Annotated in this window: 197 protein-coding genes, 1 pseudogene and 1 riboswitch (2 of these 199 cut by a window edge); of the genes and pseudogenes, 93 read left to right on the forward strand and 105 right to left on the reverse strand. The window is 69.2% G+C overall.

The features are described from left to right. Nucleotides 1-691 carry the 3' portion of a response regulator gene (locus ABMY26_RS18465; RefSeq protein WP_372398635.1) on the forward strand. 422 nt of this gene lie to the left of the window's left edge, so only the last 691 of its 1113 coding nucleotides appear in the window; its start codon lies off the left edge, out of view; it ends in the stop codon at nucleotides 689-691. Nucleotides 692-698: 7 nt separating this feature from the next. Here the strand turns inward: ABMY26_RS18465 and ABMY26_RS18470 are convergent, their stop codons facing one another. From ABMY26_RS18470 to ABMY26_RS18480, 3 genes are all read right to left on the reverse strand, one after another. Then, entirely contained in the window at nucleotides 699-995 is a 297-nt protein-coding gene (locus tag ABMY26_RS18470) for a type II toxin-antitoxin system RelE/ParE family toxin (RefSeq protein WP_372398636.1), read from the reverse strand. A 9-nt stretch (nucleotides 996-1004) separates the two neighbouring features. Then, nucleotides 1005-1175 carry a hypothetical protein gene (locus tag ABMY26_RS18475; protein WP_372398637.1) on the reverse strand — a complete coding sequence of 57 codons (171 nt, stop codon included), beginning with the start codon at nucleotides 1173-1175 and terminating at the stop codon, nucleotides 1005-1007. 214 nt (nucleotides 1176-1389) lie between these two features. Further along, a complete protein-coding gene (locus ABMY26_RS18480) occupies nucleotides 1390-3462 on the reverse strand; it encodes a methyl-accepting chemotaxis protein (protein ID WP_372398638.1) in 2073 nt (690 codons plus the stop codon). A 267-nt stretch (nucleotides 3463-3729) separates the two neighbouring features. Between ABMY26_RS18480 and ABMY26_RS18485 the strand changes: the two genes are divergently transcribed. The 3 genes from ABMY26_RS18485 to glpX all read left to right on the forward strand — a co-directional run bounded on the left by ABMY26_RS18485 (nucleotide 3730) and on the right by glpX (nucleotide 7376). Further along, on the forward strand, nucleotides 3730-5004 hold the full coding sequence (locus ABMY26_RS18485) for an LL-diaminopimelate aminotransferase (RefSeq protein ID WP_372398639.1): 1275 nt from the start codon (nucleotides 3730-3732) through the stop codon (nucleotides 5002-5004). Next, nucleotides 5004-6308, forward strand: a complete 1305-nt coding sequence (locus ABMY26_RS18490) for a homoserine dehydrogenase (RefSeq protein WP_372398640.1) — start codon at nucleotides 5004-5006, stop codon at nucleotides 6306-6308. The genes ABMY26_RS18485 and ABMY26_RS18490 overlap by 1 nt, the downstream gene beginning before the upstream one ends. Nucleotides 6309-6374: 66 nt before the next feature. After that, a complete protein-coding gene (gene glpX, locus ABMY26_RS18495; protein WP_245636644.1) occupies nucleotides 6375-7376 on the forward strand; it encodes a class II fructose-bisphosphatase in 1002 nt (333 codons plus the stop codon). Between the two features lie 148 nt (nucleotides 7377-7524). Here glpX and ABMY26_RS18500 read toward each other — a convergent pair whose 3' ends face one another. Genes ABMY26_RS18500 through ABMY26_RS18520 form a run of 5 tightly spaced genes read right to left on the reverse strand, consistent with a single transcriptional unit; the run spans nucleotide 7525 to nucleotide 12375 of the window. Then, nucleotides 7525-8241: a WbqC family protein gene (locus ABMY26_RS18500; RefSeq protein ID WP_372398641.1), complete on the reverse strand. Its 717-nt coding sequence runs from the start codon at nucleotides 8239-8241 to the stop codon at nucleotides 7525-7527. After that, nucleotides 8238-9410, reverse strand: coding sequence for a DegT/DnrJ/EryC1/StrS family aminotransferase (locus ABMY26_RS18505; protein WP_372398642.1), 1173 nt, complete (start codon nucleotides 9408-9410; stop codon nucleotides 8238-8240). The genes ABMY26_RS18500 and ABMY26_RS18505 overlap by 4 nt, the downstream gene beginning before the upstream one ends. Beyond that, nucleotides 9407-10615 (reverse strand): DegT/DnrJ/EryC1/StrS family aminotransferase, encoded by a 1209-nt coding sequence (locus ABMY26_RS18510; RefSeq protein WP_372398643.1) that lies wholly within the window; start codon nucleotides 10613-10615, stop codon nucleotides 9407-9409. Before ABMY26_RS18510 ends, ABMY26_RS18505 begins: the two co-directional genes overlap by 4 nt. A 23-nt stretch (nucleotides 10616-10638) precedes the next feature. Continuing rightward, nucleotides 10639-11346 (reverse strand): methyltransferase domain-containing protein, encoded by a 708-nt coding sequence (locus ABMY26_RS18515; protein ID WP_372398644.1) that lies wholly within the window; start codon nucleotides 11344-11346, stop codon nucleotides 10639-10641. Between the two features lie 33 nt (nucleotides 11347-11379). Continuing rightward, on the reverse strand, nucleotides 11380-12375 hold the full coding sequence (locus ABMY26_RS18520) for a hypothetical protein (protein ID WP_372398645.1): 996 nt from the start codon (nucleotides 12373-12375) through the stop codon (nucleotides 11380-11382). 334 nt (nucleotides 12376-12709) lie between these two features. On the opposite strand from ABMY26_RS18520, the gene ABMY26_RS18525 reads away from it, so the two are divergent. From ABMY26_RS18525 to ABMY26_RS18535, 3 genes are all read left to right on the forward strand, one after another. Further along, entirely contained in the window at nucleotides 12710-14428 is a 1719-nt protein-coding gene (locus tag ABMY26_RS18525; protein ID WP_372398646.1) for a DUF563 domain-containing protein, read from the forward strand. A gap of 141 nt (nucleotides 14429-14569) precedes the next feature. Continuing rightward, entirely contained in the window at nucleotides 14570-14782 is a 213-nt protein-coding gene (locus ABMY26_RS18530; RefSeq protein WP_372398647.1) for a DUF1127 domain-containing protein, read from the forward strand. A 288-nt stretch (nucleotides 14783-15070) separates the two neighbouring features. Continuing rightward, nucleotides 15071-16312 carry a hybrid sensor histidine kinase/response regulator gene (locus ABMY26_RS18535; RefSeq protein WP_372398648.1) on the forward strand — a complete coding sequence of 414 codons (1242 nt, stop codon included), beginning with the start codon at nucleotides 15071-15073 and terminating at the stop codon, nucleotides 16310-16312. A gap of 30 nt (nucleotides 16313-16342) precedes the next feature. On the opposite strand, the gene ABMY26_RS18540 is transcribed toward ABMY26_RS18535, so the two are convergent. Then, the gene (locus ABMY26_RS18540; protein ID WP_372398649.1) at nucleotides 16343-16681 is read right to left on the reverse strand and encodes a hypothetical protein; all 339 of its coding nucleotides are present in this window, start codon (nucleotides 16679-16681) and stop codon (nucleotides 16343-16345) included. A gap of 127 nt (nucleotides 16682-16808) precedes the next feature. Between ABMY26_RS18540 and cutA the strand changes: the two genes are divergently transcribed. The 3 genes from cutA to ABMY26_RS18555 all read left to right on the forward strand — a co-directional run bounded on the left by cutA (nucleotide 16809) and on the right by ABMY26_RS18555 (nucleotide 19515). Next, the gene (gene cutA / locus ABMY26_RS18545; RefSeq protein WP_372398650.1) at nucleotides 16809-17189 is read left to right on the forward strand and encodes a divalent-cation tolerance protein CutA; all 381 of its coding nucleotides are present in this window, start codon (nucleotides 16809-16811) and stop codon (nucleotides 17187-17189) included. A 185-nt stretch (nucleotides 17190-17374) separates the two neighbouring features. After that, entirely contained in the window at nucleotides 17375-18619 is a 1245-nt protein-coding gene (gene glp, locus ABMY26_RS18550) for a gephyrin-like molybdotransferase Glp (protein ID WP_372398651.1), read from the forward strand. Further along, the gene (locus ABMY26_RS18555) at nucleotides 18616-19515 is read left to right on the forward strand and encodes a LysR family transcriptional regulator (protein WP_372398652.1); all 900 of its coding nucleotides are present in this window, start codon (nucleotides 18616-18618) and stop codon (nucleotides 19513-19515) included. Before glp ends, ABMY26_RS18555 begins: the two co-directional genes overlap by 4 nt. 12 nt (nucleotides 19516-19527) lie before the next feature. Here the strand turns inward: ABMY26_RS18555 and ABMY26_RS18560 are convergent, their stop codons facing one another. Together ABMY26_RS18560 and ABMY26_RS18565 are read right to left on the reverse strand one after the other, a co-directional pair. Continuing rightward, a complete protein-coding gene (locus ABMY26_RS18560) occupies nucleotides 19528-20895 on the reverse strand; it encodes a PepSY-associated TM helix domain-containing protein (protein WP_372398653.1) in 1368 nt (455 codons plus the stop codon). Between the two features lie 59 nt (nucleotides 20896-20954). Further along, a complete protein-coding gene (locus ABMY26_RS18565) occupies nucleotides 20955-21374 on the reverse strand; it encodes a hypothetical protein (RefSeq protein ID WP_372398654.1) in 420 nt (139 codons plus the stop codon). Between the two features lie 181 nt (nucleotides 21375-21555). Here ABMY26_RS18565 and ABMY26_RS18570 point away from each other — a divergent pair, with 181 nt between their 5' ends. Together ABMY26_RS18570 and pbpC are read left to right on the forward strand one after the other, a co-directional pair. Then, the gene (locus tag ABMY26_RS18570; RefSeq protein WP_372398655.1) at nucleotides 21556-26757 is read left to right on the forward strand and encodes an MG2 domain-containing protein; all 5202 of its coding nucleotides are present in this window, start codon (nucleotides 21556-21558) and stop codon (nucleotides 26755-26757) included. An 18-nt stretch (nucleotides 26758-26775) separates the two neighbouring features. After that, entirely contained in the window at nucleotides 26776-28851 is a 2076-nt protein-coding gene (pbpC, locus tag ABMY26_RS18575) for a penicillin-binding protein 1C (protein WP_372398656.1), read from the forward strand. Nucleotides 28852-28876: 25 nt separating this feature from the next. Here pbpC and ABMY26_RS18580 read toward each other — a convergent pair whose 3' ends face one another. Beyond that, nucleotides 28877-29086: a hypothetical protein gene (locus tag ABMY26_RS18580; RefSeq protein ID WP_372398657.1), complete on the reverse strand. Its 210-nt coding sequence runs from the start codon at nucleotides 29084-29086 to the stop codon at nucleotides 28877-28879. Nucleotides 29087-29267: 181 nt separating this feature from the next. Between ABMY26_RS18580 and ABMY26_RS18585 the strand changes: the two genes are divergently transcribed. Together ABMY26_RS18585 and ABMY26_RS18590 are read left to right on the forward strand one after the other, a co-directional pair. Then, nucleotides 29268-29705: a hypothetical protein gene (locus tag ABMY26_RS18585; RefSeq protein WP_372398658.1), complete on the forward strand. Its 438-nt coding sequence runs from the start codon at nucleotides 29268-29270 to the stop codon at nucleotides 29703-29705. Between the two features lie 78 nt (nucleotides 29706-29783). Continuing rightward, nucleotides 29784-31277 carry a multicopper oxidase family protein gene (locus ABMY26_RS18590; RefSeq protein WP_372398659.1) on the forward strand — a complete coding sequence of 498 codons (1494 nt, stop codon included), beginning with the start codon at nucleotides 29784-29786 and terminating at the stop codon, nucleotides 31275-31277. 18 nt (nucleotides 31278-31295) lie between these two features. On the opposite strand, the gene ABMY26_RS18595 is transcribed toward ABMY26_RS18590, so the two are convergent. The 4 genes from ABMY26_RS18595 to ABMY26_RS18610 form a co-directional block, all read right to left on the reverse strand. After that, nucleotides 31296-31508, reverse strand: a complete 213-nt coding sequence (locus tag ABMY26_RS18595; protein ID WP_372398660.1) for a SlyX family protein — start codon at nucleotides 31506-31508, stop codon at nucleotides 31296-31298. A 117-nt stretch (nucleotides 31509-31625) separates the two neighbouring features. Further along, the gene (locus tag ABMY26_RS18600; RefSeq protein ID WP_372398661.1) at nucleotides 31626-32942 is read right to left on the reverse strand and encodes an Nramp family divalent metal transporter; all 1317 of its coding nucleotides are present in this window, start codon (nucleotides 32940-32942) and stop codon (nucleotides 31626-31628) included. Nucleotides 32943-33146: 204 nt separating this feature from the next. Next, nucleotides 33147-35372: a helicase-related protein gene (locus tag ABMY26_RS18605; RefSeq protein ID WP_372398662.1), complete on the reverse strand. Its 2226-nt coding sequence runs from the start codon at nucleotides 35370-35372 to the stop codon at nucleotides 33147-33149. Continuing rightward, complete coding sequence (locus ABMY26_RS18610) at nucleotides 35369-36190, reverse strand: TrmH family RNA methyltransferase (RefSeq protein WP_372398663.1); 822 nt, start codon at nucleotides 36188-36190, stop codon at nucleotides 35369-35371. Before ABMY26_RS18610 ends, ABMY26_RS18605 begins: the two co-directional genes overlap by 4 nt. Nucleotides 36191-36391: 201 nt before the next feature. On the opposite strand from ABMY26_RS18610, the gene ABMY26_RS18615 reads away from it, so the two are divergent. Further along, on the forward strand, nucleotides 36392-37522 hold the full coding sequence (locus ABMY26_RS18615) for a patatin-like phospholipase family protein (protein ID WP_372398664.1): 1131 nt from the start codon (nucleotides 36392-36394) through the stop codon (nucleotides 37520-37522). Between the two features lie 7 nt (nucleotides 37523-37529). Here the strand turns inward: ABMY26_RS18615 and ABMY26_RS18620 are convergent, their stop codons facing one another. Beyond that, complete coding sequence (locus tag ABMY26_RS18620) at nucleotides 37530-40658, reverse strand: efflux RND transporter permease subunit (protein WP_372398665.1); 3129 nt, start codon at nucleotides 40656-40658, stop codon at nucleotides 37530-37532. Nucleotides 40659-40692: 34 nt separating this feature from the next. After that, nucleotides 40693-41937 carry an efflux RND transporter periplasmic adaptor subunit gene (locus tag ABMY26_RS18625; RefSeq protein WP_372398666.1) on the reverse strand — a complete coding sequence of 415 codons (1245 nt, stop codon included), beginning with the start codon at nucleotides 41935-41937 and terminating at the stop codon, nucleotides 40693-40695. A 377-nt stretch (nucleotides 41938-42314) separates the two neighbouring features. Between ABMY26_RS18625 and ABMY26_RS18630 the strand changes: the two genes are divergently transcribed. Next, a complete protein-coding gene (locus ABMY26_RS18630; RefSeq protein WP_372398667.1) occupies nucleotides 42315-43409 on the forward strand; it encodes a lytic transglycosylase domain-containing protein in 1095 nt (364 codons plus the stop codon). Between the two features lie 448 nt (nucleotides 43410-43857). Here the strand turns inward: ABMY26_RS18630 and ABMY26_RS18635 are convergent, their stop codons facing one another. Together ABMY26_RS18635 and ABMY26_RS18640 are read right to left on the reverse strand one after the other, a co-directional pair. Next, on the reverse strand, nucleotides 43858-44868 hold the full coding sequence (locus ABMY26_RS18635; protein WP_372398668.1) for an aldo/keto reductase: 1011 nt from the start codon (nucleotides 44866-44868) through the stop codon (nucleotides 43858-43860). A gap of 41 nt (nucleotides 44869-44909) precedes the next feature. After that, on the reverse strand, nucleotides 44910-45038 hold the full coding sequence (locus tag ABMY26_RS18640) for a hypothetical protein (protein ID WP_372398669.1): 129 nt from the start codon (nucleotides 45036-45038) through the stop codon (nucleotides 44910-44912). A 138-nt stretch (nucleotides 45039-45176) separates the two neighbouring features. On the opposite strand from ABMY26_RS18640, the gene ppk2 reads away from it, so the two are divergent. After that, complete coding sequence (ppk2, locus tag ABMY26_RS18645) at nucleotides 45177-46139, forward strand: polyphosphate kinase 2 (protein WP_372398670.1); 963 nt, start codon at nucleotides 45177-45179, stop codon at nucleotides 46137-46139. A 45-nt stretch (nucleotides 46140-46184) separates the two neighbouring features. Here ppk2 and ABMY26_RS18650 read toward each other — a convergent pair whose 3' ends face one another. Then, nucleotides 46185-47105: a LysR substrate-binding domain-containing protein gene (locus tag ABMY26_RS18650; protein ID WP_372398671.1), complete on the reverse strand. Its 921-nt coding sequence runs from the start codon at nucleotides 47103-47105 to the stop codon at nucleotides 46185-46187. Between the two features lie 112 nt (nucleotides 47106-47217). Between ABMY26_RS18650 and ABMY26_RS18655 the strand changes: the two genes are divergently transcribed. Then, nucleotides 47218-48234 carry an NADP-dependent oxidoreductase gene (locus ABMY26_RS18655; RefSeq protein WP_372398672.1) on the forward strand — a complete coding sequence of 339 codons (1017 nt, stop codon included), beginning with the start codon at nucleotides 47218-47220 and terminating at the stop codon, nucleotides 48232-48234. Nucleotides 48235-48318: 84 nt separating this feature from the next. On the opposite strand, the gene ABMY26_RS18660 is transcribed toward ABMY26_RS18655, so the two are convergent. The 8 genes from ABMY26_RS18660 to ABMY26_RS18695 form a co-directional block, all read right to left on the reverse strand. Continuing rightward, a complete protein-coding gene (locus tag ABMY26_RS18660) occupies nucleotides 48319-49401 on the reverse strand; it encodes a ribonucleotide-diphosphate reductase subunit beta (RefSeq protein WP_372398673.1) in 1083 nt (360 codons plus the stop codon). 429 nt (nucleotides 49402-49830) lie between these two features. Next, nucleotides 49831-52092: an AAA family ATPase gene (locus ABMY26_RS18665; protein WP_372398674.1), complete on the reverse strand. Its 2262-nt coding sequence runs from the start codon at nucleotides 52090-52092 to the stop codon at nucleotides 49831-49833. Beyond that, nucleotides 52089-52490, reverse strand: coding sequence for a DUF6262 family protein (locus tag ABMY26_RS18670; protein WP_372398675.1), 402 nt, complete (start codon nucleotides 52488-52490; stop codon nucleotides 52089-52091). Before ABMY26_RS18670 ends, ABMY26_RS18665 begins: the two co-directional genes overlap by 4 nt. Nucleotides 52491-52495: 5 nt before the next feature. Further along, entirely contained in the window at nucleotides 52496-52942 is a 447-nt protein-coding gene (locus ABMY26_RS18675; protein WP_372398676.1) for a hypothetical protein, read from the reverse strand. Next, nucleotides 52942-55068 carry a hypothetical protein gene (locus ABMY26_RS18680; RefSeq protein WP_372398677.1) on the reverse strand — a complete coding sequence of 709 codons (2127 nt, stop codon included), beginning with the start codon at nucleotides 55066-55068 and terminating at the stop codon, nucleotides 52942-52944. The genes ABMY26_RS18675 and ABMY26_RS18680 overlap by 1 nt, the downstream gene beginning before the upstream one ends. Beyond that, nucleotides 55065-56180, reverse strand: coding sequence for a hypothetical protein (locus tag ABMY26_RS18685; RefSeq protein ID WP_372398678.1), 1116 nt, complete (start codon nucleotides 56178-56180; stop codon nucleotides 55065-55067). The genes ABMY26_RS18680 and ABMY26_RS18685 overlap by 4 nt, the downstream gene beginning before the upstream one ends. Before the next feature lie 329 nt (nucleotides 56181-56509). Then, complete coding sequence (locus tag ABMY26_RS18690) at nucleotides 56510-57625, reverse strand: tyrosine-type recombinase/integrase (RefSeq protein WP_372398679.1); 1116 nt, start codon at nucleotides 57623-57625, stop codon at nucleotides 56510-56512. 314 nt (nucleotides 57626-57939) lie between these two features. Beyond that, nucleotides 57940-59895, reverse strand: coding sequence for a ribonucleoside-diphosphate reductase subunit alpha (locus tag ABMY26_RS18695; RefSeq protein ID WP_372398680.1), 1956 nt, complete (start codon nucleotides 59893-59895; stop codon nucleotides 57940-57942). Between the two features lie 108 nt (nucleotides 59896-60003). Beyond that, a riboswitch (cobalamin riboswitch) is annotated at nucleotides 60004-60240 on the reverse strand. A gap of 345 nt (nucleotides 60241-60585) precedes the next feature. Between ABMY26_RS18695 and ABMY26_RS18700 the strand changes: the two genes are divergently transcribed. The 6 genes from ABMY26_RS18700 to ABMY26_RS18725 all read left to right on the forward strand — a co-directional run bounded on the left by ABMY26_RS18700 (nucleotide 60586) and on the right by ABMY26_RS18725 (nucleotide 69744). After that, nucleotides 60586-62016, forward strand: a complete 1431-nt coding sequence (locus ABMY26_RS18700) for a short-chain fatty acyl-CoA regulator family protein (protein WP_372398681.1) — start codon at nucleotides 60586-60588, stop codon at nucleotides 62014-62016. Between the two features lie 186 nt (nucleotides 62017-62202). Next, entirely contained in the window at nucleotides 62203-63372 is a 1170-nt protein-coding gene (gene prpC, locus ABMY26_RS18705; RefSeq protein ID WP_372398682.1) for a 2-methylcitrate synthase, read from the forward strand. 12 nt (nucleotides 63373-63384) lie between these two features. Continuing rightward, nucleotides 63385-66036 (forward strand): Fe/S-dependent 2-methylisocitrate dehydratase AcnD, encoded by a 2652-nt coding sequence (gene acnD / locus ABMY26_RS18710; protein ID WP_372398683.1) that lies wholly within the window; start codon nucleotides 63385-63387, stop codon nucleotides 66034-66036. Next, nucleotides 66036-67253, forward strand: a complete 1218-nt coding sequence (gene prpF / locus ABMY26_RS18715) for a 2-methylaconitate cis-trans isomerase PrpF (protein ID WP_372398684.1) — start codon at nucleotides 66036-66038, stop codon at nucleotides 67251-67253. The genes acnD and prpF overlap by 1 nt, the downstream gene beginning before the upstream one ends. A gap of 31 nt (nucleotides 67254-67284) precedes the next feature. Further along, nucleotides 67285-68154 (forward strand): oxaloacetate decarboxylase, encoded by an 870-nt coding sequence (locus ABMY26_RS18720; RefSeq protein WP_372398686.1) that lies wholly within the window; start codon nucleotides 67285-67287, stop codon nucleotides 68152-68154. A gap of 363 nt (nucleotides 68155-68517) precedes the next feature. Then, nucleotides 68518-69744 (forward strand): hypothetical protein, encoded by a 1227-nt coding sequence (locus tag ABMY26_RS18725; RefSeq protein ID WP_372398687.1) that lies wholly within the window; start codon nucleotides 68518-68520, stop codon nucleotides 69742-69744. Nucleotides 69745-69796: 52 nt separating this feature from the next. Here the strand turns inward: ABMY26_RS18725 and nikR are convergent, their stop codons facing one another. Further along, nucleotides 69797-70294 (reverse strand): nickel-responsive transcriptional regulator NikR, encoded by a 498-nt coding sequence (gene nikR, locus ABMY26_RS18730; protein WP_372398688.1) that lies wholly within the window; start codon nucleotides 70292-70294, stop codon nucleotides 69797-69799. A gap of 286 nt (nucleotides 70295-70580) precedes the next feature. Here nikR and nikA point away from each other — a divergent pair, with 286 nt between their 5' ends. The 5 genes from nikA to nikE are packed head-to-tail and all read left to right on the forward strand — an operon-like array spanning nucleotide 70581 to nucleotide 75514. Continuing rightward, complete coding sequence (nikA, locus tag ABMY26_RS18735; protein ID WP_372398689.1) at nucleotides 70581-72116, forward strand: nickel ABC transporter substrate-binding protein; 1536 nt, start codon at nucleotides 70581-70583, stop codon at nucleotides 72114-72116. A 20-nt stretch (nucleotides 72117-72136) separates the two neighbouring features. After that, nucleotides 72137-73081, forward strand: a complete 945-nt coding sequence (nikB, locus tag ABMY26_RS18740) for a nickel ABC transporter permease subunit NikB (RefSeq protein ID WP_372398690.1) — start codon at nucleotides 72137-72139, stop codon at nucleotides 73079-73081. Next, nucleotides 73078-73941: a nickel ABC transporter permease subunit NikC gene (gene nikC, locus ABMY26_RS18745; RefSeq protein WP_372398691.1), complete on the forward strand. Its 864-nt coding sequence runs from the start codon at nucleotides 73078-73080 to the stop codon at nucleotides 73939-73941. Before nikB ends, nikC begins: the two co-directional genes overlap by 4 nt. After that, nucleotides 73938-74720: an ATP-binding cassette domain-containing protein gene (locus ABMY26_RS18750; RefSeq protein WP_372398692.1), complete on the forward strand. Its 783-nt coding sequence runs from the start codon at nucleotides 73938-73940 to the stop codon at nucleotides 74718-74720. Before nikC ends, ABMY26_RS18750 begins: the two co-directional genes overlap by 4 nt. Then, on the forward strand, nucleotides 74717-75514 hold the full coding sequence (gene nikE, locus ABMY26_RS18755; protein ID WP_372398693.1) for a nickel import ATP-binding protein NikE: 798 nt from the start codon (nucleotides 74717-74719) through the stop codon (nucleotides 75512-75514). Before ABMY26_RS18750 ends, nikE begins: the two co-directional genes overlap by 4 nt. A gap of 184 nt (nucleotides 75515-75698) precedes the next feature. Here the strand turns inward: nikE and ABMY26_RS18760 are convergent, their stop codons facing one another. From ABMY26_RS18760 to ABMY26_RS18785, 6 genes and pseudogenes are all read right to left on the reverse strand, one after another. Beyond that, nucleotides 75699-78773, reverse strand: a complete 3075-nt coding sequence (locus ABMY26_RS18760; RefSeq protein WP_372398694.1) for a helicase-related protein — start codon at nucleotides 78771-78773, stop codon at nucleotides 75699-75701. Next, the gene (locus ABMY26_RS18765) at nucleotides 78770-80620 is read right to left on the reverse strand and encodes a hypothetical protein (protein WP_372398695.1); all 1851 of its coding nucleotides are present in this window, start codon (nucleotides 80618-80620) and stop codon (nucleotides 78770-78772) included. Before ABMY26_RS18765 ends, ABMY26_RS18760 begins: the two co-directional genes overlap by 4 nt. Continuing rightward, nucleotides 80617-81846: a DUF6361 family protein gene (locus ABMY26_RS18770; protein WP_372398696.1), complete on the reverse strand. Its 1230-nt coding sequence runs from the start codon at nucleotides 81844-81846 to the stop codon at nucleotides 80617-80619. The genes ABMY26_RS18765 and ABMY26_RS18770 overlap by 4 nt, the downstream gene beginning before the upstream one ends. 82 nt (nucleotides 81847-81928) lie before the next feature. Continuing rightward, nucleotides 81929-82300: pseudogene (locus ABMY26_RS18775) on the reverse strand (DUF6088 family protein); the annotation flags it as partial. A 470-nt stretch (nucleotides 82301-82770) separates the two neighbouring features. Beyond that, nucleotides 82771-84339, reverse strand: a complete 1569-nt coding sequence (gene guaA, locus ABMY26_RS18780) for a glutamine-hydrolyzing GMP synthase (RefSeq protein WP_372398697.1) — start codon at nucleotides 84337-84339, stop codon at nucleotides 82771-82773. A 37-nt stretch (nucleotides 84340-84376) separates the two neighbouring features. After that, complete coding sequence (locus ABMY26_RS18785) at nucleotides 84377-84955, reverse strand: N-acetyltransferase family protein (protein WP_372398698.1); 579 nt, start codon at nucleotides 84953-84955, stop codon at nucleotides 84377-84379. Nucleotides 84956-85216: 261 nt separating this feature from the next. On the opposite strand from ABMY26_RS18785, the gene lptG reads away from it, so the two are divergent. From lptG to pdxA, 3 genes are all read left to right on the forward strand, one after another. After that, nucleotides 85217-86311, forward strand: coding sequence for an LPS export ABC transporter permease LptG (gene lptG, locus ABMY26_RS18790; RefSeq protein ID WP_372398699.1), 1095 nt, complete (start codon nucleotides 85217-85219; stop codon nucleotides 86309-86311). Between the two features lie 204 nt (nucleotides 86312-86515). Then, entirely contained in the window at nucleotides 86516-87976 is a 1461-nt protein-coding gene (locus tag ABMY26_RS18795) for a peptidylprolyl isomerase (protein ID WP_372398700.1), read from the forward strand. 38 nt (nucleotides 87977-88014) lie between these two features. After that, nucleotides 88015-88992, forward strand: a complete 978-nt coding sequence (gene pdxA / locus ABMY26_RS18800) for a 4-hydroxythreonine-4-phosphate dehydrogenase PdxA (protein WP_372399032.1) — start codon at nucleotides 88015-88017, stop codon at nucleotides 88990-88992. Between the two features lie 113 nt (nucleotides 88993-89105). Here pdxA and ABMY26_RS18805 read toward each other — a convergent pair whose 3' ends face one another. After that, nucleotides 89106-89711, reverse strand: a complete 606-nt coding sequence (locus tag ABMY26_RS18805; protein ID WP_045582318.1) for an NYN domain-containing protein — start codon at nucleotides 89709-89711, stop codon at nucleotides 89106-89108. A 306-nt stretch (nucleotides 89712-90017) separates the two neighbouring features. Here ABMY26_RS18805 and rpoZ point away from each other — a divergent pair, with 306 nt between their 5' ends. The 7 genes from rpoZ to era all read left to right on the forward strand — a co-directional run bounded on the left by rpoZ (nucleotide 90018) and on the right by era (nucleotide 96905). Beyond that, a complete protein-coding gene (gene rpoZ, locus ABMY26_RS18810) occupies nucleotides 90018-90452 on the forward strand; it encodes a DNA-directed RNA polymerase subunit omega (protein WP_372398701.1) in 435 nt (144 codons plus the stop codon). A 142-nt stretch (nucleotides 90453-90594) separates the two neighbouring features. Further along, nucleotides 90595-92754 (forward strand): bifunctional (p)ppGpp synthetase/guanosine-3',5'-bis(diphosphate) 3'-pyrophosphohydrolase, encoded by a 2160-nt coding sequence (locus tag ABMY26_RS18815; RefSeq protein ID WP_372398702.1) that lies wholly within the window; start codon nucleotides 90595-90597, stop codon nucleotides 92752-92754. A gap of 141 nt (nucleotides 92755-92895) precedes the next feature. Continuing rightward, on the forward strand, nucleotides 92896-93645 hold the full coding sequence (locus ABMY26_RS18820; RefSeq protein WP_372398703.1) for a pyridoxine 5'-phosphate synthase: 750 nt from the start codon (nucleotides 92896-92898) through the stop codon (nucleotides 93643-93645). Next, nucleotides 93642-94127 (forward strand): holo-ACP synthase, encoded by a 486-nt coding sequence (gene acpS / locus ABMY26_RS18825; RefSeq protein ID WP_372398704.1) that lies wholly within the window; start codon nucleotides 93642-93644, stop codon nucleotides 94125-94127. The genes ABMY26_RS18820 and acpS overlap by 4 nt, the downstream gene beginning before the upstream one ends. Then, entirely contained in the window at nucleotides 94124-94891 is a 768-nt protein-coding gene (gene lepB / locus ABMY26_RS18830; RefSeq protein ID WP_372398705.1) for a signal peptidase I, read from the forward strand. Before acpS ends, lepB begins: the two co-directional genes overlap by 4 nt. Further along, entirely contained in the window at nucleotides 94892-95719 is an 828-nt protein-coding gene (gene rnc, locus ABMY26_RS18835; RefSeq protein WP_372398706.1) for a ribonuclease III, read from the forward strand. A 280-nt stretch (nucleotides 95720-95999) separates the two neighbouring features. Then, complete coding sequence (era, locus tag ABMY26_RS18840; protein WP_372399033.1) at nucleotides 96000-96905, forward strand: GTPase Era; 906 nt, start codon at nucleotides 96000-96002, stop codon at nucleotides 96903-96905. 63 nt (nucleotides 96906-96968) lie between these two features. Here the strand turns inward: era and ABMY26_RS18845 are convergent, their stop codons facing one another. Next, entirely contained in the window at nucleotides 96969-97274 is a 306-nt protein-coding gene (locus ABMY26_RS18845) for a hypothetical protein (RefSeq protein ID WP_045580411.1), read from the reverse strand. Nucleotides 97275-97771: 497 nt separating this feature from the next. After that, complete coding sequence (locus tag ABMY26_RS18850) at nucleotides 97772-98050, reverse strand: bacterioferritin-associated ferredoxin (protein WP_372398707.1); 279 nt, start codon at nucleotides 98048-98050, stop codon at nucleotides 97772-97774. A 232-nt stretch (nucleotides 98051-98282) separates the two neighbouring features. Between ABMY26_RS18850 and ABMY26_RS18855 the strand changes: the two genes are divergently transcribed. Next, complete coding sequence (locus ABMY26_RS18855) at nucleotides 98283-99260, forward strand: SAM-dependent methyltransferase (RefSeq protein ID WP_372398708.1); 978 nt, start codon at nucleotides 98283-98285, stop codon at nucleotides 99258-99260. 36 nt (nucleotides 99261-99296) lie between these two features. Here ABMY26_RS18855 and ABMY26_RS18860 read toward each other — a convergent pair whose 3' ends face one another. Then, complete coding sequence (locus tag ABMY26_RS18860; RefSeq protein ID WP_372398709.1) at nucleotides 99297-100877, reverse strand: matrixin family metalloprotease; 1581 nt, start codon at nucleotides 100875-100877, stop codon at nucleotides 99297-99299. Nucleotides 100878-101000: 123 nt separating this feature from the next. Continuing rightward, the gene (locus tag ABMY26_RS18865; protein WP_372398710.1) at nucleotides 101001-102032 is read right to left on the reverse strand and encodes a patatin-like phospholipase family protein; all 1032 of its coding nucleotides are present in this window, start codon (nucleotides 102030-102032) and stop codon (nucleotides 101001-101003) included. Nucleotides 102033-102351: 319 nt separating this feature from the next. Here ABMY26_RS18865 and ABMY26_RS18870 point away from each other — a divergent pair, with 319 nt between their 5' ends. The 5 genes from ABMY26_RS18870 to ABMY26_RS18890 all read left to right on the forward strand — a co-directional run bounded on the left by ABMY26_RS18870 (nucleotide 102352) and on the right by ABMY26_RS18890 (nucleotide 108634). Further along, entirely contained in the window at nucleotides 102352-102483 is a 132-nt protein-coding gene (locus tag ABMY26_RS18870; protein ID WP_372398711.1) for a hypothetical protein, read from the forward strand. Between the two features lie 356 nt (nucleotides 102484-102839). After that, nucleotides 102840-103544, forward strand: coding sequence for a protein phosphatase CheZ (locus ABMY26_RS18875; protein WP_372398712.1), 705 nt, complete (start codon nucleotides 102840-102842; stop codon nucleotides 103542-103544). A 4-nt stretch (nucleotides 103545-103548) separates the two neighbouring features. Further along, nucleotides 103549-104331: a hypothetical protein gene (locus ABMY26_RS18880; RefSeq protein WP_372398713.1), complete on the forward strand. Its 783-nt coding sequence runs from the start codon at nucleotides 103549-103551 to the stop codon at nucleotides 104329-104331. Beyond that, the gene (locus ABMY26_RS18885; RefSeq protein ID WP_372398714.1) at nucleotides 104328-105050 is read left to right on the forward strand and encodes a flagellar motor protein MotB; all 723 of its coding nucleotides are present in this window, start codon (nucleotides 104328-104330) and stop codon (nucleotides 105048-105050) included. The genes ABMY26_RS18880 and ABMY26_RS18885 overlap by 4 nt, the downstream gene beginning before the upstream one ends. A 2-nt stretch (nucleotides 105051-105052) precedes the next feature. Further along, nucleotides 105053-108634 (forward strand): tetratricopeptide repeat protein, encoded by a 3582-nt coding sequence (locus ABMY26_RS18890; protein ID WP_372399034.1) that lies wholly within the window; start codon nucleotides 105053-105055, stop codon nucleotides 108632-108634. Between the two features lie 88 nt (nucleotides 108635-108722). Here the strand turns inward: ABMY26_RS18890 and ABMY26_RS18895 are convergent, their stop codons facing one another. The 6 genes from ABMY26_RS18895 to ABMY26_RS18920 all read right to left on the reverse strand — a co-directional run bounded on the left by ABMY26_RS18895 (nucleotide 108723) and on the right by ABMY26_RS18920 (nucleotide 113510). Further along, nucleotides 108723-109268: a fasciclin domain-containing protein gene (locus ABMY26_RS18895; protein WP_372398715.1), complete on the reverse strand. Its 546-nt coding sequence runs from the start codon at nucleotides 109266-109268 to the stop codon at nucleotides 108723-108725. 149 nt (nucleotides 109269-109417) lie between these two features. Further along, nucleotides 109418-111316, reverse strand: a complete 1899-nt coding sequence (locus ABMY26_RS18900) for a potassium transporter Kup (protein WP_372398716.1) — start codon at nucleotides 111314-111316, stop codon at nucleotides 109418-109420. Between the two features lie 175 nt (nucleotides 111317-111491). Next, nucleotides 111492-112211: a flagellar type III secretion system pore protein FliP gene (gene fliP / locus ABMY26_RS18905; protein WP_372399035.1), complete on the reverse strand. Its 720-nt coding sequence runs from the start codon at nucleotides 112209-112211 to the stop codon at nucleotides 111492-111494. Nucleotides 112212-112297: 86 nt separating this feature from the next. Continuing rightward, on the reverse strand, nucleotides 112298-112687 hold the full coding sequence (locus ABMY26_RS18910) for a FliO/MopB family protein (protein ID WP_372398717.1): 390 nt from the start codon (nucleotides 112685-112687) through the stop codon (nucleotides 112298-112300). Nucleotides 112688-112710: 23 nt separating this feature from the next. After that, nucleotides 112711-113106 (reverse strand): hypothetical protein, encoded by a 396-nt coding sequence (locus ABMY26_RS18915; RefSeq protein WP_372398718.1) that lies wholly within the window; start codon nucleotides 113104-113106, stop codon nucleotides 112711-112713. Beyond that, nucleotides 113103-113510, reverse strand: coding sequence for an EscU/YscU/HrcU family type III secretion system export apparatus switch protein (locus ABMY26_RS18920; protein ID WP_372398719.1), 408 nt, complete (start codon nucleotides 113508-113510; stop codon nucleotides 113103-113105). The genes ABMY26_RS18915 and ABMY26_RS18920 overlap by 4 nt, the downstream gene beginning before the upstream one ends. 253 nt (nucleotides 113511-113763) lie before the next feature. On the opposite strand from ABMY26_RS18920, the gene flgB reads away from it, so the two are divergent. From flgB to recA, 8 genes are all read left to right on the forward strand, one after another. Further along, nucleotides 113764-114168 carry a flagellar basal body rod protein FlgB gene (gene flgB, locus ABMY26_RS18925; protein WP_372398720.1) on the forward strand — a complete coding sequence of 135 codons (405 nt, stop codon included), beginning with the start codon at nucleotides 113764-113766 and terminating at the stop codon, nucleotides 114166-114168. Nucleotides 114169-114231: 63 nt separating this feature from the next. After that, on the forward strand, nucleotides 114232-114642 hold the full coding sequence (flgC, locus tag ABMY26_RS18930) for a flagellar basal body rod protein FlgC (RefSeq protein ID WP_045580399.1): 411 nt from the start codon (nucleotides 114232-114234) through the stop codon (nucleotides 114640-114642). A gap of 76 nt (nucleotides 114643-114718) precedes the next feature. Next, entirely contained in the window at nucleotides 114719-115018 is a 300-nt protein-coding gene (gene fliE / locus ABMY26_RS18935) for a flagellar hook-basal body complex protein FliE (protein WP_045580398.1), read from the forward strand. Nucleotides 115019-115063: 45 nt separating this feature from the next. Then, a complete protein-coding gene (locus tag ABMY26_RS18940) occupies nucleotides 115064-115423 on the forward strand; it encodes a flagellar biosynthetic protein FliQ (RefSeq protein WP_372398721.1) in 360 nt (119 codons plus the stop codon). After that, nucleotides 115420-116190 (forward strand): flagellar biosynthetic protein FliR, encoded by a 771-nt coding sequence (gene fliR / locus ABMY26_RS18945; RefSeq protein ID WP_372398722.1) that lies wholly within the window; start codon nucleotides 115420-115422, stop codon nucleotides 116188-116190. The genes ABMY26_RS18940 and fliR overlap by 4 nt, the downstream gene beginning before the upstream one ends. 13 nt (nucleotides 116191-116203) lie before the next feature. After that, the gene (gene flhB / locus ABMY26_RS18950) at nucleotides 116204-117280 is read left to right on the forward strand and encodes a flagellar biosynthesis protein FlhB (protein WP_372398723.1); all 1077 of its coding nucleotides are present in this window, start codon (nucleotides 116204-116206) and stop codon (nucleotides 117278-117280) included. Nucleotides 117281-117411: 131 nt separating this feature from the next. Continuing rightward, complete coding sequence (locus ABMY26_RS18955) at nucleotides 117412-119925, forward strand: ATP-binding protein (protein WP_372398724.1); 2514 nt, start codon at nucleotides 117412-117414, stop codon at nucleotides 119923-119925. A 268-nt stretch (nucleotides 119926-120193) separates the two neighbouring features. After that, nucleotides 120194-121273: a recombinase RecA gene (gene recA, locus ABMY26_RS18960; protein WP_372398725.1), complete on the forward strand. Its 1080-nt coding sequence runs from the start codon at nucleotides 120194-120196 to the stop codon at nucleotides 121271-121273. A gap of 301 nt (nucleotides 121274-121574) precedes the next feature. On the opposite strand, the gene ABMY26_RS18965 is transcribed toward recA, so the two are convergent. After that, entirely contained in the window at nucleotides 121575-122159 is a 585-nt protein-coding gene (locus ABMY26_RS18965) for a hypothetical protein (protein WP_372398726.1), read from the reverse strand. Between the two features lie 138 nt (nucleotides 122160-122297). Beyond that, the gene (locus ABMY26_RS18970) at nucleotides 122298-124910 is read right to left on the reverse strand and encodes a glycosyltransferase family 2 protein (RefSeq protein WP_372398727.1); all 2613 of its coding nucleotides are present in this window, start codon (nucleotides 124908-124910) and stop codon (nucleotides 122298-122300) included. Nucleotides 124911-125165: 255 nt separating this feature from the next. Between ABMY26_RS18970 and ABMY26_RS18975 the strand changes: the two genes are divergently transcribed. Beyond that, entirely contained in the window at nucleotides 125166-125576 is a 411-nt protein-coding gene (locus ABMY26_RS18975; protein ID WP_372398728.1) for an HIT domain-containing protein, read from the forward strand. A gap of 56 nt (nucleotides 125577-125632) precedes the next feature. Beyond that, complete coding sequence (locus ABMY26_RS18980) at nucleotides 125633-125830, forward strand: hypothetical protein (RefSeq protein WP_372398729.1); 198 nt, start codon at nucleotides 125633-125635, stop codon at nucleotides 125828-125830. 174 nt (nucleotides 125831-126004) lie between these two features. Here the strand turns inward: ABMY26_RS18980 and ABMY26_RS18985 are convergent, their stop codons facing one another. The 3 genes from ABMY26_RS18985 to ABMY26_RS18995 are packed head-to-tail and all read right to left on the reverse strand — an operon-like array spanning nucleotide 126005 to nucleotide 130979. Continuing rightward, a complete protein-coding gene (locus ABMY26_RS18985) occupies nucleotides 126005-126958 on the reverse strand; it encodes an ACT domain-containing protein (protein WP_372398730.1) in 954 nt (317 codons plus the stop codon). Between the two features lies 1 nt (nucleotide 126959). Then, the gene (mfd, locus tag ABMY26_RS18990) at nucleotides 126960-130601 is read right to left on the reverse strand and encodes a transcription-repair coupling factor (RefSeq protein WP_372398731.1); all 3642 of its coding nucleotides are present in this window, start codon (nucleotides 130599-130601) and stop codon (nucleotides 126960-126962) included. 54 nt (nucleotides 130602-130655) lie between these two features. Then, the gene (locus ABMY26_RS18995; protein WP_372398732.1) at nucleotides 130656-130979 is read right to left on the reverse strand and encodes a succinate dehydrogenase assembly factor 2; all 324 of its coding nucleotides are present in this window, start codon (nucleotides 130977-130979) and stop codon (nucleotides 130656-130658) included. A gap of 262 nt (nucleotides 130980-131241) precedes the next feature. Here ABMY26_RS18995 and sugE point away from each other — a divergent pair, with 262 nt between their 5' ends. Beyond that, the gene (sugE, locus tag ABMY26_RS19000; RefSeq protein ID WP_372398734.1) at nucleotides 131242-131559 is read left to right on the forward strand and encodes a quaternary ammonium compound efflux SMR transporter SugE; all 318 of its coding nucleotides are present in this window, start codon (nucleotides 131242-131244) and stop codon (nucleotides 131557-131559) included. 155 nt (nucleotides 131560-131714) lie between these two features. On the opposite strand, the gene ABMY26_RS19005 is transcribed toward sugE, so the two are convergent. From ABMY26_RS19005 to tldD, 4 genes are all read right to left on the reverse strand, one after another. Then, nucleotides 131715-132239 carry a glycine cleavage system protein R gene (locus ABMY26_RS19005; protein WP_372398735.1) on the reverse strand — a complete coding sequence of 175 codons (525 nt, stop codon included), beginning with the start codon at nucleotides 132237-132239 and terminating at the stop codon, nucleotides 131715-131717. A 100-nt stretch (nucleotides 132240-132339) separates the two neighbouring features. Then, nucleotides 132340-132627: an immunity protein Tsi6 family protein gene (locus ABMY26_RS19010; protein WP_372398736.1), complete on the reverse strand. Its 288-nt coding sequence runs from the start codon at nucleotides 132625-132627 to the stop codon at nucleotides 132340-132342. Between the two features lie 81 nt (nucleotides 132628-132708). Beyond that, complete coding sequence (locus ABMY26_RS19015) at nucleotides 132709-133278, reverse strand: polymorphic toxin type 46 domain-containing protein (protein ID WP_372398737.1); 570 nt, start codon at nucleotides 133276-133278, stop codon at nucleotides 132709-132711. A 147-nt stretch (nucleotides 133279-133425) separates the two neighbouring features. Beyond that, the gene (tldD, locus tag ABMY26_RS19020; protein ID WP_372398738.1) at nucleotides 133426-134859 is read right to left on the reverse strand and encodes a metalloprotease TldD; all 1434 of its coding nucleotides are present in this window, start codon (nucleotides 134857-134859) and stop codon (nucleotides 133426-133428) included. A gap of 235 nt (nucleotides 134860-135094) precedes the next feature. On the opposite strand from tldD, the gene ABMY26_RS19025 reads away from it, so the two are divergent. Continuing rightward, nucleotides 135095-136489: a DUF3422 family protein gene (locus tag ABMY26_RS19025; RefSeq protein WP_372398739.1), complete on the forward strand. Its 1395-nt coding sequence runs from the start codon at nucleotides 135095-135097 to the stop codon at nucleotides 136487-136489. A gap of 291 nt (nucleotides 136490-136780) precedes the next feature. Then, complete coding sequence (locus ABMY26_RS19030; protein WP_372398740.1) at nucleotides 136781-138259, forward strand: methyl-accepting chemotaxis protein; 1479 nt, start codon at nucleotides 136781-136783, stop codon at nucleotides 138257-138259. A 48-nt stretch (nucleotides 138260-138307) separates the two neighbouring features. On the opposite strand, the gene ABMY26_RS19035 is transcribed toward ABMY26_RS19030, so the two are convergent. After that, the gene (locus tag ABMY26_RS19035) at nucleotides 138308-139105 is read right to left on the reverse strand and encodes an oxepin-CoA hydrolase, alternative type (RefSeq protein WP_372398742.1); all 798 of its coding nucleotides are present in this window, start codon (nucleotides 139103-139105) and stop codon (nucleotides 138308-138310) included. Nucleotides 139106-139378: 273 nt separating this feature from the next. Between ABMY26_RS19035 and ABMY26_RS19040 the strand changes: the two genes are divergently transcribed. Continuing rightward, a complete protein-coding gene (locus ABMY26_RS19040; RefSeq protein ID WP_372399036.1) occupies nucleotides 139379-140017 on the forward strand; it encodes a rhomboid family intramembrane serine protease in 639 nt (212 codons plus the stop codon). 63 nt (nucleotides 140018-140080) lie between these two features. Beyond that, nucleotides 140081-140956 (forward strand): S-methyl-5'-thioadenosine phosphorylase, encoded by an 876-nt coding sequence (locus ABMY26_RS19045; RefSeq protein ID WP_372398743.1) that lies wholly within the window; start codon nucleotides 140081-140083, stop codon nucleotides 140954-140956. Between the two features lie 111 nt (nucleotides 140957-141067). Here ABMY26_RS19045 and ABMY26_RS19050 read toward each other — a convergent pair whose 3' ends face one another. After that, nucleotides 141068-141214 carry a hypothetical protein gene (locus tag ABMY26_RS19050; RefSeq protein WP_372398744.1) on the reverse strand — a complete coding sequence of 49 codons (147 nt, stop codon included), beginning with the start codon at nucleotides 141212-141214 and terminating at the stop codon, nucleotides 141068-141070. Nucleotides 141215-141387: 173 nt separating this feature from the next. Next, entirely contained in the window at nucleotides 141388-141693 is a 306-nt protein-coding gene (locus tag ABMY26_RS19055; protein WP_372398745.1) for a hypothetical protein, read from the reverse strand. 50 nt (nucleotides 141694-141743) lie between these two features. Between ABMY26_RS19055 and ABMY26_RS19060 the strand changes: the two genes are divergently transcribed. After that, nucleotides 141744-142832 carry a TRAP transporter substrate-binding protein gene (locus ABMY26_RS19060; protein WP_045580378.1) on the forward strand — a complete coding sequence of 363 codons (1089 nt, stop codon included), beginning with the start codon at nucleotides 141744-141746 and terminating at the stop codon, nucleotides 142830-142832. 85 nt (nucleotides 142833-142917) lie between these two features. On the opposite strand, the gene ABMY26_RS19065 is transcribed toward ABMY26_RS19060, so the two are convergent. Further along, nucleotides 142918-143361, reverse strand: coding sequence for a MaoC family dehydratase (locus ABMY26_RS19065; protein WP_372398747.1), 444 nt, complete (start codon nucleotides 143359-143361; stop codon nucleotides 142918-142920). A 158-nt stretch (nucleotides 143362-143519) separates the two neighbouring features. Here ABMY26_RS19065 and ABMY26_RS19070 point away from each other — a divergent pair, with 158 nt between their 5' ends. Beyond that, a complete protein-coding gene (locus ABMY26_RS19070) occupies nucleotides 143520-144131 on the forward strand; it encodes a TetR/AcrR family transcriptional regulator (protein ID WP_372398748.1) in 612 nt (203 codons plus the stop codon). Between the two features lie 59 nt (nucleotides 144132-144190). On the opposite strand, the gene ABMY26_RS19075 is transcribed toward ABMY26_RS19070, so the two are convergent. The 6 genes from ABMY26_RS19075 to ABMY26_RS19100 all read right to left on the reverse strand — a co-directional run bounded on the left by ABMY26_RS19075 (nucleotide 144191) and on the right by ABMY26_RS19100 (nucleotide 149759). After that, nucleotides 144191-144523, reverse strand: coding sequence for a DUF1153 domain-containing protein (locus ABMY26_RS19075; RefSeq protein ID WP_045580375.1), 333 nt, complete (start codon nucleotides 144521-144523; stop codon nucleotides 144191-144193). A 211-nt stretch (nucleotides 144524-144734) separates the two neighbouring features. Beyond that, nucleotides 144735-145475 (reverse strand): flagellar hook assembly protein FlgD, encoded by a 741-nt coding sequence (locus ABMY26_RS19080; protein ID WP_372398751.1) that lies wholly within the window; start codon nucleotides 145473-145475, stop codon nucleotides 144735-144737. A 71-nt stretch (nucleotides 145476-145546) separates the two neighbouring features. Continuing rightward, nucleotides 145547-147397, reverse strand: coding sequence for a flagellar hook-length control protein FliK (locus ABMY26_RS19085; protein ID WP_372398752.1), 1851 nt, complete (start codon nucleotides 147395-147397; stop codon nucleotides 145547-145549). 343 nt (nucleotides 147398-147740) lie between these two features. Further along, nucleotides 147741-148250, reverse strand: a complete 510-nt coding sequence (locus ABMY26_RS19090) for a flagellar basal-body protein (RefSeq protein WP_372398754.1) — start codon at nucleotides 148248-148250, stop codon at nucleotides 147741-147743. Beyond that, nucleotides 148243-148614 carry a rod-binding protein gene (locus ABMY26_RS19095; protein WP_045580371.1) on the reverse strand — a complete coding sequence of 124 codons (372 nt, stop codon included), beginning with the start codon at nucleotides 148612-148614 and terminating at the stop codon, nucleotides 148243-148245. Before ABMY26_RS19095 ends, ABMY26_RS19090 begins: the two co-directional genes overlap by 8 nt. Beyond that, nucleotides 148614-149759 (reverse strand): flagellar basal body P-ring protein FlgI, encoded by a 1146-nt coding sequence (locus tag ABMY26_RS19100; RefSeq protein WP_045580370.1) that lies wholly within the window; start codon nucleotides 149757-149759, stop codon nucleotides 148614-148616. The genes ABMY26_RS19095 and ABMY26_RS19100 overlap by 1 nt, the downstream gene beginning before the upstream one ends. A 230-nt stretch (nucleotides 149760-149989) precedes the next feature. Between ABMY26_RS19100 and ABMY26_RS19105 the strand changes: the two genes are divergently transcribed. From ABMY26_RS19105 to ABMY26_RS19120, 4 genes are all read left to right on the forward strand, one after another. After that, nucleotides 149990-150415: a flagellar assembly protein FliX gene (locus ABMY26_RS19105; protein WP_045580369.1), complete on the forward strand. Its 426-nt coding sequence runs from the start codon at nucleotides 149990-149992 to the stop codon at nucleotides 150413-150415. A 201-nt stretch (nucleotides 150416-150616) separates the two neighbouring features. After that, nucleotides 150617-151036: an RNA polymerase-binding protein DksA gene (gene dksA, locus ABMY26_RS19110; protein ID WP_012974451.1), complete on the forward strand. Its 420-nt coding sequence runs from the start codon at nucleotides 150617-150619 to the stop codon at nucleotides 151034-151036. A 244-nt stretch (nucleotides 151037-151280) separates the two neighbouring features. Then, nucleotides 151281-152828, forward strand: a complete 1548-nt coding sequence (locus ABMY26_RS19115; protein WP_372398756.1) for a radical SAM protein — start codon at nucleotides 151281-151283, stop codon at nucleotides 152826-152828. Nucleotides 152829-152918: 90 nt separating this feature from the next. Then, complete coding sequence (locus ABMY26_RS19120; RefSeq protein WP_372398757.1) at nucleotides 152919-153146, forward strand: DUF6494 family protein; 228 nt, start codon at nucleotides 152919-152921, stop codon at nucleotides 153144-153146. Here the strand turns inward: ABMY26_RS19120 and ABMY26_RS19125 are convergent. Next, a complete protein-coding gene (locus ABMY26_RS19125; RefSeq protein WP_372398758.1) occupies nucleotides 153134-154279 on the reverse strand; it encodes an ATP-grasp domain-containing protein in 1146 nt (381 codons plus the stop codon). The genes ABMY26_RS19120 and ABMY26_RS19125 overlap by 13 nt on opposite strands. Nucleotides 154280-154472: 193 nt before the next feature. On the opposite strand from ABMY26_RS19125, the gene ABMY26_RS19130 reads away from it, so the two are divergent. Further along, nucleotides 154473-154664: a hypothetical protein gene (locus tag ABMY26_RS19130; protein WP_372398759.1), complete on the forward strand. Its 192-nt coding sequence runs from the start codon at nucleotides 154473-154475 to the stop codon at nucleotides 154662-154664. A gap of 140 nt (nucleotides 154665-154804) precedes the next feature. On the opposite strand, the gene flgH is transcribed toward ABMY26_RS19130, so the two are convergent. From flgH to flgF, 4 genes are read right to left on the reverse strand one after another with little or no spacing between them, the layout of a single operon-like run. Then, nucleotides 154805-155569: a flagellar basal body L-ring protein FlgH gene (flgH, locus tag ABMY26_RS19135; RefSeq protein ID WP_372398760.1), complete on the reverse strand. Its 765-nt coding sequence runs from the start codon at nucleotides 155567-155569 to the stop codon at nucleotides 154805-154807. A gap of 13 nt (nucleotides 155570-155582) precedes the next feature. After that, the gene (gene flgA / locus ABMY26_RS19140; protein WP_372398761.1) at nucleotides 155583-156368 is read right to left on the reverse strand and encodes a flagellar basal body P-ring formation chaperone FlgA; all 786 of its coding nucleotides are present in this window, start codon (nucleotides 156366-156368) and stop codon (nucleotides 155583-155585) included. 48 nt (nucleotides 156369-156416) lie between these two features. After that, nucleotides 156417-157202: a flagellar basal-body rod protein FlgG gene (gene flgG / locus ABMY26_RS19145; RefSeq protein ID WP_372398762.1), complete on the reverse strand. Its 786-nt coding sequence runs from the start codon at nucleotides 157200-157202 to the stop codon at nucleotides 156417-156419. 31 nt (nucleotides 157203-157233) lie between these two features. Continuing rightward, nucleotides 157234-157956 (reverse strand): flagellar basal-body rod protein FlgF, encoded by a 723-nt coding sequence (gene flgF / locus ABMY26_RS19150; RefSeq protein WP_372398763.1) that lies wholly within the window; start codon nucleotides 157954-157956, stop codon nucleotides 157234-157236. 555 nt (nucleotides 157957-158511) lie between these two features. Here flgF and ABMY26_RS19155 point away from each other — a divergent pair. The 4 genes from ABMY26_RS19155 to ABMY26_RS19170 are packed head-to-tail and all read left to right on the forward strand — an operon-like array spanning nucleotide 158512 to nucleotide 161834. Continuing rightward, a complete protein-coding gene (locus tag ABMY26_RS19155; protein WP_372398764.1) occupies nucleotides 158512-159063 on the forward strand; it encodes a flagellar basal body-associated FliL family protein in 552 nt (183 codons plus the stop codon). A 49-nt stretch (nucleotides 159064-159112) separates the two neighbouring features. Next, nucleotides 159113-160186, forward strand: a complete 1074-nt coding sequence (fliM, locus tag ABMY26_RS19160) for a flagellar motor switch protein FliM (protein ID WP_045580361.1) — start codon at nucleotides 159113-159115, stop codon at nucleotides 160184-160186. Beyond that, complete coding sequence (locus ABMY26_RS19165; protein ID WP_372398765.1) at nucleotides 160183-160848, forward strand: DUF6468 domain-containing protein; 666 nt, start codon at nucleotides 160183-160185, stop codon at nucleotides 160846-160848. Before fliM ends, ABMY26_RS19165 begins: the two co-directional genes overlap by 4 nt. Beyond that, the gene (locus ABMY26_RS19170) at nucleotides 160845-161834 is read left to right on the forward strand and encodes a MotE family protein (protein ID WP_372398766.1); all 990 of its coding nucleotides are present in this window, start codon (nucleotides 160845-160847) and stop codon (nucleotides 161832-161834) included. Before ABMY26_RS19165 ends, ABMY26_RS19170 begins: the two co-directional genes overlap by 4 nt. Nucleotides 161835-162019: 185 nt before the next feature. Here ABMY26_RS19170 and parC read toward each other — a convergent pair whose 3' ends face one another. Then, on the reverse strand, nucleotides 162020-164245 hold the full coding sequence (gene parC, locus ABMY26_RS19175; protein ID WP_372398767.1) for a DNA topoisomerase IV subunit A: 2226 nt from the start codon (nucleotides 164243-164245) through the stop codon (nucleotides 162020-162022). A gap of 12 nt (nucleotides 164246-164257) precedes the next feature. Beyond that, a complete protein-coding gene (gene recO, locus ABMY26_RS19180) occupies nucleotides 164258-164989 on the reverse strand; it encodes a DNA repair protein RecO (protein ID WP_372398768.1) in 732 nt (243 codons plus the stop codon). Nucleotides 164990-165188: 199 nt separating this feature from the next. Between recO and ABMY26_RS19185 the strand changes: the two genes are divergently transcribed. Then, nucleotides 165189-167753, forward strand: a complete 2565-nt coding sequence (locus ABMY26_RS19185; RefSeq protein WP_372398769.1) for an EAL domain-containing protein — start codon at nucleotides 165189-165191, stop codon at nucleotides 167751-167753. Nucleotides 167754-167775: 22 nt separating this feature from the next. Beyond that, nucleotides 167776-168159: a hypothetical protein gene (locus tag ABMY26_RS19190; RefSeq protein WP_045580357.1), complete on the forward strand. Its 384-nt coding sequence runs from the start codon at nucleotides 167776-167778 to the stop codon at nucleotides 168157-168159. A gap of 40 nt (nucleotides 168160-168199) precedes the next feature. On the opposite strand, the gene ABMY26_RS19195 is transcribed toward ABMY26_RS19190, so the two are convergent. From ABMY26_RS19195 to ABMY26_RS19205, 3 genes are all read right to left on the reverse strand, one after another. Beyond that, a complete protein-coding gene (locus ABMY26_RS19195; RefSeq protein WP_372398770.1) occupies nucleotides 168200-168964 on the reverse strand; it encodes an SGNH/GDSL hydrolase family protein in 765 nt (254 codons plus the stop codon). Between the two features lie 68 nt (nucleotides 168965-169032). Then, on the reverse strand, nucleotides 169033-169824 hold the full coding sequence (locus ABMY26_RS19200) for a hypothetical protein (protein ID WP_372398771.1): 792 nt from the start codon (nucleotides 169822-169824) through the stop codon (nucleotides 169033-169035). 43 nt (nucleotides 169825-169867) lie between these two features. Further along, a complete protein-coding gene (locus tag ABMY26_RS19205) occupies nucleotides 169868-171040 on the reverse strand; it encodes an OpgC family protein (RefSeq protein ID WP_372398772.1) in 1173 nt (390 codons plus the stop codon). Nucleotides 171041-171734: 694 nt separating this feature from the next. Here ABMY26_RS19205 and ABMY26_RS19210 point away from each other — a divergent pair. Next, the gene (locus ABMY26_RS19210; RefSeq protein WP_372398773.1) at nucleotides 171735-172832 is read left to right on the forward strand and encodes a TRAP transporter substrate-binding protein; all 1098 of its coding nucleotides are present in this window, start codon (nucleotides 171735-171737) and stop codon (nucleotides 172830-172832) included. Nucleotides 172833-172965: 133 nt separating this feature from the next. Here ABMY26_RS19210 and ABMY26_RS19215 read toward each other — a convergent pair whose 3' ends face one another. From ABMY26_RS19215 to ABMY26_RS19255, 9 genes are all read right to left on the reverse strand, one after another. Further along, complete coding sequence (locus ABMY26_RS19215) at nucleotides 172966-173787, reverse strand: MBL fold metallo-hydrolase (RefSeq protein ID WP_372398774.1); 822 nt, start codon at nucleotides 173785-173787, stop codon at nucleotides 172966-172968. Continuing rightward, a complete protein-coding gene (locus ABMY26_RS19220) occupies nucleotides 173784-174578 on the reverse strand; it encodes a TatD family hydrolase (RefSeq protein ID WP_372398775.1) in 795 nt (264 codons plus the stop codon). The genes ABMY26_RS19215 and ABMY26_RS19220 overlap by 4 nt, the downstream gene beginning before the upstream one ends. An 8-nt stretch (nucleotides 174579-174586) precedes the next feature. Continuing rightward, nucleotides 174587-176137 carry a methionine--tRNA ligase gene (gene metG, locus ABMY26_RS19225; protein WP_372398776.1) on the reverse strand — a complete coding sequence of 517 codons (1551 nt, stop codon included), beginning with the start codon at nucleotides 176135-176137 and terminating at the stop codon, nucleotides 174587-174589. Nucleotides 176138-176185: 48 nt separating this feature from the next. Beyond that, the gene (locus ABMY26_RS19230) at nucleotides 176186-177304 is read right to left on the reverse strand and encodes a DNA polymerase III subunit delta' (protein WP_372398777.1); all 1119 of its coding nucleotides are present in this window, start codon (nucleotides 177302-177304) and stop codon (nucleotides 176186-176188) included. Beyond that, nucleotides 177301-177969, reverse strand: a complete 669-nt coding sequence (gene tmk, locus ABMY26_RS19235; protein ID WP_372398778.1) for a dTMP kinase — start codon at nucleotides 177967-177969, stop codon at nucleotides 177301-177303. The genes ABMY26_RS19230 and tmk overlap by 4 nt, the downstream gene beginning before the upstream one ends. 11 nt (nucleotides 177970-177980) lie before the next feature. Then, nucleotides 177981-179168 carry a D-alanyl-D-alanine carboxypeptidase family protein gene (locus ABMY26_RS19240; protein ID WP_372398779.1) on the reverse strand — a complete coding sequence of 396 codons (1188 nt, stop codon included), beginning with the start codon at nucleotides 179166-179168 and terminating at the stop codon, nucleotides 177981-177983. A 128-nt stretch (nucleotides 179169-179296) separates the two neighbouring features. Continuing rightward, nucleotides 179297-180268 (reverse strand): septal ring lytic transglycosylase RlpA family protein, encoded by a 972-nt coding sequence (locus ABMY26_RS19245; protein ID WP_372398780.1) that lies wholly within the window; start codon nucleotides 180266-180268, stop codon nucleotides 179297-179299. 199 nt (nucleotides 180269-180467) lie between these two features. After that, on the reverse strand, nucleotides 180468-181262 hold the full coding sequence (locus tag ABMY26_RS19250; RefSeq protein WP_372398781.1) for a YdcF family protein: 795 nt from the start codon (nucleotides 181260-181262) through the stop codon (nucleotides 180468-180470). 86 nt (nucleotides 181263-181348) lie between these two features. Continuing rightward, nucleotides 181349-181741, reverse strand: a complete 393-nt coding sequence (locus ABMY26_RS19255) for a VOC family protein (protein WP_372398782.1) — start codon at nucleotides 181739-181741, stop codon at nucleotides 181349-181351. Nucleotides 181742-182393: 652 nt separating this feature from the next. Here ABMY26_RS19255 and ABMY26_RS19260 point away from each other — a divergent pair. The 4 genes from ABMY26_RS19260 to ABMY26_RS19275 are packed head-to-tail and all read left to right on the forward strand — an operon-like array spanning nucleotide 182394 to nucleotide 186614. Beyond that, on the forward strand, nucleotides 182394-184604 hold the full coding sequence (locus ABMY26_RS19260) for a TonB-dependent receptor (protein WP_372398783.1): 2211 nt from the start codon (nucleotides 182394-182396) through the stop codon (nucleotides 184602-184604). Next, nucleotides 184594-184803 carry a hypothetical protein gene (locus ABMY26_RS19265; RefSeq protein ID WP_372398784.1) on the forward strand — a complete coding sequence of 70 codons (210 nt, stop codon included), beginning with the start codon at nucleotides 184594-184596 and terminating at the stop codon, nucleotides 184801-184803. The genes ABMY26_RS19260 and ABMY26_RS19265 overlap by 11 nt, the downstream gene beginning before the upstream one ends. Continuing rightward, on the forward strand, nucleotides 184800-185072 hold the full coding sequence (locus ABMY26_RS19270; RefSeq protein ID WP_372398785.1) for a hypothetical protein: 273 nt from the start codon (nucleotides 184800-184802) through the stop codon (nucleotides 185070-185072). Before ABMY26_RS19265 ends, ABMY26_RS19270 begins: the two co-directional genes overlap by 4 nt. A 9-nt stretch (nucleotides 185073-185081) precedes the next feature. Next, the gene (locus ABMY26_RS19275; protein WP_372398786.1) at nucleotides 185082-186614 is read left to right on the forward strand and encodes a PepSY-associated TM helix domain-containing protein; all 1533 of its coding nucleotides are present in this window, start codon (nucleotides 185082-185084) and stop codon (nucleotides 186612-186614) included. A gap of 130 nt (nucleotides 186615-186744) precedes the next feature. On the opposite strand, the gene ABMY26_RS19280 is transcribed toward ABMY26_RS19275, so the two are convergent. Genes ABMY26_RS19280 through ABMY26_RS19290 form a run of 3 tightly spaced genes read right to left on the reverse strand, consistent with a single transcriptional unit; the run spans nucleotide 186745 to nucleotide 189992 of the window. Further along, complete coding sequence (locus ABMY26_RS19280; RefSeq protein WP_372398787.1) at nucleotides 186745-187356, reverse strand: class I SAM-dependent methyltransferase; 612 nt, start codon at nucleotides 187354-187356, stop codon at nucleotides 186745-186747. A gap of 39 nt (nucleotides 187357-187395) precedes the next feature. Next, a complete protein-coding gene (locus ABMY26_RS19285; RefSeq protein WP_372398788.1) occupies nucleotides 187396-188085 on the reverse strand; it encodes an exopolysaccharide biosynthesis protein in 690 nt (229 codons plus the stop codon). Next, complete coding sequence (locus ABMY26_RS19290) at nucleotides 188082-189992, reverse strand: ABC-F family ATP-binding cassette domain-containing protein (protein WP_372399037.1); 1911 nt, start codon at nucleotides 189990-189992, stop codon at nucleotides 188082-188084. The genes ABMY26_RS19285 and ABMY26_RS19290 overlap by 4 nt, the downstream gene beginning before the upstream one ends. Nucleotides 189993-190280: 288 nt before the next feature. Here ABMY26_RS19290 and ndk point away from each other — a divergent pair, with 288 nt between their 5' ends. The 4 genes from ndk to ABMY26_RS19310 all read left to right on the forward strand — a co-directional run bounded on the left by ndk (nucleotide 190281) and on the right by ABMY26_RS19310 (nucleotide 196227). Next, complete coding sequence (gene ndk / locus ABMY26_RS19295; protein ID WP_045580342.1) at nucleotides 190281-190703, forward strand: nucleoside-diphosphate kinase; 423 nt, start codon at nucleotides 190281-190283, stop codon at nucleotides 190701-190703. Nucleotides 190704-190861: 158 nt separating this feature from the next. Beyond that, entirely contained in the window at nucleotides 190862-191374 is a 513-nt protein-coding gene (locus ABMY26_RS19300; RefSeq protein WP_372398789.1) for a hypothetical protein, read from the forward strand. A 220-nt stretch (nucleotides 191375-191594) separates the two neighbouring features. Beyond that, nucleotides 191595-194273 carry a response regulator gene (locus ABMY26_RS19305; RefSeq protein WP_372398790.1) on the forward strand — a complete coding sequence of 893 codons (2679 nt, stop codon included), beginning with the start codon at nucleotides 191595-191597 and terminating at the stop codon, nucleotides 194271-194273. A 7-nt stretch (nucleotides 194274-194280) separates the two neighbouring features. After that, on the forward strand, nucleotides 194281-196227 hold the full coding sequence (locus tag ABMY26_RS19310) for a response regulator (RefSeq protein WP_372398791.1): 1947 nt from the start codon (nucleotides 194281-194283) through the stop codon (nucleotides 196225-196227). Nucleotides 196228-196273: 46 nt separating this feature from the next. Here the strand turns inward: ABMY26_RS19310 and ABMY26_RS19315 are convergent, their stop codons facing one another. Further along, nucleotides 196274-196723 (reverse strand): RcnB family protein, encoded by a 450-nt coding sequence (locus tag ABMY26_RS19315; RefSeq protein WP_372398792.1) that lies wholly within the window; start codon nucleotides 196721-196723, stop codon nucleotides 196274-196276. A gap of 246 nt (nucleotides 196724-196969) precedes the next feature. Here ABMY26_RS19315 and ABMY26_RS19320 point away from each other — a divergent pair, with 246 nt between their 5' ends. After that, on the forward strand, nucleotides 196970-197167 hold the full coding sequence (locus ABMY26_RS19320) for a hypothetical protein (RefSeq protein WP_372398793.1): 198 nt from the start codon (nucleotides 196970-196972) through the stop codon (nucleotides 197165-197167). Between the two features lie 82 nt (nucleotides 197168-197249). Here ABMY26_RS19320 and ABMY26_RS19325 read toward each other — a convergent pair whose 3' ends face one another. From ABMY26_RS19325 to tssJ, 7 genes are all read right to left on the reverse strand, one after another. After that, on the reverse strand, nucleotides 197250-197435 hold the full coding sequence (locus ABMY26_RS19325; RefSeq protein WP_144428193.1) for a hypothetical protein: 186 nt from the start codon (nucleotides 197433-197435) through the stop codon (nucleotides 197250-197252). Between the two features lie 19 nt (nucleotides 197436-197454). Next, nucleotides 197455-197664: a hypothetical protein gene (locus ABMY26_RS19330; protein WP_372398794.1), complete on the reverse strand. Its 210-nt coding sequence runs from the start codon at nucleotides 197662-197664 to the stop codon at nucleotides 197455-197457. A 128-nt stretch (nucleotides 197665-197792) separates the two neighbouring features. Beyond that, the gene (locus ABMY26_RS19335; protein ID WP_372398795.1) at nucleotides 197793-198236 is read right to left on the reverse strand and encodes an ATP-binding protein; all 444 of its coding nucleotides are present in this window, start codon (nucleotides 198234-198236) and stop codon (nucleotides 197793-197795) included. A 37-nt stretch (nucleotides 198237-198273) separates the two neighbouring features. Continuing rightward, nucleotides 198274-200331 carry a protein kinase gene (locus ABMY26_RS19340; RefSeq protein ID WP_372398796.1) on the reverse strand — a complete coding sequence of 686 codons (2058 nt, stop codon included), beginning with the start codon at nucleotides 200329-200331 and terminating at the stop codon, nucleotides 198274-198276. Then, the gene (tssM, locus tag ABMY26_RS19345) at nucleotides 200313-203969 is read right to left on the reverse strand and encodes a type VI secretion system membrane subunit TssM (protein WP_372398797.1); all 3657 of its coding nucleotides are present in this window, start codon (nucleotides 203967-203969) and stop codon (nucleotides 200313-200315) included. Before tssM ends, ABMY26_RS19340 begins: the two co-directional genes overlap by 19 nt. A gap of 3 nt (nucleotides 203970-203972) precedes the next feature. Beyond that, complete coding sequence (icmH, locus tag ABMY26_RS19350; RefSeq protein WP_372398799.1) at nucleotides 203973-205541, reverse strand: type IVB secretion system protein IcmH/DotU; 1569 nt, start codon at nucleotides 205539-205541, stop codon at nucleotides 203973-203975. Further along, nucleotides 205538-206257 carry a type VI secretion system lipoprotein TssJ gene (gene tssJ / locus ABMY26_RS19355; RefSeq protein WP_372398800.1) on the reverse strand — a complete coding sequence of 240 codons (720 nt, stop codon included), beginning with the start codon at nucleotides 206255-206257 and terminating at the stop codon, nucleotides 205538-205540. Before tssJ ends, icmH begins: the two co-directional genes overlap by 4 nt. A 291-nt stretch (nucleotides 206258-206548) precedes the next feature. Between tssJ and ABMY26_RS19360 the strand changes: the two genes are divergently transcribed. Continuing rightward, nucleotides 206549-207304 (forward strand): tetratricopeptide repeat protein, encoded by a 756-nt coding sequence (locus ABMY26_RS19360; RefSeq protein WP_372398801.1) that lies wholly within the window; start codon nucleotides 206549-206551, stop codon nucleotides 207302-207304. A gap of 7 nt (nucleotides 207305-207311) precedes the next feature. Here the strand turns inward: ABMY26_RS19360 and ABMY26_RS19365 are convergent, their stop codons facing one another. From ABMY26_RS19365 to tssA, 9 genes are all read right to left on the reverse strand, one after another. After that, on the reverse strand, nucleotides 207312-208853 hold the full coding sequence (locus ABMY26_RS19365) for a methyltransferase regulatory domain-containing protein (protein ID WP_372398802.1): 1542 nt from the start codon (nucleotides 208851-208853) through the stop codon (nucleotides 207312-207314). Nucleotides 208854-209014: 161 nt separating this feature from the next. Continuing rightward, entirely contained in the window at nucleotides 209015-210100 is a 1086-nt protein-coding gene (tssG, locus tag ABMY26_RS19370) for a type VI secretion system baseplate subunit TssG (protein WP_372398803.1), read from the reverse strand. Beyond that, the gene (gene tssF / locus ABMY26_RS19375) at nucleotides 210064-211896 is read right to left on the reverse strand and encodes a type VI secretion system baseplate subunit TssF (RefSeq protein ID WP_372398804.1); all 1833 of its coding nucleotides are present in this window, start codon (nucleotides 211894-211896) and stop codon (nucleotides 210064-210066) included. The genes tssG and tssF overlap by 37 nt, the downstream gene beginning before the upstream one ends. Then, a complete protein-coding gene (gene tssE / locus ABMY26_RS19380) occupies nucleotides 211889-212365 on the reverse strand; it encodes a type VI secretion system baseplate subunit TssE (protein WP_372398805.1) in 477 nt (158 codons plus the stop codon). Before tssE ends, tssF begins: the two co-directional genes overlap by 8 nt. 201 nt (nucleotides 212366-212566) lie before the next feature. Beyond that, complete coding sequence (locus ABMY26_RS19385) at nucleotides 212567-213370, reverse strand: type VI secretion system accessory protein TagJ (RefSeq protein ID WP_372398806.1); 804 nt, start codon at nucleotides 213368-213370, stop codon at nucleotides 212567-212569. 37 nt (nucleotides 213371-213407) lie between these two features. Continuing rightward, nucleotides 213408-214991, reverse strand: a complete 1584-nt coding sequence (tssC, locus tag ABMY26_RS19390) for a type VI secretion system contractile sheath large subunit (RefSeq protein ID WP_372398807.1) — start codon at nucleotides 214989-214991, stop codon at nucleotides 213408-213410. 7 nt (nucleotides 214992-214998) lie between these two features. Next, nucleotides 214999-216492, reverse strand: coding sequence for a type VI secretion system contractile sheath large subunit (gene tssC, locus ABMY26_RS19395; RefSeq protein WP_045580327.1), 1494 nt, complete (start codon nucleotides 216490-216492; stop codon nucleotides 214999-215001). 4 nt (nucleotides 216493-216496) lie between these two features. Then, nucleotides 216497-217003: a type VI secretion system contractile sheath small subunit gene (gene tssB / locus ABMY26_RS19400; protein ID WP_045580326.1), complete on the reverse strand. Its 507-nt coding sequence runs from the start codon at nucleotides 217001-217003 to the stop codon at nucleotides 216497-216499. A 44-nt stretch (nucleotides 217004-217047) separates the two neighbouring features. Beyond that, nucleotides 217048-218190, reverse strand: coding sequence for a type VI secretion system protein TssA (gene tssA, locus ABMY26_RS19405; protein ID WP_372398808.1), 1143 nt, complete (start codon nucleotides 218188-218190; stop codon nucleotides 217048-217050). A 277-nt stretch (nucleotides 218191-218467) separates the two neighbouring features. On the opposite strand from tssA, the gene ABMY26_RS19410 reads away from it, so the two are divergent. The 9 genes from ABMY26_RS19410 to tssK form a co-directional block, all read left to right on the forward strand. Beyond that, nucleotides 218468-218782: a hypothetical protein gene (locus tag ABMY26_RS19410; RefSeq protein ID WP_372398809.1), complete on the forward strand. Its 315-nt coding sequence runs from the start codon at nucleotides 218468-218470 to the stop codon at nucleotides 218780-218782. Nucleotides 218783-218801: 19 nt separating this feature from the next. Next, nucleotides 218802-219185: a PAAR domain-containing protein gene (locus tag ABMY26_RS19415; protein ID WP_372398810.1), complete on the forward strand. Its 384-nt coding sequence runs from the start codon at nucleotides 218802-218804 to the stop codon at nucleotides 219183-219185. Between the two features lie 4 nt (nucleotides 219186-219189). Beyond that, a complete protein-coding gene (locus ABMY26_RS19420) occupies nucleotides 219190-220257 on the forward strand; it encodes a methyltransferase domain-containing protein (protein WP_372398811.1) in 1068 nt (355 codons plus the stop codon). A 202-nt stretch (nucleotides 220258-220459) separates the two neighbouring features. Next, nucleotides 220460-223153, forward strand: a complete 2694-nt coding sequence (gene tssH / locus ABMY26_RS19425; protein ID WP_372398812.1) for a type VI secretion system ATPase TssH — start codon at nucleotides 220460-220462, stop codon at nucleotides 223151-223153. Between the two features lie 135 nt (nucleotides 223154-223288). Further along, nucleotides 223289-223765 carry a type VI secretion system tube protein Hcp gene (locus ABMY26_RS19430; RefSeq protein ID WP_045580320.1) on the forward strand — a complete coding sequence of 159 codons (477 nt, stop codon included), beginning with the start codon at nucleotides 223289-223291 and terminating at the stop codon, nucleotides 223763-223765. A gap of 151 nt (nucleotides 223766-223916) precedes the next feature. Then, the gene (locus tag ABMY26_RS19435; RefSeq protein WP_372398813.1) at nucleotides 223917-226037 is read left to right on the forward strand and encodes a type VI secretion system Vgr family protein; all 2121 of its coding nucleotides are present in this window, start codon (nucleotides 223917-223919) and stop codon (nucleotides 226035-226037) included. Between the two features lie 62 nt (nucleotides 226038-226099). Then, nucleotides 226100-226669 carry a hypothetical protein gene (locus ABMY26_RS19440; RefSeq protein WP_245636656.1) on the forward strand — a complete coding sequence of 190 codons (570 nt, stop codon included), beginning with the start codon at nucleotides 226100-226102 and terminating at the stop codon, nucleotides 226667-226669. Between the two features lie 4 nt (nucleotides 226670-226673). Further along, the gene (locus ABMY26_RS19445; RefSeq protein WP_372398814.1) at nucleotides 226674-228023 is read left to right on the forward strand and encodes an FHA domain-containing protein; all 1350 of its coding nucleotides are present in this window, start codon (nucleotides 226674-226676) and stop codon (nucleotides 228021-228023) included. A 64-nt stretch (nucleotides 228024-228087) separates the two neighbouring features. Continuing rightward, nucleotides 228088-229286, forward strand: partial view of a type VI secretion system baseplate subunit TssK gene (tssK, locus tag ABMY26_RS19450; protein ID WP_045580317.1) — the 5' portion only. 136 nt of this gene lie beyond the right edge of the window; 1199 of the gene's 1335 nt are visible here — the first part of the coding sequence; the start codon lies at nucleotides 228088-228090; its stop codon lies beyond the right edge, outside the window.

The raw sequence follows: 229286 nt of genomic DNA on the forward strand, positions 1-229286 counted from the left end.
CCGGCTGCTGTTCGCCATCGCCCGGCAGCGCCGCTTTGTGCTGGCCAAGGGCTATTTCGGCCCCGACCGCCGCCGCGCCGACAAGCCGGTCGCCATGGATTGCCGGACGACGGCGCCGTCGGAGATCCTGGTGGTGCACAGCGCGTCGAAGGCGCGCGGCATCGACCGTTTCCCGGTGATCCAATTCGAGCTGCCCAACCGGCTGGGCGCCAAGGCCGGCCTCGCGCCGCGCGACCCGGTGCCGACCCTGCCGCCCGAGGTGCTGGCCGCGGCGGAGGAGGAGATCCAGAACCGTGCCGGCGACTATGCGGTGTGGATCGGCGCCGAGGTGGAGGAGATGGGCCGCCGTGTCGACCGCCTGCCGCGCGAACCCGAGGCGGTGCCCGGCCTGCTGGCCCAGGTCAACCGCGCCGCCCACGAGATGCGCGGGCAGGGCGGCATCTTCGGCTATCCGCTGATCACCCTGATCGCCAAGTCGCTGTACGAGGCGACCCGCGGGGTGCGCAACGACAGGACGGCGGTGGTGAGCGTGGGCGAGCATCTGCTGTTCAAGGCCCATGTCGATGCGATCAGGGCGGTGATGACCGGCCGGGTCAGCGGCGACGGCGGCACCACCGGGCAGCAGCTGCTGGCGTCGCTGGAAGTAGCGAAGCGCAAGCATGCCAAGGCGGCGGAGGCGGGGCGGGGGTGAGGCCGGCTCACTCCCGGATCAGTCGGGGCAGGTCCCGTGCTCCATGGACGATGCGAATGACGGTGATGCGATCCGGTTCGTTGCAGCGGTAGAAGATGACGTACGGGGTGACGGCCAGACTGCGAAGGTCAACCCCAAGGTCCGGGCGGGCACGGCCGATTCCGGGAGCCACGGCGATCTTCCGGCACTGATCGCGGATGTCCATGACCAGGCGGATGGCGGCCAGCGGACTGTCCTGGGCGATATAGTCGCCAATGCTCTCGAGATCGGCCTCCGCCGATGCGGTGAAGTCGAGCCGTGCCATTGCCGCCGTTCACTCCTGTCCGGCTTGGCCTGTCCTGGCATATTTCGTGATCAGGCGTTCGAAGAGAGGCTCCCCCTCCGTCTTGCGGCCGGCGTCCGCATCGGCAAGCCCGGTTGCGATGTCGTCACGCAACGATCGCCGGCTTTCCTCCTCGCTTTCCTCTGCCGGCTCGATCGTCACGCGGAAGCGGGAGCCGGGGGACGGCCGGACAGGGAGGGCGTCCGTAATCGAGCGCGGCAAGTCTTCCGCCGGGACCGTGGCCGTCACTCTGCGGGGATGTGTCGGTGGCGGCGGAGCGGGCATGGCAGCCTTCGGGACGGACTCTGGATGCTGCCAGGATACATGTTTTGCCGGAGAACGAACAGCGAGGCACGATCCGGCCCGCCGCCTGCTCTCACGCCGCCCGGATCTGCGCGATGAACTCCGCCACGTCGCGGCGCAGGCCGTCGGCGTTGCGTTTCAGCGTGTCGGCCATCGACAGCACCTCCTTCGCCATGGCGCCGGCGCGGCCGGCTTCGGCGCCGACCAGCCCGGCATTGTGCGACACCTCGCCGGTGCCGTCGGCGGCCTGGCGGACGTTGCGGCCGATCTCGGCGGTGGCGGCGTTCTGCTGCTCCACCGCGGCGGCGACGGCCGAGATGTTCTCCTCGATGTGGGTGACGATGCTGCCGATGCCGCCGATGGCCTCGACGGTCTGGCCGGTCGCCGAGCGGATTTCGGCGACCTTGGCGGTGATGTCCTCGGTCGCCTTCGCGGTCTGGCTGGCGAGAGTCTTCACCTCGCTCGCCACCACCGCGAAGCCCTTGCCGGCCTCGCCGGCGCGGGCGGCCTCGATGGTGGCGTTCAGGGCCAGCAGGTTGGTCTGGCTGGCGATGTCGGTGATCAGCTGCACGATCTCGCCGACCTGCCGGGCGGCGCCGCTGAGGTTGGCGATGACGTCCGCGGTGTGGCGGACGTCGGCGACCGCCTTTTCCGCCATCTCGGTCGAGCCGGCCATCTGGCGCCCGATCTCGGCGATGGAGGAGGACAGCTGTTCCGACGCGGCGGCGACCGCCTGGACATTCTCCGACGCCCCTTCCGACGCGCGGGCGACCGACAGCACATGCAGCTCGGTGTCGGACGCGATGTGGCTCATCCGCTCGGCGTTGCCGCGCAGGCCGGCGGCGGCGCCGGCCAGCTCCTCGGCCACCGTCTCGATATGGCGGTCGAAGGCGTCGACCAGCGTCTCCAGCCGCTCGGCCTGGCGCAGCCGTTCCTCGTGATGCCGCGTCTGCTCGGCGGCGAGCCGGTCGGCGCGGGCAAGGCTCCGGCGGAACTGGTCCAGGCTGCGGGCCATGGCGCCCAGCTCGTCGGCGCGGCCGGCCCCGTCGATGGCCAGTTCCCGCTCGCCGGCCTCCATCCGCGCCATGTCGCCGTTCAGGCGCGCGATCGGGCGGGTGATGTTGCGGGCGACCAGCAGGGCGGCCAGCGTCATCGCCGCCAGCAGGGCGGCGATGCCGGCGGCGGTCCCGGTCAGCCGGTTCATCGAGTCCCGGGCGTCGCGGCCGGCCAGCGCGATCAGGTCGTCGGCCACCCGCGTCTCGACGGCGCGCAGCATGTCGATGACGGCGGTGGCGGTGTCGAACCATGCGCCGGCATCGATGCCCTGGTTGCCGGCACCATAGGCCGAGGCGATGCCGATGCGGCGCATCCGCTCGACCTCCTCCACCGCCGGGCCGGCGAAGGTCCGGTCGAAGAAGGCGGCCTCGTCCGCCGTCAGCTTGGCCCGCAGCCCGGCCATCAGGGCCTTGTACTCGCCGGACAGCTCGATGAAGCGCTCGTGCGCGTCGGCGGGAAAACGGTCCTTGCGGAAGGCGGCGCCGCCGACGGCGCGCTGCTGGCCCAGCCGCTCCTTCGCCTCCGACACCGCCAGCATGGCCTGGGCGGCCAGCACCTGGTCGGGATCGCCGGACACCGACTGCGCCTGCGCCGCCGCGTCCAGCAGGATACGGATCAGCCCGGTGTAGGTCTTCACCGCCTCCAGCGACGGCATCGACAGGCCATCGACGCCGTGGCGCAGGGCGGCCAGCCGCCCCAGCTGGTCCTTTGCCGCCGCCACCGTCGCCCGCAGACGGTCGCTGTTCAGCCGCACGGTGTCGAACTGCGGCAGCAGGGCCGCCAGCCGCGCGTCGGAGGCGGCGCGGGCGGCCTCCATCCGCTGGCGGTCCCGGTCCAGCTTGGCGCTGAGGAAGACCGAGGAGGAGCCGCGTTCCTTTTGCAGCTCGTGGACGAGGCCGGTCATGCCCACCGACAGGCCGGTCACCGTCTCCAGGTCGGCGGCGCGCCGGCTCTCGCCATATTGCTCCCACACCGTCAGCCCTGACAGCAGCAGGGCGCCGGCCGCCGGCAGCGACAGGGCGAGCGCCAGCTTGCGGGCGAAGGGCAGGTTGCCGAGCAGACGGTCGACGGCCGACAGCAGCAGGCTCATGGGAGCAAACTCCGGAACGACAGGGAGGACGCCCAAGGGCGAAACCTAAGGCTTAGTACGAAAGAGCTAAAATAGAAAATATCCATACTAAAGTTCAAGGCATTATGGCCAGTCAGGGACGACCCTCGTTTCACCGGCTGCCGGGCGAGGGGGACGCGGCGCGCGAAATTTGCCTCGCTTCCGTCGCGTCGCGGCGGTAGAACGTCAATCCCGGTCCGCTGGTCAATTGGGTTCGTGGCGTGACCGGAGCGGTCTTCCGGAGCGTCCATGTCCAACACCGAATTCCATCGCATCAAGCGCCTGCCGCCCTACGTCTTCGCCGAAGTGAACGCGATGAAGGCACGAGCTAGGGCCAATGGCGCCGACATCGTCGACCTCGGCATGGGCAATCCCGACCAGGCGACCCCGCAGCACATCGTCGACAAGCTGGTCGAGGCCGTGCGCGATCCGAAGACGCACCGCTACTCGAACTCCCGCGGCATCCCCGGCCTGCGCAAGGCCCATGCCGCGTATTACAAGCGCCGCTTCAACGTCGACGTCGATCCCGAGACCGAGTGCATCGTCACCATCGGCTCGAAGGAGGGGCTGGCCAACCTCGCCCAGGCGATCACCAGCCCGGGCGACATCATCCTGGTGCCGAATCCGAGCTACCCGATCCATCCCTTCGGCTTCATCCTGGCCGGCGCCTCGGTGCGCCACCTGCCGGTGGGCATGGAGAACGGCGCCTCGACCGACATCGACAGCTTCATGATCATGCTGGAGCGTGCGGTGCGCCACAGCGTGCCCAAGCCGCTGGCGCTGGTGCTGAACTACCCGTCCAACCCGACGGCCGAGGTGGTCGGGCTGGATTTCTACCGCCCGATCGTCGAGTTCTGCCGCAAGCACGGCATCTACATCCTGTCCGATCTGGCCTATGCCGAGATCTTCTTCGACGACCAGCCGCCGCCCTCGATCCTGGAGATCCCGGAAGCGCGCGAGATCGCGGTGGAATTCACCTCGATGTCGAAGACCTATTCGATGGCCGGCTGGCGCATCGGCTTCGCCACCGGCAACAAGACGCTGATCACCGCGCTGGCCCGCATCAAGTCGTACCTGGACTATGGCGCCTTCACGCCGATCCAGGTCGCCGCCGCCGCCGCGCTGAACGGTCCGCAGGACTGCGTGCTGCAGGTGCGCGAGATGTACAAGCAGCGCCGCGACGTGATGATCGAGGGGCTGGCCGCCGCCGGCTGGGAGGTCCCCAGCCCGACGGCGTCGATGTTCGCCTGGGCGCCGATCCCGCCGCAGTTCGCCCATCTGGGCTCGCTGGAATTCTCCAAGCTGCTGCTGCAGCAGGCGGAGGTGGCGGTGGCCCCCGGCATCGGCTTCGGCGAGTATGGCGACGGCCATGTCCGTCTGGCGATGGTGGAGAATGTCCACCGCATCCGCCAGGCGACCCGCAACATCAAGGAGTTCTTCCGCTCCAACGCCGGCGGCGTCGCGGCGAGCAAGGACCCCGCGGCCCGCGCCGCCCTCCTGGATTCCGAGAAAGCGAAAGCCTGATGCCGAACGCCCAGCAAGCCCCCCTGAAAATCGCCGTCGCCGGCCTCGGTACGGTCGGCGCCGGCGTCCTGAAGCTGCTGGACGCCCAAGCTTCGTTGATCGAACAGCGCTGCGGCCGCCGCATCGAGGTGGTCGCGGTCAGCGCCCGCTCCCGCGGCAAGGACCGCGGCGTCGATCTGTCGCAGGTGCAGTGGTTCGACGATCCGGTCGCCCTGGCGGCGGAAAGCGGCGCCGATCTGGTGGTCGAGCTGATCGGCGGCTCGGAAGGCCCGGCGCGCGACACCGTCGCCACCGCCATCGAGACCGGCAAGCATGTCGTCACCGCCAACAAGGCGCTGCTGGCCGTCCATGGCACGGAGATCGCCCGCAAGGCCGAAGCCAAAGGCCTGACCGTCGCCTTCGAGGCGGCGGTGGCCGGCGGCATCCCGATCATCAAGGGGCTGCGCGAGGGGCTGGCCGCCAATGCGGTGTCGGAGATCCACGGCATCCTCAACGGCACCTGCAACTACATCCTGACCGAGATGCGGACCACCGGCCGCGATTTCGCGGACGTGCTGGCCGACGCGCAGGCTCTGGGCTATGCCGAGGCGGATCCGAGCTTCGACATCGACGGGGTGGACGCGGCGCACAAGCTGGCGATCCTGGCCTCGGTCGCCTTCGGCACCCCGGTCGATTTCCCGTCCGTCTATATCGAGGGCATCCGGCAGGTGTCGGCGGTCGATTTCGACTATGCCGACCAGCTGGGCTTCCGCATCAAGCTGCTGGGCATCGCCCGGCGCACCGCCGCCGGCATCGAGCAGCGGGTGCATCCCTGCATGGTGCCGAAGACCGCCCCCATCGCCTCGGTCGACGGCGTGTTCAACGCCGTGGTGGCCCAGGCCGACTTCGCCGACCGCGTGCTGTTCGTCGGCCGCGGCGCCGGTGCCGGCCCGACCGCGTCGGCGGTGGTCGCCGACCTGATCGACATCGCCCGCGGACGCTCGACCCCGACCTTCGGCGTCCCCGCCGACCGGCTGGGCGCGGCGATGCCGTCGCCGATGGAGGCGCGCCGTGGGTCTTACTACGTCCGCCTGATGGTGGTGGACCGCCCCGGTGTGATAGCGGATGTCGCGGCGGCGATGCGCGACCAGGACGTCTCCATGGAGCAGTTCCTGCAGCGCGGCCGGTCGCCGGACTCCGGCGTGCCGGTTGTCCTCACCACCCATGACACCGACGAGGCGGCCATGCAGCGCGCGCTTGCGACCATCGCGGCCAGCGACAGCGTGCTGGAGCCGCCGCGGATGATCCGGATCGAACAGTTCTGATCGAAGCCGTTTCCCACCCATACCAATGACTGCCTGATACGACCGAAGAGTCTGGGGGAGCACAAGATGTCTACGCCGTCTACGCATGTCGACCTGTCCCACATGGACCGCAACCTCGCCCTGGAGGCCGTCCGCGTGACCGAGGCCGCCGCCCTGTCGGCCTCGCTGCTGATGGGCCGCGGCGACGAGAAGCTGGCCGACCAGGCCGCGGTCGACGCCATGCGCCAGGCGCTCAACACGCTCTACATCGACGGCACCGTCGTGATCGGCGAGGGTGAGCGCGACGAGGCCCCGATGCTCTACATCGGCGAGAAGGTCGGCGCCGGCATCGGCTCCGGCCCGAAGGTCGACATCGCGCTCGATCCGCTGGAAGGCACCACCATCTGCGCCACCGGCGGCCCGAACTCGCTGGCCGTCATCGCCATGGCGGAGGAGGGCGGCTTCCTGAACGCCCCCGACGTCTACATGGACAAGATCGCCGTCGGCGCCGGCCTGCCGGACAATGTCGTCGACCTGGACGAGACCCCGGCCAACAACCTGAAGGCGCTGGCCGCGGCCAAGGGCACCGACGTCGAGGAGCTGCTGGTCTGCATCCTGAACCGTCCGCGCCATGCCGAGCTGATCGCCCGCGTCCGCGAAGCCGGCGCCCGCATCATGCTGATCAATGACGGCGACGTGTCGGGCGTCATCGCCACCAGCCAGGCCGGCACCGGCGTCGACATGTATGTCGGCTCGGGCGGTGCGCCGGAAGGCGTGCTGGCCGCGGCGGCGCTGCGCTGCATCGGCGGCCAGTTCCAGGGCCGTCTGCTGTTCCGCAACGACGACGAGAAGGCCCGCGCCGCCAAGTGGGGCGTCACCGACCTCGACAAGAAGTACAGCCTGCACGAGCTGGCGCGTGGCAACGTCATGTTCGCCGCCACCGGCGTCACCGACGGCGCCATGCTGAAGGGCGTCCGCCGCTTCCCCGGCGGCGCCTACACCCATTCGGTGATCATGCGCTCCAAGTCGGGCACCGTCCGCTACATCGAGGCACACCACAACCTGTCGCGCAAGGTCAGCGTGAAGTAACGGCCTCGCCGCCGGCCCTGCATGCAGGGCCGAACGGTCCGTGGACAGGGATAGGGCGCGCGGGAGACGATCCCGCGCGCCCTTTTCTTAGCGGCAGCCCATGCCGGGCCGATTAAGGCCGGCTTCCTGCGGCCGCCTGCCGGAGGCATCAGTCGGCCAGCGTCACCGTGTTCCGAAGATGGCCGGCGACGGTTTCCGCGTCGTTCCACATCAGGACATCGAGAATCGACAGGTTCTCCACCGGCCCATAGGGTGGACAGTCGTAGATCATCGGTTGCGGTTCAAGGAACCGCAGGTCTATTCCCCGGTCCTTCCAATCCTGCGGCGAGAAGATCGGGCGGCCGCCCGGCGGATTGACGTAGCGTTCGGCTCCCACGGCATCGCTGATCTCCAGCGCCCATTGTCCCGCATGGTCGATCGCCGGCAGGTCGAGCGCCATTTCCGAACAGATGCTCCAGTCGAACCGGATGCCGAGATGGTCGCAGACCACCGCGAGCGATCTGATGTTCAGGTCGCGCAGCCGGTTGCTCTTCGTGGTGGCGAAGCTCTCCGCCACCAGGTCGCGGACCGTGTGGAAGAACGGCGCCTTGCCCCGGTAATGCTCGATCTGGCCCAGGATCCGCCGCTCCGCAGCCGGGGCGTCGACCATCTCCACCGCGCCGATCGGCGTGTCGTGGTCGGCATGGACCGGCACGCTCACATATTGCCAGCCACCATTCGGATGAAGGATCCGGTTCCGGTTCATCCAGCTTTTCTTGCCGTATTTCACCACGTCGAACACGATCCAGCGGTCGGTTGCGAGGATGAGCTGGTAATACCCAAGATAGGGAAAGAAATAGGGCTGCATGATGCCGAGCGTCGTCATGCGCTTCCCTTCGGCGCCGCAGCGCCGTCCATGCCGGCTGCCTCCCTTATGACGGCGCAGATCGTTTCGATGTCGCGATCTGTCACCAGCTGGCCGGTCGGCAACTGGATCAGGCTGCTGCACAGCCGTTCGGTTACCGGAAGGTCGGGGATGCCGTCGTCGCAATAGGGAGGGGTGCGGTGCATGCCGGGATGGAAATAGCGTCTTGCCAGGATTTGCCGGGACCGCAGCCGGTCGAGCAGCATGTCCCGGGACAGCGGCGATGCCGCCGGCTCGACCGACAGGACGATGAACTGGTAATTGCTGGCTTCATCCCCTGCATAATCGACGAAACGGACCCCGGGAATGCCGTCGAGTTCCTGGCGGTACCGTTCGTAACGCCGGCGGTTCTGCCCGATCAGCCCGTCCAGGTCGCGCAACCCGAGCAGAGCCATGGCGGCCTGGGCTTCCGACATCTTGGCATTCAGGCGGTAGAGCCTGGTGACTCCGTCGTCCGCCTCATGGAAACTGCGCATCCTGCGCAAGCGTGCGGCGAGATCGTCGTCGTTCGTCGCGATGCAGCCGCCTTCGACCCCGTTGAGGATCTTGGTGGCGTGGAAGGAGAAGACCTCCGCATCGCCGAAGCCGCCGATCGGCCGGCCGCGGAAGCCGGCCCCCACCGCATGGGCCGCGTCGAACAGCAGCTTCAGGCCGTGCCGCCGGCTCAGCTCCGCCAATCCGTCCGGATCGCAGGCGCGTCCCCAGACATGCACGCCGAGGATCGCCGCCGTCGCCGGACCGATCCGAGGGGCCACCGTCTGCGCGGTCAAGGTCTGGCTGTGCGGATCGACGTCGCAGAAGACCGGCTTCAGCCCGGCCCAGTCCACGGCCTGGACGGTCGCCGGGAAGGTGAAGGCCGGAACGATCACCTCGCCCTGGAGATCGAGCGCCCGCAATGCCAGCATGAGCGCCACGGTCGCGTTCACCACGCTCACCGCATGGCGCGTGCCGAAGCGGAGCGCCAGTTCCCGGTCCAGCTGCTGTTCCAGCGGCCCGTGATTCGCGAAGAAGCGACGGTCGAACAGCTCGCCGAACGCCTTGTGGAAGGCATCCTCCGCGGGCAGGTTCAACTGGCCCACATGCAGCGGCTTGCCGCTCTCCGGATCGTCGCGGGGGGGAGAGCCGGTCATCGGGCTTGACTCCGCAGGTGGTCGACAAGTGTGGGCGCGTGACGATCCAGGAGAGCGAACAGCCGTGCCAGCCCGGCGATGTCGTCGGTCGACATCGTGTCGCCGACCGGCATCTGGATGAAGCGTCCGCTCAGGCGGTCCGATACGGGAAGCTCCGCCATCGGCGCGTCGGCCGGGCGGAAGAGGGCGTCCGCGCGATGCAGCGGCGGGGAATAATAGGGGCGGACGAGCGCGTTCTCCGCCCGCAGGATGCGGACGAGCTCGTCGCGGCTGTAAGGCGCTTCCGGCAGGATCTCCAGCAGGACCAGGCAGTAGTTTCCGGGCGACCGGCTGTAATCGGCGAAGGACACCCAGGGAATGCCGGCGAAGCCCGTCCTGTAGGCATCGAAACGCCGGAGATTGTCGGCCATGATGCTGTCCAGGTGGGGAAGGTTCGACAGGGCGAGTGCGGCGTGGAGTTCGTTGAGCTTGGCGTTCAGCCCGACCTGACGCACCGTGCCGTCTTCGGCGAAGCCGAAATTCCGCTGCCGGCGCAGATCCTGCGCCAGGGCCTCGTCGTCGGTGGTGAGATAGCCGCCTTCGAAACCGTTGATCAGCTTCGTCGCGTGCAGGCTGAAGACCGAAGCCAGCCCCCGGGTCCCGACGGGTTGCGCGCCATGGGAGCCGCCGACCCCATAGACGCAGTCGAGCAGCACCGGGACGCCGGCCGCCGCCGCGATGCGTTCGATCTCATCGATGTCGCAGAGGGCGTTGACGTTGTCCACCGCCAGAACGGCGGCGGTGTCGGGACCGATCCGCTCGGCCAGGCTTCCGGGGGCGAGGGTGTGGCGCACCGGATCCACGTCGCAATAGTCGGGCTCGAGACCGGCCCAGCGGATCAGGTGCGGCAGCCCCCGGAAGGTCAGCGACGGCAGGATCACCTTGCGCGCCCCGGGCTTCGCCACGCTGCGCAGCGCCAGCATCAGGGCGAAGCAGGCATTGGCGAAGGCGATGCAATGGGCCGTTCCATGCAGGCGGGACAGCCTCTCCTCCAACTCCTGCACCAGCGGTCCCTGGTTGGTCAGCCAGCGCCGTTCGAAGGCACCGGATGCCAGGGTGAAGAAGCGCTCCGGGTCGCGGTTGGCGAGCTGGCCGGTCGCACGCGCCTGCGCGAACAGCGGCCTCCCGCCGAACAGTGCGAGATCCGCAGGGCTGCCGGCGTCCATCGGTGCTGATCCGTAAGGCATCGTCATCCTGCTCGACGGCGGGTCAGGACCGCATCGAAGCGGTAATGCGACGCAAAGAACCGGTCCGGCTGGTGTATCGGCCTTGCGGTCCAGCCGGCGTCCTCCGCCAGGGCAGCCAACTCGTCGGGCGTGCGCCAGAGGCCGAGCAGCGAGCCCGGATCGTCCGCTTCCCCCGGCGCGGGATCGCGGTCGGTGAAGAAGCGGCCGATGCGCGACTTGTCGGGCAATTGGCCCAGATAGAGATGGGTGACCCGCCCGAACCGCCGGTTCAGTCCGCGCAGCATCGAGCGGGCGGCATCCGGGCCGAAATAGGGGAAGGCGCCGTAACAAAGGACCTTGGTGAACTCGCCGGGATTCTGCCCGTTCAACACATAGTCGAGGGCATCGGCCAGCAGATAGCGCTCCGATGGGTTGCGGGAAAAGCGGCGGTTCGCGACCTCGATCAGGAATTCGGAATAATCGACCCCGAGGCCGCCGGCGCACCCGTCGAACAGATGGCTCGTCAACGCACCGTTGCCGCAGCAGAGGTCGAGGAGGACATCGTCGGAACCGAGTTGCAGGCCGTCCCTGATGCTGTCGACGATCAGCCCGATCTGTTCGGGCGAGACCGGCTTGCCGTTGACGGTGCGCTTCACCTGTCCCCAGTAATCCTCCGGATCGCAGGTTTCCGGATGGTGCTTGAACTTGTAGCGACTGCTATCGGATGACATGGCGGCCTCGAACGCGGATTGATGTGTGTGGAGTCACGGCAGGCGTTGCACCGCCAGCCAGCGGACGATCGCCGCCAGCTTCGCCGCGGTCAGACCTCTCCTCTTCCCCGCGGCCCTGGCGGGCGCCGGTTCGGCAGCGGGTGCGGCGGCAGGAAACAGCTCCTCCCGGTTCAGGAAGGTCCGGGCGACCAGGGTGTTGGAGGCGCCGTAGCTTTCCAGCAGGGCAGCCCGTCCTGACGGCGACAGCAACGGCGTGTCGTCGAAGAGGCCGCTGTCGGCGGTCGCTTCGGTGAGCGCGATCAACTGCTTGTGAAAGCGCCTCTTCTGCACGACCTTCAGCGGCAGGCGATTGACCAGGCGCTGGAAATCCAGGAGGTCGCGGTTGATCCGCCCGTTCGGCCGGATCGGCGGAAGGTCGAACGACGCGTGCGAGAAACCGATGGCGGCCAGAAAATCCGTCAGCACGTCGTCCGCCGACGTCGCGCCATAGTCGCGCAGCATGATCGACTGGGCGCCGAATTCGGCCTGCCACGGCTTCAGGCGCTCGGCATAATCCCAAAGCCCATGGTCCCGCCTCATGCTCGCGGTGAAATCGATATGGTTGCCCTGGGCCTTGACGGTCTGGTTGTACCAGGAGACATGCGCCTCGTCCTGGCGGCGCAGGTAGCAGACGACGGAGATGCGGTCCTCCGCGGAAAGTCCGGCCGACCGCAGCAGGCCGCGAAGCGCCGACGGTGCCGGATACAGGTAGAAGTTCTCGCTGCTGAGCAGGACCGTTTCCACACCGGCCGTCCTCACGGCGTTCCGCAACGCTTCTCCCAATTCGGAGAGAGGAAGGTCCTGCGGGGTCGCCCAGGCCGGATAGCCGCCGCCGAGCAGGAAGGCGAGGTCGTGATGGCCGTAGCCCCGCAGGCTGACATCCGGGTACAGGACGCCCAGGGTTTCAAGCCGGTCCCTGTTTTCATGCAGGAAGCGCTGAATTGCGGTCGAGCCGGTCTTGGGTGCGCCGATATGGATGATCCAATGCATTTCAGCGGCATACGCCGTTGTAATCATTGATCATTTACGATTCCCTCCTGTCGAGGTGGCATTCTGCGATCTACGCATCCATGGACGCGGACGAATAGATTCCCTATTAAATGCTACAAAAAGCCCATAAGCGGAATAGAAATTATTATATCATGCGGAGCAATATTCATTCTTATACCGATATAAATATTCCAGGAAACTTAAATAATAACCTTTGGTTGTTCGTTTATTCGATTTTTTACTTTCAGGAAATTCCGAGCGGTTCAGTTCATAATTTTCGGTAGAATCCTGAAGGGCGACCGACGCTGGGTTTATGAGGCAGAAGGGACAATGGATGATCGGACTGGACATGCCCTCCATCGCTGACAAGGACGCGCGGAAGGCTGAAATCATCGGCTTGTTGCCATATATTCAGACGGGGATTTTCCCAGCTAAATTGCAGGCGTATCTGAACGATTTTCCCGACGATCCCTGGGGGGCCACGGTGGCCGGGGAGTTCTTGTACCGCAGGGCTGCCGATGAGCGTGACAGATCGGCACGAAGCGGTCGGAAAGTCGGCGAGCAGGTCGGCAGGGATTTTGAAAATGCGGTGGAGATCCTGTCGCATGCCGTAAAGCTGGAGAAGAGGAGCCACAGCGCGTATTTTTTTCTTGGGCTGTCTCTCCAAGGGCTCGGGCGACCCGCCGATGCCACGGCTGCCTTCCTGGCGGCCTTGAAGCTCCGTTTCGACGCTTCGACGGCAAGCCGCCTGCTGGAAGCGGTGGTGGCGGTACAGGGCGTCGATTTCGGTCGCAGCGTGTATGCGGAGCTGATGAATCTCGCCGCACAATCGGGCGTTTCGCCGGATGAGATCAAGCGGACATGGGCGACCCTGCTGTTGGAAGCCGGATGCCTGGATGACGCGCAGGCGCGGGAGTTGGGATTTCGCTGCGGCCCGCTCCTCCCGGTGATGGACTGGGCGGAGCGGAACGGCGTGGCGCCAGACTTCACCGATGCGTGCGAGGACATTCCGGTCGAGGATCCGCGGATGATCGGCGGCTTGCCGGTGCCCCTCTTCAAGGGAACGGTCCGCGGCTACCGTCCCTATGTCTGCACCGTGCCCGATGCGACGGTGATGGCGAAGTCCGACATGGTGCTGACGGCTGACGGCGCCATTCTCAACGACGTGGCCACCGATGCCCGGTTCGGCCATCTGGTCGCCTTCTTCCACGACAAAGCGGTGGTGAAACGGAGCGGCGACCGTATCCTGATCGACCGGCAGCGCTATGAGATCGGCGAAATCGACGCGGCGATCCTGCTGTCGGGTGGGGCGGCACATCATTTCGGGCATTGGGTGCCTGAGTTCCTGTGCCGTCTCGCCGTCCTTGTCGAACATCCCGCCTTTGCGGCGCTGCCGATCGTCGTCGATGCGGAGATGCCGGAGAGCCAGTTCGAGTATCTGCGTCTTCTGGTCGACAACGAGATCCTGCGCCTGCCGCCCGACCGTGGGTTGCGGTGCCGCCGCCTTGTGATCGCACCGCCGCCATCCTTCTTTCCGGTCTTCTGGTTCGCGGATAACGAGATCCCGACCCACGAGCAGGGCCCCTTCTCCCCTCGGTGCTTCCGTTTCCTGCGTGACCGGATCCTGGCCCGGCTGCCGCCGGCCGGGGTTCGCAACCGGCGCCTGTACCTGTCACGCGGCAAGCGGCAGTGGCGGTACCTTCAAAACGATGCGGAGATCGCGGATCATCTCCGCGCGCTCGGATTCGAGGTCGTTCATCCCGAGGAACACAGCTTCGCCGATCAGGTTCGCCTGTTCCAGGAAGCCGAGGCCATCGTTTCGCCGAGCGGGTCTGTGCTGTTGAACCTGATCTTCGCGGATCCGTCGGTCAAGCTGCTGGTCCTGAACCAGGCCCACCTGTTCAGCGTCAACGGCTTCTACGGACCGATGCGCGCGCTCGGCTACGAGCCGCATTTCCTGTGCGGAACCGACGGCGACCCGGTCGACAAGCATGCTGCCTTCACCATTCCGCTGGAGCGTCTGCGGGAAGGGCTGCAACGGATCGGGCTATAGAGCCCTGATCGTTCGTACGCGTAGCGGAATCGCATTCGTGCAGGTCTGCCGACGCCGTGCTGCAAGGGCTGGGCCGTTGATTTCGCGGCTGCAAAAGGCAAAATAGGGCCATGTAATCGATCCGGGAAACAGGAGATCAACATGGCCTACTCTTCGATGCACTCGACGTCCGGCGAATTGTTCGGCGTTGGAACCAAGCAAGTCTCCCTCTTTCAGCGTGTCGTTCATTGGGCCCGCGAGCGGATTGAACTTCGCCGCGCGGAAAGTGAGCTGAACCATATGTCCGATGTCGAACTGTCCGATATCGGCCTGACCCGGGGCGAGATTCACAACGCGGTCCGTCGCAGCGTCTGATGGGGCGTCTGTTGGAGGGCCTGTCGAAAGGTTTGCCCAAGACGTTTGCCGCACCGCACCATTCGAGTACCGAATGCGGAGAGCCCCGGACCTGAACCGGGGCTTTCGCATATGTGCAGGCATTGACCTTTTCTTCATGGACCCTGCCCATGCGGCACATATGCATGGGAAGGGTTGCGCGTTGCAGCATGGGTATGGTTAATGAAGTTTAATATTAACCCCGGTTCTGTTTGAAAATGGAAACGGGGCGCCTTCGGGAACCCCATCCTCCGTGAGAGCCGTGGTCGCATGAGTCTCATTCATCGCCTTCAGTCGCTGGAAGCGGAGCGCGATGCCGCCCGGGAGGAAGCCGAGCGGGCAAACCTCGCGAAGTCGAAGTTCCTTGCCGCCGCCAGCCACGATCTCCGCCAGCCCTTGCAGGCCCTGTTCTTCCTGTCCGCCGCCCTGGCCCGCCATGTCGGCGACCACGGCGGGCGCGACCTGCTGTCCCGGCTCGACCAGGGGCTGGACACCATGAAGGGGCTGCTGGACGGGTTGCTGGAGGTGTCGCGGCTGGAGGCCGGGGTGGTGACGCCGGTGCTGGAAACCTTCGCGGTCAGCGAGATCACCGATGCGCTCGACGCCGCCTATGGCAAGCGGGCGGCGGAAAAGGGCCTGGTCTGGCGGGTGGAGGGCTGCGACGGCGTGCTGCGCAGCGACCGCGGCCTGCTGATGCAGCTGCTGTGCAATCTGGTCGACAACGCGCTGCGCTACACCGATGCGGGCGTCATCCGCATCCGCTGCCGGGCGGACGGCGGCAGCAGCAGCGGCAGCGGACAGGATGGCGGCGGGCCGGAGGCCGGCCAGCTGGCGATCGAGGTGCAGGACACCGGCATCGGCATCCCGCCCGACCATCTCGACCGCATCTTCGAGGAGTTCCATCAGGTCGGCAATCCGGAACGCGACCGGCTGCGCGGGCTTGGGCTGGGGCTGGCCATCGTCCGGCGGCTGTCGCAGCTGCTCGACCATCCGGTCCAGGTTCGGTCGGTGCAGGGGAGGGGCTCCGCCTTCCGCGTGCTGGTGCCGCTGGCGCCCGCCCGCTTTCTCGCGGCGGGGACCGGCGGGGCGGAGCGGCAGCCGGGCATCGACCGGCCGCGGCTGGCGGTGCTGGTCGATGACGACGCGGTGGTGCTGCTGGGCTTGCAGACGGTGCTGACCGAATGGGGATTCCGCGTCGTGGCCGCCGACGGCACCGACCGGGCGATGGACCGGCTGGCCGCGCTGGGCCGGGCGCCCGACCTCGTCATCGCCGATTACCGGCTGCGCGAGGGGCGGGTCGGCACCGAGGTGATCCGGCGCGTGCGCGAGCGCTACGGGGCGGAGGTTCCCGCCCTGATCCTGACCGGGGAGACCGGGATCGACACGCTGGCCGACGCCTCGGCCCATGGCGTCCCGGTCCTGCACAAGCCGGTGACGCCGCGCCAGCTCCAGGCCGAAATCGATCGACAGTTGCGCGATGCCAGCGAAGACACAATCCAGGCGGCGCAGTAGGCCCGGCGCAGCAGGACGCCTTCCCTCAGTTCAGATCAGCGCACCCTGGCGGGCGTCGTGGCCGGACTCGCCCATCGTCTCCGCCGTATCGCCGGTGGATGCGGCATCGGCGCTGCCATGGCCCTCCAGCGCGGCACGGCCGCCCTCGGTCAGGCGACAGACCAGCCAATCGGGCTTCAGCGGGTTGTCGAACCAGCGCTCGGCCCAGCCGGCCTTCAGGCAGGCCTCGACCGTCGTCTTCTTGACACGCTGGCCGCGCTCGTCGAACAGCGGCAGCTTGCCGCCCGGCTGGTCCAGCCCGCGCCGCAGCCATGCCCCCTGGGCGTCGGACGGAGTGCTGCGGGAGGGGGAACGGCGGGACTTGGCCATGAACGGACGACTCTTGCGGATGCGGGATCGGACTGGGGCTTGCCCGCCCCGGCGGGGGCTGTGGCAAAGTGCGGGCATCCTACGCGAAAGCGTCCGAGGGTGCATCGAATAAGGAGGCGGTTTTCCCATGCCCGACACCATTCCCGACACCGTGGCCAAGGCTGGGGCCAACGCTGGGGCCAACGCTGGGGCCGAGGATCTTGTCTTCGCCTACATCACCGCCGGATCCAGGGAGGAGGCGCTGCGCATCGGCCGCATCCTGGTGGAGGAGCGGCTGGCCGCCTGCGCCAATGTGCTGGGCGGCATGACCTCGGTCTATCGCTGGAACGGCGCGGTGGAGCAGGCGGAGGAGGCGGTGCTGATCGCCAAGACCCGCGCCGGCCTGTTCGACCGGCTGGCCGGCCGGGTGCGCGACCTGCACAGCTACGACACGCCCTGCGTGGTGGAACTGGCGGTCGGCCGCGGCAACCCGGCCTATCTGGACTGGCTGCGGGCGGAAACCGCGTGAGGGACGGCAGGTCCGGGGTGCGGGATATGAAAAGCCTGCAACACTCCCTTGACGCCGATCAACGCCGCGCGCTGCTGTTCGGGTGTAGATAAACCAACGGCCGGCCGCCGTGATATCCGTACCGAACCAGCGGCTCCTACAGAACCAGCGACTTGGCCGAACCCTCGGATAAGGATAGTGAGATCATGGACGATTGCTCCGCACACGGCCCCACCCCCCTGTCGCTCGACGAGGCAGTCGGCCGCGTCGTCCAGGGCTATGGCGCGGTGACCGGGACGGAGGAGGTGCCGTTGCGCCGGGCGCTCGGCCGGGTGCTGGCGGAACAGGTGACGGCCCCGGTCAACGTGCCGCCGGCCGACGTCTCGGCGATGGACGGCTGGGCCTTTGCCGCGGAGGCCGGCGGTGAGGCCGGCTTCCGGCGGCTGGAGGTCGTCGGACGGGTGCCGGCCGGGTCGGTCTTCGACGGCGTGGTCGGGCCTGGGCAGGCGGTGCGCATCTTCACCGGTGCGCCGGTCCCCGCAGGGGTCGACAGCGTGGCGATGCAGGAGGATTGCCGGGCCGAGGATGGCGGCGTGCTGGTGCCGGCCGGGCTGAAGCGCGGCGCCAACCTGCGCCTGGCGGGCGAGGACATGACGGCCGGCTCGGTCGTGCTGCATCCGGGCCAGCGGCTGCGCGCGCAGGAGGTCGGGCTGGCTGCCGCGGTCGGCCGCGCCGCCCTGACGGTGCGCAAGCGGCTGAGCGTGGTGCTGTTCTCCACCGGCGACGAACTGCGCGAGCCGGGGACGCCGAAGCCCGCCCATGCCATCTACGACGCCAACCGCTACACGCTGGCGGCGCAGCTCGACGCGCTGGGGGTGGAGGTGCGGGATCTCGGCATCCTGCCCGACCGGCCCGACGCCACCCGCGCCGCGCTGGCCGAGGCCGCCGGCACCGCCGACCTGATCGTCACCAGCGGCGGCGTGTCGGTCGGCGAGGAGGACCATGTCAAGGCGGCGGTCAACGCGCTGGGCTCCATCGACCTGTGGACGCTGGCGATCAAGCCCGGCAAGCCGCTGGCGCTGGGCCGGGTCGGCGACACGCCCTTCCTGGGGCTGCCCGGCAACCCGGTGTCGGCGATGGTGACCTTCCTGCTGGTCGGAAGGCCGCTGGTGCTGCGGCTGTCGGGCGCGGAGAGCATCGCCACGCCGCGCAGCCTGGTGGTCGCCGGATTCTCCTTCGCCAAGAAGCCCGGCCGCCGCGAGTTCCTGCGCGCCCGGCTGGAGCGTGGCGAGGATGGCCGCCCGGTGGCGATCAAGTTCCCCAGCAACAGCTCCGGCGTGCTGACCTCGATGGTCGAGGCCGACGGGCTGGTCGACATGCCGGCCGAGGCGACCGCGGTGAATCCCGGCGATCTGGTGGATTTCCTCCCCTTCACCGGCCTGTTCGCGTGACGCTGGAGCAGCTGCGCATCTTCGCCGCGGTGGCCGACGCGCTGCACTTCACCCGGGCGGCGGAGACGCTGCACCTGTCGCAGCCGGCGGTCAGCGCCGCCGTCGCCGCGCTGGAGGCCGAGCATGGGCTGCGCCTGTTCGACCGCATCGGCCGGCGGGTCGAGCTGACCGCCGCCGGCCACCTGCTCCGGCGCGAGGCCCGCGCCATCCTGGCGAAGGTGGAGGAGGCCGGGACGATGCTGGCCGAGCTGTCGGGCCTGTCGCGCGGCACCCTGCGGCTGGCGGCGAGCCAGACGGTCGGCAACCATTGGCTGCCGCCGCGCCTGCTGCGCTTCGCCGAGGCCCATCCCGGCATCCGCATCGACCTGTCGATCGGCAACACCGAGCAGGTGGCAGAGGCGGTGCGCGACGGCAGCGCCGAGCTGGGCATCGCCGAGGGGGCGGTGTCCGACCCGGCGCTGGTGAGCGAGCCGATCGCCGGCGACCGGCTGCGGCTGGTGGTGGGCGGCCGGCATCCCTGGGCGGCGCTGGGGCGGGTCGGGGTGACGGATATGGCGGCCGGGCGCTGGATCCTGCGCGAATCCGGGTCCGGCACCCGCGCGCTGTTCGAGTCGGCGCTGCGCGCCGCCGGGCTCGATCCGGGCGGGCTGGACGTGGCGATGACGCTGCCGGGCGGCGGGGTGATCCGCGCCGCGCTGCTGGCCGGGCTGGGCGCCAGCGTGCTGTCCGACCTGATCGTCGCCGAGGATCTGGCGGCGGGACGCATCGTCGCGCTGGAAGGGCTGGAGCTGCCGGCCCGGCCCTTCCATCTGGTGCGCCACCGCGACCGCTACCGCAGCATCGCCGAACGGGCGTTCGTGAGGCTGGCGGTTGAGGCGGCTCCGGCCTCTTCCTGACGGGAGGAGGGCCTACGCGGTGCGCAGCGCGCGCATGCCGTAGGCGGCGGCCTCGATCGCGGCGAAGGCGAGCATCGAAATCCCCACCATCGGGAAGAACAGGCCGGCGGCGACCGTGATGGCCACCAGCCCCCACGGCGCCGCCGTGCCGGCCGGAAGGCGCGGCGCGCCCAGGCTGCCGGCCGGGCGGCGCTTCCACCACATCGCCAGTCCCGACACCACCAGACCGACCATCGCCACCAGCGAGGCGAGCAGGACCAGCTGGTTCGCCAGCCCGAATGCCTGGCCCATATGGATGCTGACCCCCCATTCGGCCAGCCTGCCGAACAGGCCCAGATCCTTCAGCTGCATGTCGAACAGCACCTTTCCGGAATACTGGTCGAGATGGACCACCCGCTCCCTGGTGATGTCGTCGGGATAGACCGAGGCGGTGAAGACGCCGTCCGGCCTGCCGGGAACGACGACGGCGTAGCCCGGCGCCATCCCCAGCCCGTCCAGCGTCCGCACAACCTCGTCGAGCGTCGCCGGAACCCCGGCGGCGGTCGTGGAGAGCGGCGTCGGCTGGTTCTCGACGATCCAGGGCGCGCGGTCGACGGTGTCCTTCAGCGGCACGGTGGAGACCGGATACTTGTCCCAATAGCCGTCAGGCATGCCCATGCCGACCGCATAGGCGACGTTGTAGAAGGTCTTGCCCCAATAGCCCGACCAGGGCAGGCCGGTCATCGCCAGGAAGACGATGAAGACGCTGACGAAGATGCCGGTGACGGCATGCAGGTCGCGCCAGAACAGGCGCGTGCCCGGCCGGCCGCGCACGGTGACGACTCCGCCCTTCTGGGCGCCGCTCCGATTGCGGGGCCACCACAGATAGATGCCCGACGCGGTCATCAGCACCATCCAGCCGGCGACCCCCTCGACGATGCGTTCGGCGAACCAGCCGGCGTATTTCAGGCTGTGCAGCTTGCGCACCACATACATCGACGGCGATCCGGCGGCGCCGCCGTCCCACAGGCTGCCCAGCACCCGGCCGCTGTAGGGATCGACATAGACCGTGTCCTTGAGGCCGTCGGCGCCGAGGATCTGCACCCCGGCGGCCCGGTCGGGCGCCTCGGGCGGGGCATAGCCCTTGAGGGTGCCCGGATGGGCGTCCAGGGCCTTCGCCACCAGGGCGGACGGCGCCAGCCGCTCGGTGCCTTGCGGGGCGACGATGCGCAGGTCGCGGTGCAGCCGGTCGTTGATCTCGTCCTTGAACAGGTAGATGGAGCCGGTGACGGCGAGCAGGATGACGATGGGCGCGCAGATCAGCCCGGCGAAGAAGTGCCAGCGCCACAGGGCGCGGTAAAGGGCGGAGCCGATCGCTCCGCCTTGCGTGGTTCTGGTCATCAGGTGAATCCATTCGGTCGTCGTGAGACGGATCGCCCGGCAGGCGGGCGGTTCGGTGCCTACGGCGTGCGACCGGATGGCGGGGCCTGGGACTGGAAGGGCTTCAGGTCGGCCGGCCGGTGGATGTCGGCCGGTTTCGGCGACTGCCCCGGCTGCGTCGGCCCCATCGGCAGGACGAGCGCCTGCAAGGCGGGCAGCAGGGCGACGTACTGGCCGAGCCAGTTGCAGGGCAGGTGAAGGGGGGCGAACTGCTGCTTGTCGGTGTCCCGATCCGCCGGCAGGCGGCCGTCCGCCAGGGGAAGGCCGTCCGGGTCTGCCGGCAGATAGACGAGCTCGCTGCCGGTGCAGATCGCGACATAGCCGTCACGGTCGGCGGCGCCCGCAGCGGGTGCGGCAAGGCGCAGGAGCAGGCTGAGGGTCAGCGCGAGCGCAAGCGCCAGCCCCCAGCGTTCCTGAAACCTGCGGCAATGGGCCAGCATCGGGTCGTGATCGTCGCGCAGCCTCGAACGGGTGGATCGTTACCCGATCCCTTCCGGGCGGACAAGCCTCGCCATGGCCGAACGGAACATCGGCGGTTCGCCATATCGCCAGCCCCCGATTATCGGCGCTATAAACGGAGCATCCCGTTTCCGGTGGTAAGGCGATATGATGACACGGCTTTTGACGCTCCTCTGGGTGCTGGTGGCGATGGCCGTCGCGGCCGGTCCGGTCCGGGCCGACTACACACCGCCGGGGGCGCTGTCCGACGCCACCGCCTACGCCAACGGCCTGCTGCTGAAGTCGCCGCCGCAGCCCAAGCCCCAGGTCATCGCCGACCTGCTGAAGCAGGCGCGCGCCGCCCGCGACCGCAAGGACATGGCCGGCGCCATCCAGAATTACGAGAAGGCGGTCACCCAGGGCGGCGGCTCGCCCTCGCTGTGGCTGGAGCTGAGCTCCGCCTGGATGGCTGCGACTCCGCCCAACCGCGACCGCGCGCTGCAGAGCGCGGTGATGGCCGGCCAGTTCAACCCGAAGGACGAGGAGCGCGTCGCCATCCTCTGGCGCCTCGCCACCCTGATGGACGAGGCGTTCGGCAAGCCCGACGAGGCGGTGAAGGCGCTGGCCTCGATCCGCGAGCTGGCGCCGAAGCTGGAGGCGGCGACGCTCGACACCCAGGCGCCCAAGCTGGAGGAGCGCTTTGCCGCCATGCGCCGCAAGGCCGGGCTGGCGCTGACGGCCGTCAACGTCAACCCGGAGGGCAGCAGCCCGCGCGCCTGCTTCCAGTTCTCCGCCCCGCTGAGCAACAGGCAGGGCGTGCGCTTCGACGATTACGTCCGGGTCGAGCCGCCGACCAAGACCGCCATCGAGGTGCGCGGGAACAACCTGTGCCTGCGCGGCGTCAGCCACGGCAACGGCTACACCGTCACCCTGCGCCAGGGCCTGCCGGGCGAGGACGGGGTGGCGCTGAAGGCCGACGAGACGCAGCGGCTGCGGGTGCCCGACCGGCCGTCGATGGCGGCCTTCCGCGGTTCCGCCTACATCCTGCCGCGCACCGGCAGCGACGGCATCCCGGTGGTCAGCGTCAACACCGACCGGCTCGACGTGGCGGTCTACCGCATCGCCGACCGGGCGCTGGTGTCGAACAAGTATGACGGCAGCATCTTCAGCGAGCTGACCGGCTATTCCGCCGAGCGGCTGGCCGAGGAGAATGGCGAGCAGGTGTGGAAAGGCTCGCTGGACGTCAAGGGCGAGCGCAACCGCGACGTCACCGCCGCGATCCCCTTCCGGCAGGCGGTGGGCGACGATCCGAAGCCCGGCCTCTATGTCGTCACCGCCCGTCCGCAAGACCTCGAGGAGGCGGATCGCTGGGAGGCGCTGGCGACGCAATGGGTGCTGCTGTCCGACATCGGGCTGACCAGCGTCCGCGGCGCCGACGGGCTGACCGTCTTCGCCCGCTCCTTCGGCACGGCCAAGCCGCTTCCGGGGGTGGAGGTGGCGCTGGTCGCCCGCAACAATTCCGAGCTGGCCCGCGTCAAGACCGACGAGTTCGGCCGCGCCCGCTTCGCGCCCGGCCTGCTGAAGACCGGCGGCAACGCGCCCGAGATGGCGATGGCCTATCTCGGCACCGATTTCGCCATGCAGGATCTGACCGGCGCCGCCTTCGACCTCAGCGACCGCGGGGTCGGCGGGCGTCCGGCGCCCGGGCCGATGGATGCCTTCGTCTATGCCGACCGCGGCGTCTACCGCCAGGGCGAGACGGTCAACCTGTCGATCCTGCTGCGCGACGACAAGACCGAGGCGGTGGAGGATTTCCCGCTGACGGTGAAGATCATGCGCCCCAGCGGCACCGAATATTACAGCGGCGCGCTGAAGGGCCGCGAGGCCGGCGGCTTCTTCCTGCCGCTGACCCTGACCCGCACCGCGCCGCTCGGCGGCTGGGAGGTGCTGGTCTACAGCGATCCCAAGGGCGAGCCGATCGGCCGCGGCGAGTTCCAGGTCGAGGATTTCGTGCCGATCAAGCTGGCGCTCGAGCTGACGGCCGGCGCGCCGATCCTGGTGCCGGGCCAGCCCTTCGAGGTGACGGCCGAGGGCCGCTTCCTCTACGGCCCGCCCGCCGCCGGGCTGGACGGCACCGCCGAGGTGGCGCTGAAGACCGACCCGATGCCCTATCCGGCCTTCAAGGACTATCGCTTCGGCCGGCTGCAGGACAACCCGACCGAGCGGCTCGACCCGCTGGAATTCCCGACCACCGACGACAAGGGCGTGTCGCGCATCGCCGTGACCCTGCCCGAGGTGCCCGACACCAGCAAGCCGCTGCGTGCCGACATCCGCGTCACCCTGTCGGAGCCGGGCGGGCGCCCGGTTCGCAAGTCGGTGTCGGTGCCGGTGCGGCCGAAGACCCATGCGCTGGGATTGCGCCCGCGCTTCTCCGATGGGCGCATCGGCGAGGGGAGCGAGGCCGCCTTCGATCTGGTCGCCGTGGCGCCGGACGGCAGCGCCATCGCCAAGCCCGGCATCAAGTGGGAACTGGTCGAGGAGCGGGTGTCCTTCGTCTGGTACCGCCGCGACGGCCGCTACAGCTACAGCGCCACGGTGCGCGACGTGCCGCTGGCCTCGGGCAGCGTCGATGTCGGGGCCGACAAGCCGGCGGAGGTCGCGCTCGGCAAGCGCGAGTTCGGCCGCTACCGGCTGGAGGTGACGGACAGGGCGGCGGGTGTCGCCAGCTCCTACCGCTTCCATTCCGGCTGGGCGAGCGGCGACGACACCGCCAGCATTCCCGACAAGCTGGAGGTCTCGACCGACCGGCAATCCTACAAGCCGGGCGAGACCGCCCGCATCCGCGTGGCGCCGCCCTTCGCCGGCGAGCTGCTGGTGACGGTGGCGACCGACCGCATCTTCGACGTGCGCACCCTGTCGGTCCCGGCCGGCGGCACCACGGTCGAGATCCCGGTGGATGCCGGCTGGGGTCCGGGCGCCTACGTCACCGCCACCGCCTACCGCCCGCCGGTCAAGGGGCGGGAACGCCAGCCGGTGCGGGCGATGGGCGTCGCCTGGGTCGGCATCGACCCGTCGGTGCGCACGCTCGACGTGGCGCTCGACGCGCCGCAGGTGCTGCGCCCGCGCAGCCGGCTGGAGGTCGGCGTCAAGGTGGCTGCCGCCAGCGGCGGTTCTCTTGAAGACACCTATGTCACGCTGGCCGCGGTGGACGAGGGCATCCTGCGGCTGACCGATTTCGCCAGCCCGCAGCCGGAGAAGCACTATTTCGGCAAGCGCCGGCTGGGGCTGGACATCCGAGACGATTACGGCCGGCTGATCGACCCGCTGGACGGCCCCTATGGCGCCATGCGCCAGGGCGGCGATTCCAGCGGCGCCGGCCTGCCGGTGGTGCCCTTCACCGTGGTGTCGCTGTTCCAGGGGCCGGTCAAGGTCGGGGCCGACGGCACTGCCCGCATCGGCTTCGACGTGCCCGACTTCAACGGCGAGCTGCGGTTGATGGCGGTCGCCTACAGCCGCGGCCGGGTCGGCTCGGCGGCCGGCCCGGTGACGGTGCGCGACCCGCTGGTCGCCGACGCGATCTTCCCGCGCTTCCTCGCCCCCGGCGACGACAGCCGGGTGACGCTGTCGCTGCACAATGTCGAGGCGGCGGCCGGCACCTACGACGTCGCCGTCACCGCGCAGGACGCGGTGTCGGTGGAGGGCGGCAGCCTGTCGGTGCCGCTGGCCAAGGGCGAGCGCAAGACCCTGGTGGTGCCGCTGAAGGGCGTCGCCGCCGGCATCGGCCATGTCACCGTCGCGGTGAAGGGGCCGGAAAACCTGGCGCTGAGCCACGAGTACGGCATCACCGTCCGTCCGGCCCGCTCGGTGGAGACACAGTTCGTCACCCGCCAGATCGCGCCGGGCGACAGCGTCCGCTTCGACGGGGCCGACCTCGCCGCCTATCTGCCGGGGACGACCAGCTGGTCGGCCAGCTTCACCACCGCGCCGCCCTTCGATGTCGGCGGTATCCTGCGGGCGCTCGACCGCTATCCGTTCGGCTGCCTGGAGCAGACGGTCAGCCGCGCGTGGCCGCTGCTGTCGGTGCGCGACGTGGAACTGGCGCTGGGCCGGGACCGCAAGCCCGACGACGGGCTGGAGCTGCGGGTCCAGCAGGCGATCTCGCGCACGATGGACAAGCAGCGCTTCGACGGCGCCTTCGGGCTGTGGGGCGCGCATGACGAGGCCGACGGCTGGCTCAGCGCCTACGCCACCGAGTTCCTGGTGCGCGCCAAGCAGAAGGGCGAGGCGGTGCCGGACAAGCCGCTGGCCGACGCGCTGTCCTGGCTGCGCCAGCGCGCCATCTCCAGCGCGTCCGAGCCGGGGGAGCTGGCGGTGCGCGCCTATGCCCTGCACACGCTGGCGCTTGCCGGGGTGTCGCTGCCGGGGCCGGCGCGCTACCTGCACGACACCGCGCTGGAGAAGCTGCCGACCCCGCTGGCCAAGGGGCAGCTCGGCGCTGCGCTCGCCCGCATGGGCGACCGGGAGCGGGCGGCCAGCGCCTTCGACAGCGCGGTCGGCCATCTGGCGCGCGAGGACTGGCACGTCGATTACGGCTCCACCGTCCGCGACGCCGCGGCGCTGGTGGTGCTGATGACCGAGGTCGACATGGCCGGCAACCGCATCCCGGCCCTGATCGACCGGCTGCCGGCCTCGGCCACCGCCGCCAACCGCACCAACACCCAGGAGAAGGCGTGGTCGGTGCTGGCCGCCGACGCGCTGCTGCGCGGGGCGCCGGCCAAGGTCGAGGTGACGCTGGGCGGCACCCGGCGCGACGGGTCGCGGGTCGACCTGACCCCGACGCTCGCGCAGCTGAAGGCCGGCATTCCGGTCGCCAACTCGGGCAAGGCGGCGGTGTGGCAGGCGGTGTCGCTGTCCGGCGTGCCGGTGGCGCCGCAGCCGGCGGCGCGCGAGGGACTGCGCATCAAGCGCAACTTCTTCACCCGCAAGGGCGAGGTGCTGAACCTCGACACCATCAGGCAGAACGACGTGTTCGTCGTCGTGCTGGAGGGCGAGGCCAACACCAAGCTGTTCCATCAGGGCATCGTGACCCACGCGCTGCCGGCCGGCTGGGAGATCGAGAACGCGAAGCTGGGCGGCGGCACCCCGGAGGAGATGCAGTGGCTGGGCGAGCTCAGCTACACCCGGACCAGCGAGGCGCGCGACGACCGCTATGTCGCCGCGGTCGACCTGACCGAGGAGCAGCAGAGCTTCAAGCTGGCCTTCCTGGTCCGCGCCATCACCCCCGGCACCTACGAGCTGCCGGGAGCGACCATGGAGGACATGTACAAGCCGCGCTTCTTCGCCCGCCAGACCACCGGGCGGATCACGGTCCATCCGGCGGAGTGACGATTGGGGCGGAGGTGGGTGAAGCGGCCCTGGGGACGGCGGCTGGGAGTCGCGGCGGCGGGTCTCGCCCTGCTGGGCGGGATGGCGCTGGCGCTCGACCGGCTGTTCCCGCCGCCGCTCGACCGGCTGGCCGACCTGTCGGTGAGCGTCACCGACCGCAAGGGCCAGCCGCTGCGCGTCTTCACCAACGGGGCGGGGGCGTGGCGGCTGCCGGCGACGGTGGACGACGTGTCGCCGCTGTTCGTCGAGCTGCTGCTGGCCTATGAGGACCGCCGGTTCGAGAGCCATGCCGGCGTCGATCCGCTGGCGGTGCTGCGGGCCGCCGCGCAGAATCTCGGCGCCGGCCGGGTGGTGTCCGGCGCCTCGACCATCACCATGCAGGTCGCCCGCCTGCTGGAGCCGCGGCCGCGCACCCTGGGCGCCAAGCTGGTCGAGGCGCTGCGGGCGGCGCAGCTGGAATGGCGCTACACCAAGCGCGACATCCTCGGCATGTATCTGACGCTGGCCCCTTATGGCGGCAACATCGAGGGGATCCGCGCCGCCTCGCTGATGCTGCTGGGCAAGCCGCCCATCGAGCTCGACGCGGCGGAGGCGGCGCTGCTGGTGTCGCTGCCGCAATCGCCGTCGCGCCTGCGTCCCGACCGCTATCCGGAGCGGGCGCGGGCGGCGCGCGACAAGGTGCTGGACCGGGTGGCGGAGGCCGGCGCGCTGCCGCCCAAGGCGGTGGCCGAAGCCAAGACCGAGCCGGTGCCGGCGGCGCGGCTGGCCCAGCCGGCCTCGGCCCCGCATCTGGCCGACCGGCTGCGCCATGCCCATCCCGGCCGGGCGGTGATCGCCAGCACCATCGACGGCACCCTGCAGCAGGCGGTGGAGGCGCTGGCCCGGCGGACGGCGGAGACGCTGAACCCGCGGGCCGGGCTGGCGGTGCTGGTGGTCGACAACCGCGACCGCTCGGTGCTGGCCTATCTCGGCAGCCCCGACGCGCTGGACGAGACGCGGCAGGGACCGATCGACATGGTGCGGGCGGTGCGCTCGCCGGGGTCGGCGCTGAAGCCCTTCATCTACGGGCTCGGCTTCGACGACGGCATCATCCATCCGCTGACCCAGATCGCCGACGTGTCGACCCGTTTCGGCGACTGGGCGCCGCGCAACTTCGACCGCAGCTTCACCGGCGACCTGACGGTGATGGAGGCGCTGCAACGCTCGCTGAACGTGCCGGCGGTGCTGGTGCTCGACCGCGTCGGGCCGCTGCGCTTCTCCGAGGCGCTGCGGCGGGCCGGTGCCCGGCTGGTGCTGCCGCGCGGCTCCCTGCTGCCGGGGCTGCCGGTGGCGCTGGGCGGGGCGTCGGTCAGCCTGTGGGACATCACGATGCTCTACAGTGGGCTGGCGCGCGACGGGGTGGTCGCGCCGCTGCGCGCGGTGATGGGGGAGGGCGAGGGCGGCGGGGAGGAGCGCCGGCTGCTGTCCGCCAGCGCGGCGCAGCAGGTGCGGGCGATCCTGGAAGGGTCGCCGCCGCCGCCGGGGGTGGTGCAGGTGCAGGAGCTGCGCGGCGCCGGGCCGGTGGCGTTGAAGACCGGCACCAGCTATGGCTTCCGCGACGCCTGGGCCTTCGGCGTGACCGGGCGCTACACGGTGGGCGTCTGGGTCGGCCGGCCGGACGGCACGCCCAGCCCCGACCATTACGGACGAAACACCGCGGCGCCGCTGCTGTTCGAGCTGTTCGACCGGCTGCCCGCCGACCGCGGCAGGCCCGCCGGCCCGATCCGCAACGAGACGCCGCCCGAGCTGCTGCGGCGGCTGCGGCCGGGCGAGGTCGAACTGGCCGGGCCGCGCCAGACCGACCGGCTGCGCCTGACCTTCCCGGTCAGCGACATGGTGCTGGAGGCGTTGGGGCCGGACGGCAAGGGCGAGCCGATGACCCTGGCGGCCAGCGGCGGGCGGCGCCCGCTGTCCTGGCTGATCGACGGGCGGCGGATCGCCCGGTCGGCCATCGCGCGCGAGGTGGTGTGGCGTCCCGAGGGGCCGGGTGTGGTGCGCGTCACCGTCCTGGACGCCGACGGCCGCAGCGACAGCGCGACCGTCGAAATTCGGTAGGCCGAGATACGGTAGGGGGGAGGGATTACGACGCGCGGCGGCGCCCGAACGGGGTGTCCTCGCGCTGGCTCCATGCCCGCGTGCGCACCCTCATCTGCTTCTGGCAATCGACCGAGCAGTAGAGCGGCGCCGGTCCCCGCATCGACGGGCGGACGAAGGGACGGCCGCAGCAGGCGCAATGCAGCTGGCGGGTCGCGGTGTGCGGGGGGTGGGCTTGACGGCTTGCGGCGGACATGACGTAGGGTTCTGCTGGTTTCGAGTGAGCGCCAATATAGGGGCGGACTGTTTCAGTTCCATGTTCGGGAAAACGCCTAGGGCCGAATGGGTAGCTGCCCTGTGCGACGGTTGGAGGCGGTTGACCGGACCGGACGAAGGGCCTATCTGGAAAGACTGGTGAACCGGCAGGAGCCTTGCAGGTGCCGTTGCGCTTTGCCGAGCGGATGCGGGGACTGAGGATCGGCATCGGGGCCCCGGTCCTGTTGCTGGGCCTGATTCTGTGCCTCATTCCTGGCTTTGCGCTGTGGTCCGGCACCGCGTCCGCCGCCTGTCCGCATGGGGAGCCGGGCGCCGCGGTTTCGGTGCCGGCCGATGCGCTGTCGACCGACATGGCGCCCTCCGATGCGGGGCACAGCCTCTCCGCGCCGTCGCATGGCCGGCATGCTCAGGACAAGCATCACAAGGCGGTGCCGTCCTGCTGCACCGGGATGGCCTGCGCCTCTATGCATGCCGGGTTGCCGGCAGGCGGTGCGGCGGTGCCGGTGCGGCCGGCGCGGGCGTCGCTGCCCTGGGCGGCGGTGCTGCTGCGCGAGGGGCTGGGCCTGCGCCCGGACCTGCCGCCGCCGCGACTGGGGTGAGGCATCAGCCGCCGGCCTCGTGACGGTGCCGGGCGGCGTCCGAACCCGTCCAAACCAGTCGATTTTCCGGGGTCCATCATGACTCTCTCGCTTTCGCGCCGCCGTCTGCTGTCGACGGCGGTTGCCGGCGGCTGTGCCGCCCTGCTTCCCGCCCTTCCCCGATCCGTCCTGGCCGCCGCTCCACCTGCGGGAGCGCCGGTCCGGCTGACCGTCGACCGCCGCACGCTGGAGGTGAACGGCAAGCCGGCGAGCGTGTTCGGCATCCGCCGGCCCGACGGTGCACCGGGCCTGTTCCTCGACCCGGGGGAGCGCTTCCTGGTCGATCTCGCCAACCGGGCCGGGGAGGACACCGTCATCCACTGGCACGGCCAGACCCCGCCCTATGCCCAGGACGGCGTCGCCGACATGAACCGGCCGGCGATCCGCGACGGCGCGTCGGCCGGCTACGACTTCGCGCCGCGCCCCGGCACCCACTGGATGCACTCGCACCACGGCTTGCAGGAACAGCTGCTGATGGCCGCCCCGCTGGTGGTGCGGACGGAGGAGGACCGCCGCGCCGACGAGCAGGAGGTGACGATCCTGCTGCATGACTTCAGCTTCCGCGACCCGGCCGACCTGCTGGCATCGCTGACCGGATCGGCCGGCGGCATGGCGCATGGCGGCCATGGCGGCATGGATCATGGACAGATGGACCACGGCAAGATGGACCACGGCCAGATGAACCACGGCTCGCCGGGCATGGCGGGCGGCATGGCGATGGACCTGAACGACGTCGAGTACGACGCCTATCTCGCCAACGACCGCACCCTCGGCGATCCGGAGGTGGTGCGGGTCGAACGCGGCGGGCGGGTGCGGCTGCGGGTGATCAACGGCGCCACCTCCACCGCCTTCCACCTAGACCTCGGGCGGCTGGAGGGGCAGGTGGTGGCGGCCGACGGCAACCCGGTGCAGCCGGTGGCGGGCAGCCGCTTCGGCATCAGCATGGGGCAGCGGCTCGACATCCGCCTGACCCTGCCGGCCGGCGGCGGCGCCTTTCCCATCCTGGCATTGCGCGAGGGGGCGGTGGAGCGCACCGGCCTTATCCTCGCCACCCCCGGCGCCGCGGTGGAGCGGGTGGCGGAGCGGGGGGAGGTGGCGACCGATGCGCTCGACCTGTCGCTGGAAGGGCGGCTGGCCGCCGTCGCGCCGCCGTCAACCCGCAAGGCCGATCTGGTCCAGCGGGTCAGGTTGACCGGAGGAATGGCGCCCTATGTCTGGAGCCTGGACGACCGGACCTTCGGCATGCACCGGCCGGTGCAGGTGAGGTCCGGCCAGCGGGTGGAACTGACCTTCGAGAACGCCTCGATGATGGCGCACCCGATGCACTTGCACGGCCATCATTTCCAGGTGGTGGCGATCGACGGCCGGCCGGTGGCGGGCGCCGTGCGCGACACCGTGCTGGTGCCGACGATGGCGAGCGTGACCGTCGCCTTCGATGCCGACAACCCCGGCCGCTGGCCTCTGCACTGCCACAACCTGCTGCACATGGCGACGGGGATGATGACCGAGCTGGTCTATGACGGGTTCGCCTGAGGCGGCGGGCCGTCCCCGTCAGTAATGCGGCGGCGGGCGGTCATCCTGGGGGGAGGCGATGGCGTATTCCGTCGCCTCCAGCCGGTCGCCCATCCGGCGGATCTGGGCGGTCAGCCGGTCGATCAACCGGCCCTGGGCGAAGAGAACCTCCGACATCTCCTCCGCCATGCGCTCATGGTGGGCGAGGCGGCTTTCGAGGTCGGTCAGACGCTGTTCGAGGGCGGGATCCATTGGGGCACCGGCAATAAGGGGGCAGGGGGGCGGGAAAGGGCGGCAAGATGGACCATTAACCGGTCCGGGTCGAGCGGCCTTTCCCGTCCACCCTTCCACCCATCCGCCCTTTGCGGGTCAGGCCATCGCGCTGGCCCCGGCCAGCCAGCCCGACAGGCAGGTCAGCGCCAGGACGGTCAGGCCGGCCAGCCGCAGGGTCAGCGGCGCCATCGCCAGCCCGCCCATAATCTTGGGATTGCGCAGCAACAGCAGCATCGGGATCAGGATGAAGGGCAGGGTCAGCGCCAGCACCACCTGGCTCAGCACCAGCAGCCCGTCCACCGCACCGTCACCGGAGGCGCCCAGCACAACCAGCGCCGGAACCAGCGAGGCGCTGCGGGTGATCAGCGCGCGGGTGATCGGGCGCAGCCGCAGGTTCAGGAAGCCCTCCGTCACCATCTGGCCGGCCATGGTGCCGGTGGTGGTGGAGCTCTGGCCGGCGGCCAGCAGGGCGATGGCGAAGAGCAGGGCGGCGACCCCGCCGATGCTGCCCGCCAGCAGGGCATGGGCATCCTCGATGCCGGGGGCGGCGTCGGCCGCCACACCCTGGACGGCCCCCTGGAAGGCGACCGCGGCGACCGCCAGGATCGCGCCGTTGACCAGACCGGCCAGCGCCAGCGCGCTCGACAGATCGATGGTCAGCCAGCGGGCGGCCTGCCGGCGCTCCGCCTCCGTCCCGATCCCGGCCAGCCGCTCCCGCACCAGACCGGAATGCAGGAACAGGTTGTGCGGCATGACGGTGGCGCCGATGATGCCCAGCGACAGATACAGCATCTCCGGATTGCGGGCCATCTCGATGCCGGGCACCAGACCGGCCAGCAGGGCGGCCGGGTCGGGCCGGGCGACCGCCAGCTCCCAGGCGAAGCAGACCACGACCACGCTCATCAGCGCGCCGACCACCAGCTCCGGGGCACGGCCGCGGGCGCCCGGCAGGGCCAGGATGCCGAAGGTCAGCACGGCGGAGATCACCACGCCCGCCATGATCGGGATGCCGAACAGCAGCTTCAGCGCGATGGCGCTGCCCAGCAGCTCGGCCAGATCGGTGGCGACCATCGCCAATTCCGACACCGCCCACACCGTCATCGCCACCGGGCGGGGGAAGCGGTTGCGGATCAGCCGGGCCAAGTCGGTGCCGGTCGCCAGCGTCAGCCGGACGATCAGCCCTTGCAGGAAGATGCCGGCGAGGCTGGCGATCAGCACCGCCGACAGCAGCGCGAAACCGAAGCTGGAGCCCGCCGCGATGTCGGTCGCCCAGTTGCCGGGGTCCATGTAGCCGACCGCGACGACGAAGCCGGGGCCGAGCATGGTCCAGAAGCGCCGCCCCCGCAGCGGAGCGGCCGGGCGGACGCTGTCGGGGATGGAGGCGGCGGCGATGGTGGGGAATGCGGTCTTCACGCCGGTTGCTCCTGAACGGTCCCGATCCCGGCCATGGGCTTGGCCGGTGATACGAGAATGGCAGGCCCTTTCGATAGCGTCCAATCGGCAGATTCAAAGATTGCGATAGGGCTGGGCTATCGATGAGGCGGGCTTGCCGGAAGAGGGTCCGTTCAGAACAGTGGAGGAGACGGTTCGTTCGCAGTGCAGCAAACGATTGGTGGATCAGCGCCGGCGCGGGCCGAAGCGTTTGCGCGGCGCACCGCGGAAGCCGGCGGCGGGCGGCGGTTCGCGGCGGCGGGCGCGGGAGGCGAGGGCTTCGGACAGGCGTTGGCCGATGCCGTCGCGCACCGCGCGCACCCGGTCGCGGTCGGGCAGGGCGTCGGGGAACTTGCGCGATGCCCAGAAATAGAGGTCGCAGGCGCGCGATGCCGCTTCCAGCACCTCGGCGGCCAGCCCGTCGAGCCGCGCCGGGACCAGCCGGCCGAGCGGCAGCGCCTCCCCCGTCTCCACCGCGTCGAGGATGGCGGCGAAGATCTTCGTGTCCTCCGGCTCCTCCAGGTCGGCGGGGGCGAGCAGCAGCTCCAGCTTGGCGGCGAGATCGAGCCGGCGGGCGTCCAGCATCGGCGCGGCGCGGCGCAGCGCCGACAGGTCGGCCAGCCGGAAGGGGGAGCCGGCGGTCGCAGCGCTGGCGAAGCATTCCACCAGCAGCCGGGCCTCGGCGCTGTCGATGTGGCTGGCGAGGCGGGCCAGCATGGCGCGGGTCGGGCGGACGGGCAGGGGGGCGTCGGCGTGCAGGCGGCGGTCGGGCGCTTCCAGCAGGCGCTTCAACGCGGCGGGGGTGCCGCGGGCGATGACGCCGAAATGCCCCTCCTCGAACTGGCCGAAGCGGCCGGCGCGGCCGGCGATCTGCTTGACCTCGGTCGCGGTCAGCGGGCGGACGGCGCTGCCGTCGAACTTCTCCAGCGCGGTGAACAGGACGCGGCGGCAGGGCAGGTTCAGCCCCATGCCGATGGCGTCGGTCGCCACCACCACATCGGCCTCGCCGGCCAGGAAGCGCGCCGCCTCGCGCCGCCGCACCGCCGGGGCCAGCGCGCCGTAGATGGCGGCGACCGACAGCCCCTGGGCCAGCAGCGTGTCGCGGACGCTGTGGACCTCGCGGCGGGAAAAGGCGATCAGCGCATCGCCACGCTCCACCTCCGGCCAATCGAGCCGGCGGTCGAGCATCGACAGCGGGGTCTTGCGCTCCAGCTCCACCACCTCCAGCGGCTCGCCGAGATGGGCCGCGGCACGCTCGACCAGCGGGCGGACCTCGGGCGCGCCGAGGATATAGACGGTCTCGGCCGGGACGCCCATCAGGGCGGCGGTCCAGGCCCAGCCGCGCGCCGGGTCGGCCAGCATCTGGATCTCGTCGATCACCGCCACCTCGACCGGCCGGTCGGGATCCATGATCTCGATGGTGGAGGCGGTGTGGCGGGCGCCGGGGGTGCGGATCTCCTCCTCGCCGGTGACGAGGGTGGCGGGGGTGCCCTCGGCGTTCAACCGCTCCATCACCTCCAGCGCCAGCAGGCGCAGCGGCGCCAGATAGACGCCGTCGCGCGCCTCGCGCAGCGCGGTGATGGCGCGGTGGGTCTTGCCGGAATTGGTCGGGCCGATCACCAGCACCAGCCGGCGGTTCATGCCGCGCGCCACCGGGAACAGCCGCTCGAAGCGCGAGAAGTCGAAATGGCGGTCGACATAGGCGCGGCCGCGCGCCTCCGCCCGCTCGCGCCGCCACTGGTCGTACTCGCGGCCCCAGCGCTCCAGCAGCTCGTCGGCGTCGCCGCGGTTGCGGGCGGCCTTGCCCAGCCGCTCGGCGAGGCTGGCGAAGCCCCAGTCCGGACCGTCGCCCGCCCGCCCGGCCAGATCGCGCAGGCGGGCGGCGACGCGGGACAGCGCATCGTCGAGCGCCGTGCGCAATGCCGGGTCGTGGTCGAGCCGGGCGGCAAGCTCGGCATCGGACAGGTCCGACAGCTCCAGCGCGTCGAAGGTCCGCGAAACCTGGAGCCGGACCGCAGGCGACAGGCCGGGCCAGGGCAGGTCGTCGCCGCGCACGGCGCGCACGCGGGTCCGGTCCTCGCAGGACAGGAGCGCGGTGTGGCCGCCGGCCAGCGCGCGGCGCCCCTGGGCCAGCAGGGCGTCGCGGCGCTGCGCCCGGTCGACGCGGCCGGAGAGTTCCAGCAGGATGGCCTGCCGCCGCTCCGCCGGGACCAGCAGGTCGCGCTTGCCCTTGGGCAGCGGCAGGCCGAGCGGCACCAGCCCGCGCGCCTCGGCGTCGGTCATCCGCAGGATGCCGGCGGCCCCCAGCGTCGTCACCTCTGGATGGGAAACGGCGAGGTCGTGGACCAGATGCGGGTCCATCGGCACGCCCGGCTCGAGGTCGGGGGGCAGGGAGGACGTCTCGTCGGTCATGCGGGGTCCAGTGCGGCTTGGCCGGAGGCGATGTGGTGCAGCACGATGCCGCTGGTCGTCGCCACGTTGAGGGAATCGAAGCCGCCGGCCATCGGGATGCGCACGCTGCGGGCGCGGGCCAGCAAGGCCGGCGGCAGGCCCGGCCCCTCCGACCCGAACAGCAGGGCGGCGCGGCGCGGCGGGGTCAAGGCGGCCAGCGTCTCGGTGCCGGCCGGGCTGAGCGCCACCGCCTCGAACCCGAAGCGGTCGAGCAGGACGAGCGGATCCTCGCCCGCCGCCAGCCGGGCGGTCGGCACCAGCAGCGTCGCCCCGACCGACACCCGGATCGCCTTGCGGTAGAGCGGGTCGCAGCAGCCGGCATCGAGGATCACCGCATCGGCGCCGAAGGCGGCGGCGTTGCGGAAGATGCCACCCATGTTGTCGTGATTGCCGATGCCGAACAGCATCGCCACGCGGGCGACGGGGCCGCAGGACTCGAGCAGATCCGCGGCGGTCGGGATGGCGGTCTTCTCGCCCAGCGCCAGGATGCCACGGTGCAGCGGGAAGCCGGCGATGCGGTCGAGCACCGGCTGCGAGGCGGTATAGACCGGGGTGCCTGGCGGCAACTGAGCCAGCATCGGCTCCAGCGCCTCGACGCGCTTGCCGGCCAGCAGCAGCGAGCGGGCGCGGTAGCGGGTGGAGGCGACGAGGCTGCGCACCACCACCGCCCCTTCGGCGATGAACAGCCCGTCGCGGCCGACGAGATCGCGTTCGCGCACGTCGCGGTACGGCTCGATTCGCGGGTCGTCGGGGTCGTCGATGGGGATGATCTGGGGCAAGGCGGGCGGCTCGGCATTTTGGATCTGCGCCTGTGTAGTGCATATGGGCGCGGCTTTCCAACGGCACGAGCCTTTTCCTGCCCGGCGGGTGGGGCGGGACGGAGGGCTCGCGGGGCCGGCCGATGGGCATAGCCCCCTTGCGGGAGTCTTAGGCTCCGCTCATGTTGCGTTGCAGCAAACATGTTCAGGGACGTGCCGACCATGACCATGATCCGCAGGCTATGGAACCGGGTGTGCCGCAGGCGCGAGCCCATCCGGCGCGAGGAGGCGCTGGAGGCGCTGGAGTTGCCGGCGCCCGAGCCGCTCCTGGCACTGCCGCCGCCGCGCCCGACGCTGGCGCTGGCGTTGCAGGGCGGCGGGGCGCATGGCGCCTTCACCTGGGGCGTGCTCGACCGGCTGCTGGAGGAGGATATCCGGCTGGTCGGGGTCAGCGGCGCCAGCGCTGGGGCAATGAACGCGGCGATGCTGGCGCAGGGTTGGGCAAGGGGCCGGATAGGGGGCGGCCCGCTGGGAGCGCGGGAGGGCGCGCGGGCCGAGCTGGCGAATTTCTGGGAGCGGGTGAGCGCCGCCGGGCGGCTCGGGCCGATCCGGCCGAGCCTGGCCGACCGGCTGCTCGGGCGCTGGAACGTCGACCATGCGCCGGGATCGCATCTGGTGGACTGGGCGCGGCGCTGGATCACCCCCTATCAGACGCAATCCGCCGGCTTCCATCCGCTGCGCGGCCTGCTGGCCGAACTGGTCGAGCCGGAGCTGATCCGGCAGGCCGGCCTGCGGCTGTTCGTCAGTGCCACCAATGTGCGGACCGGGGCGCTGCGGCTGTTCGACGAGGAGGAGGTCGGGGTCGACCATCTGCTGGCCTCCGCCTGCCTGCCGCACCTGTTCCGCGCGGTGCGGATCGACGGGCAGGACTATTGGGACGGCGGCTATCTCGCCAACCCGCCGCTGTCGCCGCTGGTGGAAGCCTGTCCCGGCGCCGACCTGCTGGTGGTGGCGATCAACCCGCTGACCTGCGCCGTCACCCCGGAGGATCCGGCCGGCATCGCCGCCCGGCTGAACCAGATCACCTTCAACGCCGCCCTGCTGCAGGAGATGCGCAGCCTGTCGGCCCGCGGTGGCGGCAACGGTGGCGGCAACGGCGGCGGCCCGCGCCTGCACCTGATCGATGCGGATGAGCATCTGCAGGATCTGGGCCTCTATTCCAAGCTGATGACCGACTGGTCCTTCCTGAACTGGCTGCGCGACGCCGGCCGCGAGGCGGCGGGGCGCTGGGTGGCCGACAACCTGCAGGCGGTGGGGAGGGAAAGCTCCGCCCGGTCGCCCGCGCTGGCCTGATGCCCGCTCACTCCGCCGGGTGGCGGTGCGCCGCGTCGGGATCGCCGTGGGCGAACCGTCGCTTCAGCCACCGCGACAGGCCGTCGAGATAGGTCAGCGCCACCGGCACCACCAGCAAGGTCAGGATGGTGGAGGACAGCAGCCCGCCGATCACCGCATGCGCCATGGGCGCGCGCTGCTGCGCGCCCTCGCCGATGCCGAGCGCCAGCGGCACCATGCCGCAGATCATCGCCGCGGTGGTCATCACGATGGGGCGCAGGCGGATGATGCCGGCCTCGACCAGCGCCTCGTTCAGGCCGGCGCCGCGGCGCTGCGCCTGGTTGGCGAAATCGACCAGCAGGATGGCGTTCTTGGTCACCAGCCCCATCAGCATGATGAAGCCAATGGCGCTGAAGATGTTCAGCGTCGATCCCGCCACCAGCAGCCCGAGGAAGACGCCGACCAGCGACAGCGGCAGCGAGGCCATGATGGCGAGCGGCTGCAGGAAGCTGCCGAACTGGGAGGCGAGGATCAGGTAGATCAGGATCACCGCCAGTGCCAACGCCTGCATGGCGTAGCCGCTGGTCTCGGCGATGTCCTTGGTCGAGCCGCCGAAGACGATGCGGTAGCCGGGCGGCAGCTCGATCTTCGCCAATGCCGCCTGGAGGTCGCGGCCGCCGTCGCCGGCGGCGCGGCCCTGGACGTTGGCCTGGACATTGACCTCGCGCTGCAGGTCGCGGCGGTTGATCTGCGAGGCGCCGAGCGTCGTCGTCACCTCCGCCACCTGGGACAGCGGGATCATCCGCGGCGTGCCGTTGGCGTCGACCCCGCCCGAGAAGTGGATGCGGTCGAGGTCGGCGCGGCCGGCCCGGTCGCCTTCCGGCAGGCGGACCAGCACGTCGTAGCTCTCGCCGTCCGGCGCCTTCCAGCTCGACACCGTGTCGCCGGCGAACAGGGGGCGCAGCGTGTCCGCCACCTTGGCGGTGCCGATGCCGAGATCGCTGGCGAGGTCGCGTTCCAGCCGCACCGCCAAGGTCGGCTTGGCCGCCTTCAGCGAGCTGTCGATGTCGACGAAGCCGGGGATGGCGCGCATCGCGCCGGTGACCTTCTGCGACAGCCGGTCCAGCTCGGCGATGTCGCGGCCCTGGACCGACACCTGGATCTGCTTCTGCACCCCGCCGACACCGGGAATCGCGATGCCGACGGTGACGCCGGGGATGGCGGCGAGGCGCTGGCGCAGCAGCGGCGCGAGGTCGTTGGGCGAGCGTTTGCGCCGGTCGATCGGGGTGTAGCGCAGATAGACGCTGCCACGGTTGTGGCCGACCGAGACGCCGGTGTTGACGGTGGCGTAGGTGTAGGCGATCTCAGGGAATTCGCGGATCGCGACCTCCACCTGCCGGACCTTGGCCGCGGTGGCGGCGAGCGAGGAGCCGACCGGCGTCTCCACCTCGACGATCTGTTCGCCGAGGTCGGCGGCGGGCACGAACTCCACGCCGATGCGCGGCACCAGCAGGAAGCTGCCGAGGAAGATCGCCAGCGCCGCCAGCATCACCAGCCAGCGCCGCCGCAGGCCCCAGCGCAGCAGCCGGCCATAGCCGTGCGACAGGGCGTCGAAGCCGCGCCCGAAAGCGGCGGCGAAGCGGCCGAACACCGAGCGGCCGTGCCTGCCATGCGCCGCCGGGTCGTACCAGATGCTGGACAGCATCGGGTCGAGGGTGAAGGACACGAACAGCGAGATCAGCACCGCGGCCGAGACGGTGATGCCGAATTGCAGGAAGAAGCGGCCGATGATGCCGCCCATGAAGGCGACCGGCAGGAACACCGCGACGATGGTCAGGGTGGTCGCCAGCACCGCCAGCCCGATCTCCGCCGTGCCGTCGAGCGCCGCCTGCCGGTGGCCCCGGCCGCGGGCGAGATGGCGCATGATGTTCTCGCGGACGACGATGGCGTCGTCGATCAGGATGCCGATGGCGAGCGACAGCGCCATCAGCGTCATCATGTTCAAGGTGAAGCCCATCACCGCCAGCATGCCGAAGGTGCCGAGCACGGCGACCGGCAGGGTCAGCGCGGTGATGACCGTGCTGCGCCAGGATCCCAGGAACAGCATGACGATCAGGATGGTCAGGATGCCGCCCTCGACCAGCGTCTCCTGCACGTTGTTCAGCGAGTTGGTGATGCCGCGCGAGCTGTCGCGCACCACCGCCAGCGTCACGTCGGGCGGCAGCGAGCCGTTGGTCCGCAAATCCTGGATGGCGCCGTGCAGACCGCGCGCGACCTCCACCGTGTTGGCGCCCTGGACCTTGACCACGTCGACCGCCAGCGCCGGGCTGCCGTTCAGCAGGGCCGCGGACTCCTGCTCCTCCTGGCCGTCGATCACCTCGGCGACCTGTCCCAGCCGCACCGGGCTGCCGCCGCGCCGGGCGACGATCAGGTCCAGCAGGTCGCGCGGGTTGCGCACGCGCCCCTCCACCTGCACCACGCGCTCGCGACCCTGGCCGCTGACGGTGCCGGCGGGGACGTCCTGGTTCTCGTTGGCGATGGTGGCGATGACCTCGTCGACGCCGACGCCCAGCGCCTCCAGCTTTTCCGGCAGCAGCCGGACCAGCACCTGCCGCTTCACCCCGCCGGCGATGGTGGCCTTGCCGACGCCGCGGACATTCTGCAGCCGCTTCAGGACGATCTGGTCGGTCAGCGTGGTGAGATCGCGCAAGCTGCGCAGCTCCGACGTCACCGCGATCGACAGGATCGGCTGGTCGTCGGGGTTGAAGCGGGTGATCTGCGGATCCTTCACCTCGTCGCGGAAGGCGGCGCGGATCGCCGACACCTTCTCGCGCACGTCCTGCAACGCCTGGACGGACGAGGTCTTCAACTCGAACTCGGCGATCACCACCGACTGCCCCTCGTAGGAGCGCGAGGTCAGCGTCTTGATGCCGGCGATGGTGTTGACCGCATCCTCGACCGGGCGGGTGATGTCGGTCTCCACCGTCTCCGGGCTGGCGCCGGGATAGGCGGTGCTGACCACCACGACCGGGAAATCGACGTCGGGAAACAGGTCGACGCCCAGCCGGTTGTAGGAGAACAGGCCGAGCACCATCAGCGCCACCATCATCATGGTGGCGAAGACCGGGTTGTCGACGCTGATGCGGGTGATCGGCATGGGGGCTTTTGTCCCGGTCGGGGGGCAGGAGGGATCAGGAACCGCTGACGGTGACGGCGCGGCCGGCGGTCAGGCCGGGCAGGTTGCCGGTGACCACGCGCTCGCCGGGTGCCAGCCCGTCGACCTGCACCAGATCGCCGCGCGCCCAGGACTCCAGCCGGGTGACCGGGCGGCGCAGGGTGCGGCCGTCGGCCACCGCCAGCACGAAATCGCCCCGGTCGTCATGGCGGATGGCGGCCGGGGGCACGGCGACGGCGTCGCTCGCTTCGGCCACCAGCACCTCGCCGGCGGCGAACATGCCGCCGCGAAGCGCCCCGTCGCGGTTGTCGACCGTCACATAGACTGTGATGGCGCGCGATCCCGCCCGCGCCATCGGGTTGATGCGGGCGACCCGGCCGGCGAAGACCCGCTCGCCGAAGCCCTCGACCCGCAGGCTGGCGGTCTGGCCGACGGCGAGCCGCGCCACCTGTCCGGCCGGGACGGTCGCCTCGACCTCGACCTGCGACAGGTCGACGATGGTGAACATGGCGGCGTTGACCGCCAGCGTCTCGCCGGGATTGACGGCGCGGGTGGCGACCATGCCGTCGATCGGGCTGAGCACCACCGCGTCGCGCAGCGCCTTGCGCGCCAGATCGACCTGGGCGGCCAGCGCGTCGGCCTGCGCCCGCTGGAAGCCGAAGCTGCTCTCGGCCTGATCGAGGCTGGTGTCGGAAACGATGTTGCTGCGGTTCAGGGTGCGGTTCTTGGCGAGCGTCTTCTCGGCCAGCACCAGCTGGGCGCGGGCGCCTTCCAGGTTGGCCTGCTTCTCATTGAGGCGGGCGGCGAGCTCCACCGTCTCGAAGCGGGCCAGCAGGTCGCCGCGGCGCACCGCCTGCCCCTCGCGCACCGGCACCTCGGCCAGCCGCGCCGCGACCTCCGCCTTCACCGCCGACTGTTCCATCGGCGTGACGGAGCCGCTGAGCCGCACCGTTTCCGTCAGGGTGCGCGGGACGACCGCCGTCACCTCCGCCGCCGCCAGCTCGACCGGACGGTCGGCGGCGGACACGGGCGGTGCGGCCGGCGGTGCGGGCGGGCGGCCGGACTGCCACAGCAGGGCGCCCCCGGCGACCAGCAGGGCCGGCAGCAGCCATCCGAGCCGGGCGGGCCAGCGCGACCGGCGCCGGCCGGCCGGCGGGGCCGATGCCGGTTCACCCGGCGCAGCCGGCGGCATCCCCTCCGCAGGGGAGGGGGACTGCGGCGGCTGCGTCGCCGGGGGAACGATCCGTTGCGGGGCGGTCATGGCTCTCGATCCAGTTCGGCCGATCCCGCCCGGCCTGCCTGTCCTGCTCGGTTGCTGGCAGGCGGTCGGGGGCGGGTGGTTGAGGGCGTGGCCGCGTCCCTCAATTAGGGGTGGGGTGAATGTTCCGTCAAGGTTCCCGTTGTCGCGCTTTGTGACAGGATGCCTTCGTCCGGTCGGCCACCGAACAACGGCATAGAGGTATTTGCCGAAAATCCTAATTGTCGACTTCGCGACAAGGGATCGAGCGGGCATCGGGACGTCATCTTCGGGACAGGCATCAAGAAACGGTCGCGTTGTCGCTTGACAGGCGTGGCCTATACATTGAAAAAGCGATGCATCAATTGTCCCGCCTGCGCCAACAGCACGGAAATCCCCTCGTGGTCAAACGAAGCCTCGCGACGATCCACGTCGCCGGAACGGTGCTGTGTCTGGCGCTCGGTCTGGCCGGCTGCACCGCCGAACCGCCGCAGGTCACGACGGCGCCCTCGGCGGAAACGGCCTATGTGCCCGACCCGAACGATCCGCTGTCGCGCTGGGTGCCGCTGATCCGCGAGGCGTCCCAGCGCTACGACATGCCGGAGAAATGGATCCGCGCGGTGATGATGCGCGAGAGCAACGGCCGCGCCACCACGAGCAGCGGCAAGGTGCTGACCAGTTCCGCCGGGGCCATCGGCCTGATGCAGGTGATGCCCGGCACCTACGAGCTGATGCGGACGCAGTATGGGCTCGGGCCCAACCCGGCCGACCCGCGCGACAACGTCATGGCCGGCACCGCCTACCTGCGCGAGATGTACGACCTGTTCGGCGCGCCCGGCTTCCTGGCCGCCTACAATTGCGGCCCGGCCTGCTACGCCCAGCATCTGGCCGGGCGCCAGCGGCTGCCGCGCGAGACGAAGCTCTATCTGGCGGCCCTGACCCCGGTTCTGCGCGGATCCTCGCCGCGGGAGGCGTCGCAGGCGGCCGGCTTCGGCGCCATCGAGGTCGCCGTGGTGCCGGACGACGCACCCAAGCCGCGCGGCGGCCAGCAGGCGCCGCAACCGGCACCGCAGCGGGCCGAGCCCGCACCCGCACCCGCACCCATCGTCGTTGCCTCCGCCGAAGCGCCGCCGTCCCGCGCGGTCGAGCCGCGGCGGATGGAGCCGCGCCCGGCGGAAGCGCCTCCGGTCCTCGCCGCGGTTCCTCCCCGGATTCCTGTCCTGGCCCCGGTGGCCGTGGCCTCGCTGCCGGCACCGGCGGCCCCGGTCGCCAAGCCGGTGCAGGTCGCCAGCATCGAACCGCCGCCGGCCCCGTCCATCCACCGCGTCAACCCGCAATTCACCACCCAGGTGGCCGAGGCGCTGCTGCCGCCGGACTCGGTGGGCAAGGGCGAGCGCGTGGTGATGCGCTTCGTTTCGCAGCGCGCCGACGGCTGCGGCAGCCTCGCCGGGCGCGACCGCGCCTGCGTGACGCTGGCGAGCGGGGCGGGGATGTAGGGTACGGGCATGGGATGGCTTCGGAGGCCGGCCATTTTCCCATCCGTACATTTTTCGCGCTCTTGCCTTCGGAGTTGATCCGTATCACTTACGGCTCGCATCCGCCCTGGCATAAAGATGTGATGGACCGGTCCGCACACACATCCAGCCCATACCCTCCCTGCGCGTGCTGCGGCGAAGAGGTTCTGCTCGGCGAGCCCATGTACTGGACTCCGGAGAGGCCGGGGCGCGTCTGGCACGATCTGTGCGCGCGGAGGGAAGGGCTGCTGCCGCCCCTGCCCAAGCCGACGCGCGGCAAACGGCGCAGCCCCAGGTCGCCCGCCGCCGAATCGCTGTTCTGAGCGGAATCGCCGTTCTGAAGGTTCCGGCGCCTCCTCCGAAACACCGCGCATGATGGAAAAGGGCGGTTTCCCGCCCCATTCCGTCTGCCATCCCGACCGGCCCCCCGTCACTGCCCCGGCAGCGGCGCCTCGGGATGGACGAGCCCGGCCGCGCGCAGATCCTGCCAGAAGGCGGCGGGCACCGTCTCCTCCAGCGCGGCGCGGTCCTCGGCGATGCGGTCCGGCCGGCTTGCGCCGGGTATGACGGCGGCGACCGCAGGATTGGCAAGCGCGAACTGGAGCCCGGCGGCCTTCATGCTGATGCCGTGGCGGTCGGCCATCGCCTTGATGCGGGCCACCTTGTCGAGAATCGCCGGGCTGGCGGGCGCATATTCGAAGTTCGGCCCGCCGACCAGAGCGCCCGAGCTGTAGGGGCCGCCCACGACGATGCCGAGGCCGCGTTCGACCACCTTCGGCATGACGCGCTGCAACGCCCGGCCGTGGTCGAGCAGGGTGTAGCGCCCGGCCAGCAGGAATCCGTCGGGGCGTGGCCCCTCCAGCTCGAGCAGCAGCTCGATCGGCTCGACCTTGTTGACGCCCAGGCCCCAGGCCCCGATGACGCCCTCGTCGCGCAGCCGGTCGAGCGCCTTGAAGGCGCCGTTGCGCGCGCTTTCGAACATCGCCAGCCACTCGTCGCCATAGAAATCCTGGGCGACGTCATGCACGAAGGCGATGTCGATGCGGTCGGTCTTCAACCGCTTCAGGCTGTCCTCGATCGAGCGCAGGGTGGCGTCCGCCGAATAATCGTTGACGATCCGGTTGGGGCGGCCGTGGCGGAACACGTCGCCCTTCTCGCCCTGGTCGCGGGCGCTGACATCCTCGACCTCGTCGAGGATGACGCGGCCGACCTTGGTGCTGATGACATACTCGGCGCGCGGTCGGCCGGCGAGTGCCTCGCCCATGCGGAGCTCGGCGAGGCCGGCGCCGTAGAAGGGCGCGTTGTCGAAATAGCGGATGCCGTCGTTCCAGGCCGCCTCGACCGTCGCGAGCGCCTCGTCCTCGGGGATGGCGCGGAACATGTTGCCGAGCGGCGCGGCGCCGAAGCCAAGCTTGCCGGGCAGGATTTCCTTGATTGCCATGGTTTCTTCCTTTGGTGGGGTTGGGTGGCGACCGGCTGGGATCAGCCGACCCGGACCGGATCGAGCGCCGGAGCGCTCCGCTCGGCGATGCGGGCGGGGCAGTCCCGGAAATGGGCCGTCTCGCGGTGGACGGCAACGGCCGCGGCATCGACAGGGAGCTTGTCGGGCACATGACGACGCCGGCCCGGCCGATGATGCCCTGCGTATTTCGTCGCAGTGCCCGCACAGGTGGTTGCTTGAGGTGCCCGCTTCTCCTAGCGTTGGTCGCTTGGGCAAACGACATAACGACAGGCAAGGGGGGCACCGCGATGGATGAGGGCGAGACGGTCGTCGGAGGCGAAGCGCAGGACAAGCCGAGGAAGAAGCGGAAGGCGCCGAAGCTGAAGGATCTCGGCCTCGGGGTGCCGGCGACCGGCGGCGAGGTGTTGCGCGACGCCAAGGAGAATGCGGCCATCGAGGCCCATTGGCGCGATCTGGCCGGCGCCAAGCCGCCGAAGGGTGGTGGCAAGCTCAAATATGTCGACGAGCTGGCCCGGCTGCAGTTCGAGCTGATCAAGCTGCAGGAATGGGTGCGGCTGAACGGGCTGAAGGTCTGCGTGCTGTTCGAGGGGCGCGACGCCGCCGGCAAGGGCGGTGTCATCAAGCGCATCACCGAAAGCCTCAACCCCCGCGTCTGCCGGGTCGTGGCGCTCGGAACCCCGACCGAGAAGGAGCGCGGGCAATGGTATTTCCAGCGCTATGTCGCGCAGCTTCCCGCCAAGGGCGAGATCGTGCTGTTCGACCGCAGCTGGTACAACCGCGCCGGCGTCGAGCGGGTCATGGGCTTCTGCACCGACGAGGAGTATCACGAGTTCCTGCGCGCCTGCCCGGTGTTCGAGGAGATGCTGGTGCGCTCCGGCATCATCCTGGTCAAATACTGGTTCTCGGTCAGCGACGATGAGCAGGAGAAGCGCTTCACCGAGCGCATGCGCAATCCGATCAAGCGCTGGAAGCTCAGCCCGATGGATCTCGAATCCCGCAAGCACTGGGTCGAGTATTCCAAGGCCAAGGACGTCATGCTGGAGCACACCGACAAGAAGCTGACGCCCTGGTACATCGTCGACGCCGACAACAAGAAGAAGGCGCGGCTGAACTGCATCCATCACCTGCTTCAGCGGATCCCCTACCAGGACATCGCGCCGGTGGAGCTGGAGCTGCCGCCGCGGCAGGGCGACGACGGCTATGTCCGGCCGAAGAAGTCGAAGCAGAACTGGGTCGAACAGGTGTATTGAGGGGCCGGCTCAGGGCCTGGGCCGCCCGCCGGTCCGGCGGGTGGCTCACACGCCACCCGCCGCCGTCATCCGCTCCTGGAAGACCTCCTGCAACTGCGTGAGGAAGGCGCGGACGGCAGGATTGGCGCGGCGGCTTTCGGGCCACAGCGCGGTGACGGTGTGCCGTTCGACGGCGAACTCCATCAGGATCGGCACCAGCTCGCCCCGCGCGACATGGGCCGCCACGACGAAGTTCGCGGCGATGCCGATGCCGCCGCCGGCCACGAGCATGGCGACGACCGCGTCGCTCACATCGGCGACGATTCCGGACGGCGGCACGATTTCGACCTCGCGGCCGCCGATCCGGAACGGCCAGCGGAACGGCTGGCCCGTGCTCTGGTAGCGCAGGCTGACCGTGTCGTGCCCCTCCAGCTCGTCCGGGTGCCCCGGCGTGCCCCGCGCGGCGAGGTAGGCCGGCGACGCATAGGCGCACAGCCGGTGGGGGGCCAGCCGGCGCGACAGCAACCCTGAGTCCGGCAGGTCGCCGATGCGGACGGCGACGTCGATGCCCTCTTCGACGATGTCGGTCATCCGGTCGTTCAGCCGCAGATCGACGGTCACCGCGGGATGGAGCTTGCGGAAGGCCGGCAGCGCCGGTGCGATCACATGAACGCCGATGGGCAGCGACGCCGCGATCCGCAGGGTGCCCGACGGCTCGGACCGCGCCGTCCTCGCCGCCTGCTCGATATCCTCGGCGTCGCGCAGCAGCCTGAGCGCACGTTCGTGCAGGTCGCGCCCCTCCGCCGTCAGCGTCAGCGCGCGTGTCGTCCGCGTGAACAGCGAGACGCCGAGATGCCGCTCCAGCCGCTGCACGCTCCGGCTCACCGCCGAGGGCGAGATCGCAAGCGACCGCGCGGCGGCGGTATAGCTTCCCAGCGAACCGGCACGGGCGAAGGCGATCAGGCCGGTCAGCCGTTCGAATGCCATCTGTTCCTTCATGGCATCAGTGAAGCAACATCGGCGCCCATTATCAACCCTGCGGCAGCGGATTACATGGCTGTGCGAACGACGGTTCCAACAACAGCCCTGCGAGGTCAGAGTGAGCGACACCATGAAGGCGATCCGCCAGCACGCATTCGGCGGCCCCGAGATGCTGGTCTGGGAGGATGTCCCCAAGCCGGAAGCGAAGGCGGGCGAGGTGCTGGTCCGCGTCCACGCGGTCGGCATCAATCCCCCCGACTGGTACCTGCGCGACGGCTACAGGGCGCTGCCGCCCGACTGGCGGCCGCAGGTCTCGTTCCCGCTGATCCTCGGCACCGACATTTCGGGCGTGGTCGAGGCGGTCGGCGGCAACGTCGAGGGCTTCGCGGTCGGTGACGAGGTCTATGCGACGGTCCGCTTTCCCGGCGATCTCGCAGGCGGAAGCAAGGCCTATGCGGAGTATGTCAGCGTCCCGGCGTCCGACCTCGCGCCGAAGCCGGCCGGCATCGACCATGTGCAGGCGGCGGGGGCGCCGATGTCGGTGCTGACTGCCTGGCAATTCCTGGTCGAGCTGGGCCACGGCGAGCCGAACCCGTTCCAGCCGGACCCGCACCGGCCGGTGCCGCTCGACGGCAGGACGGTCCTCGTCAACGGCGCCGCGGGCGGCGTCGGCCATCTGGCGGTCCAACTGGCGAAGTGGAAGGGCGCGCGGGTGATCGCGGTCGCCTCGGGACGGCATGGGGCGCTGCTGCGCGATCTCGGCGCCGACGAGGTCATCGACTATACCAGCTCCGCCCCCGAGGAGATTGCGCGCGACCTCGATCTGGTCGTCGATGCCGTCGGCGGCGCTCCGGCGGCGCGCTTCCTGCGCACCCTGAAGCGTGGCGGCGCGCTGTTCCCGGTCTATCCGCTGGGCTTCGCCGGTGCCGGGGAGGCTGCGGCGCTGGGCGTCACCGTGTCGACGGCGCAGGTGCGTTCCAGCGGGGCGCAGCTTCGGGAGATCGCCCCGCTGCTGAGCGACGGGACGATCCGGGTGGTCATCGACAGCACATTCCCACTGGCCGATGCCGCCAAGGCGCATGAGCGCGCGGCCCGGGGGCATATCCAGGGAAAGATCGTGCTGACCGCCGGGTGAGCCGGCAGGCGAAGCCGGCTTGACCACCGGTTGCGCCACCGGTTGCGCAACCGGCGCCGTGGCCTCCGCCCGGATCGGCCCGGTTCAGCGCGTGGCCGTCCGCAGCCGGTCGAAGCTGGCCCACACGCCGTCGGTCCCGTCCCATTGGCCGCTGGTGGCGCCCTTGGAATATTCGGTAGCGCGCTGCTCGAAGAAGTTGGCGTGCTCGACCCCGTTCAGGATCTCCACCAGCCAGGGCAGCGGGTGCGGCTTGACCGGCTCGTAGCCGCCGTCGACCGGCTTGAAATAGCCGTAGAGCGTCGGCAGCCGGAGCTGGGTCAGCCGCCAGTCGGCGACATAGTGGACATAGGCGCGGATGTCCTCGGGCGTCATTCCCTTCACCGCGCCCAGGCCGAAGGCCAGCTCGATGAAGCGCTCCTCCAGCCCGACCATGGTGCGGCAGACGTCCAGGATGTCGTCGCGCACCGACGGCGTCATCGCGCCGGTCTCGCGGTTCCATTCGTGGAACAGCCGGACGATGCCTTCGCAATGCAGGCTCTCGTCGCGCACCGACCAGGTGACGATCTGGCCCATCCCCTTCATCTTGTTGTGGCGCGGGAAGTTCAGCAGCATGGCGAAGCTGGCGAACAGCGCCATGCCCTCGGTGAAGGCGCCGAACATCGCCAGCGTGCGCGACACGTCGGCCACCGTGCCGACCCCGAAGCTGTGCATGTAGTCGGCCTTGTCGCGCATCTCCGCATAATCGCGGAAGGCGGCGAACTCGGTCTGCGGCATGCCGATGGTGGTCAGCAGCAGGGCGTAGGCGTCGATGTGGACCGTCTCCATGTTGGTGAAGGCGGCCATCATCATCTGCACTTCCAGCGGCTGGAAGATCGGCATGTAGCGCTTGAGATAGTTGTCGCTGACCTCGACGTCGCTCTGGGTGAAGAAGCGGAAGATCTGGGTCAGCAGGTTGCGCTCGCCGTCGGTGACGCGCTCGGAGGTCCAGTCCTTGATGTCCTCGCCGAGCGGCACCTCCTCGCCCATCCAATGGACCTGCTGCTGCTTCTTCCAGTAGGCGTAGGCCCAGGGGTAGCGGTCGACGTTGTAGGCGGCCGAGCCCTGCAGCAGCCCGACGCGGCCGGTGCCGATCAGGCTGACGGGATCGAGGTGGAGAAGCGAGGTCATGGGGCGGGGATCCGTGATGGCGACGGGGAAGGCGGGCGGACCGAAGCGGGACGGCTCACTGGCATTATAGGACGGCGACGAGCGTAAACTGTGTGTTGGATAGCTTTCGCATCCGTGCCTTCACCCTATTCCATTAAGCCAAGTTGCCGAGAGGGCGTAAACTTATGCGACCGTGCGCTGCACCGACGCTGCTAAAAGGATACGGTCAGTTTACGACTGCGACAAGCGCGATCCGATCGCCAGAGCGTGCTAAGGGGCGTTGCCCCTCGCGCCTCCAAGCGCCGTCTACGGCAGACCGGGCCGCGTCCGCCGCATGGCCGTGGGCCATGCGTCCGCCGCAGCCTCGGCCCGCTCGACGGCGCTTTCCGTTGCTACCCCCAGTCTCGCCGACGGGCAGGCGGTCAGGCACAGCCTGACCGCCACCCTCGACTACGCCGCCCGGCGCCGCTCCATGGCCGCATCGAGGTCCAGGGCCTGCATCCGGCGCCACGCGCTCGGCGGCGCGGCAGCGGCCCGGGCGACGAGGTCCTCGTCACCGACAAGGACGGCCGTCATCCTTGCGCGCGTGACCGCCGTGTACAGCATCGCCCGGTCCAGCAGGCGAGAGCGGACGATGGGGATGATGACGCGGCGGAAGGCGGAGCCCTGTGCCTTGTGGGTGGTGACGGCCCAGCCCCTCAGAACGCGGTCCAAGTCGTTGCGGCGGATCTCGGCGGTCGTGCCGTCGTCGAACCAGGCTTCGGCCCCGGCGGCCGTCGCCCGAAGCAGCACGCCCAGGGCACCGTTCATGATGTCGACGACGTCTTCTTCCCCATCGTCCCGCACCCGGCCGGTGCGGTGGTCGTAGGAATTCTTAGTCCAAAGAATCTTTGACCCGACATGGAATCCCCAGTCGTGGATCGCCGGTTGGTTCACCATCCACCGACGCTCGACGGCATCGCCAACCTCGGCGACGCCCGCGGGGCCGTGCTTCGTCATGCCAAGGATTTGCACGTCGGCCTTGTGCAGGCGCTGGACGGCCCCGCGGTCGCCTGCCGCTGGCGGCGGCCCCGCGAGCGCGCCGAACGCCTCCAGGACCTTCCCCGCCACGTCCGCTGACCCGCACGGGAGGAGGAAGACACCTTGCCGGTCCGCCGCTCCGGGGTCGAACGCCTCCAACCTCGGCAGGTGCCCCTCACGGATCCCATGCGCGACCTGTGGGATGCCCGATGCCCCGTCCTGCCGATGGGGGACGCGCAGCGCGACGCGGGGAACACACGAACTCGCCGCGATCGCCGCGGCCGGGTTCCCGGCCTTGATGGGCGGCAGCTGGCCGATGTCGCCGACAAGGAGGATGTCCGCCTCGGCGGGCGTGGCCGTCAGGAGCAGCCAAAGGTCCGGCGTGCTGACCATGGAGCACTCGTCCACCACCAGAAGCCCGCGGCCGAGCTTGAAGCGCCCGTGCTCCAAGTCCTTGAGGAAGCGGTAGATGGTCATGGCGTCGCCGCCGGTCGCCTCGCGCAGGCGCTTCGCCGCCCGGCCGCTCAGCGCCACCTGGGCGTAGTCGCCTCCCACGGCCCGGCGCGCCGCCCTCATGACCGCCTGGACGATGGTGCTCTTCCCGGTCCCGGCGCCGCCCGCGATGGCGGCCACCCCGGAAGTGAGCGCCATGAAGACCGCCTCCCGCTGCTCCGGCTCGAAGCGGATGCCATTCTCGCGCTCGACCTCCGACAGCACGGTCGCAATGATCGCGCGGTCGACCGGCTGCCGGGGGCGCAGGAGGCGGTCGGTGATGGCCTCCTCGATCTGCCGTTCCATGTGCCAAGGCGCCCGTGCCTGGTACCGTCCGGAGCCGAGGTCGATGAGGTCGCCGACCTCCACCGCCATCTTCATCGCGGCCTCGGCCATGGCTGCCGCCCCTCGGCCAAGCATCGCGCGGACGCGGGGCAGGAGGTAGGTGCCGGTCACCACGGTGTGGCCACCGAGGTTGCTGTGCTCGGTCGTGCGGAAGGCCCTGGAGGCGGCGACGTCCACCGCCGACAGGAGCCGCCGCCGGTCGGTCGGGAGCACGCCGCTGGCGAGCGCGGCGGCATCGACCTTCGCCCAGGGTTCAATGAGCGTCATCAGGTAGGGGTTCTCACGGAACCTTGCGCCTGCCTGGGCGCCATACAGGGCAACCGCCGTGTTCGCCGCCCTGCCGTCCAAGCCAAGCCCGTCGAGATCCTCAAGGGCGGTGACCTCGTCGAGCAGGAGGCCGAAGGCGTCGATGATGGAGGCCGCCTTGGGAATGTCCAGCACCGCCGCCAGCGCCTCGACGTCGCGGCGGCGGATCGCGTCGTAGAGGCCGGTGCCGAGAGCATCCCAGAGGCGCTCGGCGTAGCCCACGCCGACGCCCTTAATCCTGGGATTGCGCGCGATCCAGCGGCGGATCGCGTCGCCCTGCGGTGCGAGCGGGGCTGCCCAGTCCGCGACGATGTGGTCGGCCATCTCGTCGCGTTGCCGCTGATGGTCGAAGACGGGATGACCCTCGATGCGCCCGGTAACCCGCCAGACCTCTCCCTCGACGGGTTCGCGCGGCAGGACACGGGCGTGTATCCGCGCCCGCATCAGCTTGCCGCCCTCCGCGTCGGGGTCGCGCCCGATCAAGATGCCGCCGCCGAACCCTGCGGCGTGGAACGAGGTGACCTGGAGCCGTGCGGTGACGACCGTCACGGCATCCTCCCCGTCTCGGCCATGAGGCGTCGCACGGCGCGCAGGCGCTCGTTCTCGCTGCGCAGCTGGGCGTTCTCGGCCCGCAGGCGCATTACCTCCTCCTCCAGCGACTTCGTGCGCACGTCGGAGCGCGCCTTCGTCTCCTGCTGGATGCGCGCCTCGGCAAACGCCGTCTGCGGGCGATGGGTGTCGGCTTCCAAGCCCAGGGCCGTGGTCGCCTCGTCGAGGATCAGCTTGGCGGCCTGGTTGGCGTAGAACACGCCGCGGTCGAAGCCGCAGGCTGAGGCGATGACGGAGAGGTTCGGGCGGCCATCCCGCGCGGGGAGTCCACGGCCTTCCTCCTCAAGGGCCCTCAGGTAGCTCTGGAGCCGCCTGACGTTGTCCTCGCCCTTCAGCACACCCCTCACGGCGTCCTCCCGCCAGACGCGGACTTCCCGCCGGTGCCGCGGTGCATGGTCGGCAGTTCAGCGTCGAGCCGCTCTGGCGACAGTCCCGACCGGGCCGCGTTGTGCGACCACCGAACGAACCGCTCGAGGAGGTCGCGGTTCTCCTGCTCGAGGCGGGCGATCTCCGCCCGCAGCCTCGCGATCTTGCGGTTGGCCTCGGCGATGGCGGCGTCCCCGAGGCTGTCGGCGCCGACAGCCTCCCTGGATTCCGCCAGCCGCTTCTGCGCCGCCTCCCACGCCCCGATGATCCGTGCCTGCTTGTGCATGGCGGGCTTGGTGTAGAGGTGGCCGACCTCCGTCGCCAGCACCGCGAGGTAGCGGGCCCACGTCAGCTTTCCGGTCCAGCCGTCCAGGAGGCGCACCGCCTTCTCGATGTCGGCCTCGGTCAATCTCGGCGCGCCCATCAGACACCTCTTAGCAAAGCGAGTTCATCCCCCGGCACCTTCTCGTCCGCGGTGTCTGGGGCAACAACGTCGCGGACCTCGGCTGCCAAGCCGGTCTTCGCCTGCGGCCGTCGCGGCGGCGGCAGGGTGATCAGGGTGCCGTCCGGGGTCGCAGGGTCAAGCATGCGCCGGATCGCCGCCGCCCACCGCACCTCCTTCTCGGCGTGGATCTTGAGCCATCGTTCGACACCCGGCTCGCCGTCATCGAGGGCACGGCGACAGTTCGCGAGGGCGCGCTGAGTGATCGCCAGTTGGTTCCTGGCCTCGGCAAGATGTCGCTCGTCGCCCTTGATGAAGGTGTTCTCGCCGCAGTTGATGCAGTTCTTGTCCTTCGGGCAGGGCGTCAGGGCGTAGTTGTGGCGGCACAGGCCGAACCGGGTGCTGATGACCGAACCAAGTTCTAGCCGGAGAGCAACGTCGTGGCTGATCGCCTCTTTGCGAGCGCGCCCCGCGACTTTCTCCTCCAGCGGCCCGACGATGCGGATCTCCCTGGGCGCCCGCTCGCCCATCCTCAGGAAAGCGTCGATGAACGCCTCCTGCGGGATGTGGTCGTACCATGCGTTCTGGGAAACCTTCTTCCGACCCGACCAGAACGCGATGAGAGCCTGCGACAGGTGCTTCGACTGTGCGAGGGTGTTCAGCAGATGACGCGGCTGGTGCGTGTTCAGCTTCCACGGCTTGCCGGTGTCCGGGTCAACCAGCCCATGCCGTTCAAAGATGGTCTGACCCGCGGGCTTCGAGCCGAGCTCGTGCTTGACCTGGCTGTAACTGATCAGGTCGGGGACGTATTCCTCAGTGTCTCCAAAGCCCCTGAGGATGTTCCGGGGAAGGCAGAACAGGGCATCGCTCGCCTTGAGATCGTGCTTTTTGTCCGCAAAGGGGAAGCCGTTGGGCAGGACGGACGCGACGTACCGCTCCACGGAGGCAAAGGTGTAGAGACTGACGCCCTTGCGTGACGTCATCACCTCGGTCCCGGTCCTGGCTGGGTTCTTGGTCCTGTCGCCTGTCGCTTCAAGCGCGCGGTCTAACACTGAACCCGAGGTGATCTCGCTGCTCTTCCCCAGGATCTTGGCGATCTCCCATCTGGTGAGCGGCTGCCCGCGCAGGTGCTCCCACCCGGAAGGGAGGAACAGTTGACCTGGGTTGTCCTCATACCACTTAGCCGCCGTCCTGGCCTGGGCACCCAGGACGGTCAAGCGCCGCACCGCTTCTCGCGCAATCTCCGCCCACTCAGCGGTCGTGGCGAACTTCGTCATCGGCTCTCCGCCCTTGAGCGGGCGCCAGGAGATGCCGTAGGTGCCATCCATCTCGGTTTCGCATCCCGCCGGGAGCGTCAGGATCTCATTGACCCGTGACGGCGCGAACATGCCGAGGGCGAACCAGGCGGTCACAACCACGTCCGGCACATAGTCGCTGGTGTGGAACACGCCTGCCAAGTCGAGCACGCACTTCAGGTGCGGCAACTTCTCGACGCCGTCGTGGTCTCCCTCTGCCATGTTCACGCGATCGTTCCGCCGCGCGCCCTGATACTGGAAGGGATTCCTCCAAAGCAGGTGGGCCTTCGAGAGCCGGGCTGTATTGACGAGCTCCAGAGCGAGGCGCTCCAGGAATCTGCCGAAAGACCATTGGTCCGACAGGTCAGCACGGATGATCTCCGTCGCATGGTCGAGCACGGTGGGAGTGAGGTGGATGATGTCGGGTGCCTTGCCGAGGTCTCGAAATGCCTTCTCCACGCACCGCAACACGGTCAGGAACTTCGACGGGGAACTGTTGGCCGTCGTACGCATGAACTCAACGACCAGCGCCCTCGCTTGGTCGAGGAAAGGTTGTGCGAAATCGACGGCGGTCGGGGATCGCACACCCTTGCGCCTCGTTTCGTAGGTCGTGAAGTGCACCACGAGACCGACCGGGTTCTGGCCGCGCCCCGCGAAGAAAGGGCGCAGGTCCCACGAGGCAGAAGACCACTGAAGGCTGCCAAACCCAGCGGTGAACCAGCGATACGACTTCGCGTGCTCGATGAACGCATCCACGTTCTGCCGGGCCGTCCGATCCTCAGCGCCGACGAAGGGAACGATGACGGCCGTCAAGGTGCAGTTCCCCCATGTGCAGCATCCCGCTCGGCAATGATGCCGTGAACGGCGCTGATCTGCTCGAGCGTGATGAGCTTGATGCGGTCCTCCGTCTCGGTCTTCAGATCCTCCGTCAGAACCTGCAAGAGGTCCTCCCAGGGCGCCTCCCTGAATGGCTCGAACTTCCGGCAACCCAGGCAGGCACGAGGAGCATCCTGGTGGCAGTTGGCCTTCGTGCCGCAGGCGCCGAGGGAATGGCCCATGAGATGAGCGAAGTCACGGATAACGGCACTCGCATCGCCTCGTCGGGTCGCCTCGTCCAGGCCGTTGATCAGGCGCCCTTGGAACGCCTGCGCCAGGAAGCTCATCTCCGGTCCCAGGGCATCCTTGATGGGCTTCTGAAGCATGGGCATGGCTGCCCGGTAATACTGGATGCAATGCGTGGTGCGGTGCGTCAGCAGGCGGGCGACCTCATGGTCGGAGGCCCCCAGCGCCAGGGCCCGGGTGCCGAGCGTGTACCTGAAGCGATAGGAGAACACGGGGATCGGCCCCTTGAGCCGGGTCGAGTAGGTCTCGACGCGAGCGAAGACGGCTGCGATCCGCTTCGCGATCTGCTGGGAGTTCTCGCTGAACAATGGGGTTTCGGGTGCGGAGCCCCGTCGTGTATCGGAGGCCAGGTAGCGCAGGAGGACTTCGGCCAGGACGATCGGCGCCTTCCGCTTCCACCGTTCTTTGACGACGGCTTTTTCGCCCTTGGCCAGCGGGATGCAGAGGGTCACCTCCTTGCCTTCGGGGCCGTCGTTGATGAGCACGTCACCGACCGTCGTTCGCGCGATTTGGACCGGGCGCACGCCGGTGCCGATCAGGAACCAGACCAGTGCCCAATCCGGGAGGGACAGGCTGCCGTTCTCGTAGGCGTGGTTGATGCCTTCTTGGATGCTCTTCAATTCCTGCTCAGTGAAGGCGCCCCTCTCAGGATCGTTTGCCATCAGGGCGAAGTACCAGCCGTTTCCCTTTTCCTCCCATTTCTCCGGCGACTGGAGGAAATCCTTCACATCCTGCTCAAGACCTGGGAGGCCACTCTCGACCCAGTGGCCAAGCACGGCTTGCATGAACGCCCAACTTGCCAAGCCGTAGTCCTTCGGCCACGTCTCGAGATCCTGAAGTGTGAGGGTGGTAGAAGTTTTCTCTTTCCGTGAAGCAATATCACGGGCCAATCGCCCCGCATAATACGTGCAACGATCAGCGTAAATAGTAGAACGAGTTCTCAACAACATAATTAAGATTGTTGTTAGAGACTGATGCCATACGCTGCCTTCCGATCGCCACGAAAAATCAAACCAGAATGGCCTGATATCGCTAGTTACTACAGTCACACCGTCGAGATTTATGAGAACGTTCCGCCCGTCAAGCAAACGAACATCAATAGATTTTTGAATTTTATGCTCAGCTGATATGTTCATTTATTATCTTCTCGCGACGCTGATCTCTTCGGAGCATTCGGGACGGACATGCTATCCATCATTTTCTCGGCGATCTGATCGGCCTTTCGCTTGGTATGACGCCGGGCGTAGCGAGCCCCCATCGAAGACTCCCCTGACCATCCCTGGAGACGGTTGCGCATCTTCACCTCCTCGGAATGGCTGGGGCGCTCATTCTCTGGAAGAGAGTCGATGGTCGCGCTGAAATTGTCGTTCCAAGACCGGCGAACGGTGTGCGGCGCCATGAAGTCAGGGACACCCCCAACCTGCTCGCGAACACGCTCGAACACGCGGTTCATGGCCCTGAGAGACAGATGGCGACCATGTTCATCAGTGAAGAGGTGGCCGCGCCGTCGAGCCTCCTTCGGGAGCTTGGACCAGTGATGCTCGATGAAGGCGTCAAACGCCTCAGCCGTCTTCGGGGCGATCGGCACGGTGCGCGCGATCGTCTTGGAAACGTGGATCTCGAAGCGGCGTGCGCCGTACTGCACGTGGTCCGCCTTGGCTTCGCGAACCTCGTGGCGCCGAGCGCCGGAGTCAAGCAGAAGGCGCCAGAGCAGGTAGTTGCGAGACTGAACGAAACCCGGCGTGAACGGGTTCTCAGGCGCTCCAGGGACGAGAGCCTCCTCGATCCGGAGAAGAACGTCCCGACCGACACCCTCCAGCGCCAGTTCATCGTCAGACCGCGGTGTGGTGCGGGGTGCCAGTTGCCGAAGCCGATTGATAACCAGCGGGCCGAGTGTACGAAGTTCCTCCGATGCGCGTTGCTGACGCTCAAGAGAGCCGATCCGCCTGTTGAGGTGCCACTCGATGTACGCTGCCACCCACCGGACACGCGCGGCAATCTCGGCAGCATCGACCGAGGTGCGCTCCGGCCGCTTGAGCTTACGTGGGTGAGGGCGGACAGATTCGATGCTGACGACTTTCGGTGCGCGAGGTGCCTCAGCATCCCGCTCGACACGCCGTTCCTGATCGGCCGCCGTGAGACCCAGGAAATCGGCAAGATCCTCGGCGTCCTCGATACTGAGAAAGTCGCCGTGCGTCAGGTCATGATCGATGTCGCGCGCCTTGCCCAGGGCCCACAGCACCACCATTCCGAGCGTCCGCAGAACCTTAGCTGTAGTGTTTGGCGCCTTCGCAGCGTTCCGATACTCGGTTGTTGCGTACACGTTGGGCCAAAAGAGCGGCATGCCCTGCCGGTCTACGAGGACCGCCAAGTCCTCGCCTGAGCGAGCCTTAAACCTTCTGACCTGGAATTGGGACATGTTTACGCTTCGCCCGACGTCCTAACATTGCTATGCGGACAGCGTGGCAAAGTTTACGGATAAAGTCAACTTGACAGCGCAGAGAAACCCACACAAAGGTTCCTCTGCGGCTGCCGAAGTTTACGATATCAGGATAGGTCCTGCTACTGGCAGGCGAGGCATTCCTCGTAGTCGGTGCGCGGCACCTGCAGGTCTGCCTTGTCCGCCGCACGCTCCTTGCCGGCGAAGGCGGCGCGCTGCACCGACTTGGAGCGGCAGTAGTAGAGGCTCTTCAACCCCTTTTCCCAGGCGGTCCAGTGCAGCATGTGCAGGTCCCACTTGTCGATGTCGCCCGGCAGGTAGAGGTTGATCGACTGGCTCTGGCAGATGAAGGGCGTGCGGTCGGCGGCGAACTCGACGATCCAGCGCTGGTCGATCTCGAAGGCGGTGCGGAAGACCGCCTTCTCGTCGTCATCGAGGATGTCGAGATGCTGGACCGAGCCCTCATGCTCGATGATCGACTGCCAGATCTCCGGCCGGTCGGCGCCCTTGGCGGCCAGCAGCCGTTCCAGATGGGGGTTGCGCACCGGCATCGAGCCGGACAGCGTCTTGTGGGTGTAGATGTTGGCCGGGATCGGCTCGATGCAGGCGCTGGCCCCGCCGCAGATGATGCTGATCGAGGCGGTCGGCGCGATCGCCAGCTTGTGGCTGAAGCGCACCATCATGTTGCGCTCGGCGGCGTCGGGGCAGGGGCCGCGCTCGTGGGCCAGCAGCACCGAGGCGGCGTCGGCGTCGCGGCGCAGCTTGCGGAAGAAGCGCAGGTTCCACGCCTTGGCCACTGCGCTTTCGAACGGCACGCCCCGCGCCTGGAGGAAGGAGTGGAAGCCCATCACCCCCAAGCCCACCGAGCGTTCGCGCATCGCCGAGTAGACGGCGTTCTCCATCCCCTCCGGCGCCTCTCCGATGAAGCGGGTCAGCACATTGTCGAGGAAGCGCAGGACGTCCTCGACCAGCCCCTCCTCGCGGTTCCACCCGTCCCAGGTCTCCAGGTTCATCGAGGCGAGGCAGCACACCGCCGTGCGGTCGTTGCCCAGATGGTCCCTGCCGGTCGGCAGCGTGATCTCGCTGCACAGGTTTGAGGTGGAGACGCGCAGGCCGAGGTCGCGCTGGTGCTTGGGGAGCGCCCGGTTCACCGTGTCGCCGAACAGCAGGTACGGCTCGCCGGTCTGCATGCGGGCCTCCAGGATCTTCTGCCAGACCTGGCGCGCGTTGGCATGCTTCAGGACGGCGCCGCTCTTGGGGCTGATCAGGGGGAAGGGCTTGTCGTCGCGCACCGCCTCCATGAAGGCGTCGGTGATGACGACGGCATGGTGCAGGTTCAGGCTCTTGCGGTTGAAGTCGCCCGAGGATTTGCGGATCTCCAGGAACTCCTCGATCTCCGGATGGTGGATGTCGAGATAGACGGCGGCCGAGCCGCGCCGCAGCGAGCCCTGGCTGATGGCGAGCGTCAGGCTGTCCATCACCCGGATGAAGGGGATGATGCCCGACGTGCTGCCGTTGCCCTTCACGGCTTCGCCGATGGACCGCACGCCGCCCCAATAGGTGCCGATGCCGCCGCCGTTGGACGCCAGCCGGACGTTCTCGTTCCAGACATCGACGATGCCGTCGAGCGAATCCGGGACCGCGTTGAGGAAGCAGGAGATCGGCAGCCCGCGCGTGGTGCCGCCGTTGCTGAGGATCGGCGTCGCCGGCATGAACCACAGGCGGGAGATGGCGTCGTAGAGCCGCTGGGCGTGCGCAGCGTCGTCGGCATAGGCGGCGGCGACGCGGGCGAACAGATCCTGGTAGCTCTCGCCCGGCAGCAGGTAGCGGTCGTCCAGCGTCGCCTTGCCGAAGTCGGTCAGCAGGGCGTCGCGGCTGCGGTCGATGCGGATGACGGAGGGATCGGGCGGCGTCCAGCTCTGCACCGGCGCGCGGCTGACGCCGTGCCGGTCGTCCAGGCGATCCGGTGCCCTGCGGGGGAGCGTCAGCAGGTTCCCGTGACGGTCGAAACCGCTGGCGAGCTGCTGGGCGAGCTCAGGGGCATACTCCTGGGCAAAGTCTGGGGCGTGGGCCGGCATCCGTGATCCCTTGTTCCTGTGCGGCGGGACGGCACGACGGCACGGCATGCAGGCATCGGGCGAAAGCGCCACGGGCGAACACGCGCACCACCGGGTCACCCCGCCCGTGGACGTTCATCTGGTTACGGCAGGTCTCCTGGCTCGCGGGTCGTCGCGGCTTCGTCCGGCCTTCCCGGCGCGGCCCCTGAACATCAGGTTGGCACCAGTGACCCTGAAACGACGAAACCGCTCTCCGCTCACAGTTGCGGGGGCAGCGCCGGCCTGACCGCGCTTGCGCGGCGGCACCGGCTTCCCTCTTAGCCCCGTATCTTGTCGGACACGAGGACCGTAACGCTAGATACGGTAGAGCCTGGCCGTGCGGGCGTCAAGCTGGAAGTCCTTGCCGCCCGTCGCGCCCCAACCCGGTGCAGCACGCCGCCTTCGTCGCCGCCACCTGCAAATTTCCGGCACTGCCGACGCCAAGTGGCGTGCACCCCGGGATCAGGTCGCACGGCAACTCACACACGCTTTTCCTGTCTGCCGCTGAACCGATCCGGGGCGCAGTCCCCCGGGCCAGCGACTGCGGGGCTTGTCCGGCGGTCGGGCAATTTGCAATATACGCAGACCGATTTCGTAGATAACCGCTGAGTTTGTCACGTTTTGCGAAGCGGTTTCAGCGGATCGGCGAATTTTGCAAATAAGGTGCTGGGCATGGCCAAGGCGTTCATGGGGGTGCGGCTGCAGCGGCTGCGCGAGGAGAGGGGGCTGACCCAGACGGCACTGGCCCGCATCCTGGAGATCTCGCCGAGCTACCTGAACCAGCTCGAACGCAACCAGCGGCCGCTGACGGTGCCGCTGCTGCTGCGGATCAACGCCTCCTTCGGCATCGACGTGCAGCTCTTCTCGGAGGACGAGGAGGCGCGGATGGTCGCCGACCTGCGGGAAGCCCTGTCGGAAGCCGGAACCGGCGAGGCCATTGCGATCGCGGAGATCAAGGCGCTCGCCACCAACATGCCGGCGGTCGGCCGGGCGCTGGTGGCGCTGCACCGGCGCGGGCGCGGGCTGGCGGAACGGCTGGACGCCCTGGCGGCAGGGGCGATCCCGGCCGGGCCGGGCAGCGCCCTGCCGGCGATGCCCTACGAGGAGGTGCGCGACTTCTTCTATCGCCACCACAATCACATCGCCGCGCTGGACGAGGCGGCCGAACGGCTGTTCGCTGGGGCCGGGCTGGAGATCGGGGCGGTGGACCGCGGGCTGGAGCGGCTGCTGGCGGATCGCCACGGCATCCGTACGCTGGTGACCGACGACGCGGGCATGCCGGGGGGAGCGCTTCGCCATTTCGATGCCGCCGACCGGATATTGCGGGTCGCCCGGTCGCTGGACCCCGGCCGCCGCGCCTTCCAGATGGCGACGCAGCTCGCCTTCCATCGGGAGGCGGAGCTTCTGCACCGGCTGGTCGAGGAGGGACGGTTCTCCGGTCCGCAGGCACGTGCGCTCGCCCGCATCGGGCTGGCCAACTATTATGCCGGGGCGGTGGTCATGCCATACGAGGCCTTCCTGGAGGTGGCGGAGGCCGTGGCCTACGACATCGACCTGCTGGGCCAGCGCTTCGGCACCGGCTTCGAGACGGTGTGCCATCGGCTGAGCACGCTCCAGCGGCCGGGGGCTCCCGGCGTGCCCTTCTTCTTCGTCCGGGTCGACCGGGCCGGCAACATGTCGAAGCGCCAGTCCGCCACCAGCTTCCACTTCTCGCGCGTCGGCGGAAGCTGTCCGCTGTGGAACGTCTACGAAGCCTTCTCGGCGCCCGGCCGTGTGCTGACGCAGCTGGCGCGCATGCCGGACGGGCGGGCCTATCTGTGGATCGCCCGCAAGGTGGTTCACGGCCGCAGCGGCTTCGGCGCCCCGTCGAAGAGCTTTGCCATCGGGCTCGGCTGCGACATCCGGCACGCCGGACGGCTGGTCTACTCCCGCGGGCTGGCGCTCGGCGATCCGGACGCCGCCACGCCGATCGGCGCCGGCTGCAAGGTCTGCGAACGCCCGGCCTGTCCGCAGCGTGCCTTCCCGCCGGTCGGACGCACCCTGGCGGTCGACGAAAGCCTCAGCCGGTTCGAGCCGTATCCGGTATCCGCCTCCCCGGCCTGATCGGGGAACCCCGGCCCGGCATTGGTCGGGGCAAGGGAGCAGGCCGGCGCGGGGGCAATCTTCGCAGATTTCGCCGATTTGCAGGATCGGCCCGGCAAAGCTTCGCCTTTTCAGCCCTTTTCCGAACAGGGGCAGGTTCCGATGATGCGGGCATCCAACAGGCAGATCTCGCACAGGGAACACCCGATGACCACGACCGCGCCCGAGACCACGGCACCACTCCCCTTCAAGCCCAAGAAATCGGTGGCGCTGTCGGGCGTCACCGCCGGCAACACCGCCCTCTGCACCGTCGGCAAATCGGGCAACGACCTGCATTACCGGGGCTACGACATCCTCGACATCGCCGAGCGCTGCGAGTTCGAGGAGGTGGCCCATCTGCTGGTGCATGGCAAGCTGCCGACCTTCGCCGAGTTGAAGGCCTACAAGGCCAAGCTGAAATCCCTGCGCGGCCTGCCGACCAACGTGAAACAGGCGCTGGAATCCCTGCCGGCCTCCGCCCACCCGATGGACGTGATGCGCACCGGGGTGTCGGCGCTGGGCTGCGCGCTGCCGGAAAAGGACGACCACAACATCCCCGGCGCCCGCGACATCGCCGACCGGCTGATGGCCTCGCTCGGGTCCATGCTGCTCTACTGGTATCACTGGTCCACCAACGGCCGGCGGATCGAGGTCGAGACCGACGACGAGTCCATCGGCGCCCATTTCCTGCACCTGCTGCACGGGCGCAAAGCCTCGGCGCTGTGGGAGCGGGCGATGCACAGCTCGCTGATCCTCTATGCCGAGCACGAGTTCAACGCCTCGACCTTCGCCGGCCGGGTCATCGCCGGCACCGGCTCCGACCTGTATTCGGCGGTCACCGGCGCCATCGGCGCCCTGCGCGGCCCCAAGCATGGCGGCGCCAACGAGGTCGCCTTCGAGATCCAGAAGCGCTACGACAGCCCGGACGCGGCGGAGGCCGACATCCGCCGCCGGGTCGGGAACAAGGAGGTGGTGATCGGCTTCGGCCACCCGGTCTACACCGTCTCCGACCCGCGCAACGAGGTGATCAAGGGCATCGCCCACAAGCTGTCGGTGGACGCCGGATCGACCCGGATGTTCGACATCGCCGCCCGGCTGGAGGCGGTGATGTGGGAGGTCAAGCGGATGTTCCCCAACCTCGACTGGTTCAGCGCCGTCAGCTACCACATGATGGGCGTGCCGACGGCCATGTTCACGCCGCTCTTCGTCATCGCCCGCACCTCGGGCTGGGCCGCCCACATCATCGAGCAGCGCATCGACAACAAGATCATCCGCCCGAGCGCCAACTATGTCGGCCCGGACGACCGCGTCTTCGTCGCCATCGATCAACGCCAGTAAGGCGGACGCGTCATGAACTCGCCCGCCATGAACAGCTCATACCGCAAGCGGCTGCCCGGCACGGAGGTCGAGTATTTCGACGCGCCGGCCGCCGTCGACGCCATCCGTCCCGGCGCCTGGGCCGGGCTGCCCTACGTGTCGCGCGTGCTGGCCGAACAGCTGGTCCGCCGCTGCGATCCGGCGCTGCTGGACGAGGCCCTGCGGCAGCTCGTCGAGCGCCGGCGCGACCTCGACTTCCCGTGGTATCCCGCCCGCGTCGTCTGCCATGACATCCTCGGCCAGACCGCGCTGGTCGATCTCGCCGGCCTGCGCGACGCCATCGCCGGGAGGGGCGGCGACCCGGCCAAGGTCAACCCGGTGGTGCCGACCCAACTGATCGTCGATCACTCGCTGGCCGTCGAGCATGGCGGCTTCGACCCCCAGGCCTTTGCGAAGAACCGTGCCATCGAGGACCGCCGCAACGAGGACCGCTTCCATTTCATCGACTGGAGCCGGCGCGCCTTCGGGAACGTCGAGGTGATCCCGGCCGGCAACGGCATCATGCACCAGATCAATCTGGAACGGATGTCGCCGGTGATTCAGCTCCGTGACGGTGTCGCCTTCCCCGACACCTGCGTCGGCACCGACAGCCATACCCCGCATGTCGATGCGCTGGGCGTCATCGCCATCGGCGTCGGCGGGCTGGAGGCCGAAACGGTGATGCTCGGCCGCGCCTCGATGATGCGGCTGCCGGACATCGTCGGCGTCCGCCTGACCGGCCGGCACCAGCCCGGCATCACCGCCACCGACATCGTGCTGGCGCTCACCGAGTTCCTGCGCAAGGAGCGCGTGGTCGGCGCCTGGCTCGAGTTCTTCGGCGATGGCGCCGCCGGCCTGTCCATCGGCGACCGGGCGACCATCTCCAACATGTGCCCGGAATACGGCGCCACCGCCGCGATGTTCGCCATCGACCGGCAGACCATCGACTATCTGCGGCTGACCGGCCGCGCGCCGGAACAGGTGGCGCTGGTCGAGACCTACGCCAAGACGCTGGGCCTGTGGGCCGACGCGCTGGAAAGCGCCGGGTACGAGCGGGTGCTGGAGTTCGACCTGTCCGGCGTCGTGCGCACCATGGCCGGCCCGTCCAACCCGCACCGCCGCCTGCCCACATCGGCGCTGAGGGAGCGCGGCATCGCCGTCGATCTCGACAAGGCGCTGGAAGAGGAGAAGGCCGGCCTGCTGCCGGATGGCGCGGTGATCATCGCCGCCATCACCAGCTGCACCAACACCTCGAACCCGCGCAACGTCGTCGCTGCCGGGCTGCTGGCAAGGAAGGCCAATGCGCTGGGGCTGGTGCGCAAGCCCTGGGTCAAGACCTCCTTCGCGCCAGGATCCAAGGTCGCAAGGCTGTATCTGGAGGAGGCCGGGCTGCTGGGGGAGCTGGAGGCGCTCGGCTTCGGCATCGTCGCCTATGCCTGCACCACCTGCAACGGCATGTCGGGCGCGCTCGACCCGGCGATCCAGCGGGAGATCGTCGGGCGCGACCTCTACGCCACCGCGGTCCTGTCCGGCAACCGCAACTTCGACGGGCGCATCCACCCCTATGCCAAGCAGGCGTTCCTCGCCTCGCCGCCGCTGGTCGTCGCCTACGCCATCGCCGGCACGATGCGTTTCGACATCGAGCGCGACGCGCTGGGCGTGGACCGGGACGGCGCCCCGATCAGGCTGAAGGACCTCTGGCCGTCCGACGAGGAGATCGACGCCATCGTCGCCTCCTGCGTCAGGCCGGAGCAGTTCCGCACGGTGTATGAGCCGATGTTCGCGGCGAACCACGGGACGACGGAGCGCATCAGCCCGCTCTACGACTGGCGTCCGGCCTCCACCTACATCCGCCGTCCGCCCTATTGGGACACCGAGGGGGTCGGCGCGCTGGCCGCCAATCCGCGCAGCCTGACGGGCATGCGCCCGCTGGCGGTGCTGCCGGACAACATCACCACCGACCATCTGTCGCCCTCCAACGCCATCCTGCCCGACTCGGCGGCCGGCGAGTATCTGGCCCGGATGGGCCTGCCGGAGGAGGACTTCAACTCCTACGCCACCCACCGCGGCGACCATTTGACCGCCATGCGCGCCACCTTCGCCAACCCGCAGCTGGTCAACGAGATGGCCGTGGTCGACGGGACGGTGAGGAAAGGCTCGCTGACCCGGCTGGAGCCCGACGGCACGGTGATGCGGATGTGGGAGGCGATGGAGACCTATCTGGAGCGCCGGCAGCCGCTGATCGTCGTCGCCGGGGCCGATTACGGCCAGGGGTCGAGCCGCGACTGGGCGGCCAAGGGGGTGCGGCTGGCCGGGGTCGAGGCCATCGTCGCCGAGGGGTTCGAGCGCATCCACCGCACCAACCTGATCGGCATGGGCGTGCTGCCGCTGGAGTTCAAGCCGGGCACGACGCGGCGGACGCTGGGGCTGGACGGCAGCGAGACCTACGATGTGACCGGCGAGCGCCGGCCGCGCGCCGACCTGACCCTGGTCGTCCACCGCCGCGGCGGCGAAACCCTGCGGGTGCCGGTGACATGCCGTCTCGACACCGCCGAGGAGCTGTCGATCTACGAGGCCGGCGGCGTCCTGCAACGGTTCGCCCAGGATTTCCTGGCCTCGGAAAGCACGCAGAAAGGAACCGCCTGATGGCCTCGGCACCGCAGATCCGCATTCCCGCCACCTATATGCGCGGCGGCACCAGCAAGGGCGTTTTCTTCCGCCTCGACGACCTGCCGGAGCGCTGCCGCGTGGCCGGCGCGGCGCGCGACCGGCTGTTCCTGCGGGTGATCGGCAGCCCCGACCCCTACGCCAGGCACATCGACGGCATGGGCGGAGCCACCTCCAGCACCAGCAAGGCGGTCATCCTGTCGAAGAGCGCACGGCCGGGCCACGATGTCGATTACCTGTACGGGCAGGTTTCCATCGACAGCGCCTTCGTCGACTGGTCGGGCAATTGCGGCAACCTCTCCACGGCGGCCGGGGCCTTCGCCATCCATGCCGGGCTGATGGACCCGGCGCGCGTTCCGGAGAACGGCGTCTGCACGGTGCGGATCTGGCAGGCCAACATCGGCAAGACCATCGTCGCCCATGTGCCGGTCACCGGCGGACTGGTCCAGGAAACCGGCGATTTCGAACTGGACGGCGTGACCTTTCCGGCGGCCGGGATCGTGCTGGAGTTCCTCGATCCCGCCGAAGAGGGGGACGGCGGGGGAGGCGGCGGGCGGAACGGCTCGATGTTCCCCACCGGAAACCTTATCGACACATTGGAGGTGCCGGACTCCCTGGTTCCCGGCGGCAGGCTGAAGGCGACGCTGATCGATGCCGGCATCCCGACCATCTTCGTCGCCGCCGCCGATCTCGGCTATCGCGGGACCGAATTGCAGGAGGCGATCAACGGCGACGCCGCGGCGCTGGCCCGCTTCGAGGCCCTGCGCACCGTCGGCGCCTTGAGGATGGGGTTGATCGGGGAGCCGGGCGAGGCCGCAAGGCGCCAGCACACGCCGAAGATCGCCTTCGTGGCACCGCCGGCCGACCATGTCGTGTCGAGCGGCCGGACCGTCGGGGCGGGGGAGGTCGATCTGCTGGTGCGGGCCTTGTCGATGGGCAAGCTGCACCACGCGATGATGGGCACGGTATCGGTCGCCATCGCCGCCGCCGCCGCCGTGCCCGGCACCCTGGTCAATCTTGCGGCCGGCGGCGGTGCGCGCGATGCGGTCCGCTTCGGCCACCCGTCCGGCAGCTTGCGCGTCGGCGCCGAGGCGGTGCCGGTGGACGGCCGATGGACCGTCACCAAGGCGGTGATGAGCCGCAGCGCCCGCATCCTGATGGAAGGCTGGGTCCGCGTGCCCGCCGATTCGTTCTGAACCCAAGCGCTCCAAATTCCAAGGAAACACCATGTCCACCCGCAAGACACTGAAAGAGCTCGTCGAAGCCCGCCGCGGCGTCATCGTTCCGGGCGCCTTCAACGCGCTGTCCGCCAAGCTGGTGGAGGATCTCGGTTTCGAGGCGATCTACGTCACCGGCGCCGGCGTCACCAACATGTGGTTCGGCATGCCCGACCAGGGCTTCATGGGTCTGGCCGAGATCGCCGACCACACGGCCCGCATCCGCGACGCCGTGGGCGTGCCGCTGATCGTCGATGCCGACACCGGCTTCGGCAACGCGCTGAACGTCTATCATACGGTGCGCGTGCTGGAGCGTGCCGGCGCCGACTGCATCCAGCTCGAAGATCAGGTGGCTCCCAAGCGCTGCGGTCATTTCGCCGGCAAGGACGTCATCTCCACCGAGGAGGCGGTCGGCAAGATCAAGGCGGCGGCCGACGCCCGCCGCGATCCGGATCTGCTGATCATGGCGCGCACCGACGCCGCCGCGATCTACGGCTTCGATGCCGCCGTCGAGCGCGCCCAGCGCTTCGCCGAGGCCGGCGCCGACATCCTCTTCGTCGAGGCGGTGAGGACGGCCGAGGAAATCCGCGCCCTGCCGCAGCGCCTGGAGAAGCCCCAGCTGATGAACATGGTCATCGGCGGCCGGACGCCGATCTTCAACGCGGCCGAGCTGGCGGAGCTCGGCTACGGCGTCGTGCTCTACGCCAACGCCGCCTTGCAGGGCGCCGTGATGGGCATGCAGAAGGCGCTGACCGTGCTGCGCGACGACAGGGAGCTGAAGGAATCGAGCGGCCTCGTCACCCCCTTCGCCGACCGCCAGCGTCTGGTTGGCAAGCCCGAATGGGATGCGCTGGAGAGGACTTATACCAACGGCTTTTGATGGTGACCCATCAAAAGCCGTTTCCTCAATCGCCGGCGCGGGCGTCCGCCCGCTTGGCTATCGCGGGCATGTGCCCGCGGGGCCGCCGTCGCGGCCCTCCAGCGGCACAGGTCAATGACCAGTGCCGCTGGTATTACAGCTGAGCAGCCGGGCAGCCCCCGCCCGCAGCCCCCGCCCGCAGCCCCCGCCGGCAGCCGCCATCCGGCGGTTGCCGCGCCGGAAGGCGGTTGCGCTCCCTAATAGTAATGTTATAACGTTACATTTGCTTGCGGAAAGGCCCCGCCCGCGATGAGTCCGGCGGGGCGTGGCGGGCGTGTCGTGCCTTTTCCAGACTTGCATGAAGGTTCGACAACGAGGTGACATATGAACAGCTTGCCTTCCCTCGCGACGCTGCTGTGGATCGGTGCCGCGGCAGGAGGCCTCGCGGCCGGCGCGGCACAGGCTGAGGACGACAAGGACGACCGGGGCGTCACGCACCATCGCCTGTTCATCGGCGACCACGCCGACGGGATCGTCCGGGCCATCGACCTCAAGGATGGGGCGAGCGCGGGAACATTCAGGATCGACCGGACGCCGGCCCTTGCGCGCAGCGTCAGCGGACGCACCGTGCTGGCTGTGCAGGGCGATGCCGGAAAGGTCGCCGTCATCGGCACCGGGATTTCGTTCGAGGATCACGGCGACCACGCCGACATCGCGGTCGAAGACGCCAGGCTGCTGCCGGCGGTGCTCACGGGGACCAAGCCGGCCCATGTCGTGGAAGGCTCCGGCACCATCGCGCTGTTCGACGACGGCACGGGCGGCGTCGCCCTGTTCCGGGAAGGCGATCTGCTTGAGGGGACGGTCAAGCCCCGCACCGTGACGCCGGGCGCCGCCCACCATGGCCTCGCCGCGCCGATGGGCGACTTCCTCGTCGTTTCAGTTCCGCACGACGACCCGGAGAAGCCGCGTGTCGGCCTCAAGGTCATCGATGCGCAGGGCAAGCCGGTCGGTGGGGTGGTGGACTGCCCGGCCGTGCATGGTCAGGCCCAGTCGGCCAGGGTGTTCGCCTTCGGCTGCAAGGACGGGGTCGTCTTCGCCCAGCCGGGCGGCGGCTCGAAGCCGCCCACGCTGCGCCACGTCTCCACCGCCGCGCTCGGCGAGGGCAACGTCTCGACGCTCAAGGGCGGCACGGCGATGCAATATTTCCTCGGCAATTACGGACCGCGCGCCGTCGTCGTCATCGAACCCGGCACCGAGCCGAGCTTCCGCAAGATCGACCTGCCGACGCGCCGCGTGGATTTCGCCCTGGACGACGTCAAGGCCAACCAGGCCTACATCCTGACCGAGGATGGCAGGCTGCATCTGCTCAACATCCTGTCCGGCGAGATCGAGAAGAGCGTCCAGCTCACCGCCCCCTATTCGATGGACGGCCACTGGCGCGACCCGCGGCCAAGGCTGGCGGTGGCCGGCGACCATGTGGCGGTGACCGATCCGCTCAAGGGGCTGGTGCGGCTCGTCTCGACCGAGACGCTGAAGGAGGAGCGCACGATCGCGGTGGCAGGCACCCCCTACACCATCGTCGCCGTCGGCGGGTCCGGGGCGGCCCACTGACGAACGGTCGGCGGTGGCGGCCGTTCATCGCCGCCGACCGCATCCCGGACGCTCACTCGTCATCGTGGCTGTGGCTGTGGCCATGGCTGTGGTCGTGGCTGTGCTCGTGCTCGTGGCCGTGGTGGTGATGGCCGGTTCCCGTCTCCGTCTCCCGCACCGGGATGACGACCGCCCGGCCGTGGCGCACGCCGCGCTCGGCGATCACCCGCTCCGCCATGCCGCGCACCGCCGAGCCGTCACCCTTCAGGACCGACACCTCCATGCAGCTTCCATGGTCCAGATGGACGTGCAGCGTGGTCAAGGTCAGCTCGTGATGCTCGTGGTAGGCCGTGGTCAGCCGCTTCGACAGCTCGCGCGCCGCATGGTCGTAGACATAGACCAGGGCGGCGACGCAGGGACCGTCCTCCTTCTCCACCGGCGCGGCTTCGGCCAGCCCGGCGCGGGCGAGGTCGCGGATCGCCTCGGAGCGCCCCTGATAGCCGCGCCGCTCGACCAGCCGGTCGATGTCGGCCAACAGGTCGTCGTCAAGCGTGATCGTCACCCGCTGCATGCCATCCTCCGTCGCACCGGTTTCAAAACGCCGGCTCCATTATTTTGGCAGGACCGCGAGGCCAATTCCCCCAAAGTATGATGATTCACAATAGACATCATACCCGGGCGGTCGTATCGTCGCGCTCATCGACCATAGAACCGGCCGGGCCGACCGTCCATCCGCAACCGGCGGCATGGAGGGTGTCGGTGCATGCCCACGGCAAGGAAGCCGGGGCCGGGCGGATGCGACGGGGGATGGGATGGCATTTCCGGGAACGGGGTTTGTCAGGACGGTCGCGGCCGTCATGCTGGCGGCAGCGGCGCTGGCCGGCGGTCACGCGGCGGCGGGGAGCCCGAAGGGCACGCTGACCTATTCCTGGACCGGCAATGTCGGGCCTCTCGACCCGCACCGCTACTCGCCCAACCAGATGTTCGCCCAGGCCATGGTCTACGAGCCGCTGGTGCGCTACCGCGAAGGCGGCGTCATCGAGCCGTGTCTGGCCACCGCCTGGACGGTGTCGCCGGACGGGCGGACCTACGACTTCACCCTGCGCGAGGGCGTCGTCTTTTCCGACGGCACGCCCTTCGATGCGGCGGCGGTCAAGGCGAATTTCGACGTCCTGCTGGCCGAGCGCGCCAAGCATGACTGGCTGGAACTGGTCGCGCAGATCCGATCGGTCGAGGTGCTGGACGCGGCCAAGGTCCGGCTGACCCTCAAGGATCCCTATTACCCGACCCTGCTGGAACTGGCGCTGATCCGCCCGGTCCGCTTCGCCGCCCCCTCCGTCCTCACCGCGGACGGCGTCCGGGCGCCGGTCGGCACCGGCCCCTGGATGCTGGCCGAGACGAAGAGGGGCGAATACGACCTCTTCACCCGCAACCCCTCCTACTGGGGGCCGAAGCCGGCCTACGAGCGCATCGTCGTCAAGGTCATTCCCGACCCGACCTCCCGCGCCGTCGCCTTCGAAACCGGCGAGATCGACCTGATCTATGGCGGCACCGGCCAGATCTCGGCCGACAGCTTCACCCGCTTCAGGACGCGCGGCATCGGGCGGACCGCCGTGTCGGCGCCGCTCGCCACCCGGACGATGGCGATCAACAGCGGCCGCGCGCCGACCAGCGATCCGGCGGTGCGCAAGGCGATCAACCACGCGGTCGACAAGGACGCCATCGCCGCCAAGCTGCTCTACGGGCTGGAGCCCAGGGCCGACACGCTGTTCGCCCCGAACTTTCCCTACACCGACCTTGGCCTCACGCCTTACGGCTACGACCCGGCGCGGGCGGCGCGGCTGCTCGACGAGGCGGGCTGGACCCTGCCGCCGGGCGGGACGGTGCGTGTCCGCGGCGGCCAGCCGTTGCGGGTGGAGCTGTGCTTCATCGGCAACGACGCCCGCGAGAAGGCGATTTCCGAAGCGGTCCAGGCCAACCTGAAGGCCGTCGGCATCGACGCGGTTCTGGTCGGCGAGGAGGAGAACGCGATCGAGGCCCGGCAGAAGGACGGCCGTTTCGGCCTGATCTTCGGCGACACCTGGGGCGCTCCCTACGACCCGCATTCCTTCGTCAGCTCCATGCGGGTGGCGTCGCATGCCGACTACCAGGCCCAGCGCGGCCTGTCGATGAAGGCCGAGATCGACGCCAGGATCGGCGCCGTGCTGGTGACGACGGACGAGGCGGAGCGGCAGGCGCTCTACCGCGACATCCTGACGACGCTGCACGAGCAGGCGGTCTACCTGCCGCTGTCCTACCTGACCGCCATGGCCGTCAGCCGCGGGGTGGATGGAGTCGGCTTCGGCGCCAGCGCCTACGAGATTCCGTTCGGCGCCATGCGGCCGGCGCCGTAACGAGGGGGGGGGAGGGGACGATGCTGCGCTTCATCGCCGGCCGCCTGCTGACCCTGCCGCCGCTGCTGCTGGCGGTGTCGGCCGGCGTGTTCCTGCTGCTGCGGTTGGGGCGCGGCGATCCGGCGCTGGATTACCTGCGCCTGTCGAACATCCCGCCGACCGACGCCGCCGTCGCCGCGGCGCACCGGCTGCTCGGCCTCGACCGGCCGCTGGCGGAACAGTATCTGTCCTGGCTGTGGCAGGCGCTGCATCTCGATTTCGGGCTGTCCTACGTCACCCGCCGGCCGGTGCTCGACGACCTGCTCTATTACCTGCCGGCCACCTTGCAATTGGGCGCCGCCGCGCTGGCCGTCACGCTGGCGGTGAGCCTGCCGCTCGGGATGTGGGCGGCGCGGCACCGCGATCGGCTGCCCGACCATCTGGTGCGGGCGCTCGCCTTCGTCGGCGTGTCGATCCCGAACTTCTGGCTGGGCTTCCTGCTGGTGCTGCTGTTCGCGGTGACGCTGAACTGGCTGCCGCCGCTCGGCCGCGGCGGGTGGAGCCACATGGCGATGCCGGTGGCCGCGGTGGCGCTGATGTCGCTGTGCATCAATGCCCGGCTGCTGCGTGCCAGCATGCTGGAGACGGCGGGGCAGCGCCATGTCCTCTATGCCCGGCTGCGCGGCCTGCCGGAGCGGCGCATCGTCCACAGCCACATCCTGCGCAACGCCCTGCTGCCGATCGTCACCGCCACCGGCATGCACATCGGCGAGCTGCTGGGCGGCACGCTGGTGATCGAGAACATCTTCGGCTGGCCGGGCGTCGGGCGCTATGCCGTTTCCGCCATCTACAATCGGGATTATCCGGTGCTGCAGTGCTTCACCCTGCTGATGACGGTGATCTTCGTGACGTGCAATCTGGCCGTCGACCTGTTGTATGCGTGGCTCGACCCGCGCATCCGGCCGGGACGGGAGGCGGCGCGATGAGCGCGCTCTCGGAGGAGGTCGGGGCACCCGCCGTCTTGCGGCGCTCCCGGCCGCGCCCCACGACGCTGGCCGGGCTGGCCCTGGTCGGCATCATGGCGCTGGCCGCCCTGGCGGCGCCCCTGCTGCCCTGGGATCCGGAGGCGGTCGACCTGACGATCCGGCTGGAGGGGCCGGGCGCCGCCCATTGGCTCGGCACCGACCATCTCGGGCGCGACGTGCTGGCGCGGCTGCTGCATGGCGCCTCGGTGTCGCTGGGGGCGGTCGCCGTCATCGTCGGGCTGATCCTGGCGCTGGGCATCGGCGTCGGCGGCCTGTCGGGCTTCCTCGGCGGACGGACCGACCGCATCCTCATGCGGCTGTGCGACGGCTTCCTGACCGTGCCGACCTTCGTGCTCGCCATGTTCATGGTCGGCGTGCTCGGCACCGGGCTGGGCAACGTGATGCTGGCCATCGCGCTGTCGCACTGGGCCTGGTACGCCCGCCTCGTGCGCGGGATGGTGCTGTCGCTGCGCGAGCGCGACTTCGTGGCCGCCGCCATCGTCTCCGGCGCCTCGCGCCCGCGCGTCTTCGTCGAGCACATCCTGCCGGGGGTTCTGGTACAGCTGGTGGTGCTGGCGACGCTCGACATCGGGCACATGATCCTGCATGTCGCCGGCCTGTCCTTCCTGGGGCTGGGGGTGACGCCGCCGACGCCGGAATGGGGGGTGATGATCAACGACGCGCGCGAATTCATCTGGACCCAGCCGGCGCTGATGCTGTGGCCCGGGCTGATGATCCTGCTGACGGTGATGGGCTTCAACCTGCTGGGCGACGCCCTGCGCGACCGGCTCGACCCGACGCTGGCGGGGGACGACCATTGAGCCCGCAGCGCCTGGGCGTGGAGGGGTTGCGGCTCGCCGCCCGCCGCGCCGGCCGGCCGGCGGAGCTGGTGCGCGGCGTCGATCTGGCGCTGGAGCGCGGGCGGGTCACGGCGCTGGTCGGCGCCAGCGGGTCGGGCAAGTCGCTGACCTGCCTTGGCTTGCAGGGGGTGACGCCGCCGGGGGTGGAGCGGATCGGCGGCCGTGTCCGGCTGGACGGGGCGGAGGTCGCGCCGGCGACGCTGCCCGGCCGGGTGGTGGCGACGGTGATGCAGAATCCGCGCAGCGCCTTCAACCCGGTGCTGACGATGCGCGCCCACGCCCGCGAGACGCTGGCGGTGCGCGGCGCCGCCGACGGGTTGGACGACCTGCTGGCGGCGGCGCTGGCCGAGGTCGGCCTGCCGGAGCCGGCGCGCATCGCCCGGCTGCACCCGTTCGAGATGAGCGGCGGCATGCTCCAGCGCATGATGATCGCGCTGGCGCTGCTGGCCGGGGTGCCCTTCCTGCTGGCCGACGAGCCGACGACCGACCTCGACCCGCTGGCCCAGGCGCACATCCTGGCGCTGATCGAGCGGCTGGTCGTGTCGCGGGGCCTGGGCGTCCTCGTCGTGACCCATGACATGGGGGTGGTCGCCCGCCTTGCCGACGAGGTGGCGGTGATGGAGGCCGGCCGCATCGTCGAGACGGCGCCGGTGGCCGAGCTGTTCGCCGCGCCGCGCTCCGATGCCGCCCGCGCCCTGCTGGCCGCCCATCGGGCGCTCTATCCGGAGGAGTTGGCGTGACGGTCCTGCTGGCCGCCGAGGCGGTGGAGAAGCGCTATTCCGGGCACGGCCTTTTCGCCGGCCGCCCGGCCAAGACCGTGCTGCGCGGCGTCACCCTGTCGGTGCGCGAGGGGGAGAGCGTGGCGCTGCTGGGCGCCAGCGGGTCGGGGAAGAGCACGCTTGCCCGCCTGATGCTCGGCCTCGACCGGCCGGACGGCGGCACGGTGCGCTGCCTCGGCCGGCCGCTCGGCGACTTGAACGCCGCCGGACGCCGGGCCTTCCGGCAAACGGTGCAGGCGGTGTTCCAGGATCCGCTGGGCGCCGTCAACCCGCGCCACCCGATCGGCCGGATCATCGCCGAACCGTTGCGCCACCTGACCGACCTCGACGCCGGCCAGCGGGCGATGCGGGTGGCGGAGCTGCTGCGGCTGGTCGGGTTGGCGCCCGAGGATTCCGGCCGCCTGCCGGGCAGCCTGAGCGGCGGCCAGGTCCAGCGCGTCTGCATCGCCCGGGCGCTGGCCCCGCAGCCCCGGCTGATCCTGCTCGACGAGGCGGTGTCGAACCTCGACCTCGTGCTGCAGATCCAGATCCTCGACCTGCTGGCCGGGCTGCGCGACCGGCTGGGCACCGCCTTCCTGTTCATCACCCACGACGTCCGGCTGGTCCGCCGCTTCTGCGACCGGGTGGCGGTGCTGCATGACGGGGAGTTGGTGGAGGATCGGCCGGTCGTCCCGTCCTTCACCTTCGATCATCCGGCCGCAAGCGCGCTGCTGGACGCCATGCTGCCGGCCGCACCGCGGCTGCGTGGCGGCTGAGAGGGGGCGCCGGCCGCGAGAACGGGGTGAGCTTGGCGCAAGCGGCGCGGTTGGCCGGCATGGACCGCTAGGCGTTGCGCGAGGCCGTCGTCCAGGCATGCCCTGACGCCTGGAACGCCCTCACCGCCACACCGGAGCGCTTACGCTCCCTCACAAGCTACCTGTGGCCCCCATGTGTCATTACCTAGGTGCGGCGGCGTCTTACGCCATGACGGCCTGGGGCCGGCGATTCGGATGCCTGACGCAGCCCCATGGCGGAGAGGTCCAGCACAAGCGGGCCCAGCAACGACCGGGTCGCCTCGCCGCCGCGCGCTAGAACCTCGATAAAGTCCTCCTGGTTGGGTTGCCCCAACGCCAGCCGGTAGATCATTCGCTGCTCGCGAAGCTGAGCGAAGCGTCTCATGTCTCGGCCAAATGGGCGTTCGAAAACGTGGCGGCTGATTTCGGCATTCTCAAGAACCCACCAAGGTCGAAGACCGCTCGCATCGACCAGCTTCTCCGCCTCGCGCTGCAGGTGACGCCAAGGAGAGCCCCTCGACACCGCAGCGTCGCCAATGGCTCCCTTGTGCAGAATGGTCGAAAGTCGCCGCCGCACCGCCAGCCCGGCATAACGCTGGACGCGGCCTTCACGCTGCTCGAGGTCGAGCGGGTTGGACGACAGGTCCCAGTGAACGACATGCGAACACCAGGGATGGAAATCCAGCCCCTCCTGTCCGACCGACGTGGTCGCGAGAACATGCGGCCAGAAAGGCGTGTTGAAGCTCCGGCGGACTTCATCCGGCCGCGCCGGCGCGGTCGGCGCGAGCCCTCCGTCCGCCTTGGCCGCCGGCTCCGCTTCGGCGTCGCCGAACGGAACGGCGACGTGACAGCGCACCGGTATTTTATGCGGTGGCCCGCCAACACCGTGAAAGCTGAAACTGCCCGCCCGCAGACCGAGCGAAGATTGCAGATCCTTGGCGAGACCTGCCGCACCCTCGGGAAGATTCTGCGCACGAAGCCAGAAATGCTCGTCGAGGACACTTTCCAAGCCACCGTCGACGACTGCGCCCATCACCTGCTCAACCGCGCTCTTGCCCGGGAGCGACGACAGGATCACCGGATTGTCGAGATACGCGCGCAATCCATGCCAGCTCAACTGGACGAGTTCGTCGTAGCGCGCCGGATCAAGGATCGTCGGGTCATGCCGCAGCAGCGCCCGGCCGAGCGCCACGCCTGGCGCGCCGATGGCATAGTCGACAAGGTCATCGAGTTCGGCCGGCGAGAGGTGTTCGATCGCAGGAGTCTGCCGCCATTTGCGGACGGCGGATCGAGCAGCGCGATCCTCACCGACGGCGTTGCGCCAGGCAGCGGCAGATTGTTCCGCCAACCCCGCTGCCCGCTCGATTGCGGCCAGGGTTCGGCCGATGGATCGATGCCCTCGTCGGGCTTTCACCATGTCCTTCTGGACGATCCCCTTGGGTAGAGCCGCAAGAATCTGCCGCCTCACCTGTTTGCGGATAGCGCCGAGCGTCTCTCCCGCCTTCGCGAGCGGATCCGCATGCCGGATGAGCCAGGGCGATGGATGAAAGGCGGCCATGACCGGTCCGGGAACGGCGCCCAGTTTGAAGCGACGCCGCCGATAGGCTTTCTCGTAGCCGCCTCGCTGTTGGGGAAGGCAGGACGCTTCAACGCCGAAACTCAGGAGCGCCGCCACGCTCGGCGGGGTCGCCCGAAAGCGGCTGAACATCAGCAGCTTCGGGTCGGCGGCGATGCCCTTCCAACCGCCGGCAAGCGGCCACCACGGCAGGGATGGCGCGACCCAAGGCAGAGACAGAAGTTTCGCCGGAGCTATGGCGCTGAGCGCCCTGAGTTTTGCGTCGGGCCATTTCGCTGGCGCATCCAGCTTGTTGCGGCGCTCCCGTGTCATCTTCGTGAGCTTCGGCGCGGCCTTGATGGTCGCCCCTCTCCATGCCGCATAGCGCGGCCCCACGGATTGGGCCGGCAGCGGAACCGAGGACCAATAGGGCAGCGCCTCATACCGCACGTCTTCGGCGAAGCTATCGGCCAGATGTCGATAGACCTGAAAGTCCTCAACCGTCGGCTCGGCAGCGAGGAACTGCGTTCCGGCCAGTGGATCGCTGGAAGCGACGCTGTCCCGCTCGGTTCGAGACATGACCGGCGTCAGCAGTTCGCGCAACGCGTCCCTGAGCCGGGCTGCCTCGGCGATCTGGCCCTTCAGATCGGGACTGTTCACGTCCGCATGCGCCGCGATGCTCCGAAGCTTGTCGCCGAAATCGGAAAACAGAGTCTTGGCGCGGTCACGGACTTCGCGGCCGGCGAGGAATTCGATGAGCTCAAGCAATTCCGTATAGGCGAGTGCGCCCTGGGCTTCCTCCCATCGCGTACTGAGGAGCCGGTAGGGTGTCGCGCTGAGCAACAGGATCGCCGGCCGATCCGCCGATCCGCGCGGCTCCAGCAGGTCCCTGAGGAGTGGATCGGCGTCCTTCTCGTCCAAGAGCTGCCTGTAGCGCTGGAACTCGTCCAGAATGACCAAATCGGGCGGTTGGTGACGCAGCGTCGCCAGCGCCAGGGCACGGCGCAGACGGCCGACGAAGGTGGCCGGCTTGAGCGGCTTAATCTTCCGTTCCTCGTCACCATACAGGGCTTGTTCGAGCCTTTCGCGCACGGGCTCCCCGAATTCGGCCGCCAGCGCCTCGCGAAATCTCCGTGTCAAATGTGGCGGTGCCGCCGCGAGCTTCCTTTCGGCATCCTCTACCAGCCAATCCCAGGAAGCGCCGACGCTCAGGCGCAACATGGCCGGATCGAGATCGCGGGCGAAAGCCGGGTAGGCCCGATCCAGCAGCACCTTGAGAAATGCCCGCTCTTCCTTTCTTCCGCCGGTCAGGCGAGCACGCGCACCGGGGAACGATGTCGCCGGCGTCAGCGCGTAGATCAGAACCGGCTCGTCGGGCCGCTTCGAAACCGCGATCAGCGAAAGGCGATCCGGCGTCGCAACGGCGGCCTCGCGTTCCTGATCGTCGAGGAAGCTGACGACACGCCCCTTGTTCTGATGGGAGACCGCGTGGCCATTGGCGATGTAATAGATAACGAGGGGCCGTCGGCCGTCCGCCGACATACGGCGCGCGACTTCCTTTGCGACAACCGTCTTTCCCAGCCCGACTTCATCGGCCACCAGAAAGCGCCGGCGTCCGTCCTCGATGGCAAAGGCTGAGAGCGCGGCGTCGACGGTTGCCTTCTGGAACGGCTTGGGGACGCTCACCGACGCTTCCCCTTGCGTTCTTCGCCGAGGCCGATCCGAAGCTTGTCCCAAAGTGCCCTGAAGCGCCGCAGCATCGCATCGGTTTGCGGATCCTCCTGGGCCGCCCGCTCCAGCACGGCCGGCAGGTACTCTGAAACGCGGCGTTCGATTTCGCGAAACCTGTTCCGATCGCGCGACCAGGCCGCGAGCATCTCCTCCAGCGTCGGCAGTGCGGGGTCGAGCGCTGGATCCGTGCCAGGGGCTGCACGATCCCGTTTCTTCTCAATCGTCCAGTCATCCTCCCCGTCGCGCCCGTCGTCGGCCAGCAGTCCCGCCAGCCAGAGAAGAAAGCCCCTCGCTCCCAGAAACCGGACGAAGGCCGCACGATCGCGCTCTTCTCCAAAAGGCGGATCGGCCGGCGCGCGCTGCAGCCAGGACAGGCCCTTCTCGCCGCGGCTGATACGCAAACGCACGAACTCGCTTCGTTCGGCAGGAAGCATCGGCCCAAGCGGCACCGTCGTCTGTCGCCGCGGCCATGCTTTGAGTTCGCCGTGCAGGGCACCCACTTCGAGCACGATGTCGGTTTCCTCGGGATGCGGTCCATGGGGAAAGAGATCGGAATCATGGACAAGACGGATCTCATCCCCGTCGATGCTGAGCGTCCCTGACCATCGCGCCGCGACCTGCGCCCGGGCTCGCTCGAGCGCTTCTTCTTCCAGCGCCGCCGCGTCCGGCCGATATTCGCTGTCCGACGCCTCGACGATCCGCGCCGAGCCCAGCAACGCCCTCAGACCCTTCTCCTGTGCCTCGGTGACGCGCAACTCGGCGGTGACCTCGGCGTTGCGGCCAGTCCATGCCCGCATGGTGGCGTTGGCGCTTCCGAGCCATAAGGTCCGCTTCCGCCCCGCGCGCACGAACAGCAATTTGGCGTGGAGGCCTCGGCCGATCTCTTCCTCCTCGTCATCCACGGTGTCGGCCTTGGATGTCGATACAGGGGGCGCCTGCTCCGGCTCCGCGTCGCCAATGGGATAATCCGGCGCATCCAGCGCCAGGAGATCGTCGAACGAGGAGAGTGACGGGCCGACCCGCTCGATCTCCCGCATGGTCGTCAACAGCACGCGCCGTGCCGGCTTCGGCGCGTTCGACACTTGTCCGGCGAGGAAGCTCTTGTCGACGAACGGGCTCACCACGACGATTTCATCGGCCCCCGTCGGTGGGACTGGAACTTGCAGCCCTCCTGAGCCCGTGGACCAGCGAATCCGCTCGACGCGTACGCCCGAGGGTGCACGCCATGGGATCTTCGTCACCTCCGCCGCGAGGGTAGCGGGTCGGACTCCCTTCAGCTTGGCACGCTCAGCCAGCGCGCGCGCCAGATCGCCTGCCCCTGGGACCGGGCCTCCGCCATTCTTTCCCGAAACAAGCAGGAGCCCGATGTCGCGGTTGACGCACTCGGTGAGATTTCGGCTTCCGATCCACAGCCGCCAGCCGATCTCGCCACCCTCGCTTCGTGTCCGTACCAACGCCGCCTTGGGATGCCAGCTGTGGATCGCTTCGTCGAAATCGACCTCCCGTACGAACTGGTCCAGCACCGCCGCGATATGCGGCGTTCGCCGCATCTTCGCAAGCCGGCCGCGCTGGATGACGATCCGCACCTTGCCGCGCAGGCGCTCGACGGCGTCGGCGAAATCGGACGGGCTGCCTCGACCCGCTTCATTGTCCTTGCCCGCAAGCGCCAGCAAGGCGGCGCCGATCGATCCAAGGTCTGCCGAATAAGACGCCAGCAATGCCAGTTCCACATTTTCGTCAGGACCGGGACGCAGGCCTTCCAGAAACGAAAGCGCGGGCCAACTGTCGATCGCGCCGCTCATTCGGCATCCGCCAGATCATCGAGAAGCGTACTGACCTGCTGCCACCGGTAATGCAGGGGCCCGGCCAGGCCATGCTCGTCAATCGACCACTCGAGCCGCCGAGCCCGGCCATTGGGAGTAGGCGCAAGCCGTGCGCGCGGCCCCTTGCGCGCCTCCGCGGCGGTGTAGACGGCGGAAAGCGCGACGGGACTTCCCGATCCCGCAGCGATCCACTCCTTCGTCGCCGTCACCACAGCAAGCAATTTCGGCGGAAGAGTCCCGATGTCCGCTTCGAGCGCCGCTATGTCGAGCCGAGCCGCGATCGGGCCATGCTCCGCGAGAACAGCCTTGAGATGCTCGCGATGACGGGCGGAAACGTCTCGCCTGTCGTCAATTTCGACAATCCGCTCCAGCAGCGCGTCATAGATGGCGCGGCCGATTCCAGCGAGACTGGCGGCCTGCCGCGCACGGACGAGCGGGCCCCGATCGGCACCGGCGATGGCGTATGTTTCGTTGGCCCACATCCCGGAAGGCGCCGCCGCCTCGCTTCTGACCAGCCTTGCCAGCAGTGACAGTTCACGGTTGCCATTGCCACGGAGCTGCGCCAGCCGTTCACGCAGGAACCCGGCCTCCGTCTCCTTCAGGCGAAGCGTGATGTCTCCGCTCTGCCAATTGCTCGGGCGATCGGGAAGCCGCAAGAAAGGCGGCTCGAAGCTCAGGAGCGGCTGGCCGTCGTCGTCGTTGGATGAGCCGGCGGTCTTCAGCAAACGGTGCGCCTGTCCTCGGGAAATCGTCCGACCGTCCGGTCGTGGGCGCAAAATCCCCCAAACCGCGAGCGCGTTCCAATAGACGGTGGATGGCGGTTGGCTTGAGGGTTTTGGAAAGACACGGCCGCCGATCACCTGGGCTTCGCCCGCGTCCTTCAGCCGTCCCGCGAGCAGTCTCTCGCGTTCACGCAAGGTGCGCTGTGCGGCCGGGCCAACCATGCCGGCGAGATCCTCGAACAGCCACGGCACGAACAGCGCGTAGCGCGCACGCGTATGCAACACCGACGTGCCGGGGAAGAAGCGGTCGGCGTAACGTTGGTGGATCGTCAGGAAGCCGATTTCGTCGCGCACGCCCATGGACTCCTCGTCCATCTGCGCCTTCGCGCGGGCGAGCGCCTCGCGGGAGAGATAGGTCCAGCCGAGGGCAGGTTCTATCGCCGGTGCCCGTCTCGTCCGGGATTGATTCGCCGCCTGTCGCAACGCCTCAGCTCCGGAACCAGGACAGCGGCGCCGCGGTCAACCTGTCGCCGAAAGGCACGGGTTCCGTGACCTCGATCCCGGCGAGCTGCTTTCCAAGTCTCATCTTCCTGGAGCGTTCCGACGTCAGATAGACCGACCGGGCCGGCACCTGAGTGGTAAGCCCAGGACGGTTGGCGGCGGCCAAACCGCTCGAAACGATGACCTCACCGTGTTGCGCAGCGATCGCCACCACCGCCAGATCCACGGACGGAGCCCCCGCACCGACCCGACCCGTGACGGGCAGTGGATACACACTCCGTCCAGCCCGAAGCAGTTGCCCCCGCTTGGCAAGCCGCGACAGACCCTGATCCATCGCCGCCCGGTTTCCCAGATGGAGCACGCTTTTGGCCGCGGCTGGCGTGCCTTCGGGAAACCCCTTCGCGTGCGCAAGAATCTGTTCGGTCAAGCGTTGCAAAGCCGTCTCCCTGCCAGAAATATGCGCAAATTTCTGACGGTTTGCAACGAACAGTGTTGCGGCCCAATCACGCGGAAACCGCCCCTTCCGACGAATGAGGTTGGCGCCGATTGGAAGGGAAGGGCCTTCCCCCAGGTCCGAGCCTTTGGTCGCGGCCGACCGCATCTGCGGGGCTGGCTGCCATCGGCCCTCGCCAAATGTACCGTCACGCGGTCCTGTGGGGCTCTCTGCAAAAATACCTGTTACAGAACAGCAGCTTAGGCGAAAAAAGAACTGTCAGGAGTGTCGTCCTCCTGACGGTGCCTTCAAGTTTCACGATGATCGATATGGGCGAGGTCCGTCAGACGGGCCCACATCGCCGATCTACGCCCGCCGATAGCGACCGATAGACGTAAGGCGGAAACTATCTTGTTTTCAGTGCCTCAGGTCGTACGGGGGCGTATTTTGGAATACGCCCGGGTCGGTAAGAATCATTCCCACTCGATGGTGCCGGGCGGCTTCGAGGTGATGTCGTAGACCACGCGGTTGACGCCGCGAACCTCGTTGACGATGCGGTTCGACACGCGCGCCAGGAAGTCGTGCGGGAAGGGGTACCAGTCGGCGGTCATGCCGTCGGTCGAGGTCACGGCGCGCAGCGCCAGAACATGGTCGTAGGTCCGGCCGTCGCCCATCACGCCGACCGTGCGGACCGGCAGCAGCACCGCGAAGGCCTGCCAGATCGCGTCGTACAGGCCGGCGTTGCGGATCTCCTCCAGATAGACCGTGTCGGCCTTGCGCAGGATCTCCAGCTTCTCCGGCGTGATCTCGCCGGGGATGCGGATGGCGAGGCCCGGGCCGGGGAAGGGATGGCGGCCGATGAAGGCGGCGGGCAGGCCGAGTTCGCGGCCCAATGCCCGCACCTCGTCCTTGAACAGCTCGCGCAGCGGCTCGACCAGCTTCAGCTTCATCCGCTCGGGCAGGCCGCCGACATTGTGGTGCGACTTGATGGTCACCGACGGGCCGCCGGTGAAGGACACGCTCTCGATCACGTCGGGATAGAGCGTTCCCTGGGCCAGGAACTCGGCGCCGCCGATCTTGTGGCTCTCCTCGTCGAAGACCTCGATGAACAGGCCGCCGATGATCTTGCGCTTCTGCTCCGGATCGGTGACGCCGGCCAGCTTGCCCAGGAACAGGTCCGCCGCCTCGCGGTGGACCAGCGGGATGTTGTAGTGGTCGCGGAACAGCCGCACCACCTCTTCCGACTCGCCGGCCCGCATCAGGCCGGTGTCGACGAAGATGCAGGTCAGCTGGTCGCCGATCGCCTCATGGATCAGCACCGCCGCGACCGACGAATCGACGCCGCCCGACAGGCCGCAGATCACCTTGCCGGTGCCGACCTGGGCGCGGATCTTCTCGATCGCCTGTTGCTTGAAGGCGGCCATCGTCCAGTCGCCCTCGATGCCGGCGACGCGGTGGACGAAATTCGCCAGCAGCTGGGCGCCGTGCGGGGTGTGGACCACCTCCGGGTGGAACTGCACGCCGTACAGGCGGCGGCTGTCGTCGGCGATGACGGCGTAGGGGGCGCCGTCGCTGACCGCAACGGCGCGGAAGCCGTCGGGCAATGCCGTGACGCGGTCGCCGTGGCTCATCCACACCTGTTCCTTCGACCCGATCTCCCACAGCCCGTCGAACAGGGCGCAGGGCTCCTTGATCTCGATGAAGGCGCGGCCGAATTCGCGATGGTCGGAGCCGGAGACGGTGCCGCCCAGCTGGTGGCACATGGTCTGCTGGCCATAGCAGATGCCCAGGACAGGAACCTTCAGGTCGAACACCGCCTGCGGCGCGCGCGGGCCGTCGGCCTCGGTGACGGAGGCCGGGCTGCCGGACAGGATGATCGCCTTCGGATCATACGCGCGGATGCGCTCGTCGCTCATGCCGAACGGGTGGATCTCGCAATAGACCCCGCTCTCGCGCACGCGGCGGGCGATGAGCTGGGTGACCTGCGACCCGAAATCGAGAATGAGGACGCGTTCGGCGGAAAGGGGAGCGGCGCTGGACATCGACGAATCCTGATGCGGGGGGACTCAAGGCCCCTCACTACCTCACCTCCGGCCCCGCCGACAAGCGTGCAAGCGGCGTCAGGTCGCGCCACCCATATGCGATTTCCACAAGGTCGGTGCCGGCGAAGCGGATCGGCCGCTCCGCGACCCTGATTCCGCCGAGCCGCTCGTAGAACCAGCGGGACGGGTTGTCGCGCAGGCACCACACCACGGCGGAGCGGATGTCGGCCGCCAGGAGACGGTCGGCCATCGCCGCCATCAGCCGCCGGCCGATGCCCATCCCCTTGGCGTCGTCGAGCACATAGAGCGCGTGGAACTCGCCGCCATGGTCCCGCACCGCCACCCGGCGCGCCCCGTAGGACGCGATCCCGACGATGGTGCCAGGCGCCGAGACCAGCCCGGCGCAGTCGACCGCGACGAAGGCGCCCTGGCCGGGGGCCCGCGTCTCGGCGATGGACGCCCAGCGCTGGGCGGCGGCCGGCTCGGACAGGCCGACCAGGAACGGCGCCGGGATCAGGCCGGGGTAGGTGGACCGCCAGCTCTGCACATGGACGCGCGCCATGCCGGCGGCATCGGTCAGATACGCTTCGCGGATTGCGACCGTGGTGTCCGTCATCGACCGACCCTCCCCCGTGCAGCCTTCCTCTCCGACAGTTTGTACTGCAAACGGCGGAAGTCCAGCCGGAAAACGGGGCAGGGCCGCGTCTCCGTCGCGCCGTTCCGATGCCGGAGGGATGCGGGCGCGGTTGTCATCGCGCCGCAACAGGGGTAAACAGCCGGGACTGTTCAGGCGGGCACCCATTCGGATCGGGGGTCCGCCAGTCCGTCCGGGGCGCCTGCCGGCGCCGCGGACGGGGCTCCGGAGACCGGACACCGCATGTATTCCTCCTCCACCCTGTCCCGTTACATCGGGCGCCAGTTCATCGTCTGGTTCTGCCTGCTGATGGTGATCCTGCTCGCCATCGTGCTGCTGCTGGACACGGTCGAGCTGCTGCGCCGCGCCGGCACCAAGCCCCACGTCACCTTCGGGCTGGTGGTGGAGATGGCGCTGCTGAAGCTGCCGGAGATCGGCCAGCAGATCTTTCCCTTCGTCATCCTGTTCGCCGGCATGTTCACCTTCTGGCGGCTGACCCGCAGCGCCGAGCTGGTGGTGGCCCGCGCGGTCGGCGTGTCTGCCTGGCAGTTCCTGATGCCGGTGATGTTCGCCGCAGCCGCCATCGGCGTGGTGAAGGTGACGCTGATCAATCCGGTCGGCGCGGTCTTCATCGCCCGGTACGAACAGCTGCAGGACCGCTACCTGAAGCTCCAGTCCAGCACGCTGAACATCTCGCGTTCCGGCCTGTGGCTGCGCCAGACCAACGAGAACGAGCAGTTCTTCATCCATGCCGAGCTGGTCAACCCGGTGAGCTTCGAGCTGTCGAACGTCGTCGTCTTCCTGTTCGACGCCGACCAGACCTATCTCGGCCGTGTCGATGCGCCGCGCGCCGCGCTGAGGGACCGGAAGTGGGAGCTGCAGGAGGCCGTGCTGAACCGGGCCAAGAAGGATCCGGAACTGCTGGACAGCTACACCATCCCGACCGAGCTGGACATGGCGACCATCGAGGAGAGCTTCGCCCCGCCGGAAACCGTCTCCTTCTGGGAGCTGCCGCGCTTCATCCACACGCTGGAGACCACCGGTTTCCCCGCCGTGCGCCACCGCCTGCATTACCAGTCGCTGCTGGCCCAGCCCTTCCTGTTCCTGGCGATGGTGCTGTTCGCCGCCGCCTTCTCGCTGCGGCTGCCGCGGCGCGGCGGCACCATGGCGATGGTCACCGGCGGCGTGCTGACCGGCTTCGTTCTGTTCGTGATGACCGACATCGTGCGCACCTTCGGCATGTCCGAGACGATCCCGATCGTCATGGCCGCCTGGAGCCCGGCCGGCATCAGCCTGCTGCTCGGCACGGCGGCGCTGCTGCATCTGGAGGACGGCTGAGCCCGGCCCCGGCTTCCGGCCCCGCCCCGGCCCTGGAGGGTGGGACCAAACGCCGCAAAGCGGGCGATTGTCCCCACAGGCCATAATTCCGCCGCCCCCGCCGGTTATCGGGTTTCGGCACGGAATGGCCGGGTCGGATTCCGTTTGCATGGGGCACCGGCCCCACCGTAATAACGGACGACCCGTTTTTGGAGCTTGAGCACCATGTCGAGTTTGCGAGCCGTCCGGACCACCGTCGCCGTGGCGAGCGCCTGCGCGCTTCTGGCCCTGCCCGCCGCGGCGCAGTCGAGCAAGGCGGCCGCCGGTGCCGCCGCGCCGCGGACGGCCGACGAGGGGGTGCGCCCGGTGCGGACGCCGGGGGCCGAGGGCATCGCCGCGGTGGTGAACGACGAGGTGGTCTCGGTCTCCGACGTCAACGCCCGCATCCGCATGGCGCTGCTGAACGCCGGCGCCGCCGGCAATCCGGAAACGATCCAGCGCCTGACCCCGCAGGTGCTGCGCCTGCTGGTCGACGAACGGCTGCAGATGCAGGAGGCCAAGCGCCTGGGCATCACCGTGCCGCCGGCCGAGATCGACGAGGCGATCAAGCGCATCGCCGAGCAGAACCGCATGAACGGCCAGCAGCTCCAGGAGATGCTGAAGCGGCAGAATGTGCCGGTGTCGACCCTGAAGGACCAGATCCGCGCGCTGCTCGCCTGGCAGAAGGTGATGCAGCGCCGCATCCGCCAGGAGATCGTCGTCGGCGAGGACGAGATCGACGCCGCGATGGAGCGGCTGAAGGCCAACATCGGCAAGCCCGAATATCTGGTCGCCGAGATCTTCCTGGCGGTGGACACCCCCGACCAGGACACCGAGGTCCGCCGCAACGCCGAGCGCCTGATCGAGGAGGTGAAGCGCGGCGGCAACTTCGCGGCGCTGGCCCGCCAGTTCTCGCAGTCGGCCGGCGCCGCGACGGGCGGCGACCTGGGCTGGGTGCGGACCGGCGAGCTGTCGCCGGAGGTGGACAAGGCGCTGTCCGGCATGCGCGGCGGCCAGATGTCGGCCCCGATCCGCACCGCGACCGGCTATCACATCCTGATGGTGCGCGGGCAGCGGCCCTTCGGCAGCAGCGGCGGCGAGATGCAGATGCCGGCCGCCCAGCCCGTGGCGCCGCGTCCGCAGCCGCGCCCCGACGTGGCGAAGGCCACCGTCAACATGAAACAGATCATCATCCCCATCGAGTCCAAGGAGCAGGCCAAGGCCGTCAAGGAACAGGCGGAGAAGCTGCGCAAGTCGATCAGGAGCTGCGGCGATTTCCAGGCCCGCGCCAAGGAGAGCGGCATGCCGGAATCGGGCGACATGGGCACCATGCGGGTCAAGGACATGGCGCCCGGCCTCCAGAACCTGGCGCTCGGCATCCCGGTGGGGCAGGCCAGCCCGGTGCTGATGAGCCAGGCCGCCGCGGTCATCCTGATCGTCTGCAAGCGCGACGTGCCGATGATCCAGCCGCCGCCGGAGGCCAGCCCGCCGCCGCCGCCGCCCCCGACCGCGACCCCGATCAAGGAGGGGACGCTGCCCGATCGCGCGGAGATCGAACGCGACCTGATCGGCGAGCGCGCCGACCTGCTGTCGCGCCGCTACCTGCGCGACCTGCGCCGCACCGCCTTCGTCGAGACCCGGCTGTGACCGGCGCCCCGCCGGAAAGGCTGCCGCTGGCCCTCACCATGGGGGAGCCGGCCGGCATCGGCGGGGACATCACGCTGAAGGCCTGGACGCTGCGGGGCGACTCCTGCCTGCCGCCCTTTTTCGTGCTGGACGATCCGGCGCGGCTGGCGGCGCTGGCGGCGGCCCTGGGGCTGGCGGTGCCGGTGCAGGCGGTGGCCTCGCCGGCCGAGGCGGCGGCGCTGTTCGACCGCGCCCTGCCGGTGTTGCCGGTGGAACTGGGCAACCCGGTGGTCGCAGGCAGGCCCGACCCGGCCAACGGCGCCGCGGTGATCGCCAGCATCGACCGGGCCGTAGCCCTGGTCCAGGCCGGGCAGGCCGCGGCGGTGGTGACCAACCCGATCCAGAAATCGTCGCTCTATGCCGCCGGCTTCCGCCATCCCGGCCATACCGAGTATCTGGCCCATCTCGCCGGGATGACCGACGAGCCGATCATGATGCTGGCGGCGGCAGACCTGCGGGTGGTTCCGGTCACCGTCCATGTGTCGGTGCGCGACGCGGTGGATCGCCTGACCGCCGGGGCCATCGTCCATGCCGGCCGCGTCACCGCCGCGGCGCTGGCCCGCGATTTCGGCATCGCCCGGCCGCGGCTCGCCGTCGCCGGCCTCAACCCCCATGCGGGGGAGGGCGGGGCGATGGGCCGCGAGGAGATCGACGTCATCGCCCCGGCCATCGCCGTGCTGCGGGCCGAGGGGATCGACGCGACGGGGCCGCGCCCGCCCGACACCATGTTCCACGCTGCCGCCCGCCGCGGCTACGACGTCGCGCTGTGCATGTACCACGATCAGGCGCTGATCCCGGTGAAGACGGTCGATTTCGACGGCGGGGTCAACATCACGCTGGGGCTGCCCTTCGTCCGCACCTCGCCGGACCATGGCACGGCGCTCGACATCGCCGGCAGCGGGGCGGCCAGCCCGGACAGCCTGATCGCGGCGCTGAAGACCGCGGAGCGGATGGCGCGGAACCGGCGGGGCGGCTGAGCTCCCGCTTCTCCGGAAAAGGAAAAGGCGGACATGAAAAAGGAGCGCCGGGGCGCTCCTGTCTTCATATCCGTCCGCCGCTGGCAAAGTACCGGTGCCTCAGCCCCGGTCCATCAGCCCCTATCGTCGGGATCATACATGGTCGGGCCGCCCTGGTGATCGTGGTGGCCGCCGGCCGACGGGTCGCGGTGGTGGTGGGTGCGGGCGATGAAGGGCGCCAGCTCCTGCAGCTCGATGAAGTTGTCGGCCTGGCGGCGCAGCTCGTCGGCCACCATCGGCGGCTGCGAACGGACGGTGCTGACCACGCTGACGCGGACACCCTTGCGCTGCACCGCCTCCACCAGCCGGCGGAAGTCGCCGTCGCCGGAGAAGAGCAGGATGTGGTCGACATGGTCGGCCATCTCCATCACGTCGATGGCCAGCTCGATGTCCATGTTGCCCTTGATCTTGCGCCGGCCGGACGCGTCGGTAAACTCCTTGGTCGGCTTGGTGACCATGGTGTAGCCGTTATAGTCGAGCCAGTCGACCAGCGGGCGGATCGGGGAGTATTCCTGGTCCTCGACCAGCGCGGTATAGTAGAAGGCGCGAACGAGCCGGCCTTCTCCTGCGAAGCCGTCCCGCAACCTCTTGTAATCGATGTCGAAGCCCAATGAACGCGCCGCGGCGTAAAGGTTGGCTCCGTCGATGAACAGAGCGAGGCGCTCCTCTTTGTAAAACAACTTGCTGACGTCACGCGGCAAAGTCGAATTTCGGTCCAATGTTTAGATCCTTCCGTCGTCGCTTGGGGAATATGAATGGAACATGCGCAAAAAGCTCGCGTTCCTATTTTGAAATCTAGTGTATCGGACGCGATCATACAAGCGTTCTGCGCCGTCCTGCTGTGCTACTACGTTGCCAAGGTGGCCGATCCTCCTTTCGGCCGATGCTCCCCGGATGCAATGCAGCAGCGCTGTCGTTCGCGCTTGCACCTATCGGGCCACATCCATATAGTCTAGAGCCTCCTTTGAATCCGGAGTTCGTCTGGCATGGCCCGCGTTACCGTTGAAGATTGCGTCCTGAAGGTTCCGAACCGTTTCGAGCTGGTCATGATGGCCGCCCAGCGCGCGCGCGAGGTGGCGAGCGGCGCTCCGCTGTCGATCGACCGCGACAACGACAAGAACCCGGTCGTGGCGCTCCGCGAGATCGCGGATGAGACGGTGTCGCTGGAGTATCTGAAGAATGCCCTGATCAAGGGCCACCAGAAGCATGTCGAGCCGGACGAGCCCGAGGAGGAGATCGTCGAGCTGATGGCCGGCGAGAATGATTGGGCCGCCCGCGGCGCCGCATCGCTCGGCGATGAGGACGGCATGAGCGAAACCGACGGCGAGGAGCTGACGGAAGAGGACGACGTCGCCGCCGACATGGACGCCGAGCCGGGTGCCGGTTTCGCCATGACCGAGGATCCCGACGGAGACCTCTGATCCTGGACAACGACCGCAGGACCTGGAGGGGGTGGGACGCCCTCTTCCCGATGACCAGGGTGGGAGGCATCCGGCCTCCCTTCGGTTCGCACGGAACCGCCACGAACATCTTTGAGGCGCCCCGTGCGCCGGGTCGGGCCGCATGATCCGGCAGTATGAGCTTGTCGAGCGCGTCAAGGCGTACGATCCCTCGGCCGACGAGGATCTGCTCAACCGCGCCTATGTCTATTCGATGAAGGCGCACGGGTCGCAGACGCGTGCGTCGGGCGACCCCTATTTCCTCCACCCGCTGGAGGTCGCCGGCATCCTGACCCAGATGAAGCTGGACGCCGGCACCATCGCCACGGCGCTGCTTCACGACACGGTCGAGGACACCGTCGCCACGCTCGAGGACATCGAGCGGGTGTTCGGCAAGGAGATCGCGCGGCTGGTCGACGGCGTGACCAAGCTGTCGCGGCTGGAGCTGAACAGCGAACAGGCCAAGCAGGCGGAGAATTTCCGCAAGCTGGTGCTGGCGATGTCGGAGGACATCCGCGTCCTGCTGGTGAAGCTGGCCGACCGGCTTCACAACATGCGCACGCTCTACCACCTGAAGAAGCCGGAGAAGCGCCGCCGCATCGCCCGCGAAACCATCGAGATCTACTCGCCCTTGGCCGAGCGCATCGGCATGCACAAGATCAAGGACGAGCTGGACGACCTCGCCTTCGCCGAGCTGAACCCCGACGCGCGCGACAGCATCCTGGCCCAGCTGGCCCGCCTGCGCAGCGAGGGCGAGAACCGCGTCCAGACCATCATCACCGAACTGCGCGAACTGCTGGCCGCCGAAGGACTGCCGGAAGCGACGGTGTCGGGCCGCGAGAAGTCGGCCTATTCGATCTGGCGCAAGCTGCAGCGCAAGAATGTCAGCTTCGAGCAGCTGTCCGACATCATGGCCTTCCGCATCACGGTCGGCTCGGTCGGCGAGTGCTATCAGGCGCTGGGCGTGGTCCATGCCCATTACCCGGTCGTGCCGGGGCGCTTCAAGGATTACATCTCCACGCCCAAGCCCAACGGCTACCGCAGCCTGCACACCGGCGTGATCGGTCCCGGCCGCAACCGGATCGAGGTGCAGATCCGCACCGAGGACATGCACGAGATCGCCGAGCTGGGCGTCGCCGCCCACTGGGCCTACAAGCAGGACCACCAGCCGCGCCCGAACGGCGGCGAATACCGCTGGCTGCGCGAGCTGCTCGACATCCTGGAGCATGCGCAGAAGCCGGAGGAGTTCCTCGAGCACACCAAGCTTGAGCTGTTCCAGGATCAGGTCTTCTGCTTCACGCCGAAGGGCGACCTGATCGCGCTGCCGCGCGGCGCCACCCCGGTCGACTTCGCCTATGCCGTCCATTCGCAGGTCGGCGACCATTGCGTCGGCGCCAAGATCAACGGCCGAATGCTGCCGCTGCGCACCCAGCTGCAGAACGGCGACCAGGTCGACATCGTCACCTCCAAGGCGCAGACGCCGGTTCCGGGCTGGGAGCGCTTCGTCGTCACCGGCAAGGCCCGCGCCCGCATCCGCAAGTTCCTGCGCACCCAGCAGCGCGCCCAGTACATGGAGCTGGGCCGCGGCATGCTGGTGCGGCAGTTCAAGTCGGAAGGCTACGAGTTCACCGAGAAGGCGCTGGAAAACGCCATCAAGATCTTCCAGCAACCGACGGTGGACGATCTGATGGCCGGTGTCGGCTCCGGCCTGCATTCGGTGCGCGAGGTCTTCCACGCCGTCTTCCCCGGCCACAAGGCCCAGGCCGCCCCCGCCGTCCGCGAAACCGACGAGAGCGCGCCCAAGCCCAAGGCCAAGGCGCGCAAGGAATCGGCCCTGCCGATCCGCGGCCTGATCCCGGGCATGGCGGTGCATTACGCCCGCTGCTGCCACCCGCTGCCGGGCGACCGCATCGTCGGCATCGTCACCACCGGCAAGGGCGTGACCATCCACACCATCGATTGCGAGACGCTGGAGAGCTTCCATGAATCGCCGGAACGCTGGATCGACGTGTCGTGGGAAACCGGCCCGGATTCGCCGGAGGAGCATGTCGGCCGCGTCACCGTCGTCATCGCCAATGAACAGGGCTCGCTCGGCACGCTGTTCACGGTGATCGGCAAGAACCAGGGCAACGTCATCCACCAGAAGATCACGAACCGCAGCACCGATTATTTCGAGCTGCTGATCGACATCGACGTGAAGGACGCCAAGCACCTGACCAACATCATGGCCGCCCTGCGCGCGACTCCGGCCATCCATTCGGTGGAGCGGGCGCGGGGACGCTGAAACCCCTGCCGTTCGACGGTAAATTCCTTGTCATCCGCGGCCCTGTCGGTCGGTTCGGCGTGACGCGCCGCCCCGGCACCGCTATATAGACGGAATCGCTCCCGCCCGTTCCGGCGGGCGGCGACGCTTTGGAGTCCGTGCATGTCCCGTTTCCTGCGCCTCGGCGTGAACATCGACCATGTGGCGACCGTCCGCAACGCCCGCGGCGGGGCCCATCCCGATCCCGTGCGCGCGGCGAAGCTCGCCATCGAGGCCGGTGCCGACGGGATCACCGCCCATCTGCGCGAGGACCGGCGGCACATCGTGGATCGCGACATCGACCGGCTGATGGCCGAGATCGACCGTCCGCTGAACTTCGAGATGGCGGCGACCGCCGAGATGCTGGGCATCGCGCTGCGCCACAAGCCGCACGCCGCCTGCCTCGTCCCGGAAAAGCGCACCGAGGTCACCACCGAAGGCGGGCTGGACGTCATCGGCCAGTACGACCAGCTGGCCGGCCCGGTCGGCGAGCTGGGGGCGGCCGGCATCCGCGTCTCGCTGTTCATCGATCCGGAGCCGGCGCAGCTCGACGCCGCCCGGCGGCTCGGCGCCCCGGTGGTCGAACTGCACACCGGCGCCTATTGCGACGCGCACGACCCTGCGCAGCGCGAGGCGGAGCTGGCGCGCATCGTCCGCGCCGCCGCCCATGCCGAGGCCATCGGGCTGGAATGCCACGCCGGCCATGGGCTTGGCTATGACACCGTCGGCCCGGTCGCGGCGATCCCGACCGTCGTGGAACTGAACATCGGCCATTTCCTGATCGGCGAGGCGATCTTCGTCGGCCTGACCAATTCGATCGCCCGCATGCGCAAGGCGATGGACAGCGCGCGAGCCGCGGCGGCCTCCGCATGATGCTGTCCGGCACCATCCTCGGCATCGGCAACGACCTGATCGACATCCGGCGGGTCGAGAAGTCGCTGGAGCGTTTCGGAAAGCGCTTCATCGACCGCATCTTCACCGACATCGAGCAGGCCAAGTCCGAACGCCGCGCCAACTCGGCGGCGAAGAACAACGCCCGCGCCTCCACCTATGCCAAGCGCTTCGCCGCCAAGGAGGCGTGCTCCAAGGCACTGGGCACCGGCTTCCGCGACGGCGTGTTCTGGCGCGACATGGGGGTGGTCAATCTGCCGTCGGGGCAACCGACCATGCGTCTCACCGGCGGCGCGCTCGCCCGGCTGGAGGCGATCACGCCGCCCGGCATGCGCGCCCGCATCCATGTGACGCTGACCGACGAGTATCCGATGGCCGAGGCGTTCGTCGTCATCAGCGCCGAACCGATCGAGTCGGCCCCTACCGAGTCTGCAATGCCCACCAATACGGCGAACCCAGAATGACCTTTCAGAAGCAGGCGGCGTCCGACGCCAAGACCAAGGACTCCGGGTTCGTCGAAACCGTGAAGACGGTGATCTTCGCGGTGCTGATCGCATTCGGCGTGCGGACCTTCGCGTTCGAGCCCTTCAACATCCCGTCCGGCTCGATGATCCCGACGCTGCTGGTCGGCGATTACCTGTTCGTGTCGAAGTTCAGCTACGGATACAGCAAATACACGGTCGGCTTCGGCTTGCCGCTGTTCGAGGGCCGCATCCTGGGATCGCAGCCGGAGCGCGGCGACGTGGCGGTGTTCAAGCTGCCGCGCGACAACAAGACCGACTACATCAAGCGGGTGATCGGCCTGCCGGGCGACAGCATCCAGATGATCGGCGGCATCCTGCACATCAACGGCCAGCCGGTGAAGCGCGAGCGGATCGAGGATTTCGTCACCACCGATTCGCTGGGCCGCAGCATCCGCACCGCGCAGTTCATCGAGACGCTGCCCAACGGCCGCACCCACCGCATCATCGAGGAGTCGGACAACGGCCCGCTCGACAACACCCCGGTGTTCAAGGTGCCGGAAAACCATCTGTTCATGATGGGCGACAACCGCGACAACTCGCTCGACAGCCGGGTGCCGTCGCAGGTCGGTTTCGTTCCCATCGAGAACATGGTCGGCCGTGCCGAATTCCTGTTCTTTTCTCTCGACGAGGGCACGCGCTTCTACGAGATCTGGCGCTGGCCGGTCGATCTGCGCTTCAGCCGCCTGTTCAACGGAGTCCGGTAAGTGTCCACCGTCACGAAGGCGCCCGCCGATGCGGGCGCCGGGTCGGAAGCAGCCTCGGGCCATGCCGCCCCGGGCCATGTCGTCCGCGACCATGCCGCCGAGGCCGCCGAGGTCGCCGCGGACGTGGAGGATCTGGCGCAGGCGCTGGGCTACCGCTTCGCCGACCCGTCGCTGCTGCGCGACGCCGTCACCCATCCAAGCCTGATGGGGCTGGAGCGGGCCGGCCGCAAGGGGCACAAGGGGCCGGGCATCGCCTATGAGCGTCTGGAGTTCCTCGGCGACCGCGTCGTCGGGCTGGTGGTTGCGGAATGGCTGCTCGAACGCTATCCGAACGAGCGGGAAGGTGCGCTGGCCAAGCGCCATGCCTCGCTGGTCCGCCGGGAATCGCTGGGCCGCGTCGCCGACGCCATCGGGCTGGGCGCCTATCTGCGCCTGTCCCCGGCGGAGGCGCTGAGCGGCGGCCGGGCCAACCGCACCATCCTGGGCGACGCCTGCGAGGCGGTGCTGGGCGCCATGTATCTCGACGGCGGGCTGGAGCCGGTGACGCGCTTCGTCCGCCAGGCGCTGGCCGAGGCCATCGACAAGGCGACCCCGCCGCCGCTCGACAGCAAGACTACCTTGCAGGAATGGGCGCAAGGGCGCGGCAAGCCGCTGCCCCAGTATGAACAGATCGAACGCAGCGGCCCGGCGCACGAGCCGCTGTTCGTGGTTGCGGTGCGCGTCGCGGGCATGGAACCGGTCACGGGATCCGGCTCGTCCAAGCGTATCGCGGAAAAGAAGGCGGCCAGCGCGTTGCTGCGCCAGGTGGGAGTGCAAGTCGATGACTGACGGTCGCGACGACATCGACGAGACGAAGAAGCAGATGCCCGAGGTTGGGGCGCCCGAGCCGGCGCAGCCGGAAGGGGCACCGGACGAGGTGACGCCGGGCGAGGTGACGCCGGAGGACGGCGTCGTCGCCGAGGGCGACGGCGACTTCGAGGAGGATGACCTCGACGGCGACGACCTCGACGGCGAGGACGGCGACTACGACGACGAGGAGTATGACGACGAGGACGACGAGGATGCCCCGCGCGGGCAGCCGATGTCGGTCCTGCCGCCGCTGCCGGTGATGCCGGATCATCCGCGCTGCGGCTTCATCGCGCTGGTCGGCGCGCCGAACGCCGGCAAGTCGACGCTGCTGAACGCGATGATCGGCAGCAAGGTCTCGATCGTCAGCCCGAAGGTGCAGACCACGCGGACCCGCGTGCTGGGCATCACCATCGAGGGTGACACCCAGATGATCTTCGTCGACACCCCCGGCATCTTCAAGCCGAAGCGCCGGCTCGACCGCGCCATGGTGGCGGCGGCGTGGCAGGGGGCGGAGGATGCCGACGTCATCGGCGTGCTGTACGACGTGTCGCGCCGCTCGATCGACGAGGACACCCGCAGCATCGTCGCCCGGCTGAAGGAACAGGGCCGCGAAGCGATCCTGATCCTGAACAAGATCGATCTGGTGAAGCGCGACGTGCTGCTCGGCATCGCCGCTGCCTTCCAGCAGGAAGGGATCTTCACCGACATCTTCATGGTGTCGGCCTCCACCGCCGACGGCGTCGCCGACCTGAAGCGGTTCCTGGCTGCCCGCCTGCCGGACGGACCCTGGCATTTCCCGGAAGACCAGATCTCCGACATGCCGATGCGCCTGCTGGCGGCGGAGATCACCCGCGAGAAGCTGTTCATCCAGCTTCACCAGGAGCTGCCCTATTCCGCCACGGTCGAGACCGAGGTGTGGGAGGAGTTCGAGGACGGGTCGGTCAAGATCTCGCAGGTCATCTTCGTGCAGCGCGAAAGCCAGAAGGCCATCGTGCTGGGCAAGGGCGGCCAGCGGATCAAGGCGCTGGGCTCCGCCGCGCGCGGCGAGTTGCAGGGCATGCTGGAACGCCGCGTCCACCTGATCCTGTTCGTGAAGGTCCGCGAGGGCTGGGTCGACGATCCGGAACGCTATTCGGCCTGGGGGCTGGATTTCGGGGCGTCGTGACGACAAAGGCCCTCTCCCGGCGGGAGAGGGCCTTTTCCTTGCGGGGCGCTTGCGAAACGCGTGTTACGCGGCCAGCAGGCGCAGGTGGCCGTCGAAATCGTCCAGCGCGCGCATCAGATCCATCATCGCCTGTTCGGCCTGGGCACGGGCGAAGGGCCAGGCGTCGTCATCGGCGATCCGGGCGGCCTCGATGCGGGCGGTGGCGCGGTTATTCAGGCCGCGCAGGCGGTCGAGCGTGCGTTCCCATGTCTCACGGTGGTTGCTGTCCGCACGTTCCACCATCGACCGCAGCGTCTCCATGCGGTCGGTGGTGCGCAGGACGAGGTCGCGGCTCAACGTGTCGAAGGCTTGCCGGTTGCGGCGGCTCATGAACTGTCCTCCTTTGATCCTCAACCGTTCTGGACCTTTCAGCCGGCAGGGCAGTGCCGCACCGGTGCCGCGAGAACGCAAAGCAAGTGCAGTCGGCACAGCCCGTCGGGGCGGTGCCGCCATGCGAAATCGGTGCGCCTGGGCAGATGCGGTATTCCCGTCCGAATCCAAATCCCGCCGGGTTGCACCGTTCCGTCACGGAATTCCATTGCGGAATTTCGTGCCGGAGCATGCAAACCCGGTGGCTAAGGAAGTCTTCCCGGTTGGATTGCGTTTCCTCCGGGGCCGGTTTCATCCGGCCCATTGGCTTTTTTATACGCCGTCATTTTGACGACGTTCTTTTGTTTTCGTGACGCTTTTGTGCCGGATTGGAGGGGGCGGGTCAATTCGCCCAAAAATCATACCCCCGGCGCACTCTGTCGCAGCCTAAAGGCGAGGTTGCAGGGCCGGTATCGGCCGATAAGTCGGAGGTGGTACCGCCATCGCTGCCCGGCGACCTATTCGGCGGCGATGGCGTAGGCTGGAAGGGCCTCGGCATTGGCGGGTTCGGGGGTGGCGGCGGATTGGCAGGCGAGCGGGGCGACGGCGGAAATGGCGGCCTGCTGGGCCATGGCGGCGCGATGCTCGCTCGCCATGCTGCGCATCATCGGCACGCATTTGCCGCACTGCACCTGGCATTGGTGATGGCGGAACACCGAAGCGGGGGTCTTCGCGCCCTGGTCCAGGGCGGACTTGACCTTCTTGTCATTCAACGCGTGGCAGATGCAGACGAACATAAGCCCTCGGCAACGGTCGGTGTTGAAGCTGTCTCCCGGCCTCAGGAATAGCTGATACTGAGAATCGTTGTCAATGACGCCATTGCGAACCGCTCGCATATAAGGGGGAGCTGGGCGATTTTGCCGCATCCTCCTTCGCGTCACCGCGAAAGGGGTGGGGTTGGGGCAGGGGAGGCGGCGAACCGCATGCTTGGGCTTGCAATCGCAGCCCGGCGGCGGTAGCCCCTGGGGCATGGACGACAGCAGCCCCGAAAACACCGCCTCATCCCGCCCGCAGGCCGCGCCCGGCGCGGAGACGGTCCCGCTCGGCCAGACGGTCTATCTGGCGGCCGACGGCTTCCTCGACGATCTGGTGGCCGAGCTGGGGGACGTCGCCTCGGTCGACGGCCGGCTGGTCTTCGCCGACGGCCCGGCGCGGCCGGCCGCCTGGGCGCAGAACATCTGGCACGACCCGGTGCGGATCGAATTCTCCTCGATCAAGGGCGGGGCGAAGGCGCTGCGCGGCATCCAGCGCAATTGGGCGCTGTGGTCGCAGCGGCACCATCGCCGCGCCGCGCTGATCCAGGAGAACCTGCCGCACGTCTCGGCCAAGCCGGTGGTCTTCCCGTCGCCGCTGCCGACGGCGCCGCTGGGATCCTGGACGCTGCTGGACGAGTCGACGATCGTCGCGGCGGCACACTGTTCCAGCCCGTTCCGCAACGGCGAGGTGACCTTCGTCGAGAACCGCACCGCGCCGCCCAACCGAGCCTATCTGAAGCTGTGGGAGGCGCTGACCCTGTTCGGCGAGCAGCCGGGGCCGGGCGACCGCTGCCTCGACCTCGGCGCCTGTCCGGGGGGGTGGACCTGGGTGCTGCACGAGCTGGGCGCGTCGGTGGTCAGCGTCGACAAGGCGCCGCTCGACCCCGCCATCGCCGCGCTGCCGCGGGTGCAGATCCGCCAGGAAAGCGCCTTCGGGCTGAAGCCGCAGGATGTCGGGCCGGTGGACTGGCTGTGCTGCGACGTGATCTGCTACCCGACGCGGCTGTTGCGGCTGGTGCGGGAGTGGATGGACAGCGGGCTGGCCAAGCGCTTCGTCTGCACGCTGAAGTTCCAGGCCGAGACCGACCATGAGACCGCCCGCGCCTTCGCCGCGATCCCCGGCGGCCGGGTGCTGCACCTGCACCACAACAAGCACGAGCTGACCTGGATGTGGCCGGCGTCCTCGGAGTAGCGCCGCCGGACGGCGTCGTCGGAGTAGCGCCGCTTCTCACGCCAGCGCCCGGCCTTCGGCATAGCCGTAGCTGACGTAATGCTGCTTGGCGCCGGTCAGGCTGCCGCCCACCGCGGCGGCGACGTCCGGATTGGCGGCCAGATAGGCTGCGGCGTCGAAGGCGGAGAAGGACCGTCCCTCGAACCGGCCGTACACGATGTAGTGCAACTCCACCGCTTCGCTGTCGCTGCCGAAGGCGGCGATCAGGTCGGGGTTGCTGGCCTCGTAGGACAGGGTGTCGAACAGGGTCGCGCTGCGGCCTTCGCGGTTGCCGAACTCGATATAGTGCCGTGTCGCGGCGCCGGCGTCGCTGCCGAAGGCGTTCAGCAGGTCGCCGTAGCCGGCAAGATAGTTGTAGGGATCGAACCCGGTCAGGCTGCGCCCCTCATAGAGGCCGTTGGCGGCGAAATGCTGCGTTCCGGCGCTGGCGTTGACGCCGAAGGCGGCGATCAGGTCGCTGCTGGAGGCGATGTAGCGCAGCGCGTCGAAGCTGCCGGACACGCTGGCGGCGAGCGCCGTGCCGGTGTCGGAGAAGCGCAGATACTCGATGCCGGTCAGCAGGTCGTTGCCGTCGGCGCCGCTGACGACATAGCGGCCGCCGTCGAACTGGAGCACCCGGTATTGCGAGCGCGTGCCGCTGAACACCACGGTGTCGGTGCCGGCGCCGCCGTCCAGGATGTTGCCCAGGCTGTTGACGGTGAAGCTGTCGTCGCCGGAGCCGCCGGTTGCCTGCTGGATCCTGGTGCCATAGGCCAGCGCCAGGAACAGCGTGCTGCCTGCGGTGCTGAAGCCGCCCGCCCGCAGGTCGAGCGACAGGGCGGCGGTCTGGGCGCTGCCGTCCAGGCTGTTGCGCCCGCTGGCGTCCCACAGGGTGGTGAAGCTGGCGCTGTTCAGCGTGTAGCCGGTGTCGCCGGCCCCGGTGGCGGTGTTGGCGCCGTAGAGATACTGGATCGCCGCGATGTCGTAGAGGCTGGGGCCGGTCAGGTAGCTGCCGGAGGGCAGGGCGTCGTTGTCGACGTACGACATGATGCTGTAGGCGTAATTGTCCGTCGCCGCGGAGAGATACGGTCCCTCCGTCCCGTCGCTTGAGCCTGCGTTGTAGTTGCCGGGATGCTTCAGCCCCAGCGCATGGCCGATCTCGTGGACCAGCGTCATGTAGCCGTAGCTGCCCAGCGTCGGGCTGCTGTTGGCGGCGCTGTCGTTGGCGAGGAACACCTGCCCGCCCTGCGACGCGGTCGACGGGTAATAGGCGTAGGCCGCCGACTGGCCATATTGGCGGTTGGTGCCGAAGGCGATGGTCGCACCGGAGACGTCGGCGGTCTCGACGAAGGTGATGTTGGCGACGGCGCTCCAGGCCGCCAGCGCCTGGCGGACGGCGGCGCGCTGCGCCGTGCTCATCGTCGCGAAGCCGCTGGCGTCGGCCGAGGACACCTGCCGCGAGCTGGTCAGGAAGGCGTAGGTGACGGTGACGGCACCGCCGACGGAGCCGCCGTCCAGCACGGTGCCGTTGCTGCCCCAATGCGGCGTCCCGCTGGCCAGCAGGGCGGAGATGTAGTCGGTCAGCACGGACTGGCTCATGGGCGGCGGCTCTCGGGTGGGATCACGGTTCCGGCTTCCGGGGCTGGACCCCGGCCAACGGACGACACGACGGGTGATACGGCCGAAAGGGGCATGGTCCGGCGCGGCCGGTTAAGACACCGCTTATGCCCGGCGTAGGGCAAACTCGATGGAGGGGCGCAGCATCGCCGCGGCGGCATGGCCGATCTCCACCGCTTCGGCCGCGCGGTCGAATTCCAGGATGCCGATATGGGCCAGACGCGGCGCGATCAGCACGTCCGGCGGCTCGCCGGCCAGCCGCGAGCGGGTGATGCGGTCCTGCATGATGTCGATCGACCCAGCCATCACCTCCAGCGCGTTCGGCATCTGCCGGTGGGCGTGGGCATGGGTTTGGGTGTCGTCGATCTGGTCGGCGAGGAAGCGGGTGCGCCGGCTGGGCTTGCGGCCGAGCCAGGTCGAGATCTGGCTGGTCAGCTGCGACAGGGCGGGCGAGCCGGCATCGCCCCCGGCCACCACCGGTTCCGGCGCCGTCGCCTTGGCGCCCGCCATCCTGGCAGCGGAACCCTTGCTGCCCGCCCCCTTGCCGTTGCGGCCGCCCGGCCGTCCCAGCGGCGACAGTTCGCTGTTCAGGTTGACCGCCACCACGATGTCGGCCCCCAGCGCCCGGCACAGCGACACCGGCACCGGGTTCACCAGCGCGCCGTCGACCAGAAGATGATGGTCGCGCCGCACCGCGGGAAACAGTCCGGGCATCGCCGCCGACGCCATCACCGCCGACATCAGCGGCCCGTCGCGCAGCCAGATCTCGCGCCCCGTCGACAGGTCGGTGGCAACGGTGGCGAAGGGGCGGCGCAGATCCTCGATCCGGACGTTGCTGCGCTCGTTGTCGAAGCGGCCGAAGGCCTTCTCGGCGGCCACCAGCCCGCCGCGGCGGAAGGTCAGGTCGATGATGCCCAGCATGCCGAGCCAACCCATCTTCTGCGCCCAGGCCTGAAGCTCGTCGAGCTGGTCGGTCAGGTAGGCCGCCCCCACCGCGGCGCCGATCGACGTGCCGCAGATGATGTCCGGTTCGATCCCGATCTCCTCCAGCGCGCGCAGGACGCCGATATGCGCCCAGCCCCGCGCCGCGCCGCTGCCCAGCGCCAGCCCGATCTTCAGGTCGGTCCCCTTCGCCATCCGCATCCCCTGTCACAGCCGGCCGGTGCGTATCCGGCCTTGGTCTTGAGCTTACCATCTGGGCATCGCCGCCGGGTATCGGAAGCGGCCGGAAGAGGCACGCCACCGGAGACGGGGTCATCGCCGCGTGGGAGGTGGGAATTATCGGCAATTCTCCCGACCTTTGACCTGGGTCATCGAAGCCGGGTCGGCGACTGTGGCATTTCTGTGCCAGTTGGGCTGGAAGGTTATCCCTATGCTGGGCGTTAACCATGCGTCAACTGGCTGGTGACTAGTTTCGTTGCATTGCAGTGAAGTTCTCGAACCCGGAAGAACCGTCATGGCCGACGAACTGAAAAGCTTCAGGAAGGATTGGAAACGCTGGTCGCCGGTGGAAAGGCTGACCGCGGTCACCATCCTGCTCGTCATCGCCATGCTGCTGGCCGCGCGTGCAGCCGCCGGACTGTTCTGATCGCACCGGCCGACACGCAACATCGTTGCAGGCCCGCCACTCCGCGGCCATGGCCCACCCGCCGCCCCGCGGCCGTTGCAAACCCGCCACTCCGTGGGCGTTGCAAACCCGCCACTCCGTGGGCGTTGCAAACCCGCCACTCCGTGGCGGTGGCGGCATTGTCTTTACGGGCTCTTAACCCTCGCGCCATAGGCTTGGCCCGCTCGGACAGTTCCTGGGACGGTCGGGCGCCGTATGCGGCCGGAGCGTTGCACCTCCGCCACAAGGGCACCGACGGGCGCTCGCCGGAGGGCGCCGACAGGGAAGGGTCCGGCATCTGCCCGCAAGGCCTAAGCCCCTCTCGCTGGACACGCCCGATGACCTTCTCCGCCCAATCCGCCGTGACGGAACAGAAGATGCTGAGGCAGCGCCTCGACTCCGCCTTCGCCGAAGCGGCGCAGCCGCTGTCGCGCGACGAGGTGACGGAGATCGTCCGCAACATCCTGGGCAGCATGGACGGCGACATCTCCGCCACCGACCTGCGCCTGTACAAGGAGGTCGTGGACCTCGCCAAATACATCGAGACCGCCAAGCAGGAGATCGCGGCCCTCCAGCCCGCCGACATCCGCGACGAGCATATCCGCAGCGCCACCGACGAGCTGGACGCGGTGATCGGCGCGACCGAGAAGGCGACCTTCGCCATCTTCGACGCCTGCGACGCCATCGGCGCCATCGCCGGCCAGTCGGAGGCCGCGGCCTCGGCCCAGCTGAACGACCAGATCACCAAGATCTACGAAGCCTGCAACTTCCAGGACATTACCGGCCAGCGCATCGCCAAGGTGGTGCGCACGCTCAAGCACATCGAATCGAAGGTGGACATGATCGTCGCCGCCTTCGGCAGCGAGGTGCGGCAGAACCACGCCCCGCGGCTGGCGAAGCTGGCGGCGGAGGATGCGGAGGCCGCCCATTACGAGCCGATGAGCGCGGCGGAGGCGGATCAGCAGCTGCTGCACGGCCCGCAGCTGCCGGGCAACGCCATGGACCAGGACGAGATCGACCGCCTGCTCGCCAGCTTCGACTGACGCCATGCGGGCCGGCAAACCCACCAGCGGCCAGACGGCGTCCGGCGCCTCCTCATCGGCGATCGACGCGCTGCCGAGGCTGCGGGCTGGCGGCGGCCGCGGGTATGGCCCCAATGCCGGTCATGCCAATCCCAACAACGGCAGCATCCTGCTGCTGCTGTCGCTGTTCCTGCTGCTGCTGGTGTTCTTCATCGTGCTGAACGCCAATTCGGTGCAGACGGCGCAGAAGGTGAAGGCTGTCGCCGCCTCGCTGGAGCGGACCTTCCCCAACTTCGTCATCGACCCGCGGCTGCGCGACGGGACGGAACAGGTGGCTTCGCGCGCCGGGACGGTGTTCGCGGTGCAGCGGCTGGAGGGCGTCGGCACCCTGTTCGCCACCGCCGTCGCCGTCGCCAAGGTGGAGGTGGTGTCCCCCGGCCGGCTGCTGGAAGTGCGGCTGCCCGCCGACGACCTGTTCGTTCCCGGCACCATGGTCCTGCGGCCCGACCGCCAGGGGCTGATCGACCGCATCGCCGACGCGCTGCGCCAATCGCGCCAGGGCGAACGGATGGAGCTGGACGCCCTGCTCGGCATCGGCCCGACCGGCACGCCGAGCCAGCCGCCGGGGCCGGTGGCCCGTGCCGGCGCGCTGGCCCGCGCGCTGATCGCCGACGGGGCGCCCGAGCGCAACGTCACCGTCGGCATCGAACGCGGCGAACCGGGCGGGGTGCGCCTGCTGTTCGCCCTGCGCTGGGACGACGAGGCGCCGGCCCGGCGCGACGGCGCCAGGGCGGGGGGGCGGACATGATCCGCGTGCCGGGGACTGGCACGGGCGGCGACCGCGGCAGGGCCGCGGCGGAGGCGGGTGCCAGCCAGCGCAAGACGCTGTGGCTGATCAGCTTCACCGACCTGATCTCCTTGATGCTGGCCTTCTTCGTGCTGATGTATTCGATGAGCGAGCCGGAAGCGGAACGCTGGACCCGCCTGGCCAAGGGCATGTCGGAGTCGATCCCGGCAGCGCGGTCGACCGCGACCGCGCCGTCGGACCGGCCGGCCGATCCGAACGCCGCCTTCAACGCCCGGGCGGTGGAGGCGCGGGCGGCCATCGACCTGCATTATCTGGCGGCCCTGCTGGGCAGCCAGCTGCGCTCCAACGCCGAGCTGTCGGTGGTCGATGTCCGGCGCGAGGACGACCGCGTCGTCATCCGACTGCCGGGGGAGCGGATCTTCGATCCGACCGGCGCCGCCTTCACCGAGGAGGGGCGCCGGGTGTTGTTCCTGCTGGGGGCGGTCATCGGCCGCATCGGCAACCGGATCGAGCTGGTCGGCCATGCCGAACGCGAGGATCCGAGCGGCGGCGTGGCCTGGGAACGGGCGCTGACCCGGGCGGTCGCCGTCTCCGCCGCGCTGCGCGAGACCGGCTATCGCCGCGATCTGGTGGCGCGGGCGGTCATGATGCCGGCTGGCGAGACCGGCGGCGGACGGCTGCCGGTCGACATCGTGGTGCGTGAGGAGGGGGCGGATTGACGGTGGCGGGACGGTCGGCACATCGAAGGAAGCGTTGGCTGCGCGGCTGTTCCGCCGCGGCGGCGCTGCTGGCCGTGCCGGTCCTGCTGTCGCCCGGTTTCCTCGCCGGGGCTGCCGATGCCGCCACCGTGCCGGTGCGCGCCGGCAGCCACAAGGAGTTTGGCCGCCTGGTCTTCGACTGGCCGGTCAAGGTCGATTTCACCGCCTCGGTCGAGGGCAGCCGACTGGTCGTCGCCTTCACCGAGCCGATCGACGCGGCGCTCGGCCCCCTTGTGCGGGCGCTGCCCGACTATCTGGCCGCCGGCCGGGTCGAGGCTGACGGCAAGACCGTCTCCTTCGACCTGAAGCGCCCGGTGTCGGTCAAGAGCTTCCGCAACGGCAACGCCGTCGCCCTCGACCTGTCGCCGGCCGCGGCGAACGCCGCGCCCCAGAATACACCACCCCAGAACGCGCCGCCCGCCGCTGCGCCGCCCATCGCCGCGCCGCAACCGGCCCCTGCCGCGCCCGCCGCCGTCAAGCCGGTGCCGTCGGTTGGGCGGGTGCAGGTGCAGGCCGCCGACCGGCCCGACCAGAGCCGCCTGACCTTCGACTGGCCGTCGCCGGTCGGTTATTCGGTCAAGCGCGACGGCGCCGCGGTGACGGTCGCCTTCGACAAGGGCGGCACCCCCGACCTGTCGGCGTTGGGCAGGGCCAAGCTGCGCAACATCCAGAATGTCGAATCCTACCGCCAGCCAGACGGCTCGCTGGCCGTCACCTTCGCGGTGCCGCAGGATGCCGAGGTGACGGACAGCGCGGCGGGCAAATCGGTGGTGCTGGCCGTCGGCAACCCCGGCTCGCGGGCCGGCCTGCCCACCGATACGCCCAGGCCCGATACATCCAAGCCCGATACGCCCAAGCCCCCCACGGCCCAGCCCCCCACTGCCCAGCCGGCCGCGGTGCCGGCTCCGGTGCCGGCCAAGGATGCGCCGATGGTGGCGTCGACCAGCTCCGGCCGCTCGGCCACGGCCGCCAATGCGGCGGCGGCAACCCCGCCGCCGGCAGCCGCTCCTCCGGCTGAGGCGAAGCCGGCACCCGCCGCACCGGCGGATGCCAAGGCGCAGCCCGCCGCCGGGCCGAAGGGCCCGGTGCTGACCTTCGACACCGGCGGGCCGGCCTCCATCGCGGTGTATCCGCGTGCCGGGCAGCTCTATGTCGTGTTCGACCGGCCGATGCCGATCGGCGCCGGCAAGCTGAGCGGTCCCGGTTCCGAGCTGATGGGCGCGGTGGAGCCGGTTCCGGCGACCGGCGGCAGCGTGTTCCGCACCAAGATCGGCCCGATGGTGTGGCCGTCGGTGGACCGGCAGGGAACCACCTGGCGGATCCAGTCGTCGGCCCGCCCCGCCAACATGACCGGTGCCGGCGACCTGCGGGTGGAGCCGGACCCCGATTTCCTGCTGGGTGCCCGGCTGCTGGTGCGGGCCCCCGACGCGGCCAACGTCGTCCAGTTCACCGATCCCGACGTCGGCGACCGCATCCAGGTGGTGCCGCTGCCCAATCCGGGCCAGGGAATGCCGGAACCCCACCGTTATCCGGATCTGGAGGTGATGCCCTCCTATCAGGGCGTGGTGGTCCGGCCGGTTTCCGACAATGTCACGGTGCGGCCGGTCAAGGAGGGAGTCGAGCTGACCACTGCCGGCGGCCTGCATTTGTCCCCCGCCGCCGATGCCGGCAACCCGGCGGCCATGCCGCCGCCGCCCGGCATGCCGGCGCCCCAATCGGCGCCCCAGCCGGTGCCGGCGCAGCTGGCCGCCGCCCCGCAGCAGGTGCCGCAGCCCGGCGGCTCATCCGCGGCGATGGAGCCGCCGCGGGCGCAGCCTGCCGCCCAGATGCAGGGCCGGCGCCTGTTCAACCTGCCGGCCTGGAAGCACGGCGACCTCGACCGTTTCACCGAGGTGCGGCAGGATCTCCAGCTCGCCGTCGTCAACGCGCCGGAGTCGGAGCGGGCCAAGGCGCAGCTGGACCTCGCGCGCTTCTATTTCGCCAACGGCTTCGGGCAGGAGACGCTCGGCCTGCTCGACGTGCTGCAGCAGAACCAGCCGGATCTGGAGGGCTGGCCGGAGTTCCGCGCCCTGCGCGGGGCGGCCCGCGTGCTGACCGGCGACCTGGACGGTGCGGAGGCCGACCTGTCGATCCCGGCGCTGGCCGGCAATCCGGAGGCCGGGTTGTGGCGTGCCGCCATCGCCGCCGACCGCCGCGACTGGCCCAAGGCGATGGCCGGGTTCAGGGCGTCGGGCCAGATCCTGAATTCCTACCCTGAGCCGATGATCGGCAAGCTCGGGCTGCGCGCGGCGGAAACGGCGCTGGAGACGCGCGACACCGCCACCGCCAAGCGGCTGCTCGACCGCGTGCTGGAGCACAGCGGCCCGGACCAGGAGGAGAACCCGCAGACCCAGTATCTGCGCGGCCTGCTGTTCGCCCAGACCGGCGAAACCGATCAGGCGCGCGAGCAGCTGACCGCCGCCTTCAACAGCTACGACCGTTTCTACCGGGCCAAGGCCGGGCTGGCGCTGACCAATCTGGAGCTGTCGGAGGGCAAGATGTCGCCGACGGCGGCGGCCGAGCAGCTGGCCGGCCTGACCTTCACCTGGCGCGGCGACGATCTGGAGATGCAGATCCGCGCGCGCATGGGCGAGGTGCTGATCGCCGGCGGCGAATATGCCAAGGGCTTCAACACCATGAAGGAGACGGCGGCCCTGGTCGCCGACACTCCCCGGGCGGAGGCGATCACCAAGGAGATGTCGCGCATCTTCGGCGACCTCTACAAGGACGGCGCGCAGCGGCTGCCGACGCTGGACGCGCTCCAGCTCTACGACCAGTTCCGCGAACTGACCCCGGTGGGCGAAGCGGGCGACGAGATCATCCGGCAGCTGGCCGAGCGGCTGATCTCCATCGACCTGCTGAACCGCGCCGCCGACCTGTTGCAGCATCAGGTGGAATTCCGCCTGGCCGGGCTGGACAAGGCGCGGGTCGGCACGCGGCTGGCCTCGGTCCGGCTGCTCGACAACAAGCCGGAAGAGGCGCTGAAGGCGCTGGAGCTGTCGAACATCGCCGGGCTGCCCGCCGATCTGGCGGCCGAGCGGCGGCTGATGCAGGCCAAGGCGCTGGCCGAGTTGAACCGCGGCGACGAGGCGTTGCAGATCCTGGCCCAGGACGACAGCACCAACGCCAACCTGCTGCGCGTCGACATCGCCTGGAAGGGCCAGAAATGGGACGCCGCGGCGCTGGCGCTGAACAAGGTGGTCGGCCCGCCGCCGGCCGCGGGCAAGCAGCTCGACCCCAATGCCTCGCAGCTGGTGCTGAACCGTGCGGTGGCTCTGGCTCTGGCCGGCGACGGCAACGGGCTGAACCTGCTGAAGAGGGATTTCGAAGGCGCGATGAAGGGCGGCCCCAACGAGGACGCCTTCCGCATCCTGACCCGGCCGGAACAGGCCATGGGGCTGATCGATGTCGGCACCATCCGCTCCCGCGTCGCGGAAGTGGACATGTTCAAGAAGTTCCTGAAGGAATATCGCGGCAAGCAGACCGCGGACAAACCGACATCCTGAGGCCAGGCTTCCCGAGGCCGGTTTCCTGAAGCGGCGGAACGTCCTCGCGGGGGGCGTGAAGCCGTCCCGCCGCCCAATTCCTGTGCCGTTACTTCGGCAGCAGCACCTTGTCGATCACATGGACGACGCCGTTCGACTGCTCGACGTCGGCGATGGTGACGCGGGCCATGGTGCCGGAGGCGTCGGCGACCATCACGGCGTCGCCGGACTGGGTGACGGTCAGCGGCATGCCTTCCACCGTCTTCAGCATCGCCTTGCCGTTGCCCTTCTTGATGTCGGCCACCAGGGTCTTGGCGTCGAGCTTGCCGGGAACGACGTGATAGGTCAGCACCTTGGTCAGCTGGCCCTTGTTCTCCGGCTTCAGCAGCGTGTCGACGGTGCCGGCGGGCAATGCCGCAAACGCCGCGTTGGTGGGAGCGAAGACGGTGAAGGGGCCCTTGCCGCTCAGCGTGTCGACCAGCCCGGCGGCCTTCACGGCGGCGACGAGCGTGGTGTGGTCCTTGGACTGGGACGCGTTCTCCACAATGGTCTTGCTGGGATACATCGGCGCGCCGCCGACCATCTTTTCCATGGCGGCATTGGCGCAACCGGCAAAAAGAAGGGTGGCGATCGCCACGGTGGCAACCTTCTTCATAGCATTCCCTCTTGTCGTTGAAGGTCCGCTGCTCGCGGACACATCACCGTTACGGCGAGGGCCTCCGGTCAGATCACGGCGTTCCTGCGTGCGGCGCGCTTTTTCTTGGATTGGAAGGTGGTAACACTTTTGGAGTGCAGCCGTTCCCCTTACAGCTGGACTTGGGTCCCCAGCTCCACCACGCGGTTGGGCGGCAGCTTGAAGAAGTCGGTGGCGCTGACCGAGGTGCGGGACATCACCACGAACAGCTTCTCCCGCCACAGCGCCATCTGCGAATTCATCTGCGGGATCAACGTCTCGCGGCCCAGGAAGAAGGAGGTCGCCATCACGTCGAACTCCAGCCCGAAGGCCTTGCACAGCCGCAGTGCCTTGGGGATGTTCGGCTCCTGCGAGAAGCCGTAGCGCACGGTGATGCGGTAGAAGCCCTCCGCCAGCCCCTCCACCACCACGCGATCCTTGGCCGGCACGCGCGGCACGTCCTCCACCACCACGGTCACGAAGACGACGCGCTCGTGCAGCACCTGATTGTGCTTCAGGTTGTGCAGCAGGGCGATCGGCACGATGTTGGAGCTGGAGGTCATGAAGACCGCCGTGCCCTTCACCCGGTGGATGTCGCCGGACTTGGCCTGCCGCCGGATGAAGGCGTCGAGCGGCAGCGATTCCTCGGCCAGCCGCTTGGTCAGCACGGCGCGGCCGCGGCGCCAGGTGGCCATCAGGCCCAGCGTGACGACGGCGATCACCAGCGGCACCCAGCCGCCATGCGGGATCTTCACCGCGTTGGCGGCGAAGAACGAGATCTCGACGGTCAGGAACACCGCGCCGACGCCAAGGCAGACCGGCAGGCTCCATCCCCAGCGGCGCCGTGCCACCACCAGGAACAGGGTGGTGGTGATGATCATGTCGCCGGTCACCGCAATGCCGTAGGCCGCCGCGAGCCGGCTGGAGGATTGGAACAGCACCACCAGCCCCAGCACCGCGGCCAGCAGGCCCCAATTGGCGCGGGGGATGTAGATCTGGCCCTCCTCCTCGTTGGAGGTGTGGCGGATGTCGAGCCGCGGGCAGAGGCCGAGCTGCACCGCCTGCCGGGTCAGCGAGAACACGCCGGAGATCACCGCCTGGCTGGCGATGACGGTCGCGGCGGTCGACAGGCCGATCAGCGGGTAGAGGCCCCAGTCCGGCGCCAGCAGGTAGAAGGGGCTGCGCACCGCCGTCGGGTCGCTCAGCAGCAGCGCGCACTGGCCGAGATAGTTCAGCAGCAGCGCCGGCAGCACCAGGGCGATCCAGGCGACCTGGATCGGCCGGCGGCCGAAATGCCCCATGTCGGCATACAGCGCCTCGCCGCCGGTCACCGCCAGCACGACGGCGCCGAGGACCAGGAAGCCGGCGATGCCGTGCGCGGCGAAGAAGGAGACGGCGTAGACCGGGCTGAAAGCGACCAGCACGCCCGGCTGCTGCACCAGTTCCGCGAACCCGAGGATGCCCAGCGTCGAGAACCAGGCGAGCATGATCGGGCCGAACAGCGCGCCGACGCGCGAGGTGCCGTGGCTCTGGATGGCGAACAGCGCGATCAGGATGGCGACGGTCAGCGGCACCACCACCGATTCCAGCGCCGGCTCCGCCACCTCCAGCCCCTCGACCGCGGACAGCACCGACATGGCCGGGGTGATCATGCCGTCGCCGTAGAACAGCGCGGCGCCGAACAGCCCCAGCGCCGTCAGCACCGTCAGCCTGCCCGAGGCGTCGGGCCGCGTCTTCGACGCCAGCGCCAGCAGCGACAGGATGCCGCCCTCGCCCTTGTTGTCGGCGCGCATGACGAAGACCACGTATTTGATCGTGACCACCATCACCAGCGCCCAGAACACCAGGGACATGATGCCGAGGATGTTGTCGGGGGTCAGCGGCAGCCCATGTTCGCCGCCGAAGCATTCGCGCAGCGTATAGAGCGGGCTGGTGCCGATGTCGCCGAAAACGACCCCGAGGGCGCCGAGGGTCAGCGTCGCGAGCTTGCCGGTGTCCGGCTGCGCGGCCTTCAAAGCGGTGTCGGTCATGCGGTAGTTGCGGTCCGAAGTTGGTCCGTAGGTGCGATGGCGGCGCCCCGTCCGTCCCGCATCGCCCCCCTCATACGCGTTTGCCGGACGCAATGCCAGTGCCGGCTTGCATCGCGCGGGGGGAGCCCGCGGGATGCGACGAAGTGCGCCGGGGATTCGCGCCGGACGGGCGGCTTCAGATCGTCCCGAAGCTGCGGGCCAGCGATCCGGCGATCAGGTACCAGCCGTCGACCAGCACGAAGAAGATGATCTTGAAGGGAATCGCCACCATGGTCGGCGGCAGCATCATCATGCCCATCGACATCAGGATCGACGACACCACCATGTCGATGATCAGGAAGGGCAGGAACAGCAGGAAGCCGATCTCGAACCCGCGCTTGATCTCCGAGATCATGAAGGCCGGCACCAGGACATGGAGCGGCATGTCGGCCGGCTCCGGCACCGCCTGGAGGCGGGCCATGTCCATGAACAGGCGCAGGTCCTTCTCGGCGGTGTGTTGCAGCATGAACTCGCGCAGCGGCGCCACCGTGCGGCGGAACGCCTCCATCTCGTCGATTTCCTGGTTGATCAGCGGCTGGATGCCCTGGCTGTAGCTGCGCTCGAACACCGGGGCCATCACGAAGAAGGTCAGGAACAGCGCCAGCGACATCATCACCGTCGTCGGCGGCACCTGCTGCACGCCCAGCGCGTTGCGCAGGAAGGACAGCACGATGACGATGCGGGTGAAGGCCGTCATCATGATCAGGATCGACGGCGCCAGCGACAGCACCGTGACCAGCCCGACCATCTGGACGATGCGGCCGGTCGCCGTGCCGCCCGCGTCGCCGAGATCGAAGGTCAGGCTCTGCGCCAGCGCCGGCCCGGCAGTCAGCCCGACCGCCAGCCCGGCTGCCATGCCGATGGCGAGCGCCAGCAGGAGCCCGGCGACGGCCTGCCTGCGGCCGGGCAGGGGGAACCGGGGGAGCCGCAGGCGGAACGGCATCATCGCGGCCCGGCCCCGGCCGAATCGGCGGTGCCCTGCAAAGGCGGAATGTCAGGCCGCGCCGTGCCCTCCTGCCGCTGCGCGCTCTGGACCAGCGCGCTCTGGACCAGCGCGGTGTCGAAGCCGGCGGCAGGCGCGCTGTCGACCAGCAGGTCGCCGTTGGCGCTCAGCAGGATCAGATGCTCGCGGTCGTCGCGGCGGACCAGGACGAGCCGCCGCTTGGCGTCGATCGGCAGGGCCTCCACCACGCTCAGCCGGCGCTGGCGGCCGCGGCCGCGCACCCTGCCGCCGGCCATGCCGGCGCGGCGCAGCACCCAGGCGACGACCATGATCAGCGCCACCACGAAGAGAAGCGCCATCAGGAAGCGGATATACTGGTCGAGATCCATGGGAACCGGCGGGCTTTCTGTGGTCAGGGCGTATCGTCGGACGGTGCCGGGGACGGTGCCGGGGCGGCGGAGTCGGGGCGGCCATAGGCGGCGGCGGCCCGGCGGCGGGCGGTGTGCGGGTCGTCGCGGCCGTCGAGCGCGGCGGCGATGGCCTCCTCGCGCTGCGCCTGCTGGTCGGTCAGCGCGGCGGCCAGCGGATCGAGCGCCGCGACGAGGTCGCCCAGCGGGCCGAGCAGGGCACGCGCCGCGCCGCGCGGCAGCCCTTCCGCCTCGGCGCAGAGCCGGGCGACGCGATCCTCCAGCCCGGCGAGGTCGATCAGGACGCCGGACTCGGCCTCCCGCCGGGCGTCGTCGAGCGTGGCGGCCAGCGCCGCCGCCCGCTCGGCCAGCGGGGCGGGCGGAGAAGCCGCACCGGTCATGGCGTGTCCTCCACTGGCTCTCCCTGTGCCGGTTCCTCGGCATCGGGCTGCGGCTCCGGCGGCAGCGTGCCGTTGGCACGGTAGACATGGGCCAGGATTTCGGCCACAGCGGCGATGGCCTCGACCGGGATGTCGCTGTCGACCTCGATGGCCGACAGGATCTCGACCAGGTCGGCGTCCTCGCGCACCTTTACCCCGTTGGCGAAGGCGACCTCCAGGATCTGTTCGGCGACCGTGCCCTTGCCGCTGGCGACGATCCGCGGCAGCGTCTGGGTTCCCAGCTCGTATTTCAGCGCGACCGCCACCGGGCGCCGGGCCGGGCGGGGCGTCTTGCCGGCGGGCGTCTTGCCGGCATGGGCCGGGCCTGCGGGACCTGTGACGGGGGAGCGGGGATGCGCGGACAAGAAGGAAGCCTTTCCGGGGTCCTTATCTCGGCCCGCATCCTGGACCGGCAGGCTTAACGAACTGTAAAGGACGGTACGCCCACCGATCGGCGCAAGGGGTGATTCATCCTTCGTTAACGCAAACGGGCGACCATCGGAAGCGATGCCGTCCATCCGGCGTTCCGCTGCCCGGTGTTCCGCTGCCGCCGGGCCTTGGCGGGGCGGCCGGGGGAGGGCGCGCGGAACGCAGGCGGACCTGAACGGGATCTGGGCCATGGACCTCGGAAATCTCGGCATCTTCAAGCTGATGTCACGCAAGATGGACTGGCTGACCCAGCGTCAGGAAGTCCTGTCGCAGAACATCGCCAACGCCGACACGCCGGAGTACAAGAGCCGCGAGCTGAAGCCCTTCAGCTTCCGCGACGCGTTGAGCGACAACCGGCGGCTGACCCCGGTGTCGACCAATGCGTCCCATCTTGCCGGCACCCGCGGCCCGGGCGGCATGGCCAAGGAAGAGAAGGTGCGCGACCCGTACGAGACGGCGCCGGACGGCAACAACGTCGTCCTGGAAGACCAGATGATGCGGATGAGCCAGAATTCGATGGATTACCAGACCATCACCAACCTGTATAAGAAGCAGGTGGCGATGATCAAGTCGGCGATCCGGACCGGCGGCTGATCCGGCTTTGCTTTGCATGCCGGCCGCCGGATGGCTCCGGCGGGCGTTTGAGGAGGCGGTGCGATGGATCTCTACCAGTCGATGGCGGTTTCCGCGTCGGGCCTGAAGGCGCAGGGCACGCGGCTGAAGGTCATCTCCGAGAATCTGGCCAACGCCAATACGACGGCGGAAACGCCGGGCGATCTGCCCTATCGCCGCAAGACGGTCATCTTCAAGAACGAGCTGGACCGGGCGATGGACGTCGACAAGGTCCGCGTCGCCAAGGTCGATGTGGACAAGGGCGATTTCCAGCGCCGCTACGACCCGTCCCACCCGTCGGCCGACGCCGACGGCTATGTGCTGCTGCCGAACGTGAATTCGGTGGTCGAGGCGATGGACATGCGCGAGGCGCAGCGCAGCTACGAGGCCAACCTGTCGGCCATCGACACCGCGCGCCAGATGCTGACCCGCACCATCGACATCCTGCGCACCTGACCCGCCGCCCGCCCGATCCGCATCCGCCCGATTTGCCGCCCTCCTCCTCCTCTCCTGACCGACCGGAACCGCCGCCATGATCAATCCGCTGAACGCCGCCGCGGCCTATGCCACCACGGCATCCAAGACCACCGGTCCGGGCATGGCCGCGCGCGACGGCGTCTCCTTCGGCGACGTGCTGGAACAGGCGGCCAAGGAGAGCATCGGCACCCTGAAGAAGAGCGAGGACATGTCCGCGCTGGCCTCCGTCGGCAAGGCCGACCTGAACGACGTGGTGCAGGCGGTGACCAACGCCGAGGTGACGCTGCAGACTGTCACCGCGGTGCGCGACAAGGTGCTGAACGCCTACCAGGAAATCCTGCGCATGCCGATGTGACGGGCTTCCCGGCCTGTCCTCCGCCTTGTCCTTCATGTCGCCGTCATGAACGAGACCGAAGTCATCGAGCTTTGCCGCACCTCGATCGTCACGCTGGTGATCGTGTGCGGCCCGATTCTGGTCATCATGATGATGCTCGGCACCGTCATATCGGTGTTCCAGGCCGTCACCCAGATCAGCGAACAGACGCTGGCGATGGTGCCGAAGCTGCTGCTGGTCTTCGGGCTGAGCATCCTGCTGATGCCCTTCATGCTGGGCAAGCTGACCGAGTTCTTCGAGCATGAGGTCGCCGACCGCATCGTCGCCATCGGCGTCGGCGCCCACGAGAATGGCGGCGCCCCCTTCACTCCCGGCACCGGCATAACCCCGGCCCCGGCGCCGACCGCCGCCGCGGCGGGCCAATGAACGTCCTCCAGCAGCTCCTGGGCGAGCAGCTCTTCGTCTGGATGCTGGTGTTCCTGCGCATCGGCACCGCCTTCAGCGTGATGCCGACCATCGGCGACGCCTTCGTCTCCGCACGCACCCGCCTGCTGTTCGCGCTGGCGGTCAGCGTGCTGGTGGCTCCGGCGATCCGGCCGCTGCTGCCGCCGATGCCGGGCAGCCCGTTCCAGCTTCTGGTGCTGGCGGCCGGCGAGATGACGGTCGGCATCTTCATCGGCACGGTGGCGCGGCTGCTGATGGGCACGCTGGAGGTCGCCGGCACCATCATCAGCCTGCAGAGCGGACTGGCCAACGCCCAGATCTTCAATCCGGCGCTGGCGACCGCCGGCTCGCTGCCCGGGTCGCTGATGGGCTGGCTCGGGCTGCTGCTGCTGTTCGTCACCGACCTGCACCATCTGCTGATCATGGCCGTGGTCGACAGCTATGCCACCTTCGTGCCCGGCGCGGCGATCCCGGTCGACGACATGGCCAACGTTGTCGGGCAACTGGTGTCGAAGACCTTCATGATGGGGGTGCAGATGTCGGCTCCCTTCCTGATCACCGGCGTCCTGTTCGCGCTGGCGCTCGGGCTGCTGAACAAGCTGGCGCCGCAGGTGCAGGTGTTCCAGCTCTTCACCTCGGTCCAGGTGCTGCTCGGGCTGTTCATGTTCGCGCTGACGCTGGGCGCGATGATGATGTTCTGGCTGTCGCGCTTCGAGTCGACCTTCGTCGACCTGCTGAAGCCGTTGTAGAGGGAGAAGGCCGGTGTCGGACGAGCCGGACGAATCCTCCAAAACGGAGGACCCGACCTCCAAGAAACTCGACGAGGCCCACAAGCAGGGCCAGTTCGCGATGACCCGCGAGGCCGCGAACTGGCTGATGGTCGCGGCGATGCTGGTGGTCCTGGTCTCCATCCTGCCCGGCACGATGAAGGGGCTTTTCTTCCGGCTGAACTACTATTTCGAGAATGTCGACCAGTTCACCTTCGACCGCGCCGGGGTGGGCGCGCTGCTGTTCCGGGTGATGATGGATTCGCTGTGGGCGCTGTGGCTGCCCATCCTGCTGTTCGTCGTGGCCGGCGTGCTGTCGACCATCGGGCAGACCGGCTTCCATGTCTCGTGGGAGCTGATCGCGCCGAAATTCAACAAGCTGAACCCGCTGCCCGGCCTGATGAACATGTTCAAGGCCAACCAGGGGGTGGAACTGCTGAAGAGCATCGCCAAGCTGGCGGTGGTCGGCGGCGTCGCCTACATGGCGCTGGCGCCGATGTTCGCCGGCATCGAGGCCTATATCGGCATCGACATCATTGCGCTGCTGAAGCAGATGGACGGGCTGGCCCACCGCCTGCTGATCTGGGTGCTGGTGGTGCTGACCTTCATCGCCGCCGGCGACTTCCTGTGGCAGAAGCACGAATTCGACAAGAAGATGAAGATGACCAAGCAGGAGGTGAAGGACGAGCACAAGCAGCAGGAAGGCGATCCCGTCGTCAAGGGCCGCATCCGCCAGATCCGGTTCGAGCGCGCGCGCAAGCGCATGATGGCCGCGGTGCCCAGCGCCGACGTGGTGGTGACGAACCCGACCCACTTCGCGGTCGCGCTGAAATACGATCCCAACCAGATGGGAGCGCCGATGGTGCTGGCCAAGGGCGTCGACCAGGTCGCCTTCAAGATCCGCGAGATCGCCGAATCCAACAATGTTCCGGTCATAGAGAACCCTCCGCTCGCCCGTGCGCTCTATGCCGCATGCGATATCGACGCGGAAGTCCCATCCGAGCACTATCGGGCGGTCGCCGAAGTCATTACCTATGTCTTCAAGCTCAAGGGGCGGTCGCTGCGCAACTGATCGGCCGCTCCGGAAGCGGACGGCCGATGCAGGTGGCGGAAGCGATCGGCGGGCGTGTGCGGCGGATGCATCCCGATGGAGGCATCATCGGTTTGCCCACGGCTTTTGACTATGTGCGGCTTGGAGTTTCGGTGGACGAGTCAACTTCCCTTTCCGACACCGCACGCCGCAGGATCGCCGGCGGCGCACCGCCCGGCGGGGCGATGCTGTTGCTCCAGTACGGACTGGCGCCGGCCGGGCTGCTGCTGCTGGCCGCCGGGCTGCTGCTGGACCGCGACGCGGTCGGCTGGCTGGGCGCGGCGGCGGCGGCGGCCGGCATCGGCCTGCTGATCGGCCGCAGCGTCGCGGTGGTGCGGCGGTCGGCGCGCGTCGGCGCGCTGCTGGGCGGTGCGCTCGAAGGGATGCCTGCCGGACAGCTGGTCTGCGACGGTGCCGACGAGGTGCTGTTCGTCAATGCCGCCTTCCGCGAACTGGCGGGCTGGCGCCGCGGCGAGCGGCCGCTGGATGCGCTGGCGCGCCAGTTCTCCGGCGATCCCGACAGCGCGCGCGAGTTCGGCCGCCTGCGCGACCGGGTGCGGGCGGGGGCTGCGGCCTCGGCCGAGCTGGCGATCCCGGCACTGGACGGCCGTCCGCCGGAATGGCGCAAGGTCCAGGGCCAGCCGATCGCCGGCTTTCCCGGCTCGGTCCATTGGCGGGTCGAGGACATCACCGCCCGGCGCGAGCTGGAACATGTCATGCTGCGCGAGCAGGCCAAGCTCGCCGATTTCATGGAGCATGCGCCGGTCGGCTTCTTCTCCGTCGACCAGAACGGCCAATTCCTGTTCGTCAACGCCACGCTGGCCCAGTGGCTGGAGGCCTCGCCCGGCGACCTGACCGACGGCGAGCTGCGGCTGCACGGCGTCCTCGCCGCTCCGCCGGCCGCCGCCCCCTACGACCTGTTCGACCATGGCGGCGGCGAGCAGCGCGGCGAGCTGACCATGGTCGGGCTGCATGGCCGCCGGTTCCAGGTGGCGGTCGCGCAGAGCGTGGTGCGGGCCGACGACGGCACCGTCCACACCCGGTCGGTGGTGCGCGACCTGTCGCCGGAACGCGAGTGGCAGGAGGCGCTGCGCCATTCCGAGCAGCGGTTCCAGCGCTTCTTCGAGGATGCCCCCATCGGCATCGCCCTGGTCGACGAAACCGGGCAGCTGACCGAATGCAACGAGGCCTTCCTGGCGCTGATCGGCAGCGAGGCGGGCAGCGTCATCGACCGGCCGATGCCCGACCTGATCGTCCCGGCGGAGCGCGAGGCGGTGACCGCCCGGCTGAAGGCGGTCCAGGGCGGCGCCGATCCGGCGACCCCGCTGGAGGTGCGGCTGTCCGGCGGGCGGGAGCTGACCGCCCAGCTCTATGCCCGGCGGCTGGTCGGCCCGGTCAAGCCGGACGGACGGCGCGACGGCGTCGGGCTGATCCTGCACTTCATCGACATGACAGAGCGCAAGAGCCTGGAGGCCCAGTTCGCCCAGTCGCAGAAGATGCAGGCGGTCGGCCAGCTGGCCGGCGGCGTCGCGCACGACTTCAACAACCTGCTGACCGCGATGATCGGCTTCTGCGACCTGCTGCTGCTGCGGCACAAGCCGGGCGACCAGTCCTTCAGCGACATCATGCAGATCAAGCAGAACGCCAACCGCGCCGCCAATCTGGTGCGGCAGCTGCTGGCCTTCTCGCGACAGCAGACACTGCAGCCGCGCGTCATCAACGTGACCGACGTGCTGGCCGAGCTGGCGAACCTGCTGCGCCGGCTGATCGGCGAGAACATCGAGCTGAAGATGATCCATGGCCGCGACCTGGGGCTGGTCAAGGTCGACCAGAACCAGCTGGAGCAGGTCATCATCAATCTGGTGGTCAACGCCCGCGACGCCATGGCCGGCGGCGGCAAGCTGACCGTCAACACCACCAACCTCGTCCTGGACCAGCCCGAGCGGCGCGAGCATGAGACGATCCCGCCCGGCGGCTACGTCTCCATCGAGGTGATCGACACCGGCTGCGGCATCGCGCGCGAGAACCTGCAGCGCATCTTCGAGCCCTTCTACACCACCAAGGAGGTCGGGTCGGGCACCGGGCTGGGGTTGTCGACGGTCTACGGCATCGTGCGGCAGACCGGCGGCTTCGTGCTGGTCGATTCCGCCGTGGGGGAGGGGACCACCTTCACCATCCTGCTGCCCCGCCACCAGGGCGAGCTGCGCCCGGTCGACACGGCGGAGCCGCGCGAGCGGCGCGGCAGCGACCTGACCGGCACCGGCACCATCCTGCTGGTCGAGGACGAGGACGCGGTCCGCGTCTTCTCCGCCCGCGCGCTGCGCAACAAGGGCTATCAGGTGCTGGAGGCCAAGAACGGCGAGGCGGCCCTGCAGCAGATCGAGACCAACGGCGCCTCCATCGACCTGCTGATCACCGACGTGGTGATGCCGCAGATGGACGGCCCGACGCTGGCCCGCCATGTCCGCCGGCTGCGGCCGGACATGCGGGTCATCTTCATTTCCGGCTATGCCGAGGACCGGCTGGGCGAGATCGACGGCGTGGAGGTGGCCCATTTCCTGCCCAAGCCCTTCTCGTTGAAACAGCTGGCCTCCAAGGTGAAGGAGGTCATCCGCGACAGCAGGTGAGGGGGGCGGTGCCGCCGGCCCGTCCCCGCTGCCCCCTCCCCATCCCTCCCCCACCTGCGGTGGGAGAGGGGGCAGGACGCTTGTCAGGGTGAACTGACTGCCGAAGCGGCGGCAGTTCCCTCTCCCGCGCAAGCGGGGGAGGGTTAGGGAGGGGGTAGGGGGGGAGAACACACCAGAAACATCGACCCTTGCAAACCGGAACGAAGAGAGTACATTCAGCTTCGTTGCAAGAGCGCCGACCGTGTGTTCTAAGAGAGGGGTACCGGGCATGTCGTCCGCACAGCTTCGTTTGGTCGAGAAGGATTCCATGGACAAGCAGAAGGCGCTGGATGCCGCCCTGAGCCAGATCGAACGTGCGTTCGGCAAGGGCTCGATCATGAAGCTTGGCACCAAGGAGAATTTGGTCGAGACGGAGGTGGTGTCCACCGGCTCGCTCGGTCTCGACATCGCGCTGGGCATCGGCGGCCTGCCGCGCGGCCGCATCGTCGAAATCTACGGGCCGGAAAGCTCGGGCAAGACCACGCTGGCGCTGCACGCCATCGCCCAGGCCCAGAAGGCCGGCGGTACCTGCGCGTTCATCGATGCCGAACACGCGCTCGACCCGTCCTATGCCCGCAAGCTCGGCGTCAAGGTCGACGACCTGCTGATCTCCCAGCCCGATGCCGGCGAGCAGGCGCTGGAGATCGCCGACACGCTGGTGCGCTCCGGCGCCATCGACGTGCTGGTGGTCGACTCGGTCGCGGCGCTGGTGCCGCGCGCGGAGCTGGAAGGCGAGATGGGCGACAGCCATGTCGGCCTGCATGCCCGCCTGATGAGCCAGGCGCTGCGCAAGCTGACCGGCTCGATCTCCAAGTCGAACTGCCTCGTCATCTTCATCAACCAGATCCGCCTGAAGATCGGCGTGATGTTCGGCAACCCGGAGACGACGACCGGCGGCAACGCGCTGAAGTTCTACGCCTCGGTCCGTCTCGACATCCGCCGCATCGGCGCGATCAAGGACCGCGACGCCGTGGTCGGCAACCAGACCCGCGTCAAGGTGGTGAAGAACAAGATGGCCCCGCCGTTCCGCGTGGTCGAGTTCGACATCATGTATGGCGAGGGCGTGTCGAAGGTCGGCGAACTGCTCGATCTCGGCATCCAGGCCGGGGTGGTGGACAAGTCGGGCGCGTGGTTCAGCTATGACGGCACCCGCATCGGTCAGGGCCGCGAGAACGCCAAGACCTATCTGCGCAACAACCCGGAGATGGCCGACGCGATCGAGGCCAAGATCCGCGGCAACGCCGGTCTGGTCGCCGACGCGATGATGGGCACCCCGGAAAGCGATGCCGAAGCCTCCACGCCGGAGTGATCGCAGAGGGTATGTGTGATGAAAAAGGCCCCGCCTTCCGAAAGGGAGGCGGGGCCTTTTTCGCATTTTCAGGCGGATAGGAAATTTGCAGGCTGCGGTTGCCCCCTCCCTGACCCTCCCCCTCTTCGAGGGAGAGGGAACCCTGCTGCCTGGGTATTCACGCTACGCTGACAAGCGTCCTACCCCCTCCACCGCCAAGCTCTCGCACAAACCTTCGGTTTGTGCTGACGCGACAGGCGGACCGAAGGTCCGCTGAGAGCGGGGGGAGGGATGGGGAGGGGGCATTTGGCGGCCAGCACCCTCACACGTCCACCACCATGTGCGGCCTGAACGCGCCTTCCAGCGTCAGCAACAGGTGCAGGTAGACCGCCACCTTGCGGGCACGGTCGGTGTTGCGGGCGAGGCAGTCGCGCAGCTGTTCGGCCAGACGGGCGGTTTCCGGATCCGGGTCCGGCATCGCGGCGGCGGCGGTGGCGGCCTGGACGATGTGTTCGGGATCGACGGGGAGCGGCGCGGCCGGGTCCTTCAGCAGCGCCTCGGCCAGTGCCTCCTCGTCATGCTGCGGCGCCAGGGCGGCTCCCGATGGGGAGGGCGGGACGCGGCGGGACAGGTGGCTGCGCAGATTGTCCTTCAGCCGGGTCCGCTGATGCTCGTCGAGCCCGTCGAACTGGTCGACCTCGTCGAACAGAAGGTCGTAGAGGCGGCGGCGCTGCGGGTTGGGCGGATGCTGCTCCCGCCGCTCCTGCTCGCGGTCGCGCTGTTCCTGACGCGGGTTGCGGCGGTGGTTGCGGTCGGTGGCGCTGCCGGAGCGTTCGACCCCGGCTGTGGTGCGGACGCTGAATTCCGGCGGGCCGATGCCGCGGCCGGAAGCGAGATTGCCGGACATGAGGCACCTCCCCGGGGCCGTGTCTCCCAGTGCCCCCGTGTCTCCCAGTGCCCAAGTCTGGCATAGCCGGCGCTGTCGTCAACGCGAAAGCGCCGGCCTATGTCGATCGCCCAAGAGGTCGGCGCCTAAATAGGCCGGTCAGTCGCCGGCCCCGGCACCGACGGCACCATCGGCCGAGGACGGCTTGCTCTTGCCGAAGCCGATGGTCGGGAAGACGTTGATCAGCGCGGTGACGAAGGCGGCCAGATAGGGCAGCGACTGTACCACCAGCAGGCCCGACCACATGAAGGCGTCGCGGTTCTCGTGGCCGAAGACCATGACGATGGCCAGCGCCGCGCCCCACAGCGACACCAGCAGCACCAACTCCTCGCGCGCCATCAGGAAGGCCTGCATCAGCGCCGGCTGGTTCTCGCATTTCGGCGTGCGGACGAAAGGCCGGCCGGAGGTGAAGATGCCCAGCCACATGGCGCGGCCGACCGTATGGGTCAGCGCCATGCCGGCGACCGCCGCCCCGACCTTGTCCCAGAAGCCGCACTTCACCCGCGCCTCGTAGAGCCAGAGCGAGGCGCCGACCTTGAAGGCGAAGACGCTGAGCGTCGGGATCATGAAGACGTTGGGCGGGAACTCGAAATATTTCGGGAAGGCCATCAGGCCGATCGACCACAGGATGCCGGCGATGCCGAAGATCATATGGGCGGCGTCGGCGAACCAGGGCAGCCAGCCGGTGATGAAATGGTACTTCTGGCCCGAGGTCAGTTCCTTGGCGCCCGGCGCCAGCTGGCGCCAATGGTGCTTCAGGATCTGCACCGCGCCATAGGCCCAGCGGAAGCGCTGCGTCTTGTAGGCGGAGAAGCTGTCGGGCACCAGGCCCTTGCCGTAGCTCTCCGGCATGTAGACCGCTTCATAGCCATGCTCGAACAGGCGCAGCCCGAGATCGGCATCCTCGGTGATGCACCATTCGCCCCAGCGCCCGACCTTCTCCAGCGCCGACTTGCGGATGATGGTCATGGTGCCGTGCTGGATGATGGCGTTGCGCTCGTTGCGCTGGATCATGCCGATGTGGAAGAAGCCGGCATATTCCCAGTTGGTCATGCGCTGGAACAGGTCGTGCTCCCACTCGCGGTAATCCTGCGGCGACTGGACGAAGCCGACCTCCGGCCGGTTGAAGTGCGGGATGGTCGCCTTCAGCCAGTCGGGATGGACCTGATAGTCGCTGTCGATCACCGCGATGTGCTCGGCGTCCGGCGCGGTCTGGGCCAGGCCGAAATTCAGCGCTCCGGCCTTGAAGCCCGGCCAGTTGTCGAGGTGGAAGAAGCGGAACTTCGGCCCAAGCTTCTTGCAATACTCCTCGACCGGGCGCCAGACCGCCGGATCCTTGGTGTTGTTGTCGAGCAGCAGCACCTCGTAGTTCGGGTAGTCGAGGGCGGCCAGCGCGTCCAGCGTCTGCATCACCATGTGCGGCGGCTCGTTGTAGCAGGGCACATGGATCGACACCTTCGCCGCGTTGGGCAGAGGTGCTGCGGAGCAGGGGATGAACTTGCGTTTGAACTTGTGCTGCCAGACGACCTCGGTCAGCTCCATGCCGTCGATCAGCATCACCGCGAACAGCACGAGCTGGCAGAAGATCAGCAGGCCCCAGGCGATCTCGGTGGTCACGGCGAGGCCGGCGGCCGATGCGGCGCTGACGGTGAAGACGAGGACGGAGGCCACCGCCTGGATCAGCGCGCCGTAGAAGATCTGGCCGCCGATCTTCAGGTCGCTGCGCCGCCACAGGAAGAACACCAGCGGCAGGAAGCCCAGCGCCACCGCGGTCGCGCACTTGACCTCCCAGTTGCGGATCTCGTTGACCCCGCCGATCATCGGGAATTTCGGGTTGCGCTGATAGTCCCACAGGCCCCAGCTGGTGCCGGCGGTGCCCTCGATCTCCCGCTTCCAGGGCTGGTCGAAGGCCTCCATGATGAAGTAGTCGAGCTTGTTCTGGGCGGCGACGTTCAGGAAGTTGCGGATGAACTTGGCCTGGTTGACCTGGGAGGCCTCGGCGCCGCGGCGCCACGGGCCGTCGGCCGGCCAGCCGATCTCGCCGATCAGGATGTGCTTGTTCGGGAACTTCGCCTTCAGCTCGTTGTAGCGGAACATGGCGTAATCGACCGACTGGTCGACCGGCACGCCTTCCCAGTAGGGCAGCAAATGGACGGCGAGGAAGTCGACCGCGTCGGCCAGCTCCGGATTCTTCAGCCAGACGTGCCACGGCTCGGCGATGGAGACCGGCACGTTGACCTTCTTCTTCACCCGCTTGACGTACTCGATGGCCTGCGGAACCGTCAGGTCGGCGCGCAGGATCGCCTCGTTGCCGACCAGCACCCGGCGGACGTTGCTGTTGGCGCGGGCCAGCTTGATCAGGCCGGCCAGTTCCGGCTCGTCGATCTCGGGCTTGCCGGCGGTCCAGGCGCCGGCGGTGACCGGCAGCCCGTGCTTGGCGGCGATGGCCGCGACCATCTCCGAGCCGTCGGTGGTGGAGTAGGTGCGGACCGCCTTCACCGCGCCCTCCAGCGCGTCCATGTCCTTCTCGATGTCGTCGGCGGACGCCTTGTCGCCCTTCGACGGGCTCTTGTCGGAATGGAAGGGGGTGTAGGCGACGCCGGTGATGGCGCCGGCCCAGGACCGCTCGTCCACCGGGCGGTTCCACAGCGCCCAGAAGGCGATGTTGCCCAGGATCACCAGGATCAGAACCGCGAAGGCCGATTTACGCATGTGGGTCGTTCTCGCTCGCCGCACCGGAAAAAACCGAAACGGCCCGTGGGAATGGCGCAGGGAGGCCAGTGCCGCCCCGACCTTCGCCTCGGACCGAACTCAAAACCGTTCCACCATCCAACGAATGCCGCACCGGCCTTTGCCCGGCACGCTGGGGCATTCTATACAGGCTTCCCGGTTGCTCCGCCACTGGCGGCTACAACAGACCAGCCTCCGGTTCATTCCGCCCGGATTGCGGTCCAGCAGGAGAGAAGCATGTTTTCCCTTAACGAACGCCTGCAAGCCGACACTTATCCTGTCATGGACCTGGATCTTTGCCGGGTGTTGCTGATGAACAACGCCCTGTGGCCCTGGTTGATCCTGGTGCCGATGCGGGACGGCGCGGTCGAGATCCACCGGCTGGACGAGGCCGACCAGATCACCCTGATGCGCGAGATCGCCCAGGCGTCCCGCGCGCTTGAGACGCTGTTCGCGCCGGACAAGATGAATGTCGGGGCGCTGGGCAACATGGTGCCGCAGCTGCACGTCCATGTGATCGGGCGGACGCGCGGCGACCCGGCATGGCCGGGGCCGGTCTGGGGCTCCGGCCATGCCGAGCCGTACGAGCCGGCCGCCGCCGCGGCACTGGTGGAACGTTTGGCGGAGGCATTGCAGGCGGGCGCGTGAACTTTGCCGGCCCGCCGGTGTTTGAGTGGTCAACCATCATTTGGGAGACCGCCGCCATGACCGCTCAGGACCGCTCCAAATCCGTGACCTCCGATGCCCCGTCGGACGCCGCCCAGCAGATCGAGGACAAGCTGGTCGAGGAGACCGGCAAGGCGTCCGGCGATCCCGACAAGCCTGTCCAGAAGAAATGGGACGAGATGGGCGAGCGGGAGGAGATCGCCGAGCAGAGCCGGCGGGAGGGTGGCGGGGTCTGAGGGCAGCCATTTGCCCCCTCCCTAACCCTCTCCCGCTCTCGGTCGGCCGAAGGCCGGTCCGATCGCGGGAGAGGGGACTGCCGCCGCTCCAGCTAACTTACCCTCTCCCGCATAGCGGGGGAGGGAGGGGCCCACGCGCCAGCGTGGGAGGGTGGGGGCAACCGCCCGAGCACCCTACCGCATGACCGTGCAGGTCAGCGCCAGCACGTCGGCCGCCTTGTCGAGGTCGTCGGCCTTCACCAGCACATAGTCGGTCTTGTAGGTCGAGATCGCGAAGATCGGCACATGGGCCTGGGCCAGCGGCACGGCGATGCGGGCCAGGATGCCGAACAGCGTGAAATCCACCGTGGCTTCGACCCGGAAGGCGCGCCAGCCGCGTTCGGCCTTCACGCCGTCGGGCACGCGCTCCTCGCGGCAGAGGATCGACAGCTCGTCGCCGCTGCGGGTGGCGCCGACCAGCGGGTCGGTCCAGTCGAGCCAGTCCGGCAGCCCGCCGCCGGGCGGCAACTGCGCCACCGCCAGCCGGTCGGGCAGCACCGACAGCGTGAGGCCGGTCTGCTCGCGCACCAGCGCCGCGGTCAGCGTCGCCTCGTCCACCTCGAAGGGCTTCAGGATGCGCTTCGCGCGGGCGGCCAGAGACGGCACGCCGGACCGCATGGCGCGGCCCAGCATCTCCGCCGAGGTGGCGCGCAGCGCGGCGTCCGATTCGGCCAGATCGACCACCGCCTGCAGCGCGCTGGTCTGGACGATGCGGCTCGGGCTGTTCTCGAACCAGTCGGCCAGCAGGACGGCGGCGCGGCGGCGCTGCTCCTCGCTCATGCTCAGGCGCGGCACGATCTGGGCGATGTGCCAGCGCACCTCGACCTGCTCGATGGCGACGGCATCGGTCAGCAGATGGTCGACATAAGCGTCGAGCCAAGCCGCATTGCCGCGCGACACCCGTTCCAGCGCGTCGGCGGCACGCATCCGCACGCTGGCATCGCGGTCGAACAGGCAGCCGACCAGCTCGGCCAGCTTGCTGCGGTCGGTTGCTATCTCGGCGGCGACGGAGGGGGCGTCGCCCGCGCTCCGCCGGTCGCCGCGCGCCAGCCGCAGGGCCAGCGGGACGTTACGGATCCTGTCGTCCATCTCACCGGCGTCCGGTCGGACGGCCGAAGCGCGTGTTGTTGCCCAGGCGCGACACCAGCTTGGCGCCGGTCGGCTTGGGCGGCGGCGGGGGAGGCGGCGGCGGCGGGGTCTCGCCGCGCGGCACGCCGCCGCCGGACGCCATCTCCGCCAGATCCTTCACCAGCTTCTGCACGCTGCGGACGCGGGCTTGCGGGTCGGGCCATTCGCGGCTGTAGACCAGCTTGTGGTCGGGCCGCAGCTTCATCAGCGTCAAATGCTGGGCGATGTAGGTCAGCAGCTTGGCCGGCTCGGCATAGACATTGTCGTGGAAGGCCAGCACCACGCCCTTCGGCCCGGCATCGACCCGGTCGAGGTTGGCCTGTTTGCACAGCCGCTTGATGGTGACGACGTCCAGCAGGTTCTCGACCTCCTCCGGCAGCTTGCCGAAGCGGTCGATCAACTCGGCGGCGAAGCCGTCGACCTCGGCGCGGTCGACCAGATCGGCGATGCGGCGGTAGAGCGACAGCCGCACCGTCAGGTCGGGCACATAGGCCTCTGGGATCAGCACCGGCGTGCCGAGATTGATCTGCGGCACCCAGTCCTGCGCCGCCGCCGCGGCGATGGCCCCTTCCTGCATCGAGGCGCGGGCGTTGGCGACGGCGTCCTCCAGCATCTGCTGGTACAGCTCGACGCCGACCTCGCGCACCTGTCCCGACTGCTCCTCGCCCAGCAAATTGCCGGCGCCGCGGATGTCCATGTCGTGGCTGGCGAGCTGGAAGCCGGCGCCCAGGCTGTCCAGCGTCTCGATGACGTGCAGGCGCTGCTGGGCGGTGCTGCTCAGCGGCTTGTTCGGCGCATAGGTCAGATAGGCGTAGCCGCGCTTCTTCGACCGGCCGACGCGGCCGCGGATCTGGTAGAGCTGGGCAAGCCCGAACAGGTCGGCACGGTGGACGATCAGCGTGTTGGCATTCGGGATGTCCAGGCCGCTCTCGATGATGTTGGTGGCCAGCAGCACCTCGAACTTGCCCTCGTCGAAGGCGGTCATCACGTCTTCCAGCTCGCTGGCCGCCATCTGGCCGTGGGCGGTGACGATCTTGACCTCCGGCACCAGCTCGCGCACCCGCTCGGCGACCTTCGCCAGATCCTCCACCCGCGGGCAGACGTAGAAGGACTGGCCGCCGCGGTAATGCTCGCGCAGGATCGCCTCGCGGATCACCACCGGGTCGTAGGGCAGGACGAAGGTGCGCACCGCCAGACGGTCGACCGGCGGCGTCGCGATCAGCGACAGCTCGCGCACGCCGGACAGCGCCATCTGCAAGGTGCGGGGGATCGGCGTGGCGGTCAGCGTCAGCACATGGATGTCGGCGCGCAGCTCCTTCAGCCGTTCCTTCTGCTTCACGCCGAAATGCTGCTCCTCGTCGACGATGACCATGCCGAGCCGCTTGAAGTCCAGCCCCTTGGCCAGCAGGGCGTGGGTGCCGACGACGATGTCGGCCGTGCCCTCCGCCAGCTCCTTCTTGACCAGGGTCTGTTCGCGGGCGGTGACCATGCGCGACAGCTGGACGACGCGCACCGGCAGCCCGCTGAAGCGGGTCGAGAAGGTCTTGAAATGCTGGCGGGCCAGCAGGGTGGTGGGCACGACGACCGCGACCTGCTTGCCGCTCATCGCCACCATGAAGGCGGCGCGCAGGGCGACCTCGGTCTTGCCGAAGCCGACGTCGCCGCAGACCAGCCGGTCCATCGGCCGGCCGCTGCCGAGGTCGGTGAAGATGTCCTCGATCGCCTTCAGCTGGTCGTCGGTCTCGGGGTAGGGGAAGCGGGCGGCGAACTCCTGGTAGACACCCTCCGGCGTCAGCACCGGGTCGGCCTTCTTCAACATGCGCTCGGCGGCGATCCGCAGCAGCGCCTCCGCCATGTCCTTCAGCCGCTTCTTGACCCGTGCCTTGCGGCCTTGCCAGCCGGCGCCGCCCAGCTTGTCGAGCTGGACATGGGCGTCCTCCGAGCCGTAGCGCGACAGCACCTCGATGTTCTCGACCGGGACATAGAGCTTGTCGCCGCCCTCATAGACCAGGCGCAGGCAGTCGTGCGGGGCGCCGGTGACCTCCAGCGTCTCCAGCCCGTCATAGCGGCCGATGCCGTGGTCCATGTGGACGACGATGTCGCCCTCATGCAGGGCCGAATGCTCGGCGATGAAGTTGGCGGCCTTGCGCTTCTTCTTGTGCGGCCGGACCAGACGGTCGCCGAGGATGTCCTGCTCGGTGATGACCGCGAGGTCTGGCGAGGTGAAGCCGTGCTCCATCCCCAGCACGATGGTGCCGATGATGCCGCGGTCGAAGCGGCGGACCTCCTCCATGCTCTCCGCCGGCTCCAGGCCGGGGATGCCATGGTCGGCCAGCACGTTGGACAGGCGGTCGCGCGACCCGGCGGAGTAACCGGCGACCAGCACCCGCCGCCCGTCGGCGCGCAGGGCCCGGATATGGTCCTTCACCGCGTCGAAGACGTTGACGTCGGGGCGGTTGCGCTCCTCGGCGAAGTCGTGGCCACGCTTGCCGCCGGCGTCGACGGTGCCCTTGATGCCGGGGGGCGTCGAGAAGATCTGGAGCTGCGCCACCGCGCGCTCGGCCATCAGCGCATCCCAGCCGACGGCGTCGATGAACAGCGAGGCGACCGGCACCGGCTTGTAGACCGGCGATCCCGCCCGCTTCTCGATGGTCATCATGCCGTCGCGCGAAGCATGGAAATCGACCACCTGCGCCATGCGGGCGTCGCGCGCCTCCGCCGCCTGATGGTCCAGGCTGACGATGCCGCGCGGCAAATAGTCCAGCACCGTGTCCATGCTCTCGTGGAACAGCGGCAGCCAATGCTCCATCCCACCATAGGAGCGGCCGGCGGAGATCGCCTCGTAGAGCGGATCGTCGTCGGTCACCGCGCCGAACAGCTCGCGGTAGCCGGAACGGAAGCGGGCGATCCCCGCCTCGTCCAGGAACACCTCGGACATCGGCTTCAGCTCGACCCGCTCGCGCTTGTCGGTGGTGCGCTGGGTCATCGGGTCGAAGGCGCGCACCCCCTCCAGCTCGTCGCCGAACAGGTCGAGGCGCAGCGGCTCGTCGGTGCCGGGCGGGAACAGGTCGACGATGCCGCCGCGCACGGCGAACTCGCCCGGCTCGCGCACCGTCTGGGCGCGGGTGTAGCCGTTGCCGGCGAGGTAGCGTTGCAGCTTCTCCAGGTCGATGCGGTCGCGCAGCTTGGCGGTGAACAGCGCGTCCTTGAAGGCGCTGCGCGGCGGCACCTTCTGCACCACGGCATTCACGGTGGTCAGCACGACCAGCGGGGCCAGCCCGTCGCGGTTCGCCGCCGCGTCGCGCCGGGCGATCAGCCGGGTCAGCGTGTCGATGCGCTGGGCGACGATGCCGCCATTGGGCGACACCCGGTCATAGGGCAGGCAATCCCAGGCCGGGAAGGTCATCACCTCCAGCTTCGGCGCGAAGAAGGCCAGCGCTTCGGCCAGCAGGGCGGCGCGGGTGTCGTCCAGCGCCACATGCAGCAGGCCGTAGCCCCCGGCCTTCTGCGCAAGCTCCGCCAGGATGCGGGCGTCATGGCCCTCGGGCGCGCCGCCGATCAGGAGACGGCCGGCGCGGCCGGGCTGGAGATCGAAACTGACCAAAGGAGAATGCCTCGGGGATGCGGGAGAGAGGATTTGGAGCCTTGACCGGCTCCGTCAGGAGCCCTGACGTGGTGTGTATTGGAACGCCGTCAACAGGCGCATCACGTCGCCGTCATGCTCGGCCGGCACCGGCTCGCGGCCCGACATCCAGTCGTAGAGGTCGGGGTCGCCCAGTTCCAGCAGCGCCTCGAAGCGGTCGAGCATGGCATGGTCGAAGGTCACTACATGGGCGTCGGCGAAGCTGCCCATCAGCAGGTCCATCTCGCGCGTGCCGCGATGCCAGGAGCGGAAGCGCAGCCGCTTGCGCCGGTTTTCGAGCGATTCGGCCATCTCGGGAGCCGACGTCTCGGGAGCTGGTGGGGTGCCGTTTTCGGTCATTGCAGTCCAACGTCGAAAGCCCCCGACGGCGCCAGAGGCGAAGGGAGGGCGAAGGAGGGAACCATTCAGGAACCCCATCCTGCACGGGCCGGGCCGGCGATGCAACATTGGCCGCCCGCCTTGACCGCCCGCCTTGACCGCCCGCCTTGACCATTGGCGGGGGATGTCCTATCTGCCCTGTGGCCCGCGGGGACGACCCCGCCGCTCGACGATGGGCAACCGGGTGGGGACGACCCCGCCATTCCAGGACGGAGTCGCCGTCATGGCGTGGGTCACGCTGTTCTTTGCCGGATTGTTCGAGATCGGATGGGCCGTCGGCCTGAAATACACCGAAGGCTTCACCCGCCTGATGCCCAGCCTGCTGACCGCGGCGGCCATGCTGGCGAGCCTGCTCCTGCTGGGCTATGCGCTGAAGACGCTGCCGCTGGGAACGGCCTACGCGGTATGGACCGGCATCGGCACGGTCGGCACCGCCCTGCTCGGCATGTGGCTGTTCGGCGAGCCGGCCGACGCGCTGCGCCTGCTGTGCATCGCCGCCATCGTCGGCGGGATCGCAGGGTTGAAGCTGCTGCACGGGTGAGGGGAAGGGGCCCCCTCCCCATCCCTCCCCCGCCATAGGCGGGGGAGGGGGCAGGATGCTTGTGAGCGGGATTGAACTGCCGAAGCGGCGGCAGTCCCCCTCTCCCGCCATAGGCGGGGGAGGGATGGGGAGGGGGCAACCGTGCTCGCCGCCCCTTACAGCGCCTCCGTCCGGCAGGTCAGCGCCAGCGTCTCGGCGGTGTTGGCGATGGCGGACAGGCAGACCTCCGCCCGTTCCGCCGGGATCGAGACGGAGAAGCGCAGCACATAGCGCTCGCCGCTGCGGTCGGGCAGGGTCTGGGCATCCAGCCGGACGATGTTGGCGTCGAACTGGGTGAAGATCTCGGACAGCCGCGCGACGAGGCCGGGCTGGTCGCCGCCCGACACCTCGACCCGGTGGGTCACCAGTGCCTGCGGGCCGGGCTGGGGGTCGAAGGCGAAGGGCGTGACCTTCACCTCGGCGCCGGCCAGCACCGGCAGCGACGACAGGCTGTCCTGTACCTCGGCCACCGTCAGTCCGTCGGGCAACTCGCAGACGGCGGAGAATTCCGCACCGCTGCCGAGCGAGGCGAAGGTGGCGTCGCGCAGGTTGATGCCCTGTTCGAACAGATGGCTGGTGATGCCGGACACCAGCCCGACCCGGTCGGGGCAGAAGGTGGAGACCAGGGCCAATCCCGTCATGGCGTTCCTCCCTAGACGATGATGATCGTGCCGCCGTGATGCGGCCGTTATGCGCGATCATCGAAGCGGTCTGCCGGGAACTCCAGCGGAAAAACAGCCGTCAGGCCGCGAACAGCCTGCGGGTGGCGGCGCTGATGGCGTGGAGCTCCGCCGCCAGCGCCGGGTCGACATCGTCGACATAGTGGGAGGCGAGCAGGCCGAAATTCAACTCGGCCGCCCGGTCGAGCCGGTCGCGGCCCGCATCCAGCGCGCCGCCCACATAGGCGAGCTGGTGCAGAATGCTGCCCAGCCATGTGTTCGCCGGCTCCCGGCGCGCCAGTTCGGCAACCCCGGCGGACGCGCGGGCGATCCGGCTGCGAAGCTCGTCCCTGGTGAGGATGTCTGACATGGCGGCGCTCCCTTTCCGGCAGAGAGATCGTGCCGGGGCGGCGGATTTGCAAACCCCGCCCCGGACGCAGGGGACCGCCGGTTATTGGACGGGGCCGCCGCTGGTCACGCCGGCCTTGACGCTGTTGGGGATCACGACCTGGGTGCAGCCGCCCTGCGTCTGGACGCTGGTGCCCGGGGTGCTCCAGGTGTCGACGATGGGGGCCGCGATGGACTTCAGCCCCTGGCCGGCGGGCAGCACCGCCTTGTACTCCGCGCGGCCGGCGCCCGAGATGCCGAGGCAGTCGGGGGTGGCGGTGACGACGGGGGAGAAGAAGTTGCCGAACCGGATGCTGTCGTAGCCGGTGCGGACATACTGGAACCAGGCGGTTCCGGCGGGGATGTCGATCACCTCCAGCGGCTTGGAGAAATCGATGCCCTTGGAGTCGTCGCCATAACGGGCAGAGGTGAGGTCGGTCGAGGCGTAGAAATAGCTGGCCACCACCACCCGCGCGTTCAGCTGGTCGGCGCTGGCGCCTGCGGCCTTGGCGACCGCCGACTGCTCCGGCGTCGGCGCGGACTGCGCATGGCCCTGGCCCGGCAGTGCGGTCGCCAACGCCAGGAAAAGCGCGAATATCGCTCCGCCCATGGAGCGGAAATGAATGGTCTTCATGGTCGTTCAATCCAGGAGGTTGAAAATCTCCGGAAGAACGATATCGATGAAATCGAGAGTTCCAAGCCCCGAATGCGGACGGGGCCGGACCGCTGCCGCGGCCCGGCCCCTCTTTCCAAGGCTGGGACTGTGTGGCCCGGGCCGCCGTCAGGCGGCGGTGCCGCCGACCGTCAGGCCTTCCAGCTTCAGCGTCGGCTGGCCGACGCCGACCGGCACGCCCTGGCCGTCCTTGCCGCAGGTGCCGACGCCGGGGTCGAGGCGGCTGTCGTTGCCGATCATCGACACCTTGGTCAGGCTGTCCGGGCCGTTGCCGATCAGGGTGGCGCCCTTGACCGCCGGGCCGAGCTTGCCGTCCTCGATCAGGTAGGCCTCGCTGGCCGAGAAGACGAACTTGCCGTTGGTGATGTCCACCTGGCCGCCGCCGAAATTCTTGGCGTAGATGCCCTTCTTGACCGAGGCGATGATCTCCTCCGGCGTGTGGTCGCCGTTGCGCATCACCGTGTTGGTCATGCGCGGCATCGGGTGGTAGGCGAAGCTCTGGCGCCGGCCGTTGCCGGTCGGGCGCATGCCCATCAGGCGGGCGTTCATGCGGTCCTGCATGAAGCCGACCAGGATGCCGTCCTCGATCAGCGTGGTGCACTGGCCGGGCGTGCCCTCGTCGTCGACGCTGATCGAGCCGCGCGAGTTCTCGATGGTGCCGTCATCGACGATGGTGACGCCGGGGGCGGCGATGCGCTGGCCCATCAGGCCTGAGAAGGCGGAGGTCTTCTTGCGGTTGAAATCGCCCTCCAGCCCGTGGCCGATGGCCTCGTGCAGCAGGATGCCGGGCCAGCCGCTGCCCAGCACCACCGTCATCTCGCCGGCCGGGGCGGGGACGGAGGCGAGGTTGACCAGCGCCTGCCGCAGCGCCTCGTCGACGAAGCCGCGCCAGGTCTCCGGCTGGATGTAATGCTCGTAGGTGACGCGGCCGCCGCCGCCATAGCCGCCGGTCTCCATCCGGTCGCCCTCGGCCACCACGACGGAGACGTTGAGCCGCACCAGCGGCCGCAGGTCGGCGACGCGCACGCCGTCGGCGCGCATGATCTGCACCGCCTGCCATTCGCCGCTGATCGAGCAGCTGACCTGCCGAACCCGCTCGTCCTTGCCGCGGGCGTAGGCGTCGATGTCGGCCAGCAGCTTCACCTTCTCCTCGAAGGGGACGAGATGCAGGGGATTGTCGGGCATGTAGAGCGCGCGGTTGGTGCCGGCCGGCGGCTCGGCCAGCGTGCCGGTGTGGCCGGACTGGACGGCGCGCACGGTGGCCGCCGCGCGGCGGATCGCCTCCTCCGACAGGTTGCTGGCATGGGCGAAGCCGGTCGCCTCGCCGGCGATGGCGCGCAGCCCGAAGCCCTGGGTGGTGTCGAAGCTGGCCGACTTCAGCTTTCCATCGTCCCAGCCCAGCGACTCGCTCTGGGCATATTCCAGATAGAGCTCCCCATCGTCGGCACTGTGCAGGGCGTCCTGCACGACGCCTTCCACGCGGGCGCGGTCCATGCCGGCGCGGTTGAAGAAGAGATCGTCGGTGACGGCAAGCGCGCTCATGGAAACTCCGAACGTCTGATGGGGCCTGGTTCCAAGGTAGGACACAGTGTCATAGCGGGCGATCTCGCGCCCTGCCTTGCGATGTGTTCTAACGGACTGACTATAGTGTGGCGACGCGCGAGCCGTCCGGCAAGCTTTGGCGGCAAGGTTCGGACGCAAGGTTCGGCGATGCGCCGCCGGTCCGGCCGGGCATGAGGGGCAGGCAAGGCGGGCGAAGACGGGGGGAGGGGCGACGATGAACGACGGTGCGGTGCGGACGGCTGCGGGGATGCCGGTCGGCGGCGGTCCTGCCGGGGCGATGGCCGGGGCGATGGCCGGCGCGGTGGGCGGTTCGCGGACCCTGCGCGACCATCCGTTGCGCCAGACCCTGACCAACGAGGTCCATGCCCGTCCGCCCGAATCGCTGAACGCCCCGGTGCGGGCCACCATGCTGGCGATGCTGTCGGGCGAGGGCGCGGCGGAGGCGGAGCGGCTGCACCTGGAGGCCCTGTGCGACTGGGCCGGCGTCGTCCACCCGCCGCAGGGGGCGACCCACCACAGCGCCTCCTTCGGCAGCTTCCACCTGAAATGGGAGCGCCACACCGAATTCTCGACCTGGACCGTCTTCCGCCCCAGCGCCATGGTGGCGGGCGCCCTGGCGGATCCCTTCGTCGATCCGGCGCTGGCGGCCTTGCCGCGCGACTGGCTGGCCGGGCTGCCGGGGGATCTGCTGGTCGGCATCCATGTCGCCGTGCTCGACGCCGACATGCCCGAGCCGTCGGCCAACATGATGGCGGCGATGTTCGGGTCGGAAAGCTATGTCGGCTCGCGCATCGCCGGCCGCTCCGCCACCGCCTGGACCGATTTCCGCATCCATGGCGACGGCTTCTCCCGCATGCTGGTCGCCGACCATTCGATGACGCCGCGCCAGACCGGCCGGGTCGTCCAGCGCCTGCTGGAGATCGAGACCTACCGCGTGCTGGCGTTGCTGGCGCTGCCGATGGCGCGGGGCGTGCTGCCGCGCCTGGGCCCGATCGAGGCCGGGCTGTCGCAGGTCACCACCCGGATCGCCGGCCTGCGCGGGCTGGAGGACGAGCGCGACCTGCTCGACCGGCTGACCCTGCTGGCGGCGCAGACCGAGCAGATCGCCGCCGAAACCGCCTTCCGCTTCGGCGCCGCCCGCGCCTATTACGAACTGGTCGAGCGGCGGATCGAGGAGCTGCGCGAGATCCGGATAGAAGGGTTGCAGACCGTCCAGGAATTCATGGACCGCCGCCTGACCCCGGCCATCCGCACCTGCGAGGCGGTCGAGCAGCGCATCGAGTCGCTGTCGCAACGGGTGGCGCGGGCCAGCACCCTGCTGCGCACCCGTGTCGAGATCGCGGTGGAAGGGCAGAATGCCGAGCTGCTCCAGTCGATGGACCGCCGCGCCCAATTGCAACTGCGGCTGCAGGAGACGGTGGAGGGGCTGTCGGTGGTGGCGATCAGCTATTACCTGGTCGGCATCGTCGGCTATGCCGCCAAGGGCCTGAAGGGATTCGGGCTGAAGGTCGATCCCGACATGCTGGTCGGGCTGATGATTCCCATCGTCATCGCCTTCGTCTGGTCGGGAGTGCGGCGGATCCGCAAGGTGCTGGTCGGCGGCCATTGAGGGGAGCCAGCCATTCCCGGGCGGGTCGCGCCCCCGGGCTTCCGTCGACGGCAGGGCAGTATGCGTGATGTCGAGGCAATCGACGCCATCTTTCCGCCCGGCAAAATTTTCCGTCTACTTCATGTTTCTCTGTTTCTCCTGGTTGGAAATCCTTCGGCTGTTTAACAGAGATGTCAGGAGTGTTTCCGGTTATTAACGCACTGTCGCAAAACATCGGATTTCCCCCAATGGTTTCCACTACTGGAGTATGCATAATCGACCCGAATTGAGTGAATGCGGATGGAGCGGGCGATGTTCGGGCGGGGGAAAAACAATCGGGTTCTGACGCAAAAGATAGCCGCGCTCGACGCGCTGCGGGCGAAGGTGATGATTGCGGACGAGAATTTGACCATCGTCCATGTCAATCCCGCGGCTGCGGCGCTGCTGCGCGACGCGGAAGCGGATCTGCGCAAGGAGTTGCCGCGGCTCGACGTGAACCGGTTGGTCGGCAGCAACATCGACATCTTCCACAAGAACCCGAGCCACCAGCGCGGAATGCTGGCCGCCCTCACCAAGCCGCATAGCGCCACCATCAAGGTCGGCGGCCACCAGTTCGACCTGCTGGTCACGCCGCTGACAGACAATGGCCGGCGCATCGGCTTCGTGGTCGAATGGGCCGACGCCAAGGAACGGCTGGAGAATGTCGATTACGCCAGCCAGATGACGGCGATCAGCCGGTCGCAGGCAGTGATCGAGTTCACCACCGATGGCGTCATCACCAAGGCCAACGAGAATTTCCTGAAGGTGATGGGCTACCGGCTGGACGAGGTGGTCGGCAAGCGCCACGGCATGTTCGTCGAGCCGGCCTACCGCGACAGCCCCGACTATGCCCGTTTCTGGGACACCCTGCGCCGCGGCGAGTTCCAGGCGGCGCAGTACAAGCGCATCTCCAAGTCCGGCAAGGACGTGTGGATCGAAGGCGCCTACAACCCGATCTTCGACGAGAAGGGGAAGGTGACGAAGATCGTTAAGTTCGCGGTCGACGTCACCGCACAGGTGAACCTGCTGAACGAACTGAAGGTCATGATCGACCGGAATTTCGGCGAGATCGACCAGGCGCTCCACCTGTCGAACGAGGAGGCCGGCTCGGCCAATGCCGCCGCCGAGTCGACATCGGCAAGCGTGCAGATGGTTGCGGCCAGCGCCGAGGAGCTGGTCTCCTCCATCGGCGAGATCTCGCAGAGCATGACCCGCGCCCGCGCGGCGACCGACGGCGCCTTCGACCGCACCGTGGCGGTCGGCGCGAGCACCGAGCGACTGGCCGCCGCCGCCCAGGCGATGAACGGCATCGTCGGGCTGATCAACAGCATCGCCGGCCAGATCAACCTGCTGGCGCTGAACGCCACCATCGAGGCGGCGCGTGCCGGCGAGGCCGGCAAGGGCTTTGCCGTGGTGGCGAGCGAGGTGAAGAACCTCGCCAATCAGGCGGCCAGGGCGACCGAGCAGATCTCCGCCGAGATCGAGGGCATCCAATCGACCTCCAGCGAGGTCGCCAACGCGCTGACCGCGATCCGCGAGGCGGTCACCGCCGTGCGGGAGCATGTGACCGGCACGGCATCCGCGGTGGAGGAGCAGAGCGCCGTCACCCAGACCATGTCCAGCAGCATGCAGACCGCATCCGCCGCGGTGGCGACGGTGACCTCCAACATCACCGCCATCTCCGCCACGGTGGAGCAGGTCAGCAGTGCCGTCGCGCGGACCAAGGAGGCGGCGCTGGTCCTGGTCCGTTGAGAAGGGGGCCGTTGAGAAGGGGGCCGCTGAGTAGGGGCCGGGAGCCGGTCAGCGCCGGTGGAATTCCGGCGGCCGCTTCTCGAAGAAGGCGGTGATGCCCTCCTTGGCCTCGCCATGGTGCAGCGCCTCGACGAACAGGTCGCTTTCGCGGGCGAGCTGGGTGGCGAAGCTGCCATAGGCCAGCTCCATCAGCTTCTTCGCCCGGCCCATGGCGCCGGCCGGCCCGTCCGCGATGATCGCCGCCCAGTCGATCGCCGCGGTCAGCGCCCCGCCGGGGGCGGTCACGCGGTTGACGACGCCGGCGGCATGCAGGCGCGCCGCATCGACTGGGCCGCCGGTCAGCATCAGCTCGGCATAGAGTTGCGGCGGCAAGGCCCGGGCCAGCGAGGCCGACGCGCCGCCGTCGGAGGTCAGTCCGACCTTGACATAGGCGGTCAGGAAGCGGGCATCCTCCGCCGCGACGATCAGGTCGCAGGCCAGCGCCAGCGAGAAGCCGGCGCCGGCCGCCGGTCCCTCGACCGCCGCGAGGATCGGCTTGGGGCATTCGCGCATCGAGCGGACCCAGCCGTGGAAGCGCTCGATCCCGTCCCGGTTCTCCGACCGCGAGCGGCTGCCATGGTGATAGAGGTTGTTCAGGTGCCCGCCGGAGCTGAAGGCCCCGTCGGCGCCGGTCAGCACGATGGCGCCGATGCCGGGGTCGTGCGTCGCCTCGTCGAGCGCGTCGCGGCCGGCAGCCATCATCCGCAGGCCGAGCGCGTTCCGGGTGCCGGCGTCGCTCATGGTCAGCACCATGACGCGGCCCTGGCGTTCAACCGTCATGCTGCCGGTATCCTGACGTTCGTTCATGGTCGTTTCATCCCCGGTTGTCGTTGTCCGGCGGAGTGCCCGGCGGAGGGGCCCTCGCCGACTGGTGGAGGCATTGTGTCAGCGGCGCGGGGCGGCTCCAATCCGTCCGACCGGTATAGGAGGCGGCCGGGCCGCGCCGGAAGCGCCTGTTTTTCCGAAATACCCCGTCCTACCTTGGGGTGAGGCTTATCGACGCGGAGACGGCGGGGGATGGCTCTGGCACTGGGCGGGCAAGGACAGGGACAGGGGAAGGGGCGGGGGAGCGGGGCCGTGATGACGGCGCCGGTGCCGCCCTATGCCAACCGTGCCGTCATCCTGCTCTGCGTCCTGGCCTTCGTGGCACGGCTGCCGCCGGAATCCTTCGCCTTCGTCCCCGCCTATTTCTTCGGAACCGTCGAGCTGGCCGGCCCGTTGCCGACCGCGGCGCTGTGGCGGGGGCTGTTCGGCCATGTGCTGATCCATGGCGACCTGACGCATCTGGCCTCCAACATGGCGGTGCTGTGGCTGCTGGGCGATGCGGTCGAGCGGGAGGCCGGGCATGTCCGCCATCTGCTGCTGTTCACCGGCGGCACGGTGGCGGCGGCCTTGACCGAGGGCGTGCTGGCGACCGACCGCATGGCGCCGCTGATCGGGGCGAGCGGGGCGATCTGTGCCCTGATGGGCGCCTTCCTGTGGCTGCGTCCGCGCCGCGGTCCGCTGGCCCGGCGCTGGCTGCGGCAGCTGGTCCAGGGAGCGATCGCGGTCTTCGCGCTGCTGAACGCGGCGATGGTGCTGATGCCGCCGCCAGCCGATTCGCCGCTGGCGGAGGTCGGCTGGGGCGCCCATGCGGGCGGGCTGGCCGCCGGGCTGCTGCTGGGGGCGCTGCTGTGCCGGCCGGGACGGTCGGGCAGGCCGGCACCGGGCGGCGCCTGAACGGTTGCAATTGCCGGACATGCCCGGAATACTCCCGCGGAAATCAGCGGGGGATGGTGGGGAATGAGCGGCGAAACGGTCATGGGCGTCATCGGCGGCAGCGGTCTCTACGACATCGACGGGCTGGAGAACACCCGCTGGGTCGAGGTGACGACGCCCTTCGGCGCCCCGTCCGACGCGTTGCTGACCGGCGAGCTGGCGGGCCGGCGGCTGGTCTTCCTGCCGCGCCACGGCCGCGGCCACCGCATCCCGCCGTCGGAGCTGAACTTCCGCGCCAACATCCACGCGCTGAAGCAGCTGGGCGTGACCGACATCCTGTCGGTGTCGGCGGTCGGCTCGCTGAAGGAGCATCTGCCGCCCGGCAGCTTCGTGGTGATCGACCAGTTCATCGACCGAACATTCGCCCGCGAGAAGAGCTTCTTCGGCAGCGGGCTGGTCGCCCATGTCGGGCTGGGGCATCCGGTCTGCGGCCGTCTCGGCGACCTGATCGAGGAGGCGCTGGTCGAGCTGGACATCCCGCACCAGCGGCGCGGCACCTACATGGTGATGGAGGGGCCGCAATTCTCCACCGTCGCCGAATCGAATCTGTACCGCAGCTGGGGCTGTGACGTCATCGGCATGACCAACATGCCCGAGGCCAAGCTCGCCCGCGAGGCGGAGATGTGCTACGCGACCGTCGCCATGGTCACCGACTATGATTGCTGGCACGAGGGTCACGACCATGTCTCGGTCGATGCGGTGATCAAGGTGGTGGTCGCCAATGCCGGCAAGGCCCGCTCGCTGGTGACGGCGCTGGCCCCGAAGGTCGCGACGCGCGAGGGGCTGTGCGCCCAGGGCTGCCACACCGCGCTCGACAACGCCATCATGACCGCGCCTGCCCACCGCGACCCGGCGATGCTGGAAAAACTGGCGCTGATCGTGAAGCGGGCGCTGGGCTGAGCCGGAGCGCCGCGGTGCCCGGAGATCTTGCGGGACATTGCCGACAACGCGGAAAAGCACTATTTTCGGGGAAGGCGTGACGGGGTCGTTACCCCCGGCACGCCCGCCCGATCAGCGGTTCAGATACTCGAGCACCAGCTTGAGCAGCTGCAACAGCAGGATCAGGAGAGTGAGGATCTGATTCATCCTCGTTCCCTCCGTCAGAGCGGCGCGGGCGGTGGCCGGTCCACCGCCCCGACCGCCCGGCAACCATGCCAAGCACCCCTGCCGTTTGCACGACGTAAGTTGCATGTAATTTTGCATGCTCGCTTTTGTGCGCGCGGAAAACACTTGCCAATGGCAAAGGTCTTGGCGAGGGCGCCTGGACGGGCTATCGGCCTGTACCCCCTGAACGAAAGTAGGGGTGTGACCCTCACCGGACGTCGCATATATCATCGGTACACGTAACCATTCGGGCGACGGCAAGACGGTTTTGCGGTTGATCGATGCGACAGATGGCGGTTGTCCGGAACAATCGCCAATGCTCGCGCCGTCCTGCGATGCAACGCTTCTGTAATTCCGGGCAGCGGCAGCGGCGATCCGTTGCCGGTGCTGTAATGCGCCTGGGCGGTGTTTTCCACGGAATGGAAAAGCTGCGGACCGGCTGTGGAATGGAAGCCATGCAATTTGAAGAATTGCCGGATGCCTGCTTCGATTTCTAGGATTGTTCGGCCACTATAGTGTCCGCTGTTCGGCAAATGGCGCCATCCGCAACAGGCGTCATGGCCATAACGATGAGGAAACGTTCATGAAGCGTCGTTCCTTCCTGACCTCGGCCGGCGTCGGCGTCGCCGCCAGCACGCTGGCGGCTCCCGCCATCGCGCAGTCGCAGCCGGAGATCCATTGGCGCCTCGCGTCCAGCTTCCCCAAGAGCCTGGACACCATCTATGGCGCGGCCGACACCATCGCCGCCCGCGTCGCCGCGGCGACCGACGGCAAGTTCACCATCCGTCCCTTTGCCGCCGGCGAGATCGTCCCCGGCCTGCAGGTGCTGGACGCGGTGCAGAACGGCACGGTCGAGTGCGGCCACACCGCCAGCTATTACTATGTCGGCAAGGACCCGACCTTCACCTTCGACGCGACGGTGCCGTTCGGCCTGAACGCCCGCCAGCAGAACGCCTGGATCTACAATGGCGGCGGCATGGCCCTGCTGCGCGAGTTCTTCGACGGCTACGGCGTCATGAACTTCCCGGCCGGCAACACCGGCGTGCAGATGGGCGGCTGGTTCCGCAAGGAGATCAAGACCGTCGAGGATCTGAAGGGCCTGAAGTTCCGCATCGGCGGCTTCGCCGGGCAGGTGCTGGCCAAGCTGGGCACCGTGCCGCAGCAGATTGCCGGCGGCGACATCTATCCGTCGCTGGAAAAGGGCACCATCGACGCCGCCGAATGGATCGGCCCGTACGACGACGAGAAGCTGGGCTTCAACAAGGTCGCCAAGTACTACTACTATCCGGGCTGGTGGGAAGGCGGGCTGAACGTCTCGCTGCTGGTCAACAAGCAGCAGTGGGAACAGCTGCCCAAGCAGTACAAGGCCGTCCTGGAGGCCGCCTGCTTCGAGGCGAACCTGACCATGAACGCCAAGTACGATGCCGAGAATCCGGCGGCGCTCCGCCGTCTGGTCGCCGGCGGCGCCCAGCTGCGCCCGTTCCCGCGCGACGTGATGGAGGCTTGCTACAAGGCCGCCACCGAGCTTTATGAGGAAACCGCCAAGACGAACCCGAAGTTCGCCAAGATCTACGAGCCGTGGAAGAAGTTCCGCGACGAGGAATATCTGTGGTTCCGGGTTGCCGAGAACTCCTTCGACAACTTCGCCTTCACCGCCGGCCTGAAGCGCTGACGGCAGGCGCCGACGGAAGAGTCTCCCGCTCAAGGCCCCCGCGACCCGACCGGTCGCGGGGGCTTTGTGTTTCAGGCCATTGTCTTCAGGCGGGGCGGCCGGGCGCCAGCAGGTTGGCGATCATGGTCTGCACGACCTCGCCGTCCTGGTTCAGGGTGGTGGTCTTCACCCGCAGGATGCCCTGGTCGGGCCGCTTGGCCGAGCGCCGGGCCTCCAGCACCTCCATCTCGATGCGCAGCACGTCGCCGGGCCGGGTCGGCCGCGGCCAGCCGATCTGGTCGACCCCCATGCCGATATAGCCGCCGGCCAGCCGGGCGTCGCTGCCGACGATCATCCGCATGGTCAGCCCGGCGGTGTGCCAGCCGCTGGCCGCCAGCCCGCGGAACAGCGTGTCCTTCGCCGCGTCGGCATCCAGGTGGAAGGGCTGCGGATCGAACTGGCGGGCATAGGCGACGATCTCCGCCGCATCGACGCTCAGCGGTCCGCCGGTGAAGCGGTCGCCCACCGTGACATCCTCGAAATAGCGCATCCCCCGGGCTCCGTTCGTCGTTGTGGTCAGGCCTGTGCCGACGGTCTATGATACAGACCTGTCTCATCGCTTTCAGAGTGAGACAGGTCTGTATCATTGTCAACCGCCGGCTTGGCCGGGCCGGCTGCCAAAAGGCGGGGATTGGGATGGAAGAAACCGTGACCGTGAAGAAGCCGGCGCGCGAGCGGATTCTCGACGCGGCGGCGGAGCTGTTCTACCGCGACGGCATCCGCGCGGTCGGAGTCGATACGGTCATCGCCCGGTCCGGCGTCGCGAAGATGAGTCTGTACCGGAACTTCGCATCGAAGGACGAGCTGGTCTGCGCCTATCTGGAGCGCAGCGCCGCCGAGCATGCGGCCTGGTGGGACCGGGTGACCGCCCGCCATCCGGGCGACCCGCGCGCCCAGATGCAGGCGCTGTTCACGGCGCTCGGCCACTGGATCGACCATCCGAAATTCCAGGGCTGTCCCTTCACCAGCGCCGCTGCCGAGCTGCGCGATCCTGCCAACCCGGCGCATGCGCTGGCGGTGGCGCACAAGCGCATGGTCCGCGACCGCCTGCGTGCGCTCGCCGCCGCCGCGGGCGCGGAGGATCCGGAGCGTTTGACGGCGCAGCTGCAGCTGTTGATGGAAGGCGCCTATGCCGCCGGCCGGGCTTTGGATCTGGGGGCAGGCAACGGGGCGGTGGCGAGCGCGGCGGCGGCCCTCATCGACAGGGCCTGTGGCGCGGGAACTGCCGGTCGGGAAATCCTGAAGGCGGGCCAATCCTGAAGGCGGGAGCGCCGCAGAGGGATCTGCGGCGTCGGATCGGTGTCGCTCTGCCTGTTGCGCTATTCCGCCACGGTGAGGCGGTCGCGGACGGGCTGCTGGCCGGGACGGTAGTCCTGCAGGCGGGTGGCGCGCAGGCCGCGCATGCCGTGGCTGTCGATCAGCCGCTGCCAGGACAGGAATTCCTCCACCGACAGGGTATAGCGGCGACAGGCCTCCTCCAGGCTGATCAGGCCCGAACGGACGCCGGCGACCACTTCCGCCTTGCGGCGCATCACCCAACGCTTGGTGTCGGGCGGGGGAAGGTCGTTTTCGGTCATGGGACGCCCTTCGGGGCCAATGACCGATGCACCGGCTGCGCTGTCGTCGCCGATGTCGAGTTCTACGAGTGCCATGCGCGGACGCTCCAACCCAAACTGTGGATTCCACGATTTCGGGGTACTCTAGGCGCCGGCACTTAACAAATGGCTAAACGATAGAGTTAATGATTTATTGTGGATAAGGCCTCCTCCGAAAGGGCGGGGCGGGGCGGGGCGGGGCAGGGAGCGGGACAGGGGGCGGGGCAGCGCGGGACGGGGGCGGCCTTGCCGTCCCCCCGCATCCCGGTCAGTAGACCGTCGTCAGCTTCGACAGCGGGACTTCGTTGGGTCCGATGTTCAGCACGGTTTCGCCATCCTTGTTGGTGCCGATGCCGGCGACGGTGCCGAAGGTGTAGGTGGTCGCCTTGATGGTGTCGTCCTTGTTTTCCGCAACCGGGGCGACGTTCATGCGGTAGCTGCCCGGCTGCACCGCGCGGCCGTCGTTGTCCTTGAAGTCCCAGTTGACCGAATGCTTGGTGCCGGCCGTGGTCTCGCCCTTCATGGAGCGGATGATGTTGCCCTTGGCGTCGATGATGTCGATGCGGACCGACTTGGCCGAGGTTTCCAGCTCGTAGCCCAGCGGGGCCTGGGTCATGCCGCTGGCGTACTGGAAGGTGTCGCCCTGGAAGGCGACCAGGCGGCCGAGATAGGCGAGGTTGGTGGAGGCGGTGCCGGCGCCCTGCAACTGTACCAGCTTGTCCAGGCGGCTGTTGGTGCCGATGTTCTGCTCGACGTTCGCGAAGTCGACCAGCTGCTTGGTCAGGTCGTTGGTGTCGAGCGGCTTCAGCGGATCCTGGTTCCTCATCTGCGTGGTCAGCAGGGTGAGGAAGGTCTGGAAATTGTCGCCCAGCCCCTTCGTGGCGGTGGCGGTCTTGTCGGCATCGGTCTGAGGAGCCTTGGTGTTGGACGTCGTCGACCCGGTCGACTTCCCGCCCGAATAGGTGCCGTACTGGTTCAGGGTCGGTGTGGTGGGATCGGTCGTGGTCATGGCGGTCGTCCTCTATGGCCCTTCTGGCCTTGTGTCTCGGTTGCGCTCGCCGGCCGCGGCCGGGGGAGGCGTCAGGCGCGGATGTCCAGCCGCCCGTTGCCGAGCGTGGCGGTGTAGACGGCACCGTCGGCCGCCTCCTCGTCGCCGCTTCCGCCGACGCCGCGGCCGCGCCGGCCCGATCCTCCCCGTCCGTCTCCCCGCCCGTCATTGGCAAAGGGGTTGCCTTCGCCGCGCAGGCTGAAGTTCAGGCTGTTGGAGTCCGTCTGCAGTCCGGCGTCTTGCAAGGCCCGTTCCAATCCGCGGCTGTCACGCTGCAGGAGTTCCAGGGTCTGCGCCTTTTCCACCGCGACCATCGCGCTGACCCGGCCGTCGGCGCCGATGTCCAGCTTGATGTCGATCCGCCCCAGTTCGGCCGGGTGCAGGTTGATGGTGAACTGGTCCACCTCGTCGCCGACATTCTTCTTGATGTGGACGGCCATCTGGTCCTGGACGCCCATCGGCATGCCGGCGCTGCCGCGCGACGGGCGCAGGGTCGCCGAGGCATGGGGCTGGTCGACGCCTGCCGCGATGGTGTGGACGCCTTCCATCGCCGCCAGCGCCGGATGGAGATGCGGCCCGGCCGCTGCGGTGGAGCCGCTGCCGGCCGTGGCGCCGGCCGCGCCGACGCCCTCCAGGCCGCCTTCCAGCGCGCCGGCGGCCTTGGCCGCGGCGACCGTCTCCGCCACCGGGCCGGCGGGGGCAGCGGGCGGACCCGGCTGCGGAATCGCCTGGGGCTGGGCATCGCTGCGCCCGTTGCCGCCATTGCCGCCGCCGTCGGAGCCGCCCTGTTTGGCACTGCCGTTCTTTGCCTTGGCGGCGGCGAGCAGGTCGGCGAAGCGGTCGGGCAGCGGCCCGTCCTCGGTGGGCAGGGCTTCGGCCGACGAGCCGTCGGCCTCGGCGGAGTCGGCTTCGGCAGTCCCGGCCTGGGCGGCGGCGGCCTCGCCGGCGGCGGTCTGGCCGTCGACCCGGCCGGCGTCGCCAGCCGCGGCCTTGCCGGCCTGACCGGCAGCGGCCTGTGCCTGCGCCAGCTGGGCTGCCGGGTCGACGGCGCCGTTCGCACCGCCGGCCGCGCCGCTGCTGCCCGGGTTCCCGGCATCGGCCGGATTCCCGGCTGCGGGCTGGGCGCCCGGCGCCAGCCCGGCAAGGATCAGGTCGCTGGCCTGCGGGACCGGCGGTTGGGCTGGCGGTTGGGCCGGCTGCTGGACCAGCTCGGGCTCGGCTGGTGCCGCGGCCTGTTCCTCCGCGGCAGCGTCCTCCTTCGACGGATCGCCGCTGCCGGCCGCATCGGCGGCGGCGGCCTCCGCCTCCTGCTGTCCGGTGCCGTCGGCAGGCGCCGCAGCGGCGGCGTCGCCGGTCGTCTTCCCGGCTGCATCCGTGCCGTCGGCGGTTTTTGCCGCGTCGGTTTTTGCCGGGGGCTTGGCGGGCTTGTCGGTCGCGGCCGGCTTGCGGTCGTCGCGCCGGGCCTGGGCGGTGCGGTCGTCGGTTCCGTCGGCTTGCCGTTTGGTTGCGTCCGGCCGGCGGGCGGCGTCCGCGTCGTCGGCATCGGAACGGGCGGCCTGGAGAGCGCGGTCCCGGCCCGGGTCGTTGCGCGGCTCGGCCCGCACCGGTGCCTTGCGCTGCGCGTCGGCTGCGCGGGCCTCGCGTGCGTCCCTGGCGTCGTCGGCGGCGGAGCGGGCTGCATCGCGTGCCGCTGTGCTGCGCGCTGCTGCCGCCTCGCGGGCTGCGTCTTCGGCCTGCTCGCGCTTGCGCGCGGCGGCCTCGGCCAGCATGCGGTCCATCATCTTGGAGAACTGGTCGCTCTTGGCCGTCGTCGCCTGGGTCTGCTGGGACTGGGCGAGACCGTCGAACAAGGAAGCGGCGATGTTGTTCGATTGGATGTCCATGGAACGGCCTCTCGGGGACGGCGGAGCGCACCGACGGCGGTGCGACAGGACCGATGCAACCGGCGGGCCAATCCGGGCATCGATCCGGACAGCGTGCCGGAGCACCGTCGCGGCGCTCCCCGGCCGGGGCCGGTCGGCAGTTCCCGCCCCGTTGCGCCGGCCGGGCCGGCAAAATCCGCCGGGCCCCCTGGCCTTTCTTGCCGCGCCTTACATGGGCCGTGCCACGGCAGGCGAAGAAAAGGCCGCCCCGATGGTTGGGGGCGGCCTTCCGAAACGGTTCGGCAGTCACGGATGAAGGGGACGCGGCGTCCCGGTCGAAGCCTCCCGGTCCGGGGCTCCCGGTTCAGAGGCGGGTGTTGAGCGCCGCGGAGGTGCGTGGGCCGCTGGGCGGCGGGGAATAGCCGCGGCCGCCGCCCATATGCGCGGCATAGGCGGTGGAGGGGGCCTTCTGCTGGCGGCTGATGACGCCGACGACGGTGTCGACCATGATCTTCTGGGCGGCGCCGCCGACGCGCAGCGCCTCGGCATTGTCGGCGGTGGCGGCGTAGAGCTTGGCGGTGGCGTCCTTCAGCGCGGCCTTCAGCTCCGCCGGCAGGGCCATCAGCCCGTCGCGGTCGACGCGCAGCAGGCGGGAGACCTCCTCGTAGACCAGGGTCATCGGCTGCTTGTCCTTGCCGATCTGGGCCAGCTCCTTGGCCGGGCGGCGGGCGCGGACGGCGGCGGCCTCGCGCTCCAGCACGGCGGTCAGGCGCCCCATCAGGTCGACCAGCGCGACCGCGCGCTCCTGCGCGTTCTTCGGCAGGTTGGCGGCAGGCTTGGCCTGTTGGGGGAAACGGACGTCGACCTTATCCATGGCTGGCCTCCTGGGCGCGAAGAAGCTCTTGGTAAACCTGATTGGCGATGCCGAAGCCGCCGCGTTGGGTGATCTGCTTGCCGAACTGCTCGATCAGCATCGGCCGGAACATCTCCTCGCCACGGCCGCCGCCGAAGGTTTCGTCGGTGCCGATGCCTTCGAACATCGGGCCCAGCATCTGCGACACGAACTGGCTCTCGAATTCGGTGGCCGACTTGCGCAGCTGGGCAAGCTTTGCCGGGTCCACCTTTGCCTCCAGGTCGGAAATCCTTGCCAGGGTCCGCACGCCATATCCGGCGGCCTGGGCACGCTCCACCAGCGAGGGCGGGGCCGAAGCGGCGGAAATGGCGGGGCTCATGGTCATCAGATCACCTCGATCTCGGCTTGCAGGGCTCCGGCGGCCTTGATCGACTGGAGAATGGCGATCATGTCCCGCGGTCCCACTCCGAGAGCATTCAAGGATTGTACCAACTCCTGCAGCGTCACCCCGGCATTCATCACCGCAAGCCGGTTGTTGGACTGCTCGTCGACCTGGATGTCGGTGCGCGGCACCACCGCGGTCTGCCCCTGGCTGAAGGGGCCGGGCTGGCTGACCTGCGGCGTCTCGGTGATGCGGATGGTCAGGTTGCCCTGGGCGATGGCGACGGTGGAGATGCGGACATTCTCGCCCATCACGATGACGCCGGACTTCTCGTCCACCACCACGCGGGCGACCTGGTCGGGGGTGATGCGCAGCTGTTCGATCTCCGTCACCAGCCCGACGATGTCGCCGCGGCGCGCGTCCGGCACGTTCAGCAGCACCGACGCCGGGTCGGTGGCCTGGGCGCGGTTGCCGCGCAGCTGGATGTTGATGGCGGTCGCCACCCGCTGGGCGGTGGTGAAGTCGGGGTTGCGCAAGGAAAGCCGCAGCACCGGCAGCTCGGCCAGCGAGAACTGGATCTCGCGCTCGACGATGGCGCCGGAGGAGATGCGGCCGGCGGTCGGCACGCCGCGGGTCACGCTGGCGCCCTGGCCCTGGGCGGAGAATCCCGACACCGCGATCGGCCCCTGGGCGACGGCATAGACCTCGCCGTCGGCGCCCATCATCGGGGTGACCAGCAGGGTGCCGCCGAGCAGGCTCTTGGCATCGCCCATCGCCGACACGGTGACGTCGATCCGCGTTCCCTGCGCCGCATAGGCGTTCAGGGTCGCCGTCACCATCACCGCCGCCACGTTCTTGGTGCGCATGTTGGTGCCGCGGGTGTTGACGCCCATCCGTTCCAGCATGCCGGTCAGGCTCTGTTCGGTGAAGGGCGAGTTGTTCAGGCTGTCGCCGGTGCCGTTGAGGCCCACCACCAGCCCGTAGCCGATCAGCATGTTGTCGCGCACCCCCTCCACATCGACGATGTCCTTGATACGGGCGGACGCGGCCTCGGCCGGTGCCGCCCCCGCGAGGGAAAGCGCCAGCAGGGCGGACAGCAGCGAGACAAGGACGCGGCGGCCGGCAAGGCGAAGGGCGGTGGGGGTCATGACGCGGGCACTCCTGAACTCGTGCCCATCCCTATACAAACGCCGTGCCAGTGGCTGTGGATGGCGGCTTTCAGCCCTTGCCCTGAAAAACGCCCGCAATATGGCGCCTTTCGGTCACAGCCGGCCGGCAATTTTTGCCCGATTGCGGCAAGCCTTGACCGGATGTTAAGGTTGATCCATCTACAGTGCGCGCGTTTACGCATCCTTTACTGCAAACGGTTGCACGGATCATGAAAGTCGAAGGCACCGGAAACATACGCGGCAGCGGTTCGGTCCGCCGCACCGGCAAGGCCGAAGGCTCGTCCGGCGCCGCGTTCTCCAAGCAGCTGGTGGGAGACTCCGGCTCTGCCCACGGCGTCAGCGGCACCGCCGCCACCGGCGGGGTTTCCGGCGTGCTGGCCGTGCAGGAGGTCGATGCGACCGACGACGCCACCGCGCGGGCGTCGCGCGGCAAGATGCGGGCGGAGGAGATGCTGGACCGGCTGGAGGAAATCCAGCACGGCCTGCTGTCCGGCACGCTGTCGGTGCAGAAGCTGACCGATCTGGCCAAGGTCATCCAGACCCGCCGCGCCCAGGTGGACGACCCCAACCTCGCCGAGATCCTCGACGAGATCGACCTGCGCGCGCAGGTGGAGCTTGCGAAGCTCACCTCCTGACCGCCGGGCGGCCGCAATGCCGCCAGGCGCGCCCCCGCGCGCGCCGCAGTTGCGGCGGCGGATTTGCCGCGGTCACAAATCTTTTTTATTCCAAGGGCTTGTTCGGTCGTTCCGGGGGCGAACCATAGGGTTGCGGTCCCGACCTTGCGTCCCTATACTCCGCGCCGCCCGGATCACCCCTTTTTCGCTGGATGCTTTCGGATGACGTCGCCGCTTCTGCCCCAGAACTATTCCCCGTCGGAAGACGAGGAGTTCATGAACCCGATCATGCGGGAGTATTTCCGTCAGAAGCTGCTGCGCTGGCGCGCGGAACTGCTGGCGGAATCCACCGGCACGCTGAACAGCCTCCAGGAAGGCGGTATCCAGGAACCGGATATCGCCGACCGCGCCTCGGCCGAAACCGACCGCGCGCTGGAACTGCGTACCCGTGACCGCGAACGCAAGCTGATCTCCAAGATCGATGCGGCGCTGGAGCGTCTCGTCGACGGTAGCTACGGCTATTGCGAGGAGACCGGCGACCCGATCTCCGTCCGCCGGCTGGACGCCCGCCCGATCGCGACGCTGAGCCTGGAGGCCCAGGAGCGTCACGAGCGGATGGAACGCACCCAGCGCGACGATTGAGGCCGCGCCCGGCCGGGCGCGGTCCTGCCATGCCGGTCCGATCCCCCGATGTCCATCGTCGGGGGAAGGGGTTCCTGTGTTCGCGGCCGGTGCAATCCCTTGTGGCATCGGCCGGCACGGGCCGCCCCCGCCGCCCCCGCCGCCCGGTATCCCTGCCGAATCAGGCTCTTGCCACGGCACGATTGTCCGGTCCCTAATCCAATCCGGTCCGGCAGGACGATTGGCGGAACGGGAGCGGGCGCCGGTGCGCATTCACATCATCAACCCGGCGGCGGATTTCCCCAGCTACCACACCGCCGACGTCTTCGCGGCCTGGGGGCTGGGCGGGCGCACCAGTGTGGCCGACCTGTCGACCGCGACGCTGGCCGCCTTCGTGCCGGCCGGCTGGGACATCCGCCTGACCGACGAGGCGCTGACCCCGCTGCCGGAGCATCCCACCGCCGGTGATGGCGGCGGCGATGCCGACATCGTCGCCATCACCGGCAAGGTGTCGCAGCGCAACCGCATGCTGCAGCTGGCAGACCGCTACCGCGCGCTGGGGCGGCGCGTGGTGATCGGCGGCTCCTACGCTTCGCTCAGCCCCGACGACGTGCGGCCCCATGCCGACGTGCTGGTGACCGGCGAGATCGAGGACATCGCCGAGGAGCTGTTCGCCGATCTGGCCGCCGGGCGTCCGCGCGACCGCTACGAGGGGACGCGGCCCGACCTGCGGCGGTCGCCGGTGCCGCGCTGGGATCTCTATCCCAACGACCGCGCCAACCTGGGCGCCATCCAGACCTCGCGCGGCTGTCCGTTCCAATGCGATTTCTGCGACGTCATCCAGTATCTCGGCCGCAAGCAGCGCCACAAGGATCCGGAACAGGTGGTCGCCGAACTGGAGGTGCTGCACCGCCACGGCTATCGCCGGGTCTTCCTGGCCGACGACAACTTCACCGTCTACCGCAACCGCGCGCATGACATGCTGGCGGCCCTGCGCCGCTGGAACGAGGCGCATGCCGACGCGCCGGTGCGCTTCATGACCCAGGTGTCGATCGATCTGGCCCGCGATGCGGACCTGATGGCGGCGTGCAAGGCGGCCGGGCTGGACAGCGTCTTCATCGGCATCGAGACGATCAACGAGGACAGCCTGCGCCAGGCCGGCAAGCGCCAGAACCTGTACCAGTCGACCGCCGACTCGCTGGCCGCCATCCTGTCGCAGGGGATCGCGGTGTCGGGCGGCATCATCGTCGGCTTCGACGCCGACGGGCCGGACATCTTCGAGCGGCTGGCCGGCTTCATCCATGACCAGGCCGTCCCGGTGTTGTCGGTTGGCGCCCTGGTGGCGCCGCCGGGAACGCCGCTGCATGACCGGCTGGCGGCGGAAGGGCGGCTGACCGGCGCCGACTGGCAGAGCGCGGCCAGCCCCTTCGCCACCAACATCCTTCCGGCGCGGATGAGCCGGCGGCAGTTGCTCGACGGGCTGTCGCGGCTGTGCGACGACATCTACAGCCCGGCCGCCTACAGCCGGCGGATTGCCAATTTCCTTGCCGCCTATGGGGGAGGGCGGGCGGCTTCCGCTTCCGTGCCGCATCCCGTGCCGTTGCCGCCCCTGCTGCGCAGCGTGCTGAAACGCCTGTCGGGAATGGGCGCGGCGGAAAAGCGGATGATCCTCGGCGCCCTGTCCGCCGCGCAGTGGCGTCCCGACGCCCAGGCGGAGGTGGTGGAGGCGCTGGTCCGCTACGCCCAGATCCGCCACATGCTGGGTGCCGCCGCCGGCCAGCCTGCAGCCGGCCCGCTCGCCGCCACCGGATGAGGCCGGGCGGCCGGAGCGGAGATGGAGCGGAACCATTGCCTTCCCCCGGGGGTTCCGGTTTGCGGCTCCAAAACTCCCGGAGGAAAGGCCATGGACAACGAGACCTTCAACCTCGACCTGCGCAAGTTCCTGAAGCAGGTCGGCGTCACCTCGCAGCGCGAGATCGAGCTGGCGGTCGGCCGCGCCCTCGCGTCAGGCCGGCTGGACGGGGTCGGGTCGCTCCCGGTCCGCATGGTCCTGACCGTCGACGGCATCGGCCTGATCCATGAGGTCACCGGCGACCTGTCGCTGGAGCGGGAGGGCGGTCAGCCTGGATGAAGCTGCGGCGTGATGCTGATGATCGCCGCGGTCATCCGGCGCTCGTTCCACGGCACGTCGTGATAGGCTTCGGTCAGATAGCGGCTGTAGGGGTCGCGAATCCACTCCGCCGGGAACAGGGACACCGTCTTCCGTGCTGCCGGGTCGGCGGTCCCGGCGGCGACGGGTTGGCCTGCCAGCGCCGAGGCCATCGCCCGGCACAGGTCCGCCCCGGCCAGCCGGCCGAGATGGGTGGTCTGGGTCGGGCGGCCGTTGAACTCCAGGAACACCGGCGGTCCGCCATCCTCGGGCAGGATCGCGTCGATTCCGCCGAAGCCGGAATAGCCCGCCAGCTCCACCATCCGCCGGGCGGTTTCCAGCAACGCCGGGTCATGGCCCAGCTCGATCACCGATGCGGGGCCGAAGGGGGCCGGCTGGTGCTGCAGGGCCGTGTAGGTGAAGCCCGCCAGCATCCGTCCGTTCAGCGCGGCGAACGAGACCGAGGCCGCGCGTCCGTGCACGAACTCCTGCGCGACGAGGCCGCAGTCGGCGGGCGGCGGCGTACCGTCCAGATTATGGAGCGCCGGATCCGAAGCCCGCTCGATCGCCTGCCGCGCGTCGGCCACCGGCACCACGCCGCGTCCGGCCGAGCTGTAATCGCGTTTCAGCAGGAGAGGCGTGCCGAGCCCGGCGAGGTCGGCCGCGACGGTGCGGCCCGGTTCGATCGTGATCTGGCGAGGCGTGCGGATGCCGGCCGCTGCCGCCCGCTCGACGCAGCGCGACCGCAAGGCTTCCCACGGCGGGCCGCCGTACCATGCCCCGATGGCGCGCAGCCCCCAGGCTTCGGCGCCGGTCGCCGGAACGCGATCCAGCAGCCGCCCTGCACCGGCGAGCGCCACGGCGGCACTCTCCTCGCAGGCGATGACGATGTCGGCCTGCGCCTCCGCCGCGGCGCGCGCCGCGGTGATGGCGAGATCGTCGGCTGTCAACGACGAGGAAAAGCTGATCCCGCCATCGAGAAAATCGCTGAACAGGAGCAGCGAGTTCTTCGGGCAGACCACATGGACGCGAAAGCCTGCCGTTTTCAACGCGACGGGCATCCGGGCGGTGCCGAATCGGTACATCGCGCTGGACACGAGCAGTGCCGTGGGCATTCGGGGGCTTTGTGCTGAGGGAAGGAATGGAGAGGTCTAGCCCGTCGAGATGGCCACGGCAACCGCCTCCGTTCCATCGAACGACAGACATGCGCCCGTCGGAGCCGCCGCCATCGGGGAGGGCATTGAGCGGTCCCCGCCTTTGGTCTAGGGATGGCACCGTCGATACCGTCCGCCAGGGGAGCCCCACCGCATGAGCGACGATCCGGATTGCCTCGGCATGTGCGCCATCGACGGCGACGTCTGCACCGGCTGCGGCCGCACGCTCGATCAGATCAACGCGGCCCGCGGCGACGAGGCCGGCGGGGAGGACGAGGGCCAGGGTGAGGGCCAGGGTGAGGGCCAGGGTGAGGGCCAGCGGATGGGCAAGCGCCCGGCCGGCTGACGCATCCACCGCAAGGCGGCGGAAACGGCCCGGCAAAACCGCCCGGTCGGCAGAAATGTCCCGTCGTCCGATGGACAGCCTGACGGCCCGGTTCCCCCTGCTGTGGGATCCGGGCCGCCGCCTGTCCGTCGGAAACCGCCTCAGAACGGCATGATGATGTCGTAGAGCTGCTGGCCGTAGCGCGGCTGCTGGACGTCGCTGATCTGGCCGCGGCCGCCGTAGGAGATGCGGGCCTCGGCGATCTTCTCGTAGCTGATGGTGTTCTGGGCGGTGATGTCCTCGGGGCGGATCACGCCGTGGATCTGCAGGTCGCGGACTTCGAAATTGACCCGGACCTCCTGGCGGCCCTGGATGACCAGATTGCCGTTGGGCAGAGACTGGGTCACCAGCGCCGCCACCTTCAGGTCGATCTGCTCGTTGCGGTTGACCGAGCCCTTGCCGTCGTTGCTGGTGTCGCTCGACAGGTCGACCAGGCTGGAGGCCGAGGCGCCGGCCGGCAGCACGCGGCTCAGCGTGCCGGCCTCCAGGCCGAACAGATTCGGCATGCCGGCCTTTTCGCTGTTGGCGCGCGAGCGCTTGCTCTCGTTGGCGACCTTGGCACTGTCGTCGATCGAGATGTTGATGGTCAGGATGTCGCCGACCTTGGCCGCGCGCTGGTCCTTGAAGAAGGCCTTCGCCCCGGTCCGCCACAGCGAGTTCGGGTTGCGTTCGGTCGGCAGCGGGGTCGGCATCGGCAGGCTGACCGGCTGGTAGCCGGCCCTGGCCTGCGGATCCTGGATGGAGGACAGTTCCGGTGCCTTGCCGATGTCGGCGATGCGCGAGGCGGCACCGCAGGCGGTCAGGGACAGGGCGGCGGTCGTGACCATCGCGGCGCGGAGCAGGCTGGTGGCGTAGGTGGCGGTCATTGGAGATTTCTCCTCACTGCGCGATGGTGCCGGGCTTTGCCACGGCGACGACGTTGGGGCCTGCGACCGTCGCTTCGACGATGCGGTTGGACTGGATGTTGACGACGCGGATGACCTCGCCCCGGCCGCCGTCCTGCAGGGCCTTGCCCTGGGTGGTCAGCGTCATCGCCGGCGTGGTCAGGGTGATGGTGACCAGCGAGCCCTTGTCGATCATGCGCGGCGACTGCAGGTCGCGCAGGCGCACGGCCTGGTTGGTGGAGATGCCGCGCCGCGGCGTCATGCCGATCAGCTGGGCGTCGGTGGCGGCGGTGTCGCTGGTGGTCATGTCGGCGCGCACGTCCTGCCAGTCGACGTCTCCCGGCCCGATGATGTCGCCGGGGATGACGCGGCGGGTCAGCACCGGGATCTGGACCACGCCGAAGGCGCGGCCCGACACCGGCAGGCGCACCGCGGTCCCCGTCACCACCACCTCGGCGGCGAAGCGGCCCTGCACCGGGCTGTAATAGAGATTCTCGACCGCCAGCCCGCCGCCGCCCTGGGGGGCGCGCAGTTCCGCCACGCGGGTGTCCAGCTCCATCTGCAGCCGGCCGAGCGTCACCACCTTCGACAGCGCGTCGGACAGCACGGCCTCGACGTGCGGCATCCCGTAGACGAGGTCGGGGGCCGGGGCGGCGGCCACGCCCGCCGCGGTGGCGGCCAGCCCGGCGACCGGAGCGGTCATCAGGGCGGCGCCGAGCAGGAGGGCGCAGAGGCTGCGGGTGGCCGAGAGGCTGGCGGGGCGGTTGGCGGGGCGGGTCATGGCGGCAATTCCCGAGTTGAGGCCGAGAGGAAGGACCGGGGGGCGGCGTTACTTCATCTGGCTGGCTTGCTGCATCATCTCGTCGGTGGTCTTGATGACCTTGGAGTTCATCTCGTAGGCGCGCTGCGCGGTGATCAGGGTCGTGATCTCCTGCACCACGTTGACGTTCGAGGTCTCCAGCGCGCCCTGGGTGATGCGGCCGAAGCCGGGGGCGCCGGGATTGCCGGTCACGGCCTGGCCCGAGGCGCCCGTTTCCAGGAACAGGTTGTCGCCCGTGGCCTCCAGGCCGGCGGCGTTGGCGAAGGTGCTCAGCTGGATCTGGCCGACATTCTGCGTCGCCGTCTGGCCGTCCAGCTTCACCATCACCTCGCCCGAGGAGTTGATGGCGATGTCGACCGCATCGGTCGGGATGGTGATGTTGGGCTGGACCGGATAGCCGTCGGCGGTGACCATCACCCCTTCCGGCGACAGCTTGAAGTTGCCGGCGCGGGTGTAGGCGGTGTCGCCGCTGGGCAGCGTCACCTGGAAATAGCCCGAGCCGTTGATGGCGACGTCCAGCTTGTTGTCGGTGATGTTCAGGTTGCCCTGTTCCAGCACCCGGGCCACCGCGGCGACGCGCACGCCGGCACCCACCTGCACGCCGGTCGGCACCACGGTGCCGGCATCCGACGAGGTCGAGCCGATGCGGCGGAAATTCTGGTACAGCAGGTCCTGGAATTCGGCCCGCTGCTTCTTGTAGCCGGTGGTGGTCGAGTTGGCGATGTTGTTGGAGATCGTCTCGACGTTGAGCTGCTGGGCGATCATGCCGGTGGCGCCGATGGCGAGGCTGCGCATTATGGTCTTCTCCTCTCGTCGTCGGGCGGCGTCAGACGCTGCGGCCCAATTTCTGGATCATCGTGCGGATGCGCTCGTGTTCGTTGTCCATCATCCGCTGGGCGGACATGTACTGACGCTGGACCTCGATCATCTGCGTCATCTCGACCACGGGCTTTACGTTGGAACCTTCAAGCAAGCCCTGTGCCACCTTCGTCTCGACCGGGGCGGGCTCGGGCTCCTCGTCGGTGACGTACAGGCCGTTGCCGACCTCGGTCATCAGCTGCTCGTTCTTGAAGGTGACGATGTTCAGCTTGCCGACCGGCCCCAGCTCGGTGGCGACGGTGCCGTCGCCGCTGACCTTGACGTCGCTGGTGCCGGCCGGCATGACCAGCGGCTGGCCGTTGTTGGCCAGGACCGGCAGGCCGCCGGCATCGACGATCTGGCGCTGGTCGTTCAGGCGGAAATTGCCGGCGCGGGTGTAGCGCGGGCCGCTGGCGGTATCGACGGTGAAGTATCCCTGGCCGGTCAGCGCCAGATCCAGCGGGTTGCCGGTCTGGGTCATGGCGCCGTTGGACAGGTCGCGCACCACGGCGCGGTCCTGGACGAAGCTGACCTTCTCGTGCAGGCCCGGTCTTTCGACGAATTCGGTGAACAGCATCCGCTGGTTCTTGTAGCCGGCCGTGTTCATGTTCGCGATGTTGTTCGAGGTGACGTCCAGCTGGCGTTGCAGTGCCATCTGGCGCGACATGGCGACGTAGATCGAATTTTCCATCTTGCGGCCTCTTCACCTTGCGAACTGATCGGGCGGAACCGTCCGACCGGCGAAAAGGACAATGCATGCGGCGTGCCAGTTCCGGCCAGGACACCGAACCGCAGGAAACCGGGCAAGGCCGGGGCGTTCCCGCCGGGTGGGGCAGGGGATGCCGGGCAGAAACTGCCGGGGTGACGGGAGTCCTTGCCGGGTCCGGCCGGGCAAGGAGAACCCGTTCCCGCCGCATCGGGCTGCGGCGGGGCGATGACGGTCCGGCCCGCCGGCCCGGGAAGGGCGGCGGGGCGCGGGGGCGGAGTCCCGGCGTCGCGGCGGCCGATCCGGGGGAAGGAGTCCGGGAGACGGAGTCCGGGGGGATCGACAGGCGCCGCGCAGGGACTGCCGGGCAGCCCCAATCAAGAACCGTGCCGAAACCGCAACGGATGGTGCAAACCTGTCCGCCCGGGGCGGTCCGCCGGCCACTCGAAAGGAGTTATTAACTATCCCAAAAGTAGCTTTGACCTGGACAGGCGGGGGATGCCCTGTGCCCTTGCGTAGCTCGAACGATTCCAGGATGTCATGGCTGCCGAATCCAATGCCGGCGAACTTTCGACCGACGGCCTGCCCCGGAAGAAATTCAGCGGCAAGAAGCTGGTTCTGTTCGTGGTCCTGCCGCTCGTCCTGCTGATCGGTGCCGGTGCCGGCGTCTATTTCTCCGGCCTGCTCGACAGCCTGCTGGGCAAGGAGGAGAAGGCGGCGGAGGGCGAGCAGGCCGCGGCGGAGGGCGAGCACGGGGCCGAGCCGGGCAAGGCCGATCCGCATGCCGCCCCGGTCTTCTACGACCTGCCGGACATGCTGGTGAACCTGAACACCGGCAACAAGCGGCCGGCCTTCCTGAAGATCAAGATCTCGATCCAGCTGTCCAAGCCGGAGGATGTCGGCGCGGTGGAGCATGTGCTGCCGCGCATCATCGACAATTTCCAGGTGTATCTGCGCGAATTGCGGCTGGAGGATCTGCGCGGGTCGGCCGGCATGTACCGGTTGCGCCAGGAACTGCTGCTGCGCATCACCGCCGCGGCCTTTCCGGTGAAGGTGAAGGACGTGCTGTTCAAGGAAATGCTGGTCCAGTGACGGCCGTGCCGGCTTGGACGGCGGCCCGGTCGGGTGGGGGTTGAGGCCGATGAGCGACACCGAAGAGCTGAGCGAAGAGGAACGGCTTGCCGCGGAATGGGCGGCACTGGCAGAGGACAGCGGCGACGTCGGCGACATGGGCGGCGGCGGGTCGACCCGCGTCCTCAACCAGGACGAGATCGACAGCCTGCTCGGCTTCGACCAGGGCGGTGCCGGCGACGGCGACAATTCCGGCATCATGGCGCTGGTCAACTCGGCGCTGGTCAATTACGAACGCCTGCCCATGCTGGAGGTGGTCTTCGACCGCCTCGTCCGCATGATGTCCACGTCCTTGCGCAACTTCACCTCCGACAATGTCGAGGTCAGCCTCGACCAGATCTCGTCGGTGCGTTTCGGCGACTACCTGAACTCGATCCCGCTGCCGGCGATGCTGTCGGTGTTCAAGGCGGAGGAGTGGGACAATTACGGCCTGATGGTCGTGGACTCGGCGCTGATCTATTCCATCGTCGACGTGTTGCTGGGCGGCCGGCGCGGCACCGCGGCGATGCGCATCGAGGGGCGGCCCTACACCACCATCGAGCGCAACCTCGTGGAACGCATGGTCCATGTGGTGCTGTCCGACCTGTCCGCCGCCTTCGACCCGCTGTCGCCCGTCACCTTCCGCTTCGACCGGCTGGAGACCAATCCGCGCTTCGCCACCATCGCGCGTCCGGCCAATGCCGCCGTGCTGGTCAAGCTGCGCATCGACATGGAGGATCGCGGCGGCCGGCTGGAACTGATGATCCCCTATGCGACGCTGGAGCCTGTGCGCGAACTGCTGCTCCAGATGTTCATGGGCGAGAAGTTCGGCCGTGACTCGATCTGGGAAACCCACCTGGCCTCGGAACTGATGGTGACGGACGTCGATCTGTCCGCCGTGCTGGACGAGGTGACGATGACCCTGCACGACGTGCTGAACTGGCGCGTCGGCACCCGCATCCTGCTGAACGCCACCCCGGACGGCGCCATCGAGCTGCGCTGCGGCGACGTGTCGATGTTCCAGGGGCGGATGGGGCGCAAGGGCGGCCACATCGCCGTCCGGCTGGAAAAGGAACTGCCCAAGCAGGAGGTCATGAGGCTATGAGTCCGCTGGTCTCCATCATCATCGACGTCGTGATGGTCGGCCTGCTGGCGGCCACCATCGCTTATGCGATCATCCTGAACCGGCAGATCATCGCGTTGCGCGAGAGCCGCGGCGAGATGGCCGAACTGATCCGGGGCCTCAACGAGGCGATGGGGCGGGCGGAAACCGGGGTGCGCACGCTGAAGAAGGCGGCCGGCGACACCGGCGAGGAGCTTCAGCGCACCGTCGCCAAGGCGCAGGCCCTGCGCGACGAACTGCATTTCATGATCGAGGCGGCCGACACGCTGGCCAACCGGCTGGGCGGCGTCGGGGGCCGCGACGGCCTGCGCGGCGATATGGGGCGCGATATGGGGCGCGATATGGGACGTTCTGCCGCCGTCGCCCCGGCGCTGGCGGCGCGCAGCCCGGCGCGGGCGCCGCTGGTGGTGCCGCGGCCCACCCTGCGCAGCCTGCCGACCGAGGACGATGACGGCCACCACGACGCGCCGCCGCCCGCCCGGCTGGATTCCGCCAGACACGATGGGCCGCCGCGCCGCGCCGCCCCACGGGCGGAGCCGGCGGGCGAACCGCGCGAACCCATGCTGCGCGACGGCGAAACCCTGTCGCGGGCCGAACGCGAACTGCTGCAGGCGATCGAGAACGCCGGTAAGGGGCTCGGATGAGCATGCGCACCAATGACGGGCGGCCCGCCGCGGCGGCGGGCGGCACTGCGGAACCCAGGGTGGTGATCCGTCCGGCCGGCGCAGCGCCGACCGGCGTGCGCACCTCCCCCACGCTCGCCGCGCAACAGGCCCAGCAGGCGCAACTGCCGGCCGTGCGCCCGGCCGGCAAGGGCCCGGCGAAGAAGGGCAAGGCCAAGGCCAAGGCGCGCAAGCCGGCACGGCCGCGCGTGCCGCTGACCGAGCGGCTGCGGGCGCGGCTGCGCGGCTTCCGCTTCCGCCTGTTGCCGCTGACCATCTTCGTCGCGGTGATGATGCTGGGCGTGCGGGTCGGCGATCTGTGGCGGCTCGCCACCCATGACGCCCGCCTGCCCGATTTCCCGGTCAGCCTTGCCCAGGGGCCGCAAAGCAACACCCCGGCGACGCCGGCCGGCCAGACCCCGCCCGCCGCCACCACCAAGCCGATGGCGACCGCGCCCGGCAAGGCGCCGCCGCCGGCCCCCGGCGGGTCGAGCGCCGCGGCCGGCGCCCCGGCCGCCAATGCGCCGCCGGCCCCGCTCGGCCCGATCGACAACCAGGAGCTTCTCCAGCATTTCGCCGACCGCCGCGCCGAGATCGAGCGCCGCACCAAGGAGATGGAGCAGCGCGAAGCCCTGCTGGCCGCCGCCGAGAAGCGGATCGACCAGAAGGTGGCGGAGATGGAGAAGACCCGCGCCGACATCCAGAAGCTGATGGCCCAGGGCGACGACAAGCAGTCGGCGCAGCTGGAAAGCCTGGTGAAGATCTACGAGACGATGAAGCCGAAGGAGGCCGCCCGCATCTTCGAGGAACTCGACATGCCGGTGCTGCTGGGCGTCATCCAGAAGATGAAGGAACAGAAGACCGCGCCGATCCTGGCCGCCATGGACCCGGTGAAGGCCAAGGAGGTCACCTCGGCCCTGGTCGAACGCCGCGTGCCGCTGACGGCGACGGTGACGGTTCCGAAGTAGGGGAGTGTTTTTGCGGGTGCGTCACGCAGCGGTGCCCCCTCCCTAACCCTCCCCCACCTTCGGTGGGAGAGGGGACTGCCGCCGCATTGCGAATTTGCCCTCTCCCGCCGAAGGCGGGGGAGGGAGGGACCCGCGGCGAAGCCGTGGGAGGGAGGGGGCACCAGAAAGCACCCCCAAACCCCCTGTCACATGAACCGGTTGTTCTTCGGGAAGCCGTTCGGCGGCATCTTGCCGATGCCGGCGCGGTCGCCCATCCAGCCGGTCAGGTCGTGGACGGTGAAGTTCCGCTCGCCGTTCCGCCAGCTCAAGCCGTCGGCCAGCGTGAAGGTCTTCACGTCGGCGACGCTGGCGTCCTTGTATTTCTGAAGCTGCACGCCCTTGCCGCGGGTCATCGCCGGCACCTGCTCCAGCGGGAAGACCAGCATCTTGCGGTTGTTGCCGATGATCGCCACGGTGTCGCCGCTGACCGGATGGCACAGGCGGGCCGACTTGCCGTCCTCCAGGTTCAGCACCTGTTTGCCGCTGCGGGTCTGGGCCAGCACCTCCGCCTCGTCGACGCGGAAGCCGCGGCCGTCCTCCGACACCACCAGCAGGGTGCGGCCGGGCCGGTGGCGGAACAGGTCGACGATGTCGACGTCGTTGCCGAGGTCGATCATCAGCCGCACCGGCTCGCCGAAGCCGCGGCCGCGCGGCAGCTTGTCGGCGCCGATGGTGAAGAACTTGCCGTTGCTGGCGAAGACCAGCAGCTTGTCGGTCGTCTCGCAGCGCTCGATGAAGCCGCGCTCGTCGCCGTCCTTGTACTTCACCTCGTCGGCTTCCGCGTCGGTCAGGTGGCCGCGCACCGTGCGGATCCAGCCCTTGGCCGAGCAGATGACGGTGACCGGCTCGCGCTCGACCAGCGCGTCCAGCGGCACCTCGATCATGGCCGGCGCGTCGGCGATGTCGGTGCGCCGCTTGCCGAGCGCGCCGGCGCCGAACTTCTTCTTGATCTCGGCCACGCTCTCGGCGATGCGCTTCCAGCGCAGGGCCTCGTCGCCCAGCAACTCCAGCAGGCCGTTCTTCTCGGCGGTCAGCGCCTCGTGCTCGCGGCGGATCTCCATCTCCTCCAGCTTGCGCAGGTTGCGCAGGCGCATGTTGAGGATGGCGTCGGCCTGGACGTCGGTCAGGGTGAAGGCGCGGATCAGCTCCTGCTTGGGCTCGTCCTCCTCGCGGATGATGCGGATGACCTCGTCGAGGTTCAGGTAGGCGGCGAGATAGCCGCCGAGAACCTCCAGCCGGTGGTCGATCTGCCGCAGCCGGTGGTTGGACCGGCGGACCAGCACCTCGTGCCGGTGGTCGAGGAAGGCCTGCAGCACCTCGCGCAGGTTCATCACCCGCGGCACATGATCGGCGCCCAGCACGTTCATGTTCATCGAGAAGCGGATTTCCAGGTCGGTGGCCTGGAACAGCGAGGCCATCAGCACCTCGGGATCGACGTTGCGGTTCTTCGGCACCAGGACGAGACGGACGTCCTCCGCCGATTCGTCGCGCACGTCGTCCAGCAGGATCAGTTTCTTGGCCAGCAGCAGCTCGGCGATCTTCTCGACCAGCCGGGCCTTCTGCACCTGATAGGGCATCTCGGTGACGACGATCTGCCAGGTGCCCTGGCCCAGCCGCTCGACCTCCCAGCGGGCGCGCAGGCGGAAGGCGCCGCGGCCGGTGCGGTAGGCCTCGATCACATTCTCCCGCGACTCGACCAGCACGCCGCCGGTGGGGAAGTCGGGGCCGGGCATGAAGCCGACCAGCGTCTCGATCGGCGCGTCGCGGTGCTTGATCAGGTGGCGCAGCGCGTCGCAGATCTCGCCGACATTGTGCGGCGGGATGTTGGTCGCCATGCCGACCGCGATGCCGCTCGACCCGTTGGCCAGCAGGTTGGGGAAGTTGGCCGGCAGCACCGCCGGCTCGTCGCCGTCGCCGTCGTAGGTCGGGCGGAAATCGACGGCATCCTCGTCGATGCCCTCCAGCAGCGCCTTCGCCACCTCGGTCAGGCGGGCTTCGGTGTAGCGCATCGCCGCGGCGTTATCGCCGTCGATGTTGCCGAAATTGCCCTGGCCGTCGACCAGCGGATAGCGGACGGAGAAATCCTGCGCCAGCCGCACCAGCGCGTCGTAGACCGAGCTGTCGCCGTGCGGGTGGAACTTGCCGATCACGTCGCCGACGACGCGGGCCGACTTCTTGGGCGGGGTCGTCGGCTCCAGCCGCAGCTGGCTCATGGCGAACAGCAGGCGCCGGTGCACCGGCTTCAGCCCGTCGCGCACGTCGGGCAGCGAGCGCGACATGATGGTGGACAGCGCATAGCTGAGATAGCGCTCGCCGAGCGCGTCGGCCAGCGGCTTTTCCAGGATCTCGGAGGCGGGGTTTTGCGGCTTCATGATCAGGGGGGTTTAGCAGCTAAAGCCGGCCCGCGCTACCGCGTTCGCGTAACGTTCCCTCAAGCGGTCGCGCGCCGGCGGCAGGGGGCCGTTCAGGACGTGGCGTTCCAGGAAATGTGCGGTCAGTCGCAGCCCGTCGGCGACCGCGGCGGGGCCGCCGCCGCCGCGCCCGGCCAGGAAATCGGGCAGGGGAAGCAGCCGGTCGCGGTAGGGTTCGCCCACCGAGGCGGTCACCGCGCGGCCGGTGCGCGGGCTGACGAAGGCGAGATAGTCGTTGGCCCCCGTCACCGCGCAGCGGTCGAGGTCGAGCCCGAATCCAAGCTCGGCCAGCAGCCCGATCTCCCAGCGCACATAGGTCTCGGCCCAGGCCGGGCCGTCGAGCAGGCCGAACAGGGTGAGCAGCCCGTCGAACAGCGCCGGGTGCGGCTCATGCTCGGGCAGGGCGGCCTCGACCAGGGCGCAGGCGCTGGTCAGCGCCGCCAGCGTCTGCGCGTCGTCGAAGAAGCCGGCGGCATAGCCCTTCACCGGCTCCAGGGTGAAATGGCCGAGATGTTCGGGCAGGCGCCCGCGCCAGCGGACGGCGACCAGCGTTCCAGGTTCCAGCGTGCCGCGCTGGCGGGCGGAGCGGCCGCCCATCACCATGCCGGCATGACGGCCGTGGTCGCGCGTCAGCAGCGTGGCGACGGCGGAGCCTTCGCCTTGCGGGCGGGACGACAGGACGATTCCCTGATCGGACCAATCCATTGGGGGCCGTTCGCAGGTGGGGCAGCGGTTTATCCTAATATAGGAAAAAATTTCCCGGAGGGAACCGTTCGTGACGGTACCGGGTTGCCGCAAGCGGGGACATTCATGTTTTCTTCACCAAACTCGCCTTAGAATTGCGCCTCGCCGGTGGGTCGCCCCCGCCATTCGCTGACCGCAGACCGGGGCCGACGAGGGGTCTTTGAACACCAACATCGACCGATATCTGCTGGCGGAAATGGCTGGCTCCGAAGGCGTCTGGGATTGGGACCTGCGCAGCGACACGCTGTACCTCTCTCCCCGCTTCAAGGGCTTTCTCGGGCTGGCCCCGGGCGACACCGGCCGCGATGCCAACCGGCCGAACGACTGGCTGTCGCTGGTCCATCCCGAGGATGTCGACTGGCTGCACGCCTCGTTCGAGGCGCAGATGGTCGGGCTGTCGGTTCCCTTCCAGATCGAGCATCGCGTCCGCCGCGCCGAGTCAAGCGCCCCTTCGGCCAATGGGGCCAAGCCGCGCTGGCGCTGGCTGGTCTGCCGCGGCATGGCGGTGATGGACGATGCCGGCATGCCGGTCCGGCTGGTAGGCTCCGTCGCCGACATCACCGACCGCAAGCATGCCGAGCAGGAGCTGCGCCGCAGCGAGGAGCGCTATGCGCTCGCCGCCGCCGCTAGCAACGACGGGCTCTATGACTGGGATCTGGTCACCGACCGCGTCTATTACTCGCCGCGCTGGGCCTCGTTGCTGGGGCTGGCGCCGGGCGAGCTGACCGACGACCCGCGGGAATGGCTGGGCCGCATCCATCCGGCCGACCGGACCATCCTGACCGATGCGTTGGGGGGGATGGCGACGGCCGATCCGGACGCCGATCCGGGCGGGGAGCCGGCTGCGGACGCCGCCTTCCAGGTCGAATACCGCATGCGCAACGCCGCCGGGGCCACCCGCTGGATGGCCTGCCGCGGCATCGCCGTGCTGGACGAAGCCGGCAAGCCGATCCGGCTGGTCGGCAGCCAGGCCGACGTGACCGACCGCAAGACCGCCGAGCAGCGCCTGCGCCAGAGCGAGGAGCGCTATGCGCTCGCCGCCGCCGGGGCGGCCGACGGGCTGTGGGACTGGCATCTCGACAGCGGCGAGGTCTATTACTCGCCGCGCTGGAAGGCGATGCTCGGCTTCGACGATGCGGAGATCGCCGGCACCGTCGACGAATGGTTCCAGCGTGTGCTGCCCGACGACCTGGACGGGCTGCGCACCGCCGTCACCCTGCATGTGGCCGGCGAGCGTCCCCATCTCCAGCACGAGTTCCGCATCCGCAGCAAGGCCGGTGCCGAGCTGTGGATGCTGGTGCGCGGGCTGGCGGTGCGCAACGACAGGGGCTGCGCCGTCCGCATGGCCGGCTCGATGACCGACATCACCGCGCGCAAGCAGGCCGAACAGCAGATCCTGTTCAACGCCGTCCATGACAGCATGACCGGCCTGCCGAACCGCACATTGCTGCTCGACCGCATCGGGCAGGCGCTGGACCGCAACCGCCGGGCCGGCGCCCGGCCCTTCGCGGTGATCATCGTCGATCTCGACCGCTTCAAGGCGATCAACGACGCGCTCGGCAGCAGCACCGGCGACCGTGTCCTGCGCATCGTCGCCCAGCGGCTGGACGTGAACCGCCGCGTCGGCGACACGCTGGCCCGCCTGTCGGCCGACGAGTTCGCCGTGCTGCTGGACGAGCTGGACGATGCCGGCGACGCGCTGGAGGCGGCCGAGCGCATGGCCCGCGCCATCTCCCGCCCGGTCCCGCAGGAGGAGGGACGCGACATCGTGCTGACCGCCTCCATCGGCGTGGCGCTCAGCCAGACCGGATACGAGCGGGCGGAGGACATGCTGCGCGACGCCAGCCTCGCCATGTACCGCGCCAAGAGCGGCGGGCGGGCGCGCATCGACGTGTTCGACGCCAACCTGCGCCGGCAGGCGATGGCGGCGATGCGGCTGGAGGCCGACCTGCGCGCCGCGCTGGAGCAGGGTCAGCTCTGCCTGCACTACCAGCCGATCGTGCTGCTGGAGACCGGCGCCATCGCCGGGTTCGAGGCGCTGATGCGCTGGAACCATCCCGACCGCGGGCCGGTTTCGCCGGTCGAGTTCATTCCGCTGGCGGAGGAGACCGGGCTGATCGCGCCGATGGGCCGCTGGGCGCTGGGCGAGGCGGTGCGGCAGCTCGCCGCCTGGCAGGCGCGCTTTCCCCGCCCGGTGCCGCTGTTCATGAGCGTCAACGTCTCCACCCGCCAGTTCCGCGACGACGATCTGGTCGGCGCGGTGCGCGACCTGCTGGACGCCGTGCCGATCCCGCCGTCGAGCCTGAAGCTGGAAGTCACCGAAAGCCTGCTGATGAAGGATCCGGACGAATGCCGGATGCTGATGCAGAGCATCCGCGACATGGACGTGCGGATTTCGATCGACGACTTCGGCACCGGCTATTCGTCGCTTGCCTATCTGCACAAGCTGCCGGTCGACGTGCTGAAGATCGACCGCAGCTTCGTCCGTGCGGTGTCGATGGGGGAAAGCAACGCCGCCATCGTCCAGGTCATCGCCGGGCTTGCCACCATTTTGCGACTCGACACCGTGGCGGAAGGGGTGGAAACGGCGGACGAAGCGGTGTATCTGCGCGGCATCCTGTGCAAATACGCGCAAGGCTTCCACTTCGCCCGCCCGGCCCTGCCGGAGGCGGTGGAGCGTCTGCTGGCCGCCGAGGTTTGCGCGGGCCTGCCGGCGCCGGCCTGACCTGTTTTTTGGAGAACCCGTTATGTCCGACCGCGATTGCGGGGAATGCACCCTGTGCTGCAAGCTGATGGGGGTGCCGGAGCTGAAGAAGCCGTCGGCCAAATGGTGCGCGTCCTGCGACCAGGGCAAGGGCTGCTCGATCTACGAGGACCGGCCGCAATCCTGCCGGAACTTCCAGTGCTTCTGGCTGATGGACGAGAATTTCCCCGAGGAGTTCCGTCCCGACCGCATCCACGCGCTTGCCGCCTTCAACGACGTCAAGGACAGCTGCGTCCTGCATGTCGACCCGGCCAAGCCGCGCGCCATGGGCAGCCCCGAGGTCCAGGCGCTGACCGACGCGCTGCTCAAGGTCTATTCGAAGGTGTTCTTCCTCTGCGGCAAGGAAAGCGCCCTGATGCAGCGATAAGTGTTGCAGCGATAAGTGCTGCAGCGGTGGGCGGCGCGTCCTACCGCGCCAGCCCGCTGTTGTGGACGCGGACGGCATCCTCGATGCCGACCGCCAGCATGCTGGCGACGCAGTCGTAGCCGCCGTCGTTCTGGTGCACGCCGTCCGGCCCGATCAGGTCGGTGACGGCCATCCGGCGGGAGTCCACCAGGGAGCGCATGACCGCGAAACGGTGGAACAGCCCGACACGCTCGTCGGCGGCGATGTCGGCGATGCGCGCCAGCATCGGGGCGACGCCGGCCTTCTCCACCATCCTCGGGGCGTATTGCAAATCCATCAGCACGACGTCGATGCCGGCGGCGCGCAGCCGCTCGACCCCCTGGCGCACCGAGCGTTCGCTGAGCCCCTGGTCGCCGTCGCGCAGCACCGTGTTGGCGCCGACCTGCCAGATGACCAGATCCGGCCTTGCCGCCAGCGCATCGGCGTCGATCCGCTTCTCGGTCTGGTCGTCGGTTTCGCCGTTGATCCCACGGTTCAGCACCGCGATGTCGGCCATGCCGAAGCGGTCGCGCAGGTGATGGGCGAGGCGGGCCGGATAGGTCCTGTCCGGACCGCTCGCCCCCGCCCCGGCGGTGGAGGAGGAGCCGATGGCGACGATCCGGATCGGCTCGCCGGCGGCGATGCGCCGCGACAGCAGCGGGAGCGGCGCCGAGAGCGCCGCATCGCCGCGCGGAAGCTGGCATTGCGCCGGCGTCGGCGCGGCGTCGGCGGCCCGCGCCGCCGGGGCGGCGGAGAGGATGGCGGCAGACAGGATGGCGGCGGCCATCGGCGCGAAGGCACGGGCGCGGGCACCCGATCGGGCGCTGGATCTGACGGGCTTAGGCAGGGCAGGGCTCAATGACCGGCTCCGTTGCGTCGGTCGACCATCGTGGCGACGCTTTCCGCCAGCAATTGTCCGATGCAACGGTGAACGAAATCATAAGAACGGCGCTTTGCCTCGTCGCCTTCGTCGGCGAAGTCGACCCGGCCGTCCTCGACCCAGTGCCGCATGATGTCGTAGCGCGGGAAATGGAAGACGTCCGAGCTCTGTGCCAGCCAGGACATGTAGGAGACGTAGGGGGCGAAGTCGATCAACTGAGCCGTGTGCATACTGTACTGCATGTCCATGATGACGATATCGGCGCCGCGGCGCTGTACTTCGGCGATGCCGTTCTGGAGCGCGATGCCGAAACTCTCCGGATCGAGGCTGCGCATCGCGTCCACGGTGCCGGTCTGCCAGACCACCAGCGCCGGCCGCCGCTCCTCCACCGCCCGGGCCAGCGGCGCGACCATCGCCGGCGCCGCCTCGCCGGGCAGGCTCAGCACGGAGATGCGGATGTCGAGGCCGGGCAGGCGGCGCTTCAACTCCTCCTCCAGCCGGACCGGATAGCCGACGATGCCGGGCTTCGGGTTCGGCTTGGCGGAATGGGCGATCAGGATGGACAGCGTCCGGTCTTCGGCCAGCCGGGATGCGACCCGCGGCAAGGCTTCGCCGGGGGCGAGGACGCTGTCCGGCACGGCGCAGGCTGGATCGGCCGGCATGCCGGCGCGGGCCTCGGTACGCGCGCCCGCCACCATCGCAGCCAGCATCATGGCCGCCAGCATCATGGCCGCAGCGGCCGGCGACCGCCGAACCTGTCGTCTCATCCGTTCCCCATGCGCTCCCTTACGCGCGCGCTCCTGGCATCGCTCATGCGCTCAGCTTTCCGGCGGACGCGGCCTTGGGGCGGCGGACCCGTCCGGCAGAGCGGTACCAGCCCAGGAAACGGGCCAGGAGCACCATCGCGGCGATGCCGAGCACGGTAACAAGGAACTGGGCGGAAAGCGAGCCGCTGACATGGACGAGCACCGTCTGCCCGGCGAAGGACAGCAGCACGCCCAGGCAGAACACCGGCAGCGACTGCCGCCCGCAATCGAGCACCGGGGCGGCCAGCGTCCCGCGCAGCCAGGGCGCGTCGGCGGGCACCAGCCGGAGGACGAGATAGGCCAGCGCGAAGAAATGGAGCAGCCGGAGCGGGTCGAGGTCGGTCTTGCCGATGGGGTAGAGGATCTCGGTCAGCGCGACCGGGATCAGCGCGTGGAGCGGGGCGAACTTCCAGGACAGCGCCAGGAACAGGCTCGCCAGCAGGACCGCCGCCGCCGCCAGCGCCACCGGCCGGCGGAAGCGGGTCGCCGCGGCGCGCAGGTCGGGCCGGTCCTGCAGCACGGCGCCGAGCACGAACAGGAACTGCCAGGTGAAGGGGTTGAAGTACCAGACGCCGCCATCCGGATAGGTCGGCAGGTTCCAGCCCCAGTGCCGGGCGGCGCCATAGAGCGCGGCCGACCCGGCCAGCACCGCCAGCGGCCGGCTGCGCAGGGCCGGCAGCAGCAGCGGGAAGGCCAGCAGCAGCACGATGTAGAGCGGCAGCACGTCGAGGTTCGCCGGCCGGAACTTCAGCAGCAGCGCCTGGGTCAGGGCGCCCACAGGATCCTGGAAATAGCCGGCGATGCCCATCTCCTCGGCGAACAGCGGGCTGTCGAAGGCGCGGGCGGTGTAGGCGATCTGGGCGGTGAAGGCGAAGAACAGGATGATGTAGGTGACGTAGAGCGACCAGCAGCGGTGCAGCACCTGCGCCCCCGCCATCGGCAGCCCCTGTCCCTGCAGCGTCCGGCCATAGACCAGGGCCGCGGTGTAGCCGGAGATGAAGACGAAGATCTCGGTGGCGTCGCTCAGCCCGAAATTCCGCGGCGTCGCCCATGAGATCTGGTTCGCCGGGATGTGGTTCACGAAGATGAACCACAGGGCGAGCCCGCGGAAGAAGTCGAGCCGCAGATCGCGTGCCGCCGCCCCCTTCGCCTCTTCTGCCATGCTTGCGTCGGTCATGGTCGTTCAACCTGCGAATGGCCGCCCTGTCATCGTCAACACCCCGATCCGCTCCCGGTTTCATCGCTTCCGGCCGGGGCACGGCGTTTTTCCTGCGCCGCGGCGGATGACGGCCGGGGGCAGGCTTCGCCGGTGCGAAAGAGATGGGGAGCCTGCCGGCGATTGCGAGCGCCCGGCGGGTTGTACGGAGGCGGCGGGGGGCGGGACGCGCCGTCGCGCCGGCCGTGCGCAGCATCGGGGGCGATGCCCTGCCGCGGCTTCGCGTCGCAGCCTTAAACCTCTGAAATACTATATTCAATTCCGCTTCGTGCTTGATTGCGACCATTTGCTTCCTGCATAATCCGGCAAGCAAAAGAAAGCTGGGACGGATCGGCCGACAAGGCCGGCGGCAAGCCCGGATGGACGGGAGGAAACGCACATCGACGTCGGAAACCGCGTGACCGGTGGGGGTGCCCATGCGCTGGCGCCCGCCCGCCCGTCCGCGGTTTCCTTCGGTGCGACGTCCGGGTTGGTCGAGCGTGCATTCCAAACCATTCCCACTTTCCCCGCTCACCCGGCGCCGTCCGGTCCCGTGAGGGATTTGGCGCGGCCGGGTCCGGGCCGGCGAACAGCCGGGCCGGCGCTGTGAATGCAAAGCGATAAGAACGCATAACGACAAAAACGCTGAACAGAGAATGGACAAGGGAGCTTCTTGATGAAACGTCGTGCATTTCTGACCTCCGCCGGTGTGGGCGTCGCTGCCAGCACGCTCGCGGCCCCCGCCATCGCGCAGACGGCGCCCGAAATCAAGTGGCGCTGCGCCTCCAGCTTTCCGAAGAGCCTCGACACCATCTATGGCGGTGCGGAGTTCGTGGCCAAGCGCGTGGCCGAGCTGACCGACGGCAAGTTCCAGATCCGCGTCTTCGCGGCTGGCGAGATCGTGCCGGCGCTCCAGGTGCTGGATGCGGTCAAGGACAACACGATCGAGTGCGGCCACACCGTCTCCTACTATTATGTCGGCAAGGATCCGACCTTCGCCTTCGACGCGGCGATGCCGTTCGGCCTGAACGCCCGCCAGCAGAACGCCTGGATGACCCATGGCGGCGGCAAGGAGCTGATGGCCGAGTTCTTCGCCGGCCACAATCTGGTCGCCATCGGCGCCGGCAACACCGGTACCCAGATGGGCGGCTGGTTCCGCAAGGAAATCAAGACCATCGACGACCTGAAGGGCCTGAAGTTCCGCATCGGCGGCTATGCCGGCACCATCATGGCCAAGCTGGGCGTCGTGCCGCAGCAGATCGGCGGCGGCGACATCTATCCGGCGCTGGAGAAGGGCACCATCGACGGCGCCGAGTTCGTCGGTCCCTATGACGACGAGAAGCTCGGCTTCCACAAGGTCGCCAAGTACTACTACTATCCCGGCTGGTGGGAAGGCGGCCCGCAGGTTTCCATGCTGTTCGGCAAGGAGAAGTTCGAGGCGCTGCCGCCGGCCTACAAGGCGGCGCTGCAGGCGGCCTGCGCCGATGCGACGCTCGACATGCTGGGCAAGTACGACGTCCAGAACATGACCGCGTTGAAGCGTCTGGTCGCCGCCGGCACCCAGCTGCGTCCCTTCCCGAACGAGGTGATGCAGGCCTGCTACCAGGCCGCCATCGAGGTCTATGAGGACGAGGCGGCGAAGAACGAGAAGTTCCGCAAGATCTACGAGGCGTGGAAGAAGTTCCGCGAGGAAGAATATCTGTGGTTCCGCGTCGCCGAATACAGCTTCGACCGCTTCGTCTACGCGGCCCCGCCGCTTGAGAGGAAGAAGTAAGGGGACGTTAGACCCCCACCTAACCTCCCCCGCTGAGCGGGGGAGGGACTGCCGCTACTTTTCCGCTAAGCACTTGTCCCCTCCCCCGCCCAGCGGGGGAGGGTTAGGGTGGGGGCATCCGCCAGCCCCCCCCTCACACCTCGATCACCAACCCGTCATAGGCCGGCTCGACCCCCGCCGGCAGGATGCGGCGCAGGCTGTCGTAATCCATGCTGTTGTCCATGTGGGTCAGGTAGGCCCGCCGCGGCCGCACCCGCTCGATCCACTCCAGCGTCAGCGCCAGATGCGCATGGACGGGGTGCGGCGGCTCGATCCGGCCGCAATCGACCACCCAGGTCTCGACCCCCGCCAGCGCCGCGAAGGCCCGCTCGTCCAGCCGCACCACGTCGGTCGAATAGGCGAAGCCGCCGAAGCGGTAGCCGACCGTCCGCATATAGCCGTGGTCCTGCTCGAACGGCGTGACCTCCAGCCCCTTCACGCTGAACGGCCCGTCGATCCGGTGCGCCTTCAGCACCGGCCGGTAGAAGGGATAGCCATCCGGCAGCGGGTCGAAGCAATAGGGGAAACGCACCTCGATGTCGCGCAGATGCTCGTCCCAGCCATAGGCGTCGATGGGGGCATGCATCTGGCGGCAGATCTCGCGCAGCTCGTCGATGCCGTGGCAATGGTCGGCATGCTGGTGGGTCCACAGCACGGCATCGAGCCGGGAACAGCCGCTGTCGAGCAGCTGCTGCCGCAGGTCGGGCGAGCTGTCGACCAGGACGGAGACGCCGCCCTGCTCGACCAGCACCGACGGCCGCATCCGCCGGTTCTTCGGATTGGCCGGATCGCAGCGGCCCCATTGGCCGCCGGGCACCCCGGCGATCACCGGCACGCCGCGCGACCCGCCGCAGCCAAGAATGGTCACGCGCATCGACCCACCGTCCAGGCCGGAGGATGCGCCGGCCTCGCTCATGCAGCCGCCGCATCGATGGCGGCCTTGTCGAACAGGCGGAAGAAATTCGCGGTGGTGGCCCGCGCCAGCTCCTCCGCCGTCACCCCCTTCACCTCGGCGACGCAGGCCGCGGTGTGGGCGACATAGGCCGGCTCGTTGCGCTTGCCGCGGAAGGGGATCGGCGCCAGATAGGGCGCGTCGGTCTCCACCAGGATGCGGTCGAGCGGCACGTCCTTGACGATGGCGCGGAGATCCTCCGACTTCTTGAAGGTGACGATCCCTGACAGCGACAGGGTGAAGCCATAGTCCAGCGCCTCTTCCGCCAGGGCGCGGCCGGAGCTGAAGCAGTGCAGCAGCCCCTTCACCTTTTGGCCGGCGGACTCCTCCTTGACGATGCGCATGGTGTCGTCGTCGGCGTCGCGGGTGTGGACGATCAGCGGCAGGCCGGTTTCCAGGCTGGCGCGGATGTGCCGGCGGAAGCACTCCTGCTGCTGGTCGCGCGGGCTCTTGTCGTAGAAGTAATCGAGCCCCGTCTCACCCAGCCCGATCACCTTGGGATGGCGCGACAGCTCGAGCAGCCGTTCGGTCGTGGTGATGGCGAACTCCTCTGCCGCCTGATGGGGATGGACGCCCACCGTGCAGAGGATGTCGTCATAGCGCTCCGCCACCGCCAGGATGCGGTCGAAACGGCTGATGTAGGTGCAGATGGTGACCATCCGCCCGATGCCGGCCTGCCGGGCGCGGTCGACGACCGCGTCCAGCTCCTCGGCGAAGTCGGGGAAGTCGAGATGGCAATGGCTGTCGACGAGCATTCCGGAACTCAGGCCTTCGGTTCTTCGACGTAACGCGGGAAGACGCCCTGCGGCGCCGGCAGCGGCGTGCCGGCGGCCAGCGCGCCCGACGGCCCGAAGCTGCCGAAGCCGCGCGCGTCCGGCCCCAGCGCCAGCAGGTCGAGGATGCGGGCAGACGCGTCCGGCATCACCGGCTGGGTCAGGATGGCGAGATGGCGGATCGTCTCGGCCAGCACATAGAGCACGGTCGCCATGCGCGCCGGGTCGGTCTTCTTCAGCGCCCACGGGGCCTGTTCGTCGACATAGCGGTTGGCGTCGCCGACCACCGCCCAGATGGCGTCGAGCGCCTTGTGGAAGGCCTGCGCCCTGATCTCGGCCCGCACGATGTCGAGCATGCCGTAGGCGGCGCCGAGCAGCGCGTTGTCGGCCTCGGTGAAGGCGCCCGGCACCGGCACGGCGGCGCCGCAGTTCTTGCCGATCATCGACAGCACGCGCTGCACGAGGTTGCCGTAATCGTTGGCGAGGTTGCCGTTGATCCGGTTGACCATCTGCTTGTGCGAGAAGTCGCCGTCATTGCCGAACGGCACCTCGCGCAGCAGGAAATAGCGGGTCTGGTCGAGGCCATAGGTGTCGACCAGCGTCTCCGGCGCGATGACGTTGCCGAGCGACTTCGACATCTTCTGGCCTTCGATGGTCCACCAGCCATGGGCGAAGACGCGCTTGGGCGGCTCCAGCCCAGCGGCCATCAGGAAGGCCGGCCAATAGACGGCGTGGAAGCGCAGGATGTCCTTGCCGACCATGTGCAGGTCGGCCGGCCAATACTTCGCATACTCGCCCGTCGTGTCGGGGTAGCCGACGGCGGTGATGTAGTTCGCCAGCGCGTCGAGCCAGACATACATGATGTGGGCGTCGTCGCCCGGCACCGGGATGCCCCACTTGAAGGTGGTGCGGCTGACCGACAGGTCCTTCAGGCCCGACTTGACGAAGGCCATCACCTCGTTGCGCTTGCCGGCCGGGGCGATGAAATCCGGGTTCGCCTCGTAGAAGGCGATCAGCCGGTCCTGCCAGGCCGAGAGTTTGAAGAAGTAGGACGGCTCCTCCACCCACTCGCACTCGGCGCCGGTCGGGGCGATCTTCTTGCCGGCCGGGCTGGTGGTCAGCTCGTCCTCGCCGTAGAAGGCCTCGTCGCGGACCGAATACCAGCCGGCATAGGAACCGAGATAGATCTCGCCCTTGTCCTTCAGCACCGTCCACAGCGCCTGCACCGACGCGACGTGGCGCGGCTCGGTGGTGCGGATGAAGTCGTCGTTGGAATAGTTCATCAGCGACACGAGATCGCGGAAGTTCTGCGACACCCGGTCGGTGAAGTCCTGCGGCGGGATGCCGGCCTTCTCCGCCGACTTCTCCACCTTCTGGCCATGCTCGTCGGTGCCGGTCAGGAACTTCACGTCATAGCCGTCGAGCCGCATGAACCGGGCGAGGACGTCGCAGGCAAGCGTCGTGTAGGCGTGGCCGATGTGCGGCACGTCGTTCACGTAATAGATCGGCGTCGTCAGGTAGAAGGTCTTCGGCCCGGCCATTTGCGGCACTTTCTTTCCAGTCAAGGTTACCCGGCAGGTGAACCGACGCTAGGCGGCCGCCGTTTCCAGCGCCGCCAGGGCGTTCAGGACCACCTGCTTGCGATCCAGGTTCGCGGATTCCGCGCGCGCGAAAAGACGCTGAACCTTTTCCCACACCTCCACCCAACGTTCAAGACCGCGGGCGTTGGCCAGCCGGGTCATCAGGGCGGCCTCGCCCGGCACCACCTCCGCCGGCCAGGCTCCCCGGGCGAGCGAGCGGGCGAAGCGGGCCAGCCACCAGACCAGCAGCTCGGTCGCCGTCTCGTACAGCCCGTCATCCTGCTTGCGGGTCAGCTTGTCGGCGAAGGCATGGGCGGCGGCGATGTCGAGGCGGGGCAGGGCGGAGAGCAGCCCGACCATCTCGCGGTAGAGCGCCAGCCCGCCGGCATCGGCCAGATCGATGGCGCGGCCGACGCTGCCTTCCGACAGGCGGGAGAGCGCGGCGCGGTCCTCCTCCGCGATGTCGGGGCGGTGCCGGCCCAGCAGCGCGACGACGGCATCCTCCTCCAACGGCTTCAGCGTCAGCTTGCGGCAGCGCGAGCGGATGGTCGGCAGCATGCCGCCGGGATTGTCGCTGACCAGCAGCAGCAGGGCGCCGGGCGGCGGCTCCTCCAGGATCTTCAGGATGGCGTTCAGGCCGCTCAGGTTCATGCGGTCGGCGCCGTCGATCACCGCGACGCGCCAACCGCCTTCCGACGAGGTGCGGCGCAGGAAGGGGCCGATCTTGCGCACGTCGTCGACGGCGATGTCGCGCTTCAGCCGGTCCTTCTTCTCGTCGCGCTGGCGTTCCACCGTCAGCAGGTCGGCATGGCCGCCGGACGCCACCCGGCGGAACACCGGATGCTCGGGGGGGATGTGCAGGGACGTCACCGGAGCGGCCCCGCCGAACAGGCTGTCGCCAGGCTGCTCCTGCGCCAGGACGAAGCGGGCGAAGCGGAAGGCCAGCGTCGCCTTGCCGACGCCGGGCGTGCCGCCGATCAGCCAGGCATGCGGCAGCCGGCCGGAGTTCCACGCCTCCAGCAGAAGCCGTTCGGCCTCGTCATGGCCGACGAGGTCGGGATTGCGGCGCGGGGCCAGCGTCTCCTCGGCCTCCGCCGCGGCGGCAGCGGTGCCGCGCGCCTTGCTCACGACCCCAGCCCCAGCCGGGTGGACAGCGCGTCCCGGATGCGGGCTTCCACGGTGTCGGGATCGGCATCGGCGTCGATCACCGCGCAGCGCTCCGGCTCGCGGCGGGCGATGTCCAGGAAGCCGTCGCGCAGCCGCTGGTGGAAGCCGATGTCCATCCGCTCGTAACGGTCCTCGCCGCCATGGCGCGACGCGGCGCGGCGCAGTCCCGTCTCGACCTCGATGTCGAGGATCAGCGTCAGGTCGGGGCGGAAGCCGCCCAGCGCCGCCCGTTGCAAAGTCTCCACCAGCTCGCGCCCGAGCCCGAGCCCGTAGCCCTGATAGGCCATGGTGCTGTCGAAGAAGCGGTCGCACAGAACCCAGCGTCCGGCCTCCAGCGCCGGCCAGACGGTGCGCTCCAGATGGTCGCGGCGGGCGGCGGTGTGCAGCAGGGCCTCCGTCACCGGGCTCCAGCGGCCGGTCTCGCCGGTCACCAGCAGGCCGCGGATCTCCTCGGCCCCCGGCGACCCGCCCGGCTCGCGCGTCGTCACCAGATCGATACCGCCGGCACGCAGGGCTTCGCGCAGGGAGTCGGCCAGCCGCCGCAATTGCGTCGACTTGCCGGCCCCTTCGCCGCCTTCCAGCGTGACGAAGCGGCCGCGTTTTGCCGAGGCGGCTGAGGCGGTCATCGTCGTCCCGGTCACAGGCTGTTGCCGAACACGAGATACTTGGCTGCGGCGAAGGCGCGGCCGAAGATGCCGGCCTTCGGCACGTCCTGGGCGGCAACCACCGGAACCTCCTTGCCCGGGAAGCCGGGGGCGGAGATCACCAGCTTGCCGACGGTGTCGCCCTTCTTGATCGGCGCGGCGACCGGGGAGTTGCTGACCAGCGACACCTTCATGCCGGGGCGGTCGGTGCGGGCCATGGTGACGCTCAGGTTCTGCGGCACGGTGACGGGAACGCTGTCCCGCTCGCCCAGCCAGACGGGAACCTGCTCGATCGTCTCGCCGCCCTTGTAGAGGGTGTAGGACGCGAATTCGCGGAAGCCCCATTCCAGCAGCCGGGCCGATTCGTCGGCCCGCGCTTGCATGCTGGGCAGGCCGTTGACCACCAGCAGCAGCCGGCGCCCCTCGCGCTCGCCCGATGCGGTCAGGCCGTAGCCGCCGGCGTCGGTGTGGCCGGTCTTCATGCCGTCGACATCCATGCCGCGATACAGCAGCGGGTTGCGGTTGCCCTGGTTGATGCCGTGGTACTTGAACTCCCGGATCGAGTAATAGCGGTAGTATTCCGGGAATTCCTTGATCAGATGCTCCGCCAGGAGCGCCAGGTCGCGGGCGGTCATATAGTGGTTGGGGTCGGGCCAGCCGGTGGAATTGGCGAAGTTGCTGCCCTTCAGCCCCAGCTCCTTGGCCCGGCGGTTCGCCTGCTCGGCGAAGGCGCTCTCCGACCCGGACAGCCCCTCCGCCAGCACGATGCAGGCGTCGTTGCCGGACTGGACGATCATCCCCTTGATCAGGTCGTCGACCTTGATGTTGTTGTGCAGCTCCACGAACATCTTGGAGCCCTGCATGCGCCAGGCGCGCTCGCTGACCGGCAGGGTGCTGTCCAGCGACAGGCGGCCGCTCTTCAGCGCCTCGAACACCATGTAGCCGGTCATGATCTTGCTCATCGACGAGGGCGCCATGCGCTCGTCGGCGTTCTTCTCGAACAGGACGGTGTTCGAGGTCAGGTCGACCAGGATCGCCTGCTTGGCGATGGTGTCCAGCGTCGCCGCCCGGGCGTCGGCGGCGCCGGCGGCTATCGTGGCCCCGGCCATCAGGGCGATCCCGGCCGCGGCGGCGACGGAACGGCCGAAAACGGCGCACAGGCGGACGACAACAGCGTTCATGGCAACAATCCTCCAAGGGCACTCGGTAACAGGCGTTCCGCTATGGGCGTCGGGCCATCGGCGTCGGGCCATTGGCGTTGGGTTGCGGACGTCCGGCGGAGCGGTCGGGTGGGGCGGGCTCGCCCGGATCAATCCACCACGATTTTGGCCTCCGTAAGGCCGGCCTGAATGATCTGGTTGAGCAGGGCGTCGGCACGGTCCACGCTGTCGAGCGGACCGACCCGGACGCGTTGAAGGGTCATTCCGGCCGACCGCGTCCGGCTGATGCTGGCGGGTTGGCCGATGGCGGACAGCCGGGCGCGGGCCTTGGCGACATTCTCCTCGCTGCCATAGGCGCCGACCTGCACATAGATGGCGTCGTGTCCCTGCACCGGCAATTGCGCAACCACCGGGGCCGGCACGAAGCGGCCCTCCGATATGCTGCCGGCCAGGGTCGCGGGCGGCGGCACCGGGGCGCCGACGGTGGGCGGCCGGGCTGCCCCGGTCGAGCCGCCGGGCGTCGTCACCGGCCCGGCCGGTCCGCTGACCTCGATCCGGCCCCGCGGGGCGGCCTTGGGCGGCGGACCGTCCATTTCCGCCAGCAGCGGGGCGGGGGTGCCCTGGCGCGCGGCGGCGGCGATGGCGCGGCTTTCCTCCGCCAGGATCTGCACGCGGACCTTGGCGGTGCCGGGGCCGTCGAAGCCCAGCAGCTGGGCGCCGCGGCGCGACATGTCGATGACGCGGCCGTTGGCATAGGGGCCGCGGTCGTTGATCCGCACCACGACGGCGCGGCCGTTGTCCAGGTTGGTGACGCGCACCAGGCTCGGCATGGGCAGGGTCCGGTGGGCTGCGGTCAGCTCGTTCTGGTCGTAGATCTCGCCGTTGGCGGTGGTCTTCTCATGGAAGCCGGGACCGTACCAGGACGCGATGCCGGTCTCGTCGTAGCCGTAATCTTCCTTGGGATAATACCAGACGCCGTTGATCTGGTAGGGCTTGCCCACCTTGTAGATGCCGCTGGTCGGCAGGCCGGAGCCGGTGCCGGCGGGCTTCTGCGCGCAGGCGGCCAGCGCCGCCACGCCGATCAGCACGACCACCCTGCTCATCCCGCGCCAGCGACGCATCCGCCAAACCCCTCGTTCCCCGGAACGTCCCGTTCGTCCCGGCCCCATTCAGCCCGGGCCGACCGCCGGGGCGGCGGCACTCTAGCGGAGTGGCACGGCCTAGCCAATGGCTGCGAACGGGTTGCGGACACGATGATACAGACCGGTGGCACGGCCCTGCTGTCGCCACCCATCCGGCGCCCCGACGCCAGCCCCGCGGTCAGGGTGCCGGGAACAGCTCGCCGGTGCGGCCCATCAGCCGGTAGGCGGCGAGGCCGATCCACTCGCGCACCGCGTCGTCGAGGATGACCAGATTGTGCGCGAACTCGAACCGCAGATAGGGCTTGGCATCGTGCCGGGTGCGGTAGTCGACCGGATAGGGCACGACCTCCCAGCCGACCGCGCGGAAGATGCCGACCGACCGCGGCATGTGCATCGCCGAGGTGACGAGGATCCAGCGCTCCCCCGGCGCCGGCTTCACCATCTCCTTGGCGAACACCGCGTTTTCCCAGGTGTTGCGGGACATCGCCTCGTAGACGACGCGGCCCTCGGGAATGCCGGCCTGGAGCAGCGCGGCGCGGGCGGAGCCGTCCTCCTTGTACTCCTGCCCGAGCAGACGGCCGGAGCCGCCGGTGAAGACCGCCTTGGCTTCCGGATGGCGTCGGACCAGATCGGCGAAGGCCAGCACCCGCTCGGCGGCGTCGTTGAGCGAGGGGTCGCCGCGGTCGGCGGTGATCGGCGGGTTGACCGCGCCGCCCAGCATGACGATGCCGTCGATGCGCCCGTCCGGCTCGCTCCGGGGAAAGCGGTTCTCCAGCGGCAGCGCGACCAGGGCGCCGAGCCCGGTGTAGGCGACCAGCAGCAACAGCAGCGCCGCCAGCGTCACCAGCCGCCGGCCCGCCCGCTGCCAGCGGCGCGTCCGCAGCAGCAGGGCGCCCAGCGCCACCGCCAGCACCAGCGCATTCCCCGGCGCCACGAGTCCCCACAGCAGCTTCGACAGGATGAAGGACAGCACCGGGAGTCAGCCTTGGCCGTGGACGGGAGGGGCGAGCATAGGCGGGGCGGCCGGCGCCGGGCAACCGCCCGGTTGCCAGGATCGTGTCAGCCGCCGACCGGCGTGCACAGCTCGACCAATGTGCCGTCGGGGCAGCGGAGGAAGGACACCGTCTGACCCCAGGGCATGGCCTTCGGCGGCGCCAGTTCGGTGGCGCCGGCGGCCAGCGCGGTGGCGTGCGCGGCCTCGACGTCGGCGGTGACCAGGGCGATCTCGACGCCCAGCGGCCTGTCGCTGGCGCTGGCGAACACATAGCCGGCCGGGTAATGCGACAAAGCGAGATCCTGGCTGGCGAAAGCCAGCGCGGTGGCACCGGTGTCCAGCTCGCCGTAATCGCCGGTCTCGGCGAGGACGCGGCGGGTCAGGCCGAACGCCGTCTCGAAGAAGGCGAGCGATGCGCCGACGTCGGGGACATAGAGAATGGTGTAGCCGAACTTCATGGGACCTCCCGAAGGGTTTGGGTGACGGGGCGGGGCGACCTTATACCAGCGGTCATTGATGATGACCGCCGGTATCCGCGACGACCGGCGCGGCGGCGGCCCATGCCGCCGAAGGCGGGCCGGTGGATGATGTGGCAAATACATCCAATTTTTGATTGCGTTGCGCAGTTGATTATGAGACTGCGAATCATTTTCAATATTGTAATTCAGGCGTGCCCGAGTATGTTGCGGGTCAACCGTCGTATACCGCGTTCGCACACCAATCCCGCTGCGGATGTGTGGAATGGCATGGGGCTGATGCCGACCAGCGTTTGCCGGGTGTCATCAATGATGAAGAGCGACGCTTGATCCGGCCGGCCTATGAACCGCTTTCCGTCGGATGGCGGGCAGGGGGGATCGAGGGTGGCAAGCTCGACCGTCTTGCCCATATCGGGCGCGCCTGGACCGATATGCGGACGCTGAGCCGGCGCGACATACTCGACGCCGTTCAATGAAAAGGGACGACAAGGGCCGGTATGGACATGCCGGCCACCGGATCTGTGGGGGATTCAGTCGCCTGTAACGCGATTAATTCTGAATCGCATTTAAATTGTGCAACCGATGCCGTGTGCCTATGGGGGGCGTTAAGATGACGTGGAGTGTGAAGGGGCGTATGCAACCATCGGAAGCCGGTTCCGTGTGGGGCGGGCTGAAGGGCGGCGCATCGCATGCCGTGCTGCTGTGGGCGATTGCGCTGACCGGACCGGTCGCGCTGGCCGGCGATGCCGCGGCCCAGACCGCAGGGGCGACGGCGGCACCGTCCAAGGCGGGCACCGCCCAGGCCGACGGCGAGGCGCCGGTGGTCCTCGACACCCTGATGGTCGGCGGTACGCCGCAGGCCCGCTACGACAGCCGTCAGACAGACGTCGGCGGCCGGTTGAGCAGCGACATCACCGAGATCCCCCGCACGATCGACGTGGTTCCCGAGCAGTTGCTGCAGGACCAGCATGCCCGGGAAATGGAGGAGGTCTACCGCTACTTCCCCAACGTCGTGAACAATGACGGCTATGGCGGCACGCGCGAGGACTACATCATCCGCGGCTTCCGCCGCCGCGACGACGTCTACCGCAACGGCGTCCGCCTGAAGAGCAACAGCCGCATCGATCCCAGCACCATCGAGAGCATCCAGATCATCAAGGGGCCGGTGTCCGACATCGGCCAGATGACGCCGGGCGGGCTGGTGAACATCACCACCAAGAAGCCGGGCTGGAAAGCGCGCAACCATCTGGAGGTCAATGTCGACTCCCATGGCGAGCGGCAGACCATGTTCGACAGCACCGGCCCGCTGTCGGAGAATTTCGCCTACCGCATCGTCGGCAGCGCCGAATCCAGCAACAGCTTCCGCGACGACACCCTGGTCCAGCGCCAGTTCTTCGCCCCGACCATGAGCTGGGTCGGGTCGAGCGGCGCCAGCGTGACGGTGGGATACGAGTTCAGCAAGGACAAGCGGCCGCTCGACCGCGGCTTCATCACCTACCCGGCCGGCGGCAGCCTGCGCAGCGTCGCCGACGTCTCGCGCTCGACCCGCTACGACGCCAACTTTACCAAGCGCGATTCGACCTACCATCAGGCCGAGGCCGACATCTCGATCCCGCTGCATTCCGACAAATGGACGTTGGAAGGCAAGCTGTTCTACAACCACGAGCGCACCGACGAAATCCACACCGAGGTGCGCAGCATCCGATCGAACGGACTGCTGGTCCGCCGGGTCGAGGGCAACGACGACCGCAACCTCGACACCGTCTTCGGCCGGCTGCAGACCAAGGGTGAGTTCGAGGCGCTGCTGCCGGTCAAGCTCGCGACCGGCATCGAGTACCGCACCCAGAAGGAAAGCTGGATCAACTATGTCGGCGCCGACCAGGTCGGCGGGACCGTGTCCAACCCGGCGAGCTGGCAGCTGACCGACAACAGCGCCCGGCCGACCGCGAGGACGGCGCGCCGGGTCGAGCAGACCGACTTCGGCCCCTTCATCCAGGCCGACATCAGCCTGCTGCCGACGGTGACCCTGACGCTGGGCGCCCGCTACGAGCTTTCCAAGGGCAGCGCCCGCGTCGAGAACCTGCTGGGCCGCGGCACCACGGTCGGCTCCTACCCGGTCGACCGCAACCTGACCAAGACCGCGGGCGTGATGTGGAAGGCGTTCGAGGAGGTTTCCTTCTTCGCCAACTATGCCGACACCTTCCAGCCACACAATTTCTACAATGGCGACACCCAGGTCTTCCCGGCCGAGAAGGGACGCCAGTACGAGGTCGGCTCCAAGATCAACCTGATGGGCGAGCGGCTGTTCATGACCGCATCGCTGTTCGACATCAAGCAGAGCAACGTGGTCGAATCGGTCAACGGCGTCGCCGTGCTGACCGGCGGGCAGAAATCCCGCGGCGCCGAGCTGTCGGTGGTCGGCAACCCGGCGGAGGGCTGGAACATCCGCGCCGCCGTCGGCTATGTCGATGCCGAGCTGGAGAGCGCCGACCGCAGCATCGACGGCAACCGTCCGACCAACGTGCCGACCCACAATGCCAGCCTGTGGTCGAGCTACGAGGTCAAGGATCCGTCGAGCCCGCTGGTCGGCCTCGGCTTCGGTGCCGGCGCGACCCTGGTCGGCAACCGCTACGGCGATGCCCAGCACACGTTCGAGCTGGGCAGCTACACGCTGATCGATGCCGGCGCCTGGTACTACATCCCGGTCGGCGAGAAGAAGATCCGCCTGGATCTCGGCGTCAAGAACCTGACCGACAAGTCGTACCTGACCGCGTCGGGCGGCACCTACCGCGTGTCGGTCGGCGCGCCGCGGACCGTCTATGGCGGCATCAGCCTTGATTTCTAGGCGGCATCCGCTCGACCGGCGCGACCGCCGGCGGCTGTGGGGCGTCTTCTGGGCGCTCCAGGCCGTCCTGCTCGCCCTGGCGGTGGCCAGCCTGGGCGGCGAGGCCGGCCTGCTGCTGGCGGTGATGGAGACGGGGCTGACCGGCAGCCTGCTGACCGCCCATCTGCGCGAACCACCCAGGCCGGAGCGGCGGCGATGACCAGGCAGGCCTTCCGCGTGTTCCTGATCTCGCTCGCCAGCCTGTTGGCCGGGCTGCCGCTGTCGCTGGCGGCGGTTTCCGGCCTGTGCGCGCTGGCCGGCGTGGGCGGGGTCGACCGAGTCCACATCGTGATGGTGGCCGGGCCGGTGGTCTGGACCTGCCTCTGGTTCGCCATGCTCTGGGTTGCCGGTCCGCGGCCGGTCCGGCCAGGAAACGGCCAGTCGGGAAATGGGCAGCCGGGAAATCGCCAGACGGGAAACAGCCTTTAGGGACGGTTCATGCCAAGCCAGTCGACCTCCGCCCGCCTGCTGTCGATCCACCGCCTGATCAGCCTGGTGTTCTGCCTGCTGATCTCCTGGTCGCTGTGGACCGGGCTGCTGGCCTTCTACGCCGACTTCGTGCGCCCCTGGATGATGCCCGGTCTGGCGGAGGCCGCCGGGCGGCCGCTCCCGACCGCCGTCGAGGCGCTGCGGGCGGTGGCGTCGCGCCATGCGGTCGGTCTTGACTGGACGATGATGGCGCCGACGCCGCTGCGGGATTTCTTCATCTTCTCGGGCCGCTTCGGCGAGGGGGCGCCCCTGACGAACCTGATCGTCAACCCGGCGGTCGACGTCATGGCGCAGTGGAACAGCGTGCTGACGGATTCCCTGTTCCGCCGCATCCACACCGACCTGCTGCTGCCCAAGCCCTACGGGCGCTTCCTGATGGGGCTGGCCGGCATCCTGATCGTCCTGCTGGTCGGCACCGGCCTGTTCATCCATGGCAAGGTGATCGTCGAGGCCTGGAGCTGGCGCCGCCGGTCCCGTCTGATCGACCTCAGCGACGCGCACAAGCGGTTCGGCTTCTGGCTGATCCCCTATCTGTTCCTGATGGGGCTGAGCGGCGGGATCCTCGGGCTGAAGGTGGCGAGTCAGCCGCTCGACGCGGTGCTCCAGGCGGGTGGAAGCCCGAAGGCCGCCCGCGCCCTGTTGAGCGACGATGGCGACGAGGCCATGGTTCCCGGCCGCAGCGTGACCGCCGTTGTGCCGGACAGCCTGTCGCTTTGTCTCGACCGTTTCGCCGGGCGCTTCCCCGACAGCCGCATCGGACGCCTGCAGCGTCAGGGCGACCGGCTGATGGTCGAGGGCATTCCCCGCGGCCGGCTCACCTGGGCCGGGGAGGGTGCCGGCAGCCTGCGCGCCTATTGCAGCCTCGCCGACGCCACCATCGCTACGGTGCGCGACTCCCGCGACGGTGGCCAGGGCGGCGGCTGGGGTGGCGTGGTGGAAAGCGCGTTGCGGCCCTTGCACTATGCCCGCTTCGGCGGTGCCGGCACCGTGCTGGTCTATTGCCTGCTCGGCGTGCTCTGTCTGTGGATCGTGGATTCCGGCATGAAGCTGCTGTGGCTGCGGAGTGCGAAGGATGAAAGGCGTCCGCAGGACCGGCTCACCCTGTCCCGTCGGCTGTTCTACGCCAACAACGCGCTGTATCTGCTTGTGCCGCTTCTGCTGCTTGCCGACAACCTGATGACCGGAGCGACCCATGGCGGCGTGGTGCTCGCCGCGTCTGGGGCCGCCGTCCTGTTCTATCTGCTGCCCTGGCTGGACCGCAGCCGGCCGGTGGTGGAGCGGGTGGCGCTGCTCGTTCTCGCCCTTGCCTATGCCGGGCTGCCGCTGCTGCGGCTGGCGCTGCATCCGGCGGCTCCCTGGTTGGGGGTGACGGCGGTGATGGTGGTGGATGCAACCGCTCTGCTGACGGCCGGCTGGCTGACCGCCGTGGCCCTCTCGCGGCAGCGGCAGGAACGCGCCGTTTCACGGGAGGAAGCGGCATGACGCCTCCGCCCCTGATACCACGCCCCTGATACCACGCCGATGACGCAGCGTGCCCGATCGCCGACCAGCCGCCTCGCCGTCGTCGAACCGATCGCCGCGACCGCCATCAGGACCGGCCCCAAGGTCGCTGTCACCCTTCGGCCCGCCGGTAGCCCCACACCGAGGCCGGCGGCAGGTTGCGCAGGGTGAAGCCCAGCCGCTCGCCGCGCAGCCCCAGCGCCGTCCGGTCGAGCGGCGAGTGCGGCATGAAGCTATAGAGCAGGAAACGCCCGCCCGGCCGCAGGATGCGGAAGGTGGCGTCCAGCACCTCGCGCTGGAAGGCGAGCGGAAAGGTGATCATCGGGATGCCGATGACGACGGTGCCGACCTTGCCGCACAGTGCCTCGCCCAGCAGCTCGGGCGCCTTGCGGCAATCGTCGGCGATGACGGCGACGCCGGGGCAGCGCCGGCGCAGATGGCCGGCAAGGTCGCGGTCGATCTCGAAGCTGTAGAGCCGGCCGGCCGGGATGCCGGACTCCAGGATGGCGGCGGTGATCGGGCCGGTGCCGCCGCCGAACTCCACCACCGCCTCGTCAGCCTCGCAGCGGATCTCGCGGGTGATGCGGCGGCGCAGCGGGCGGGAGGACGGCGCGACCGACCCCATCGCCCACGGGTCGGCCAGCCAGCGGCGGAAGAACAGCCAGGATTCGGCGAACGGGGCGGGCGCGGTTCCGGTCTGGGTCTTGGTCTGGATCTCGGTCAAGGCAGCCTCCCTGCGGGTCGGGACGGCTCGCCGGCCGTCCTACAGCAAGGTTGCTGCCAGAAGTTGATGACCTGCGTATGACAGGCTGCTGGCGACCAGCGTCAGGAACACCAGCGCCGCCGCGGTCAGCCCCAGCCCGACGCCGATGGCGCCGCCGTCGCGCTCGATCAGTCCCAGCGAGATCAGCACCAGGGCGAAGCCCGGCAGCCAGCCGGTCAGCGGCAGCGGGACGATGCAGGTCAGCGTCAGGATGAACAGCAGCAGCCCGAACCAGCGTTCCTCGTCGATGCGGGCCAGCCGGTGGACGCGCGGCTTCAGCATCCGCTCGATCCACACCAGCCGCGGCATGGCGGTATCCAGCGTGCGCGCCGCCATGCGGCTGCCGATCGACCGGCGCATCAGCCAGTCGGGCAGTCCTGCCCCGCGCCGGCCGAAGGCGAGCTGGGCGGTGTAGAGCATGATCGGCAGGTCGAACAGGCAGGACACGCCGAGCGGAACCGGGGCGATGGTCGGCAGAGACAGCGCCAGCAGGATGGTGCCGAGCGACCGGTCGCCCAGCGCCTGGATCAGGTCGCCCAGCGTGACCCGCCCGGCCGGCAGGTTGGCGCGGAACCGCGCCAGCACGTCGGAGGTGCGCTCCTCCTCCACCGCCTCGCAGGGGACGGGAAGGGCGATGACGCTCTCCAGCGTCTCGCCGCCGCTGTCGTCCAGATGCCGGCGGGCGTTCAAACGCCGGCCTCCGCGGCGGCGCTCTCGTAGGCTTCGAGCGCCTCCAGCCAGGTTTCCTCCGCGGTTGCCAGCTTCTTCTCCACCGTGCCGAGTTCGATCTGCAGCTTGGTCAGCGTCTCGGCCGGGCCGGTGTAGAGCGCCGGATCGGACATCTTCGTCTCGATCTTGCGCTTCTCCCCGCTCAGCCTGGTCACCAGCGCCTCGGCGTCGGTCGCCTTGCGCTTCAGCGGGGCGAGCGCGGTGCGCGCCTCCGCCGCGGCGCGGCGCTGGTCCTTCTTGTTGGGGCCGGCATCGCGCTCGGCGGTGCCGCCGCCGGCCGCGCTCTTCGCCGCCGCCCGATCCGCCTTGGCGCGGTCGAGCAGGTAGCGCCGGTAATCCTCCAGGTCGCCGTCATAGGCCTGTACCGTGCCGTCGGCGACCAGCAGCAGCCGGTCCACCGTCATCTCGATCAGGTGCGGGTCGTGGCTGATGATGATCACCGCGCCGGGGAAATCGTTGATCGCCTCGATCAACGCCTCGCGGCTGTCGATGTCCAGATGGTTGGTCGGCTCGTCCAGCATCAGGATGTGCGGGACTTCCCGGCTCATCAGCGCCAGCAGCAGACGCGCCTTCTCGCCGCCCGACAGGTTGGCGATCTTGGTTTCCGCCTTGGCCTGCGGGAAGCCGAAGCGGCCGAGATGGGCGCGCACCTTCTCCTCCAGCGCCAGCGGCATGATGCGCTGGGTCTGCTGGATCGGCGTCAGCGACAGGTCCAGCTCCTCCGACTGGTGCTGGGCGAAATAGCCGATGCGCAGCTTGGACGGGCGGTGCATCTCGCCGGCCATCGGGGCCAGCCGGTTGGCCAGCAGCTTGACCAGCGTCGACTTGCCGTTGCCGTTGGCGCCCAGCAGGCCGATGCGGTCCTCCATGTCGATGCGCAGGTTCACCCGCCGCAGGATCACCTTGTCGCCATAGCCGATGCTGACCCCCTCCAGCGCGATCAGCGGCGGCGCCAGCTCGTCGGGCGGGGGGAAGTTGAAGACGACCTCGGGATCGTCCTCCATCAGCGTGACCGACACCATCCGCTCCAGCAGCTTCAGGCGGCTCTGGGCCTGCCGGGCCTTGCTGGCCTTGAAGCGGAAGCGGTCGACGTAGGACATCATGTGCTTGCGCCGCGCCTCCTGCTTGGCGGCCATCGAGGCGAGCCGTTCCTGGTTGGCGCGGCGCTGGGTCAGGAACTGGTCGTAGTTGCCGCTGTAGGTGACGAGCTTGCCCTGGTCGATGTGGATCGTGGTGGTCGGCACCGCGTTCAGCAGCTCGCGGTCGTGGCTGACCAGCAGGATGGTGTGCGGGTAGTTCTTCAGATAGCCTTCCAGCCAGATGGTGGCTTCCAGATCCAGGTGGTTGGTCGGCTCGTCGAGCAGCAGCAGGTCGGGGCGGGAGAACAGCACGCCGGCCAGCGCCACGCGCATCCGCCAGCCGCCGGAGAAGTCCGAGCAGGGCCGGGTCTGCGCCTCGGCATCGAAGCCCAGGCCGGACAGCACCTGCGCCGCGCGCGACGGGGCGGAATGCGCCTCGATGTCGGCGAGGCGGGCATGGATCTCGCCGATGCGCATCGGGTCGGTCGCCGTCTCGGCCTCGGCCAGCAGGGCGGTGCGCTCGGTATCGGCGGCCAGCACGGCGTCGATCAGCGTGGTCGGGCCGCTGGGGGCCTCCTGCGCCACCATGCCCATGCGCATGCCGGCCGGCAGCGTGACGGCGCCGGCATCGGTCTGGAGCTGGCCCGAGATCAGCTTCAGCAGGGTCGATTTGCCGGTGCCGTTGCGCCCGACCAGCGCCACCCGGTGCCCCTTGGACACGACGGCCGTCGCATGGTCGAACAACACTCGGCCGCCGAAGCGGAAGGTCAGGTCATTGATGTGCAGCATAGCGGCGAGGATGTAGCACGCGGGCGTGCCGATTTGAAGCGGGGCGGGGGCGATGACACGCGATTGACCCATGTCCGGCCCGCCTCCTTGACATCCCCGCGCCCGGACACGGCCCGGACACGCCCGTTGCCCGCGGCGCGGGCCGGCCCGCCGCCGCCCTCTCAACGAACGCCTTGCCGCGCCGCGAATGCGCCTCTATAAAGCCGCCCATCCGGCGCCCCGGTCTTCCGGCGGCGCCTCAGCGTTTTTCAATCGGCGAAAAGCCTCAATCCCGCAGGAGTCACCAGCATGGCCGTCGAACGGACCCTCTCGATCATCAAGCCCGATGCCACCCGCCGCAACCTGACCGGCAAGATCAACGCCAAGTTCGAGGACGGCGGCCTGCGGATCGTCGCCCAGAAGCGCGTCCAGCTGTCGAAGGCCCAGGCCGAGCAGTTCTACGGCGTCCATCGCGAGCGTCCGTTCTTCGGCGACCTGGTTTCCTTCATGATCTCCGGCCCGGTGGTCCTGCAGGTCCTGGAAGGCGAGAACGCCATCGCCCGCAACCGCGAGATCATGGGCGCCACCAACCCGGCCAACGCCGCCGAGGGCACCATCCGCAAGGAGTTCGCCGAGTCGATCGAGGCCAACTCGGTCCATGGTTCGGACGCCGCCGAGACCGCCGCGCAGGAGATCGCCTTCTTCTTCGCCGGCACCGAGCTGGTGGGCTGATCCCCCAAGGTCCGGCATCGCGCCGGACCTGCCGAAAGGGCCGCTTCCCCCGGGAGGCGGCCTTTTTTGCGTTTTGCCTCCGGCTCTGGCACTATCGCCCGCCATGGACCCTTCGCCCCGCGACCGCCGGGGCCGCCTTTCGACAGGAGTTGCCCGCGATGGAATCCCAATCCGCAAAGCCGATCATCGCGGCGCTGCTGCAACCGCTGCCGGTGCTGACCCAGCCGCAGGCGCGCAACGACCTCGGCGACGAATCGGTCGTGCGGCTGCTGGTCCATCAGTTCGTCGAGCTCAGCCTGGAGGCCTTCAACGAGGCATTGCAGGGCCGGCTCGACCAGGACGAGGCGGTGGACGGCATCAACCGGCAGGCCATCGCGCTGAACGCCGTCTTCCTCGGCACCAGCGGCTTCGACACCGTGATCGCCCATCCCTGGAACAGCCCCGAGCAGCTCGGCGCCTTCCTGAAGGACGTGGTGGCGCTGGACTATCCGGAGGACGATTGCGTCCGCGCCATGCTGATCCAGCTGGCGACCCAGGTGATGCACGCCCTGCGCCTGCCCGACGAGGACCGCCACGAGGAGATCGAGGCGCTGACCCTCGACGCCGCCGACCTGCTGTTGGGCCGCGCGCCGGAAGACGACGGTGAGTTCGACATCGACATCGGCGGCTGAGCGCTGTCGCCGTTCGGCCGGTATCACTGTCCAACCATCGGAGAACTTGCGTGGCTGGCAAGTCCAGTGCCGCACTGCGGAAAATGGTTGCAGAAAATCGGTCGAATAGGGGTAGGGAGTGTTAGCGTCGAAACTTGCTGTTAACGCCTGACCTTCTAAGACGGAGTCGGTTCGACGGAACTTCGTCGGATCATTGCCCTTCCGGCCGGATGGAGGTCCCGTGGACGTTGCAGACGCCAACGAGCCTGTCCGCACTGCGGGTTCCGGCGGGGCCGTGCACCGGCGGCGCCTGCCCCCCCATCTTTCCGCCTCGTTTCCCGGTCTGCTGGGCGGCCTGACCGCCATCGGCCTGCTGCTCGCGCTCTCCGCCACCGGGCAAGCCGGCTGGCCGGTCGCAGGGTCCCTGGCCGCGGCCGGCGGGCTGTCCCTGTGGGGCGCGAGGCGCGCCGCCACCGCTGCCGACGCCACTGCCGCCACTGCCGCCACTGCCGCCACTGCCGCCGCCAGCGCCGCCGCGGCGCTGGCCCGGTCGGACGCCGCCCTGCGTCAGGCCCGGGACGAGCTGGCGCTGATGCGCGCCCGCGCCCGCGACTTCACCGCCGCGTCTCCCGGGTGGTTCTGGGAAACCGGCCCGGACCATCGTTACCTCTACCTGTCCGACCGGCTGACGGCGATGCTCGGCTGCGATCCGCGCACGGTGTTCGGCTTGTCGCTGTTCGACCTGGGCACGCTGGTCGACGATGCGGCGACCTGGGCCGAATATCGTGCCGATATCGAGGCCGGCCGGCCCTTCCATGAGCTCGAGGTCAGTTTCGAGGGGGTGGATGGCCGCGATCTGGTGCTGCGGCTCAGCGCGGTGCCGGTCCACGGGGCCGACGGGCGGTTCCGCGGCTATCGCGGCTGCGGCGTCGACGCCACCGCCGAGACGCTGGCCCTGGTGGAGGCGCGCTTCATGCAGGCGGTGGTGCATGACGCCATCGACAGCGTGTCCGAGGGCTTCGTCCTGTTCAGCGCCGACGGCCGGCTGCTGATCTGCAACGAGCAGTATCGCCGCGCCTATCCGACCATCGCCGACATGCTGACCCCCGGCCGCAGCTTTTCCGAGATCCTGCGCGCGGCGGCCGAACGCGGCGGCTTCGAGGGCGAGGGCGACATCGGTGCCTGGGTCGAACAGCGGCTGACCCGCCATCTCCAGCATTCCGCCCCGGTCGACGGCCGGCTGTCCGACGGCCGCTGGTACCGCATCAGCGAGCATGCCACCGGCACCGGCGGCGTGGTGAAGATCCTGATGGACATCACCGAGCTGAAGACGCGGGAGGAGGAACTGGCCGGCCAGACCGCCCGGCTGAAGCAGACCGTCACCGCCCTGCAGGAAAGCGAGCTGCGCTACCGGCAGTTGGTGGAGCTGGCGCCCTACGGCATCGTCATCTGGGACCGCGCCGCCATCCGTTTCGCCAACGGCGCCGCCGCCGCGATTCTCGGCATCGCCGCCGACGCGCTGGAAGGGCTGCCGCTGGCCGGCTTCCTGGAGGAGGGCGGCGCGCTGGAGGCGACGCTTGCCGCCGGCATCGACGACAGGGTTGCCGACGGTGCCGCGGCGGACAGCGGACGGCGGCTGGAATGCACCGCGCTGCGCCCGTCCGGCGAGCGCCGCCGGCTGGAGGTCGGCGCCACCCCCGCCCTGTATCGTGGCGAGCCGGCCGTGCTGCTGGTGCTGAACGACATCACCGACCGCCGCCGGGTCGAGGGCGAGTTGCAGCGGGCCCAGAAGATGGAGGCGGTCGGGCGGATGGCGGGCGGCATTGCCCATGAATTCAACAACATGCTGACCGCCATCGGCGGATTCGCCCGTCTGGCGGAACGCAACCCGGCCGATCCCGTCCGCGTGCTGACCTGCGTGCAGGAGATCGCCAAGGCGTCGGAACGGGCCGCGGCGCTGACCGGGCAGCTGCTCGACTTCTCGCACCGCCGCGTCGCGGACGAGCGCGAGCTGGTGGCGGTCGCCCCGCTGGTGCGCGACCTGCGCGTGTTCCTGAAGCCGCTGCTCAGCGCCGGGATCGACGTGGCGATCCTGGCCGGCGACGAGACCGCCCATGCGCTGGTCAACCCGGTGACCCTGAGCCAGGCGCTGCTGAACCTGGCGCTGAACGGCCGCGACGCCATGCCGGACGGCGGTACCCTGACCATTTCGCTGGCGGTTGAGCGGCCCGACGCCGCCTTCTTCGCCCGCCATCGCGACCTGACGCCCGGCCGCTATGTGGCGATCCGGGTGAGCGACCAGGGCGGCGGGGTGCCGGCGGCGATCCGCGACCGCATCTGGGAGCCCTTCTTCACCACCAAGGAGCCGGGCAAGGGCACCGGGCTTGGGCTGTGGATGGTCTACGGCACCGCCCAGCAGGCCGGCGGCGCGGTCGAGCTTGAAGGGGAGGAGGGCCGCGGCGCCACCTTCGCGGTGTACCTGCCCGCCGCCGATCCCCCGGCGGCGCCGGCGGCGTCCCCGGGGCGCGACCTGCTCCAGGTCGCCGAGGGCGAGGGGGCGGCGATCCTGCTGGTCGACGACGAGGACTCGGTGCGCCGCTACCTGCGCCTTGCCCTGGAGGAGGCCGGCTGCACCGTGACCGAGGCCGCCGACGGGCTGGAGGCGCTGGAGCGTTACGACGGGGCCGGCGGCCTGTTCGACGCGGTGGTCAGCGACGTCTCGATGCCGCGGATGAACGGGCCGGAGCTTGCCCGCGCGCTGGAGGGGCGCAACCCGCTGCTGCCCATCCTGTTCCTGACCGGCTACGCCTCCAAGGAGACGGCGGCCGGGCTGACGGCGCAGGCCGGCCGGCAGATCGTGATGAAGCCGGTTGCGCCGGAACGGCTGCTCCAGGCGTTGCGCGACCTTCTGGCCGTGTGAGCCGGAAATGGACGCCGACCGCCAGCAGGCCGCGGCCACCGAAGCCGCGGCGGAGCTTCCCGCCACCCCTCCCGTCAGCCCGGGGGCCAATCCCGGGGCCAATCCCGGTCTGGACATGGGTGACGGCGGCATTCCCGCCGGCTGCCGCGAGCCTGCCGACTTCTACGCCCCGGTCGGGCGCGACAGCGTCGGCCGCCTCTGCCGCCGCTTCCTCGACGAGAATGCCCTGACGGCGACGGAGCTGCTGCACCATCCGCGCCACCAGACCGCGCTGTCCAACACCGCGACCTTCGTGGCCATCCTGACCCAGGCCGAACGGGCGATGGACCGCAAGGGCGCATTGACGCCGCTGGTCAACGAGGTCGCCCGCCTGACCCGGGAACGGGTGAAGGAGCACCCGCCGCCGGAATTCCTGCCCGACTCCTATGTCGGCACCGCTGCGGAGCTGCTGTCCAATGGCGGCTTCCTCGGCCGCTTCCTGCTCGATGCCGCGGTGACGCAGCACATCGCCATCGGCCGCAACTTCGCCGAAAAGGCCGAAGCGCTGCTGACGCTGGCGGACGCGACCGAGCATCCCGACGCGCTGGCGCCGCTCGAACGGCTGCTGGGCGAGATCCTGGCGAGCGACGCCGGCACCGCCTCCTGCGCGCGGGACGCACCCTTCGTCACGCTGATCGACCTGATCGTGACGCCGATCGCCGCCGACCGGCCGATGCCGGAGGATGCGCCGCCTGTCTTCCGGCGGCTGGACGCGCTGATGCGGCGGGTGCCGATGCCGGGCCTGCGCGAGGCGCTGGCCGCCGCCTTCCGCCGCGAGATGGCCAAGCCCGCCTGTTTCACCATCTCCAGTGCCGGCGACATGTACGGGATCGAGGCGGTCCAGCGCGAGATCCTGGCGCTGAGCGACCTGTCCGCCCGCCTGCGCGACCGCGACGGCAACTATGCCGGCGGCGCCCGGACAGAGGCCGCGCTCCAGCGCCGCACCGCCCTGCTGGTCAACGAGGACACCGTCCCCGAGATCACCCGCGGCCGCAACTTCGTGCAGAAGCTGCGCATCCTGTTCGTGATGCAGAAGATGCCGCTGTCACCCACCGCGGCGAAGGCGGTGACCGTCTATCTGCGGAGCTTCTTCGACAGCCGCGACTTCGCCGGCCGCCTCATCGATTGCTGGAAGGAGCGCAACGAGAAGCTGAAGGGGCTGGCCGAGGTGCAGCGGATGGTGCTGGCCAGCGCCTTTCCCGAGGAGGAGCGGGATTGTCTGGCCGGCCAGATGGACGATATCCAGAACGCCTTCCTGCGCACCCAGCGCGTGCTCGCCCCGCTGATCCAGGCGAAGGACGACCCGCCGACCGACGCCGTGCTCGATCTGGTGCGGCTGGCGGGGGAGGGGGGCGTGTGCACCGGCAAGAGCCGGCTGGCGGTGGCGCGCGTGCTCTACCGCCATTGCCACCGGCCGCGCTTCATCCGCCATGTTCTGCTGAACGCGCCCGGCCCGAAGGAGCGGGCGGCGCGGACGGGCTGGCTGCGCCAGTCGCTGGCCATGGTCGGCGTGCCCTTCATCGACCTTGCCGCCCTGCGGGTGCTGGTGGTCGACGACGAGGAGGGACCGCGCGCCCTGGTCGTCTCCGTCCTGCGCGACCTCGGGATCGGGCAGGTCGACACCGCCGCCGACGGGCAGGAGGCGCTTGAGCGTTTCCGGACGGACGCCGTTGGCTACGGCCTGATCATCTGCGACTGGATGATGCCGCGGCTGAACGGGCTCGACCTGTTGAAGCGCGTGCGCGAGACGAACAGCGACCTGCCGTTCCTGATGGTCACGGCGCTCGCCACCATGGAGGCGGTGAAGAAGGCGCTGGCCCACCATGTCAGCGGCTACATCGCCAAGCCCTTCACGCCCGACCAGCTGGAGGAGAAGATCTTCCTGGTCCTGGTGCAGAAGGGCATCGGCGACTGAGGGGGCGACTGAAGCGCGGCTGAGGGGGCGATCGGGTGGCGCCCGCTCAGCGGAACAGGCCGGGCACGATCTGCACGATGAAGCCGGAGGCCGACACGATCAGCACGGCGTCATGGCCGGCGCGGACCCAGCGATGGCCGGGCGGGGGGCGGCGCAGATGGTGGGCGGCGGGCTTGGCGATGACGTGGCGCTGCGCGCGCCATTCCCTCGGCAGGCGCTGGCCGGCATGCCAGCCGCGGCCCTCCGGCGGGCCCGGACGGAAGTCGGGCCGATGGACGGGGTGAGGGGCGGGCCGGGGAGCGGGATTGTGGGCATTCGGACCATGGCTGTCCCGGTTGCGGTCGTCCCGATCATGGGTCCGGTCCTGATGCTGTGCCTGATAGGGGCTGCCACGGTCGTCCGGCCCGGGCTGCCACCCCTGGGCCAGCGCGGGGGTGCCGGTCGCCGCTGTCAGGGCGATCATCGCGGCGGCCACGGCAAGCAGGGTCTTCTTCATGGACTGACATCCTCATCGGTCTGGTGCCGGCCGGCGGTGCCGGGGGCATCCCATGGCGACAGGATGGCGCGCGACCATTGCCGGCTTGTGTCCGCCCGCCGGTCATTCGGTAACAGACTGTATCCGCAGCCGCTCCCACTGCCGCCACTCCCGTCGCCGGCAGAGTCGCGGGGACGGAGAGCGGCTTGGGGACGGAATGCCGGCCCGCCTGTTGTCGTCGGAAGACCTTACCGAAGGAGCAGTGCGATGGCGGACCAGAAGCCCGGCGACGGCCATATCCTGTCCAACGAACCCGACCGCGACATCGCCGACCCGCTGGAGGCGGCCAAGCAGGTGGTCGAGACCGGCAAGCCGATCACCCCCGACACCGAATCGGCCAAGCACATCGACCGTCCTGCCGAGAAAGGGCCGGCCGAGAAGGGCAAGGCGGGGAAGAAGGGCTGAGCAGGGCTCCGCCGCATCCTTTCCTCTCCGGGGAAAGGATGCGGCGGCTTGGCGCGGATCACGGCGGCGCGGGCCGGAGCGTCTAGCGCAGTTCCAGGCCGGCCTGTCTGAAGGCGCGGGCCAGCGCGTCGACGATGGCCGGATCGACCTCGCCGGTTCCGTAATCGAGGTTCATCACGGCGTACCACGGCACACCGGCCTTGTTCGCCAGCATCCGTGTCGACCAGCCAAGGCGCAGCCGTGCCTCTTGGCACTGCGTCCCGGTCATGATGCGTCGACTCCACACGTCAGCGTTCGCTTTCGATCCCCGGACGGCGGGCGGTCACGATGACCAGACCCATCACAGTTCCGATGACCTCGATAACTTTGCAAGAAAATAGCGGTCTTGTCATGTGTCTGTTTGCTGCAAAGTGAGACGCGCTGCTTTGCCGGATTGTCATGAAGCGCGACTTGCCGGCATTTTCAGCAAATCGCACAGGATTGCCCGGCGCATCCATTCGTCCTCCGCAGGATCATTGGGAGGACGGAGGAGTCTGCGCGTGGGCAAGGCTCTCCGCCGGCCCGGCTGGCCGGATTCTCCCGCCGAAAGCGCTTTCGCGCTCCAAGCCGCCGCCGCAGATTGCGGTCAGGCGAACGCCTTGGCGAGCAGGACCAGATTGCGGTTGCCCTCGCGCCGGTAGATGGCGCGGTCCATCGTCTTCTTGACCAGGAAGACGCCGAGCCCGCCGACCCGGCGGTCCTCGACGTCGCTGGTCAGGTCGGGCGGCGGCGCCTCGTCGAAGGGATCGAAGGCGGCGGCGTCGTCCTCGACCTCCGCCCGCATCTCGACCGCGTCCGACTCGAGCCGCACCCGGATCTCGTGGGGTCCGCTGTCGCCATAGCCGTAGGATACGGTGTTGGTGATCAACTCGTCGAAGCAGAGGTTGAACTTGAAGCCGAGACCGGGCGGCAGGTCGTAGCGCTCGATGAACTCGTCCACCGCGGCGGCAAGCCGTTCCAGTTCGGACAGCTCGTTGCGCAGGACCAGTTCCAGGCGGTTCGTCACGGTATCGTCCATCCGTTCCCCCATGCGCCGCCATCCTTCGATCGGTTGAGCCAGTGTCCCGTCACGCCGTCACGCCCGCCACGGCCCAGCGGCGCAAGGCCGTCAGGGCGATCCGCTCGACCTCGCTCCAGCCGAGTCCGCTTGCCATGTCGGCCAGCGCCACCAGCCGGGCGCGGGCGCCGGTGTCGGACACCGGGGCGTTGCCGAGGTCGGCCGTCAGCCCGGCGACCAGCCCGTAGAGCATGGTCGACAGGCTGTGCATCATCGGCGCGCAGTCCGGCGCGGTCAGCCGCGTGGCGAACAGATAGAGCTGGCCGACGCCGCGCAGGCGGGCGGCGAAGCTGTCCGCACTGGCGACCGTGTTTCCCCCGGCCATGTTTCCCCCGGTCATGTTCGCTTGGGCGACCTCGCCGCGCAACTCCTCCACCGACAGGCTGGCGAAACGGCCTGCGGCGGCGATGAACTCGGCCACTGCGTCCTGCGGCAGCCCGCCGGTGGCCTGCCCGCCGGTCTCGAACAGGCGCTGGGCCATCACGATCAGCTCCTCGATGTTGGCGAGGATGATGGCGACGCCGAAGCGGGCCAGCCCGTCGTTGCCGTCGGTGCAGGCGCGCAGGATCTGCGTCACCTTGCGGATGACCTGGACGGCGAACATCAGCATGGCGCTGCGGCTCTGCGCCAGCTCGGCCTCGGCCCCCAGCTCCTCCAGCGCATGCTGGAGCAGCTCCAGCCGCAGGAAGTCGAGCGACAGCATCTGGATGTCCGGGTTGTCGCCGTCCATCAGCACCCGGTTCAACTCGCCGGAATAGAGGAAGAAGCGGCCGGACAGGTCGAAGGCGATGCGCGCCGCCGACATCCGGGCGCGGTCGGCCGCCGGCGTGCCGGCCACCGCGCGGTTCAGCGCCGCGAACAGCCGGACCAGAGGCATCCAGTCGCGCCGCTGGCTCGCCGGGGCGGCGCGCGGCGCGGGGGCGGCGGCCACGATCAGTTCGGTCAGGGGCTCGATCCCGGCGCCGAGCAGCAGCGACTGCCAACGCTGCAACTCGCCGGTCGAGGTCGCCTGTTCGCCGCCGGCCTGCCAGTCGGCCAGCATGCCCAGCAGCTCGTCCAGCCTGCGCGCGTCGATCGGCTGGCCGGGGATGGCACGCAGCGCCGTCTCCAGCGCCGCCATCAGGGCGTTGCGGTCGAGCGGCGGGGCGATGTCCGGCGGCTCGGTGCCGAACAGGGTGAGCTCGGCGCTGGGGGCGGGCGCCTGCATGGTGCCGGCGACGGCCAGCGCACGGCGCAGCGCGTCGGCGAATTCCCCGGCGCTGGCGAAACGGTCGCCCGGCGCCTTGGCCAGCGCCTTCAGGATCAGGCCGTCGAAGGGCGGCGGCAGGTCCGGGTTGGCATGGGACGGCGGCGGCGGCTCGACGAACAGGATCTGCTGCATCACCGTGGCGACCGAGCCGGAGAAGGGCCGCCGCTGCGCCAGCAGGTAGTAGAGCACCACGCCGGCGGAGAACAGGTCGCTGCGCGGGTCGGCCTTCTCGCCGCGCAGAACCTCCGGCGCCATGTAGGCGGGGGTTCCCAGCAGGTCGCCGGCCTGGGTCAGGTCGGACGACGAGATCTGCGCGATGCCGAAATCGGCCAGCTTCGGCGTCAGGTCGTCCTCGACCACGATGTTGGCCGGCTTGATGTCGCGGTGGATGACGTTGCGGGCATGGGCGAAGGCCAGCGCGTCCAGCACCGCCGCCATCAGGGTGCCGCCCTGCTGGATCGACAGCGGCCGGTCGGCCTCCAGATACTGCTTCAGCTCCCGCCCGCGGATCAGCTCCATGGCGAGGTAGGGGGCGCCGCCCTGGGCCGCGTCCAGCGTGCCGTAGTCATGCACCCGCACGATGTTCGGGTGGTCGAGCTTCAGGCCGATCTGCGCCTCGCGCGCGAAGCGGGTCAGCACGGCGTTGCGTTCCGCCGCGGCCAGCAGCTCGCCGCGCAGCAGCTTCAGCGCCACCGGCCGGCCGTCGCGCCCGTCGGTGGCGCGGTACACCACGCTCATGGCGCCCTGGCCCAGCACGCCCTCGATCCGGTAGGGGCCGATGGGGCCGGGGAGTGTCGCGGCTACAGCGCCGTCGGGCATCGGAAACTCTCCAGCAGGTTCTTGCCGAACGGGTTGTTCACGCTGTCGGCACGCAGGGCGAAGACCGCCTTGCGCGTTCCCACCGTCACCGACAGGGTGAAGCGGTCGGGCTGCGGCGTGGACTCCAGCCTGCCGTCGGCGAGGAAATGGAACAGGGCCCAGGGGCCTTGGCGCGAAATCCCGGCCGGCTCGCCCGGCAGCGGCGGGCCGAAGCCGAGCCGCACGCTGCTGGTGCCTTCCGCCCCCGGCCATTTCATCACCTGCGGCCGCGGCGGTCCATGCTGATAGATCAGCGTCTGGCCGTCGATGTCCAGCGCCACCTGCGTCGCCTTGGCGTCCAGCTCGACCGGGGTGATCTCGAACACCACCTTGGCGGCGGCGGCCCCGGCCGGGAACAGGCTGTCGCGGATGCGGGCCGCCCGCTCGAACTGGTCGAGCACGGCGGGCGGGATGCCCAGATCGACCTGATCCACCTTCTGCCAGGCCCAGGGGCTGACCGTCATGTCGACGAAGGGCCGCAGGTTGGTGTTGAAGAACTGGTCGATCATGCCGCCCGGCGCGAACAGCTTGGAGAAGTCGGCGGAGGTCACGTCGACCGGGCTGGTCGCCACCATCGGGAAGCGGTTGTCGAGCGCCGCCCGGCAGAAGGGCAGGACGGACGACTGCCACGCCTTGTTGATCTGCGCCCGCGCCCCGCCGGCGCTGACGGTCGCCGCGCTCTGCGCCACCGTCGCGACCATGCCGCCGATGGGATCGGGCAGGTCGCGGGCGAGGTTGCGCAGCTGCGCCGCCACAGCCCCCTTGTCGGCGCCGCCGGCCAGCCCGGCCAGCAGCGCGCCGTTCTGGTCGGGCGCGTTGGCGGCCCGGGCGATCTGCTGGTACAGCTCGCCCAGCAGCTTCAGCGACTCGTCCAGCTTGGGCGGCGCCCCGCCTTCGCCCTGCACGAGGTCGCGCAGCGCCTTGAAATGATCGTTGATCGGCTGGCCCGGCGGCGGGCCTGCGGGCTGGAGCGAGACGCCGGCCAGCCGCGCCAGATAGGCGGCGTTGGTGCCGGTGGACTCCACGGCCTTCTCCCCCGCCTGCGCCTGCTGGGCGATGCCGGCCAGCGGTCCCCCTGCGACCGGACCCTTCCCGTCGGCCGGCTTGTCGTTCGGGCCGGGGGCCAGCGTCGTCTCGCGCACCATGGCGGTCAGCCACAGCTTCAGCGGCGATTGCGGGCCGGACAGGGTGTTCAGCACGTCGGCGGCCTGGTTCAGGCTGCGCAGCGGCACCACCACCACGTCGCCCAGCAACTCGTCCCACTGGCGGGCGTAGCGGTCGAGATAGACGGCCAGGATGCCCTTCTCCAGCCGCTGGGCGCTGGCGACCGCCTGCGGCCCGCTGCTCGGCTGGCCCAGCACCCAATTCTCGTCGACCAGCGCCTTGGCGACCTTGGGCAGCGCCGGCAGCACCGCCTTGTGGAAACCGTCATAGCCGTAGAGGCCGGGAACACCCTCGGACAGCGGCTTGCCCGACGGGCGGATCAGCACGCGGCCGGCCAGCGGCCCGGCATGGTCGACCAGCCGCCAGTCGGCCAGGCCCTGGATCTCCGGCCGGTCGCGCAGGATGGCGAAGCCGCGTTCGGCCAGCGGGTAGCGGGTCAGGCTCTGCCGTGCCTCCTCGACCAGCCCCTCGTCCAGCGGCAGGGTGGACAGCGGAGCGCCGAGCATCGTGTCGAGATGGACGCGCAGGTCGCGCCGCACCCCGTCATAGGCCGGGCCGGGCAGCGAGGCCATCCAGTCCAGCGCCATCCACTCGGACACCAGCGCCTTGTCGAGCGGCCCCTTGCCGGCCAGCATCAGGTAGACCTTCAGCGCCTGGAACAGATATTCGGGCCGGCCGCGCTCGCGGCGCAGCTGCTCCTCCATCCGCAGGAAGATGCGTGGCAGCAGGACGGTGCGCAGCGCCCGGCCATAGACCGTCTCGCCCTGCCGGCCCAGCCGGTCGCCCTGGTAGAGCCCGCCGGTCATCTCCAGCGGCGGCTCCCCGGCCGTGCCGGCGGGGATGGCGCGCAGCGTGTTCAGCGGCGGGACGATGGTGATGAAGTCGGTGTCGTCGATCCTGGTCAGCGAACGCGGCGCGGTCGCCAGCGGCTCCAGCTCGGCCTGCGCCCTGGCGGCGGCGGCGTCGACCCCGGCGACCAGCGCCGCGTTGCCGGTGAAGCTGTTGGCCCAGAAGGCCGCGACGCCCAGCCCGGCCAGCAGCATCGCCAGCATGGCGGCGCCGCGCAGCAGCCGGCGGCGCCGTTCCAGCCCGCTGTCGGTGCCGACCAGCCCGGCCTCGGCGAACACCACCTCGCGCAGCGTGCGGTTCAGGAAGAAGCTGCGCCCGCCGCTGCCGGCCGGCAGCACCGGCCGCTCCAGCCCGAAGGATCCGGCGACCATCTCCGACAAACGGTCCACCGGGGCGCCGTCCTGGGTGCCGCTGGTCAGGTAGACGCCGCGCAGCAGCGGCCGCTCCTCGTAGCGGTTGGGCTCGAAGATGACGGTCAGCAGGTCGGCGATGGCGGGTTTCAGCCCGGCGATCTGGGCCGGGAACAGCGCGTCGAGCGAGCGGCGCTGGATGTCGGATTCGCCATGCACGCGGTCCAGCACCCGCCGGGCGATGCGCGCGGTCAGCGCATCGAACTCGGCGGCGAAGCGGTAGACCGGGGCGTCGTCGCCCGTCCGGCCGCCCTTCAAGAGACCGTCATCGAGCGGGAAGGTGACGCCCCAAACCTGCTCGCGCTCCTCCCGGCTCAGATCCTCGAAGAACTCGGCGAAGCCGGCGATCAGGTCGGCCTTGGTCAGCAGCACATAGACCGGCACCCGCGACCCGACCTGTCCGCGCAGCTCCTTCAGCCGCAGCTTCAGCTGTTCGGCGTGGCCCCTGCGCTCATGCTCGCTCCAGCCCGCGAGGTCGGCGAGGCTGACCGCCAGCAGGATGCCGTTGACCGGCTGGCGCGGTCGGTGGCGCTTCAGCAGGCCGATGAAGTTCTTCCACACCTTGCCGTCGATGGCCGGCTGGCTGTCCTGGGTGACGTAGCGGCCGGCCGTGTCGATCAGCACCGCCTCGTCGGTGAACCACCAGTCGCAGTTGCGGGTGCCGCCGACGTCGCGCAGCGCCGATCGCCCCATCTCAGCCGCCAGCGGGAAGCGCAGGCCGGAATTGGCCAGCGCCGTCGTCTTTCCGGCCCCCGGAGCGCCGATCAGCAGGTACCAGGGCAGCTGATAGAGGTAGCGCTGGCCCCATTTGCCGCCGAAGCGCGCCTGGCGCAGCTGGTCCAGCGCCTCGCGCAGGCGGCTGCGCAGCAGGTCGGTCTCCTGGCCGACCGCGTCGGCGTCGGGATCGCCCTTGGCGGCGGGCGTCGCCTTGGCGAGCGCCTGCACCATGCGGTCGTTGGCGCTGCGGTGGCGGTAGAGCGACCATTGCATCGCCAGCGCCCAGACCAGCAGGATGGCGAAGGCCACCGCCAGCCGGACCGTCGGGTCGGCCAGCGGAAAGGCGCCGGACACGGCGACCAGCGGCCCCAGGAACCAGACCAGCCCGCCGAGGCAGAGCGCGGCGACCAGCGTCAGGAACCAGCGGGAGATCAGGGCGGACAGGATCGTCTTCAGCATCGGTCAGGGCGCCAGCACGATGTCGACGCGCCGGTTGGCCTGGCGGCCCTCCGCCGTCGTGTTGGGGGCGATCGGGTCGGTGTCGCCGCGCCCTTCGGCGCTGAGCCGGCTGCCGCCGTCCTTCCCGGCGTCGGCGCCCAGCACCTCGGTCATCAGCCGCTGGACCGTGGCGGCCCGCGCCTCCGACAGCTCCTGGTTGGAGGGGTAGCGCAGCGAGCGGATGGCGACGCTGTCGGTGTTGCCGATCACGCTGATGCGGCCCGGCTCCCGGCGCATCGCCTCGGCGACATGTTTGAAAACCTCGACATAGCGCGGCTCGATCCGGTCGCTGCCGGACGCGAAGACGTTGAGCCGGGTGCGCACGGTGGCCCGTCCGTCGCTGCCGCCGCTGACCTCGACCAGTCCGGCCCGGATGTCGGCGGCCAGCGCCGCGGCGATGCGCTCGGCCAGGGTCTGTTTCGGCGGCGGAGTCGGCAGGGTGGCCGGCGGCTCGATCCGGGCGATCTGCACCGGCCGGTCGGGGATCAGCCCGGCCAGCCGGCGATGGGCGCCGTCGGACTGGTCGGCCAGCGCGAAGACGAACCAGGAATAGAGCGCGGCCAGCAGAACCGCGATCAGCAGGGCGGGCAGCCACAGCGGCACCGTGGCCGCCAGCGGGCGGAATCCGTCGGCTTGGCCGCGCCAATGGGGCGACAGGTCGCGCTCGGCCTCGCCGCGCTGCTTGCGGATGACCCGGTAGAGCCGGTCGCGCAGCTTCGCCAGCTCGCTGTAGCCACGCTGGGTGACCCGGTACTTGCCCTCGAACCCGAGCGAGAGGCACAGGTAGAACAGCTCCAGTTCCTGCAGATGGCGGTCGGGCGCCTCGGCCATCTGGTCGAGCAGGTCGAAGAAGCGCTCGCCGCCCCAGGTTTCCTTCTGGATGGTCGACACCAGGCTCTTGTGCGCCCACAGGCTCTGGCTGCCCCAGGGGGTCGCCAGCACCACGTCGTCGACGGTCGCGCACAGCGCGTAGCCGGCGTTGCGGATCTGGGTGGCGGCCAGGCCGGCGCGCACGGTCGCCGCCTCGAACCGCTGCATCTCGGCGATCACCCGCTCGCGCAGGGACTCCACGTCGCGATGCTGGCCCAGCTCGCGCACCCGCACCACCATCGCCAGGATCGGCGCGGCGGCGGTGACCAGTGGGTTGTCGCTGACCGCGGACAACGCCGCCAGCGTGCCGTCGTCGAGCGGCCGGTAGCCGGGGGCGACGGGGGCGAAGGGCGCCGACGCCGGGGCGGGTTGCTGTGCCGCGGGCTTCGGCTGGGCCTGCTGCCCGAAGGCGGCGGGAGGGAAGGCCGATTGGCCGAAGGCCGGCGGTGGGAAGGCGGACGGCGCGGCGGACACGCCGCTCTGCCCGAAGGCCGGCGGCACCAGCCCGGCCGAGCCGGTGGAGAAGGGCGGCGCGGACGGCGCGGCTCCACCAGCAGGGGCAGGGGCCGCCGGGCGCTGGAACGCCATCGGCTGCATCACCGTGGCGTCGATGTCGTCCGGCTCCTCGAACGGGTTCTTGTCGGGCGGCGGCCGGACGCTCATGACGCCCCCTTCACGATCAGGTTGTGCGTGGCCGCGGGCGGCTGGCCGGCCGCGTTCGGCGCGCTCTCCGACTTGGGGGGTTCGGTCTTCGGGGCTTCGGCCTTCGGTGCGGCGGCGTCGGCCTTCGGATCCGTCTTCGCCTCCTCTTCCGCCGTCCCGGCTTCCGCCCCGGCCTTGGCATCGTCGGCCTCGCCCTCGCCGCGGGGGGTGAGGGTGACGGTGCTGGCGGTGGCGGTCAGCAGGAAACGGTTCGCCTTGTTCGGCTGGATCGTCCCCAGGGCACGCCAGCCGGCTTCCTCATAGGCGCGGAAGGCCGCGGCGACGGCCAGGGTCTTCACTTCCGGCTTGGGCTGGACGGTCAAAGTCTGGCGGCTGTCCGGCGCCACCGCCAGCTCCTGCCGGTCGAGCAGGGTGGGGCCGAGCGTCGCCTTGTCCTGGTCGATGATCTGGAAGAAGTCGGCGTTGGTGAAGGCGTCGCTCGGGCCGAGCTGGTAGAGCCGCAGCATCACCGGCGACGGCCGGCCGTTGGGATCGGGGTTCAGCGCCTTCGCGCCGACGACGGTCAGCTGGATGGTGGTCGGCGGCGGCGGAGGCGGCGGCGCGGAGGAGCAGGCGGCCAGCGCCAGTGCTGCGGCGAGGGAACCGGCGGCCCACGTCGTCGACCGGACCCGGGGCGACCCCGTCCGGATCCGCGTGCAGCCGGCATTCCTGAACATCACCACACCTTTCCCCTTATACGAACGGGTATAGCAGGGCACGGACGGATGGTCATCCTTAACCAAAGGCGCCGCGGTGACAATTCCTCGACCGCCGGCTGGAGAGGTTGAACGCCGGGCGTCGGCAGGACAGACTCGGGTTCCGGGGATGGTCTGCAACGCCGTGGCGAATGGAATAAAGCGGGTTCGCGCACTGTTCATCGTTCCGGTCCCCACCGTTCCGCTTTCTGCCGTTCCGCTTTCTGGTCGACACTCGACGCCCGTTGGACAATTGACGAAGGTGCCTCCGCCATGCCCACGCTTTGGACCCGGATGAAAGCCGAACTGGGCGACAGCGACGCGCAGTTCCGTCTGGCCGAATCGCTGCGGCCGGTCGATGTCGCGGCGTCGGTGCCCTGGTACCGCCGCGCTGCGCGACAGGGCCATGTCGCCGCCCAGACCATGCTGGCCTTCCTGCTCGCCAACGGCATCGGCGTGCCGCCCGACCCGCGCCGCGCCGTCTCCTGGTACCGCCGCGCCGCCGCTCACGGCGATGTCGGCGCACAGAACAACCTGGGCTACATGCACGAACAGGGGGCGGGCGTCCCCTGCGACCCGGCCAAGGCGGCGCTGTGGTACCGGCTGGCCGCCCTCCAGCATTCGGCCGCCGCCCAGGTCAATCTCGCCCTGCTGCTGCTCGACGGCCGCGGGGTCGACCGCGACGACGTCGAGGCCGTGCATTGGCTGCGCCAGGCCGCGGCGCAGGGCCATCCGGCGGCGCAGGTCAGGCTGGGCCTCTGCCTGCGCGAGGGCGTCGGCACCGACCGCGACACCGACGAGGCCGCCCGCTGGCTCCAGGCCGCCGCGCTGCGCGGCGACCGCGAGGCGATGGCGGCGCTGGCCGCGCTCAACCGGGCCAGCCCAGACCTGGACGGACCCGACCTGGACGTCCTTAACCAAGGCGACGATGCCGCGGCGGAGGACGAGGAGGAGGCGTTCGACTGGCGGCATCAGGCTGAGCGGCGTCCCATGGAACGCGCCCACGCCGATTGGCTGCCGCCGGGCTGACGCCCGCTCATCCGATCACGCCCAGCCTGCGCCAGACCGGCAGGCTGTTGCGCAGGCACCAGCCCATGCTGTCGGCGATGGCCTGCCGGCCGGCGCCGTCGGCATTCTCCGGGGCGGCCAGCCGCCGCAGCGCATGGGCGACCAGTGCCTCCAGCTCTTCCGGCACGTCCTGGGCGAGCCCGTCATACAGCAGCGCCTCCACCGTGCTGACATGCAGGCCGGCCCCGCCGACCGAGGCGGCGAAGGCGCTGCTCTTGCGCCCCTCGCTGGTGGCGAGCTCGTTGGCGACGGTCCGGTTGTGGGCCAGCACCCCCGGCAGCGGCGTCACCGTCTCCGGCGGGTTCGGCACCGGCAGCGCCTGGCTCGAGCCGGTCAGCATGCCGGCGATCTCGACCGCCGACAGGTTGCCGCCGGCCTGCCGGACCTCCGGCAGCTCCATCAGCTCGCCGATGCGGCGCGGCCCCTCGGCCAGCGCGTCGAAGATCGGCTCGTAATGCCTGGCCTCCAGCGTCGCCTCGCCCAGCGGCACCTGGATGGCGGTGCGGGCGTCGCCGCGCGGGACGATCAAGGCCATCGCCATGTCCATCAGCATGGCGTCGCGCTGGGCCACGCTGATGCGCCGCGCGCCGCGGACGAAGACGTCGCGGCGAAAAGGGCGGCCGACGCAATAGTCCTTGAAGGTCTCGCGCAGGCTGGGCACGCCGATGGCGTCCAGCGCCTTGCGCTGGTCCGGCGTCAGCGACAGGTCGGGATAGTTCTCGAACAGGGTGGCGGAGCCGGCATAGGTCAGCTTCGCCTCCCCCAGTTCGCGGGCGACGTCGACATGGTAGAGCGGCTGCCAGCTGCCGTTGAGGTACTCGTGCGCCAGATAGACCGACTGCTCGGCGTCGTTCTTGGACTTGGTCTCGCCGCGCAGCTTGCCGAACATCGCCTCGTCGCCGAGGATCTTGGCGCCGGCCTTGTAGAGCTGTTCGGCGAAGTCGAGGCCGGCCTTGACCTGCCGGTCGCTGCGGTCGTGGATCAGGCCGGAATACTCATACAGCAGCCGCTGGAGCGGCATCATCGGCGCCCAGCCCGGCATGGCGTTGTAGCTGACATAGACCAGCCCGCCCGGCTTCAGCTTCTTCGCCAGGAAGCGCGCGATGGCGCCGCGGTTCATCGGGCTGACCCAGCTGTAGACGCCGTGCAGCGTGACGAAGTCGAACTGCGGCAGCTCCGGCCCCTCGCCGTCGGCCAGCTCGGCGAAGCTCGCCTCGTGGAAGGCGATGTTGGTCAACCCGGCGGCCTCGGCGGCGTCGCGGGCGCGGGCGATGTGGGCGGGGTGGAAGTCCACCGCGTGGAAACGCCCATGCGGGTTGGCCGCCGCGAACAGCGCCACCGTGGTGCCGTGGCCGCAGCCGAGCTCGCAATAATCGAAACCGCCTGCCGTCGAGGGCGGGGCGATGCCGTTGATCAGGCAGCTCAGCGTCAGATGCGCCGGACCCTGTTCACGGTAGAAGCCCGGCAGATATTCGATGTCCGACACATAGCCGGCACTCCAGTCGCTCATTGGGTCCTCGTCCTTCTACGGAGTGCGGAGGGCGCTGTGCCCCCTCCCCAACCCTCCCCCGCTTCGCGGGAGAGGGGGCTGCTCTTCCCTCTCCCGCGAAGCGGGGGAGGGAGGGGCCCGCTCGCAAGAGCGGGAGGGAGGGGGCACCACGCCCGCACGCCTCACAAATCCTGTACCGGAAACACCGCGTCCGACCGCTCGACCGGGCTCGGGGCGTGCAGCACCCAGCCGTTCCAGCCGAGCCGCGCGCCGCCGCGGTCGTCCTCGCCCTCGGCCAGCCGCGCCGCCGGCACCTCGGCGGCGACCAGCGTCACCTGAAGCTCGAAATCCAGCTCCGGCCCGACATAGATGCGGACCAGATCCTGCAGCTTCCGGAACTCGCGGCCTTCCGGCATGAAATCGCGGAACTGGGCGCGGTCGAGCGGGCCGATGCGCAGGCGGAACTTGCCCTGGACGTCCCAGGCGCGGTCGCCGGCCAGCGCGTCGATGCCCAGCCGGCAATGCTGCCCGTCCGGTTCGGACAGGCTGGGCAGGCGGGTCTGCCCGTCCGGCGCGATCGGCAGCCAGCCGCCGACGAAGCTCTCCACCGTCACCGGCCGGCCGAGGAAGTCCGACAGCATCTCCTGCAGGTCGGCGGCCGAACGGGGACCGCGCGACAGCAGGCCGGAGTAATGGAGCAGCGTCGCGTCCTCGACCGCCAGCCGCTTGGCGAGCGACGGCTGGCCGATGCCGACGAAGCTGCCGATGGCGGTGCTGACCGGGTCGGGCTCGCGCTCCCCCTGGCCGCGCTCGAACGACACCGGCAGCCGGTACTTGGCCCAGGCGCGGTAGAACAGCGAGAAGCTGCGGTGGTGGAAGATGTCGAAGAAGTCGCGCAGCGCCCGATTCCGCTCGCGCAACGACCGAATCATCTGCTCGGTGTAATGCTGCGGCAGCACGCCCAGCGGCCCGACCAGCCCGAGGAAGGCGCCGACCAGCGTCGGCGGCCGTCCGTCGGCTGCCGCCTCCGCCGCCGCCACCTGATTGCCGGGGAAGGTCAGCGAGGTCTCGGCGCGCAGGCGCACGACCTCCTCGCGCGGGTCATGGTCGTGGCCCACGGCATGGCGGCGCGCGGTGCGCGGATCGCGCGCGTCGCGCCGGGCCTGCCATTCCAGCACTCGCACCGCCTGGAAGAAATCGAAGCGGTGGGGGGTGCGGAACAGCCGGTCGATCACAGAAGCGGGCGGTTGCCGGCGCGGGCGGGCCATGTGCGGAGCACTCCGGTGCGGCCCTTGACCGTAGCGGTCAGCCGCGTGAAGGAATTGATCGAGCAGTACAGCCCAAGGAAATGGTCGAGGATCATCGCCAGCAGGAACATGCCGCTGCCGCTGAAGCGCTGCGGGTCGAATTCGATGCCGACGTCGATGCCGCGGCAGATGGCGTCGCCCCAGGCGACGTCGTCGGGACGCGACGGCGCCCGCGCGGTGCCCCGCCTGGTCGTCACCTTGACGATCCCGTCGGCGATGCCGCGCGTCTCGGCGGAATTGCGGAAATCGTAGAGCCGCAGGATCTCGCGCAGCGCCTCCGTCCCCTCCTGGCCGCCGCTGATCGACAGATGGTTCAGCAGCAGGTGGGAGACGAGGCGCCAGCGATGGCCCTTGCGCTCGGCGATGCGCAGCGTTGCGGTCGGCGGCGTCAGGCAGGCGACGCCGGCCACCGCCGCCATGCCTTCCGTCAGCTTCAGGTGCGGATGGCCGCCGCCATAGGGCAGCTGTCCGGGCAGGTCGCGGTTCAGGCAGGTGGTTTCCACCGACAGCACCGAATCCGCCGGGCTGGACGGGTCGAAATCGAGGTCGACCAGCGCCAGATGCACCTCGGTGCCGGGATCGCGCCCGCCGGCCGGGCGGCGGCTGGCGGTGTAGTAGGTGCGGGTTGCCGCCTCCGCCCCGCCGTGGCGCAGGCCGTAGAAGGGCAGGAAGCGCCGCTGCGTGCCGTCCGGATCGGTCGCCAGCACGCCGTCGACCGAATGGACCTCCAGTGCGCCGGGACGCCGCGCGTCGGGAACGACGCGGTGCTCGTGCTGGGTCTGGGTCAGCGCCACCGGCTCGGCCCGCTGGCGGAACAAATTGACCACCGGTGTGCAGCCCAGCGCGAAATTGTCCTTCGACACCGCGCGCTCCAGGTCGCCGTCGGTGCTGTTCAGGTAGATGAACACCTCCAACGTGTTGCCGGCGCGGCGCAGCACCTTCGGCGAGATGTCGAGGTCGAAGAACAGGAACTTCTCGGGGAAGGCGAAATACTCGGTCAGCAGCCGGTAGCCGCCATGCGAGCGGGCGGGGTAGGGCAGCATGCCCTCCTCGTCGCCGAAGCCGACCGGGCGGATGGCGCCACTGCCGAGGATGACCGCCTTCTCGTCGCGCGGATCGTCGGCCAGCGCCACCGAGACGGCGTTGTTGAAGATCAGCTCGTGCAGGGCATAGACCTGCTGCGGCTGGCCGCGCAGGAAGAAGCGCAGGGTGTGCGGCCCCAGCTCGGTGAAGGACATGTCCGGCACGCGGCAGCGCAGGGTCAGCCGCAGGGCCGCCACAGCGTCGGCCGCCCGCGGGTTGGGCGGCGCCACCAGCGGCCGGCCGGCCAGCACCGCCTGATCCAGCTCGATCGGCCACAGCGTCGCCGGATAGACGGTGCGGAAGCGGCAGGTTTCCCCGCGCAGCGCCTCGGTCTCCAGCTCGGTCCCCTTCGCCACGATGTGGGAGCCGGTCAGGTCCGGGCTGCTCTTCATCTGCACCACCGCCATCGACGGGATCGGCGCGAGGTAATGCGGGTAGAGCACGTCGAGCAGCGTGTCGACCAGCTCGGGATATTCGTCGTCCAGCTTGCGGCTGATGCGGGCGTTCAGGAAGGCGACGCCCTCCAGCAGCCGGGCGACATGCGGATCCTCCACCGCGTCGGCGCTGAGCCGCAGCCGGCCGGCGATCTTGGGATGCGCCTCCGAGAACTCCGCCGCCATGCGGCGCAGATAGGTCAGCTCGCGGTTGTAGTATGGGAGGAGTTCGTCAGCCACGGCTCTTGCTCGTCACGGTGACCATGTTGGAGGTCGGATCGACCACCGAATCGAAGACCATCGGTTCGGGCGCCGGGTCGGCATGGATCAGCGCCTCGATCCGGAAGCGCAGGGTGCGGTCGGCTGGATCGCTGTTGTCGACCATGGCCACGGCCAGATGGGCGAAGCGCGGTTCCCAGCGCCGGATCGCCGCCTCGATCTTCGCCACCACCTCGCGCCGCCGCGATTCGGTGGCGACATTCTCGACCAGCAGGTCATGGCAGCCATAGCCGAGGATCGAGTCCGCCAGCTCCGTCAGGTCGTCCGGCCAGCCCAGCACCCGCCGCCGGGTGTTCAGCAGATTCTCCAGATCCCGCCGGATCGCCGCCCGCAGATGCGCGACCGTGTGCGGCCGCGGCGCCACATGCTCCGGCGTGTCGTCGAGCAGGCGGTCGAGGACCGACAGGGTGATGGACTGGTTGCTATCCATGGAGTGGCTTTCCTACAATCCCCCGCCCCGACCCTCCCCCGCTCTCAGCGGACCTGCGGTCCGCCTGTCGCGTCAGCACAAAGCGGAGCTTTGTGCGAGAGCTGGGCGGGGGAGGGGGATCGGTGCTTGTTCGGGAGAGTGGCGGCAGTCCCTCCCCCGCGAGAGCGGGGGAGGTCAGGTGGGGGCACCGGAGGAAAGACCTCACACCGTGCCCGAGAACTCCAGCGTTCCCAGCTGCAGCATCGGCACGCTCTCATCGCCGACCAGGAAGCAGCGCTGGCCGGTGCCGCGGACCGGGGCGTCGGGGTCGTCCGACCATTCCGTCACCCGGCCCAGCTTCACCGCCGTTTCGGCGTCGGCCGGGGCGCCGCCATAGAGCGTCGGCAGATAGACCTCGCCGTCGGGGCCGCCGCGCACCACCATGTGGGCCGGGCGCCACAGCAGGTCGCGCGGCCGTTCGGGCGCGCGGAACTCGACCAGTTCCACCGTCTCGGTGGCGATCCAGAAATACTTGCCGGTGCTGGTGTAGACCTCGAAGAAGCCGCCGGTCAGGTCGTCCAGGTCGCGGAAATCCTCGAAGGCGACGCCGTCATGGCTGCCGGACATCGGCGGGCGCAGCTCCTCGGCCTGGGCCAGCTTGGCCACCGCGTCGGCGATCTCGCCGGCGCGCAAGGCGACCAGCGCCTCCAGATGCAGGCGCAGATGGTCGGCCGGCTGGTCGATGAATTCCGGCACGCGGCCGTCGGCGAACAGCTGGCGCCGGGCCTGCTCGGCGCGCACCAGCTGGCGGAACAGCGCCATGGTGATGGCGACCTGCGGCTCCTGCAGGCCGATGGTGTCGAGCTGGAGGTCGGCGCGCTCCAGGTTGCCGGCGAAGCTCAGCAGCTCGGCCAGGAAGACGCGGCGGTCGAGATCGGTCGGGTTCTTCTTGATCTCGCCGTTCAGCGTGGTGATCGCCTCGTCGAGGCGGCCCGCCTGGAACAGTTGCGCTGCGGTTTCGCTCATGATCGGTGTCTCTCCCTGGATGGAGCGGCTGAACGGGTCAGGCGGCCCCGCCGGTTTGTGCCAGTTCGGTCACCAGCTTGAAGGTCGAGAAGACCTGGTCGAGCTGGAAATGCGGCCGCAGATGGATGATGCACTGGTAGTTGCCGGGCTTTCCCGGGATGGCGCGGACCTGGATGCTGCCCTCGCGCAGCGGATAGCGCGCCTTCTGGTCCTGGCTGGCGTCGTCGTTGCCCAGGCAATAGCCGTGCAGCCAGCTCTGCAGGTCGCGCTCGCATTGTTCCGGCGTGACGAAGGCGCCGATGCGGTCGCGCACCATCACCTTCAGGAAATGGGCGAAGCGCGCCACGCAGAACATGTAGCGCAGCATGGCCGACAGCCGGGCGTTGGCCGTCGCCGTCGTGTTGGTGAACTGGCCGACCCGCTGGACCGACTGGTTGCCGTAGAACACCAGGTAGGGGGTGTCCTTGCAGCGGCTGACCGGGATGAATCCCAGCTCGTCGAGGTCGCGTTCCAGCTGGTCGGAGATCGAGACCTCGACCGAGAATTTCTGCGCGACCTTCGCCTCGTCGGTGGCGAAGTCCGGCACCACCAGCTCGGTCACCAGCCCGCCGCTCACCACGTCGCGCTGCGCGCCGCGGATGTCGGCGAACCAGCCATGCTGGAGGAAGGAGCGGATCAGCACGGTGCCGAAGGCATAGACCGCGTTGCCCCAGCAATGGTCCTCCAGCCGCAGCCCGCCGCGCCCGGCGACCAGCCGGTCGCGCTCGGTGTCCCACAGCTCCAGCGATTCCTCGCGGAAGCGGAAGCCGTGGCGGGCCTGCGGGTCGTCGCCATAGGGCTCGCGCATCAGCACGCGCGGCAATGCCACGCCGACGAAGCGCGAATCCTCGGTTTCCTGGAAGCGTTGCCAGCGCTGGTATTCGGCCTGCCGCAGCACCGTCTTCATGTCCAGCGGCAGGCCCAGCTCGTGGAAGGTCTCCAGCCCGAACAGCTCCGGCGCCGCGCCGACGATGGCGGGGGTGAAGGCGGCGGCGGCGACCTGGGCCAGCCCCTTCAGGCCGGACACGTCGTCGGTCGGCCGGTCCTTGCTCGGGCGGTGCTGGACGGCGTAGTCGCACAGCAGCACACCGTAGGGGCGGCCGCCGGGCATGCCGAACTCGTCGCTGTAAACCTTGTTGAACAGCTGGCTCTGGTCGAACTCGATGGCGCGTTCCTGGTCGCGGCACAGTTCCGGCCAGGTCAGGTTCAGCAGCCGCAGTTCCACCGTCTCGGCGGACTGCGCCTGCTTCACCAGCGTGCGCACCCCGCGCCACGAGCCTTCCAGCGACTGGAAACGCCTGTGGTGCAGGATGGCGTTGACCTGGTCCGACAGCAGCGCGTCGATCGCCGCGATGTCGCGGTCGAGCGCGGCGCGCAGCCGGTCCAGGCTGTCGTAGACGGGAAGCGTGATGCCGAACCACAGGCGGAGCGCGTCGCCCGGCCCCTTCGCCGCCAGGAAGGCGTCGAGGAGGCCGGAATCGTCGCGGCCGAGCGCCATGTCGACCGCCCGCAGGCGCAACGGCCGCTCAAGGACCGTCGCGTCGGCGTCGGCGTCGTGAAGATCGGCCGCTGCCTCGCTCATGCGGCTATCAGCCGGCCTGCGGGATGCGGGCGACCATGCGCATGGAGGTGGTCAGCTCCTCCATCTGCAGCCACGGGCGCATCCAGGCGACGGCGTTGTAGGAGCCGGGCTTGCCCGGGATCTCCTTTACCTGCACCGACGCCTCGGCCAGCGGATACTTCGCCTTCATCTCCTGGCCGGCGGCCTCGTTGCCGTTGACGTAGTTCAGGATCCAGCGGTTCAGCCACGCCTCGCAGTCGCTGGCCTCCATGAAGGAGCCGATCTTGTCGCGGCCCATGATCTTCAGGTAGTGGGCGAAACGCGAGGTCGCCATGATGTAGGGCAGGCGGGCGGAGATCGCGGCGTTCGCGGTCGCCTCCGGCCGGTCGTACTTCTTGGCCTTCTGCGCGGTCTGGGCGCCGAAGAAGACGGCGTAGTCCTGGTTCTTGTAGTGGCAGAGCGGCAGGAAGCCCAGCTTCGACAGCTCGGCCTCGCGGCGGTCGGTGATGCCGATCTCGGTCGGGCACTTGGCGTCGCTGTCGCCGTCGTCCGAGGTGAAGGTGTGGAAGGGCAGGTTCTCGACCTTGCCGCCGCCCTCGGCGCCGCGGATGGCGGTGCACCAGCCATACTGCGAGAAGGCGTTGGTCAGGCGCTGGCCCATCGCGTAGGACGAGTTCATCCAGCAATAGTCGTTGTGGTGCATCGGCCGGGCGACGCCGCCCTCGTACGGGGCCTCCTCGTACTCGAACTCCTCGATCGGCTTGGTGTTGGCGCCGTAGGGCATGCGGGCCAGCACGCGCGGCATGGTCAGCGTGACGAAGCGGCTGTCGTCGCTCTCACGGAAGCTGCGCCACTTGGTGTACTCGACGCTGTCGAAGATCTTCTCCAGGTCGCGCGGCTTCGACAGCTCGGTCATGTCCTCGAAGCCGAACAGCTTGGGGCTGGCGGCCGAGATGAAGGGCGCGAAGGCGGCGGCCGCGACGTTGGAGACGCCGGTCAGCAGCTCCATGTCGTCGGGGTGGTTGGTGAACTCGTAGTCGCCGATCAGCGCGCCGTACGGCTCGCCGCCGGCGATGCCGAACTCGTTCTCGTAGATCTTCTTGAACAGGTGGCTCTGGTCGAACTCGACCGCCTTGGAGATGTCCTTGTACAGGTCCTTCTTCGGGCAGTTCATGACGCGGATCTTGAGGTTCGCCCCCGTCTCCGAGTTCATGACCAGATAGTTCAGCCCGCGCCACGATCCTTCCAGCTTCTGGAACTTCTCGTGGTGCATGATCGCGTTGAGCTGCTTGCTGATCTTGGCGTCGATCGCGGCGATCGCCTTGTTGATCGTCTGGCCCAGGTTCTTGTTGAAGGTGACCGTGCCGGCCAGCGCTTCCTGGGTCAGGGTGCGCAGCAGCTCCTGCGCACGGTCCGGCTCGGTCTGCTTGGTGGCGGCGATGGCCTGGTCGAGGATCGAGAGGCCGGTACCTTCGGCAACGGCGCCGGTGGCGCCTGCGCCCTGGGCTTGAGCGTCGCTCATCGGATCAACCCTCCTTCTTCTCGGTGCCCAGCTCGCCGCTCAGGGCGGCCAGCTCGTCGGTGTTCTGCAGCACGCGCTCCAGCAGCCCTTCCAGCTCTTCCGAGCGGTCGGCCTTGCTCAGCAGGTCGCGCAGCTGGTTGCGGGTCTCCAGCAGCTTGCGCAGCGGCTCGACCTGCTGGACGACGCGGCCCGGCTCGAAATCCTCCATCGACTTGAAGGCGAGATCGACCGACAGCTGGGTGCCGTCTTCGGCCAGCGTGTTGTCGACCTTCATCTTCAGGCCGGGCGTCATGCGGGCCATGACGTCGTTGAAGTTGTCGCGGTCGACCTGGATGAACTTGCGGTCCTTCAGCGGCTTCAGCGCCTCGGTCGGATCGCCCGAGAAGTCGCCGAGCACGCCCACGACGAAGGGCAGCTCCTTGACGACGGTCGCACCTTCGGTCTCGACGTCGTAGGTGATGTGGACGCGGGGCTTGCGCACGCGATCCAGCTTCTGGTGGATACTCGCCATGTGATCGGACCTCCCTGCTCACGCCGTAGGATAGGCGGTGATCGTCAATACCCGGATTGTTCGGCCGGCGGCGGCGCCTTGGCGCCGGACGCGATGAAGAATTGCCGACGGGTTTCCTCGTCGGTGATGAGTTCCTGCAGGAGTTCCTGCAACGGCATGCGGCCGCGGCGCACCACCTCCTCCAACGTGTAGGAGATGGGGGAGTGCGGCTCCGTCTTGCGGAAGAAATCGGCGACCTGCAAGAGGACTTTGAAGCCCTCCTCGCGGGTGGCGACGGCGCCGCTGGCCTGGGCCTTCGCCGCCGCGGCCACCGTACCGCCCCCGCCGCCGGAGGCCACGGGGTCGGCCGGGCCGGCCGCCGGCGCCGCCTCGGCCGGCTCGTCGCCGGAGAGCGTCGCCAGCCGGTCGCGCGCGGCATAGTTCACGGCATCCAGCGCGGCGGTCAGCACGTTGCGGATGTTGCCGGCCGGCGGCGCGTCGTAGCCGGCCTTGTCGTAGAGGATCTTGCCCAGCGTCTCGAACGCGTCGATGGCGCCCTGGATGTCCTCGACCAGAATCTTGAATTCCGACGCCGGGGTCTCGCGCACGCTCTGCTCGAACTGCTCCCAGGTGACGGCACCGTTGTCGATGCGCGCCTGGCGGCGCGTCTCGTCGGTGATCTTCGCCAGCTCGACAGCCTGCTCGTACTGCCAGAGCGAATAGGCGCTGTCGCCCAGCGTCAGCGGCACCTTGCGGATCGGCTGGATCAGCGTGCCGTCGGCCGATTCCCCGTTCAGGCCGGTCAGCGGGCCGACGCGGGTGGAGATGCCGTCCTCGTCGGGGGCGGGATAGAGGGTGTCCCAGAAACGCTCGACCAGGCCGCGCGCCAGGGCGAAGCCGTCGCGCAGGCCGGCATATCCCTGGGCCCGCAGCAGCGCCTCGATGAACCAGGCGGTGACCTCGAGATCCTTGGCCTGGGTGCGCAGGATCCGCGGGCTGACGTCGAGGATGGTCCGCCATTCCGGCAGAAGCCCGCCGGCGTCGTCATCCACATCCATCGACCGTTCGGCCGCACGCGCGGCGCTGCGGGCATCCTTGACCGTGTAGTAATCCGCCGAAGCATTCTCGCGGAGGTCGATACCGGTTTCGGACTCTCCCTCGATCGGCTGTAACAATTCCTCGATATCGAAAAGCTGCGGTGTCGGCATGAAGGAAAGCACCCTTTCCGCATTCATATGACGGGAGTCGGAGCCGGCAGGCGGTGCTACCCGATTTTGGGATAAGCGTTCGCGCCGACAAATTGATAGCGTTACTTATGTTGGTTCGACAAGGCTATTCGTCGTGCCCGGCCCATCCGGCGGAAATATTGCATATGCGTAACAATTCAGCGGTAGTGGTAGCCCGACAAGCTTGACGAATCGAAATTGCGAATGGATGCTGCCGGTCTGACGTCGGAACGAACCCATCCGGGATTTCCCTCAAGCGATGACTCGCGACGCATCCAGTCCTGCGATCTTCGGCCTCATCGCCGAAGCCGATGCGGCAGCCGGGAGTCCGGCGGCTGCGCCCGTTCCCGTTCCGGTTGAAAAGCGCGACGCCGCCGGCCGCCTGATCGCCCGGGTCGGCATCGCCGCCGGCAGGTTGGAGGGGCCTTGCCTCTTCTATGCGGAGGATGGCGAGACGGTGGTGTCGCGGATGACGTTCCGGGCCGGCCTGCCGGTCGTGCCGCCGCCGCCGCAGGTCATCGCCTCGCCCTTCCTGCCGGTTGCGCCGTCGGCGCCCGGCGATTCGCCGTTCTGACCGGCCGGAGATACGGACGATGCCCCCAGCCGCCCGCTTCGGCGACTTCATCAAGCAGGACACCCCGCACTGCCACGCGCCGATCCATCCGCCGGCCCTGGTGCCGACGCCGACGCCGCATCCCGGCCTGCCGCTGGCGATCATGCTGGGCAGCCCGACGGTGCTGATCGGCAAGATGCCGGCGGCGCGGCTGACCGACATCTCGGCGCCCTGCATGCTGCCGGGCTGCATCCCGGCCGGGCCGGGCATGATCTCGCAGGGGTCGGGAACGGTGCTGATCAACAATCTCCCCGCCGCGCGCATCAACGACATGACCGCCCACACCAGCTGCGTCGCGCCGATTCCGGGGCCGGTCGGCAAGGTGATGCCGCCCGGCTGTCCGACCGTCATCATCGGCGGCTGAGCGGATGAAATTCGGCCATTTCGAAGCCCTGCGCCCGGTCTGCCCGCGCTGCCTCGCCAACCGCGGCGCCGCGGTGCCGCTGGCGCCCGGCATCGTGGAGGAGGCGACCGCGGACTCGGTCCGCTGGGGCACGCTGGTGTGCGGCGACCCGGCTTGCGCGATGGAGTATCCGATCGTCGACGGGGCGCCGATCCTGGTGCCCGACCTGCGCGGCTGGATGGCGGCCAACGCCCATCTGCTGACCATGCGCGCCGACATTCCGGCGGCGATGGAAGGGGTGCTGGGCGACGGCTTCGGCCCCGACAGCGCCTTCAACGCCACCCGCCAGCATCTGTCCAGCTACGGCTGGGACCATTACGGCGACCTCGATCCCGCCACGCCGGCCGGGGAGGCCGCGTCGGTGGTGCGCTGCCTCGCCGCCGGGCTCGACCGGCTGGGGCCGCTGCCGGCCGGGCCGGCGCTCGATCTCGGCTGCGGCGCCGGGCGCACCTGCTTCGAACTGGCGGCGCGCGGCGGCGGGCTTGTGCTCGGGCTGGACCTGCACTGGCCGCTGCTGACGCTGGCGCGCCGGGTGATGGAGCGCGGCGAGGCGGTCTTCCCGCTGCGCCGCTCCGGCATCGCCTATGACCGGCGGCAGGTGGAGGCGCGGTTCGATGCGGCCGGGCAGGTCGATTTCTGGATCGGCGACGCGCTGTTCCCGCCCTTCGCCCCGCAGGGCTTCGCGCTGGTGGCGGCGATGAACGTGCTGGATTGCGTGGCGTCGCCGCCGGCGCTGCTCCATGCCATCGACCGCTCGGTGGCCGAGGGGGGCGGCGCGCTGCTGGCGACGCCCTTCGACTGGTCGACCCAGGCGACGCCGGTGGAGGCCTGGCTGGGCGGCCATTCCCAGCGCGGCGACGATGCCGGCCGCTGCGAGGCGATGCTGGCCCGCCTGCTGACGGCGGGGGCGCACCCGCAATCGGTCGGGCGGCTGCACGTCCATGGCGAGCCGCTGGACATGCCCTGGACGGTTCGCATGCATGACCGCGCCTATATGCAGTACAGGACGCATCTGGTCATGATGCGCGCATGAAGCGGGAAGGAAAGAGCATCGGACCGCCGATCCTGCGAAGCATCGCAGTGGATTTTTCCAAATGGCTTGGCCACAGTTCGACTTGCAGCCGCGGGACGAACGGACCGGCCGGTCAGGCGAACCGGATCGGGGCGAGCGGGCGTTCCGGGTGCTCTGCCCGCAACGGTTGAAGTAACAGAGGTCATACGAAGGGGGTGGAGCTATGGTTGCGGTCGATCTGCAGAGCATGATTTCCCGGCTGAATCCTCTGTGCCGGCGGGCGCTGGAGGCTGCGGCCGGCCAGACGCTGTCGCGCACGCACTATAATTGCGAGATCGAGCACTGGCTTCTTCAGCTGATCGGCGCGGCCGACGGCGACATCTCCGCCATACTGCGCGTCTATGAGATCGATGCCGGCCGGCTGTCGGCCGACCTGACGCGGGTGCTGGACAAGCTGAAGACCGGCAACAGCCGGGCACCGGCGCTGTCGCCCAACCTGGTGCAACTGATGCGCGAGGCGTGGGTGCTGGCGTCGCTGCAATATGGCGAGGGGGCGGTGCGCTCCGGCCATCTGCTGGCGGCGCTGCTGTCCGACGAGTCGCTGGCGGCCCAGGCGCGCGACATGTCGGGCCAGTTCGCCCGCATCACGCCGGACACCCTGCGCCGCGATCTGCCCAAGATCGTCGCCGACACCGCCGAGGCGCGGACCTCCGCCCCGGTCGGCGCTCCCGGCGCCGGGGCCGCTGCGGGCGGTGCGGCCGGCGGTGCGCCGAAGGCGGGCGGGGCGACCCCCAACCTCGACCAGTACACCATCGACCTGACCGACCGCGCCAAGAACGGCAAGATCGATCCGGTGCTGGGCCGCGACGCCGAGATCCGCCAGATCATCGACGTGCTGACCCGCCGCCGTCAGAACAACCCGATCCTGACCGGCGAGGCCGGCGTCGGCAAGACGGCGGTGGTCGAGGGCTTCGCGCTGCGCATCGCCACCGGCGACGTGCCGCCCGATCTCCGCAATGTCCGCCTGCTGTCGCTCGACCTCGGCCTGCTCCAGGCCGGCGCCGGCATGAAGGGCGAGTTCGAGAACCGGCTGAAGGGCGTGATCGACGAGGTCAAGGGCTCCAGCCAGCCGATCGTCATGTTCATCGACGAGGCGCACACCCTGATCGGCGCCGGCGGGCAGGCGGGTCAGAACGACGCCGCCAACCTGCTGAAGCCGGCGCTGGCGCGCGGCGAGATGCGCACCGTCGCCGCCACCACCTGGGCCGAGTACAAGAAGTATTTCGAGAAGGACCCGGCGCTGACCCGCCGCTTCCAGGTGGTTAAGGTGGAGGAGCCGGCGGAGCCGGCCGCCGTCGACATGATGCGCGGCCTGACCGCCACCCTGGAGAAGCATCACAAGGTCCGCATCGTGACCGAGGGGCTGATCGAAGCGGTCCGGCTGTCCAGCCGCTACATCCCGGCACGCCAGCTGCCCGACAAGGCGGTCAGCCTGCTCGACACCGCCTGCGCCCGCGTGGCGATGAGCCAGACCGCGACCCCGCCGGCCATCGAGGACCGCCGCCGCACCATCCAGCTGACCGAGACCGAGGTCGCGATCCTGGAGCGCGAGGAGGCCATCGGCATCGACCATGCCGAGCTGCTCGCCGCGCTGAAGGACAAGATCGCCGCCACCCAGGCCGACCTGGAGGCGCTGGAGGCGCGCTGGACCAAGGAGCTGGAGCTGGTCCGCGCCATCAACGAGACGCGCGACCAGCTGGTCGCCGCGCACGAGCAGTCCAAGGCGCCCGCCGCCGAGGGGGCCGCTGCGGCCGAGCCGCTCGACGACGACGCGCTGAACGCCAAGCTCAGCGCGCTGACCGGCGAGCTGGCCGCGCTGCAGGGCGAGGATCCGCTGGTCAAGGTCGCGGTCGACGGGCAGGCGGTGGCCGAGGTGGTCGCCAACTGGACCGGCGTGCCGGTCGGCCGCATGGTTTCCAACGAGATCAAGACCATCCTCTCGCTGGCCGACCGGATGAAGGAGCGTATCATCGGCCAGGACCATGCGCTGGACGCCATCGCCCAGGCGATGTGGACCAGCCGGGCCAAGCTGACCGACCCGCGCAAGCCGATCGGCGTCTTCCTGATGGTCGGTACGTCGGGCGTGGGCAAGACCGAGACGGCGCTGACGCTGGCCGACCTGATCTATGGCGGCGAGCAGAACGTCACCACCATCAACATGACCGAGTACAAGGAGGAGCATAAGGTTTCGCTCCTGCTGGGTTCCCCTCCGGGCTATGTCGGCTTCGGCGAGGGCGGCGTGCTGACCGAGGCGGTGCGCCGCCGGCCCTACAGCGTCGTCCTGCTGGACGAGCTGGAGAAGGCCCATCCCGGCGTGCAGGACATCTTCTTCCAGGTGTTCGACAAGGGCACGATCAAGGACGGCGAAGGCCGCGACATCGACTTCAAGAACACCGTCATCATCATGACGTCGAATGCCGGCACCGACCTGATCCACAAGCTGTGCGCCGATCCGGAGACTGCGCCCGACGCCGACGGCCTGCTGGAGGCGCTGCATCCGGAGCTGCAGAAGAGCTTCAAGCCGGCCTTCCTCGGCCGCTGCACGGTCATCCCCTATTTCCAGCTGTCGGACGAGAATCTGTCGAAGATCGTCGTCCTGCAGCTGAACCGCATCGCCAAGCGGGTGGTGCAGAACTACAAGGCGGCCTTCAGCTATTCCGACGATCTGGTCCAGAGCATCGTCGGCCGCTGCCAGGAGGTGTCGAGCGGCGCCCGCAACATCGAAACCATCCTGGGCCGCACGTTGCTTCCGGAGATCTCGTCCCGCATCCTCGCCCGCATGGGCGATGGCGAGCCGATCACCCGCGTCCATGTCTCGGTCGATGGCGAAGACCGCTTCGTCTACGACATCGCCTGACGCCCCGGGGCGGGGCCGCAAAAAGTGGCGGGCGGTGACGCCCGTCACAGCGACCGCCTCAATTCTTTCGTAACCATACTGTACAGATCACGCTTACCTGCTAAGACCGACCCTTAAGAGAGCGAGGAGACAACCATGGCGATCTACATCAAGTACGACGGCATCGACGGCGAGGCCACCCACGAGACCCACAAGAAGTGGCTCGACGTCGGGTCGCTGCAGTGGGGCGTCGGCCGCGCCATCAGCACCCCGTCGGGTGCGACCACCAACCGCGAGGCGTCGGAGCCGTCGGTGTCGGAAGTGACCATCACCAAGCTGATGGACAGCTCCTCGCCGAAGTTCTTCGTCGAGTCCTGCACCGGCGCCATCGGCAAGAAGGTGCAGATCCACCTCGTCACCACCGGCAGCCCGGGCAACACCTATGCCGAGTACACCCTGACCAACGCGCTGGTCTCGGCCTACTCGATGTCCTCGGGCGGCGACCGTCCGTCGGAGTCGATCTCCATCAGCTTCACCAAGATGGAGTACAAGTTCATCCCCTACGACGACAAGAACAAGGCCGGCACGCCGATCTCGGTCTCCTACGACCTGTCGACGACCAAGAGCGCCTAAGTTCGGCTCCGCTTGCCCCGACCCTAACCCTCCCCCGCCTTTGGCGGTGGAGGGGATCTCTCCCTCCCCCGCGAAGCGGGGGAGGGTCGGGGAGGGGGCAAAAGCTCTTCCATATCAGCAACTTTCCCAACACAAGTAGGACCAAGCCCGCATGTCGGATGCGCCCACCATCTCGCAGACCGGCCGGCTTCTGTCGCTGACCTCGCCGCTTGGCGCGGACGCGCTGATCCCGGTGGCCGTCGAGGGGGAGGAGGGGCTGTCGCGCCTGTTCCATTACACCGTCTCGATGATCTCGCCGCGCATGACCATCGCGCCGGCCGACATACTGGGCAAGTCGCTGACGCTGTCCATCGCCCGCAAGGGCGGCAGCCCCCGCGTGATCAACGGCATCGTCAAGAGCTTCTCCGCCGGGCCGCTCGCCCTGCGCGGCTATCGCCGCTACACCGCGGAGATCGTGCCGGCGCTGTGGCTGGCCACCCTGCGCTCCGATTGCCAGGTGTTCCAGGAGAAGACCGTCGTCCAGATCGTCGATGCCATGCTGTCCGACTGTGGCGTGACCGAGGTGAAGAAGCAGGGGCTGTCCGGCACCCACAACGCCCGGCCGGTCTGCGTCCAGTACCGCGAGACGCATTACGATTTCATCGCCCGCCTGCTGCAGGACGAGGGCATCTATTTCTATTTCCAGCACGAGGCCGGCAAGCACACGCTGGTGCTGAGCGACAGCGCGTCGGGCTACACCGACTGCCTGGACAAGGACGTCGTCCATGCCGCCGCCTCCCAGGGCAACATGCTGGCCATCGACAGCTGGTCGCATTCCCAATCCTACGTGTCCGGCAAATGGACGCTGAAGGACTATAATTTCGAGACGCCCAGCACCGACCTGTCGGCCAGCACAACCACCGTGCTCGGCGTGTCCGCCTTCAAGTCGCACGAGCGGTTCGAATATCCCGGCAGCCACATGGTCAAGGCCGACGGCACCACCCTGTCCCGCCTGCGGATGGAGGAGACCGAGACCGGCTACGAGCGGGTGGAGGCCGGCGCGACCTACCGCGGCCTGTTCTCCGGCGGCAAGATCTCGATGACCGACCATGCGGTGAGCGCCGAGGTCGGCAAGGGCTATGTCCTGACCGAGCTGGCGCTGAGCGCGCAGGACGAGAGCCATCTCGGCAACAGCGGAGCGCCGCCGCACTTCTCCTGCCGCTTCGCCGCGATCCCCGAGGCAACCGTGTTCCGCCCGCCGCCGGTGCCGCGCCCGCGCACCCACGGGCCGGACACCGCGGTCGTGGTGGGTCCCAGCGGCGAGGAGATCTACTGCGACAAGTACGGCCGGGTGCGGGTGCAGTTCCATTGGGACCGCAAGGGCGCCAACGACGAGAAGAGCTTCGTCTGGCTGCGCGTCGCCCAGACCATGGCCGGCAAGAGCTGGGGCACGATCTTCACGCCGCGCGTCGGCATGGAGGTGCTGGTCGACTATATCGGCGGCGACCCCGACCGGCCGCTGATCGTCGGCTGCGTCTACAACGCCGAGAACATGCCGCCCTACACGCTGCCCGACAACAAGACCCAGAGCGGCATCAAGACCCGCTCCAGCAAGGGCGGCGACGCGGCGACCTTCAACGAGCTGCGCTTCGAGGACAAGAAGGACGCGGAGGAGATCTACTTCCACGCCCAGAAGGACTTCACCCGGATGGTGGAGAACGACGACAAGTTGACCGTCGACCACGACCAGACCATCACCGTCAAGAACGACCGCACCGAGACGGTGTCGGAAGGCAATGAGTCCGTCACCATCGCCAAGGGCAACCGCAGCCTCACCGTGTCGGAGGGCAACGACACCCACGCGGTCACCAAGGGCAACCGGACCCTGACGGTGGGGGAGGGCAACCGGACCGTCACCGTCTCCAAGGGCAACGACACCCACACGGTCAGCAAGGGAAACCGGTCGGTCGAGGTCGGGCAGGGCAACGACAGCCTCAAGGTCGGCCAGGGCGACATGTCCATCGACGTCAGCCAGGGCGACTATACGCTGAAGCTCGGCATGGGCGACGTCTCGGTGACGGCCAGCACCGGCAAGATCACCCTGCAGGCGACCACCTCCATCGAACTGAAGGTCGGGGCCAACAGCCTGAAGATCGACCAGACCGGCGTCACCATCAAGGGCACCATGGTCAAGGTGACAGGCGATGCGCAGGTCCAGATCAAGGGCGCGATGACCCAGGTGAACGGCGATGCCATGGTCCAGGTCAAGGGCGGCGTGGTAACCATCAATTGACGAACCGCCCTCCACACTGGGGCGGTCTTGCGAGCGGGGTTGGGACGGTGGAGATCGGGCTGTTGCCGAAGTTGCGGTTCGCCCGCGCGGCCGAAGCGGTCGCGGGGCTGGACCTGTCGCCGGAGGCCAAGGCGCTGTTCGCGCCGAATGCCCCGACGGCGGCTTTCCTGAAGGCGTTGATCGACGCCGAGCTGTATGTGGACGCGATCCGGCTGCTGGGAATGGCCCTGCCGCGGCGCGAGGCCGTGTGGTGGGGCTGTCTGGCCGCCCGCGGCGCGCTGCCGCCGGAGCCGGCCCCGGCCGACGCCGCGGCGCTGGCGGCGGCGGAGGCCTGGGTCTACCGCCCGACCGAGGAGAACCGCCGCGCCACCTTCGCCCCGGCCGAGGCGATGAATTTCGAGACCGCCTGCGCCTATGCCGCCATGGCCGCCTTCTGGTCGGGCGGCAGCCTCGCCCCGCCCGAGGCGGCCGTGGTGGTGCCGCCGGGCGACGGGCTGACCGGCACCGCCTGCGCCGCCGCCGTCCTGATCGCCGCCGCCGCGGTGCCGAAGGAGGCCGTCGCCCGCCAGCGCGCCGCGCTGGTCCAGGCGCTGGACATCGCCAACGGCGGCAGCGGCAAGATGGGGGCGTGATCCGATGAAGCTGCGCCTGACCCTGATCCAATGCCCGCCCGCCCAGGGCGGCGACATTTCCCGCGACCTGGGAACCGGCCGCCTGGTGATCGGCCGCGGTCCCGATTGCGACTGGGTGCTGAACGACACCGAACGGATGCTGTCCAAGATCCACTGCATGGTGGAGTTCAAGGGCGGCGTCTACATCGTCATCGACAGTTCCACCAACGGCGTCTTCCTGAACGACGCGCCGGCCCCGATCGGGCGCGGCAACTCGGCGGTGGTCGGCGAGGGCGACCGGCTGCGGATGGGCGGCTTCGTCATGCGCGCCGGTTTCGCCGCGGACGAGGCTCCGGCCGCCAACGACCCGTTCCTCGCGGTGCTGCGCGGGTCCGACGCGCCGGCCGGCTCCGCCCCCGCCGCCGGGGCGGCGGACGACCCCTTCGCCCTGCCGGCCTTCGGGCGCGGCCCGATGTCGGTGATGGCGATCCCGGAGGATGACGACCTGTTCGGCGGGCAGCCGGATGGCGGCGAGTCCTGGGGCAGGCCGTCCGGCGACGCTCCGCGCGGCTTCGGCGGCTGGCAGCGGACCGCGGCCGGCTCCGGCGGCGGCGCGGATCCCGACTGGCCCGGTTCGGCCCAGCCCGATTTCGCCCCCGACAGCTTCGGCACCATGCGCGTGGCGACCGAGCGGGAGCCCGGTGCGGCCTTCCAGCCGCCACCCTCGCAACCGCAATCCTCCGCGTCCGCCATTCCCGACGATTGGCTGGACGACCCGGTCGACCTGACGCCGCCCGCCGCGTCTCCGGCCGCGCCCTTCGGCGCCCCCGGCTTTGCCCAGCCCGCGGACGCCGTTCCGCAGCCTTCCCCCGCACCGGCCGTTCCGCCCGCCGACTGGGGCGACGACTGGGCCGACGAACCGCTGGCCCCGCCGGCCTTCGGCGCCCGCGCGCCGGCATCCGCCACCCAGCAGTCACCGCTCCAGCCGCCCCCGTTCGAGCCGCCGCCCTTCCAATCGCCCGCGGGCTCCGACGCCCTGACCGGCCTGCTGGTCGAGGTGGTGCTGTCGCTGATGCGGCGGCAGGCGGCGCTGGAAACCCGGTTCGGCCTCGATCCGGAGGAGACGCTGGCGCAGGGCGGCTCGGTCCTGCGGCGTGCCGCCGATGCCGGTGAGGCGCTGGCCGGCCTGCGCGCCCTGCCGCCGGCCGAGGCGGAGGCGCTGCTGCGCGCCGCCGCCGCCGACGGCGAGGCCCACCAGTCGGCCCTGCTGGCGGCGGTGCGGGAACTGACCGGCGAGGTCGCCGACGGCGACGCCCGGCTGGCCGCGCTCTATCGCCGGCTGCTGCCGATCCACCGCCATGCGCTTGGCGGCTGAGCGGGACCGGACGGAGAGCGGAACCCATGGCAACGACCACCAGCCTGCAAGAGGGAAAGCGCCCATGAGTTGGGACGACAAGGTCATCTGGTCCGAAGGCATGTTCCTGCGGGCGCAGCATTTCCAGCAGCAGGACCGCTATGTCGAGCGGCTGGTGCGCGGTCGTGTCGGCGGCATCCGTCCCTTCGCCTGGGGCATCAGCGAGCTGACGATCAACCGCGAGCTTCTGGCGGTCGGCAAGTTCGCCGTGCTGCGCTGCAAGGGCATCCTGGAGGACGGGACGCCGATCAACATTCCCGACGACGACGATCCGCCGCCGCCGCTCGACCTGCCGGAGACGCTGGCCAACAGCATCGTCTATCTGGCATTGCCGGTGCGCCAGCGCGGCGGCGTCGAGTTCGAGGTGGGCGAGAGCGCCGATGCCGCCACCCGCTATGTCGGCGAGGAGACCGAGACGGTCGACGCCATCGCCGGTTCGGCCAGCGTGTCGCGCATCCGCACCGGCCGGCTGCGCCTGCGCTACCGTCTGGAACGGCAGGAGCGTGCCGGCTACCACTGCCTCGGCCTCGCCCGCATCCAGGAGGTGCGGTCGGACCGCCATGCCACGCTGGACGAGCGCTACATCCCGCCGACCCTCAATGTCCAGGCGCTGGCCCCGCTGGCCGGCTTCGTCACCGAGATCCAGGGGCTGCTGAACAGCCGGACGGAGGCGCTGGCCGCCCGCGTCGCCGGCTCCAACGGGCGCGGCGCCGGCGAGATGGCCGACTTCCTGATGCTCCAGGTCGCCAACCGCTCCGAACCGCTGTTCGCCAACCTCGCCCGCATGCCCGACATCCACCCGGAGCGGCTGCACGGCATGATGCTGGGGCTGGCCGGCGAACTGGCGACCTTCACCGCCATGAACAAGCGTCCGCCCTCCTTCCCGCCCTACCGGCACGAGGATCTGCAGAGCACGCTGGAGCCGGTGATGGCGGAGATCCGCCGGTCGCTGAGCGCGGTGCTGGAACAGACCGCCATTCCCATCGACCTGCAGGAACGCAAGTACGGCATCCGCGTCGGCACCATCGCCGACCGCACGCTGATCACCACCGCGACCTTCGTGCTTGCGGTGCGGGCCGACATGCCGGGCGAGGCGCTGCGCCGCAATTTCCCGGCATTGGTGAAGATCGGTCCGGTCGAGCAAATCCGCGAACTCGTCAATGTTCAGTTGCCCGGAATCCGGGTAAGGCCATTGCCGGTCGCACCGCGCCAGCTCCCCTATCA

The organism is Azospirillum sp. HJ39, from assembly GCF_041507355.1.
Lineage (GTDB): Bacteria > Pseudomonadota > Alphaproteobacteria > Azospirillales > Azospirillaceae > Azospirillum > Azospirillum thiophilum.

Bases quoted from the DNA above. Each gene is read 5' to 3' on its own strand.
- ABMY26_RS18635 (WP_372398668.1), bottom strand. From the start codon at position 44,868: ATGGCAATCAAGGAAATCCTGCCCGGCAAGCTTGGCTTCGGCGCCGCG.
- glp (WP_372398651.1), top strand. From the start codon at position 17,375: ATGGACGATTGCTCCGCACACGGCCCCACCCCCCTGTCGCTCGACGAG.
- ABMY26_RS18850 (WP_372398707.1), bottom strand. From the start codon at position 98,050: ATGTTCGTCTGCATCTGCCACGCGTTGAATGACAAGAAGGTCAAGTCC.
- ABMY26_RS18940 (WP_372398721.1), top strand. From the start codon at position 115,064: ATGAACGAGACCGAAGTCATCGAGCTTTGCCGCACCTCGATCGTCACG.
- ABMY26_RS19170 (WP_372398766.1), top strand. From the start codon at position 160,845: ATGAGCATGCGCACCAATGACGGGCGGCCCGCCGCGGCGGCGGGCGGC.
- era (WP_372399033.1), top strand. From the start codon at position 96,000: ATGCCGGATCATCCGCGCTGCGGCTTCATCGCGCTGGTCGGCGCGCCG.
- ABMY26_RS19365 (WP_372398802.1), bottom strand. From the start codon at position 208,853: ATGAGCGACTGGAGTGCCGGCTATGTGTCGGACATCGAATATCTGCCG.
- ABMY26_RS18815 (WP_372398702.1), top strand. From the start codon at position 90,595: ATGATCCGGCAGTATGAGCTTGTCGAGCGCGTCAAGGCGTACGATCCC.
- ABMY26_RS18500 (WP_372398641.1), bottom strand. From the start codon at position 8,241: ATGACGACGCTCGGCATCATGCAGCCCTATTTCTTTCCCTATCTTGGG.
- ABMY26_RS19315 (WP_372398792.1), bottom strand. From the start codon at position 196,723: ATGAAGAAGACCCTGCTTGCCGTGGCCGCCGCGATGATCGCCCTGACA.
- tmk (WP_372398778.1), bottom strand. From the start codon at position 177,969: ATGACCGCCTCAGCCGCCTCGGCAAAACGCGGCCGCTTCGTCACGCTG.
- ABMY26_RS18530 (WP_372398647.1), top strand. From the start codon at position 14,570: ATGGCCTACTCTTCGATGCACTCGACGTCCGGCGAATTGTTCGGCGTT.
- ABMY26_RS19190 (WP_045580357.1), top strand. From the start codon at position 167,776: ATGTCCGACCGCGATTGCGGGGAATGCACCCTGTGCTGCAAGCTGATG.
- ABMY26_RS18795 (WP_372398700.1), top strand. From the start codon at position 86,516: ATGTCGAGTTTGCGAGCCGTCCGGACCACCGTCGCCGTGGCGAGCGCC.
- ABMY26_RS19155 (WP_372398764.1), top strand. From the start codon at position 158,512: ATGGCTGCCGAATCCAATGCCGGCGAACTTTCGACCGACGGCCTGCCC.
- ABMY26_RS19410 (WP_372398809.1), top strand. From the start codon at position 218,468: ATGACTCGCGACGCATCCAGTCCTGCGATCTTCGGCCTCATCGCCGAA.
- ABMY26_RS18820 (WP_372398703.1), top strand. From the start codon at position 92,896: ATGTCCCGTTTCCTGCGCCTCGGCGTGAACATCGACCATGTGGCGACC.
- ABMY26_RS19025 (WP_372398739.1), top strand. From the start codon at position 135,095: ATGAACGACGGTGCGGTGCGGACGGCTGCGGGGATGCCGGTCGGCGGC.
- ABMY26_RS19335 (WP_372398795.1), bottom strand. From the start codon at position 198,236: ATGGGGGAACGGATGGACGATACCGTGACGAACCGCCTGGAACTGGTC.
- ABMY26_RS18700 (WP_372398681.1), top strand. From the start codon at position 60,586: ATGGCCAAGGCGTTCATGGGGGTGCGGCTGCAGCGGCTGCGCGAGGAG.
- ABMY26_RS18695 (WP_372398680.1), bottom strand. From the start codon at position 59,895: ATGCCGGCCCACGCCCCAGACTTTGCCCAGGAGTATGCCCCTGAGCTC.
- ABMY26_RS18970 (WP_372398727.1), bottom strand. From the start codon at position 124,910: ATGCGTAAATCGGCCTTCGCGGTTCTGATCCTGGTGATCCTGGGCAAC.
- ABMY26_RS18690 (WP_372398679.1), bottom strand. From the start codon at position 57,625: ATGGTGGTGCTGTGGGCCCTGGGCAAGGCGCGCGACATCGATCATGAC.
- ABMY26_RS18985 (WP_372398730.1), bottom strand. From the start codon at position 126,958: ATGGACGACAGGATCCGTAACGTCCCGCTGGCCCTGCGGCTGGCGCGC.
- ABMY26_RS19200 (WP_372398771.1), bottom strand. From the start codon at position 169,824: ATGAGACGACAGGTTCGGCGGTCGCCGGCCGCTGCGGCCATGATGCTG.
- ABMY26_RS19430 (WP_045580320.1), top strand. From the start codon at position 223,289: ATGGCGATCTACATCAAGTACGACGGCATCGACGGCGAGGCCACCCAC.
- ABMY26_RS18995 (WP_372398732.1), bottom strand. From the start codon at position 130,979: ATGACCGAAAACGGCACCCCACCAGCTCCCGAGACGTCGGCTCCCGAG.
- ABMY26_RS19415 (WP_372398810.1), top strand. From the start codon at position 218,802: ATGCCCCCAGCCGCCCGCTTCGGCGACTTCATCAAGCAGGACACCCCG.
- sugE (WP_372398734.1), top strand. From the start codon at position 131,242: ATGGCGTGGGTCACGCTGTTCTTTGCCGGATTGTTCGAGATCGGATGG.
- ABMY26_RS18980 (WP_372398729.1), top strand. From the start codon at position 125,633: ATGACCGCTCAGGACCGCTCCAAATCCGTGACCTCCGATGCCCCGTCG.
- ABMY26_RS19080 (WP_372398751.1), bottom strand. From the start codon at position 145,475: ATGACCACGACCGATCCCACCACACCGACCCTGAACCAGTACGGCACC.
- ndk (WP_045580342.1), top strand. From the start codon at position 190,281: ATGGCCGTCGAACGGACCCTCTCGATCATCAAGCCCGATGCCACCCGC.
- lptG (WP_372398699.1), top strand. From the start codon at position 85,217: ATGTATTCCTCCTCCACCCTGTCCCGTTACATCGGGCGCCAGTTCATC.
- ABMY26_RS19385 (WP_372398806.1), bottom strand. From the start codon at position 213,370: ATGAGCGAAACCGCAGCGCAACTGTTCCAGGCGGGCCGCCTCGACGAG.
- ABMY26_RS18895 (WP_372398715.1), bottom strand. From the start codon at position 109,268: ATGAAGAAGGTTGCCACCGTGGCGATCGCCACCCTTCTTTTTGCCGGT.
- ABMY26_RS19210 (WP_372398773.1), top strand. From the start codon at position 171,735: ATGAAACGTCGTGCATTTCTGACCTCCGCCGGTGTGGGCGTCGCTGCC.
- ABMY26_RS19075 (WP_045580375.1), bottom strand. From the start codon at position 144,523: ATGGCACTCGTAGAACTCGACATCGGCGACGACAGCGCAGCCGGTGCA.
- fliR (WP_372398722.1), top strand. From the start codon at position 115,420: ATGAACGTCCTCCAGCAGCTCCTGGGCGAGCAGCTCTTCGTCTGGATG.
- ABMY26_RS19215 (WP_372398774.1), bottom strand. From the start codon at position 173,787: ATGAGCGAGGCCGGCGCATCCTCCGGCCTGGACGGTGGGTCGATGCGC.
- tssC (WP_372398807.1), bottom strand. From the start codon at position 214,991: ATGAGCGAGGCAGCGGCCGATCTTCACGACGCCGACGCCGACGCGACG.
- fliM (WP_045580361.1), top strand. From the start codon at position 159,113: ATGAGCGACACCGAAGAGCTGAGCGAAGAGGAACGGCTTGCCGCGGAA.
- ABMY26_RS18870 (WP_372398711.1), top strand. From the start codon at position 102,352: ATGGCCGACGAACTGAAAAGCTTCAGGAAGGATTGGAAACGCTGGTCG.
- flgA (WP_372398761.1), bottom strand. From the start codon at position 156,368: ATGACCCGCCCCGCCAACCGCCCCGCCAGCCTCTCGGCCACCCGCAGC.
- icmH (WP_372398799.1), bottom strand. From the start codon at position 205,541: ATGAGCGTCCGGCCGCCGCCCGACAAGAACCCGTTCGAGGAGCCGGAC.
- recO (WP_372398768.1), bottom strand. From the start codon at position 164,989: ATGGATTGGTCCGATCAGGGAATCGTCCTGTCGTCCCGCCCGCAAGGC.
- ABMY26_RS18470 (WP_372398636.1), bottom strand. From the start codon at position 995: ATGGCACGGCTCGACTTCACCGCATCGGCGGAGGCCGATCTCGAGAGC.
- ABMY26_RS18515 (WP_372398644.1), bottom strand. From the start codon at position 11,346: ATGTCATCCGATAGCAGTCGCTACAAGTTCAAGCACCATCCGGAAACC.
- ABMY26_RS18910 (WP_372398717.1), bottom strand. From the start codon at position 112,687: ATGGATCTCGACCAGTATATCCGCTTCCTGATGGCGCTTCTCTTCGTG.
- lepB (WP_372398705.1), top strand. From the start codon at position 94,124: ATGACCTTTCAGAAGCAGGCGGCGTCCGACGCCAAGACCAAGGACTCC.
- fliE (WP_045580398.1), top strand. From the start codon at position 114,719: ATGATCAATCCGCTGAACGCCGCCGCGGCCTATGCCACCACGGCATCC.
- ABMY26_RS19255 (WP_372398782.1), bottom strand. From the start codon at position 181,741: ATGAAGTTCGGCTACACCATTCTCTATGTCCCCGACGTCGGCGCATCG.
- ABMY26_RS19205 (WP_372398772.1), bottom strand. From the start codon at position 171,040: ATGACCGACGCAAGCATGGCAGAAGAGGCGAAGGGGGCGGCGGCACGC.
- flgC (WP_045580399.1), top strand. From the start codon at position 114,232: ATGGATCTCTACCAGTCGATGGCGGTTTCCGCGTCGGGCCTGAAGGCG.
- ABMY26_RS19100 (WP_045580370.1), bottom strand. From the start codon at position 149,759: ATGACCCCCACCGCCCTTCGCCTTGCCGGCCGCCGCGTCCTTGTCTCG.
- ABMY26_RS18560 (WP_372398653.1), bottom strand. From the start codon at position 20,895: ATGACCAGAACCACGCAAGGCGGAGCGATCGGCTCCGCCCTTTACCGC.
- ABMY26_RS19125 (WP_372398758.1), bottom strand. From the start codon at position 154,279: ATGCCCACGGCACTGCTCGTGTCCAGCGCGATGTACCGATTCGGCACC.
- ABMY26_RS19030 (WP_372398740.1), top strand. From the start codon at position 136,781: ATGTTCGGGCGGGGGAAAAACAATCGGGTTCTGACGCAAAAGATAGCC.
- ABMY26_RS19320 (WP_372398793.1), top strand. From the start codon at position 196,970: ATGGCGGACCAGAAGCCCGGCGACGGCCATATCCTGTCCAACGAACCC.
- ABMY26_RS18845 (WP_045580411.1), bottom strand. From the start codon at position 97,274: ATGAGCCGCCGCAACCGGCAAGCCTTCGACACGTTGAGCCGCGACCTC.
- ABMY26_RS19010 (WP_372398736.1), bottom strand. From the start codon at position 132,627: ATGTCAGACATCCTCACCAGGGACGAGCTTCGCAGCCGGATCGCCCGC.
- ABMY26_RS19165 (WP_372398765.1), top strand. From the start codon at position 160,183: ATGAGTCCGCTGGTCTCCATCATCATCGACGTCGTGATGGTCGGCCTG.
- ABMY26_RS19045 (WP_372398743.1), top strand. From the start codon at position 140,081: ATGAGCGGCGAAACGGTCATGGGCGTCATCGGCGGCAGCGGTCTCTAC.
- ABMY26_RS19065 (WP_372398747.1), bottom strand. From the start codon at position 143,361: ATGCGCTATTTCGAGGATGTCACGGTGGGCGACCGCTTCACCGGCGGA.
- ppk2 (WP_372398670.1), top strand. From the start codon at position 45,177: ATGGATGAGGGCGAGACGGTCGTCGGAGGCGAAGCGCAGGACAAGCCG.
- ABMY26_RS19360 (WP_372398801.1), top strand. From the start codon at position 206,549: ATGCCCACGCTTTGGACCCGGATGAAAGCCGAACTGGGCGACAGCGAC.
- ABMY26_RS18510 (WP_372398643.1), bottom strand. From the start codon at position 10,615: ATGGACGCCGGCAGCCCTGCGGATCTCGCACTGTTCGGCGGGAGGCCG.
- ABMY26_RS18900 (WP_372398716.1), bottom strand. From the start codon at position 111,316: ATGACCGACACCGCTTTGAAGGCCGCGCAGCCGGACACCGGCAAGCTC.
- ABMY26_RS18915 (WP_372398718.1), bottom strand. From the start codon at position 113,106: ATGACCGGTGCGGCTTCTCCGCCCGCCCCGCTGGCCGAGCGGGCGGCG.
- flgH (WP_372398760.1), bottom strand. From the start codon at position 155,569: ATGACCGCCACCTACGCCACCAGCCTGCTCCGCGCCGCGATGGTCACG.
- ABMY26_RS18855 (WP_372398708.1), top strand. From the start codon at position 98,283: ATGGACGACAGCAGCCCCGAAAACACCGCCTCATCCCGCCCGCAGGCC.
- ABMY26_RS18605 (WP_372398662.1), bottom strand. From the start codon at position 35,372: ATGACCGACGAGACGTCCTCCCTGCCCCCCGACCTCGAGCCGGGCGTG.
- ABMY26_RS18565 (WP_372398654.1), bottom strand. From the start codon at position 21,374: ATGCTGGCCCATTGCCGCAGGTTTCAGGAACGCTGGGGGCTGGCGCTT.
- prpC (WP_372398682.1), top strand. From the start codon at position 62,203: ATGACCACGACCGCGCCCGAGACCACGGCACCACTCCCCTTCAAGCCC.
- tssH (WP_372398812.1), top strand. From the start codon at position 220,460: ATGGTTGCGGTCGATCTGCAGAGCATGATTTCCCGGCTGAATCCTCTG.
- ABMY26_RS18865 (WP_372398710.1), bottom strand. From the start codon at position 102,032: ATGGCGAAGGGGACCGACCTGAAGATCGGGCTGGCGCTGGGCAGCGGC.
- tssJ (WP_372398800.1), bottom strand. From the start codon at position 206,257: ATGTTCAGGAATGCCGGCTGCACGCGGATCCGGACGGGGTCGCCCCGG.
- flgB (WP_372398720.1), top strand. From the start codon at position 113,764: ATGGACCTCGGAAATCTCGGCATCTTCAAGCTGATGTCACGCAAGATG.
- ABMY26_RS18765 (WP_372398695.1), bottom strand. From the start codon at position 80,620: ATGAGCGGCGCGATCGACAGTTGGCCCGCGCTTTCGTTTCTGGAAGGC.
- ABMY26_RS19195 (WP_372398770.1), bottom strand. From the start codon at position 168,964: ATGGCCGCCGCCATCCTGTCTGCCGCCATCCTCTCCGCCGCCCCGGCG.
- ABMY26_RS18485 (WP_372398639.1), top strand. From the start codon at position 3,730: ATGTCCAACACCGAATTCCATCGCATCAAGCGCCTGCCGCCCTACGTC.
- ABMY26_RS18505 (WP_372398642.1), bottom strand. From the start codon at position 9,410: ATGACCGGCTCTCCCCCCCGCGACGATCCGGAGAGCGGCAAGCCGCTG.
- ABMY26_RS18490 (WP_372398640.1), top strand. From the start codon at position 5,004: ATGCCGAACGCCCAGCAAGCCCCCCTGAAAATCGCCGTCGCCGGCCTC.
- ABMY26_RS19120 (WP_372398757.1), top strand. From the start codon at position 152,919: ATGGACAACGAGACCTTCAACCTCGACCTGCGCAAGTTCCTGAAGCAG.
- ABMY26_RS18540 (WP_372398649.1), bottom strand. From the start codon at position 16,681: ATGGCCAAGTCCCGCCGTTCCCCCTCCCGCAGCACTCCGTCCGACGCC.
- recA (WP_372398725.1), top strand. From the start codon at position 120,194: ATGTCGTCCGCACAGCTTCGTTTGGTCGAGAAGGATTCCATGGACAAG.
- tssG (WP_372398803.1), bottom strand. From the start codon at position 210,100: ATGGCCCGCCCGCGCCGGCAACCGCCCGCTTCTGTGATCGACCGGCTG.
- nikA (WP_372398689.1), top strand. From the start codon at position 70,581: ATGCTGGCGGCAGCGGCGCTGGCCGGCGGTCACGCGGCGGCGGGGAGC.
- ABMY26_RS18650 (WP_372398671.1), bottom strand. From the start codon at position 47,105: ATGGCATTCGAACGGCTGACCGGCCTGATCGCCTTCGCCCGTGCCGGT.
- ABMY26_RS19105 (WP_045580369.1), top strand. From the start codon at position 149,990: ATGAAAGTCGAAGGCACCGGAAACATACGCGGCAGCGGTTCGGTCCGC.
- flgG (WP_372398762.1), bottom strand. From the start codon at position 157,202: ATGCGCAGCCTCGCCATCGGCGCCACCGGCATGATCGCCCAGCAGCTC.
- ABMY26_RS18590 (WP_372398659.1), top strand. From the start codon at position 29,784: ATGACTCTCTCGCTTTCGCGCCGCCGTCTGCTGTCGACGGCGGTTGCC.
- ABMY26_RS19015 (WP_372398737.1), bottom strand. From the start codon at position 133,278: ATGAAGACCATTCATTTCCGCTCCATGGGCGGAGCGATATTCGCGCTT.
- flgF (WP_372398763.1), bottom strand. From the start codon at position 157,956: ATGGAAAATTCGATCTACGTCGCCATGTCGCGCCAGATGGCACTGCAA.
- glpX (WP_245636644.1), top strand. From the start codon at position 6,375: ATGTCTACGCCGTCTACGCATGTCGACCTGTCCCACATGGACCGCAAC.
- nikR (WP_372398688.1), bottom strand. From the start codon at position 70,294: ATGCAGCGGGTGACGATCACGCTTGACGACGACCTGTTGGCCGACATC.
- acnD (WP_372398683.1), top strand. From the start codon at position 63,385: ATGAACTCGCCCGCCATGAACAGCTCATACCGCAAGCGGCTGCCCGGC.
- tssB (WP_045580326.1), bottom strand. From the start codon at position 217,003: ATGGCGAGTATCCACCAGAAGCTGGATCGCGTGCGCAAGCCCCGCGTC.
- tldD (WP_372398738.1), bottom strand. From the start codon at position 134,859: ATGAGCGCGCTTGCCGTCACCGACGATCTCTTCTTCAACCGCGCCGGC.
- ABMY26_RS19095 (WP_045580371.1), bottom strand. From the start codon at position 148,614: ATGACCATGAGCCCCGCCATTTCCGCCGCTTCGGCCCCGCCCTCGCTG.
- ABMY26_RS18885 (WP_372398714.1), top strand. From the start codon at position 104,328: ATGATCCGCGTGCCGGGGACTGGCACGGGCGGCGACCGCGGCAGGGCC.
- ABMY26_RS19240 (WP_372398779.1), bottom strand. From the start codon at position 179,168: ATGAACGCTGTTGTCGTCCGCCTGTGCGCCGTTTTCGGCCGTTCCGTC.
- ABMY26_RS19085 (WP_372398752.1), bottom strand. From the start codon at position 147,397: ATGGACATCCAATCGAACAACATCGCCGCTTCCTTGTTCGACGGTCTC.
- ABMY26_RS19035 (WP_372398742.1), bottom strand. From the start codon at position 139,105: ATGAACGAACGTCAGGATACCGGCAGCATGACGGTTGAACGCCAGGGC.
- nikB (WP_372398690.1), top strand. From the start codon at position 72,137: ATGCTGCGCTTCATCGCCGGCCGCCTGCTGACCCTGCCGCCGCTGCTG.
- ABMY26_RS19290 (WP_372399037.1), bottom strand. From the start codon at position 189,992: ATGCTGCACATCAATGACCTGACCTTCCGCTTCGGCGGCCGAGTGTTG.
- ABMY26_RS18785 (WP_372398698.1), bottom strand. From the start codon at position 84,955: ATGACGGACACCACGGTCGCAATCCGCGAAGCGTATCTGACCGATGCC.
- metG (WP_372398776.1), bottom strand. From the start codon at position 176,137: ATGGCCGGGCCGAAGACCTTCTACCTGACGACGCCGATCTATTACGTG.
- tssA (WP_372398808.1), bottom strand. From the start codon at position 218,190: ATGCCGACACCGCAGCTTTTCGATATCGAGGAATTGTTACAGCCGATC.
- ABMY26_RS18520 (WP_372398645.1), bottom strand. From the start codon at position 12,375: ATGCATTGGATCATCCATATCGGCGCACCCAAGACCGGCTCGACCGCA.
- ABMY26_RS19245 (WP_372398780.1), bottom strand. From the start codon at position 180,268: ATGCGTCGCTGGCGCGGGATGAGCAGGGTGGTCGTGCTGATCGGCGTG.
- ABMY26_RS19220 (WP_372398775.1), bottom strand. From the start codon at position 174,578: ATGCTCGTCGACAGCCATTGCCATCTCGACTTCCCCGACTTCGCCGAG.
- ABMY26_RS18580 (WP_372398657.1), bottom strand. From the start codon at position 29,086: ATGTCCGCCGCAAGCCGTCAAGCCCACCCCCCGCACACCGCGACCCGC.
- ABMY26_RS18660 (WP_372398673.1), bottom strand. From the start codon at position 49,401: ATGACCTCGCTTCTCCACCTCGATCCCGTCAGCCTGATCGGCACCGGC.
- ABMY26_RS18535 (WP_372398648.1), top strand. From the start codon at position 15,071: ATGAGTCTCATTCATCGCCTTCAGTCGCTGGAAGCGGAGCGCGATGCC.
- ABMY26_RS19130 (WP_372398759.1), top strand. From the start codon at position 154,473: ATGAGCGACGATCCGGATTGCCTCGGCATGTGCGCCATCGACGGCGAC.
- nikC (WP_372398691.1), top strand. From the start codon at position 73,078: ATGAGCGCGCTCTCGGAGGAGGTCGGGGCACCCGCCGTCTTGCGGCGC.
- ABMY26_RS19040 (WP_372399036.1), top strand. From the start codon at position 139,379: ATGACGGCGCCGGTGCCGCCCTATGCCAACCGTGCCGTCATCCTGCTC.
- fliP (WP_372399035.1), bottom strand. From the start codon at position 112,211: ATGGCAGCCGGGCTGGCGGTCGGGCTGACTGCCGGGCCGGCGCTGGCG.
- ABMY26_RS18525 (WP_372398646.1), top strand. From the start codon at position 12,710: ATGATCGGACTGGACATGCCCTCCATCGCTGACAAGGACGCGCGGAAG.
- ABMY26_RS18615 (WP_372398664.1), top strand. From the start codon at position 36,392: ATGACCATGATCCGCAGGCTATGGAACCGGGTGTGCCGCAGGCGCGAG.
- ABMY26_RS18620 (WP_372398665.1), bottom strand. From the start codon at position 40,658: ATGCCGATCACCCGCATCAGCGTCGACAACCCGGTCTTCGCCACCATG.
- ABMY26_RS19090 (WP_372398754.1), bottom strand. From the start codon at position 148,250: ATGGATAAGGTCGACGTCCGTTTCCCCCAACAGGCCAAGCCTGCCGCC.
- cutA (WP_372398650.1), top strand. From the start codon at position 16,809: ATGCCCGACACCATTCCCGACACCGTGGCCAAGGCTGGGGCCAACGCT.
- ABMY26_RS18480 (WP_372398638.1), bottom strand. From the start codon at position 3,462: ATGAGCCTGCTGCTGTCGGCCGTCGACCGTCTGCTCGGCAACCTGCCC.
- ABMY26_RS19260 (WP_372398783.1), top strand. From the start codon at position 182,394: ATGCAACCATCGGAAGCCGGTTCCGTGTGGGGCGGGCTGAAGGGCGGC.
- tssM (WP_372398797.1), bottom strand. From the start codon at position 203,969: ATGCTGAAGACGATCCTGTCCGCCCTGATCTCCCGCTGGTTCCTGACG.
- ABMY26_RS18860 (WP_372398709.1), bottom strand. From the start codon at position 100,877: ATGAGCCAGTCCGTGCTGACCGACTACATCTCCGCCCTGCTGGCCAGC.
- acpS (WP_372398704.1), top strand. From the start codon at position 93,642: ATGATGCTGTCCGGCACCATCCTCGGCATCGGCAACGACCTGATCGAC.
- ABMY26_RS18595 (WP_372398660.1), bottom strand. From the start codon at position 31,508: ATGGATCCCGCCCTCGAACAGCGTCTGACCGACCTCGAAAGCCGCCTC.
- ABMY26_RS19275 (WP_372398786.1), top strand. From the start codon at position 185,082: ATGCCAAGCCAGTCGACCTCCGCCCGCCTGCTGTCGATCCACCGCCTG.
- ABMY26_RS18725 (WP_372398687.1), top strand. From the start codon at position 68,518: ATGAACAGCTTGCCTTCCCTCGCGACGCTGCTGTGGATCGGTGCCGCG.
- ABMY26_RS19270 (WP_372398785.1), top strand. From the start codon at position 184,800: ATGACCAGGCAGGCCTTCCGCGTGTTCCTGATCTCGCTCGCCAGCCTG.
- ABMY26_RS19310 (WP_372398791.1), top strand. From the start codon at position 194,281: ATGGACGCCGACCGCCAGCAGGCCGCGGCCACCGAAGCCGCGGCGGAG.
- parC (WP_372398767.1), bottom strand. From the start codon at position 164,245: ATGAAGCCGCAAAACCCCGCCTCCGAGATCCTGGAAAAGCCGCTGGCC.
- ABMY26_RS19330 (WP_372398794.1), bottom strand. From the start codon at position 197,664: ATGGATGCGCCGGGCAATCCTGTGCGATTTGCTGAAAATGCCGGCAAG.
- ABMY26_RS18625 (WP_372398666.1), bottom strand. From the start codon at position 41,937: ATGACCGCCCCGCAACGGATCGTTCCCCCGGCGACGCAGCCGCCGCAG.
- prpF (WP_372398684.1), top strand. From the start codon at position 66,036: ATGGCCTCGGCACCGCAGATCCGCATTCCCGCCACCTATATGCGCGGC.
- ABMY26_RS18875 (WP_372398712.1), top strand. From the start codon at position 102,840: ATGACCTTCTCCGCCCAATCCGCCGTGACGGAACAGAAGATGCTGAGG.
- rpoZ (WP_372398701.1), top strand. From the start codon at position 90,018: ATGGCCCGCGTTACCGTTGAAGATTGCGTCCTGAAGGTTCCGAACCGT.
- ABMY26_RS19340 (WP_372398796.1), bottom strand. From the start codon at position 200,331: ATGCCCGACGGCGCTGTAGCCGCGACACTCCCCGGCCCCATCGGCCCC.
- dksA (WP_012974451.1), top strand. From the start codon at position 150,617: ATGACGTCGCCGCTTCTGCCCCAGAACTATTCCCCGTCGGAAGACGAG.
- ABMY26_RS19060 (WP_045580378.1), top strand. From the start codon at position 141,744: ATGAAGCGTCGTTCCTTCCTGACCTCGGCCGGCGTCGGCGTCGCCGCC.
- pdxA (WP_372399032.1), top strand. From the start codon at position 88,015: ATGGGGGAGCCGGCCGGCATCGGCGGGGACATCACGCTGAAGGCCTGG.
- ABMY26_RS19325 (WP_144428193.1), bottom strand. From the start codon at position 197,435: ATGACCGGGACGCAGTGCCAAGAGGCACGGCTGCGCCTTGGCTGGTCG.
- ABMY26_RS19300 (WP_372398789.1), top strand. From the start codon at position 190,862: ATGGAATCCCAATCCGCAAAGCCGATCATCGCGGCGCTGCTGCAACCG.
- ABMY26_RS18720 (WP_372398686.1), top strand. From the start codon at position 67,285: ATGTCCACCCGCAAGACACTGAAAGAGCTCGTCGAAGCCCGCCGCGGC.
- ABMY26_RS18965 (WP_372398726.1), bottom strand. From the start codon at position 122,159: ATGTCCGGCAATCTCGCTTCCGGCCGCGGCATCGGCCCGCCGGAATTC.
- ABMY26_RS18675 (WP_372398676.1), bottom strand. From the start codon at position 52,942: ATGGGCGCGCCGAGATTGACCGAGGCCGACATCGAGAAGGCGGTGCGC.
- tssC (WP_045580327.1), bottom strand. From the start codon at position 216,492: ATGAGCGACGCTCAAGCCCAGGGCGCAGGCGCCACCGGCGCCGTTGCC.
- ABMY26_RS18975 (WP_372398728.1), top strand. From the start codon at position 125,166: ATGTTTTCCCTTAACGAACGCCTGCAAGCCGACACTTATCCTGTCATG.
- ABMY26_RS18880 (WP_372398713.1), top strand. From the start codon at position 103,549: ATGCGGGCCGGCAAACCCACCAGCGGCCAGACGGCGTCCGGCGCCTCC.
- guaA (WP_372398697.1), bottom strand. From the start codon at position 84,339: ATGTCCAGCGCCGCTCCCCTTTCCGCCGAACGCGTCCTCATTCTCGAT.
- tssE (WP_372398805.1), bottom strand. From the start codon at position 212,365: ATGGATAGCAACCAGTCCATCACCCTGTCGGTCCTCGACCGCCTGCTC.
- ABMY26_RS19005 (WP_372398735.1), bottom strand. From the start codon at position 132,239: ATGACGGGATTGGCCCTGGTCTCCACCTTCTGCCCCGACCGGGTCGGG.
- ABMY26_RS19420 (WP_372398811.1), top strand. From the start codon at position 219,190: ATGAAATTCGGCCATTTCGAAGCCCTGCGCCCGGTCTGCCCGCGCTGC.
- ABMY26_RS19445 (WP_372398814.1), top strand. From the start codon at position 226,674: ATGAAGCTGCGCCTGACCCTGATCCAATGCCCGCCCGCCCAGGGCGGC.
- ABMY26_RS19435 (WP_372398813.1), top strand. From the start codon at position 223,917: ATGTCGGATGCGCCCACCATCTCGCAGACCGGCCGGCTTCTGTCGCTG.